Here is a 230,686-nt window from a genome sequence, read left to right on the forward strand (position 1 = left end):
GGCGCGGTTGTACTTCACCGCGTTGGACAGCAGGTTGAGCAGCACCTGCTTCAGCCGCGTGCGGTCGGCCACGACGGCCAGCCCTTCGGGCGGCGTGGCGAAACGGGTCTTCAGGCCGCGCGCCTGGGCCTGCGGCTCGATCATCGCGGCGCACTCGGCCAGCACGGCGTGCAGCGGCAGGGGCTGCAGGTCGAGCTCGACCTTGCCGGCCTCGATGCGGGCCAGGTTCATCAGCTCGCTGATCAGCGTGAGCAGGTGTTCGCCGGCCTGCAGGATGTGGGCGTTGAACTGGGCCTGGCGCTCGGCCGGAAAGCCGTGGCCGGGCTCGGCCAGCAGGCGCGAGAAGCCGATGACGGCGTTCAGCGGCGTGCGCAGCTCGTGGCTCATGCGAGTGAGGAACTCGCTCTTGGACTGGCTGGCGCGCTCGGCCGCGCGGGTGGCCGCCACCAGCTCGCGGTTGCTGGTCTCGAGCTGCCCGGTGCGCAGCGCGACGCGGCGCTCCAGCTCCTCGTTGAGATCGCGCATCGCGGCCTCGGCGGCCTTCTGCGCGGTGACGTCCTGCAGCGTGCTGAACCACAGCGAGCCGCCCACGACCGGTGAGCGCGTGATGGGCTCCATGACCTGGGCCACGTGCACCACCTCGCCGCCGGGCTGCACCAGCCGGTACTCGGCCTCGACCTTGGCGCCGGTGTGCGAGGCCTGGGCCATCGCGTGGCTGAACTTGCCGCGGTCCTCCTCATGCACCAGGCGGGCCAGCCAGTCGGCGTTGCTGCGCGGCATGGCCTCGGGGGCGCAGCCGGCGAGCACGGGCAGCGTCTCGGACCAGCTCTCGAAGCCCCCATCGGGCCGCGTCACCACATGGGCCAGCCGGGCCATGCCCTGCGCGCGGCTCAAGCCGGCCTCGCGCTCGCGCAGCGCGGCCTCCGCCAGCACGCGCTGGGTCACGTCCAGCGGAGCCACGAAGCGGGCGGCGCGGCCGTTGTAGGTCAGCTCGTGCGAGGTGATCTCGACATAGATCAGCCGCCCGTCGCGCAGCCGGTGCCGCCACACGCCGCTGTTGAAGACCTTGGCCGGCGTCAGCCGCACGGACTGCTCCATCGCGCCCACGTCCTCGGGCGGGCGGATGTCGCGGATGGTCATGGCCAGGAACTCGTCGCGCGAGTAGCCGTATTTCTGGCAGGCGACCTCGTTGACGTCCAGAAAGGCCAGCGTCTGCAGGTCGTAGATCCACATCGGCACCGGGTTGGCCTCGAACAGGCGCTGGTACCAGCGAGGGTCCGACGTGCCAGGCCCCGGAAGCTGCGTCATGAGCGGCATCCCTCCAGCGCAACGCCTGCCTCCTGGCCCGCGCGCCGCGCAAGCATCCATGCGTGCGCCGCGGCGTCCGTCGAGCCCCGGCGCTGCGCCGCGCGACGCTTGGCGCGAGGTCCGGTCGGCGATGTTCCTGGAATGTGCTGACGGCGCCGGATCAGGATCAGGTAGGCCCGCAATCCGTCCAGGCAGGGGGCGACGTCGACACGCTGGCACCACGCGACGAAGTCGTCGACATCGATCGGAACCGGGACGACCGGCATGCCTTGGTCGATCAGCATCCTGTCCCCCGCCTCCACCGCGGCTTTCCACGCGTCGTAGGTGGCCGGAAAGCGTGCATCGAGCCGGCACGCCTGCGCCAGACGCCTGAAGTCAGAAGACGAGAGGTCGGCTCCCGCAAGGTCTCGTTCCATGGCTGGGCATCTTAGTTAGCCCTGGCTTGCATGAGAAGGCGGCGTCAGCGCCGCGTTCAGCGCGGATTAGGGTTTCCACTTATTTTTGAGACCTTGAAGCCCGCGCCCGCAGTTCCTAAATCCGGCTCGTCAAGCCATCACTCGATTCGGATGAGGACTGGATCATGGCCAAGCAGCAACCCGAGACTTCTCGCGCGCCGATGCGGCGCCCATCGCGCCCGGCGCGCCTTCCGCTGACCCTGCCGCAGCTTCAGGCCTACCTGATCGCGCGCGAAGCGCTGCGGCGCCTCAAGGGGCCGTCCCGGCCACTGCTCGCGCGGGAGCCCTCCCCGCCTCCGGCGTCTCCGGCGTCCCCCGAACATCCCCCGCGGCGCTGACCGGCGCCGCATCCGATCGTCCGGGGAAGGCGCGGCCGCGCCCTTCCCGGGGATGGTCATCGCCCCGATGGGGCATCGGCGTCGGCGCCGACCCGCCGACGTTTTCCATCGACCCAGGAAAGGAGGTCTTTCATGTTCGATTCCGCATTCCATCGGCCTCGTGGCCTGCTTGATCAACTGACGCAGCTGCAGCAGGCGCTGTCGCGCTCGCTGGCGCCGGACGGCTTCGCCGACGGCATCCGGTCGTCGGCGGCGGGCAGCTTCCCGCCGATCAACGTCGGCCGCACCGAACGGTCCATCGAGGTCTACGCCTTCGCGCCCGGCCTGGATCCCGAGGCCATCGACGTGACGGTCGAACGCGGCGTGCTGCGCCTGTCGGGCGAGCGCAAGCCCACGCGCCGCGCCCAGGACGAGGCGGTGCAGGTGTACGCCGCCGAGCGCTGGCACGGCCGTTTCAGCCGCGCGGTCAGCCTGCCGGACGACGCCGACACCAGCAGCGTGGCGGCGAACTATCGCGACGGCGTGCTGCGCGTGAGCGTCGGCCTGCGCGAAGCGGCCCAGCCGCAGCGCATCAACGTGCAATGAACGGATCCCCCATCACTGGAAGGAGTTGTCATGTCTGATCGCACCCAACTGACCCGCACCGACGAGGCTGCCTCCGCGGAAGGACGCGCCGTCTCGGACACCGCCTCGCGCGCCGACCGGTCCGGCCAGGATGCCCGTGCCGTCGCGGAGCCGGCGGTCGAGATCCTGGAGGACGCCTCGGGGATCACGCTGCTGGCCGACATGCCGGGCGTGCCGCGCGAGCGCGTGGAGGTGCGGCTCGATGGCGAGACGCTGTGGATCGAAGGCGAGGCCGACGTGCTGGCGCCGCAAGGCATGCGCGGGCTGTGGGCCGAGGTGAAGGTCCCGCGCTTCCGCCGCGCGTTCACGCTGAGCCGCGAACTCGATGCGGCCCGCATCGAGGCCGGCGTCAAGGACGGCGTGCTGACGCTGCGGATCCCGAAGCAGGCGCATGCGCAGCCGCGGCGAATCGCCGTGTCGACTGGCTGAGGCGCCCCCCCCGGCGCGCCAACGGCGGCGTCAGACGCGCTCGATGACGGCGGCGATGCCCTGGCCAACACCGATGCACATGGGTGCACAGCGCGTCTCGCCCGCCGATGCGATGAAGCTGAGGCATCGCCGTCATCACCAGGCGGGCACCGCTGACGGCCGCTGTTCTGGTTCTGCGCAGGTGCATGTGGGCAGTCCTCTCGCGGCGAAGGACAATGCGGCATGACCTCCAGTCCACACATCCAGGATTCCGGACGAATTTCGCGCCTTTCCCTGCGCGGCTACAAGTCCATCGGTGAATGTGATCTCGAACTTCGGACGCTCAATGTCCTCATTGGTGCGAACGGAGCGGGGAAGTCCAATTTCATTGGCTTCTTCCGGCTCGTCAACGAGGTGATCGGGCAGCAGCTGCAGCGAAGCGTCACGCTGGCCGGCGGAGCGGATGCCGTGCTGAGGTTCGGACGCAAGGTCACCGACCTGCTCGATTGCACCATCGAGTTTTCCGAAGGCGCGCGCTACGGCTTTTCGCTCGAGGCCACGGCCGACAACCGCCTCGCCTTCAGCCGCGAAGTGGTCGGCCTCCTCGATGGCGTCGAGGCGACCAGCCAGGGTTACCTGGAATCCCAGGCGCACCTCTACGACAGCCATGGCGCCGGCAACGCGCTCGACAGCGTTCTGCGCTCCATGCGTTCATGGACGGTCTACCACTTCCACGACACCGGCGCCTCCGCGAGAGTCAAGCAGGTCCACAACATCAACAACAACGTGCGACTGCAGGACGACGCTCGCAATCTGGCCGCGTATCTCCTGATGCTGAAGATGGTTCATCCCGAGCACTACGGCCGGATCGTCAAGGTGATCCGGTTGGTCGCGCCCTACTTCGGCGACTTTCACCTGCGTCCGATCGTCGGCAACGAGGAGAAGATCCAGCTGGAATGGACGGAAGCCGGGCAATCCGAGCCGTTCACGGCAAGCGCGCTCTCGGACGGCACGCTTCGGTTCATGTGTCTCGCGACGGTGCTCCTTCAACCGGACGCGCTCATGCCGAGCACGCTGCTGATCGACGAACCGGAGCTGGGTCTCCATCCGTTCGCGGTCAAGGTGCTCGCCGGGCTCATGAAGTCGCTCTCGCTTTCGCGGCAACTGATCATCTCCACGCAATCGGTCGCGCTGGTCGATGAGTTCCAGGCGGAGGATCTGATCATCGTGGACAAGCATCAAGGCGCCTCCCGCTTCAAGAGGCTGGATGTGCACGCGCTGAAGGAATGGCTGGCCCAGTACAGCCTTGGCGACCTGTGGCAGAAGAATCTCCTTGGGGGAAGGCCCGGCATGATCCCATCCGGGCCACCTGTCCGCACTTCGACGACTGGCTCCGCCGGCTTGAAGCTTTGCCTTGAGGCCGTGAACTAGTGCTGCCTCTGGGCCCGGCCATCGTGCCGGGCTCTTCACGTCGCCTCCCATAAAATCGCCCGATGGAATACCCGGGCAATCTCTTCGTCGTCGCCGCGCCGAGCGGCGCCGGCAAATCCAGCCTCGTCAAGGCGCTGCTGGAACTGGACGCCAAGCTGAGCGTCTCCGTGTCGCACACCTCGCGCGCGCCGCGCGGCCAGGAACAGCACGGCCGCGAATACCTGTTCATCACCGAAGACGAGTTCCGCGCCATGATCGGCCGCGACGAGTTCTTCGAGTGGGCCAAGGTCCATGACAACCTCTACGGCACCTCCCGCGCCGCCATCGAGGCCCGCCTCGCGCACGGCGACGACGTGGTCCTGGAGATCGACTACCAGGGCGCCCTCCAGATCAAGCAGCTGTTCCCCCACGCGGTGCTGATCTTCATCCTGCCGCCCAGCTGGGACGAGCTCAAGCAGCGCCTGATCCGCCGCGGCGACACCGCGGACCAGGTCATCGCCAAGCGGATGAAGACCGCCCGGGAGGAAGTCGCCCAGGCCAAGCACTTCGATTTCGTGGTCATCAATGCCGTGTTCGAAACGGCGCTTTTCGACCTGAAGGCGATCGTCCAGGCGCAACGGCTAAAATACGCGACTCAGCGCCGCAACCGGTCGACCGTGTTCCGCGCGCTCGACCTGATCGAATAACCCTCTCCCGCAGGAACCAGCATGGCCCGCATCACCGTCGAAGACTGCCTGACCAAGATCCCGAACCGCTTCCAGCTGGTGCTCGCCGCGACCTACCGCGCCCGCATGCTGAGCCAAGGCCACGCGCCTAAGCTGGAGTCCAAGAACAAGCCCGGCGTGACCGCGCTGCGCGAAGTCGCCAACGGCGACGTCGGCGTCGAAATGCTGCGCCGCGTGCCGGTCTGAGCCCCGCCTCACCCGAGCCGAAACGCCCCGCCCAGCGGGGCGTTTTTCATTGGGGCGCCGGTTCCTGGCGGGCGCGCTCGCGCCAGAACGCGGTGTCGATGGGCACCTCGTTGCCGCTCTTCTCGTTGATCACCCAGAAGCGCGCCCCATCCGGCGCGATGCGGCCGACCTCGCCGACCAGCCGCCCCGCCGCGACGCGGCGCCCCTGGGCGTTGAACGGGAAATCGTCCGCCTGCGCGAGCTCCAGCAGCGGCGCCGCCTCGCGCGGATCGCCCGCCAGCCGCATCCGGTGGACGATGGGCGCGAGCACCTCGCTCGTCAGGTCGGCGGACGACAGGTGGATCACCACCTTCGCCTGCGCGCGGCTCAGCGCCACGTTGAGCAGCCGCCGCGCCTCCTCGGTCTGGAGGAAGGGCTGGGTGCCGTCGACGGGATCGAAGAACACCACCGGCGCCTCGCTCCCCTGCGCGCGGTGCACGGTGCTGACGCGGACCCGCTCGTCGACGCCCAGCGCGGCGAGCCGGTGCCGGATCAGCGCCCGCTGGGCGCGGAACGGCGTCAGCACGATCAGCTCTTCCGGCTGCCAGGCGCCGCCGGCGAGCGCCTCCGCGATAGCCGTGGCGATCGCGTCGGCGGACTCGCGCCGCACCGGGCCGCGGTCCTTCGCGGACCAGCCGCCCTCGCGCGTGACGCGATGCACCTTCACGTGGACGTCGGCCGGGATGTCGCCGAGCGCGCGGGCCCGCACCCGGCCCCAGTCCTCCGAGGCCAGCGCGTCCGCCGCGACGCGCAGCGCGCCGTCGTAGAACAGGTCGCTGACCAGCGCGCCGATCGGCGCGGCCATGCGCGACTGCTCGTCGAGCATCGCCACCGAGGCCGGCGCGCCCGCGGCGGGCGCGCCCTTGGGCATGGCCGCGAACGGCGAGCGTCCGAGCCAGATCCGCGCGAGCCGGTCCTCGCTGCGCAGCACCGGCGAGAGCTGCTGCGGGTCGCCCGCGAACAGCCGCGCGCGGCCCAGCGGCATCAGCGCCAGCGCATGGGCCAGGCTCACCTGGCTGGCCTCGTCGAACACGAGGAGGTCGAAGGGCGGCTCGCCATCGCCGCGGAGCTCGCGCAGCGTCTTGAGCGTGAACGCGGCGCGCGTGGTCGTCATCGTCGCGAGCCGGCATCCGCGCAGCACCTGCGGCGACGGCGTGCCGCTCTCGGGAATCAGATGCCCCCGCCCCGCATAGGCCGTCGCGTCGAAGCGCGAGCCCAGCCGCCGCACCGCGCCGCGCAGCGCCTCGCGCCGCCCCTTCTGAAGCGCCTTGTCGACGGCCAGCGTCGCGAGGTCGACCGCGTGGTTGGTCGTCGAGAGCAGCAGCACGCGCGCCTCGGGGCGGCGGTCGAGGTACTCGGCGAGCAGCACGCCCAGCGTCGTCGTCTTGCCGGTGCCGGGCGGGCCCCACAGGAAGGCGTTGTCGGCGGCGACCAGGCCGAGCGCCTCGCGCTGCGCCGCGCGCAGCCACCGGAACGGCGAGCCGTCCAGCACCGGCGCATCCGCCACGCGGCCCGGCCGCGCGAGCCCCGGCCAGCAGGCGGCCGCGCGCCGCGCCCAGCCGTCATCGGCCCAGGCGTCGGCGATGGCCTTGAGGAAGCGAGGCGGATAGAGCCGGATCAGATGCCCCTCGCCGGGCGGTGGCGAGCTGGCGTCCTTCAGCACGAGCTGGTCGTCGCCCGCCATCACGGCGAGCACGCTCGCGCCGCCCTTGACCGGCGCGCCCCACCAGGCGGCGGCGCCCTCGAGGCGGTCGTCGAGCAGCGTCTGCGCCGACGACTGCCCGGGCCGCTGCCCTTCGGCATAGACGTAACCGGGCTCGAGCGTCACGCGCCAGAGCGCGCCGTCGGCCACGGCCCGCAGGACCTTGAAGTCGTAGAACTCGGGCGTCGCGGCCATCTCGGCGTCGATCGCCGCGCGGAGGTCGGCGATGGGCATGGGCGCGCGACGGGACAGCGGGAAGTGCGAAGGAGGCGGGACTATAGCGGCCGATCCAGGGCCCGGCGCCGTGACGAGCGGTACCCGCGGCGGCGGCTCCCCATAATCGCCCGACCCATCGCTCTTCCCGCTCGACGATGCCCCTGCCGACCCTCCCGCCCCTCCTGCGCGCGCTCGCCGCGCCCGTGCTCGCCCTGCTGCTCGGCGCCCTTCCCGCCTTCGACGGCGCGCTCGCGCAGACAACGGCTCCGGCGGCGATCCCGGCTGCGGCGCCGGCCTCCTCGCCCAACGATCGCGGCCGCGCCGTCATGGCCGATCTGATGAAGATCGTCACGCCGGACGGCGTGCAGGAGACGATGAAGGTGGTGCTCGGCGGCCTGCCGCAGTGGATCGACGTGCGCGGCAAGGACCGCGCCAATCCGCTGCTGCTGTTCGTGCACGGCGGTCCGGCGTCGCCGATGTCGCCGACGGCCTGGCAGTTCGAGCGGCCGCTGCAGGAGTACTTCACCGTCGTGCAATGGGACCAGCGCGGCGCCGGCCGCACCTACGCGGAAGGCGATCCGGCGGTGGTCGGCCCGACGCTGACGGTCGACCGCTACGTCGCCGACATCGTCGAGCTGGCCGAGCATCTGACCCGGCGTTACGGCAAGCGCAAGGTGATCCTGGCGGCGCACAGCTGGGGCACGCTGATCGCGCTGAAGGCGGCGCAGGCGCGGCCGGACCTGTTCCATGCCTACGTCGGCATCGGCCAGGTGATCGACGGACGCGAGAACGAGCGCATCAGCTTCGCGTACGGGCTCGCGTCGGCGCGCCGCGCCGGCAACGCGGAGGCGGTGAAGGAAATGGAGGCCATCGCGCCCTACCCCGGCGACGGCGCGATCACGCGCGAGCGGATCATCGTCGCGCGCAAGTGGCCGCAGTTCTACGGCGGCCTGACGGCCTACCGCAGCGAGTCGAGCTACTACTTCCGCGGCGGGCGCCTTTCGCCGGACTACACCGACGCGCAACTGGGCGACATCGACCAGGGCAGCCTGCTGACGCTGGACCGCGTGATCAAGGACCTGGTGGAGGCGAGGCTGCAGGTCATCGACGAACTGAAGCTGCCGGTCTTCATCTTCGCGGGCCGTCACGACTACACGACGGCGAGCGAGCCGGTGCTGAAGTGGATGTCGACGCTGAAGGCGCCGGCCAAGCGCGTGGTCTTCTTCGAGCACTCGGCGCACATGGTGCCGTGGGAGGAGCCGGGCAAGTTCCTGATCACGCTGGTCGAGGCGGTGCGGCCGCTGGCGAAGGACTGAGCGATGCGCACCGGCCGGCGTGGATTCCTGATCGGCTCGGCGGCCGCGCTGTGCCTGCCGACGGGCCTGCCCGCCGGGCTCCGGGCGCAGACCCTGCAGAGCTCGCCGGCAGCCTCGCGGCTCACCGCCTTCGTCGACGTGAACGTCGTGCCGATGGACCGCGAACGCGTGCAGCGCGGCATGACGGTCCTCGTGCGCGACGGCCTGATCGAGTCCGTCGCGCCGGCCGCGATCCCGGGCTCATGGCCCGAGGGCACGCTGCGCATCGAGGGCCATGGCACGCTGTGGCTGTCGCCGGGGCTGGCCGACATGCACAACCACTGCGACAGCCGCCAGGACATGGCGGTGCTGCTCGCCCAGGGCGTGACGACGATGCTCAACCTGGGCGAGGCGCGCAACAGCTTCGTCGGCCGGCTGCGGCTCGCGATCGAGCGCGGCGAGGTGCCGGGACCGCGCGCCTTCGTCGCGCTGGCGGTGGATGGCTCGCCGGATTACGGCCACCTGGTGCTGCGCTCCGAAGACGACGTGCGCGCCGCGGTGCGGCTCGCGACGGCCAACCGCTACGACTTCCTGAAGGTCTACAACAACCTGGCGCCGGAGGTCTTCGCCGCGCTGGTGCGCGAGGGCCGGGCCGCGGGGTTGCCGGTGGTGGGCCACGGGGTCACGAAGGTCGGCCTCGCCCGGCAGATCGAGGCGGGCCAGGTGCTGATCGCGCATGCGGAGGAGTTCTTCTACACCTTCTTCCCGCCGGCGCGCGAGGACGATCCCAACGGCGCGCCGCCGGAGTCCGCGATCGCGGATGCGGTGGCGCTGCTGCGCCGCCACGGCACGGCGGTGGTGGCGGACCTGGTGACCTACCGCAAGCTGGCCGAGCAATGGGGACGGCCGGAGGCCGTGGCCGCTTACCTGAAGCAGCCGGAGGCCCGGTTCGTGGCGCCGACGCAGCGCGCGCTGTGGCCGCTGTCCGGCTACGCGCGGCGCCGGGGCGACCTGATGCGGCGCTACGCCTTCCTCGAGCGCTTCGTGCGCGCGATGCAGCGGGCGGGCGTGCCGCTGATCTCGGGCACGGACGTCTCGGACATTCCGGGGCTGGTGCCGGGCTATGCGCTGCACGAGAACCTGCACTGGCTGACGCAGGCGGGGCTGTCGCGCTTCGAGGCGCTGTCGACCGCGACGCGGCAGGCGGGCGCCTTCATCGCGGCGACGAAGCCGGGGCTCGCGCCCTTCGGCACGGTGACGCCGGGAGCGCGCGCCGACCTGCTGCTGACGGCGGCCAATCCGCTCGACGACCTGAAGACGCTGGGCGCGCCGCGCGGCGTGCTGGCCGCGGGCCGCTGGCATGACGAGGCGGCGCTGGCCGCGCTGCTGACGGACGTCGCGGACACCTACCGGCGGCCGTAGGGGCGAAGAGGCACGGCAAGACCGAGCGAAACCCGGCAAGGCCCGAGGACTGCTGGCCAGGCTTGGCAAGGATTGACCCCGTCCGGACGGCTGCGGGCAGGAGCGCGGAGAATCGCCGCCATGCTCGGCCTGCCCACCACCGCCACCGCCCCGTTCTGTCCGTCGGAAGTCCACGGCTCCATCGCGCTCCAGCAGGGAGCGCCGCTGTGGAAGCGGCTGCTGCGCGTCGCGGGGCCGGGCCTGCTGGTGTCGGTGGGCTACATGGATCCTGGCAACTGGGCCACCGACATCGAGGCCGGCTCGCGCTTCGGCCATGCGCTGCTGTGGGTGGTGCTGGCGTCCAGCCTGGCGGCGATGCTGCTGCAGACCTTGTCGCTGCGGCTGGGGCTGGTGACGGGGCTGGACCTGGCGCAGGCCTGCCGCGAGCGCTACCGGCCGGCGGTGCGGCTGCCGCTGTGGGTGATGGCGGAGCTGGCGATCGTCGCCTGCGACGTGGCGGAGGTGCTGGGCACGGCGCTGGCGCTGCATCTGCTGTTCGGGATGTCGCTGCTGGCGGGGGTGGGCATCGCGGCGCTGGACACGGTGATCGTGCTCGGGCTGAAGGGGCGCGGCTTCCGGCAGGTGGAGGCGATCATCCTCGGGCTGGTGATGACGATCGGCGTCTGCTACGCGGTGCAGCTGGCGCTGGTGGGGCCGGACTGGGCCGCGGTGGCGCGGGGGTTCGTTCCGGACGGCACGGCGGTGCGGGACCCGAAGGCGCTGCTGCTGGCGATCGGCATCCTGGGCGCGACGGTGATGCCGCACAACCTCTACCTGCACTCGTCGATCGTGCAGACGCGGCGCGTGGCGGACACGGCGGCGGGGAAACGGGATGCGATCCGGCTCTCGACGATAGACACGCTGGTCTCACTGACGCTGGCGCTGATGGTCAACGCGGCGATCCTGATCCTGGCGGCGACGGCCTTCCATGCGAATGGACATCGCGACGTGACGGAGATCCAGGACGCCTATCACCTGCTGGATCCGCTGGTGGGGAGCTCGATCGCGTCGGTGCTGTTCGGGGTGGCGCTGCTGGCGGCGGGGCAGAGTTCGACCTTCACCGGGACCATCGCGGGCCAGGTGCTGATGGAGGGTTTCCTGCGGCTGAAGATCCCGTGCTGGCAGCGGCGGCTGGCGACGCGCTTCCTGGCGCTGGTGCCGGCCTTCATCGGGCTGCTGTGGCTGGGCGAGGCGGCGGTGGGGCAACTGCTGGTGGCGAGCCAGGTCGTGCTGAGCCTGCAGCTGCCCTTCGCGATGTGGCCGCTGATCCGGCTGACGGGCGACCGGGCGGTGATGGGCGGCTTCGCGAGCGGGCCGGTGGTGCGGGCGCTGAGCTGGGGGCTCTTCGCGCTGGTGACCGGGGCGAACGTGGCGCTGTTGTGGTCGCTGGTGAGTTGAAGGCGCGCTGTTGGATCGGCGCATCGTGTGTCGCGCGGGACTAGTGAGCGCCGCTCTATGCTGGTCCGATGAAGTTCAACGTCATCATCGAGCGAGACCCGGGAAGCGATGTGCTCATCGCGAGCATCCCGGGGATCAGTGGCGCCCATACGCAGGGCGCGTCCGTCGACGAAGTGCTGGAGCGCCTCAACGACGTGCTTCAGTTGCTGGTGGAGGAAGGCGAGGTCGATGAGGCACCCGCCCTTCTATACGTCCCCACGACCACGCCGCTCGGCGTGGTGGTCGAGCTGACGAGCTCGAAGGTGTTCGGCATGGCGCGCTCCGGGAAGCAGCGCTTGCCCTGACCGAGCAGCAGCGGATACACCGCGAGCATCACCTCGTCCACGAGGCCCTGCTCGAACAGCGCCGACGCCAGCATCGCGCTGCCGCAGACGATGAGGTCGGGCCCGTCGCTGGCCTTGAGGCGGCGGATGCCGGCCATCACGTCGGCGCCCAGCGCCCCGACCGGTCCCCAGTCGAGGCCCTCGGGCCGATGCGTCGCGACGTACTTGGTCGCCGCGTTCAGGCCTGTCGCGAACGGACCGGCCTTCATCGCGGGCCAGTAGCCGGACCACAGGTCGTAGGTGCGGCGTCCCAGCAGCAGGTCGTAGCCGGTGCCATAGGCCGCCGCGACGGCGGCGGCGCCCTCCGGCGTGCGGTAGGGGGCGGTCCAGTCGCCATGCGCGTAAGCGCTGTCGACGCCGGGGCCGCCGGGTTCGACGAAGCCGTCCAGCGAGATGTGTTCAGCGATCCTGATCTTCCTCATGGGAGCCTCCGCGGGTTGAAGTGCTGTGGCCGGGGCGCGATCGCACCGGCCTCCTCTCCCACGACGAGCGGCGGCGCCGATTCTCGACAGCGCGGTGCCGCGCGCCCTACCCGGCCTTGCGCGGCTCGGCCGCGTAGGCCCGCAGGAAGGCCTGCACCGCGCGCTCGGCGGAACGCGCGATCTGCGCGCGGGTCGCCGGCGGCAGATCGCGATGGAACCACCGGTACTGGTGCTCGGAGCTCACCAGCGCGCCGAAGTGCTGCGTCAGCACCCAGGGATCCTCGCGGCGCAGCTCGCCGTGCTCGATCGCCTGCTTGAACACCGCCATCAGCACCGACATGCCGCGCTCCGGCCCCGCCTGGTGGAACAGCCGGCCGATGTCCGAGTGGCCCGCCGCCCCCAGCACCATGCGGTGCGCCGCGATCGCCTCCTCGCTCGTCAGGAAGCCCGCCAGCTTCTGCGCGAAGCGCGTCAGCACCGGCTCCAGCGTGCCGCCGCGGTACTCCGCGATCTCGGTCAGCGCGGACGCCATGTGCCGGTCGCCCACCGCTTCGGTGACCGCCAGGAACAGCTCCTCCTTCGAGGCGAAGTACCCGTAGATCGTCGACTTCGACCCGCCGATGCGCTTGACGATCTCCGCCATCGACGCCCGCTCGTAGCCGAACTCCAGGAACACCTGCGAGGCCACCTCCAGGATCGCCTCCCGCCGCGCTTGCGTGCGCACTTTCACGACAACTCCTTAACCGTACCAATCGGTCCATTTTTCCTTGACACCCGTGAATTGTCAAACCAATAATCCGCCCGCCAATACCGAACCGTTCGGTACGTTTTCAAAAGACATCCCCCTGCTCGACCTGGAGTTCCGCCATGAGCATCCGCCCTGATCCCTTCCTGCCGACGGCGCTGCTGGCCAGCGCCGCGGCGCTGACCCTCACCGCTTGCGGCGAGCCCCCTCACCCGCCCGCCATGGGCGCCGGCGGCACGCCGCAGGTGAGCGTCGTCACGGTGGCGGCGCAGCGCCTGGCGCTGACGACCGAGCTGCCGGGCCGCGTGACCGCGGCGCTGGTGGCCGAGGTGCGGCCGCAGGTCGGCGGCCTGGTGCAGGAGCGCCGCTTCAAGGAAGGCAGCCAGGTCAAGGCCGGCGAGCTGCTGTACCAGATCGATCCGGCCACCTACCGCGCCAGCGTCGACAACGCGCAGGCGACGCTGGACAAGGCGCAAGCCACGCTGGTGTCGGCCCGGCTCAAGGCGGGCCGCTACAAGGAGCTCTCGGCCATCAAGGCGGTGAGCCAGCAGGACGCTGACGACGCCGCCGCCAGCCTGCTGCAGGCCGAGGCCGAGGTCGGCGCCGCGCGCGCCGCGCTGCAGACGCAGCGCATCAACCTGGCCTACACCCGCATCACGGCGCCGATCAGCGGGCGCATCGGCCGCTCGTCGGTGACGCCGGGCGCGCTGGTCACTGCCAGCCAGGCCAGCGCGATGGCCACGGTGCAGCAGCTCGATCCGATCTACGTGGACGTCACGCAGTCGGCCGGCGCGCTGCTGGCGCTCAAGCGCTCGCTGGAGGACGGCCGGCTCAGGAGCGGCACCGCCGCCGTGCGCCTGGTGCTGGAGGACGGCAGCGTCTATCCGCAGGCCGGGCGGCTGCAGTTCTCCGAGGTGTCGGTGGATCCGAACACCAGCGCGGTGACGCTGCGCGCGGAGTTCCCCAACCCGCGCGGCGACCTGCTGCCCGGCATGTACGCCAAGGCGGTGATCGAGGAAGGCGTGCTGGAGCAGGCGGTGCTGGTGCCGCAGCCGGCCGTCTCGCGCGACAGCACCGGCAAGCCCATCGCCTTCGTCGTCGATGGCGACGGCAAGCTGGCGCAGCGCGCGCTGACGACGCAGCGCGCCATCGGCGACCAGTGGCTGGTGGGCAGCGGGCTCAAGGCCGGCGACCGCGTGGTCGTCGAAGGCCAGCAGAAGGCGCGGCCGGGACAGCCGGTGGAGGTCATCCAGGCCGCGGCCGCGGTCAGGACCGCCGCGGCCAGCGCCGCCGGCGGCGCGCACTGAGCATCGGACGGAGACCCCTCATGGCTCGCTTCTTCATCGACCGTCCGATCTTCGCCTGGGTCCTGGCCATCGTCACGATGCTGGCCGGCACCGTCGCGGTGCTGACCCTGCCGATCGCGCAGTACCCCACCATCGCCCCGCCCGCCATCGCCATCACGGCCAGCTATCCCGGTGCCTCCTCCAAGACCCTGGAGGACACCGTCACGCAGGTCATCGAGCAGAAGATGAAGGGGCTGGACCGGCTCTCCTACATCGCCTCGACCAGCGAATCGACCGGCAGCGTGACCATCACGCTGACCTTCGAGACCGGCACCGATCCCGACACCGCGCAGGTGCAGGTGCAGAACAAGCTGTCGCTGGCCACGCCGCTGCTGCCGCAGGAGGTGCAGCAGCAAGGCGTGCAGGTCGCCAAGTCCGCCAGCAACTATCTGAACGTGCTGGCCTTCATCTCCGAGGATGGCAAGCTCAGCGGCTCGGACCTGTCCGACTACGTCGCGGCCAACGTGCAGGACCCGATCAGCCGGGTCGATGGCGTGGGCGACACGCTGCTGTTTGGCTCGCAATACGCGATGCGCATCTGGCTGGATCCGGGCAAGCTCAACAGCTTCAAGCTGACGCCGCTGGACGTGAAGGCCGCGGTGCAGGCGCAGAACGCGCAGGTGTCGGCCGGCCAGCTCGGCGGCCTGCCGGCGGTGCCGGGCCAGCAGCTCAACGCGACCATCACCGCGCAGACGCGGCTGAAGACGGCCGAGGAGTTCGAGGCCATCCTGCTGCGCACGCAGGGCGACGGCTCGGCCGTGCGGCTGCGCGACGTGGCGCGGGTGGAGCTGGGCAGCGAGGGCTACACCAGCGTGGCGCGCTTCAACGGCAAGCCGGCGGCGGGCCTGGCGATCAAGCTGGCCACGGGCGCGAACGCGCTGGCGACGGTCAAGGGCATCGACGCGAAGCTGGAGGAGCTGACCCGGTTCTTCCCGCCCGGGGTGAAGGTCATCAAGCCTTACGACACGACGCCCTTCGTGCGCATCTCCATCGAGGAGGTCATCAAGACCCTGGTGGAGGCCGTGGTGCTGGTGTTCCTGGTGATGTACCTGTTCCTGCAGAACTTCCGCGCCACGCTGATCCCGACGATCGCGGTGCCGGTGGTGCTGATGGGCACCTTCGGGGTGCTGGCGGCGTTCGGCTACTCGCTCAACACGCTGACGATGCTGGCGATGGTGCTGGCGATCGGGCTGCTGGTGGACGACGCGATCGTCGTGGTGGAGAACGTCGAGCGGGTGATGAGCGAGGAAGGCCTCTCGCCGCTGGAGGCCACGCGCAAGTCCATGGGGCAGATCACCGGCGCGCTGGTGGGCGTGGCGCTGGTGCTGGCGGCGGTGTTCGTGCCGATGGCCTTCTTCGGCGGCTCGACCGGGGTGATCTACCGGCAGTTCACGGTGACGATCGTGTCGGCGATGACGCTGTCGGTGCTGGTGGCGATGATCCTGACGCCGGCGCTGTGCGCGACGCTGCTCAAGCCGGTGGCCAAGGGCCACGCGCTGGCCACGACCGGCTTCTTCGGCGCGTTCAACCGCGCCTTCGACCGCGGCAACCGTGGCTACCAGGGCATCGTGCGGCACATGCTGGGCCGCGGCTGGCGCTACATGGCCGGCTACGCGGTGCTGGTGGCGGTGGTGGCGCTGGTGTTCAGCAAGATCCCGGCGGGCTTCCTGCCGGACGAGGACCAGGGCACGCTGTTCACGCTGGTGCAGCTGCCGCCGGGGGCCACGCAGGCGCGCACGCTGGAGGTGCTGGAGCAGGTCGACCACCATTTCCTGGTCGAGCAGAAGGACGCGGTCGACTCCATCTTCTCGGTGGCGGGTTTCAGCTTCGCCGGCAGCGGCCAGAACGCGGGCTTCGCCTTCGTCAAGCTCAAGCCCTGGGGGGAGCGGGTCCGGCCGGAGCTCAAGGCCGCGGCGGTGGCCAACCGCGCGATGGCGGTGCTGTCGAGGATCCGCAATGCCTCCGTCTTCGCGATCGTGCCGCCGGCGGTGTCCGAGCTGGGCAACGCGAGCGGTTTCGACCTGATGCTGCAGGACCGGGCCAACCTGGGGCATGCGGCGCTGATGCAGGCGCGCAACCAGCTGCTGGGCGCGCTGATGAAGGAGCCGGGCCTGGTGGCGGTGCGGCCCAACGGCATGGAGGACGCGCCGGAGTTCCGGCTCGACATCGACGAGCACAAGGTCGGCGCGCTGGGGCTGACGATGAGCGACGTCAACACGACCTTCTCGACGGCGTGGGGCAGCAACTACGTCAATGACTTCATCGACCGGGGCCGGGTGAAGAAGGTGTTCCTGCAGGCGGATGCGCCGTTCCGGATGCTGCCGGGGGACATCGACCACTGGTTCGTGCGCAATGCCGCCGGGACGATGGTGCCGTTCAGCGCGTTCGCGACGGCGGGCTGGACCTCGGGCTCGCCGCGGCTGGAGCGCTACAACGGCGTGCCCTCGGTGGAGATCCTGGGCATGGCGCTGCCTGGCGCGATGTCCAGCGGCCAGGCGCTGGACCTGGTGGAGCGCCACGCGGCGGCGCTGCCCGCGGGCATCGGCTACGAGTGGACGGGGGTGTCGCGCCAGGAGCGCGAGGCCGGCGGCCAGGCGGGCCTGCTGTACGCGGTGTCCATCCTGGTGGTGTTCCTGTGCCTGGCGGCCTTGTATGAGAGCTGGTCGATCCCGTTCTCGGTGATCCTGGTCGTGCCGCTGGGCGTGCTGGGCACGCTGCTCGGGGCGGTGCTGACGTGGAAGATGAACGACGTCTACTTCCAGGTGGGCCTGCTGACGACGGTGGGGCTGGCGTCGAAGAACGCGATCCTGATCGTCGAGTTCGCCAAGGAGCTGCACGCGAAGGGCCTGTCGACGCTGGACGCGGCGATCGCCGCGGCGCGGCTGCGGCTGCGGCCGATCTTGATGACCTCGCTGGCCTTCATCCTGGGCGTGCTGCCGCTGATGGTCAGCAAGGGCGCGGGCGCCGGCGCGCAGAACGCGCTGGGCACGGCCGTCGTGGGCGGCATGGTGTCCGGCACGGTGCTGGCGGTCTTCTTCGTGCCGCTCTTCTACGTCGTGGTGCAGGGACTGTTCGGGCGCGGGAAGGCGCCGGCGGTCCCGCGCGCCGACTCCGACACCACTCCCCTGTTGAACGAGGGTCACTGACATGTCCCGGCTGAATTCCCTGATCCCCAAGCGCGCGCTGCCGGCCCTGCCGGCCCTGCTGGCGCTGAGCGCCGCGCTGCTGCTCGGCGGCTGCGTCAACCTCGCGCCCGGTTACGAGCGGCCCGCCGCGCCGGTGCCCCAGCGCTATCCGGAGGCGGTCGCGAAGGCCGCCGAGGAAACGCCCGCGGAGGGCGCCGCGGCGAGCGGCGTCGGCTGGCGGAGCTTCTTCGCCGATGCGCGGCTGCGTGGGCTGATCGAGCTCGCGCTCGACAACAACCGCGACCTGCGGGTGGCGGTGCTCAACATCGCGCAGGCCCGCGCGCAGTACCGCATCCAGGATGCGGCCACGCTGCCGGCGCTCAGCGCCAATGGCAGCAGCACGGCCACGCGCACGCCGGCGGGCCTGTCCGGTACTGGCGAGGCGGTGACCAGCCACCAATACAGCGCGACGCTGGGCATCAGCGCGTACGAGCTGGACCTGTTCGGCCGGGTGCGCAACCTGAGCGCGCAGGCGCTGGAGCAGTACCTGTCGACCGAGGAGGCGCGGCGCGGCACGCAGATCTCGCTGGTGGCCGAGGTGGCGACGGCCTACCTGACCTGGGCGGCGGATCTGGAGCGGCTTGCGCTGGCGCGGGAGACGCTGCGCAGCCAGTCCGACACCTACGCGCTGACGAAGCGGCGGTTCGATCTGGGCAGCGCGTCGGCGCTGACGCTGCGGCAGGTGCAGACGAGCGTGGACAGCGCGCGCGTGGACGTGGCGCGCTACGCCGGCCAGGTCGCGCAGGACCGCAACGCGCTGGCGCTGCTGCTGGGCGCGCCGGTGCCGCCGGAGCTGGCGCCGCAGGCGCTGGGGGACGCGCTCAACGCCCTGCCGGAGTTGCCGGCGGGGTTGCCGTCGGCGCTGATGCTGCGGCGGCCGGATCTGCTGCAGTCGGAGCATCAGCTCAAGGCGGCGACGGCCAACATCGGCGCGGCGCGGGCGGCCTTCTATCCGCGCATCAGCCTGACGGCGTCGGCGGGCAGCGGCAGCGGGGAGCTGTCGGGCCTGTTCAAGGGCGGGTCGGGGAGCTGGAGCTTCCTGCCGCAGATCAGCCTGCCGATCTTCGACGGCGGCGCCAACCGGGCCGGGCTGGACAACGCGGTGGCGGGGCGCGACATCGCGCTGGCGCAGTACGAGAAGGCGATCCAGTCCGCGTTCCGGGAAGTGGCGGACGCGCTGGCGCAGCGCGAGGCGCTGAGCGGCCAGCTGGAGGCGCAGCAGTCGCTGGTGGAGGCCAGCGGCGAGGCGCTGAGGCTGTCGGATGCGCGTTTCGCGCGCGGGGTGGACAGCTACCTGGACGTGCTGGATGCGCAGCGCACCTGGTACGGCGCGCAGCAGACGCTGATCGGGACGCGGCTGTCGCGGCTGACGAACGGCGTCACGCTGTACAAGGCGCTGGGCGGCGGCTGGAACGGGTGATGCGCGAGGCCGCGCCGCCCAAGCCGCGACGCCGGCCCTCACGCCGGGCGGCGCTGGTGGCGCGGCCGGGCGTGCCGCCGATGGCGCGATGAGCGCCTTCAGGGCGGGCTAGTCGGCGCTGGCGAGGGCGTAGGGCCCGCCGCGCTCGAGGGCGCGCTGGTAGGCGGGGCGGGCGTGGATGCGCTGGAGGAAGTCGGTGATGCGGGGCTGGCGGGCGACGGCGCCGGCGCGCTGGACGGCGGCCTCGAGGGGGAAGCTCATCTGGACGTCGGCGGCGGAGAACTCCTGCCCGGCGAACCACGGGCTCTTGGCGAGTTCGGCCTCGAGGTAGTTCATGTGGTTGTCGATCTGCGGCTGGACGAAGCTGGCCTTGGCCTTGGCGGCGAGGGCCTTGGCGATGGGTTTGGCGAAGAACGGCATCGGGGCGCGCTCGAGGCGGTCGAAGACCAGCTTGAGCAGGAGCGGCGGCATCGCGGAGCCCTCTGCGTAATGCATCCAGTAGCGGTAGCGCAGCGCGTCGGGGGTGCCGTCGGCGGGCTTGAAGCGGCCGTGGCCGTGGCGGTCGACGAGGTACTCGAGGATCGCGCCGGATTCGGCGATCACCAGGCCGTCGTCGCTGATGACCGGGGATTTGCCGAGCGGATGCACGGCGCGCAGCTCGGGCGGGGCGAGCATGGTCTTGGGGTCGCGCTGGTAATGCTTGATCTCGTAGGGGAGCCCGAGCTCCTCAAGCAGCCACAGGACCCGCTGCGAGCGGGAGTTGTTGAGGTGGTGGACGGTGAGCATCGGGGGAGTCTATGCGGGGTGAGAGATGGCACTGCGGGGGCGCTTGAAGAGAATCGCGCCATGAATACACCGACCCGCCCCTTCGAGCCGCCGTATTACGCGGTGATCTTCTGCAGCCAGCGCACCGAGGCGACGCCCGGGGACGGGTATGGCGAGATGGCCGAGCGCATGGCGGCGCTGGCGGCGGGGCAGCCGGGGTACCTCGGGGTGGAGAGCGCGAGGGGTGGGGATGGGTTGGGGATCACGGTGTCGTACTGGCGGAGTCTGGAAGACATCCGCGCGTGGCGCGCGGTCAGCGAGCACCAAGCGGCGCGCGATCAAGGGAGGCGGGATTGGTATCGCCATTACGAGCTGCGCATCGCGAAGGTGGAGCGGCATTACTCGTGGGATGAGGCGGATGGGGCGGGGGATCCGGTGCTCGCTACCGCAAGTTCTGAGGATACCGGCTCATCTTCGCGAACCGAAAAGACGAGACAGCAATCCGGGGCGAGCCGTTAAGGCCTCCCCCGTGACTCGGACACCTGCGTGGGCAGGAAGCAAATCCCTCGGATATTGCTCATGTCCGAAACATCTACCGTCGTCTATACCAAAGGCCTTAACTGCGGCGACCGCTTCGACGCACCACCGGCCAAAATAGGTTCCACCTTCCAGCGGCATCAGTTCTGGATCGCCATAGGTGTACCAGAAGGGTTCGATGGTCGGCTCCCGTCTAATCTTAGGGGCGGGTCGCTTCAGCTCTGCATACCAATAGACGACAAATTCTTCCAGCAGTTCCGGCTGCTTCTCTATTGGCGCATCTATCGCCGAGAGAAGTCGGCGATACGGCTTCTCATGCAAAAGCTCGCAACCAATTATCCGGTCCTCTTGACGACTGGCAATTACCTTATCAAGCAGCGTGTCCTCGCCCTCGCCACCAATAAGAGCCAAGAGGCGATTCCACTGTTTTCCCGGAACCTCAAAAACCAGGGCCAAGCCAATTAACCAGAAACACCAAACATAGTGATTGAGATTCTTCAAAGAAAAATCCCAGTCCCGACAGCTCACCACCCCACGCTCGGCGCAAACTTCCACACTCAGTTCATTGGACAACTCCCAAGCATCAAGTAATGCTTGGAAGTTCGCGGCCATAGCAGCAACAGCATCGCCACGAGAATATAGCGTAAGAATATACTTACCAATATCAAGCGACAGATCAAACGCATACTGTGGCATGCAGCTTGGATTTGCGCTTGAAGCACCCAGTACTGCTTGACGCTTGGCAATCCTATCCCTGCTGAATTTCTCCCACTTATTCCAATAATCAGCGTCACCCATTGGGGCACGAGTCATAGATGCGCTCCAGAATGTGGAGTAGCGATGAAATTCAGTCGACTAATCGACCACCGTCCGCGTGTGCGTCGTTGCCAATGCCAGGGAATCCGTTCGGCGACTGAAGTCGGTTGGACACTCTCTCAGTCAAACCATCTTGATGACTTCTCATAGGACTCACCCTTACCGGGCCACGGCCTCTCACTCTGTGAGGATCAACTTTTCCCTATACCTTCTTTGAAGCTTGAAGGCCAAGATGAGTACTCCGGAGCAGTCCAAAGATCGGGAGAATCAGGAAAGAATTCAAAACCCTTGTCAACTCGAAGAACGTACTGTTCAAGCGACAAAGATGAATACGGCTCCTTGAACAGACTCTCCCAAACTTGCTTTTGAAATGCCGCAAGGTTTCTTGAATACTCCTTCAAGTCGCCAGTAACCCTTCCTCGGTCATCTATTCCAGGCAGCCAAGAACTGCTGAATGGAATACCTTGGGATATGCACAACCTTGAGGCCTCGCACCTCAACTTGCGGCCTCCGGCGCTCCAATTCGCCGCATGCGGTATCAACCATTTCTCAATGGCTGTTTGCGCCTGAATAGGATCCAGAAGATCTAGAGCAAAAAGCTCCCCGTCATAGCCATAATGCTCGGCCTCCGCTTCATAGAAAGGAACCATGATTAATTCGGCATGGTGAAGAGAAATGTATTTCACGACTTAATTCCCTCTGGAGTCCATGCCATCAACTTAACGGATAACTGGGTGGACGCGCCCTGCGTGGTCACTAGTGGGACACCGAAGCGATCTGAGTCGTCGTCTTGTTCAGTCGGCGCTGCACCTAACCCTGTTTAGGTGACCAACCCGCGCAGCTCCCATCAAAAGGTTCCCATATATCGAACGTCTGCATGAAGGGCCAAGGCTCTTCATATTCCTGAAGCGATTCAACAGGAAGCCATTCTCGAGGCACCCATGGAGAAGCGACTTGGACCTCATAGCCATGACGCCAAGCGATCTTTGCATAAATCGTAGCGTGTGTAGCGATGAGGTTTCTCGTCAGTCCAAAAGCCGGCCCGAAGTTCCGGATCCTCACTATCTCAGGGCTAGCAAGCTGATTAAGGGCGGCCTCCATGCCAGCCATACTTCCCTCAGCCAAAGCCAGATAAAAGCGATGATCAACGAGAAAGTCCCGTCCATCAACCGTCTCGGGTAACGAAAGAATGTGCTCGCATCGTCGATGAAGGTCTTCCCACTTCCCTTGAAGCGCAAGCAAAGCTTGATAACTATGAAACGTGACCAGGGCGGGGTCATCCTTGTTTAGCGCTTCGTTGCCGCGCTCCTCATCCTGAATATAGAACGGCAACCGGTGCCGGCTATACCAGTCGATCAATCCTTCGTGATCCGATAGGAGGGCATAGAGGTGCTCATAAGCAGGAAACCAGCGCCAAGGTTTAATTTGGAAAATTATTCGCTGCGTTTTCGCGGCGAGATAGGCCCACTGCTTATTAGCTCGCAGATCATGATTCTTGAACCAACTCATCAAGGACCGAGCTTCGAGGTTGCTCTGAAGGACCTCCAAGCAGCCTAATCGATCTCCCCTCCCTGAATTCAAATACTCAATCGCTTGTTGATTCCACCTATTTCCGACATGCTCAATAGCCTGCTCGATGGAGTCAACGTAGGTAGACGCCTTCACTTTCGATTCCCCGCAGCCTCTTCAAGGGCGCACGATCGTTGGCAAGAGTGACATGCCGTTGACGCTAAGCGCGTGGGCAAACTCTTCTGCTCTATCCATATGCTCAGCCACGAAATTTCGGCAGCAGTCTTCAAATAGCACCATGAAATCTGATTTCGTATATATCCCCAGATAAGGATCAAGACTCCAGAAATTAGGATCGACCCAAGCATAATAGGCCTCATCATCCACCTGCATCGGCGCAACAATGGCATCCGCGCGATGGAGCCATTGGCCAAGTTCCGTGTACTGCTGGGAATCGAAGGGCACCCCTCTGTTTATCAATCTGGTCATGTGATCAACGACATCGCCTGAGCGAAAATATCCTTCACCACCACCTATGACCAGCGTTGCCGACGCGGCAAACGCCCCATGCTCTGCAAACGAAAACTTGGGGGGACAGAAGGTAAGGCGCCATCATTCCATTACTTTCCTAGATGCGAATAGACGCCGGTAACCTTTCCGGAGCTATCCGTAGTGCGTCTGCACCGGCAGACCAGCGCCCGACCGAACTTGGCATTGCTGCTGTCAGCTACGTCTGCTCCAGGGAGAACTGTTCAATCGCTGCAGGCTTCCGAAAAAGTCCATCTCTAAATTGTTCGCGCAACCCACTTCGTCGACGAGAGAACTCAGCAAAGTCTTCCTCGACTGTCTATATATTTTCTATTCGCGGTACGCCAATCGCAGTTGGGAACCGCATTAGCGGTGCAGGGGTTGGTCTTGACTTTAATACAGACATGACCTCATTCGCAAGGTAGGACTTTATCTTTGCTTTGGAGACCAGTTCGTCCAACCGCCTTCAAATGGCTGCCAAATATCAAAGCTCTGCAAGAAGAACCACGGATCTTCATATTTTTGCAGCGGCTCCACGGGAAGCCATTCGCGAGGCACCCAGGGCGAGTCAACCTCGACCTCAAATCCGTGACGCCATGCAATCTTGGCATATATGGTGGCATGGGTGGCGATCAGATTCTCTGTGAAACCAAAGGCTACCCCGCGGTTCCGATCCTTGGCCACCTCCGGGCTCGTCAGATAATTGAGAGCGGCCTCCATGCCCTTCTTATCCCCGTTCGCCAAGGCCAAGTAGAAGCGATGATCCACAAGGTAGTCCTTGCCCTCGGGGGTTTCAGGAAGGGAGAGAATAAGCTCGCAACGACGCCGCAGCTCGTCCCAACTGCCCCGGAGGGCGAGTAGAGTTTGATAACTGTGAAACGTCACCAATGCGGGGTCATCCTTGTTCAATGACTCATTGCCGCGCTCTTCATCTTGAATGAAGAAAGGAACGCGATGGCCTGCATACCAATTCACAATACTTTCGTTATCAGAAAGCAGCGCATACAGATGCTTGAATGTGGGAAACCAGCGCCATGGCTCGATCTGAAAGATCATTCGCTGGACCTTTGCAGCTACGTACGCCCATTGCTTGTGTTCTTTTAAATCCTTGCGCTTAAACCACGCCGTCAAACACTGGGCTTCTGCATGCATTAGCACGTTGGCCAAGCACCCCTCTCTTGATCCGAGGCCTGAATTCAATAACTCAATGGCTCTATCTGCACGACGCTCGCCGACATGCTCGATGCCCGCTTCAATGTTTCGTTTATGGCTCCACGTGGCCATGCCATTCTCTCTCCACGGTTTCGGGAGTTGAACCGATGCCTCATGGTCTGCTCTGGCAACCACTGTATAAGCCGGCTTTAGCCCTTCTTGGGCGACCAATCTGTCCAAGGAGGCGCGAACGGCTCCCAAATGTCGAAATTCGCCATGAAGGTCCATCGCTGGTCATATTCCTTCAGTGGGCTGACTGGTAGCCAGTTGGAGGGCACCCACGGTGAACGAATTTTCAGTTCGTGTCCCCAGCGGAATGCAATCTTTGAGTAAATAACGGCATGCGTCGCGATGAGATTTTGGGTCAACCCGAAGGCGTGCTCGAAGTTCCTTTTCGATGCAAGGGGGCCCGCAAGCTCTTCGAGAGTATCTTCCATGCCTTCGACATCTCGACGCGCCAGCGCCAAATAAAAGCGATAGTCCACAAGGAACTTTGATCCACCAGCCTTTGCATCATTAATGGCCTCTAACGAGCGCGCCTCAAGTTCGCTCCATTTACCTCGAAGGGCCAACAACGCCTGAAATCCGTGAAATGCATCTTCTCTCGGATTATCGCGATCATCGATCTCATCCTTCAAATAGTAGGACACGCGATTCTTTGAGAACCAATCGATGATATCCGGCTGGTCCGAGAGCAGTGGATATAGATGAATGTACGCGGGCCACCAAGCGCCAGGCTCCCCCTGAGCCACCATTCGGGTTGCCTTCGCCGCGAGAAACGCCCACGATTTCATTCCTTCCAAGTTCTTGGATTGAAACCAAGCGAGCAACGCCTGTGCGGCACATGATGACGCAACCCCCCGCAAACATGCCTCGCGATCTCCTTCGCCACTTTGCAGGAGAGCCAGCGCATTCTCAGAAACATCCCGCCCTTGGAGGTGGAAGATACTTTCCCCAATCATCTCATTGAATTCCATAGCCTCTATTCGCTGCTAGATTGCTCGGATTCGATGGACAGATATGAAAATCTCCTATACGGCTTCCCCGATGAGGAATTGCCATTTCAGCTTCACGACACATTCAACCCCAATATTATTCGACGCAGTTCGCGGGAGTAATTCTGTTGTTTCGGCGTCCCGGACTTGTGCAAAGCATGAAAGTTCCGCGCAAGCGTTCCGGACGACTCACCCCAGAACATTATTGTAGTCATACATGAAGGTATCGTACTCGCCCGTACTCCAAATGTGACCGTCTAATTTATCCACCATAATACGCCCCCCGACCAAGTCCCCCGTTGGATCAATTATGGCAAAGCACCAGTACATTGGTGTATGAAGGTCGCGAAAGCCGTCGCCTGAAGACAAATCCAGTCCAGAGCGCTTCGCTTCCTCCATTGCAATGCCGTGGGCGACAGCCATGGATAACTTTGGGTCTCGATAGACTATGGGAACATTGAACGCACGAATGCCGGCCGCCTTTAGTCTGGACACGATCAACACGCCTTTTATACGGGGCAATGCAGCCCCAATATATCCCGAGTAGACTTTCCCATCCACATAGGAGAAGGACTTATCAAACAATCCAACAAATCGCAGCTCTGGGATGGAGTGCGATCCGTCAACATATATATCACAAAGACGTTCCATATACACCTCAATGCTCGATGACAACACCTTTTCCAGTCATACTGGACTTCAAGGACTCAACCGAAACTGAGTACTTAGCGCCCACGTCGACGGGCCAAGGATCACGAATATATGCGCGACCATCCTTAATGAAGTCAACGACGATCGCGTGCACACCGCCGAGTTCCGTTTTCACATTTACGATGACGGCTGCTCCGCTCATTGTTGAGCTTTCGATCGTCGCGATTGAAAGCCCTTCGGGCACATATGTGGCCTTGCCGGTGAAACCAAGATCTTTCAGGCCCTCAGGCACTTTTGACAAGAGTGTCCCGCTCTTGTCAGTTTCAAGCATTCCTCTGACATAAGCCTCAGGAATGTCGCCCATTCTCGCCGCCATACGGCAACTGGCCGCTACGCAAGACGCGTCGTTCGCTTGGCCTAAGACCTCCTGCGCGGATGTGTACGGCTGGACATCTGCCTTAGGGAAGATGCCATCACCGCTCCCAGCCTTCGCAGAGGGAGGGAGCGGCGCCCCGGTCCCAACGTTCGCGTCTGAGGTCTTGGCGCCAGAGGTCACCACTCCAGCGCCTGCCTCCGGCGTCTTGTTCGCTGCGGCAGCCTCCGCTGCGGCCTCTGCTTCCGCCTTCGCTCCAGCTCGAACTTCGATTCCTTCCAGGACCTTGTTCGTGAGCTTGCTACCCGCGCCCAGGACGACCTCGGCGGCCTTGGACCCCACGATGCCTCCAACGATCCACGTAGCTTCTTCGCCCGCCGACTTGACCTGCTCCGGATCGTAGGAACTGACCTTTCCAACCTGATTCATGAAGACGCTGATGGGCGCCAGATCGACGACGAACTTCGTCACGCCGGTCGCCGTGATGTCCAGCGGCTTGTCGCTGACGTACCACTGCATCGTCTTCGATTCGTAGGTGCTCGGAAGCCCCACGCTCAGCGCCGAGGACGCGCCCTGCGGCCCAGCGGCGGCGGCCCCTGTCATCGCGCTGTTCAGGCCGTTCAACGCATTGGCCGCATTGCTGAGGTTGCCAACCGTCAGATCCTTGCCATAGGCGAGCGCTTCTTTGCCGAGCGCCACGCCGGCATCCCACGCTTTGCCTGGCGCGCTCTTGATGCCGTCGACGTAGTACTTGGCCTGTTGTGCCGCCAGAGTTGTCTGCTGCTCCTTGTTGGCCTCGTAGAGCTGATAGCTGCCGTCGGCCTGAGGCACCTGCACATACGCAAGGTCGCTGCCAAAGATGAAGGTATAGGTACAGGGGCCCGCCGGCGCATTGCAGCCCGGCACAGGGAACGAGGTTGGAGTCCGCGCTCCGTTGGGCATCGGCACTTTGCCGGGCTCAGTTCCGAGCCACGTTCCATTGGCTTGCTCGATACCTCCGGACGGTGTCTGCCCAACGAGCTTGTAGCTGCCGATGGTCTTGTTCAGCAGTTCGGTGTTGCCGGTGTGGTCGTAGTACGCCGCTGTGCCGCGCGCATCCATGCTGACGCCGGATTCCCGAGCCAAGCTCGCGAGGATCTGCTCAGCCTGCGGGTCATTGCTGTCCTTGCCGGCGATGGTCGCGTAGGCGCTGTCGTTCTGATAAAGCAGTTGCTGAGTCAGACGCTTTTCCCAAGCCGCCTCGTCCATGCCTTGGGTGCCGGCGCGCTTTTTGGCTTCTTCTTTGACAAGGGCGGTCTGATCCGGATGCAGTTGCCGGTTGTTGTAATCCTGGTTCAAACCTGCCGCTGCGCCGTTGACCCCTCCCCCAGCCGCAGCGCCGATTCCCGTAGCCACTGCACCAGCGGCGAGCTTGGACAACGCGGTCGCCCAATCGTTGCTGCCGTTCTCTCCTCCAAGCCCGGCTTGCTTCAACGTGTCCTTGATCGACTCCTGGAACTTGTCGAGTTGACCCGCCGCGGCCGCGCTGCCCGCAGCGCCCAGGGCGCCGCTGAGATCGCCAGTCACCGCGCCGACCACGGCATGCAGAGCCACTCGCGACGCGCCCCCTTCCTTCCACTGGTCGTAGACCTCCTGGTTCTGGGCCATGGTCGTGGCCGCTTCCGTCTTCGTCCGCTCTGCCTGCTCCCTCATTGCGGGTGAGGACTTCGGATCGTCGAGCACGGTCTGAGCACCGTTGCTCTTCAGCTTGGCCTCTTCATACGCCTTCGTCTTGGAGGCCGCGTAGTTGGCGACCTCCTTCGACGCCTGCGCCCCGAAGTCCGCCACGATCTGCGCATTCACCTTCGCCTGCTGCGCCAGCTTCTGCCCATCCCAGCCCTGCGCCAGCTTCCCCGCCGTCGCATCGTTCGTCGCGCCGCGGTCCAGCTTCTCCAGCGCCGCCTGGCTCGCCGCATCACCACTCGTGATCGTCGTGCTGCCCGCGCTGATCGTGCTCCTGGTCGTGCTGCGCTCGTCCCCGCTGTCCTTGTACGCACCGGCCATGCCGCCGCTCGTGCCCGCGCTCACCGTCACGGCGCTCGCGCTGTACTGGCTGCGGTTGTCGATGTCGCTGCTGGTCAGCGTGCCGGTGCTGAAGCTGTTCTTGCCCGCGTCGATCGCCCCCTGGCTGCTCGTGATGGCGCCGCCCTTGAGGTCGGTGTTGCCCTTCACGTTCACCTGGAAGCCACCATCGCCTGCGCGAATGCCCGCCTGCTCCCCCACCGCCGCGTAGTCCGCGTTGACCTTGGACTGGCTGAAGTTGGCATTGCCGCCCGCTCCATACCCGACGGTCACGCTGCCGCCCATGCTCTGGCTCTTGGAGTCGAACTTGGCCGTGTCCTGCAGGCTCTCGATCTTGAGGTTGCCGCCGATGTCGGCCACCACCTTGGGCGCCGTCACCACCGCGCCGCCGAGCGTCGTGTCCCCACCCGACTGCAGCGTCACCGAGCTGCCGCCCGTGACTTGCGTCGTCGAGTAGTTCGTGTCCTTGCCGTCCGCGTTGCCCTTGGACACGCTGGCGCTGGCCGTGAAGCCCAGCCGGTTCTCCTTGCCCAACGAGATGCCCACCCCGATGGACGCGCTGCTGCTCGAGTCCTTGCTGTGCTGCTCGCTGGAGTTCTGCGCGGCCAGCAGGTTGATCTTGTTGTCCGCCTTGATGAGCACGTCCTGACCCGCCAGCGAGCTGCCCTGCACCGTGACGTTGGAGTCCTGGCCTCCACCGGTGGCGACGAGGCTCAGCTTGCCGTCGGCGAGGACCGAGCTGCCCGCAGCCTGGTTGGACTCGTTGTGCTGCGTGCTCTTGCTCTGCTGGCTGCCCACCGAGATGCTGATGCGGATGCTCTGCTCCTGCTCCGCCTTGGCCATGTCGTTGAACTTCTTGATCTCCTCAATCGCCTGCTTGGCCTTGGAGATCGCCGTGGCCGCGGCCAGCGCCTTCATGCGGTCGTCCTGCGTCTGCGTGACGTGCTCGGCGGCCTTGATGGCGCCGAGCGCAGCATCCACCCCCGGCGCGCTCAGCGACACCGAGAGCCCGCTCTGCTTGAACTTCGTCTCCGTGTCCTGCGCCGACTGGTTGCGCGCTTCGAGGATGTCGATGGACTTGGCCTGGATGGACACGTCGCCCTTGGGCGCTTGAACTTCCGAGCCCATCTGGCGGTACTTGCCGCCGGCCAGGATGTCCACGTCGCCGTTCACGCTGGCCACGGTGGAGCCTTGGTTGGTCTCTTCCGTGGTCTTTGTCGCCTGCGACACCGCCTGCTTGCCGATGGTGATGCCAATGCCACCGCCACCGAAGAGCCCCGACTTCACCGTCTTCTTGAACTGCTCCGAGTTCACCGTGTTGGTGACGCCGTCGATGGTGATGTCGCGATCCGCGATGAGCTTGGTGCCGTTGTCCGAGACGGCTTGCGCCGCGGCCAGCGTGATGTCGTAGCGCAACCGGCTGGACGCTTGATGCCGAATCCAACTGACGGATCGAGTCCGCCTGCGTCACCCGCCGATCTGAGTCGCGGCCTACTGGTCCTAATCACTAGGGACTTAAGTCAATCCTGATCTCAGCACCGGATGCCGACGACGCCGCGCACACGACTTCTCGTTCGGCTCAAAAACAACTCACGCTCAACTCCTCTCACTGCGAGTATCGATCGTCGGTCTTCATGTATTCAAAAGCCATCTCGTACCAGTATTTTCTTAGTTCCTCCTCTTCATGCGATTCCGGCGCCTTCGAGCGAAGATAGAAATCTAACGCCCTAACAGCAACGTTATATTGCTCAGCCGTCAATTCATCAAAGCTAAAAATCTTAAGAACTTTTGCCTCTGCTATTTTATCTAATATTTCTGGATATTTCTCTTCGAGCGCCGCTTTCAGCAGCTCGTCGAACGCCCAGAAAAGCCATGTATCAACATATCCATTATCATAAAGTGAACCTTCTGGCGGTTCCTTGAGTGACAAACGAATTAATCCACCCATTTCACTTCCTCATTTGAGAATAATGATCTTTGCTTTAGAAGCCGGGGACAAAGTGCTGACAAAGTTCTCCAGCAGAGTTGTATTTGCCGGAGTGAGGAACCTGGTATCAAGAACAAGCACATCGGCCTTTTTTACATGATTGATGATTTGCTCCTGAAGCGGCGGTATTCCATCTGGCTTCGATGAAACGGTAAGATTCTTTTCAAAGAATTTATTTATCCCCACAACTTCCGCTAGGCCGTCCCCACCAGTGAACATCATTTCGACCGTTTGACCAGCCCGTGAGCCGGACGTAATTTCGAAATCCGGGGATTTATTTCCAAAAGTGGGGGCGCCTTTATACCTTTGCATCGGACCCAAGACGTCTTCTAATTGAGCAGCGGCTGCGCCTTCTCCATTATTTATTTTTTTCTCGGTCTCCGCCTTAAGAAGCTCCTGTCGCTCAACATTCGTGGCCTTCGTAGAAATTTCTGTCACTCCAACCTTTTCATTGAAGGTCACCTCGGCTGGTGGGGCCCTAAGATCTTTCCCGGACCATGCCGGATCACCGCCCCCAACGTTACAGCAATTGGCATTATGAACCCATACTGCCAGCTTACCCACGTGGTATGTGTGGAGTTCCTGCACCTCAATGTTAAATACGACTTCTCGTTGACCCAGGGCCGCCACCGACAGAACTTGAATACGCCCACCGCTCTGATCCAGCAACTCAGCATCCGGAGAAAGATCAGCGGCCCTAATCCAGCCGGCCTCTCCGATTCTGTTCGTTACCCAGAATGGATGTTCTGCAGATGCGTGAAGAGCCTCGAATTGACCGAGACTGTCTTGGAGACGAATCTCGAAAACTTCTACTGAATCCGTGCGCTTCGTTCCGAGAACTGGGCGATATCCGAGTTCGCCGGTGACTTCGTTTCGTGCCAGCACCTGTTCACCGCCCACGAACGTCTCAATTGCCTTAGGTCCAGTGGCCGTGTGCACCATCGTGCCCGCGACAAAGCATGCCGGCGGCGCGGCGCAAACCGGCGTTGAAGGATCACGTTCAGCTGCATCCGGAGCCGCCTTGGTTTCCGTTGGTTTGCTCTCCCCGTTGAGGGTCGATGGCACCTCATTCGGTTCCACGCCCCTCGTCGACCCCGACTGCTGCCCTGTGGGTTTGCTCCCCCCCACAGCCGGCTCTTCCGACGAAGATGCCTTTGGCGGAGAGGTATCAGTCTTCGCGTTCGGCAAGTCGAGTGAGAACTCTTCAACCGCTGGTTTCCGCAGTGCCTCGGTGACGCCGTTCTTCAATTCCACGGCCGACTTGCCAAGCATGTAGACCTCGAAAGCTGCGGAGCCGAAGTCGACCGCGTCGTTGCGCTCGATCGTGCCGACGACTCGGCCAGGCATCGCTTTGACGCCCTCCACCATCGTTTTCACATAGGTCGTTCCGGAGTCCTTCTGCAGGCTGTCCACCAGAGGACCGACCGCTTCATAACCCTTACCGAGATCCTTCCCGGCGACTCCGTTTCTCGAATCCGCGAGGATGCTTTCCGAGTAGCCAGCGAGATCCACCGCTGTCACCAGACCGTCCTTGACGGCGTTACCAGCCACTCTGATCACGCCATACGTGGACCCAACTGCATTCCCCCACCTCTCGTTGCCCTTCTTTCCTTGTTCGGCGACCCATGACTTGACCGAATCAGTCACTCTCGCGCTCTTGTCGTCAAACGCCTCCATAGCGCCATAGGGTGCCACCAGCGGTTTTCCATCGGCCAGCTTCGCGTTCGCGATCAAGCTATCAAGTTCTCGCGTCAGCGGGCCAGCGATCATCGACTCGCCCTGCTTTTGCAGTTGAACGTACTGCTGATAGTTGGGATCACCATACTGGCCTGCATCGCAGTTCTGTGTGGAACAAGTCCTCGCGAGCAGCAAGGCATACCACTGTCCTTCAGACATCCCGGACTGGCCCGCCTGCTGCTTCGCCAATTTGCGCAACGCGTCGACCTGTACTTGGTGCAGTTGGCGGTTGTTGTAGTCCTGATTGAGACCTGCGGCGGCGCCATCCAAGCCTCCGCCAGCGGCTGCTCCCAAGCCGGTTGCCAAAGCACCGGTCGCCAGCTTCGACAAGGCAGTCGCCCAGTCATTCTTACCGTCGGTCGAACCAAAGCCAGCTTCCGAAAGCTTGTCCTTCACTGCGGCCTCGAGGTCGTTCAACTGCTTTGCTGCCTTGGAGCTTGCTCCGGCACCCAGCGCTCCGCCCAAGTCTCCAGTGATTGCACCAATCACGGCGTGCATCGCAGCACGGTAGTCACCACCCTCATCCCACTTGTCAGCTTCTTTCGTCAGAGCCTTCGCAGCTTCCTTATCTCCGGCCTTCTCCGCGCCGAGGGCCTGATTACGAAGGTCCTTGACCTTGTCGCCCGCATAGTTGGCGACCTCCTTCGCCGCCTGCGCCCCGAAGTCCGCCACGATCTGCGCATTCACCTTCGCCTGCTGCGCCAGCTTCTGCCCATCCCAGCCCTTCGCCAGCTTCCCCGCCGTCGCATCGTTCGTCGCGCCGCGGTCCAGCTTCTCCAGCGCCGCCTGGCTCGCCGCATCACCACTCGTGATCGTCGTGCTGCCCGCGCTGATCGTGCTCCTGGTCGTGCTGCGCTCGTCCCCGCTGTCCTTGTACGCACCGGCCATGCCGCCGCTCGTGCCCGCGCTCACCGTCACGGCGCTCGCGCTGTACTGGCTGCGGTTGTCGATGTCGCTGCTGGTCAGCGTGCCGGTGCTGAAGCTGTTCTTGCCCGCGTCGATCGCCCCCTGGCTGCTCGTGATGGCGCCGCCCTTGAGGTCGGTGTTGCCCTTCACGTTCACCTGGAAGCCACCATCGCCTGCGCGAATGCCCGCCTGCTCCCCCACCGCCGCGTAGTCCGCGTTGACCTTGGACTGGCTGAAGTTGGCATTGCCGCCCGCTCCATACCCGACGGTCACGCTGCCGCCCATGCTCTGGCTCTTGGAGTCGAACTTGGCCGTGTCCTGCAGGCTCTCGATCTTGAGGTTGCCGCCGATGTCGGCCACCACCTTGGGCGCCGTCACCACCGCGCCGCCGAGCGTCGTGTCCCCACCCGACTGCAGCGTCACCGAGCTGCCGCCCGTGACTTGCGTCGTCGAGTAGTTCGTGTCCTTGCCGTCCGCGTTGCCCTTGGACACGCTGGCGCTGGCCGTGAAGCCCAGCCGGTTCTCCTTGCCCAACGAGATGCCCACCCCGATGGACGCGCTGCTGCTCGAGTCCTTGCTGTGCTGCTCGCTGGAGTTCTGCGCGGCCAGCAGGTTGATCTTGTTGTCCGCCTTGATGAGCACGTCCTGACCCGCCAGCGAGCTGCCCTGCACCGTGACGTTGGAGTCCTGGCCTCCACCGGTGGCGACGAGGCTCAGCTTGCCGTCGGCGAGGACCGAGCTGCCCGCAGCCTGGTTGGACTCGTTGTGCTGCGTGCTCTTGCTCTGCTGGCTGCCCACCGAGATGCTGATGCGGATGCTCTGCTCCTGCTCCGCCTTGGCCATGTCGTTGAACTTCTTGATCTCCTCAATCGCCTGCTTGGCCTTGGAGATCGCCGTGGCCGCGGCCAGCGCCTTCATGCGGTCGTCCTGCGTCTGCGTGACGTGCTCGGCGGCCTTGATGGCGCCGAGCGCAGCATCCACCCCCGGCGCGCTCAGCGACACCGAGAGCCCGCTCTGCTTGAACTTCGTCTCCGTGTCCTGCGCCGACTGGTTGCGCGCTTCGAGGATGTCGATGGACTTGGCCTGGATGGACACGTCGCCCTTGGGCGCTTGAACTTCCGAGCCCATCTGGCGGTACTTGCCGCCGGCCAGGATGTCCACGTCGCCGTTCACGCTGGCCACGGTGGAGCCTTGGTTGGTCTCTTCCGTGGTCTTGGTCGCCTGCGACACCGCCTGCTTGCCGATGGTGATGCCAATGCCACCGCCGCCGAAGAGGCCCGACTTCACCGTCTTCTTGAACTGCTCCGAGTTCACCGTGTTGGTGACGCCGTCGATGGTGATGTCGCGATCGGCGATGAGCTTGGTCCCGTTGTCCGAGATGGCTTGAGCGGCTTCGAGATTGATGTCCCGGCCCGCCACGATGTTGACCTCGTCGCCCGAGACGGTCGTGCCAATGGCCGTGGTCGTGTCCGTCTTGTTGTACGTCGTGACGGTCTTCTTCTTGAACAGGCTCCGCTTGGTCTTCTGGGTCATCTCTTCGACGACCTTGTTGGCCTCGCCGGCGAGCAGCTCCACATCGCGTCCTGCGCTCAGCGTCACCGCCCCTTGCGCGCTGGCGATCTGCGCTGCCGTGGCGCTCAGGTCCTGACCGGCCTTGAGCACGATCGCGCCCTCGGCCTTGATCTCCGTGCCGACGTCCTGGCTCTGGTGCTCCTTCTTGTAGTTGGTGGCGTTCCAGATCTGCTCTCGCGAGCTCGAGGTCTGCACCGTGCTGAGCGTCAGGTCGCGGCCAGCGGCCACCATCACGCCGCCGTCCTTGCCCGCGCCATCCGCCCCGCCCTGCGTGATCTGCACGGCCTGCAACTGCGCATCACGCCCGGCTTGCACGACCATCACGCCGCCCGCCGTGAGCGACGCCACCTGATCCAGCACCGTCGCCCGCGTGGCCACATTGCCCTTGATCTTTGCGCCGCTGGCCGTGGTGCTCTCCATCACGATGTCGCGCCCGGCCTGCAGGCTCATGTCGCCCGTGGCCGCGAGCTGCCCGCCGATGTTGCGCAGATCCTCGCGCGCTGTCAGCGCCAGCGTCGTGGCACGCATGTCCCCGGTGTTGGAGATGTTCTGCGCCTGGATGTTCACCGCTCCGCCGCGCACGCTGCCGCCGTTGTCGAAGTTGCCCGTGAGGGCCATCTCCACCCGGCCGCCGGCAATCAGCGAGCCACTGGGCAACAGATCCCCTTCGCGAGGCACCAGGTACACCTGCGGCACCAGCACGCGCTGCACGGTGCCGTCAGCCAGCGTCACCTCCTGCTCCACTAGCCACACGAGGTCGCTCGTGAGCTGCGTCATCTGCTCGGCGGTCAGCGCGATGCCCGGCACCAGCTGATGCGCCTTGGCGAAGGTCGCGCCGTTGGTGAGCAGCGCGCGGTACATCGACTCGTCGTCCGCGTAGCCCGACAGATAGCCGGTTCCCGTGAGCTGACCGATCTGCTCGCGCACCAGGCGTTGCTCGTAGAAGCCGTCACCCAGCCGCTTCTGCGTCACGGTGGGATCCAGCGCCATCTGCTGCAGCAGGAAGTCGCTGGAGAGCCAGTCGCGGTAGTTGGCGAAACGGGGATCCGTCTCGACGAGGTACTTGCTCCCCGGCTCGCTATGCGTCTTGAACAGGCTGTTGGACGGAAGCGTGAGGTTGAGCCTCGTGCTCAGCGCCAGCGGCTTGCCATTGAAGATGCCGCCTGAGCGCACCGGCTGGACGCTCGGTGCCGCGCCGGGCTGATCCGTCGATCCCGCCTGCGTCGTCACCGTGCCGATCTGCGCCGTGGCCTTGTCGGCCTGCGCGGAGGCGTCGACCCGAGCGGCTGCCGCGGCATGGGCCCGCTGCAGCAGGCCGACGAGCCCGGTGCGGGCCGTGCCCTGCACTTGCTGCGTGGTGCCGTTGCCTTGCGCCGCCTCGATCGCCTGCCCATCGCGGAACTGCGTGCTCACGCGCGCGCCTTGCAGGTCCTGGGCCGAGCCCGTCTGCACCGCGTCGCCATCGCGCTCGTGGCCGATCGTCGATTGCACCTGCGCGCCGGCGTCGCCGGCCTGCGCGGCGGCAATGGCGCGCTCGGTCGCAGTCGCGCCGCTGCGCTGAGTTGCCTGCAACGCGCCGGCGCCCGCGGCGCCATTGCCCGTGGCCACCGCCTTCGACGCGATCGCACTGCCCACTCGCACCTGCGCGTTGCCTTGCGCATTGGTCTGCGCGGCATTGCCCTGCTGAACCTGGCTCACCAGACGGCTGACCAAGCCGCCCGTGCCGGCCCCACCGCTCGCATTGGCGGACGCACCGCCTTGCGCCTGCTGTGCAGAGGCGCCGCCTCCAGTGCTCACGGCACCCGCTTGTTGGCGTCCGCCCGGTGCCTGGCCAACCGGACCGGCCGTCACCGCGCTGTCTCCCAGCGACAGATTCACCGTGTGCGCCACGCCTTGCGCGTCCGTGGCCGTCACCGTGTGCGGCACGTTGGTGACCTGCCCGCCCGTGATCGCCACGCCGGTCATCCCGACCACCTGGCTCATGTCGTTGTTGATCGTGCCGGCGCCAATGCTCAAGGTGCCACCCACGATGATCTTGGCCGCCATCGACTGCGTCACCGGCGAGCCCGCCTCGCCGTCCACCGCGGTCGAGGTGTGGGAAACGATGATCCGGTTCGGATACGAGCGCTCGAAGTCGGCCAGTGCCTGCTGCTCCGTGCGGCCGTTGAGGTCAATCTCCGTGTCGTTGATATCGGCGTTCTTGCCTTCCTTGTACTGGATCATCAGCGTGCCTTCCGTGCCGCCGCCGCTCGAGTACTGGCCCCACATCAGATACGGATTGACGTTGTCGATGCGATTGGCCGTCAGCGTCAGATTGCTGCGCCCCTCGATCGTGGCGCCGCTGTTGAGCAGCGTGTCGCCGGAGATCGCCATGTCCCCGCCCGAGCGGATGAAGGCCTTGGCGACCAGTTCCCCCTGCCCCGCGCCCTGCCCCGTGCCCACGCCCGCGAGCACCGTCCGGTTCACGATCCCGCCCGTCATCTGCAGCGCCAGCGCGCGGCTGGCCTCGATGGTGGCGTTCTCGTTGAGCAGGCTCGCGGCCGCGAGCCGCAGGTCCCCGTCCGCGAAGATCAGCGCCCCGTCCGTGTTGGACACCTCGCGCGTGAGCTGCGCATCCACCGAGCGCCGCCCCGCGATCACCGCCGCCACGCCGCCCTCCGCGCCATTGACCAGCGCGCCCCCATCGATGACCACGTCCCCGCCGTAGATCCGGCCCGTGCCCACGTTGACCAGCCGGTCCGACGTCAGCATCACCCCATCGCCATCGATGAGCCCGCGGTTGGTGATCTGCCCCGCCGCGCTCAGCAGCGTGTTCACGCCGCTGAGCTCGCCGCTGGCCGCGTTGTCGATGTTCTGTGCCGAGATCGACAGCACCCCGCCGCTGCGCAGCGTGCCCTGGTTGGCGAAGTTGCCCGACACGTCCAGCACCATGTCGCCCGCCGACTGGAACTGGCTGCCCGCGCCGTACACGAAGTCGCCCACGAGCTTGACGCTCATGCCCGCGCCGCTGCTGATCTGCCCGCCCACGCCCCCGGCGAGCTCGCGCAGGTTCAGCCCCATCGCGCTGCCCGACCAGATGCGCCCGCCCGCGTTGTTCAGCGACAGCGCCGACACCGACGCCCCATCCCCGATCGTCTGCGTCCCCGACGCGCCCAGCGCCCCGCCCGCGTTGTTGAGCGACTGCGTGATCGTCAGCCCAAGCCCGCCGCCGGCCAGCACCTGGCCGCCGATGTTGTCCAGCTGCTGCGCCCGCACGTTCACCGCGCCGCCCTGGATGCCCTGCGCCGCCCCGCCCGTGCTCGTGTTGTCGATGCGGCCCGCGGCCGTGAGGTTCAGCGCGGTGCCGCCGTAGATCAGACCGCCCTGGTTGAGCACCTGCTGCGCCGACGCGTCCAGCGTCTGCGCGCCAATCAGCCGCCCGCCCTGGTTGTCCAGCGTGCCGCCCACCGACACCGTCAGCGCCGAGGCCGACAGCTCCGAACGGTTCACCAGCTGGCCCACGTTCACCTGCGCCGACGTGCCGGCGCTGATGCCCTGCTCGTTGGTCAGCGTGCCGGCGCCCAGCGTCATCGCGCCCTGCGCGCGGATGCCCGTGGGCGTCGTCACCGATCCGTCGCGCGTGTTGTTGAGCGCCGCGCCATGCGTCTGCACCGACAGCCCGCCACCCGATTGCAGCAGGCCGCCGCGGTTCTCCAGCGTGCCGCTGTCCACCGTCAGCGACTGCGCCGCGATCAGCCGGCCGCCGCTGTTGTCCAGCGTCTGCCCGCGCGCGTCGATCACGACCGCCGCGCCCGAGACCTCGCCCCGCGCGTTGATCAGCGCCGCCGAGCCCAGATCCGCCGTCTGCCCGGCCTGGATCGCGCCGGCCGTGTTGTCGATGGCGCCTTGCGCGCGCAGCGTCACGCCGCCTTGCAGGCTGGAGATCCGGCCCTGCTGGTTGCCCAGCGTCGCCGCGCTCAGCGACACGCCCTGCTGCGCGAGCAGCGAGCCGCCCGCGTTCTGCAGCGCGCCGCCGGTCGTCACGCTCAGCGTGCCGTCGCTGCCAGCCCAGCCGCCGCGGTTGTCGACATTGCCCGCGTTCAGCGTCATCGCCGCGCCGCTGCGCAGGCGGCCGCCCTGGTTGTCGAGCGTGCCGACTATCGTGGCTTGCAGCGTCGAGTCGCTCTGCATCAGGCCATTGCCGCCGTTGAGCAGGCTGGCGCCACGCACGTCGAGCGCGCCCGCGCTGGCCACCGTGCCGCCGCGGTTGTCGATGCCGCCGGTGAGGTTGAGCAGCGCCGCGCCATTGCTGACGAGGTTGCCGCCGCGGTTGTCCAGGCTGCTGCCCGACACCGTCACCCCCGCGCCCTGCGTCTGCGCGCTGACCAGCGTCACCGCGCCGGTCGCGGCGATCGTCACCGCGCCGTTGCCCAGGATCTGGCCCGAGCTGCCATCCAGCGTGCCCGTCGTGACCGTCAGCGGACCGCTGCCCGCCGCCATCAGCGTGCCGCGCACGTTGTCCATCGCCTGCGCCTGCAGACGCAGGCCGGTGCCGGCCGCCTGGATGCGGCCGTCGGTGTTGAGGAGCTGGTTGTTGATCGTCGCGGTCAGCGCGCCGGCCGCGCCGGTCTGCGTCAGCGAACCGCCGACGTTGCGCCAGTCCGCCGCCGTGATGCCGACGTTGGCGCCGCTCAGCGTCGCCGCGTCGGTCGACAGCAGACCCGCGCTCGCGAGCATCAGGTCACCGGCGCTGGCGACGATCGCGCGGTCCAGACGCAGCGCGCCGAGGCCCGACGCGCCCGTCGAGGTCATCGAGATCGACGCCGCCTGCAGACGCCCGTCCTGCAGTTGCAGATCGCCGCCGCGCAGCGTCATCGCGCCCGCGGCCAGCATCGCGCCAGCCGATTGCAGCGTGCCCGTCGTGCGAACCGTCAGATCGCCCTGAGCGCCGAGCGAGTTGTCCGGCCGCAGGCCCGCGGCCAGCGTGCCGGCGCCAGCCAGCGCGGGCGCGTCGACGGTCAGCGCGCCCTGCGCGCCGATCAGGCCGTTGTTGGTGAGCGTCTGGCCCGCGTTCACCGTCGCGTTGCCTTGCGCGTAGACGTTGCCGCTGTTGGTCAGCGCGCCGGTCGCCGTCAGCCGCGTGTCCGCGCCCGATTGCAGCGAGCCGGCGTTCGTCACCTGGCTCGCGCCGATCGTCAGCGCGGTCTGCGCGTTGATCAGACCTTGCGCGCCATTGGTCAGCGTGCCGAGCGTCAGGTCGACGGCGCGAGCGCCGAGTTGGCCGCCGGTGTTGTCCAGCGAGGCCGCCTGCGCGCGCAGGTCGCCGCCCGCGCCCATGGCACCGCCGGTGTTGTCGAGCGCGCCAGCGACGCGCAGTTGCGCATCGCCGCCGCTCAGCAACTGGCCGCCTTGATGGCGCAGGCTGTCGGCCTGCAGCGTCACCGTCCCGCCCTGCGTCTTCGCCTGGCTCAGATCGACCGCGCCCGTCGCCGTCAGCATCACCGCATGCGCGCCGAGGATCTCGCCGTTCACGCCGCTCAGCGTGCCGGTCGTGAGGCTCAGCGTCTCCGCGCCCGCATGCACCAGACGGCCGCGCGTGTTGTCGATGGAGCCCGCGTTCACCGTCAGCGTGCGGCCGGCCGCAGCGATCTCGCCGCGCGTGTTGTCCAGCGCGCCCTGCAGCGTCGCGCTCAGCGCGCCGGCCTGGCCGGTCTGCGTGATCACGCCATCGACGTTGGACCAGCGCTGCGCCGTCACCGACAGCGTGTCGCCCGAGACCGAGGCCGCGCCGGTGTCCAGCGCGCCGGCCGCCGACATCGTCAGCGCCCCCGACGACGCCAGCGTCGCGCGGTTCAGGCGCAGGTCGCCGGTGCTGGCCGCCAGGTCCGCGCGCTGCGCCTGCAGCTTCGCGTCCTGCAGTTGCAGCGTGGTGCCCGACAGCGTCATCGCGCCCGCGGCGACGGTCTGGCCGCTCTGCTGCAGCGTGCCGCTCGCGCGCAGCGTCAGATCGCCCAGCGCGCCAAGCGTGTTGTCCGGCTTGAGGCCGGCGACGAAGCCGCCGCTGCTCGCGATGCTCGCCGCCTGGACCGACAGCGCGCCCTGCGCCGCCAGCATGCCGCCGTTGGTCAGCGCGCCATCGGCGGTGATCGTCAGCGGGCCGCGCGCATACGCGCTGCCGGTATTGCCGAAGGCGCCGTGCACCATCAGGTCCATCGCCGCCTGCGATTGCAGACTGCCGGCGTTGTCGAGCTGGCCTGCCGCGATCGTCAGCGCCTGCACCGAGGCGATCAGGCCCTGGCCGCCGTTGACCAGGCGGCCCGTCGTCGTCAGATCGACGGCGCGGCCGCCGAGCTGCCCATCCGTGTTGTCCAGCGAGGCCGCGACCATGCGCAGGTCCTCGCTCGCCTGGATCAGGCCGCGCGTGTTGTCCATCGCGCCGCCGACGGTGAAGGCCGCGCCGGTCTGGCTCAGCAGCTTGCCGTCGCGATGACTGAGGCTGCCCGCCGTCACCGCGACGTCGCGCGCCTGCGTCAGCGCGCCGTCCAGCGTCAGCGTGCCCTGCGTCTGGATCGCCAGCGCGCCCTTGCCCAGGATCTCGCCGCCGGTGCCGTCGAGCTGCTGCGCGTTCAGCGTCAGCGTGCCGGTGCCGGCATGCAGCAGCGTGCCCTGACGGTTGTCGATGCGCGCCGCGCCGAGCGTCACGTCAGCCGCGTTGGCCGCGATCGAGCCGCCCTGGTTGATCAGCGACTGCGCCACCGAGACGCGCAGCTCGCCATTCGCCGCGCTCTGCGCGAGATCGCCGCCGGCGTTGCGCCAGTCGGTCGCCGTGATCGACACCGAGCCCGCGCCCAGCGTCGCGCCGGAGGTGTCCAGCGCGTTGGCCGCGGACAGCGTCAGGCGCTCGCCGCCGGCCACCGTCGCGCGGTCCAGGCGCGCGTCGCCGGCCAGCGCCGTCATCGTCACGCGCTGCGCCTGCACGCGGCTGTCCTGCAGCGCGAGTCCGGCGCCGCTCATCGTCAGCGCGCCGCCCGCGAGCGCCGTACCGCTCTGCTGCAGTTGCCCGCTCGCGGTCAGCGTCAGGTCGCCGCGCGTGGCGAGCGTGTTGTCGGCATTCAGGCCAGCAGCGAATGCGCCGCTGCTGGCGATGTCGCGCGCTTCCGCGGTCAGCGCGCCTTGCGCCGTCACGGTGCCGGTGTTGATCAGCGCATCCGCCTTCAGATGACCGTCGCCTTGCGCGCGGACCGTGCCGCTGTTCTGCAGCGAGCCGCTCGCGCGCAGGTCGAGGTCGGAACCCGCCTGCATCGAGCCCGCATTGCTCAGGCTCGCCACGTCCGCCGACAGCTTGCCGCGCGCCGCGATCAGGCCCAGGCCCGCGTTGTCGACCGTGCCGCCCTTCAGCGTCACGTCGACGGCGCCGAGCTGGCCATCGCGGTTGGTCAGCGTGCCGGCGTCGATCGTCAGGCTGCTCGCGCCGTGGATCAGGCCGCCGGTGTTGTCGAGCCCACCACCGACGGTCAAGGCCGCCGAGCTCTGCGCGAGCAGTTCGCCACCGCGCAGCTTCAGATTGGCCGCGTTGACCGTCACGCGATCGCCTTGCGCCGTCGCGCCGCTCAGGTCCGCGTCGCCCGCGATGTTCAGCGCCAGCGCGCCGTTGCCGGCGATCGTGCTGTTGATGCCATTCAGCGTCGCCGCGTCCAGCCGCAGCGTGCCGCCCGTCGCGCCCGCATGAATGATCTGACCCGCGCCATTCTCGATCCGGTCCGCCGACAGCGTCAGCGCCGTGCCATTGCCCGCGATGCGCCCGCCCTGGTTGTCCAGGAGGCCGCTCAGCGTCGCGGTGAACTGCCCGGCGACGTCCGTTTGGCCGATCTGGCCGCCGGCATTGCGCCAGTCAACCGCGGTGACGGCGACGCTCGCGCCGCTCATGCGCGAGCCCTCGGTGTTCAGCGTGCCGCTGCTGCGCAGATCGAGCAGGTCGCGCACCGACAGCAGCGCGCGATCCAATCGAAGCTCGCCGCCGCGCGCGTTCAGCGCGACCGAAGCGGCCGTGGTCTGGCTGTCCTGCAGCAGCAGCGACGCGCCCTCCAGCGTCGCGCGGCCCACCGCCTGCGCCGTGCCCGAGTGCTGCAGCGCCTGCGTCGCGGACAGCGTCAGCTCGCCTTGCGCCGCCGGCGTGGTGTCCGGCTTCATGCCGGCCGCGAAGGCGCCGCTGCTGGCGATGCTGTCCGCGCGCACCGTCAGGTCGCCTTGCGCCGCGATCAAGCCGCTGTGCGTCAGCGCGCCGCCCGCCGTCACCGTCATCGCGCCTTGCGCGTAGAAGCTGCCGGCGTTGTCCAGCGCGCCGCTCACGCGCACCGAGGCATCGCCCTGGCTGAGCAACTGGCCATCGCGATGGCTGAGGCTGCCCGCGTCGAGCGCGATGGTCCGCCCCTGCGTCTGCGCGCGGTCCAGCGTCGCCGCGCCGCTCACGGTCAGCGCGAGATCACCGGTGCTCGCGACGCGGCCGTCCGCGCCCGACAGCGAGGCCGCCGCGATCGTCAGCGTGCCCGCCCCGGCATGCGTGATCGCGCCGCCGCGGTTGTCCAGCTGGCCCGCGTTCAGCGTGGCCGATCGGGCGTTCGCGCCGATGCGGCCGCCCTGGTTGTCGAGTTGACCCGCCACGTCGGCGCGCATCGCGCCCGCCGCGTCGGTCTGCGCGAGCGTGCCGCCCGCGTTGTGCCAGTCGGTGGCCATGATCGAGACCGAGCCGCCGCTCAGCGTCGACCCCGCAGCGTCCAGCGCGCCGGCAGCGGACAGCGTCAGTTGCCGCGTCGCCGCGACCGTCGCCTGATCCAGCGCGAGGCTCCCCGCCAGCGCCTGCAGCGACACGGCATTGGCCTGCGTCTTGCTGCCCTGCAGCGCGGCGCTGTCGGCGCTGATCGTCAGCGCACCGCCGGCCACCGACGTGCCGCCGTGACGCAGTTGCTGAGCGGTGATCGTCAGGTCACCGCGATCGCCGACGGTGTTGTCGGTCTGGAGTCCCGCCGCGAAGCTGCCGCTGCTGGTCAGCGTGCCGGCCGTGACGCGCGTGTTGCCGCCCGCGGCCACGGTGCCGGTGTGATCAAAGGCGCCGGCGTTCACGCGCGCATCGCCCTTCGCCGTGATGAGGCCGGCGTTCGTCAGCGCCGTGCGTGCCGTCACGTCGGCGTCGCCCGTCGCTTGCAGCTGGCCTGCGTTGTCGAGGCGGTCCGCATCCACCGTCAGGCTCGAGCCCGAGGTCACCAGACCCTGCCCCGCGTTGTCGATCGCGCCCGCGCGCAGCGTGACCGCCGCGCCGCCGATCTGGCCATCGCGGTTGGTCAGCGTCGCCGCTTGCAGCGTCACCGGGCCGCCGCCCTGCACCAGGCCGCTCGTGTTGTCGAGCGCCTGCGCGGCGGTGAGATCGACCGCGCCCTTGGCCACCAGTTGCGCGCCCTGCAGCGACAGGCTGCCGGCGTTGACGGTGATGCGATCGCCCTGCGTCTGCGCCTGGCTGAGATCGGCGGCGCCGCTCGTGGTCAGCGTCAGCGCGCCATTGCCGAGGATCTCGCCGCGCGCTCCGGTCAGCGTGCCGGCGTCGATGCGCAGTTCACCCGTGGCCGAACCCGCGTGGACGATGTGACCGGCCGTGTTGTCGAGCTGCTGCGCCGACAGCGTCAGCGCTGCGCCATTGGCGGTGATGCGGCCGCCGCGGTTGTCGGTGGCGCCTGCCACCGTCGCCGCGAGGCGTCCCGCGGTGTCGGTCTGCGAGAGCTCGCCGCCGGCATGGCGCCAGTCGGCCGCCGTCAGCGTCACCGAACCGCCGCTGAGCTGCGCGCCCTCGGAGACGATCGCACCGGTCGCGCCCAGGTCGAGCGCGCCAGCCGAGGCCATCGCCGCGCGATCGAGGCGCAGGTCGCCCGCCTTCGCCTGCGCGGCCACGCTCGCGGCCTGCGTGCGGCTGCCCTGCAGCTGCAGCTCGGCGCCTTCCAGGCGCACCGCGCCGCCGGCCAGCGTCGCGCCGCCGTGCTTGAGCACGCCATCGGCCTTCAGCGTCAGGTCGCCCGTGGTGCCGACGGTGTTGTCCGCCTTCAGTCCCGCGGCGAATGCGCCGCTGCTGTCGATGGCGCCGGCATGCACGTCCAGCGCGCCGCCGGCGGCGATGGTGCCGCCGTGCGTCAGCGTCTGCGCGTCGATCGACGCCGCGCCCGCCGCGCGGATCACGCCGGCGTTGTTCAGCGCATCGGCGCGGACGCTCAGGTCTCGCGAGGCTGCGATCAGGCCACTGCCCGTGTTGTCGAGTTGCTGCCCGCGCACGTCGACGCCACGGCCGCTCAGTTCGCCGTCGCGGTTGTCGAGCTGGCGCGCATCCACGCGCAGGTCACCGCTGGTCGACAGCGTGCCGCCCTGGTTCGCGAGCGACTGCACCGTCATCGTCAGCGCATCGCCGGCGGTCGAGATGCGGCCGCCGGTGTTGTCGACGCCCTGCGCCGTCAGCGTGACGCCGCGCGCGTTCGTCTGGATCTGGCCCTGGCGGTTGTCGAGCTGGCCCGTCAGCGCGACGGTCCAGTCGCCGGTGCCGCTCATCGCGAGCTGGCCGCCGGCATGGCGCCAGTTCCGCGCCTGCAGCGTCAGCGACGCGGCGCTCATCCGCGCGCCTTCCGTGACGAGGTCGCTCGCCGTGCTGATGCGCAGCGCGTTGGAGGCCTGCAGCTGCGCGCCGGCCAGGTCGATGCCCGCGGCGTCGAATGCCGCGTCGACGGCCAGCAGTTGACCGCGCAGCGAGAGTTCGGAGCCCGCCGACATCGCGAGCGCGCCCTGCGCGCCCACACGGCCGTCCGTGCCGAGGCCGGCCGCGACGGTCGCGGCGCTGCCCGTCTGCAGGCGCCGCGCGGCGCTCGCGTTCAGGTCGCGTTGAGCGGCGAGCAGCCCGCTCACGCTGAGGTCGCCGCCGGACGCGGCGCTCACGTTGCCGCCGTAGACCGAGCCGCCCAGCGCGGCGCCGTCGCGCGCGGAGAGGGCCAGCGAGCCGCCCGCGCGCACCTGGGCATCAGACGCGATCGTTCCCGCCTCGACGGACAGGCCGTTGCCCGCCGACAGCCGCGCGCTCGCGTCCTGACGCAGCGCGCCCTGGAGCTTCAGTTCGACGTCCTGGCCATCGATGGACGCGCCCTGCTCTTGCACGAGCGATCGCGCTTCCACCGAGATCGCGTCACGCGCCGCGATCGCGCCGGCCGTGTTGACCACGTCGGCTTGGCCTCGGATCACGATGCCACCCGCGGCGGCGTGCAGCTCGCCGCGATCGTTGCGCAGCTCGGTGCCCGCCTGCAGCGTCACGCCGCCATCGGCGGCGACGCGCGCGTCGCGGTTGTCGATGCGGTCCGCGCTCAGCGTCGCGGCGCCGGCCGAGCGCAGCGATGCGCGTTGCTGGCTCAGCGTGTCATCGGCCTTCAGCGAGATCGACAGCGCCTGGACATCGGCGCCATCGAGCGTGAGTTGCGTCGAGCGCGCAGACAGCGCGCCGTTGGACCACAGCGTCGCGCCGGTCAGCGTGAGCGCGCGCGCGTCCAGGGTGAGCCCGCCAGTGCCGTACTGCTCGAGGCTCGCGCCCACGCCGCTGAAGGCATCGGCCACGATGGACAGCGATGCGCCGTTGCTCGCGAGGCGCGCGCCATCGGCGGTGATGGTCGGCGCCTGCACCGCGATGCCGTCGGCCGCGAGCAGTTGACCCCGCTGGGTCGCCGACTGGGAAGCGGTCAGCGCCAGGCTGCCCGCGCCAGGGACGACCGCGCCTTCCGAGTTCATGCCGGCGACGGTCACGCTGCCGGCTTCCCCGCTCAGCTGCGGCGCCTTGACCTCCACGCTCCCGCGCGAGGCCAGCCATCCCGCGTTGCGCACGCCGGTGTTCGACTGCACCGTCAGCGACGGCGTGCCGTTGGCATCGGCCTCCTGCGCGTAGACGGTGCCGGTGTTCTCCAGCCAGCCATCGGCGCGCAGCGTCAGCTGTCCGCCGACGATCTGCCCGGCCTGGCGCACGCCCAGGCCCGCTTCGGTGCCGACCAGCGTGATGCGCTGCGCGTAGATGCCGCCCAGCGCCGTGCTGTCAAGCGCGTAGCGCGGACGATCGCCACTGGGCGCCAGCGCTTCCCCAGCGCCGGTGCCCGCCGCCGCGCCCTCCACCGTCATCACCTGCGTGCCGGTCTGGATCCGCGCGTCCTTGGCCCACAGCCCCGCGTTGAGCTCCACCGCCCGCGCCAGCAGCGCGGTGTAGTCCGTCTGCGAGCCGTCCAGCCCCTGCCCGTCGATGCGGATCAGCCCGCCCTGCACGCCGTATCCGGCGATGCTGCCGTCGGCATTGAAGCGCGGCGTGCCCGTCGTCAGCACCGCGGCGCTGGCGTTGATGAAACCGCCGCCATCGACCTGGATCCCCGACGGGTTGGCGATGATCACCTCGGCCCGCTGCCCCGCCACTTCCACGTAGCCCTTGAGCTGGCTGGGCGCGCTGCTGTTGACCTCGTTGAGGATCACCCGCGCGCTGCCCCGCGCCAGCCACGGGTTGCCCTGCACGTAGCCGCCCAGCTGCGTGCTGGCGTCCGTGCGCGAGTTGTTCAGGATCACGCCGCGCTTGTCGACGTCGAACTGGCTGTAGGTGTTGCGCGAGACCCCCGCCGCGCTGGGCGTCTGGATGTTGACCTGCACCGTGCCGTTGGCGCTGTTGACCACCGTGGGCTGCTGGCTGGCGGGCGCGGCGGGATCGGCCTTGACCTGCGCGATCGCGTCCGGCGTCAGCGTGATCGCCGCGCCCATCGCGAAGGCCGCCGCCAGCGCCAGGAGCCCTGGACATGCCGGCGGGCCGCGCGACACCGGCCCCACCACCGCGCCTTCGTTCAGCGCGCGCCGTCCGGGCCCGCCGCTCTCCCCGCTCGAGCCGCCCTTGGTCTGGCTCACGGCGGTCTCGGCCACGGCCATCAACTGGCCACGTTGCTTGTTGAAGACGATTCGGTACTGAAGACGGTTCATCGCGATCTCAACGGGGAAAGGGCCGGCCGGTGCCGGCGGGGTCAATGGGGTTCAGCGCGGAGTCAGCCAAACGGACTCAGAGCGAATAGGTCAGGTTGAAGCCGGCCACGACGCGGGCCGCCGGGAAGCGGGCCGGCTGCCACAGCGGCGCGCCGGCGAAGACGTCGAGCGACAGGCCCTTCATCCGCACGCGCGAGCCGATCACGCCGCCGGTCAGATGGCGGCCGGCCAGGCGCTGCGCGCCCTCGCCGCCGACCAGGCCGGCATCGACGCCCAGGTACATCGACACCGCCGTGGCCTGCTGCGCGGCGGTCAGCGGCAGCTCGGCCTCGTTGCGCCAGAGCAGGCCGTTGTCGGCGGACAGCGAGGTCTCGCTGCCGAAGCCGCGCACCGTGTAGCGGCCGCCGATGGAGAAGCGGTCCTGCGGCGTCAGCCGGTTCATCGCGAACTGGCCGCGCAGCGAGCTGCTCAGCTGCAGCTGGCGGCTGCCCAGCGGCAGCGCGCCGTTGAGGCTGAAACTGCCCTGCAGCAGGCGCACGCGCGAATCGCCTTCGCCAAAGGCTTCTTCCGGCGCGGTGAGCGCGTGGAAGGCGCCGGTGCCGCGCTTCATGCTGAGCTCGGCCTCGCTGCCGACGCCGCCGGCCTGGCGCTTGAGGTTGATGCCGGCCTCCCAGCCGCCGGTGCGGCGGCGCTGGACCTCGACCTCGGTGTCGTCGATGTAGTTGCGCGAGCCGCGGCCGAACAGCTTCACGAAGCCGCTGAACTTGTACTGGCCGTCGCGCCACAGCATGCGGGTCAGCTTGAGCTCGCCGTTGCTGCTGCTGCCGCGATAGACGTAGGTCTGGCTGGCGCCGATGACGACCTGCCGATAGCCGCTGCGGCTGAAGGTGACGCTGATCAGCGAGTGCCCCCACGGCAGCGAGTAATGCAGCACATGGCCGCCGGTGCCCTTGTGCGGACCCTCGCGCGCGTCGACGCGCCGGGAGAGCCAGTCGGCATCGCGGTTGAGCGTGACGTAGAAGAGGTCGTTGAGCGTCAGCGGATGGTCCAGCGAGGCGGTCAGCGCCAGCGGATAGCGGCCGGTGGATTCGCTGCCGCTGTCGTCCAGCGACACCTGCCAGCGCCACTGGCGGCCGCCCTGCCAGCTGACGGCCAGGTCGCTGTAGCCCGGTTCGATGGTGCCCTGGGCGGGCTCGACCTGGATGTCGGCCTGCGCGCCGGGGATGCGCTGCAGGTTCTCGAGGGCCTGTTCCATGTCGCGCAGGTTGAGCACGTCGCCCGGTTGAACGGGCAGCGCGTTGGCCAGACGGACCAGCGGGGACGTGCCCTCGCGCAGGCGGATGGCGTGGACGCGGCCGGGCACGACGGTGAGCACGAGGTGGCCGCTGGACAGGTCCTGCGGCGGCGCGAGCACGCGGGTGGTGATGAAGCCCTCGTCGATCAGCGCGTCCTGCAGGCGCGTGACGAGCGTGGCGATGCTGGTGGCGCCCAGGCAGCGGCCGATCGGCGAATCGTCGCCCTGCGGGCCGTCGAGGGCGCGGATCTGGCGGGCCATGCGCGGCTGGTGCTCGACGCCGCGCAGCTCGACGCTGGCGATGGGGAAGCAGGGGGACTCGTCGTCGCGCAGGGGCTGGCGGGCCGGCGGGGGGCTGGCGCGCAGGCGCACGTCGGGTTCGCGCTCCAGGGACTGGCGCTGCTGGGCCTCGCGCTGCTGCTGGAGCTGGCGCTGGGCGTCGGGGTCGACGGTGCCGGGCGGCAAGGCCTGACCCCAGGCGCCGGGAGCGGCGGCAAGGAGCGCCGCGGCGATCGCGGCCGAGCTTGCCATCGGCGCGCCGATGGCCGGACGCCGCCGCGCGGGCGCCGCTTTTTCACACTTCTTCTGCATCCATGGCCTGCCGTTGATCTGGCGTTGTTTTTCAGCCAGGGCGGACAGGCAGGGGCGGCAATGCGTCACGGAGTGGCGAGGACCAATCCGGCAACCCCGCTATCTCGAGCCGTGACATCCGTTGGATGTCGGCAGGAGACCGGAGGCTTTGCGTCGCCGACTCGCGCCGGTTTTGCCCTGGAAGGTTCGCCCGGCGTGACATCCGTCACGGATGTCTCGCGAATCGAGCGAACTGAAGTAAATGACTGTATCCGCCGGACACAGATCCAGCACCTCGCGACGGGGGGTGATTGACGATCGGGACAGTGTGCGGTAACGGGGTGGAAGGGGCGTTGGCGGCCTCACGGCGCGGTTACTTCTTGTCCGCCGGGTAATGTCCGGCGCGCCCCGTCATCGCGGCCGGGCCGGCGCGCGTTTTCATGCGCATGCAGTCCCCCGTTGGAGGTCCCTCATGCGAATGATCCGTCCCCTGCTGATCGCGCTCGCGGCCGCGCCGCTGATCGCGTCGCTGACCGGATGCGTCGTCGTGCCGGCGCACCGCTATCGCGCCTACGACGCCGGCTATGAAGGCGGCTATGCCGAGCCGGCGTATGTCGCGGGCCCGCCGGTCGTCGGCTACGTCTGGTTCGAAGGCGTCTGGGACTACCGCGGCGGCGGCCGCCGCTGGGTGCCCGGCCACTGGGGCCCGCGCCGCTGAGCGCGGCCCCGCTCACTCGCCGGTTGACTTGCCGGTTGGCTCGCCGCTCAGTTCGGCGAGCAGACGAAGGTGCCCACGCCGCGATAGTCGGACGTGCCCGCCGATACCGTGAAGCCCGCGACGATGCGCACCTTGCCGTTGCCGGCATCGCCGATGGTCAGGCCCATGCCCTGTCCGCTGCCGAAGTAGGCGCCGGTGATCGCCGTCATCGTCGGCGAACTGAAGGGGCGGCCCGTGACCGAGACCGTGCCCTGCTGGCTGCCAGCCGTCGCGGTGATCGCGACGTCCATCGACGCACCGGCGGCCGAGAAGCTGATCGCCGCCGTGCCGGTGGCCTTGCCGAAGTAGACGCTCGACGGACCGTTCACCAGGCTCGGCGAGGTGAACTTGCCGGCGTCGCAGCTGTAGCTGCCGCTCGCCGGGAAGGCGGCCAAGGCGTTGTAGACGACGTAGTGGTAGGCGTTGTTCACCGTCGATTCCAGCAACGCGCTGCCGCTCGAGGTCGTCGCGGTGCCTTTGCTCCAGCGGCCCAGCGCGAAGGTCGCGTCGCCGGCCACGTCGGCGACCGCCTGCGTGGCGCCGGTCAGCGTGTTGCCATTGAGCGTGACCACGCCGCCGGTGCCCAGTTGCTCCAGGGTGTCCGCGCTGCCGATGGTCTGCTGCGAGATGCCGACGAACTGGTAGCGCGGCGCGCTGCCCTTCGCAAACGCCGTGACCGTCGCGGACGACGTACCCCCCGTCGTTCCCCCGGTGGTGGTGCCGCCGGTGGTGGTGCCGCCGGTAGTGCCGCCGGTGGTGCCACCGGTCGTGGGCGTGCCCGTGCTGCCGCCCGCGCTCACATTGCCGTCCGCCGAGGCGCCACCGTCGCCACCGCCGCCGCCGCATGCCGTCAGAGCCGCGACCAGCGGCAGGACCATGAACGCCTTCTTCACTTCGAACTTCATCTCGATTCCCTGGATTGCTGAGTTTTGTTGCCGGATGTGTCCGCGCCACAGGGGGCGGAGTCTGGCGGCATCCGCACAAACCCTGACGGCACTTTTTGGCAATCCCGCGGCGAATCGGCGATGGCGCGCGCTATGCGCCCGCGCTGCCGCGGGGTGTGGGGCGGCGTTCACCCCCCAAGGAATGGAACGCTTGACGGCGGCTCAGCTCGCCTGCTTGAAGGCCATCACGGCCTGGTTGCGCAGCGTGCGCAGCAGCGACAGCTGCTTCTCGTCGAGCACCACGCTGCCCGGATCCGCCTTGTCCGCGTAGATCATCGCGAACGGCGCGCCGCGCAGCGCCATCGGCAGGATCAGGAAGCTGTGCGCCTTGGCCCCGGTCAGGAACCACGCCGGCAGCCGCTCGGCGATCTTGGGCTGCGACGCGTCCGCGATCAGCGTGTCCACGCCCTTGCTGCAGATCGCCGTGAACAGGTCCGCCGCCATGCCCGGCATCACCCGCAGCGGCACGCGGAACATCGGCACCACGCCCTCGACGCCCTCGCCCAGGCCGAAACGGCCGGTGAGCGTCTCCGTCTTGGGATCGCGCAGGCAGAAGATCACCCGCCGGAAACCCAGCCCGCGGTACATGGTCTCCAGGATCATGCGCAGGATCTCGTTGAGCTTGAAGCTCTCGACCATCGCGTTGGTGATGTCCTGGATGCCGGCGGCCAGCATCGCGGCCGCCTCCTCCGGCGAGACCGCGCCGGCGGGCGCCTGCCCCTCCACCATCGTCGCCTGCAGCTGGTGCGGCGACAGCGAGTCCTCCGGCGACGGCGTCAGCGGCGCCAGCAGGCGCTGCGCCGGCGAGTTCTTCGCCAGCTTGATGTCCATCGCCTGCGCCAGCTGCGTGAGCCGCTGGCGCGCCTGGTCGGCCGCCGCCTCGAAGGCCCTGGGCTCGACGCCCAGCGCGCGCGCGTAGCGCTGCGCCATCGCGCGCACCTTGCCGTGCGCCTCGGCCGGATCGCTGTTCAGGATCACGTCGGCCACATCGTTGCTCGCGCGCCCCAGCCAGCGCATCCGGTCGGTCGTGTGGTCCACCAGCCGCGTCGGCGCGTCGCCGTCGGGCCGCTGCATGCTGCGCTGCAGGCTCTCCGGAAAGCCCCACTGCCGCGCCACGCCCAGGCCCAGGTTCTCGTAGCTCAGCCCCAGCACCTGCGCCGAGGCCGCCGCCTCGCTCACCGGCGGCGCGGCCTGCTCGCCCATGCCGCGCTCGGGCCGCACCTGGCGGCGCACCTGCTGCGCCTCCTCGGGCAGGTAGAACTCGGCCAGCAGCCGGCCCAGGCCCTGGAACATCGTCGCGAGGAAGGACTCCTCGTTCTCGCGCGGCACCAGGCACAGCTCGCGCGCCAGCGAGCCCGCCATCAGCGCGCGCAGGAACTCCTCCTTCAGCCGCTGCGCATGACCCTTGTTCTCCATGCGCTCCAGCAGCACCAGCGACAGCGCCAGGTTGCGGATGCCGCCGAAACCCACCAGCGCCACCGCCCGCGACACCGTGCTGATGTGCCCGCCCCCGGCATGGCTGAACTGCACCGTGTTGACCAGCCGCAGCAGCTTGTGGGTCAGCGCCACGTCCTTGAGGATCTCGTTGGACAGCGTGGTGAGGCTCTCGTTCTCGGACTGCGTCATGCGCTGGATGCGCGCCACCGAGTCCGCCATCGCCGGGAAGTCGCTGCGATGCCGCATGCGGCGCAGCAGGAACTCGAGCGTGGCATTGCCGCCCTCGCCCGCCTCCGGCGCCTCGCTGGCCGGATGCAGCCAGGCGGCGAGCGCGTCGTGGAAGGCCTTGGCATCGGACCAGCGCTGCGCCGCCTCGCGCGACAGGCCGCGCATCAGCACGGCGCGCAGCGCGTCGTCGCTGTCGGCGCCGAGGTCGGCCGGCGGATCCAGCGTCTGCTCCATCGCGCGCCGCACGGCGCGCCACGGATCGGGGTCGTAGTTCAGGCGCTGGCCCGACAGCATCTCGCTGAGCATCACCGCCGACGCGAACACGTCCATCACCGGCGAGGCCGGCTCGCCGCGCGCGGCCTCCGGCGAGATGTAGCCCGGCGTGCCGACGATGCGGTTGGGCTTGAGCGCCGCGCCGGCGGGCGCGCCGCTTTGCAGCCGCGCCGCGATGCCGAAGTCCATCACCTTGGGCCGGCCGCTCGAATCGATCAGGATGTTGGACGGCTTGAGGTCGCGGTGCACGACCCCCGCCTGATGCGCGGCGTGCAGGCCGTCCAGGATGCCCAGCATCAGCGTCACGGCCTCGCGCGCCGGCAGCCGGCCGCGCTGGCGCAGCCGCTCCGTCAGCGTGCCGCCCGGCACGTACTCGAAGACCATGTAGGCCTGGCCGGCCTCGATGTCGGCCTCGAAGACCGGCACGATGTTGGGATGCGTGAGCCGGCTGACGGCGCGCGCCTCGTGCAGCCAGGCGTCGACGCTGGCGCGGTCCGTGCCCTGCGTCAGCACCTTCAGCGCGACCTCGCGGTCCAGCCGCGGATCATGCGCCAGCCACACCAGCGCCTGAGCGCCCTGGCCCAGGCCGCGCAGCGGCTTGAATCGCCCGACGGCGGGCGGCATCACGGTCATGAACGGTCCTTGCCGGGCTGGGGCGTGCCCGCGGGCCACCCTGGCTGGGATGAGGCGGCAGCGGAAGAAGCCGGAGCAACCGGGGACGCTGCCGCCGCGGGCGCCGCCGCGGCGCCGGACTCGGCGCGTTCGCGCAGCCGCGAGCGCGGCGCCGCCGTCGCGGCCACGCCGATCGACGGATCGCTCATCGCGCCCAGGCCGCTGTCGCCGGCATCGGCGAGCGCGCCGCTGGCGCCGAGCGCGTCATAGATCTCGCGCAGTCCGAGACCGAGCGCGCGCGCGTAGCGCCGCGTCGCCAGCTCGATGGCCGCCTGCCGCTTGCGCTCGGGCGTGCCCAGCGCGTCGACCAGTTCGTTGGCCAGGCTGCAGGTCAGGCGCAGCAGCTCGATGTCGTCGTCGGCGTGGCGCACCGGCGCCTCCTGCGGCTGGCGGCGCATCATGTGCTGCAGCTCCTCGCCCAGGCCCCAGTACCGGGCCACCGCCAGGCCCAGGCTCTCCAGGTCGCAGCCCAGCACCGCGTAGGCGGCCGACTGCTCGTTCATGCCGCGCGGATTGGGGTTGTCCTCGGTCGCCTCGGGCGCGACCTGCAACTGGCGGATCTGCTGCGCGTCGTCCGGGAAGTGGTACTGCACCAGCAGCCGGCCCAGGTTCTGCATCAGCGAGATCAGATACACCACCTCGCCGTCATAGCCCGCCGGCCGCAGCGCCTGCGACACCTGGCCGGCGCGCTGCACGCGGCGCATCACGCTCTGCATGAACTGCGCCTGGCCGTCGTTCATCGGGCCCGGCCAGGGCTTGAGCGCGCGGGCCGCGTCCTCCAGCCCGTTCAGGCCCAGCATCGCGATCGCGCGCTGCAGGTTCAGCACCGTGCCGCCGCTGGTCGGACCCTGCTGCCGCAGCGCGTTGTTGACGCGCCGGATCAGCTCCAGCGACAGCGCCATGTCCTTGAGCGCCATGGCCGCCAGCTGGCTCCCATGCTGCGATTCCATCGAGGACGAGGCCACCGCCGTCACCAGCCGCGTCGAGGTGCTGGGCAGATGCCCGAAGCGCTGCATCTTGTCCTTGAGCAGCGCGATCGGGCCGCCCTCGTCCTGCTCGGCCGACTGGCGCCAGCCGTCCAGCGCGCGCCAGAAACTGCGCGCCAGGTGATAGCGCTGGCGCGTCTGCCGGTCGCTGGCGCGGTTGACGATCGCGCGCAGCGGCTCGGGGATCGGATAAGGGGTCTCCCAGCCCAGGCGCACCAGCTCGTGGCCCTGCGGCTGCATGCGCTGCATCACCGCCTGCAGGTCGGGCTCGTCCAGCACCGGCTTGCCGGTCAGCAGCCGGTGCAGCACCAGGCCGACGCTGACGACATCCTCCTCGGCCGCCTCGCGCACCGCGCGGCGGGTCGCGGCGTTGAAATCGGCGCTCGCGGGCACGATCTCCTGCGCCACCTCCAGGCCCAGCACGCGGACATGGTTGGCGCCGTCGACCACGAGGTGGCCCAGCTGGATGTCGCGGTGCGCGTGGCCGGCCTCGTGCGCGAAGGCCAGGCCCTCGAGCGCCTGCGCCGCCCATCCGGCCGCGTCCAGCGGCAGCGGCGGGCCGCCGCGGGCCAGGCGCTCCTCGAGCGTCTCGCCCAGCGCGCGGTCGTAGGCGACATAGGGCCAGGGATCGACGCGGCCGGTCTCGACCACGTGCGCCAGGTTCGGGTGATGGATGCGCGAGGCCGCGTCGACGGTCTTCAGCCAGTGCAGCATCGCCGCCTCGCTGTTGGGCTTCTCGCGCGGCATCATCAGGAACATGTCCTGGCCCGACGCCGGGTCGAACACCACCCACAGCATCGAGCGCAGGCTCTTGTGCAGCAGCGCGCGCAGCTCGAAGCGGCCGAAGCGCCGCATCGGGGCGGCGGTGGAGTTTGTGTTGTTGTCAGACACGAGCGATGTGCAGCACCCGTCGGTGCGGGGCCACGGACCTTTTGTAACCTGGATTGGACCGAAAACCCGGCGTCCTCGCCTGAAGAACTGAGGGCGATTCTCCGCTCAGTTCTGTAACTGCGCCCACACCTTTTCCAGGCGCTTGACGCTCACCGGCTGCGGCGTTCTCAGTTCCTGTGCGAAAAGGCTCACCCGCAATTCCTCCAGCTGCCAGCGGAAGTCGTCCATCCGCGCATCCGGCGTGCCCTTGAGCTCCGCGACCCGGCGCGTCCAGCGCTGCTCCAGCGGCCGCAGCTCGGCCAGCAGCTTCTGGTCGCGGGCGGCGTCGGCGCGCAGCTTGTCCAGCCGCAGCGTGATCGCCTTGAGGTAGCGCGGGAAGTGCTGGAGCTGGCTCCACGGCGTCTGCAGCACGAAGCGCTTGGGCATCAGGCGCTGCAGCTGCGCCTGGATGTCGTCGACGACCTCCTTGGACGCGGACCGCGTGTCCTTGAGCTTGCGCAGCGCGCCCTGGTACTCGATGAGGACGGCGTACGCCAGCCGCGCCACTTCCTGCGCGATCAGGTTCAGGCGCGCGCGGCCTTCCTCGAGGCGGGTCTTGAAGCTGAATTCATCGACAGGCAGCGGGTCGGCCAGGAAGGCGCGGTCCAGCGCGACGGCGATCACCTGGTCGCGCAGCTCCTCCGCGGTGCCCAGGCTCATGTAGGCCACCGCCATCTGGGTCAGGTCGGGGATGTTCTTCTCGAGGTACTTCAGCGGCTCCTTGAGCTGCAGCGCGATCAGGCGGCGCAGGCCCGCGCGGTGCTTCGCGGCGGCGAGCTCGGGCTCGTCGAAGACCTCGATCTCGACATGCGCGCCCTTGTCGATCAGGGCCGGGAAGCCGATCAGCGTCTGCGGGCCGCGCCTGATCTCCATGAGCTCAGGGAGCTCGCCGAAGGTCCACGCGGTGTAGGTCTTCGCGGCCTCGGCCGCGGGCTTGGGCGGCGGCGCCACGGTGGCCTTGAGGCCGCGGGAGGCCTTGCCGTCGGTTGATGTCGGCCGTCCTTCGTCGACCGCAGCCCTCACCCCTGCCCTCTCCCGCGAGCGGGAGAGGGAGTTGGCATCGGCGTCAGCGCCAGCACCAGCACCACCACCAGCGTCGGCGTTGGCCTCGTTCGAGGGGGCGGAGGATTGCAGCTTCAGCGCGGCCAGCGCCTGGAAGGCGGAGCGGGCCTGGCCGCCGAGCTCGGCCTTGAGCGTCGCCAGGTGGCGCCCCATGCCCAATTGGCGGCCGTGCTCGTCGACGACGCGCAGGTTCATGAACAGGTGCGCGGGCACCTGCTCCAGCTTGAAGTCGTTGCGCTGCACCGCGAGCTGCGTGCGTTCCTTCACCGCCTTGAGCAGCACGTCGACCAGGGCGCCCTGCGCGAACGGGTGCAGCTCGACGAACTCGGCGACGAACTCGGGCAGCGGCGTCAGCCGGTTGCGCGGCTTCTGGTGCAGGCTCTTCAGCAGCGCCGTCACCTTGGCCTCGAGCATCCCCGACACGAGCCAGTCGACGCGCTCGTCGTTGACCTGGTTGAGCGCGTAGATCGGGACGGTCACCGTCAGGCCGTCGCGCGCGTCGCCGGGCTGGTGCAGGTAGGTCGCCGTGCAATCGACGCCGCCCAGCCGGATCGTCTTCGGGAACGCGTTGCTCGTGACGCCGGCGGCCTCGTGCCGCATCAGCTCGTCGCGGCTGAGCTGCAGCAGCTTCGGGTCGGCCTTGCTGGCCTCGCGGAACCACTTCTCCAGCGTCGCGCCCGAGTACACGTCGGCCGGCAGCTGCTGGTCGTAGAACGCGTAGATCAGCTCGTCGTCGACCAGCACGTCCTGCCGGCGCGACTTGTGCTCGAGCTCCTCGACCTTGGCGATCTGCTTCTGGTTGTGCGCCAGGAAGGGCAGCCGCGTCTCCCAGTCGCCGTTGACCAGCGCCTCGCGGATGAAGATCTCGCGCGCGGCGGCCGCGTCGATGCGGCCGAAGTTCACCCGCTTGTTGTTGTAGAGCACGATGCCGTAGAGCGTCGCGCGTTCGAGCGCGACGACCTCGGCCGCCTTCTTCTCCCAGTGCGGCTCCAGCAGCTGGGTCTTGATCAGGTGACCCGCGATGCCGGGCAGCCATTGCGGCTCGATCGCCGCGATGCCGCGGCCGAACAGCCGCGTCGTCTCCACCAGCTCGGCCGCGACGATCCAGCGGCCCGGCTTCTTGCTCAGGTGCGCGCCCGGATGGCGCCAGAACTTGATGCCGCGCGCGCCCAGGTACCAGTCGTCGTCATCGGCCTTGACGCCGAGGTTGCCCAGCAGGCCCGCGAGCATCGACAGGTGGACCTGCTCGTAGGTGGCCGGCGCGCCGTTCAGGCGCCAGCCGTGTTCGGCGATCACCGTGTGCAGTTGCGAGTAGATGTCGCGCCATTCGCGCACGCGGCGTGGATTGACGAAGTTGTCGCGCAGCAGCTGTTCCTGCTTGCGGTTGGAGAGCTTGTGCTCCCCTTCCCCGCCGCGGCTGTCGCCCAGCCACTTCCACAGCTTCAGGTAGCCCATGAACTCCGACTTCTCGTCGTCGAACTTCTTGTGCTTCTCGTCGGCCTGCTGTTGCTGCTCCATCGGGCGGTCGCGCACGTCCTGGCCGGACAGCGCGCTGGCGATGACCAGCACCTCGCTCAAGGCGTCGCGCTTGCGGGCCTCCAGGATCATGCGGCCCACGCGCGGGTCCAGCGGCAGCTTGGACAGCTCGTGGCCCATCGGCGTGAGCTCGTTGCGCTCGTCGACGGCGCCCAGCTCGTTGAGCAGCTGGTAGCCATCGGCGACGGCCTTGCGCGGCGGCGGCTCGATGAAGGGGAAGTCCTCGACCTGGCCCAGGTGCAGCGCCTTCATCCGCAGGATCACGCCGGCCAGCGAGCTGCGCAGGATCTCGGGATCGGTGAAGCGCGGCCGGCCCAGGAAGTCCTTCTCCTCGTACAGGCGCACGCAGATGCCGTTGCTGACGCGGCCGCAGCGGCCGGCGCGCTGGTTGGCGGCGGCCTGGCTGATGTTCTCGATCTGCAGCTGCTCGACCTTGTTGCGGTAGCTGTAGCGCTTGACGCGCGCCAGGCCGGGGTCGATCACGTAGCGGATGCCGGGCACCGTCAGCGAGGTCTCGGCGACGTTGGTCGCCAGCACGATGCGCGGCTGGCCATGCGGCTGGAAGACGCGGTTCTGCTCCTGCTCGGACAGCCGCGCGAACAGCGGCAGCACCTCCACGCCGGGCGGGTGGTGCTTGCGCAGCGCCTCGGCGGCCTCGCGGATCTCGCGCTCGCCGGGCAGGAAGACCAGCACGTCGCCGCGCCCTTCGCGCCAGAGTTCGTCGACCGCGTCGCAGATGGCGTCGTTGACGTCGTACTCGCGGGATTCCTCGAACGGGCGGTAGCGCTGCTCGACCGGGAACAGCCGGCCCGAGACCATCAGCACCGGCGCCGGGATCATCTCGAGCCCCCGCGCTTCGCTGCCCCCCGAGGGGGTGCCGTCCGGCTCGGGGCGGCCCGTCGCCGGCATCATCTGCAGCCCCCGCGCTTCGCTGCCCCCCGAGGGGGTGCCGTCCGGCTCGGGGCGGCCCGTCGCCGGCATCATCTGCAGCCCCCGCGCTTCGCTGCCCCCCGAGGGGGTGCCGTCCGGCTCGGGGCGGCCCGTCGCCGGCCGGGCCGAGGCGAAGTGCTGCGCGAAGCGGTCCGCGTCGATGGTCGCGGAGGTGACGATGACCTTCAGGTCGGGCCGGCGCGGCAGGATCTCGCGCAGGTAGCCGAGCAGGAAGTCGATGTTCAGGCTGCGCTCGTGGGCCTCGTCGATGATCAGCGTGTCGTAGGCGTGGAGCAGCGGATCGGTCTGGGTCTCGGCCAGCAGGATGCCGTCGGTCATCAGCTTGACCGACGCGCCGGGCTGGAGCCGGTCCTGGAAGCGGACCTTGTAACCGACCACCTCGCCCAGCGGCGACTTGAGTTCCTCGGCGATGCGCTTGGCGACGCTGGAGGCGGCGATGCGCCGCGGCTGGGTGTGGCCGATCAGGCCGCCGCCGTTGCCGCGTCCGCGGCCCATGGCCAGCGCGATCTTGGGCAGCTGCGTGGTCTTGCCCGAGCCGGTCTCGCCGCAGACGATCACGACCTGGTGCTCGGCGAGCGCCCGCATGATCTCCTCGCGGCGGCCGGAGACGGGCAGCGATTCGGGGAACTCGATCGGCGGGATCGGGTTGGCGGGCGCGGGGGGCCGAGGAGCGGCCTGCTGGCGCGGGCGGCGCGGCGGACGCGGGGCGCGTTCCGTCTTCGGGGCCGCCGGGGCGGGGGCGTTGATGTTCTGACTCACGGGGCGCGGATTATCTCGCGCCCCGCGAGCGGGGGCCGGTATTGTCCCCTCGCCCCCTTCGGGGAGAGCACCCGTGTCAAGCGCTGCGGCTTACCAACCCCCTCGCCCCCCGCGAGGGGGAAGAGGGCGGGGGAGAGGGGGTGCTTCGAAGAGCAGCAGCGCTGTGGCACGAGCCCCCTCTCCCCTCCCTCTCCCCGCTGGGGCGAGGGGGTTTACTGCGCCGTCCGGCTTTTCTTACCCCCTCGCCCGCTTGCGGGGAGAGGGTCTTACTTCTTCTCGTCAGGCATCTCCGCGTAGGTGATCACGTTGATCGTCGCGCCCTGCGGATCCTGGATCGTCGCCATGCGTCCGACGGTGGGCACCTCCATGATCTCCATCAGCACCTTGCCCCCCAATGCCTTGGCCTGCGCGACCGTCTCGTCGACGTTGTCCACGGTCACGTACACGCCCCAGGCGGGCGGCATGCCCTGCTGCGGGCAGGCCATCAGTCCGCCGATCGCGTCCTCCCCGCCCTTGGCGGTCTTGATCAGGTGGTACGGCGGCGCCTGCGACGGCCCGCCCGGCATCGGCATCACGTCGATCTTCCAACCGAACAGCTTGCCGTAGAACTCCGAGGCCTTCTTCGGGTCGGTGGTCAGCAGCTCCGACCAGCTGAAGGCGCCATGCGTCTTGAACACGTCCATCATTCGCTCCTGGGGGGTGTTGCGGTGGCGCCATGCTCCGCTGCCGGACGGTGTCCCGCAAGTGACCTTGCCGCCGCGTTGCGGGGACAGCCTGTTGCACAATCCGCGCCCATGAGCCTGGTCTTCCCCCATACCTTCGTGCCGTGGTTTCGCGCGGTGGCCCCCTATATCCATGCGTACCGCGGAGAAACCTTCGTCGTCGGGATGACCGGGGAAATGATCGCGGCCGGCAAGCTCAACAGCTTCGTCCAGGACCTGGCCATCATGCATGCGATGGGCATCAAGATCGTGCTGGTGCATGGATTCCGCCCGCAGGTGAACGAGCAACTCGCGCTCAAGGGCCATCAGCCGCAATACAGCCACGGCATGCGCATCACCGACGGCATCGCGCTGGACAGCGCCCAGGAAGCCGCCGGCCAATTGCGCTTCGAAATCGAGGCGGCGTTTTCGCAAGGCCTGCCCAACACCCCGATGGCCAATTCCACGGTGCGCGTCGTGTCGGGCAATTTCCTGACCGCGCGCCCCGTGGGCATCGTCGACGGCGTCGATTTCAAGCACTCCGGCATCGTGCGCCGCGTCGATGCCGCCGCGATCCAGCGCGCCATCGATATCGGCGCCATCGTGCTGATGTCGCCCTTCGGTTTCTCGCCTACCGGCGACGCCTTCAATCTGATGATGGAAGACGTCGCCACCGAAACCGCGATCGCGCTGCAGGCCGACAAGCTGCTGTTCATGACCGAGGTCGAGGGCGTGCGTGAAAACCCCGACGACCCGGAAAGCGCGATCGACACCGAACTGGCGCTGGCCGACGCGAAACGGCTCATCGCCAAACTCCCGCCGCCGACCCAGCCGACCGACGTGGGCTTCTACCTGAAGTACTGCGTGAAGGCCTGCGAATCGGGCGTGGAGCGCTCCCACATCCTGCCCTTCGCCGTCGACGGCGCGATCCTGCAGGAGGTCTATACCCACGACGGCATCGGCACGATGGTCGTCGACGAGAAACTCGAAAGCCTGCGCGAGGCGACCCACGACGATATCGGCAGCCTGATCGCGCTGATCGAACCGTTCGAGCGCGACGGCACGCTGGTCAAGCGCGAGCGCAGCGAAATCGAACGCGACATCGAGACCTATACCGTCATCGAGCACGACGGCGTGATATTCGGCTGCGCGGCGCTGCACCCCTACCAGGAGGCGCGCACCGCCGAGATGGCCGCGCTCACCGTGTCCAGCGCCGTGCAGGGCCAGGGCGATGGCGAACGCATCCTCAAGCGCATCGAGCAGCGCGCCAAGGCCATGGGCCTGAACAGCATCTTCGTGCTGACGACGCGCACCATGCACTGGTTCATCAAGCGCGGTTTCCAGCCGGTCGATCCGAACTGGCTGCCCGAGGAACGCAAGCGCAAATACAACTGGGACCGGCGCTCGCAGGTCCTGGTCAAGAAACTCAGCTGATCCCGGCATCCCTGCATCCCCGCGCCAGCCGCCGAGACAGCCGGCCGGCGCACTCCCCCCCAACACTTTTTGAGCATCGAGGTTTGATATGGCCCGCACCGTGCAATGCGTTTATCTGAAGAAGGAAGCCGAGGGCATGGACTTTCCGGTCTATCCCGGCGAACTGGGCAAGCGCATCTACGACAACGTCTCCAAGGAAGCCTGGGCCGCCTGGATGAAGCACCAGACCATGCTGGTCAACGAAAACCGCCTGAATCTGGCCGACCAGCGCGCCCGCCAATACCTCGCGCGGCAGATGGAGCAGTTCTTCTTCGGCGCCGGCGCGGAGCAGCCCGCCGGATATGTGCCGCCGTCGGCCTGATTTCCAACCGGCATGAGCAGGGGGATCCCGATTCCCTGCAACCGGTCACCGTTGGTCACCGATTCCCGATGCCGAATTCGTGTCAGCCCGCACACAGGCTTTGATGCAGGGGGCGCAAAAAACTGGTTGGAAATGCCTTCCGGAACACGCTCCCGGCATTTACCCCCTTGCGGACATACTCGATTCCCTGCCTATAATGCGGCAATCCCTTTTCAGGGTAGCCGTTGAACTACGCGAGGAATTGCATAAATGGCATCGCTCAAAGACCTCCTGGCCCAGCGGGCCGCCCTCGAACAGCAAATCGCCGAAACCCAGGAGCGCGAGCGCTCCGACGCGATCGGCAAGGTGAAGTCGCTGATGCAGGAATACGGCCTGACGGTCGCCGACCTGACCGCGCGCGCCGCCAAGACGAGTTCCGCCAAGTCGTCCAAGGTCGCGGCCAAGTACCGCAACCAGGCCACCGGCGAAACCTGGAGCGGCCGCGGCCTGCAGCCGAAGTGGCTGAAAGCCGCGATCTCCGGCGGCGCCAAGCTGGAAGATTTCGTCATCTGATCGTCGCCTGACGATGCCGGCGCCGCGCGCCGGCGCGCCTCGGAAGCCACCTTCGGGTGGCTTTCTGCTTTCCGGCCCTGCTTTCGGGCCTCGTCCCCTGCCTCGGCCCGCGCCAGGCCCTTCACGTAAACTGCCGCGGTGATTCCGCCCGGCTTTATTCAGGACCTTCTGGCCCGCGTCGACATCGTCGACATCGTGGGCCGCCACGTCGACCTCAAGAAGGCCGGCATCAACCACAAGGGCCTGTGCCCCTTCCACGGCGAGAAGTCCCCCAGCTTCATCGTCAGCCCCTCGCGCCAGACCTACCACTGCTTCGGCTGCGGCCAGCACGGCAACGCCGTGGGCTTCCTGATGGAGCACCTGGGCATCGGTTTCGTCGACGCGGTGCGGGACCTCGCGCAGCAGGCCGGCATGCAGGTGCCCGAGGACGACCGCAGTCCGCAGCAGCGCGAGCAGGAGAAGGCGCAGAAGCAGCGCCAGGCGACGCTCACCGAGGTCCTGGCCAAGGCCGGCCAGCATTACCGCCAGCAGCTCAAGGGCAACGCGCGCGCGATCGAGTACCTCAAGGGACGCGGACTGACCGGCCAGATCGCGCTGCAGTTCGGCCTGGGCTACGCGCCGGATGGCTGGCGCTCGCTGGCCAGCGCCTTCCCGTCCTACGACGATCCGCTGCTGGTGGAGACCGGCCTGGTCATCCTGCAGGACGACCCCGGCAAGAGCGAGGCCGAGCAGCGCCGCTACGACCGCTTCCGCGACCGCGTGATGTTCCCGATCCGCAACGTGCAGGGCGAGGTCATCGGCTTCGGCGGGCGCGTGCTCGACAAGGGCGAGCCCAAGTACCTGAACTCGCCCGAGACGCCGGTCTTCCACAAGGGCAAGGAGCTCTACGGCCTCTACGAGGCACGCCCCGCGATGCGCCGCCGCGGCTACGCGCTGGTGGTCGAGGGCTACATGGACGTGGTCGCGCTGGCGCAGCACGGCTTCGGCAACGCGGTGGCGACGCTGGGCACGGCCTGCACGCAGGACCATGTGCAGAAGCTGTTCCGTTTCACCGAGTCGGTGGTGTTCAGCTTCGACGGCGATGCCGCCGGCCGCCGCGCCGCCGGCCGCGCGCTGGAAGCCGCCCTGCCCCACGCCAACGAGACGCGCACGATCAAGTTCCTGTTTCTGCCGACCGAGCACGATCCGGATTCCTACGTGCGCGAGCTCGGCGCCGAGGCCTTCGAGCGCTGCGTCGAGGGCGCGGTGCCGCTGTCGCGCCAGCTGATGGAGAGCGCCGCGGAGGGTTGCGACCTCGGCACGCCGGAGGGCCGCGCGAAGATGCTGAGCGTGGCCAAGCCGCTGTGGGCGGCGCTGCCGGACGGCCTGCTGAAGCGGCAGCTGCTGGGCGAACTGGCCCGGCGCGCGCAGTTGCCGGATGCGGAGCTGCAGGCGCTGTGGGCCAACGCGCTGCCGCCGGCGGTGCCGGGCTCCCGGCCGCGGGCCGAGCGCCCCGCCGCCGCGCCCCGGGCCCAGCCCAGAGCCGCGGCACCGGATGCCGGCGGCCCGCACGACGAGCCCTACTTCGACATCCCCGCGTCCGCCTATGGCGACGAAGGCGCCTCGGGTGGCGATCTCCACATGCCCCATGACGCCTATCCCGCCGAGGCGGGGGGCGCGCCGTCGGGCGCCCCCCGGGGCGGGGAATCGCCCAAACGCAAGTGGGAGCCCAAGGGGGAGTTCAAAGGCAAGGGAAAGGGCAGCTGGGGCAAGGGCGAGTGGCGCAAGCGCGACCAGGACCCGACGATGGGCATGCCGCTCGAACTGCCGCCGGCGCCGATGAACCTGGCCGTGCGCATGCTGCTGCTGCATGGCGAGCTCTGGCATCGGATCGGCGAGCAGGACCTCGAACTGCTGCACGCCCTGCCCGGCGAGCATGGCGAGCTGATCGCCTGGCTGGAGCGCTTCCTGATCGACAACGGCCCCTCGCCCTGGGCGGTGCTGCAGGTCGCGCTGCAGGAGGCCGGCCTGATGGAACTGGCCCAGCGCGTCAGCGGCGGGCCGCTGCTCGCGCCGCCGTCCGAGGACCACGTGGAGGCGGAATTCCGCGTCACGATGGGCAAGCTCTGGGTCGGCCGGCTGCAGGCCGAGGCCGACCGGATCGCCCGCAGCCCGCAGCCGGACATGGTCCGGTTCCAGGCGATTCAGCGGCAGATTCGCGATTTGAAGACGATCTGAGCTTTCTTTTTGACCGAAAAGGAAACTTCGCAGATAATCAAGGGTTTTCGCGCGTCAAGAGTGACCGCAGCGCCAACCGGTCCCCGGCCCCCCACTGACCCTGGGTTCATACACAAAGTGGCCAACCTTCACCGCCTGGGCTGCAACTTCAACGGTTCACGCTAGCCTTCACGCGCAAAGCCTTGAATGGCAGACGGTTTGCCCCGATCTGACGTTCCAGGCCCGAGTTCGAGCCGCCTGGGCTCGCCGCCGCCGCATAGCCCGCAAGTGCCGGGAGTTTGCGGGCGCCGGCGACGCAGGTGGCCGTTTGCATTTGTCAGCGCTTTCCCAGCGCGCCCCGCGAATAGATTCCGCACCTACTGGCTCCGAGCCAACGAGGAACTGCATGACCGCCAAAAAGACCGCGTCCAAGGCCGCCGCCGCAGAAACCGAAGAAGTCAAGAAGCCGGCCGCGAAGGCCGCCGCCAAGACCACCAAAGCCGCCACCGCGTCCACCGACGACGCCAAGCCCAAGCGCGGCCGCAAGCCCAAGGCCGAGACCGAGTCGAAGAAGCCCGCCGGCAAGGCCAAGGTCGAGGAAGAGGACGAGGACTTCAGCGACGTGGACGCGGACGCCGACGGCGAGGTCGAAGGCGAGGCCGACGCGGAAGTCGAGACCGTCGAGGTTGAGGAGGTCGGCGAGGACAAGCCCAAGGCCAAGCCGCTGCGCATGAAGGTCAGCCGCGCCAAGGAGCGCGCGCTGATGCGCGAGTTCGGCCTGGACGAGACCGCGCTGACCGAAGAGGAAGTCGCCAAGCGCCGCCAGGAGCTCAAGACCCTCATCAAGATGGGCAAGACGCGGGGTTTCCTGACGCATCAGGAAATCAACGACCACCTGCCCGAGAAGCTGATCAACGAGGAAATCCTCGAGGCGATCGTGTCGATGCTCAACGACATGGGCATCGCCGTGTACGAGCAGGCGCCCGACGCCGCCACGCTGCTGATCCAGGGCTCGACCTCGCCCACGGCCACCGAGGAGGAAGCGGAAGAAGCCGCGGAAGCCGCGCTGTCGACCGTCGATTCCGAATTCGGCCGCACGACCGACCCGGTGCGCATGTACATGCGCGAGATGGGCACCGTCGAGCTGCTGACCCGCGAGGGGGAGATCGAGATCGCCAAGCGCATCGAAGGCGGCCTGCAGGCGATGATGCTGGCCATCTCCGCCTCCCCGACGACGATCGCCGAGATCCTGGCCATGGCCGCCAAGATCCGCGCCGGCGAGATGCAGATCTCGGAAGCCGTGGACGGCTTCGTCTCCGATGACGAGGCGGACGACTACGTCGCGGAAGAGGACTTCGACGAGTTCGACGAAGAGGACGACGACGACGGCGCCGGCGGCTCCAAGGCGCTGACCAAGAAGCTGGAAGAGCTCAAGAACGCCGCGCTGGCGAAGCTGGACTCGCTGGCCGCGAACTTCGACAAGATGCGCAAGGCCTTCGAGAAGGACGGCTACAAGTCGGCCAACTACAACAAGGCCCAGACGGCCATCAGCGCCGAGCTGATGACGATCCGCTTCACCGTCAAGACGATCGAGAAGCTGTGCGACATCCTGCGCTCGCAGGTGGACGACGTGCGCCGCTTCGAGCGCGAGATCCGCAAGATCGTCGTGGACAAGTGCGGCATGCCGCAGGAACACTTCATCAAGACCTTCCCGCCCAACGTGCTGAACCTGCAGTGGGCCGAGAAGGAAGTGGCCTCGGGCAAGCCGTACGCGAACATCATGTCGCGCAACCTGCCGGCCATCCAGGAGCTGCAGCAGAAGCTGATCGACATCCAGGGCAAGGCCGTGGTGCCGCTGGACGACCTCAAGGGCATCAACAAGCGGATGAACGAGGGCGAGAAAGCCTCGCGCGACGCGAAGAAGGAAATGATCGAGGCCAACCTGCGCCTGGTCATCTCGATCGCCAAGAAGTACACCAACCGCGGGCTGCAGTTCCTGGACCTGATCCAGGAAGGCAACATCGGCCTGATGAAGGCGGTGGACAAGTTCGAATATCGCCGCGGCTACAAGTTCTCGACCTACGCGACATGGTGGATCCGCCAGGCCATCACGCGCTCGATCGCGGACCAGGCCCGCACCATCCGCATCCCGGTTCACATGATCGAGACGATCAACAAGATGAACCGCATCTCGCGCCAGCACCTGCAGGAATTCGGCTTCGAGCCGGACGCGCCGACGCTGGCCGAGAAGATGGAGATGCCGGAGGACAAGATCCGCAAGATCATGAAGATCGCGAAAGAGCCGATCTCCATGGAAACGCCGATCGGGGACGACGACGACAGCCACCTGGGCGACTTCATCGAGGACACCAACAACACCGCGCCGATCGAGGCGGCCATGCAGGCCGGCCTGCGCGAGGTGGTGAAGGACATCCTCGACAGCCTGACCCCGCGCGAGGCCAAGGTGCTGCGCATGCGCTTCGGCATCGAGATGAGCACGGACCACACGCTGGAGGAAGTCGGCAAGCAGTTCGACGTCACCCGCGAGCGCATCCGCCAGATCGAAGCCAAGGCGATCCGCAAGCTCAAGCATCCGTCGCGCAGCGACAAGCTGCGCACGTATCTGGACAACCTGTAAATCCCCCTGCCCCCCGGCTGCCGGACGGCAGCCGGACTTCGGGCACCGGGTTTGCCTCATCGACCGGCCACCGTCTTCGGACGCTGGCCGGTTTTTCATTTCGAGGCGCTGTCGCCTGGCGTGTTCCGGCATTCGCCCGCCCGTCGGGGGAGGTGTCGCGCTGGCGCCGATGGCCCCCGGAGCGAGGGCTTATCACCACGCTTGGCCCAGGGTGACGCGGCTACACTGAGACTTCCTTCACACCTCACACCTGCCAGGCCGATGACCCAGATCCGCGAGCGCACCGTCCTGTTTGCCGATTTGCGCGGCAGCACGGCGCTGTTCGAGACACTGGGCAACGCGGAGGCCTCGGGACTGGTGACGCAGACGGTGGCGCTGGTGGGCCAGGCGGTCGACGAGCACCGTGGCGACATCGTCAAGACGCTGGGCGATGGGCTGATGGCCGCGTTCGACAACCCGCGCGACGGCATCAAGGCCGCGATGCGGATGCAGGAACTCCTGATCAGCACCTCCGCGCGCAGCGAGCGCCTGCGGCACACGCACCTGCAGATCGCGCTCGCCAGGGGCGAAGTGGTCGAGATCCATGGCGACTGCTTCGGCGATGCGGTCAATGTCGCGGCGCGGCTGCTGGACCATGCCGGCGACGGCGAGACCGTCGTCACCGCCGAGGTCGTGGTCGGGCTGACCAGCGCGCAGAAGGCGCGCTTCCGCAGCCTGGACCACATCAGCGTGCGCGGCCGGGCCGAGCCGGTCCACATCTACGTGCTGGACCAGGGCCGCGGCGACCCGGCGGCGACGCAGTTCGGCGAGATCGTCCGCAGCGCCGCGCCGGAAGGCATCCGGCTCGTGTGGCAAGACCTGGACCGCGTCTTCGACATCGACCAGATGCCCGTCGTGCTGGGCCGCAGCACGCAGGCGACGTACTGCATCACCGATGTCCGCGTGAGCCGCTCGCATGCGCGCATCGACTGGCAGGGCAGCAGCTTCAGCCTGACCGACCTCAGCTACAACGGCACCTTCGTGCGCTTCGGCGCCGGCGGCCAGACGCTGAGCCTGCGCCGCGGCTCCTGCACGCTGCATGGCGCCGGCGCGATCGGCCTGGGCGGCCCGCCGTCCGAGACGCAGGCGCCGACGGTCCGCTTCGAGGTGCTGCACCTGGCCGAATCCGCCTCCCCGCTGCTGTCGCGGCGCGGGTTCTGAGCGGCCGGCGACTTTCCCGCCGTCCCGCGCGCTCGCGGTCCCGGCCTCCCTCCGCCCCTTTCCGTCCCTTCGATGTCCTTCCGCCCCGAACCCGAACACACCCACGGGCGCGCGCCGACGATCGGCGTGCTGCTGGTCAACCTCGGCACGCCCGACGCGCCGACGCCCGCGGCCACGCGCCGCTACCTGGCGCAGTTCCTGTCCGACCCGCGCGTCATCGAGATCCCCAAGGCCGCCTGGTGGCCGATCCTGCACGGCGTGATCCTGCGCACGCGGCCCGCGAAGTCGGCGCGGAAGTACGCCAGCATCTGGACCAAGGAGGGCTCGCCGCTGATGGTCTGGACGGTGAAGCAGGCCAAGCTGCTGCAGGGCCAGCTCGGCGAGATGGGCCACCGGGTGAAGGTGCTGCCGGCGATGCGCTATGGCAATCCGTCGATCGCGTCGCAGCTCGACGCGCTGCGGGCCGGCGGCGCGACCCGCGTGCTGGTGCTGCCGGCCTATCCGCAGTACTCGGGCGCGACGACGGCGAGCGTCGCCGACGACGTCGCGCGCTGGTCGATGACGCAGCGTCACCTGCCCGAGTTCCGCTTCATCAACCGCTACCACGACGACAAGCGCTACATCGCCGCGCTGGCCGAGAGCGTGCGCGCCCACTGGAAGGCCGAGGGCCGCGGCGAGCTGCTGGTGATGAGCTTCCACGGCATGCCCGCGCGCACGCTCGCGCTGGGCGATCCCTACCACTGCGAATGCCTGAAGACCGGCCGCCTGCTGGCCGAGGCGCTGGGGCTCTCGCACGCGCAGTACAAGGTCACCTTCCAGAGCCGCTTCGGCAAGGCGCGCTGGCTGGAGCCCTACACCGAGCCGACGCTGCGCGAGCTGGCCGGCCGCGGGCTGAAGTCGGTCGATCTCATCTGCCCGGGCTTCTCGGCCGACTGCATCGAGACGCTGGAGGAGATCGACATGGAGGCGCGCGAGGCCTTCCTGCACGGCGGCGGCCAGCGCTTCAGCTACATCCCCTGCCTGAACGATCGGCCCTCGCATGTGCGGGCGCTGGCGGCGATCGCGGAGCAGCACCTGCAAGGCTGGCCGACGGCCGCCGTGACTGATGGGGCCGAGAAGGACGCCCAGGCGGCCGCCCTCGCCCGCCAGCGCGAGGCCGCGATCGCGGCCGGCGCCACGCGCTGAGCGCCGGGCGCGCCGCTCAGCCCAGCGCCACCGCCGCCTGCCGGCGCGCCCGGCGCGCGCCCAGCCACTTCATGACGCGCGGCAGCAGCAGCACGATCGCGACGATGCCCAGCAGGAAGGCGGACATCGGGCGCTCGAAGAACACGCCCCAGTGGCCGCCACCGATGGCCACGCCATTGCGCAGGTGCGCCTCGGCCAGCGGGCCCAGGATCATGCCCACCACCACCGGCGCGGTCGGGAAGTCGAAGCGCCGCATCACCACGCCCAGCAGGCCGATGGCCAGCATCAGGTAGAGGTCGAAGGCGCTCTGGCGCATGCCGTACACGCCGACGGTGGCGAAGATCAGGATGCCGGCGTACAGCGGCGCGCGCGGGATGCGCAGCAGCTTCACCCACAGCCCCACCAGCGGTAGGTTCAGCACCAGCAGCATGACGTTGCCGATGTACAGCGACGCGATCAGCGCCCACACCAGGCCCGACGAGGTCGTGAACAGCTGCGGACCGGCCTGGATGCCGTAGTTCTGCAGCGCCGACAGCAGGATCGCCGCGGTCACCGAGGTCGGGATGCCCAGCGTCAGCAGCGGCACCAGCGTGCCGGTGACGGCCGCGTTGTTGGCGGCTTCCGGACCGGCCACGCCCTCGATGGCGCCGACGGTGCCGAACTCCTCCTTGTGCTTGGAGAGCTTGCGCTCGGTCGCGTAGCTCAGGAAGGTCGGGATCTCGGTGCCGCCGGCGGGGATCACGCCGAAGGGGAAGCCCAGCCCGGTGCCGCGGATCCACGCCGGGATCGAGCGCTTCCACTCCTGGCGCGTCATGTGCACGCGGCCCATGGTGTTCATCGTCAGGTTGCTGCGCCCTTCGTAGAGCGCCACGTACAGCGTCTCGCCGACCGCGAACAGCCCCACCGCCACCAGCACCGTCTCGATGCCGTCCATGAACTCGGGGATGCCGGCGGTGTAGCGGATCTGGCCTGTGATCTGGTCCATGCCGACCAGGCCCATCGCCAGGCCGACGAACAGCGCGGTCATGCCGCGCAGCGTGCTCTGGCCCAGCACCGCGCTGACGGTGGTGAAGGCCAGCAGCATCAGGCAGAAGTACTCCGGCGGGCCCAGCGTCACGGCGAAGTCCGCCAGCACCGGCGCGAACAGCGTCACCAGCACCGTCGCGACCGTGCCGGCGAAGAACGAGCCGATCGCCGCCGTGGCCAGCGCCGCGCCGGCGCGGCCGTGGCGGGCCATCTTGAAGCCCTCGAGCGCGGTCACCATGGTGCCGGTCTCGCCCGGGGTGTTGAGCAGGATGGAGGTGGTCGAGCCGCCGTACATCGCGCCGTAGTAGATGCCGGCGAAGAAGATCATCGACGCGGTCGGGTCGACCTGCGCGGTGATCGGCAGCAGCATCGCCACGGTCACCGCCGGGCCGAGGCCGGGCAGCACGCCGATGGCGGTGCCCAGCGCGCAGCCGACGAAGGCCCACATCAGGTTCACGCCCGAGGCGGCCGTGGCGAAGCCACCCATCAGGTGGGTCCAGAGGTCTTGCATGTCAGGACTCCGGTGGGCTCAGAGCCAGCCGCCGGCCGTGATGGCCGGCAGGTTCAGGGCGAGCAGCTTGTTGAAGAGCCAGAACACCGGGGCCGCGATCAGCAGCCCGGTGATGGCGTCGATGAGGACCTGGCGCGCGCCGCCATGGCCCTTGCCCTCGGCGCGGCGCAGGCCGCGCACGGCCAGCATGAAGCACAGCGTGCAGGCGAGCACGAAGCCGATGGTGGTGATCAGCGCCGCGTTGGCGACCACGCCGCCGGCGACCCACAGGGCCGACAGCCAGTCGGCGCGCGGCGCGCCGGAGGGCGGCTCCATCGAGCGGTAGCCGCCGGTGCGGGCCTCCCATACCAGCCAGGCGCCGCACAGCACCAGCACCGCGGCGACGAACCACGGCAGCGCGTTCGGGCCGATGCCGGCATAGCCCGCGTCGGACGGGATCGCGCTGGCCCCGAAGGCCATCACGCCGCCGACGGCGACCGCCGCGACACCGACAAGGGTTTGATGGAGCGGGCCCGGCGCGGCCTGCTCGATGGAATCAGTCATGGGGAACTCCCGGTCCGAGATCAAACCATGCCGGACTTGTGCATGATCGCGCGCAGCGACGCGAACTCGCGGTCGACGAAGTCCTCGAAGTCCTTGCCGGTCAGCACGGCCGGCGTCCAGCCGTTCTTGTCCAGCGCCTCGGTCCAGGCCTTGGATTTCGTGGCCTTGACGATGTAGTCGATCAGCACCTGGCGCTGCTGCGGCGTGATGCCGGGCGCGCCGTACACGCCGCGCCAGTTGCCGATCTCGACGTTGTAGCCGAGCTCCTTCATCGTCGGGATGTCCAGGCCCTTGAGGCGCTGCGGGGCGGTGATCGCGATCGGGCGCATCTTGCCGCTCTCGATGTAGGGCTGGAACTCGCTGTAGCCGCTGCCGCCGATGGTGACGTTGCCGCCCAGGATCGCGGCCACCGCCTCGCCGCCGCCGCGGAAGGCGACGTAGTTGACCTTGGTCGCGTCGACGCCGACCTCATGCGCCAGCATCGCCGCGGCGATGTGCTCGGTGGCGCCGCGCGAGCCGCCGCCCCACTTCACCGAGCCGGGATCCTTCTTCAGCGCCTCGACCACGTCCTTCATCGTCTTGTAGGGCGAGTTGGCGGGCAGCACGAAGACGTTGTACTCGCTGGTCAGGCGCGCGATCGGCGTGGCCTGCGTCAGGCTCACCGGCTGCTTGCTGGTGATCAGCCCGCCCAGCATCACCGCGCCCATCACCATCATCGCGTTCGGGTCGCCCTTGGCGGCGTTGACGAACTGCGCCAGGCCGATGGCGCCGGCGGCGCCGCCCTTGTTCTCGAAGGTCACCGCGCCCGCGGCGCCGGCGTCCTGCAGCGCCTTGCCCAGCGCGCGGCCGGTCATGTCCCAGCCGCCGCCCGGATTGGCCGGCACGAGGATCTTCAGCGCCGCCGCGGCGCGCGCGCTCAGCGGCAGCCCGGCGGTGGCCAGCGCGGCCAGCGCGGCCGCGGACTTGAGGAACTGGTCTCGACGCATGCTCATGTCTCCTGGGTTGTCGCGCCGGGGCGGAGCTCGCGCCCGGCGTTCGTTGTAGGGGCGCATCCTGCACACGGCGGCTTTCAATCGGCTGTCGCCAAGCTCAGGGTTCACCCTGAGCGGCGGCGGCGCGGCGGCTGTCGGACACTGGCGCGATGAGGCTGTTTTTCGTCGAGGACAACGCGGCGCTGCAGACCACGGTCGCGCGCTCGTTCGAGCGCCGCGGCATCCAGGTGCACGGTTTCGCCGAAGGCCGCCCGGCGCTCGAGCGCTGGCGCGCGCATCCGCCCGACGTGGTGCTGCTGGACCTGTCGCTGCCCGACATGGATGGCCTGGACCTGCTGTCCGCCGCGCGCGCCGCGCAGCTGACGACGCCGGTGATCATCCTCACCGCGCGCGGCACCGTCGGCGACCGCATCCTGGGCCTGAACATCGGCGCCGACGACTACCTGCCCAAGCCCTTCGACCTCGACGAGCTCGAGGCGCGGGTGCGGGCGCTCGCGCGGCGCAGCCGCGGCTCGCCGGGCGCCGCGGGCGCCGCAGGCGGTGTGGGCGCGGCGGCCGCGATGGAGACCGAGGCCTTCTGCGGCCTGCGCGTCGACGCCGACAGCGGCGCGGTCTATCACCTGGGCCTGCCGCTGGACCTGCCGCCGCGCGAGGCCGCGCTGCTGCGCGCGCTGCTGGCGCGGCCCGGCCACGCGGTGGCGAAGGAGCGGCTCACCGGGATCGTCTTCGCCGACGACCTGGACGTGCAGCCCGACGCGGTGGAGGTGGTCGCCTACCGGCTGCGCAAGCGGCTGCCGGCCGGCAGCGTGAAGCTGGTGACGCTGCGCGGGCTGGGCTACCTGCTGAAGGCGGCGGATTGAAGCGCTTCTCGTCCATGCGCAGCCGGCTGCTGGCCGGCATCCTCGTGCCGGTGGGCCTGCTGATCGCGGCCAACGCGCACCGCCTCTACCAGGACGCGCTCAAGGCCATCGACACCGCCTACGACCGCACGCTGCTGGCCTCGGCCAAGACCATCGGCGAGCAGCTCGACGTGGCCGGCACACGCGACGCGCCGCGGCTCGTCTCCGAAGTCCCCTACGCGGCGCTCGAGGCCTTCGAGGCCGACAACCGCAGCCGCATGTTCTATCGCATCACCGGCTTCCAGGGCGAATGGGTCTCGGGCTTCGACGACCTGCCCGCGTGGCGCGGCACGCTGCCGGACCGCGGCGCCTACGCGGCGCTGGTCGATTTCTACGACGACGTCTACCAGGGCGAGCCGATCCGCGTCGCGGTGCTCAAGCAGCCGGTGGCGGGCGAGGCGGGCCTGGGCGTGGCGACCATCCAGGTCGCCGAGACGCTGGAGATCCGCCGCACGCTGGCGCGCCAGGTGCTGGTCTCCACGCTGTGGCGGCAGGCGGCGCTGCTGGCGGTGATCGCGATCGTGGTATGGGGCGTGGTGCTGCTGGCGACGCGGCCGGTGCGCGAGCTCAGCCGCGTCATCGCCGCGCGCGGCGACGACGACGTCAGCCCCATCCCGCTGCCCAGCGTCCCGGCCGAGCTCGCGCCGCTGGTCGCCGCCGTCAACGAGGCCTGGCAGCGCCAGGCCGGGCTGCTCGCGCACCAGAAGCGCTTCGTGCGCGACACCTCGCACCAGCTGCGCACGCCGCTGGCGGTGCTCAAGGCGCAGGTGCAATCGGCGCGGCGCGGCGACCTGCCGGCGGCCCAGGCCATCGACGAGATCGGCGTCACCGTCGACGGCGCGACCGCGCTGGCGAACCAGATGCTCGCGCTGGCCAAGGTCGAGCAGTTGCGCCAGCAGGGCGATCCGCCGCGGCTGGACCTGGCCGGCACCGTGCGCGAGGTCGCGCTGGACCTGGCGCCGCTGATCGCCGATGCCGAGCTCGATTTCGATCTCGCCACCGAGCCCGCGCCGGTGCGCGGCCACGAGTGGGCGCTGCGGGAGCTGGTGCGCAACCTGCTGCACAACGCGCTGCGCCACTGCCCGCACGGCGGCCGCCTGGCGGTGGACCTGCGCGGCGGCGACGCGGTGGTGCTGCGCATCAGCGACAGCGGGCCCGGCATCCCGGCCTCGCTGCGGCCCAAGCTGGGACAGCCGTTCGCGGCGGGACCCAATGGCGGCTCCGGCCTGGGGCTGGCGATCTGCCGCGAGATCGTCGGCTCGCTGGGCGGCACGCTGGCGCTGGACAACCGCGAGCGGGACGGGGTCATCGACGGACTGGACGCCGTGGTCCGGCTGCCTTCGGCAGCATCGACGGATCCCCTGTCGACATAGGACAATCCGCGCCCGATGGCTGCTTCCTCCCGCTCCTCCACCGAACTCGCCGCCCTGCGCCTGGACAAGTGGCTCTGGGCCGCGCGCTTCTACAAGACCCGCTCGATCGCCGTCGAGGAGATCGGCAAGGGCCGCGTGACCGTCAACGGCCAGGCGGCGAAGGCCTCGCGCGACGTGCGCGTCGGGGATCTCATCCAGCTGCGCCAGGGCCAGGTCGACCGCGAGGTCCGCGTCGCCGGCCTGAGCGGCGTGCGCGGCCCCGCGCCGGTGGCCCAGGCGCTGTACGAGGAGACGCCCGCCAGCGCCGCCGCGCGCGAACGCGCCGCCGAGGCGCGCCGGCTCGCCCCCGAGCCGGCCGACACCATCCAGCAGGGCCGCCCCACCAAGCAGGACCGCCGCAAGCTCGCCGAGTGGGACCGCTGGAGCGCCAGCATCGACGAGTGACTGGACATCCCGCGCTTCCCCCTCGCCCCCGGCGGGGGAGAGGGAGTTCATGCCGGCAGCGCTCGCTCCTTCTTACCCCCTCGCCCCAGCGGGGAGAGGGAGGGGAGAGGGGGCTCGTGCCACAGCGCTGCTGCCCTTCGAAGCACCCCCTCTCCCCTGCCCTCTCCCCCCTCGCGGGGGGCGAGGGAGTTCTCGTACGCAGCGGCCGGTGCGGGAGCACAGGGGCGCTAGCAGGCCCCGGGTTTGCCCGCGCCCGGATGTGAAAATCACCCTCTTGAACTTCCGGCCATGGGCCCCAGATGCGGCGGATCGCCCGGCGCAGACCGGGCTCCGCCCTGGGCATAGCAACCATGACGACCGACCACCAACAACCTGACCCGACCCTTGACGAACTGACCCAGCAGGCCGCCGCCGCGGCCGCCGCCTCGGTGCCCGAGACGCTCGAGGCCAAGCTGGCCGATACCGAACGGCGCCTGGCCGAGATGTCCGACGCCTACCTGCGCGCCAAGGCCGAAGTCGAGAACACCCGCCGCCGCGGCGAGGAGGAAGTCTCCAAGGCCCGCAAATTCGCGGTCGAGGGCTTCGCCGACGCGATGCTGCCGGTGATGGACAGCCTCTCGGCCGCGATCGCCCGCCCCGACGCCAGCGTCGAGCAGGTGCTCGAAGGCGTGCATGCCACGCTGCGCCAGCTGCAATCCGCGCTGGAGCGCAACAAGGTGCTGGAGATCAATCCGGCCGCCGGCACGAAGTTCGACCCGCATCAGCACCAGGCGATCTCGATGGTGCCGGCCGAGCAGGACGCCAACACCGTGGTCGGCGTGCTGCAGAAGGGTTTCCTGATCGCCGACCGTGTCCTGCGCCCCGCGCTGGTGACCGTCGCGGCGCCGAAGTAGACCGGCCCTTGAGTAGACCGGCCCTTGAATCCCGGCGAGTTATCCACAGATCAGAAGCATCCCGGAACGATGTTCCAGCCGCCCCGGGGCTGAGCCCCGCGCGCTGACCGTTCCCCCAGTTTTTTCATATTCAGGAGCACCACATGGCTAAGAAGAAGATCATCGGCATCGACCTGGGCACGACCAACTCGTGCGTCGCGGTCATGGAAGGCAACACCACCCGCGTCATCGAGAACGCGGAAGGCGCCCGCACCACCCCGTCGATCATTGCGTACCAGGAAGACGGCGAAGTGCTGGTCGGCGCCTCGGCCAAGCGCCAGGCCGTGACCAACCCGCGCAACACGCTGTACGCGGTCAAGCGCCTGATCGGCCGCAAGTTCTCGGAGAAGGAAGTCCAGAAGGACATCGACCTGATGCCCTACACCATCGCCGCCGCCGACAACGGCGACGCCTGGGTGGAAGTGCGCGGCAAGAAGATGGCGCCCCCGCAGGTCTCCGCGGAAGTGCTGCGCAAGATGAAGAAGACCGCCGAGGACTACCTCGGCGAAGAGGTCACGGAAGCCGTCATCACGGTCCCGGCCTACTTCAACGACGCGCAGCGCCAGGCGACCAAGGACGCCGGCCGCATCGCCGGCCTGGACGTCAAGCGCATCATCAACGAGCCCACCGCCGCGGCCCTGGCCTTCGGCCTGGACAAGCACGGCGCCGGTGACCGCAAGATCGCGGTGTTCGACCTGGGCGGCGGCACCTTCGACATCTCGATCATCGAGATCGCGGACGTCGACGGCGAGAAGCAGTTCGAGGTGCTGTCCACCAACGGCGATACGTTCCTCGGCGGCGAGGACTTCGACCAGCGCATCATCGACTACATCATCGGCGAGTTCAAAAAGGAACAGGGCGTCGACCTGACCAAGGACGTGCTGGCCCTGCAGCGCCTGAAGGAAGCGGCCGAGAAGGCCAAGATCGAGCTGTCGAACTCGTCGCAGACCGACGTCAACCTGCCCTACATCACGGCCGACGCGACCGGTCCGAAGCACCTGAACATCAAGCTGACCCGCGCCAAGCTGGAGTCGCTGGTGGAGGAACTGATCGAGCGCACGATCGCTCCCTGCCGCACGGCGATCAAGGACGCCGGCGTGTCGGTGGGCGAGATCGACGACGTGATCCTGGTGGGCGGCATGTCGCGCATGCCCAAGGTGCAGGAGAAGGTCAAGGAGTTCTTCGGCAAGGATCCGCGCAAGGACGTGAACCCCGATGAGGCCGTGGCCGTGGGCGCCGCGATCCAGGGCCAGGTCCTGGGCGGCGAGCGCACCGACGTGCTGCTGCTGGACGTCACCCCGCTGAGCCTGGGCATCGAGACCCTGGGCGGCGTGATGACGAAGATGATCAAGAAGAACACGACCATCCCGACCAAGTTCAGCCAGACCTTCTCGACCGCCGAGGACAACCAGCCCGCGGTGACCATCAAGGTCTACCAGGGCGAGCGCGAGATGGCGCAGGCCAACAAGAGCCTGGGCGAGTTCAACCTGGAAGGCATCCCGCCGGCGATGCGCGGCACGCCGCAGATCGAGGTGAGCTTCGACATCGACGCCAACGGCATCCTGCACGTGGGCGCGAAGGACAAGGGCACCGGCAAGGAGAACAAGATCACCATCAAGGCGAACTCGGGCCTGTCCGAGGCCGAGATCGAGAAGATGGTGAAGGACGCCGAGGCCAACGCCGCCGAGGACAAGAAGAAGGTCGAGCTGGTGCAGGCCAAGAACCAGGCCGACGGACTGGTGCATTCGGTGCAGAAGTCGCTGGGCGAGCATGGCGACAAGCTCGAGGCTGGCGAGAAGGAGAAGATCGAGGCCGCGATCAAGGACCTTGAGGAAGCCATCAAGGGCGAGGACAAGGCCGACATCGACGCCAAGACCGAAGCGCTGATGACCGCCAGCCAGAAGCTGGGCGAGAAGATGTACGCCGACGCGCAGGCGGCCCAGGCCGCCGCGGGCGCGGCCGGTGCGGCCGGCGGCGCGCAGGCCGGGCACGCGGAAGCGGCCGGCGCGCAGCAGCCCTCGTCCAAGCCGGCCGACGACAACGTCGTCGACGCCGAGTTCAAGGAAGTCAAGGACTCCAAGTAAGCCGCGCCTGCCGACAACGTCGGCATCGCGATCGGCAATCGCTGTCGATGACAGCCGCCGCGCGGGGTCGCCAGCCTCGCGCGGCGTTTTGGTTTGAGGCTCCCAGGAAGATCCATGGCCAAGCGTGACTATTACGAAGTCCTAGGCGTCGCGAAGAACGCCAGCGAGGACGACATCAAGAAGGCGTATCGCAAGCTCGCGATGAAGTACCACCCTGACCGCAATCAGGGCGAGGGCGCCAAGGACGCGGAGGACAAGTTCAAGGAGGCCAAGGAGGCCTACGAAATGCTGTCCGACGGCCAGAAGCGCGCGGCCTACGACCAGTACGGCCACGCGGGCGTGGACCCGAACCAGGGCTTCCGCGGCGGTCCGGGCGCGGAGGGCTTCGGTGGCTTCGCCGAGGCCTTCGGCGACATCTTCGGCGACCTGTTCGGCGGCGGCGGTGGCGGCGGCGCGCGCCGCGGCAACGGCGGCCAGCAGGTCTACCGCGGCAGCGACCTGAGCTACGCGATGGAGATCACGCTGGAGGAAGCCGCGCGCGGCAAGGAGACGCAGATCCGCATCCCGTCCTGGGAAGGCTGCGAGACCTGCCACGGCAGCGGCGCCAAGCCCGGCACCAGCGCCAAGACCTGCGGCTCCTGCGGCGGCAGCGGCACGGTGCACATGCGCCAGGGCTTCTTCAGCATCCAGCAGACCTGCCCGCACTGCCACGGCACCGGCAAGATCATTCCCGAGCCCTGCACTACCTGCAACGGCGCCGGCAAGATCAAGAAGACCAAGACGCTGGAAGTCAAGATCCCGGCCGGCATCAACGAAGGCATGCGCATCCGCTCGGCCGGCAACGGCGAGCCGGGCGTCAATGGCGGGCCGTCGGGCGATCTCTACATCGAGATCCGCATCAAGCAGCACGACATCTTCGAGCGCGACGGCGACGACCTGCATTGCACGATGCCGGTGTCGATGACGACGGCGGCGCTGGGCGGCACGATCGAGGTGCCGACGCTGGGCGGCAAGGCCGAGATCGAACTGCCCGAGGGCACGCAGCATGGCAAGACCTTCCGGCTGCGCGGCAAGGGCATCAAGGGCGTGCGCTCGAGCTATCCGGGCGACCTGTACTGCCATATCAGCATCGAGACGCCGGTCAAGCTGACCGAGCATCAGCGCAAGCTGCTCAAGGAGCTCGACAAGAGCCTGCGCGACGGCGGCGAGCGCCACTCGCCGAACGCGAAGTCCTGGACCGACCGGGTCAAGGATCTCTTCAAGTAAGCCGCCAACAGCCGCGCGCAAATCGCGGCCACGATTGAGGAATCCGGCCGCCCGCCCCCACGCAAACACGGGGGGCCGGCCGCTGTCGACAGGCGGACAATCCGTCCGTGGTTGACGACATTCGCACACATCGTTGGGGTACCGCCAGCCCGCTCTCTCCGGAGGCGGGCTGTTTCGTTTGGAGGCGGCGGTCATGACCCTGGCCAGCCCGCTCGCGAAGACCCAGGCGCTGGTGATCGACGGCAACGCGACCTCGCGCAGCCTGATGACGGCGCAGTTGCGCGAGCTGGGCGTCGGCCACGTGCGCCAGGCCACGCGGGTGCGCGACGCGCGGGTGATCCTCGAGACCCAGCCCTACGACATCGTCCTGTGCGACTACTACTTCGACGGCTCGGAGCTCTCGGGCCAGGACCTGCTCGACGAACTGCGCCGGGAGCAGTTGCTGCCCTACTCCACCGTCTTCGTGATGGTCACCGGCGAGGCCTCGTACGCGAAGGTCGCGGAGGCCGCCGAGGCGGCGCTGGACGCCTACCTGGTCAAGCCCTACACGAGCGCGGCGCTGGCCGACCGGCTCGCCAACGCGCGGCATCGCAAGCTGGAGCTGAAGGCGATCTTCGAGGCGATCGACACGAAGGCGTTCGACCGGGCGGCCGACCTGTGCCTGGCGCGCTTCCAGCAGCGCGCGACCTACTGGCTCTACGCGGCGCGCATCGGCGCCGAGCTGCTGCTGCGGCTGGAGCGCCATGCCCAGGCGCGCGAGCTGTACGAGGCCATCATCGCCGCGCGCACCGTGCCCTGGGCGCGGCTGGGCGTGGCGCGGACCGAGGTCGCCAGCGGCAACCTGAGCGCCGCGCGCCGCACGCTGGAGACGCTGATCGGCGAGATGCCCGACCAGGCGGACAGCTACGACCTGATGGGCCGCGTGCAGATGGAACAGGGCGAGATCGGCGCCGCGCTGGCCACCTACCGGACCGCCGCGACGCTGACGCCGGGCTGCCTGCTGCGTCAGCAGCATTGCGGCACGCTGGCCTTCTACGCGGGCGAGCGCGAGGAGTCGAGCAAGATGCTCGAACGCAGCCTGGCGCAGGGGCTGCGCTCCAAGCTCTTCGACTGGCACAGCGTGGCGCTGCTGGCGCTGATGCGCTTCGACGCCAAGGACGGCAAGGGCTTGAAGTACGCCACCGACGCGTTGATGCAGGGCATGGACCGTGCGCCGCGTGATGCGCGGCTGCTGCGCTTCGACCAGCTGATGCAGGGCCTGCGGCTGCTGATGGAGCGGCGCCTGGCGGACGCGCTGGAGATCGCGCGCCGCTTCGCGCGCCAGGCCTGCGGGGAGGACTTCGACCTGGAGTCGGCCTGCCTGCTGATCGCGCTGTGGGTGCGCATGGCGCGGCAGGACATCGAGCTTGGCGAGATGGAGACGCTGATGACGCAGCTCGGGCTGCGCTTCTGCAGCTCGAAGTCGGCGACCGAGGTGCTGACCTGCATGGCCGAGGGCCACGAGCCCAGCACGCAGCTGCTGCGCGACGCCAACGGGCGGGTGTTCGCGATCTCCGAGACGGCGATGCGGCACGCGATGCGCGGCGATCCGCAGACGGGCGTGCAACTGCTGCTCGAGCAAGGCGCGCAGACGCTCAATGCCAAGCTGATCGACATGGCCGCGCTGGTGCTCAAGCGCTACCGCGAGCGCATGACTGACCCGGAAGCGTTGGCGCCTCGCATCGAGGCATTGCAGCGCCGCTATGTCCAGGCCAGTGGCCAGGGCCTCAAGGCCGCCCGTGCGGCCGGCGCAATGGCGTTGAGAAGCTGAAGCCCCACTCGGATAAGCTGGGCGACTACTCCAACAGGCTTCAGGGCCGCTTCAGCCGCGACCTCTACAAGGGCCGGTTTTTTGCCGCCCGCCCTCCGAACGATGCCGCTTTCCGATTCCTCGACCCTGTCCCCGCGCCGCGCCGGCGCCCCGCGCGCCCGTTCCCCGTTGACCCTGAGTTGGCTGGCCGCGCTGTGGGTGGGCGTGCTGGGCAACTGGCCGCTGTGGCAGCGGATGTGGGGCATGCCGGACTACGCCGGCGCCTCGGGCAAGCTCTTCGTGATCGTCTTCGCCGGCATCGTGATCATGGTGCTGGCGGCCTTCTTCAGCCTGATGGCGTGGCGGGTCGCGGTGAAGCCGCTGCTCAGCGCGATGCTGCTGCTGACGGCGCCGCTGGCCTACTTCATCGGCAGCTACGGCGTGATCATCGACAGCACGATGGTCACCAACGCGCTGCAGACCGACATGCGCGAGACCCGCGACCTGATGGGCTGGGGCCTGGCGGCGCATGTGGCGGTGATCGCGCTGATCCCGATGGTGTGGATCTGGCGGCAGCGGCTGACCAGGCTGCGCTGGTTCAAGCGGCTGGGCTGGAACCTGGCCAGCGTGGCGCTGGCGCTGGCGCTGGGCTTCGGCCTGGCGGCGACGCGCACGGCGGACCTGGCCTCGACGCTGCGCAACAACAAGGCGCTGACCAAGATGGTCAGCCCGGTCAACGCGATCTGGGCCACCGCCGCGCTGGCGGCGGAGAAGCACAAGAAGCCCAAGGGCCCGCCCGAGGTGGTCGGGGCCGATGCGAAGCTGACGCCGCGCGCGGCCGGCGCCCGGCCGCCGCTGGTGCTGCTGGTGGTCGGCGAGACGGCGCGCTCGGTCAACTTCCAGCTCAACGGCTATGAGCGGCCGACCAATCCCGAGCTTTCGGCCAAGCCGGTGCTGAGCTATCGCGAGGTCGCGTCCTGCGGCACGTCGACGGCGGCCTCGCTGCCCTGCATGTTCTCGCAGCTGGGGCGCGAGGCTTTCGTCGATCACCCGGGCAATCAGGAGACGCTGCTGGACGTGCTGCAGCGCGCGGGGCTCGCGGTGCTGTGGCTGGACAACCAGTCGGGCTGCAAGGGTCTGTGCGATCGCGTGCCCAACGCCCAGGCGATCAATCCGATCCGGCCGGACCACCCGATCCCGGCTGGCCTGTGCCGCGCGGACGGCGAGTGCTTCGACGAAGTGATGCTGCATGACCTGGATGCGCGCATCGCGGCGCTGGACCCGCAGCGGGTGGCGCGCGGCGTGGTGCTGGTGCTGCATCAAATGGGCAGCCACGGCCCGGCCTACTACCTGCGCACGCCGGAAGACCGCAAGCCCTTCCAGCCGGAGTGCCGCAGCAACGCGCTGCAGCAGTGCCCGGTCGAGCAGGTCCGCAACGCCTACGACAACACGATCGTGTACACCGACCACGTGCTCGCGAAGGCGATCGACTGGCTGGGGACGCAGGAGAAGCGCTTCGATCCGAGCCTGCTGTATGTGTCGGACCATGGCGAGTCGCTGGGCGAGAACAACCTCTTCCTGCACGGCATGCCCTACGCGCTGGCGCCCAGGCAGCAGAAGCACGTGCCGCTGGTCCTGTGGCTGCCGGAGCAGACGAGGCAATCGCAGAAGCTCGACGGCGCGTGCCTGCAGCAGCGCCGCGACACGCCGATGTCGCACGACGGGCTGTACCACACGGTGCTGAGCCTCAGCGGCGTGGAGACGGCGGTGTACCGCAAGGACTGGGATTGGGTGGCGGCGTGCCGCCGCGGCTAACGGGCAGACCGGGGAAGCGGCGCGTCGCATCGCACAAGTACCTGTTGAGCTTGAGACAACTGATCGTGCATCGCTGAGGACACGACAACCTCTTCAAGGTGGTAATCCGCTTGAACCCGTCGGCGCCGCTGGACTTCAAGCTGGACGCCGTTCTGCCGTGAGCGTTCCTTCAGCAGTTCTCCACACCGTTCCGCCGGATGCTTGAGACGATTGATCAGCTCTTGATGCGTGCCGCCTGCGGGCCCCTCGTTGCGGCCAAGTTCCGGAAGCGTCTGCTCCCACAGCCTGCAGCGATGGAAGGCCGCGTAATAGGCGCGGCTGATGGCGCTCCGGCACGCCAATTCGGAATCCTGCCGCCCCAGCTGGCGTGCGTAGGCAAGCAGGTCCTTGCAGTCAATGGCCATGGCGATCCTCAAGCGCTTGGGCGGAACCGTTGTCCGATCAGTCCGCCATGTCGCAGACGAAAGAGAACAGGAAGCCGTGCTGCAAGAGGTCGACATAGGCCAACTCGCCCCAGAACTCTGAGGTCCAATCCAGCGCCTGCGCCCGACTGACGCGCACAGGCAGTTCGTACTGAATGCCAGTCGTGCTCTCGTGCGAGAAAAGGATGAGCCTCGCTTCGCCTCCGCGTTGCAGGCCATGCCGACGTGCGAAGTGGGCAGCCAAGTGCAGCAGGTGCCTGACATAGGTCACCGACACGTTCTGGCGATCGAGCGCGCACAACAGGTCCTCGAGCCCCTCCCAGCTGGTGCCCTTGCAGATCGCGTCGAGGCTGCCTTCTGGCGCCGGCGCGCCGAACAGCCGGGAGGGGTTCCGCAGCAGATCGATCACCGCGGCCAACTCCGACATGCCCTCGGGCGTAGGGACGGGCATCACCATGACCGTCACCAGATGGTCGGCACGGCTGACTGGCCTCACATAGTTCACCTGAACCGTCATCACTGCTCCTTCATCGCGAGTCCACGACTCGAAGGCCACCAGTGTCTGCGTGCCATCCGGGAAAGAGAGCCCCTCCGAAGGGCGTTTCAACGGGGGATGCTGATCTCGGTAGGTCATTCCCCCTGCGCATACTGAGCGAAGCCATTGCGCCTGGACGCTCCGAGCGGGTCAGTTTCCGCCGCCGCAACCTTTGCGGCCTGGATCGGTACCCATGACATCGATCCGCTCATCCGCCCCTGTCCATGACCCACCGCGCCGCAGCCGCGACGCCTTCCGCCGCCCTCCCCGCGCTGGTGCTGCATGACGCCGGCTCGGGGCCGCCCGTGCGGCTCGCCGGCGGGTGGATCGTCGCGGCCAGCGCGCCCGGCCCGGCGGGACCGGCCGTCACGCTGCGCGGCGACCGGCTGCTGCCCGGCCTGATCAACGCGCACGATCACCTGCACCGCAATTCGCTGCCGCGCCTGCGATACCGCACGCATCACCGCAACATCGCCGACTGGATCGCCGATCTGACGCCGCGCCGGTCCATCGATCCGGTGCTCCTCGCCGACAGTGCCCGTCCGCGCGAGCAGCGCTTCTGGCATGGCGCGATCAAGAACCTGCTGAGCGGCGTGACGACGGTCGCTCATCACGACCCGCCCGATCCAGCCCTCGAAGCCGAGGACTTCCCCGTCCGCGTCCTGGTCCATCCCGCCTGGCGCGACGCGCTGGGCCTGGACGGCGAGGAAGCCGTGCGGCGCTCGCATCGCGAGACGCCGCCGGCCGTGCCGTGGATCGTGCACGCCGCCGAGGGCATCGACGCCGCGGCCGAGGCGGAGTTCGACACGCTCGAGCGCCTGGGCTGCATCACGCCCAACACGCGGCTGGTCCATGGCGTCGGACTGACCGGGGCACAGCGGCAGCGCCTGGCCGCGCGCGGCGCGGCGCTGATCTGGTGCCCTGGTTCCAACCTGCATCTGTTCGGCCGCGCCGCCGAGGCCGGCGCGCTGCTGGCGCTCGGGCGCGTCGCGCTGGGCAGCGACTCGCGCGCGAGCGGCTCGCGCGACCTGCTCGCGGAACTCGCGCTCGCCCGCGAATGCCACCCGCTGAGCGACCCGCAAGCTCAGGCGCTGGTGACGTCGGGCGCTGCGGCCTGGCTCGGCCTTCCGGATCGCGGCCGGCTCACCGCCGGCGCGCGGGCCGATCTGCTGGCCCTGCCCGCCGGCCTGCCCTTGACCGAGGCCACGCGCGCGGACCTGCGCTTGGTCATGCTCGGCGGCGAGCTGCTGCTCGCCGATCCCGATGTCGCGGAGGCCTTCGGCGCGCTGGCCGATCTGGCGCCGGTTCGCGTCGACGGCCGGCCCAAGCGCCTCGCGCGGCGCCTGATCCGTCGGCTGCGGGCGCTCGGCGTCGAGGAAGACGGCCTGGAGCTGCCCGCCAGCCTCGGGGACGACGGAGCCGCCGGATGAGTGGCGCCACAGGCCTTCGCGTCGTCCAGCTCTGCCTGTTGCGCGATCCGGCCGAACGCCGGCCGGCCGAACTGCTGCGCGCCTGGCCGACGATCGCGCTGGTCGCCGAGGCCGCGGTCAGCGCCGGCTGCACGGTGTCGCTGTTCGTGGCGAGCGCGCATCGCGAAACGCTGACGCGCGGGGGCGTCGAGTATCACTTCGGCCCCTGGGACCGTCATGCCGGCCCCGAGGCCGACCACGCGCTCGCGGCGGCCTTGCGCCGCCAGCGTCCGGACGCCCTGCATCTGCATGGACTGAACTTCCCCGAGGAAGCGCTGCGCCTGCGCCGGCTGATGCCGGACGTGCCGCTGCTGCTCCAGGACCACGCCGATGGCCCGCCTCCCGCCTGGCGATGGGACCGCTGGTGGGGGCAGCGTCAAGCGCTCGCGGGCGCGGCGGGTCTGCTCTTCTGCGCCGCCGAGCAGGCCCGCCCGTGGCGGCGCCGCGGACTGATCCCGGGCGGCCTGCCAGTGATCGAGCTGGCCGAATCGAGCACCGACGTCGCGCCGGTGGCGCGCGAGGCCGCCCGGACGCGCCTGCGCGTGCACGGCGCGCCGGCCCTGCTCTGGGTCGCGCATCTGGATGCCAACAAGGATCCGCTCACGGTGCTCGACGGCGTCGCGAGCGCGAGCGCCGTCCTGCCGGACCTGCAGCTGTGGTGCTGCTTCCGCGACGCGCCACTGCTCGAGGCCGTGCGCACCCGCATCCGGCGCGATCCGCGCCTGGCCGCGCGCGTCCACCTGGTCGGCGCGATCCCGCACTCGGAGATCGCCGGATGGTTGTCAGCGGCCGACCTCTTCGTCTCCGGCAGCCACCGCGAGGGCTCCGGCTATGCGCTCATCGAGGCGCTCGCCTGCGGCCTGCCGCCGGTCGTCACCAGCATCCCGTCACACCGGATGCTCACGGGCCGCGGCGCCGTCGGGCAGGTCTGGCCCGCCGGCGATGCCGCGGCGCTGTCCCGGGCCCTGGTGGACGCCTGGCCCGCCAGCCCGGACGAAAGAGTCCGGCAGCGCCAGGCCACACGGGCGCATTTCGAGCGTCATCTGTCGCGCGAGGCGCTCGGCCGTGCGCTGGCGGCGGCGTATGCGGCCGCTCATGCCGCTGCTCACACCGCTGCTCACACCGCCGCCCCTCCTCCCGCTCCTGCCGCCCCCCGTGCCGCGGCGCGCCGGAGCCCCTGATGCAGCGCCGCGCCTCCTGGATCCACGCTGGCTCCCTGGCCTCCACGCAGGCGCTGCAGTTCGGCGTCGCGCTGATCCTGGCGCGGCTGCTGACGCCGCACGAGCTCGGCCTCTTCGCGATCGCCTCCGCGCTGACCGGGCTGCTGCATGGCGCCCGCGACCTCGGCGTCTCGGCCTATCTGCAGCGCGCGCCGTCGCTCGACGCGGGCCAGGTCCGCGCGGCGCTCGGCCTGTCATGCGCCGCCAGCGCGTTGATGGCCGGCGGACTGCTGGCGCTGGCCCCGGGCGTGGCCGCCATCCTGGGCGACCCTGGACTCGCCGCGCCGCTGCGCACGCTCGCGCTGGGCCTGGCGGTGGTCCCGGTCGGCGCCGTCATGACGGCGCTCGCGCTGCGTGACGGCGATGCGGACCAGCTCGCGCGCACCACCGCCTGGGGCAACGCCAGCCAGGCGATCGTCGCCATCGCGCTGGCCGTCGCCGGCGCGGGCGCCCAGGCGCCGGCCTGGGGACAGACCATCAACCTGACCGTGTGCAGCCTGGTGGTCTGGCCGCTGCGGCCGCGCGCGCTGTGGGGGCCGCCGCGCCTGAGCGGCTGGGCGCCGATCCTGCGCATCGGCCGCGGCACGGTCGCCGGCAGCGCGTTGACGGCGGCCCAGGGCGCCGCGCCTTCCCTGCTGCTGGGCCATTGGGCCGGTGCCGCCCAGGTCGGATGGCTGGGCCGTGCCCAGTCGCTGACCGCGCTGGTGCCCGGGCTGGCCGGCATGGCGCTGAACTTCGGCGCGCTCGGCCGCTGGGCCCGGCTGCACCACCGGGGACGCGCGCTCGCGCCGGCGGTCGCGGCGTCGGCGGGGCAACTGGCGGCCATCGCCTGGCCCTTGCTGGCCATCGCCGCGGTGCTCGCCGAGCCGCTCGTGACGACGCTGTTCGGGCCCGCGTGGCGCCAGGCCGCCGCCGCCGTCGGGCCGCTGGCCTGGCTGGCCGCGGTGACGGTGGTCTTCAACGGCCTGGGGCCGGCGCTGGCGGCCGTCGGCCGGCCGGGCTGGGCGGCGCTGCCACAAGGCGTGACGCTGGCGGCCTGGGCGGTTTTCGCCATGGTTCTCGCCGCGACGTTCGACGGCCGGCTCGGCGGACCGGACGGGCTCCCGCGCGAAGGCCTCAGCGACGCGGCCACCGTGCGCTGGTTCGCCGTCTGCTGGCTGATCGCCGGCCTCGCGGCCCTGCCCTGCCAGTGGTGGCTCTGCCGGCGCTGGCTGGGCCTGCGGCTCGCGGTCCTGCTGCGCGCCCTGCTGCCCGGCGCGATCGCGGCGGGCTTGGCCGGCGCGGCGGCCCGGCTCGGTGCCGGCGCGGTCCCGGCCGGCGCGCCCGAGTGGCTCGCCGCCGCCGCCGGTCTCGCCGCCGCCCTGCCGGCCTGGGGGCTGGCGCTGCGGGCGGCAGGCACCGCCAGCCGTCTCCGGAGCGCCCGCGGCGCGCGCCCGGCGCGCCCGGCTCAGTCCGCCGCGGCCTCGGGCCGCTTGCGCATCACGATCAGGAAATGATCGCCGAGCTGCCGCAGGCCGGGCCAGCCCGCCACCCGCCGATCGAGCCGCCACAGCCGCTCGTGCCAGGCCGGATGGCGCGCCTTGAAGTCGACGAGATAGGGTGGCGGCGCGAACACGCACACGCCGCGCACCTGCACGAGCTCGAACTCGGGCGCGAAGTCACGATGGAACTCGCCGGGCGTGAAGTAGCGCGTCCAGATCGTCTGGCGGTTCATGCCCACCGGCACGGTGCCTGGCTCGTAGCGGACCATCGCGCGCGCCCAGCGGCCCTGGCGCGCGTAGTGCAGCACCTCCCACGGGCAATGGCGGCCGATCACGGTGAAGACCAGCGCGCCGCCGGGTCGCAGCAGCCGGGCGCATTCGCGCGACACGGCGCGCAGGTCCGGCACGCAGTTCAACGGGCCCAGGTTCGAGTAGGCGCCATCGAAGCCCGGGGCCGCCGAGGCGCCGGACTCGCCGGGTTCGCCGGGCTGGGCGGACTCATCGAGCTCGCGGCCCGAGAGCCGGTGCAGCTCGTGCGCGCCGACCGCCAGCGCGCGCACCCGATCGGCGACGCCGGCAAGCCCGGCCCGGTCGCGGGTGCGCTCGACCATGCGCGGCGACCAGTCGGTGGCCAGCACGCGATGGCCGGACTCGGCGAGATGGACCGCGTCCAGGCCAGTCCCGCAGCCCAGGTCGATCAGCCGGCTGCCCGGCGCGAAGGTGGCGTCGAGCCAGCGCCACATCTCGGCGCGCATGTCCTGGATCGCGGCGTTGTTGCCGCGCGGGCCGTCGTAGTCGGCGGCCACGCTGTCGAAGGCGGCCTGCGTCTCGCGCAGCTGGGTCTGGAGATCGGGGAGCGTGTTCATGGCAAGGGGCAAGGTGTGAGGAAGGACGGAACGTGGAAAGAGCGAGGGGCATTCATGAGGCGCCAGCGCGCGAACGCCCAGGAGCGGACGCCATGACGAAGCTGGCGCTGGTCGTGCCTGGCGGGGTGCATGCCTCGGGCACGCAGGACGTGATTCCCGCGGTGCTCGCGCTGGTGGAGCGGCTCGCGGCGCGGCACGAGCTGCATGTGTTCGCGCTGTTCCAGCAGCCGGAGCCGGCGCGCTGGACCTTGCGCGGCGCGCGGGTGCATGCGGTCGGCGGTCCGGCCGGCGCGGCACCCTGGCGCGCACTGGCGGCGATCGCGGCCGAGCATCGGCGCGCGCCCTTCGGCCTGGTGCAGTCGCTGTGGGCGGGCCCCTGCGGCCTGACGGCCGTGATGGCGGCGCGGCTGCTGTCGCTGCCCGCCGCGGTCCACGTCGCGGGCGGTGAACTGGCCGCGGTGCGCGAATGCGGTTACGGCGGCCTGCTGACCTGGCGCGGCCGCCTGCGCGAACGCTGGGTGCTGCGCCGCGCCGAGGCGGTCACCGCGGCCAGCGCGCCGATCCTGGCGCAGATCGCCGCGCAGGGCGTGACGGCGCGGCGGCTGCCGCTCGGTGTCGACCTGCGCGCCTGGCCGCCCCGCGCGCCGCGGCCGCGCCGCGCCGGCGAGCCGCTGCGGCTGCTGCACCTGGCCAGCCTGAATCGCGTCAAGGACCAGACCACGCTGCTGCGCGCCGTGGCGCGCGCGGCCGCCGCGGGCCTGCCGCTGCGGCTGGACGTGATCGGCATCGACACGCTCGGCGGCACCGTCCAGGCGCAGGCCCGGGCCTTGGGCCTGGACGACCGGCTGGCGCGTTTCCACGGCTTCCTGCCCCAGCGCGACTGCCGGCCCTGGATGGCGCAGGCCGACCTGCTGGTGATGGCCTCGCGGCACGAGGCCGGACCGCTGGCGCTGCTCGAGGCCGCCGTCGCCGGCGTGCCGGGCGCGGGCACGGCGGTCGGCCATTTCGCCGAGTGGGCGGAGCAAGGCGGCGCCCTCGCCGTGCCGGTCGGCGACGATGAGGCGCTCGCGGGCGCGATCCTGCGGCTCGGCGCCGACGAGCCGCAGCGGCTCGCGCTCGCGCGGCGCGCGCAGGCCCTGGCCTGCGCCGAGGACGCCGATCACACCGCGGCGGCCTTCGAGGCGCTGCACGAGGAACTCCTGTCGCCACGCCTGGCGCGCCGGAGCCGGCCATGACATCGCGCCGCTCCTCATCGCCATTCGTAGGCCATCGCCTGCTCGACCGAGAAACGCGCCGCCGGCAGGCCGTCGATGCGCCAGCGCATGACGCGCGCCCAGCGCGGCAGCGAGGCCGTCGGGTGGTCCCGGATCCAGGCCTCGGCCCCACGCGCCGCGCGCGAGTGCTCCTTCGCGACGCGCGATGGCCACAGACGCGTGCGCACCAGCCGCAGCGCCTCCACGGGATCGCGCGCCCACACCAGGCCGGGAAGCCAGGGACAGAACAGCCGCGAGGTCGACAGCTCGGTCAGCGACGCGCCGCGCGCGTGCCGCCGCAGCCATGGCGGGCAGCCCGGCTCGAAGGCCTTCAGCCGGTGCTCGTCGATGCCGCACGACGGGAAATGGCGCTGGGCCATCCGCAGCGGCGGCAGCGCCCACCAGGCCGGCGCGTGGACACCCTCGCCCGCGGCCAGCGAGGTCCAGTCGGACTCGGTCAGGCGATCGGCCATCAGCGCCAGATCGTGCAGCTGGATCAGCCGCAGCGATCGGGTGCGCATGTTGCCGGCCGCGTGCAGCAGCAGATGCCGCATCAGCGCTGCCTGTCCGGGGTAGGGACGCAGGCCTGGCCGGGCCGATGCGGGCAGGATGCGCGAGGTGATGTCGACCTCGCGCGCGGGCAGCGGCTCGGCCACGCGCGTGTGGAGTTCCAGCTTCACCGGGTGACGAGCGTGCTCGCCGAGATGGACTGGCGCGTCCGGTGCCGACGACACCGGCAGCAGCGTCAGGTGGCGGCCGCTGTCCACGCCGGGCTGGTAGCCGAGCCGCGCCAGCATCCGCAGCGAGGTCAGCCGGTCCTCGGGCCGCACGAGCAGGTCGATGTCGGCCATCGGCCGGCGGCCCGGCGCGTACACGTTCATGCCCAGCAGCGCCGAGCCCTTCAGCCCGACCACCGGCAGGCCGTCGCGCCGCGCCTCGAGGTCGATGCGCTGCAGGGTGTCGCGGATGCGCTGCTCCCGCTGCCGCATCTGGTGCCGCTGATCGGCCAGGAAGGCCTGCCAGACCGGCGGCCCTTCCCAGCGCAGCCGGTCCGCGAGCAGGCCGGCGACGCCATGGATGGTCGCCGCGGCCATCGCCACGCGCCACCTGGTCTCGTGCCAGGCCGGCGGCTCGGCCGAGGGCTGCGCCAGCTCGCCGGCCAGGCGCTCGGTGCTCTCCCGGAGCATTGCCGCGAGTTCCGCGGCCGGCGGCAGCGGCGGACGGCCGCGGCGGCCCGCTTCCTCGCGCTCAGTGCGCGCCATGCCGTTCATGCCTGTTGACATTGAATCCCTTCCATCGATGACTGCCATGCGAATGACTCCCCTGGGCGATCCGGTCGACCCGTTTGACGAACAGAGCTCCCCGCGCTGGCGCCGCCAAGCGCATCTGCTGGGCGCGTCCTTTGAATTCCTGGCCGACGACGAGGCGCTGCTCGCGCTGGTCGACGCGGCCTACGCGGGCCTGCCGCCGCAGCGGCTCGGCGAGGGCGCGGCGCTGCAGGTGCGGCTGCGGCGCGGCGACGCGGCCGGCTGGCCGCCGGACCTCGAGCGGCCGCCCGCCACGCGCCACCTCGGCGGCGCCGGCGTGGTCGGCGTCGCGCTCGATGCCGTCAACATGGCGCTGGTGATGCCGGAGCTCGGCCGCGCGCTGGTGACGATCTCGCCCGAGCTGCTCGCCCGGCCGCGGGACGCGCGGATCGAGCTGGTGGAATGCGCCGTCTACCAGCTCGCCGCCCGCGCGCAGGGCCTGCACGCGCTGCATGCGGGCGCGGTGGCGCTGGACGATCGCGCCGCGCTGCTGATCGGCCACAGCGGCGCCGGCAAGTCGACGCTGACGCTGCAGGCGATGCGGCAGGGGCTGGCCGGCGTGACCGAGGACGGGGCCTTCCTCGACCCGGTCTCGCTGCGGGTGCTGGGCGTGCCGGGCTTCCTGCACCTGCGCACCGACAGCCTCGATCGCCTCGACGATCCGGCGCTGCGCGCACGGCTGGCGGCCGCGCCGGTGATCCGGCGGCGCAGCGGCGCGGAGAAGGCCGTGCTGGACCTGCGCGGCACCGGGCTTGCGCTCGCGGGACAACCGCCGGCGCTCGCGCTGCTGGTGTTCCTGTCGCCGGAGCCGTCCGCCGGCCCCGATCCCTGGCGGCCGCTGGCGCCGCACGAGGTCGCGGCCCGGCTCGCGGCGACGCAGCCCTATGCCGCCTGGCGTCCCGGCTGGGCGGAAACGGTCGAGCGCTGCGCGCATCTGCCGGCCTTCGAGCTAGGTCGCGGCCGCGATCCCGGCGACAACGCCGCGCGGCTGCGCCTGCTGCTCGGCGCTGGCGCGGCCTGACACCGGCGTGCGATGGCGGCGCTCGCGGCCGAGCAGCACCTGCCACTGGCGGTGCAGCCGCGTGCGGTCGCGGCGCAGACGCGCGGCGGCGTCGAGCTCGGCGATGGCGGCATCCCCGGCCTCGCCGGGCGCGCCGGGTGCGCCGGGTGCGTTCGCGAGCTTCACCTGCCGATGCAGCAGGTCGCGGAAGGCGCGGTAGAAGGCGCTCGTGTAGCGGCCCTGGAACATCATCGCCAGATCGCCGCTGTCCTCCCAATGGGTCTTGGCGCCGAGCTGGGCCTTGACCTGCTCGTGGAACGGCGTGCCGGGCAGCGGATAGGAGACGCTGACGCCGATGTCATCCGGGCGCGTGGCCTCGATCAGCGCGCGGGTGGCGCGCAGGTCCTCGATCTCCTCGCCGAGGTAGCCCAGCTGGATGAAGAAGCCGACGCGGATGCCGCGCTCGCCAAGCCGGCGGCGCGCGACATGCAGCTCCTCGACCGTCGTGCCCTTGTGCATCGCGTCGAGCACGCGCTGGCTGCCGCTTTCCGCGCCGATCCAGGCCTCCTGGCAGCCGGCGTCGCGCAGCGCGTCGGCCATGGCCTCGGTGATCAGGTCGGCCCGGGTCTGGATCGTGAACGGCAGGCCGCCGCCGCCGGCCGCGAGCGCCGCGGCGAAGCGGCGCACCCAGTCGGCGCGGAAGCCGAAGATGTCGTCGGCGAACCAGACGTGGTCCGGGGCCAGGTGTTGCCGGAGCCAGAGCATCTCGGCAGCGACGGCCTGCGGCTCGCGCGGCTGATAGCGGTTGCCCCAGATCGGCTTGGCGCACCAGGCGCAGCGGAACGAGCAGCCCTTGGAGCCGGCCATGTTCAGGCTGAAGCGGCCATGCGCGCCGCGCCACACGGCGCGATAGCGGTCCACGTCGACCAGGTCCCAGGCGACGTCGTCGACAGGGCTGCGCGATGCCGCCGGGATTGGCGGTTCGCCCGCCCCCAGCCAGAGCACTTGCCGGCCGGACCCGGAGGCCGGCGCGGACGCAGGCGCCGCTGCTACTGCTGCCGCGCCGGCGGCGTCTTCCTGTCGACGGGCGGTCCGTCCGCCGATGCGCGTGGCGATGCCGGAGAGGTCCTCGCAGAGCTGCTCGACGGGTGCCTGGAGATCGCGGTCCAGCCGCGCGAGCAGCAGGCGCAAGGCCTCGAGGCCCTCGCCGATGAGCACGACGTCGGCGCCGGCATCGAGGTAGGGCTCGGGATCGTCGCTGGGATCGGAGCCCGCGACCAGCACCCGCGCGCCGCGGCGCCGCGCGGCGGCCGTCATCTCGCAGGCGGCGGCGCGCATGCGGGCCAGGCACATCTTGCTCAGGTAGTTGTAGTTGTCCTCGTAGAGCACCACGACCTGCGGCAGCCGGGCGCGCAACTGGGCCTCGAAATCGGCGGTGCCGTCGGCCAGCATCGCGTCGAACAACGCGACCTCATGCCCGGCGCGTCGCGCCTGCGCGGCGACCTGCAGTGTGGCCAGCGGCGGATAGGGCTTGGCGCGCTCGAACTGCTTGGGATCGAAACGGAGGAAGTAGGAATGGCCGATCAGGATGGACAGCATCGCGCTCCCGCGAAAGAGAACCCTCTGGACCTTCGCGATGGAGCGATGGCGTCGATGCGGCGGGCGATTTCCGGGAAGAGGCCGCTGGCCGCTTCATGGGTGCTCGTTCGGCACGCAGAAGGTTGCGAGCGCGGGAGGGGATACGTTTTTTTACTTATCCCGCCTCGGCACTACCTGCGGGCGGGCATCGGCAAGTCACAGGCGCGCAAGCACTTGGCGCACCTCCTCCAACTGTTTGAGGCCAGACCTTGCACTCCTTCAGTTCAGAACAGCGACTGCTGCCCCTGCACCTTCGAGGGCGGACGGAATTCGCTGAAGTCGAACTGATGCCGCTCCCGGCCCAGTCCCAGCCGCTGCGCCGCCTTGCGCAGCCGCTGCTGCAGCAGCTCGGCCCAGATGCCCTCGCCGGTGAAGCGCGTGCCGAAGCGCGGATCGTTGTCCTTGCCGCCACGCATGTCGCGCAGCCGCGCCATGATGCGCGCCGCCTTGTCCGGCTGGTGCAGCCGCAGCCAGTCGTGGAACAGCGGCGCCACCTCCCACGGCAGCCGCAGCGGGATGCTGAAGGCCTTGGTCGCGCCCGCCTGCGCCGCGGCCTCGAGGATGCGCTCCAGCTCCGGCTCGTTGAGGAAGGGAATCACCGGCGACACGCTCACGCCGACGGGGACGCCGGCTTCGGCCAGCGCCTTGATCGTGCGCAGCCGCCGCTGCGGCGAGGCCGCGCGCGGCTCCAGGATGCGCGACAGCTCTGGATCCAGCGAGGTCACCGACAGGTACACCGACACCTGCCGCCGCTGCCCCATCGGCGCGATCAGGTCCAGGTCGCGCTCGATGCCGCTGGACTTGGTCACGACCGAGAACGGATGCCTCGCCTCGGTCAGCACCTCCACCACCGCGCGCGTGATGCCCAGCTTGCGCTCGATCGGCTGGTAGGCGTCGGTCGCCGTGCCCAGCACCAGCGGCGCCGGCCGGTACGCCGGCGAGGCCAGTGTCTCGCGCAGCCGCTCGGCGGCGTTGACCTTGGCGATGATCTTGGTCTCGAAGTCCAGGCCCGGCGACAGGTTGAGATAGCTGTGCGTCGGACGCGCGAAGCAGTAGATGCAGCCATCGTTTAAGTGAACGACAAAGTGTCTCTTCCCCTAGGAGAAGAGGTGTCGTACATCGCACGATAGAAGTGGCCGGCCTGCGCCAAAAATCGAGGCGTTTCGGCTCGGAACGAGAGCTGGGCGGATGGTGTCTGACGTGTGTATCCACCGATTTCGCGCGCACCAGGATGCTTCATCCGTTCGACGGGGTCTGGGGTCTCAGGCGGGTGGCCCCTAGCGGGCCAGAAGCATCACAACTCGTCCGATGTCTGGCTAACAGACCCGCCTCGCTCCCGCGGGGCCTTCAAAAGCAGATGGGGCGCAACGCCAAGCGCGTTGGCCAGTCGCTCAATGCTGTCTAGGCTCGCCGCCTGGCGGCATTGCTCAACTTGCGACACATAGGTGCGGTGAAGTCCGGCCCTGCTACCCAATGCCTCCTGGCTCAGTCCAAGCTTCTTCCGATAAGCCTGTACAGCCGCTGCAAACACCTTTCGAAGGGCATGTCCCTCCTGCTTCACGTCATCCATGCGCTCACAGTGCTGGAGCGCAGTCGAAACGTCTACAGTTCATTTATCTACTGGTTTTTCGTATACTGGATATTCATATCGCTCGTTAGCAATTTTTGAAGCCGCTTCCGCGGGCTTCTCGACGTGCCCGTTGGGCCGTCCTACTGGTTCCACAACCATGAGCGAGAAGGACATCCGATGGAAGCTCAAGCCACGGCTATGCCCGAAGGTGGCATCAGCCTCGACCCGTCAACACACCTCTTCATCGTTGACGTTGATGAGACGGTGGAAGGCACAGTCGTGACACGCCGGCGCGCATTTTTGGATTTCGGTGCCGCTCTCGCCTTCGCAGGGAAAAAGCCATCGCGCGTGAGCGCGTTCTTCTCCCCAATTGGCCCTTCGACCGATTCGGTCATGTTCGGCACCGTCCAAAAGGCCTTCGCCTCTCGCGACGCCAGCTCATATTCCGTCCACTTCGCAAATGCTCCGACGATGATGGTGCGCATCGATGGCGAACCTCGCCAAGCGGGTCTTGAGCCCTGCGTGCTGGTCTATCCGCCTCTCGGCACCTAAGGCGCTGTTGGATGCGTTGTGAACGCCCCAACCGCCCCGTCGTCTTCCTGAACTTGGACGGCGTCTGCCATGAGCGGTCGACCCAGTACGCGGTTCTCCGCGGTTACGAGCATGTCGGGCCTCGCCACTTCTCCTGGTCTGCGTCCCTGCGCCCGGTTCTGGAAGCTTGGAATGCAGACGTGGTGCTTCGCTCGAGCGCGACGATGATGTTCGGACTAGAGCCGGTCGCCAGCTTGGCGCCAGAGTGGCTCCGCTCGAGGATTGTTGGCGCATGCGGTGACGTGGTGCGCTATATCGCTTTGTTTGAACTGCGGAAGGTGAACACAGCTTTCAACGTGGTGCGGACGTACGTCCAGAAGCACGGCATCGAGCATTGGGTGGTGCTGAGTGACGATGACGATGGCTGGCCTCCCTCGTTGCAGTCGAGGCGACACCTGGTCCAGTGCGAGGCCTCAACTGGGTTGAGCGACCCGTCCGTCGCTGCTCGATTGAGTCTGGCGCTTGCGGAGTGCCGCCCATGACGCAGCAGCGGCCGACCGTCCTTCTGGATATCGACGATTGCATCTGTGGCAACGCGCCTTACGGTGGCATGCACGTGCATCGAGCGGCCCATCGTCCAAGCGACAAGCCCACCGACTTGTACGAGCGTCTGTTCGTTTCTGAGTCCGTTGAGGTTCTGAACCAATTGGCGAAGGAGTTCGAGCCGCGGTTCGTTCTCACCAGCGATTGGCTCGCAGTCTTGGACAAGGAACACTTCATCGACCTGTTCACGCAGACCGGGCTTCGGTGCGTCGCGCACAACCTCCATGAGCACTGGGATGCGCCGTCCCAGCGCGGCGAATCTCGCCTGGCCGCAATCTCACGTTGGCTCCGGCAGCATCATCGAGGCGAGCCATTCCTTGTGGTCGACGACCCCAACTCAGGGGAGAGCCTTGCGGGGTCCCAGTTGGAGAGAGCGGGACACGTCGTGCTCTGCACGGCCGGCGCCTGCCTTCAGAAGTCCGACCTTGCCGCTGCAAGACTCGCCCTAGGGCGAGTTGTGTATCGACCGGCCTTGCCGCGCTGATTGACCGGATTGAGCCGTGCCGAAGCACTTCCCGCGCACGGGCCGAAACTTTCGCGCGTTCAGAAAAGAGGCCGTTCAAGTGCTTCGACGCATCTTGAGTCGATTGATGCCTTCCCATCGCAAGTCCTGCCGGTTGGACGGTGCGGCCAATCACGACAACCGCAGCGGCCCAAGCGGCGATGCAGCGTTGACTTCGCCCATGTTGGATGCTCACCAGCAGCAGCTCGTCCTTCGCGCCCAGCGGCTGGCCGATGTTCTCAAGGCATTTCCGAACGCGGAATTCTTGGACCTGAGCGATACAGCGACGATGGCTGGCCTGCTGGTGGCCGACGCCGATGGCCGGAAGCTGACGGACGTGGAAGTGGAGCGCATGCAGCGAAGCAGCAGTCCGTCGCGCGATGAAGTGGCGCTCGCTTATGCCGAGGCGGGAACCCTAGCTTCGGCGCCCTCTGCCTCGGCTGCGACGTTGGAAGCTCAGCGGTTCGACCGGGTCGTTCAAGCGGAAGTCTTCGAACTGGTGCCTGCTTTCGGCTTGGTGCACCTCACGACAGACGGAGGAACGATGCTGTCCATGACTGCGCACACGCCTGGCATCGAATCGCTTGAGCAGGTAGCGGACGGCCAGCGGTATCTTTGCTGGCTCCGCGGCAGGTTCAACCTAGTCGTGCGGGCGGAGCTGCTGAGGAGTGCCCTGTGAGCACGAGCACGTCATTCGGACGAGCGTTGGCTGTGCGTCATCGCGACGAATGCGTCGAGCGCCGCGAGCTTGGCCTTCTCAGGGTGGTCGTACTCCATCCCGTCGAGAACACGCCGAATTGGCGGTCCAACTTCGCTCGGCGGGGACAGTACAAGGACGGCCACATACATGCCGTTTGGCAAGGGCTCAGCATCAACGTCTGCACTCCATTCATCCATCGCCGATGGTCCTCAAGTTCTCATGCCCGATGTCAAGCTCGAGCGGCGGAAAGAAGGACGCCCAGCTGGTGCCGGGCATCAAGGTCGAGACCGTAAAGGGAGGAGGCGCCTCGCGCCAGTCGATTCTTGCAACGGTTCCACCCACCGGTCAATCCGGTTACGGCATCAGGTGGCGGCCGACACAACCCTCCCAGGAGCACACGAGTGATAAAGGTCTACAGGTGCCCCACGTGCGGGGTTCTGCATGAAGCGGTTCAGCCAGCACTCCTGGCCCGGCTGAACAGCCAGCAGATTGAGGAAATTTCGACCTGCCGCCTGTGCGGCTCGCCGGGCTCTCGCTTCACCTTTCTGCGGGAGGAGCCTGAGCTGGCGGACGACGAGATTGGCTACCCCGCTGTGCTCCTTTCGACGACGGAACAGATGTAGGGAACTACGCGGTGCGTTCTGCACTGCCTGCCAAGGTAACGTCGAGACTGAACGACTTCTTCACCGAATCGCCCAGCCCCATAACTTCCCGCCTTGCGGCCCTCCCCATGGTCAGTGACAACGCGCCTTCACCGGTTCAGCAGGCGTCTCGCGCACAAGCGCTGGAAGCCGCGCTACGGCATGCGGTACCCAGTCTTCAGGAGCTTTTCCCGCTTGCGAGGACCATGACGGCGCCGCACGTGAATCGCAACGGCGCCGACAGCACGCCCTGGCTTCGAGTCTTGAGCCCGATGGAGCAGATTCGTTTCATCGGGATAACGCCTTCGTCAGGGTCTGGGCCAAGCTACCTGCGCTTCCGAGTCTTTGTCTACGAGCGATGCGCGAACGAGTATGAGCGCCTTCGGCACCAGAAACATTTTTCCTTCGCCGGCATGGCATTGCGTCGAGGAACGGCCATTGGAAACGACTCGTGGGAGTCAGGATTAGCGACGGACGGAAGACCCGTCGTTGGCTATGAAGCCCTCCTCCCAATCGATTCTTGGTCAAACGCTCTCATCCAAGAGCGCGTCCGCGACGTGGTGCATCAGTTCTGCTCGTTCGTTGTGGCGGCTATCGAGGGTGGGGACGCGTATGACGACCTTCCCAACATCAAGCCCGACTCAGACGAGAAGCCGTGGGAGGACGATGAACGGGCGATTCTGCACATCGGCGAGCTTGACCTAGGCTACTCTGAGCGAGAGGCTCTGATGAAGGTTCGAATAGGGCAGAGCTGGTTCAAGAAGCAGTTGGTCGAGCGATGGAAAGGGTGTGCGGTCCTTGGCCCGGCCCCTCCTGAACTACTAATTGCCTCGCACATCTGGCCATGGGCAGACTGCGCGAGCGCCAGCGAGCGCTGGGACGTTAACAACGGCCTTCTTCTGAGTCCGAGCCTGGACAAGCTCTTCGACAAGGGCCTCATCGGCTTCTCACGGGCGGGCCTTCTGCGCTACGGGCCGAAGGCGGGGAAACGTGCGCTCGTTCGATTCGGCGCCGAAAAGGGGGCGCCGCTGAATTTCAGCGTCTTCCGCGACTCTCCTGGACTCAAAGACTACTTGGCAAGGCACCGGTCGCGCCATCAGATTCCCGACTGAAGTGCAGACCGGGTCCCACCCACGCAGCACGAGCTCTTAAGAAGCTGGCCGCGGGAAGCCATCGGCAGACCTACAGGTCGGTTGGGCGTCAGCCTTCGTCCGCGACTGGCGTAGCCCTTGTGTCATTGCGGCATAGCGCCGTCAACCTCGCCGGCGGCCAGTTCATCGTGGGTAGGAGGCACTACCAGCACTTGGTCTGCACGCTTTTCCGCTCGACTCATCTCGAGCAACCGTCGCATCGCGGGGTCGGCCTGGATGCGACGCCGGGCTTCCAAGATGGCACCGCGGTGTTCCGGGCGACGCTCCGCCCAGTCAGCCAAGAGCGCGCCGTGGCGCTGCGGGTACACCGCCCACCATTCCACGACTGAGCTCGCATCGTTCAGGTCCAGCAGCATCGCCACTCCCGTTGAAGTTGGTGAGCCAACTATACTGTATGTTCATACAGTATTTCATCATGTTGGTTCGGGCACTTCGACTGCGACGCCAGGGAGTTCGACTCTCTGCTGCTGAACTGCGCGCGGAAGTTCCGCTGGCTGGCGTGCTTCGCATGCGCGACAGCACCTATCAGGGACGCGACGGCCGAGGCAAGCAGGTCTGCCTCCTCATGCCCCAGACCGGTGGGGTCGTCCCCATCGTTGAACTCTTCTCCGCTCGGTTGCTTCGCATCGAAGAGAGGGGCATCCTGGTCGGCGGGCACGAGGAGTTTTGGAGCCGCAAGCAGCGCACCTCGTATGTGCAGGTTCTCTGGGCGTGGCCGATGCCGCCGGAGACCCAGCACGAGCCTCCTCCTTCAACCGTGAGCAGCCCCGAGGTTCGACGGCTTCTCGAAGCCCTCGACGCCATGGCGTGAGTCTTGAACACCAGCAGCACCGGTCGATGACCGGCCTGGAGCCTAGATGTGCAACCTGTATCACATGAGCCCAAAAGGCGCGTTCGAGGTCTACGTGCGCCGGCATCTCGGGAAGGTCTGGCTACCAGAGTCCCCGCTGAAGCCCATCGTTGGTCCGTTCGGTGAGGGTCAGTTCTTGCGCTCAGATGGCAATGACGGCTTGGTCGGCGTGAACGGACAGTGGGGACTCATCCGGCCCGGGTCACCAACGAGGATTTCGTACACGAAGCCGAAGCCCTTGCCCTCCGGCAAGACACCGGCGCCGCGACCACTGAGTACCAACAAGGCGCGAGCGGAGAGCATCGCGACCTTGCCGACGTATCGAGAGGCTTGGAGCGCGGGACGTAGATGCCTGGTGCCCGCCAGTTGGTATCAGGAGCCCAACTGGGAGACCGGGAGGAACATCTGGTGGCAGCTGATGCGTCGAGATGGGCTGCCGTGGATGTTGGCGGGCCTCTGGAGCGAATGGGTGGACCGCGATACCGGTGAGGTGGTTCCATCGTTCACGATGGTCACGGTGACCTGTGATGGCCACCCTCTCCTCTCACGCCTGCACAGGCCTGACCCCAAGCTGCCTGCGGACAAGCAAGACAAGCGGGCTGTGGTGCACGTCGAGCCGGAGTGCTGGGAGACTTGGCTCAACGGCTCCACGGAGGAAGCGCGCGCCCTACTTGCACCAGCACCGGTGGAGATGTTCGACCTAGCTGACGCAGAGAAGACCGACGCCGTACTTTCGGAGCAGCGCATCAACGCTTGAGACCAGCTTCAGGCTCTTGGGGCGGTGCGAGTCCGGCTGGTCGTGTGGCTGCAATCGTCAAGAATCGTCGATGGGGGTGCCGCCGCTGCTCGGGCGGGTCTTCGTCCTGCGGGGCTCGCGGGGCTGACCGCCTGGGGTCGAGGGCTTTTCCGCAGGTGAAGTCGGCAGTCTCCCCATAGCATGGGTAGTCAGCAAATCGCCGACGCAAAGTGGAGGGATGGCAACGTGGCCAGCAAGTCGTCTAAAGCAACAAGTCCCGCAGTGGCCAAAAAGGCTTCAGCAGTCCTCAAGAGCAGCTCTACCGGTGCCGCGTCGAAGTCCGCTGCGGGTAGTGCCCTCTCTCAGGTTTCATCTGGCAAGGTGACAACAAAGAAGGCCGCAACGGACGCTTCGAAGGTGCTTCGCGACGGTCGGACCGGCGCTGCCTCAAAGTCCGCTGCCGGCTCGACGCTATCGCAGACCACCAAGAAGGGCACCGGTACCAACAGCGGTGGGCCTCGGAAGAAGTCATGAAGCTCAAAGACGTCCGTGAGAACTACTACTTCCACACCGGCAAGACGAGCGAGTTGGTGCGTCAGCTTGGCCTGGCCGGAATCGCAGTCATTTGGCTGTTCAGGACGGACGTCGCTGGCACCCCGAAGATTCCCGAGGAACTCCTTTTGCCGCTGGTCCTCATCGTGTTCGGGCTGGCCCTTGACCTCCTGCAGTACGTGTCGGCGGCCATCATCTGGGGCGTCTATCAGCGATGGAAAGAGAAGCGGGTCGAAGAGGATGACGACTTTGAGGCACCAAGGCAGTTGAACTGGCCGGCCATCGGATTTTTCGTCTTAAAGGCCCCGGCTGTTGTCGCTGCCTACGTTCTGCTGCTCAGCTTCCTCGCTCGTACGCTGCTTCCTTAGAAAACTACCCTTGGCGACCGCTTGGGGTTAGTCAGGAACGGCCCTTCGGGCTTTCAGCGCCCATGCCCGCTTCCGCTGGGAAGCAGACGTCCGCGTCCGACAAGCGGTTCCAACTGACACTCACCACTCCACCACCTGGCAGGGCAAAGCCTTAGACCTTGAACTCGTCGCGTGAACGACCTTGAGCCTCATAGTCAGCCAGCCACCGTGCCGGTCGACCACGTCCGCTCCAGACGTTCTCGGGATTCGCGGAGTCGCGATAGAGGATGGGCGCGGTAGCTCCGGTGGCGCGCTTCGGGCCCGACTTGGTCACGTACGGCTCTAGAGCCTCGATAGCTTCGATGACCGTGAACCCAGATGCCTGAATCTTCTTGACGTAGCCGTCAGCAAGCACTTTGAGTTCCTCTGCCCTCTTCCCCTGGATTTCCCTGTCCAGCGTCTTACTCAGTTCCACCAGTTCGGCGTAGGACAACTTCGAAACATCAACCGTGCTCATCTGACTCTCACTGTAGTGACCGTCCGTTCTGGACCACGGCAGAGTGTAGAAGGTCAAGCTCCCAAGCGACGAGCCCGAGCACGCATCTACTTGGCCTGACCTTGAAGCTGGTCATGAAGAAGGAGCTTCGGCTCAAGCCTCGCTAGCGTCGCCTTCCACTCCTCTTGAAGAAAACGCGGACCATGCTCGACACTCAGTTCACGGTCGAGGCTATCGCGGTAGAACTCGATGAACAGATATCTACTTCCCCCTCGCTCGGCGCACTGAAGCGCTGCGCGCTCAAGCACATCGAACAGTTCGACCCGCCCCCCTGCCACGTGAGCCATCAGGACCTCGAACTGATGGATTGGAAGGATGAAGATGTGGTTGGCCGGAAGAAGGTGGCCTTCACTACCCGGCTCAGTCACGAGGCTCGCTTCACCGCAAAGTTGCTCCAGCACACCACCAGTACCGATGTGCAGGTCTACGCTCGTGACCACGAATAGATAGTGTTGCTCATCTCCTCCGCTGTCCGCGGCTAGACGACGGCTAACCGCACGGCCTTGCCGCACGCCCTTCAGCACATGCCTTTGAAGCTTGTGCCGGGTGCCCATCTGCGTCTCTTGCAGAATCTCATCCTCGGCGAACAGGGCCATCTTGGCCTCGACGAGCAGCCTCCGATTGCCGCTCGTCAGAACCGCCTCGACGTTCTTCTCTAGTCGTCCCCCGCAGTGCTTCTCGATGTACTTCTCGGCGTTCATCAGAGGGAGCCCTGCCTCGGCTGCGACCCGCAGGACATAGGCCTCAAACACCTTGCTGTATGGCTCGGTGTACTTTGAGCCATGCTTGGACAGGGCCAGATGAAGATACTCGTCGATGCTCCGGTCCATGACGGCCCGGTGCCACATTCGATAAGAGCCGTCACCCATCTTCACAAGCGGGGCCATCTTGAACACCGGGAACTCATTCAGTTCGCGGCTGCGACCTGCCGTCACCGGAAACTTCGTACGAATCCATGTTCGCAGTTCAGAAATGGTCTTCGAGAACAACGAAAGTATGCGGTCGACATCGTCTCCGTAGGCAGCGCGGAAGGCCTTGAGGTCTTGCAGACGAAGTTCCCCTTTCGGGAACGACGTTGCCGCCGTGAACAGGGCTACCGACAGTTCGATGAACTGCTCAATCGACATGCCCAGTTCCCGCTCCACCAACAGCTTGCATGAATGGTTGGCCGGTAGGCGGCGCAACAAGCCACCCGTGCGAAACAGCCCGAAGACATTTCGGTGCTGGAACGCTCCCTGCGTGCTGACATGTGGGCGAATCATTAGCTCAGGCGTCGGCATCTCGCCTGTTCGCTCAACACGCTCCTTGAACGCTAACCCCCCACCATGATGGAGTTCCTGCACGAGCTGCTGAACCTGTCGAGCGTTGGCTCTCCTGCCGATGCGAAGCTTGCTCGCGTTGCTCCTGAGCGCCCATTTGGCAACCAACATCCAGAGCCAAGGGAGCATCTCCAAGCTGCGTCTGTCGTTGGGTTCGAAATCTCTCAATCTGTCGAGCACGACATGCACAACCGATGCCGCACTCACGTCCGCGAGGTAGCGGTCCACGTCGGCCAATACGCCTGCCCAATTCCGTTCCACCTATTCTTCTCCCCGACTTCTTTCCCAGCGGATTGTCGCGGCTGCGACCGTTTTTGTGGAACCCTGCTTTGCGTCCGCAACACCGGATTTCTGGGCATCATTCCAACGGACGCGATGCGCTGGTGGACCTGCCACGCTAATCCTCGATGGCAAGGTCAAGTTCGGTCTTCAAGCGCCCGGCAGACCATCCGCTTTCTCAACTGCCACCGATATGGGTGACTCTGCCTAGAATTTTTCCTTGGACGAAGTTGTGAGCGGCCCCGTCCTAGGAAAGAACATACCGAGTACTGCAACCAGCGCTTGTACAGCGACAGGACTGCAAAGGAACCAACGTGCCTGATGAGAAGCCCATGCAAAGCGCTCTGCCAGATATCGGGGAGGACAACCAACAACTCGGCCGAATCGAGGCGAAGCTGGGTATTCCGAACGGCTTCTACTTGAGCCTGAGACAGGAAGGGACGGATTGGGAGTTCGCCATCAAGCTGATGGTTCTCCTTGAGGCGGCACTTGGCCGTGTCATCGCTGAGCATCTGCACAACCCAGCCATCACATCGCATTGCGACTCGCTCAACATCAATGGACGTAGCGGCAAGGTGGCTCTCGCGGAAGCGCTAGGCATCATCGACGCGACGGAACGAAAGACGTTTCTGGCTCTGGCCGACATCCGGAACTCGTTCGCTCACAAGGTGGAGAACATCTCCGGCAACTTGCACGAGTTCGGCGCACGTCTGGACCAACAACAGCTCGAGAACTTGCTGAAGGCATGCTTGACCGTCCCCAAGCAACTCGAAGCCAAGGTCAGCTTCTTGTGGCACCCAGGGACGCCCGCGCTGCTGCGCACGTACATGTGGCTTGGCGGAAATAACCTTCTGATATCGCTGGCCCTTCAAGACCAAGCAGCAGAGAAGGAGCGAGCGCGCCGGGATGCGCTCGAAGCCGCAAGCGCGGCGAACAGCGGAAGCACATTCTCTCTCTCGGACCTCTTCCCGCACCAAGGGCCAACCCTGCTGACAGCGACACCAGCAGAGCTGGACGAGATGCTGGCGAAGGACCAATCGAAGCCATAGGCGGCGCGGTCGCACCGGGGGCCACGCGAAGAAGGCGAGAACGCGGCTCGCCTTCTTCACCAGCATGACAGGAGGACTAACAGCTTGCAGCGGAGAATCCTTCTCGACGGGGCCGCTGCTGCGCTGTGAGGCGAAAGTCGCAGGCCTATCAGATGCCCGACGCAGGATGCACTGGTCCCGTTCTCAAGCAGTGCAGAATTCTCCCTAGTCGAGGACGGTCGCACACGGCAAGCGACTACCCACAAGGGAGGACCAGATGCTTGAGAAAGTCATCGCCATTCAGAACATCGGTGTTCTGAAGGCTGGAACGCGCGGAGCTGTTGACCTTGGGAAGGTGACGCTCGTCTACGCTGACAACGCACGTGGCAAGTCCACGTTCTCTTCTATCCTCGGGGCGTGCGGCTCCAAGGACGCCAAACAACTTTCTCAGCGGAGGACCTTCGGCTCGACAGCCGACCAAAAGGTATCCCTTCGTTTTGCTGGCCCGGCCGCCAGCTTCAATTCGGAGTTCGACGGCGCCGCATGGAGCGCGAACACTCCGACTATCGCTGTTTTCAACCAAGACTTCGTCGAGCACAACGTCTATACAAGCGAGGGGGTTCGCCCCGAACACCGCGAGGCGCTGCTCGAGTTCGCCCTGGGTAATGCAGCCGTCGCAGAGCGAGAAGCCTTCGAACGCAACAGCGAAATCCAAAGGCAGAAGTCTGCGGAGATTTCGTCTATCGAGCGTGGGTTGCAGGGGTACCGCGGCAGCCTTCCGCTTGAGTCGTTCATTGCCCTTGAGCCGCAAGGAGACGTTCTCGCCCAAATTGAGGATATCGACAAGCAGCTGGTTGAGGCGCGCAGCGTCAACAGCATCCGGTCTCGGCCCACTTTCCGGCGAGTTCCGGTCCCCAACTTTGACTTGAATGAGTTGGCGGTGACGCTCGAGAGCACCTTCGAGAGCTTGAACGCCACCTCCGAACAGGTGGTCAGGCAGCACTTCCTCAAGCATGAAGGCGAAGAGATTGAGGCCTGGGTCACCGAAGGCATTTCGCTGTCCAAGGGTGCCGATTGTCCGTTTTGCGGACAAGACACAACGGGACTGCAGCTCATCGAGGCGTATCGCCGCTATTTCGATGCCGCTTACCAGCAGCACATCGCCAAAGTGGACACCCTCGTTGAACTGGTCGACCAGTTGCTTTCACAGGCAGCAATTGCTGACTGGGATAAGGCGATGGAGTTCAACGCGGGAACGCTGAGCGCTTGGGCGCACAACATCCAAGGCCGAACGCCTCCGTCTCTCGACATGGTGGACGCCTACGCCAGGATTTCTCAAGTGCGAGTCGCCCTTGTGTCCATCGCTCGCGAGAAGAAGTCGAAGCCTCTGGCGCACATCGGTCGAAGCCGGCTTGCGCATGTAGCTCAGCTCCTAACCGACCTCGCAGCTTCAGCAGAAGAGTTCAACAAGGCCATCGATGCTCTCAATGCGACGCTGGAAGCGTACAAGGAAACGCTGACGCAGGTTAATACGGCGGAACTGGAGCAGCGAAGAGCCAATCTCGTCGCTCGTCGCTCCCGCTTCGAGCCTGAAGTGGTGACGCTGGTGGATTCGCTCAAGGAGGCAAAAGCCGACCACAAGGCTGCGGAGCAGGAAAAGAACGCGGCGAAGGCACGCCTGGATGCCGAGATGGACGCAACGCTCAAGCGTTTCCAAGCCGACATCAACACTTGGCTCGCCAAGTTCGGCGCGCCCTTCTCGGTAGCCGAGCTGAAGTCGACCTACAAGGGCGGAGGCGTCCGCAGCGAATACGTCCTGAACGTTCGAGGAGCTACCGTCAAAGTCGGGCCGAGCAACGATGGCGACCTCTCTTTCCGCGTCGCGCTCAGCGAGGGCGACAAGAGGACACTCGCATTCGCATTCTTCTTGGCGCAGCTACTCGCCTCACCGCAGCGCACGTCAACGTCCGTTGTCCTCGATGACGTCTTTACGAGTCTGGACCGTCATCGCCGCCACCAGACGGCCGAGGCTGTGGTCCGAGTGGCGCATGAATGCGCTCAGGTTATCGCGCTCGGACACGACGCGCACTTCCTGAAGGAGGTCAAGAAGCGGTCCGTGAAGAAGAAGGTTGGAGCCGTGGTCGAGTTGGCGCTTCTGAGAGACGCTGATGACTACAGCTATCTGGCAGCGTTTGACCTGGACGAGTACTGCGCGTCGGACTACTACAAGCACTATTCGGCAGTCGAGGAGTTTGTCGGCGGAGGAAGCGTCGGCGACGAACTCAATGTCGCGAAGGCGCTGCGCCCGCTGGTACGAGGGGCACCTTCACCGCTGCTTCCCGCGCAGGTTCAAAGACGGCAGCACCGTCGGCGAAATGCTTGACCAAGTGAAGAACGCCAAGGCGCCCAACTCATTACATCGTCTCCAGCCTCATCACGCCGACCTGGTGGATTTCAACGAGTTCGCCTCAGCCTTCCATCACGACACTGCGGGTTCTGACGTCAGAACGGAAGTAAACGTGGCCGAACTCCTGCCATACGCGAAGGGGGCCCTCGGCTTCATTCAAACCAGGGCGTTCCGCTGAGTGCCCTCGGTCCTCCAGAAAATGGCTGTGCTGCAGCTAGGTCTCCGACTTGGGTAGAGCTGGCGCCGAGCACCAGCGTTGTTCTGGTCTTGAGCATGAGTCCCCTCCCGGTCGAGAAGGATTCGCAGGCGCCGCTGCTGCGCTACCCGTCTGTTGTGATGTGCGGCGAGATTAGCCGTAAACGCGCGACCATCGGCGCCCCCAAGGCGGGGGTGGGATACGCTCGGGACGGCCAACTACCACAAGACGCAGGGAGACCATGGATTCACAGTACCTCAAGTGGCAACGGGACATGCTTCAGAAGCGATATGACCGCCTCTGCAAGTGCGACCCGCTGCAGGTGCACGCATCCTTGCATCAGTTCTGGAACTACCTGCACTCGCAGCCGCTGCTGGAAGGGGTCATGGCAAAACTCAAGGCTGAGGCACCGTCATACGCTGCAGAGTTGCAGGCGCTCGTCGACAACGAACTACCTCCAAAGTTCGCGCATGAAAATGATGTCGCGAACTTCGCGCTGCGGGTCACAGAGTACTGCGCGTCGCAGCCCATCGGGGGACACGGCGAAGTCCAGCCCGAAATCAATCTATCCGCCAAGCACGGGCAAGGGAAAATGGGGCCGTCACTTGAGTGGTTCCGAGCCAACTTCGTGCAGCCGCTCTTTGATGCCGTTGACGAATCCCTCGACCAGCAGCGAGTGGTCCTCTCAGTGCTCATCAAGTACAAGAAGAAAGTCGAGTGGTTCGAGCGCGAGCAGGTTCTCGAACTTTCAGCGAAGGGGGAACGAACTCTCGCGACCCACCTTTATGCCTATCTGCACGACCAGGGCATCGACTTCCACATCGAGCCTCAGTCGGTATCTGGAATCTCTGACCTCGTAGCAAGAGACTTGGTGCTCGACGCCAAGATTTTCGACGGTGGTGACAGAGGTCGGCCGTATGTGAAGCATGGGGTTCATCAGCTTCTAACGTACGCCAGGGACTTCAATCAAGGTGTCGGCTACCTCGTGGTCTATCGAACCTGCCCAACGGACCTACATTTTTCGTTCGCCGATGAGAAGATGTTGGTGCCGTTCATCGTTCTAGGTGGCAAGACTCTCTACCTCTTGGTAATAGACATCTGCCCGAACCTTCCGTCGGCTTCAAAGCGCGGGCAACTCAAGGGCCACGTCCTGAGCGAGAAGGACCTGTTGGAGGTGCTTAGCGACACCTATGTGGCCCCGGTCATCCGAGCCGCGGCTGTCCTGACGGCAAGTTCTGACAAATCGCAAGTCCTGTCCCAATCTCCCCCGCAAGGAACTGCGGATTAATGTACAGAGCACGGCTGTGCCGTCGCGGAACGCCTTAGGCCGCTGAAACAAAACGTAGTTAAACTGCTCGACGACCGGCTGTCATCCGGTCTATACAACAAGGTCAGACTTTGGGGAGGAGAAGCATGAGCAAGCTCGAAAAGCTGCTGCCGGCTTCAGACCAACGGAACACCGATAAGGACGTAGCCGAGATGCCGACGTCCGCCGACTTCGCTTGACGAGGGCCGAAGGTGTTCACTAGTCGATTTGGCGCCTTTAACGGCGACAGTTGGGAGCAGCTTTGCCAGCAGGTCTTCAAGCGGAAGTACGCTGCGGAGGACTACCAGCAATGCAACGCTTCGCCCGGCGACTTCGGGATTGAAGGCTTCACTCTTTCATCGGGGTTGGCGTTTCAGTGCTACTGCCCCGACAAGCACTACTCCCGCACTGAGCTTTACGCGAAGCAGCGCGACAAGATTACGCACGACTTGGGAAAGCTCAAGACCTACCAGGTCGATATTCTCAAGCGCATCGGCGCAACGAAACTCCGCAAGTGGTTGTTCGTCACCCCCGAGGTGGACAAGAACGCATTGCTAGCTCATGCCCGGGAGAAGGAAGAAGAGGTCAAGGCCTGGGGCCTTCCCTTCATCGACGACGACTTCCGCGTGCTGCTCTACGACGGAGACAACTACCTCGTGGAAATCAACGAGATACGTGCAGCGAGCGGCGAGTCCCTACTCATTCCCTCGCTTGACCCGGACGCTCCTACGGGTCCTCCAGCCCTGACGCAGCTGACACTTTCTGGCGAGGTCTACGAGAACAATGTTCTTCGCAAGACTAGGTTGCGATTAAGGGCTCGGGAGGGGTTGCCGGGGTACGAGCACAAGGTAGCGCGGTTGCATCAGATTACTCTTGAGGAGTTCCTCGCAACCGATGGCGTGCTACGTGAGCTTGAGTTGGCCCAATCCGTCGTTCATCAGAAGCTGGTGATTCTCATCCGGGAATTCGAGAAGTGGGTTGAGGTCCGCTCGCTCACATGGACAGGCCCGCCAGAGCAGCTTACGGACGAGGTTCGAAAGGGGCTCGAAGAGCGCATCGGCAAGGAGTTCTCTCACCAGTTCGATGCGACATACGCTGCGAAAGTTGCGCGCCACATGGTGGCACGTTGGCTAGCAATGTGCGAGCTTGACTATGAGTGAAGTCATCGCAAATTTGAAGTTTACGAGGCGCCCCGCTCCGGTGTTTCCGGAGCATCGGCCGCTGTACAAGATTGGGCAGTTGCTGCTCACGCTGCACCTGGCTGGCCATGGCGGCAGAAGTAGCCTCGCCAAGCTGCATCTCTTCAACTGGGCCCTAAAGGACGAGAAGCGATGGCAGCCGCTCATAGCGGCCGTCGAATTGAAGGTGCTGAAAGTCACCGCTTGGGGCTTTGACCCAGCCCTTGCAATTGCCCTCCGCTTCGCCGTAGCTGAGGGCCTCGTGGAAGAAACGAAGACTGGGTACAAGCTGAAGGATGAGGGACGCATGTTCCTCTTGGAGCTGCTTGAGGACGCCGAGCTGTTCGCAGATGAAAAACGACTCCTTCAGAAGGTCGGCAAGAAGATAACTGAAGAGATGGTCGACGTCGTTGCCAAGGGCTGGGAGGCCTAATGATTATTCGTGGCGTGGCGTTTCGTGCAGAAACGCCGGAGGGCCCTTTCGGCTTCTCCTTCGAGTTCGCGAGGAACTTGACTGTCATCAGAGCCGGCAACTCAAGCGGCAAGAGCACGCTCGTCAACACGCTGCTCTATGGTCTCGGAATGGAGGAAATTGCCGGTGGGACTGGCACCAAGGCTCTGGTGTCGGCCGTTCGAGACTCCATAGAGTACGGGGACCGTCTCATCCCGATTCTCCGGTCGGAAGTGCTGACGGAAGTCGAGAATTCCCAGGGTCAGGTCGTGACGTTCCGCCGTGCGATTCGAGACGAAGCGCTGAACCCCAAGCTCGTTCACGTCTACCACGGCTCTCACTTGATTGATGAGGAGCCGTTCGGCGAACCGATGCCCACGTTTCTTCACGACGATGGGGGTGGCCGTCTGGAGCAAGGCTTCCACTTCTTTTTCGAGAAGTTCCTAGGGCTCGACCTCCCAAGAGTTGCAACGACAACATCCGGCGAGACCAAGCTGTACCTGCAGACACTCTTCGCTGCGCACATCATTGAGCAGAAGCGCGGCTGGACTGACTACATCGCCAACGTTCCATATTTCCGCATACGAGACGCGAAGACGCGAGTGGCCGAGTTCCTGCTCGGCCTCGAAGTCTTCGAGCTCAACTCAATCCGAAACAAACTCGATGCGGAGTCCATTGCCATCGATGAGGCTTGGCGCAGCGTCCTCTCGGACTTCAAGCGCGAAGCTCGTTCGGTGACCTTGGAAGTTCAAGGTGTCCCTGCCGTACCGAATCCAATGTTCCACGCTGCAGATGTGCTTTTGCATCGCGCGGGCAACGTCAACATCTCCTTCGATGAGCACATGAAGCATCTACGAGGGGAGCATGCAGAGCTGACGCGGCGAGCCGAGGAGTTCGGCAGGACTTTGGGGAAGGACGCGCTGGCGGAAATCGACAGAGTGACGGAGAAGGCCCAACACCTAAGCGTGCTCCATGAGCGCGCGGGCACTTCCCTGGCGCTGCAACGCTCCTCGTTGGTGGAGTATGAGAACCTCCTGAAGGAGGCTGAGCGAGACCTTGAGCGAAACAAGGTCGCGCGCAAACTTAAGGAGTTCGGCCACAAGCACGCGTTGGACGTTGCGGGCGGCCAATGCCCCACTTGCCATCAGATGGTGGAGGACGACCTTCTCGACGACGGCGCCGGCGCTCCGCGCATGGATATCCAGGCGAATATTGACTACCTCGAGAGCCAAACGCGGATGCTGAGGCGTCAGATTTCCGGCTTGAAGGATGAGGTGCGCCGCGGCGAAGCGAAGGTCCAGGACTTCTCCACCCAGCTGGCGGCGATGCACGACCATCTTTCGGCGCTGCGCGGTGACGTCAGTTCAGGGACTGCCCAGTCCAAAGCTGTCGTGCGCCGGCAGGTTCAGGTCGAACTTGAGATTGGCGGCCTCGACCGCGTTCATCAGCTGCTCGCGGAAACCCAGCAGAAGCTTGTTGAGCTCGCAGACCGGGCAGCCGCCAATCGCAAAGCCCGGGAGCAACTGCCGAAGGAAACGTACTCCGATAGCGACATCAGTCGCATCAGCGCGTTCGAGTTCCTGTTCCGCGCTAACGCTGGTTCGTTTGGGTACAAGAGCGCGAAGATTGAAGACATCCAAATCAGCCGGGAGAACCTGGTTCCCTCACTCGCCAAACTGGAACTGCGGGAAATCTTCTCGAAGGACTTGGGGCCCGCGGTGCGAATGGTAGAGGGCAAGACGCTCGCTGCGGAGTCCAGCGCAAGTGACTTTGTTCGCCTCATCTGGAGCTATCTGCTCGCGCTGTACCAGGCGTCGGCAAGGCCCTCAATGGTCGGCCATCAGCTCGGACACCATCTCGGACTCCTGGTATTCGACGAGCCGGGCCAACACGCGATGCGCGTGGAGAGTCAGCACGCTCTGCTTCAGCTGTTCTCGGGTGAGAAAGGCCTGCAGAGCGTCGTTGCCGCCTCCTTTGACGAGGCGGAGAGCGTCTTCCGTGAGGCCACGGAAGGCGTAAAGCACAAGCTCATCTCATGGGAAGGCAAGCTGATTCGCCCCCTTACGGTATGAGCGCTTAGCCAAGGCCACTACCTGTTCGGTCCCGTCCTCTGGAGCCGCCGTGTTCACTGTTGTCGAATCCTGGTCAAACGTCCCTCAGCAGGCAACCATGCAGGCATACCTGGTGGTAGACCGTTGGGATGACTGGTTCAGCTTCAGGACTATGTACAGCCTGTTCGTCTTCGACGACAAGGGTGTCCGCCACGGCATCGGCTCGGTGAAGATTGGGCAAGTCGGGCTAAAGGCGGCAGGAGCGACTCCCGGCATCCCAACGGTACCGGGCACTCGTGTGCCCCAGCTGCCGGAAAAGTTCACGGCGCTCAATGTCAACTACTTTTTCTCCCTGGGACAGACTGAGGACTACTACTCGTCGCTGAGGAGGCTTCCAGCTGCGCTTTGCGAGGCAATCCTGAAAGGTCTATGCGACTGCGCGTACGAGTTGGCCATCTTCGACCGCTACATCGCCGAACAGGTGATGTCGGTCTCGCTGTTGCGCGATGTAAGAGCCGAGAACGTACGCAACCGTCTCAATAAGCTCGCACACGGAAATGAGGAACTCACGCGCTTTGAGTTCCAGTACACGTTGCCCGTCGCTCCCACTGAGCCAGGGGAGTTCTTCCCGCCGGAACCTCCAACGCTCACATTCCATGTGGAACCAAATTCCTTCCCGCCGACGAACGTGCATGTCTTAGTGGGGCGAAACGGGGCAGGCAAAACACGGTGCATTCAATCGCTCGTCAATGCCGTGCTACAGAAGCCGAACCCAGCAACGTCACCGGGCGTTCTGAAGAAGCTCGGAAACAACGTTGACCAATGGGATTTCGCCGGGCTGGTTTCTGTCTCCTTCAGCGTGTTCGACGAGTTCGAAGCTCCGCCCTCGGCCGCAGCGCTAAAGATTCGCGCTGGATTCATTGGGCTCCGCGCGATTGAGGAGCGAGATGGACGGGTCCAAGAGGTCATGATGACGAAGCATGGCCTCGCCAGAGACTTCGTCAAGTCCTTCGCGAAATGCCGCGAGGAACCTCGCCTAACTCGGTGGGTCCGCGCAATCAGAACGCTGTCTACGGACCCTCTGTTTGCGGAAGTCAACGTGGAGCGGTTCCTGGAGGTGGCAGGGGACGATTGGCAAGAGGCCATTGCACATACCTACGGGAAGCTCAGCTCTGGGCATTCAATCGTCCTACTGACCATTACACGCCTCGTCGAGCTGGTCGAGCAGAACACGCTGGTCGTCCTTGATGAGCCCGAAGGCCATCTCCATCCGCCGCTGCTCTCGGCGTTCATTCGCGCGGTGTCCGACCTCTTGATTTCGAGGAACGGCGTCGCGCTCATCTCTACACACTCGCCGGTTGTTCTCCAGGAGGTTCCGATGAGCTGCGTATGGGTCCTTGAGCGCACAAGAACCAAGGCGTCGGTAGAGCGACCGACCACAGAGACGTTCGGCGAGAGCGCTGGGGTCCTCACCCGAGAAGTTTTTGGCCTTGAGGTGAGCTATTCAGGCTTTCACCGGATGATTGCATCAGCGGCCAATCAGCCGGGCAGGACCTTCGAGCAGGTCACTCAACAGTTCAATCATCAGCTTGGCTCTGAAGCCAGAACCCTGGCGCGGAGCTTAGTGGCTCTGCGTGGAAACTGAGGTTCGGCGCCTTGAAGAAGCTCGCACCTCCAAACTTCAACGCCGACTACACCGTTCAGACCTGCGCGGCCGGCATCACCATCCCCGAACGTGCCCATGCCCTGACGGGTGCCTTGCCAGTCATCAATGCCGCAGAGTCGCAGTACCTCAGCCTGGCGCCGCTCGGCGAGCTCTTCAAAATTCAGTCGACTGATGGAGTAACGCCGCTTCTGACCACCGCGCTCATGGGCGTCATTTACAAGAGTCACTTTGTCCGAAGTGCAGCCACGCGAGCCCTCTATGACGCGATTCGTTCAGCACCGGCCCATCAAATCTGCCCGCTTTGTGGGCAACGCATTGTGGGTAGTGTGGACCACTACCTCCCCCAGACCTTGCACCCGGCGTTCAATCTAACGCCCGCCAACCTAGTGCCTTCGTGCCTGGATTGCAACAAGGCCAAGCTCGCAAGGGTTGCAAGCTTGGCAGAGGAACAGACCTTCCACCCCTACTTCGACGACCTTGGGACAGAAAGGTGGCTGATGGTCGAAGTCCAACCAACCACGCCTCCTAGCATCGTGTACTGGGTCAAGCCTCCAGCGGCCTGGTCGTCCGTGCTTGCAAAACGGGTTCAGCATCACTTCGAGGTCGTCGGCCTCGCCGTCCTCTATGCCGCGCAGGCGGCCAGCGAGTTGGCCGACATCTCGTATGGCTTGAACGAAGCTGGAAACGCTGCGGGCCCTGCGGCCGTTCGAGACCATCTCCACGATGAGTTCAAGACCCGCCACGCCCGGGACCCGAACTCGTGGAAGACGGCCCTGTACGAAGGGCTTAGAGATTCGGATTGGTTTTGCCAGGTCGGCTACCTGCTTATCTAGCACGACGCAGCCCCTCACGGAAATAGGCAGAGATACCTCCGCCAAGCAATCCGCCTTAGCCAGCATTCATCCCTCAGGCGCCGCCAGCGCAAAATGTGCTCGACGCGCCACGGCTGTCCTCTATTGGCCCGTCGCCTACGTAAAGCCCCAACTCACACATAGCGCCTCGATGCGCGCTTGCCCTTGAGGGAGAAGGTCCGGCAACGGGCACTTAGCCCACCGGATTGCATCGAGACACGCGAGCATCGCGTCTGACAGTTCCACATCGAGACTCCGTAGCGAGTACGGGTCGAACTGGTGGTACCCGACGACCGACGCAATGAACGCCGCAACTCGACCCGCCTGCCCCGTATCGGAGCGCTCCGCCAACGAAACAAGTAGCTCGAGCGCCTCGCCCGCGTGCTGTTTAGAGGCATGCGCGCGGATACCCCATTCCAGCTCCTGCTGCCACGCCTCAATTTGCTCGGCGCTTGGCTCGAACTCCATCGGCGTCGGCTGCTGTGAACCTGCCGTTTGGTAGGCATCCATCTTCACTGCCCCTCTTGGCTGACACCTGAGCCGTACACCGCAGCCGACTCGACGAAGCGCAGCGCCTCCAAGCGGAACAGGACGTACGGACACCGCAACGAGTTCGCAGCGGCCGACGGACCGCAGCAGCAACCCTTGGCGGTACATCGCCCCATATGCCGAGCACCAGCTGGCGCTCTGCCCTTCCCCGTTGGCAACAGTGGACCGCCTTGCGTCGCAAGGCTGCCTTGCTTCTTCTTCCCCGTCTCTTGCATCAACAGACTCCCTTTATCGGGCACGCCTCTGCCCTATCTTCGGCCGGCAGTGGATGCGCCTCTGCCCGTCCAGCCCCGAGATTAACAGCGCAGCAAATATACTATTGCCTATATTATCTACAGCAGCTGTATAGCAGTATGTTATGGGAAAATATGATACTACCAAAGTGATAAAAAGTGGATTGCGAAATTGGTTTCTGGCTGGCACATTACGGGCCTCGCTGACTGGAGGCTGCCATGAATGCACCGCTAACGTGGCGCATTACACGCTGCCACAGCCCAAAGTATCCGTCGCTGCTTCCAGACGGGTTCCCCGTCATTTCGACGGAGGAAGACGGGACGATTTTTGAGCCTGGACTTATCTTCCTCTATGACGAGGTGGTGAAGGGGAGACAGCCCGGCGACTACGAGTACACGCTGACCAACTACGCAGGGGACTTGGTTCGCTTACTGACCTATCTGGAGCACTTCTCAATAGATTGGTGCGACGTCACCGAGAAGCACATCGAGGGTCTTGCCTATGCCTACGGACGGACGACGTCCTTGAAGACGGGCAGGAAGTACAGCAGGAACACGATTCGACGCTTGGTCGCGACCATCGCCGAGTTCTACCGATGGGCCTCACGGAAGAGTCATTTCAAATGGGACAGAGGGAACAAGGAATTGCTACTAGAGCTCGCTAGCCAGCGGTCGCAAGGCCGATATTTCAAATGGCCGCCAGAAACGGCCGTTGATAACCAGCACATGCCCAATCCGTTGACCCCGGACCAGGCCAAAGTTCTGTTCGCTACCCTTGGTCCGCGGGCATCGGAGGAGAAGCGCAAGTGGAACGCTTACGCTCAAGACTCAACTGGAGAACTTCCGCAGTCCTCCAAGGACCGACTTGCTAGCGAAATTGCCCTCAACGCCGCCCTGCGTGTTTTTGAGGTGGTCCGCCTGCCTTTAGCCGTCATCGAAGAAGTTCTTCTGAACAACCCCAACATCATTCCGACTCGGGAGTACAAGGTTCCCATCAAGGGCAAAGGCGGAAAAACTCTGCCGGCACTCTTCCCTGGCACATTGCTCCTCGAAATCTCCGCGTATATCGAAGGCGAACGCAAATGCTGCAACCCAGCCGCCGACACGCTACTGGTTAACCCGCCGCAGTACGGCCGGCATGCGGGCAAGAAATGTACTACCCGCTCAATTCAAAAGGCCTTCACGGCCGCATGCTTTGCCTGCGGGTTCATCAAGACTGAGACCTACCAAGAGCTTCTTCCGAACGGAACGCTGTCTTCGACTCGCAAGAGGCGTCAGAGGTCCGAATTCGTTTTTCACGACCTCAGACACACGTATGCGATTTGGCATTACCACATCAAAGCAAAATATATGAAGGAACCTTGGCTGGACATCCAGGTGCGGCTTCGCCACGCCAGCGACGAGACAACGCGGAGAATCTATCTGAAGGCTTGCGCTGCGTTCGAAGCGCTGGTCACTGACCGATTCATGCAATCGTTCCCCAAAATTTGACCGAGCAACATGTCTAAGAAGCCGTCAATATTTGACCAGCTCCGTAGTGAAGAACGACTAGTTGCCGCAGGCAAAAAGCTAGACGTTGCTGTCGACGCTGCCTTGAAATCATTCACGGGACCGAGGGAGCTCTCCGACTCCTTTTATGCCGAACTCGAGAAGCTGAAGGAATTTGTCACCGGCCACGCTACAGCAGAGTTCTTTCTTCAAGCCTTCACCCTTTGGGCAAACTCGGGGCCAACGCGAGGTAAGCCGCGAAGCCACAATCGGCAGTTCTCGGTGAAGTTGGGAGAAATCCGCAACGGGGTTCTGCAATTCATCGAAGAGCGAGGCTATTCAACACTTGCGCCAACTGACATCGACCAAACGTGGATAGCGGAATTCATTACTTGGCTCAAGACAGCACCACGCCGCGAACGTAAGGGGAAAGTTGCCGCGCTGGGCGATGGGCCTCGCGCGCCCGACACCGCAAGAAAGCAATACAAGGCGCTGGAGCACTTAGTAGACGCCATACGCGCTTCTGAACGCCACTCCGTCATGCTGGGTCACGAACTCGAGTTCCCGGAGGTGAAATGGGGCGACCGTGATGGCCCAGCGAATCCCACTGAAGAACTCAGTGACGCAGATTGGAATGCAATCTATACCGCTGCAGCACGGGACGCTCTTGCGACCATAAAGCAATGCAACGCAGATTGGGACGCTTGGTCGCGGGCACGCTCTGACTCTGCCCAATCGAATGCAGCAAATGCTCAGGATGACGAACTCTTCGGCAAGCTGATTAATACCATAGCCAATCAGTTCCCCGGTGTCGTGCCAAAGCTTTCGAACTTCCGTGAAGAGGCAACGGCGAGTTTGGCAAGTGCCGTGAAAGGGAAGGAGGAGTTGCTTCGCGCTACATTCTGTCTGCAGCCAACCTCTGAGACAATTTTCCCCTTCGTGGTTCTATTTGCCTTCTATTCCGAAGCGAATACCAGCCCTTTGCGCCGCCTGAATTTTTCAGACATTCAGCACGCCACAGTAGCCGGAGCCAATCGCATTCGCCTCTTCTTCGACAAGACACGTGCATATCCATACCCGCGTTCTTATGCAGTGGATGATAGCGACCCACTATCGCCGTCTTCGCTCTTGGAATTTCTCAAGAAGTGGAACGGCAGAATTCGCGCCAATGCGGGCGAGCTAGAGAATCTTGTCTTCATCTTCGTAAACTGGTGGGGAGCGCTTTCTAGGTTTAACACATCGGCAGGACCAAAGAAGTCTTCGACTGACGAAGACGGAGTCGTCCGCACCGTCATCGGCACCGAGTCATGTGGCCTCTGGAACCACGCCCTTAAGAATTTCTGCAAGAGGCACGGGCTGCCGCACTTCACTATTAAGGAAGTACGCATTACAGGATTGGAGCTCATTCGGGAGCAAAGCGGCGACGACCCAATGGCCACTGTTGCAGCGTCGGGCACAACCAGTGATTCTGTGCATCGACGTAACTACGAAGGGCGGCGTACGAAATTGCGCAGGGCCGCTGCCATCGGAAATGCGCAGAACGGACTTGCACGATTCCTCTCATCCGACGGAAGAATTGACCATCGCGGCGACGGCGATGCAATTGACCCGCTCTCAGCTACTCCTGGATGGGCGTGCTTGGACCCCTACGACTCCCCTCTTCCCACGCAAGAGCGGGGAAAGCTGTGCGAAGGATTCTGCGAATGTCCCGCATGCCCCCTTGGCATGGTTCAGCTGACCCCATACGGCTTCGCTCGGACAGTTCAAATAAGAAAGGCGGTGGAGGACTCTTTCCACTACCTAAGTTTTGAGCGTTGGTCCTCGGCCTTTCAGCCCCAAATGGAAGCCATCGATAGAACTTGGCTTCGGCTATTTGCAGCTCACCCCGACATCGTGGAAGCAGCAAAGCTGATGAATCTGGACGACTTAGGAGTTCTCTCTTGAAACCTCATTCACGCCAGTCAGTTTCGCCCGCCCTGAAGACCTCGCGTTTGGCGAATGCGCTCGCCGGGCTTCTGCTTTCAGAGTGGGAGAGCGTCGTATGGCACTTTCACGTGAATACAGTGCCCGGACAGGTTGCGCCAATCATTTACTGGGAGTTCGCTCTGGCACCCGGGATATTGAGTACGCACTACCCGGCTTTGCTAGAACAATTCAAGACGCTACTCGCGCTGCTCCTGGCAAATCGTGACCAAGATGGCCTGCGCTTTAGCCTAGCGTCACTCGAAGGTTTTATGATTGGTGCCAGAGAGCTGTTCAGATGGATGGTGCAGACGGAGATTTGGGAGTTCTCTGACTTATCCCAGCAAGTTTGCAGACAATATTTGGCGGACCTGCCATTCCTTCTTTTATTCCCGGCCACCAAGCGATATGGCCCTGAGGTCGCCAACGCTGACGTTGCGCGCGAAAAATACTTGCAAGCGATTGCAGCCGAGAACTATGACCATTTCCGCGATGCGATGCAGCCGGACACGGAATCGGAGACCGACCAATCCCAGGAAGACGATGTACCGCCTGAGGCTTTAGAAGAACAGAACGATTCTCCATCGTCAAATGGTGATGCGACAGACGCGGCGGTCGATGTTCGGCCGACCTACAACCAACTGAACCGTCGGGCTCAAACCCTCCTGTTCATTTTCAGTCAAAGGAAGGGATTTGCCGGCCATGGCTATCGCGGCATGGAGGAGCATCCATTCCAAGGAGACACTCTTCAGAAAACTATCGCCCCGCTGGCGCGACTATCACGAGAAATCACCCCACCTCTACCGGATGAGGTCTGCTTAGCCGTTCTCAAAGAAGCATTGGATTGGCTGGAATTTAAATCGAACGACGTCCTTCGGCTGCGCGACCTAGTACTCAGCGCTCGGGAACTTTCGCAGGGCAGCGACGCGCTTAGAACGCCGGAGCATTACGCTGGGGTTAACAAGCTTTTGGCCGAGTTCACTTTCAGTACACGTGAAGGTGAGCTTGTACCGTGGCGTTCACCTCTACGGCGAGAGACTTTGCTCACTCCCGGTGATGGGCGCGATGCAGTGATTGAGGTTATTCAAGAGCCGTTTCAGCAGGTAAGGAACTTGGTTCTTCGGCTTCGCGATGCGCTCTTCTTATTGTTGAGCTATCTGGTCGGAATGCGCCTATCAGAACTTTGCTCGGTCGAAGTTAAGAACAATTCAAAGCTTACTTTTGGGTGTGTCGAGTCCAAGATTTCAGACTGCGGCAAGCTTGAATTATTCTTCCTCAAAGGCTACGTCATCAAAAAGCGTTCACGCCCAGTGGCGACGGAATGGGTTATTGGATGCCGACCCGCGGGGTCGTCATGGGTGCCCGTGACGTTGCGCGCTGTTGAAGTACTACATCAACTATTCCTGCCCTGGAAGAAGGGACGGAAGACCTATGGTCTATTCCAAAGCTTCCGAAACTTGCAGTCGATTCCGATTGACGATTCACTGGTGACCGACGTTGTCACTTCCTCGATGGGTCGCGCGGTACAAAGGTTTGTATACCATGAGGTGGACCTATCGCAGCTTCCGGCCCGCAGCGTATCCGGTGAGGACCTTACGCGATACATCAGTTCGCGCGGCCGCTGCATCACAACGCATCAGGGACGAAAAACTTTTGCCGCATTCCTTCTGCGCACTCGCAGTTCGATGCTCCTACCTGTCAGTCGACACTTCCATCATTTGAATGTTGCAACTGTCTCAACCTCCTACTTTGCGCCAGTTGAGCGATTGAAAAGGGAACTTGGCAGCGAACAGACCGCCGCCACCATTGCATTCTTCGAGTCAGCAATGACAGATAATCCCGTCATCTTTGGCAAGATGGCGCCTTATATCGAAGAGTTGATTAGGAGCCCAGCGTGGGCAGAGGCAGCGTCGCATGCAGAAAGGCACGAAGTAATCAAAGACTTTGTTCTTTTGAACGGCTATTTCATTTATCCAGATGTGCACGGCACGTGTCACATCACGATTAAACCCCTTGAGTCACGCTGCCGGCAGGCGCAAGGGAAAGCCAGTTGGAGCCAAATGACGCCAGCTTATGAAGTACGAACGTCCAAAATGTGCGCGGGATGCGGGTGCTTCAGTGTGAGCGTCGGCCACCGTCCATATTGGGAAGCGCGCGCGAACATCACGCCCCGCCCAGAATCGCCTGATTTTTGGGTACAAAACTCTCGACAGGAGACTGCAGCCAAGGTGCTCTCAGTCTTCAGGAAGCCTGACGCGGTGATGTCATGACCGGCACTCGGCGAGGATATGTACGCGAAACGGAAAAGAAGCTCGAGGAAGCGCTAAAGCGCGTTAAGAAGGGAGGCAACGGCGCCATGAACGCAACCAATGTTGCTCGTATTGCTGGTTACGACCGGAGAATTATTGGGGACCGCAACACGGCCTACCCGAAAATCAGAGAAGCAATACTTTCGATTGCGAATCCGGCGAGAGCTGCGAACCGGGCTGCTCGGGCTTTGGCGAAGGAGAAGCAGTCGGAGCGGAACGAGGTTTCCATGAGGTTGCATCAGAAGGCGTCCGAGTTGGTGGGCCGTTGGAACCTGTCTGAGAATCGCCTCGCCGACGGAACGCCAGTGGGCACTCGCTCCATGAAGGAACGCCTACGTCTGCTTCAGATTGTTCCGGCCGCTGGCGTGAAGAGGGTCTGAAGCGCTTCCAAGGGTGCGCCGAGTCGCTTGGCGCGCCGTGGGGCCCTCTGGGCAGCCCTGCAGGCTGCTCTTTGCAAGTTTGACGAGCGCTGAACTCCCCGGTGGCGCCATCGCTCGCAAGAGGACTCATGGGGCGGGGTGCACCTGGCATCCGGCTCTCAGCGCGACATTTTCTTTGCTGCCTTGCGAATCTCTCGGTCCATCCGCCGGCGCTCGGCACGGGTCATGAATCCATCGGCTCGGCCGGCTATCTTCCGAACCTGCCCGGCGTTGAAGGGCATCGGGAACTCTTTGACCGAGTTCTTGAACAGGTAGGCATCGGGATTGGACTGAAGCACGTCGAGCTCCACCATCAGCTCTCGAAGCGTAGCCAGAGCTTCGTCGTCTATGTCCTCGCGAAGGTCGGCATAGAGGAAGTCCCTCGATGCCTCCCCGTCTGCAAACGGCTCGCTCGCAATGCCCACGGCTTCCTGCAGCGTTGGAACGCTCAGCTTGATGGCGCTGCAATAGGTACCAAGCACTGTGCTGCGCAGCTCACGGTAGTCCTCGTAAGCTTCGTCGCCCTTGGGAATGGTGAGGAACACCCATCCGCGAGTTGGCGGGGTCCCGGTCATCAAAATCCGGGCGAACTTGTTGCCTGGGTTGCTCGTCTGAAGAGCAACTATCCAGTTCTCCACCAGATGGCGCCGCGACACGCGAGTTTCCGAAGCAAGCGCGCGGACGATTCGCTCATGGTCCACAGCTTCTGTCTCGACCCACGGGCCCACACGCGCTGTGCCCGCCCTGATGTACTTCGACTGGTCCTCGATAGTCGCGTCCCACATGTACGACACCTTGTCCGCCGCTCGCTTGGCCGCACGCTGCGGGCTTCGGACGTAGGCGGACCATTCACCTTCCTCAAAACCCACGAAGGTGGTGCCCTTTGGGACCTTAGGGAAGGCGTGCTCCAGGCCTTCCATCGTTAGCATGTACTTGGCAAGGAGCTCCTCTTCGCCAGGAATCGAAAACACGATTCCCGGCTGGCTCAGATAGGCCTCCTTCGTGGCCAGATAGGCCACCAAGTCTGGGACAGTGTCGAGCTCCTCCAGGAGCGCTTCTGCGGTTAGCTCGTCCAGCACATGGACAAATCGGCGACCCGGGAGGGGAAATCCCACGGTGAAGGGTTGAGTGAGGTGCTGCCTCTCCTCGATGCTCGTGTCGAGCATCAGACTTCCTGAACTGCCGCCTCCATAGTGACGACTGCCCGCTGCATGGCCCCCACGGGTCACGCAGATTAGGAAGTACCTCGCAACGCTCGCGTCCGGAAGCGGAACTGGTATCGGCGTCTCGCACGCCTTGTCAATGAAGAACCGGCCCGGATAGCTCCGGAGCAACCGCTCCGCACCTGCAAGCTGCTTGGCAGATTTCTCGATGGCCTTCTTGTACCAGCGAGGCCAAGCTATCTCGACATCAACGTCGGACTGGTACTCGCAGTCCTTGTCCGAGAACAGGAGAACGTCGTTGCCGAACACGACTAGAAGGTCGCAAAGCTCTTTGCCATCTCCCGCTCCAGGTCGCCCCACGTCGGTGTGGATGTTCGGGTAGCTCCATAGGCTGAGGAACGCCCGCTTCGCAAGCTTCGTGAGGATGCGTTCGGACTCCGTCGTTCCTTCCTCCGAGGCAGCTCGCTCCCATGCTGTTTCGTTGCTCATGGCTCCTCCTGCGCGAAAGCTTATCCGCAGGATTCCGGCCTGAGGCCGGCGTCATGAAGTCCAGCGCACTCCTCTGAACGCACCCATGCCGGGTTTCAGCCTAAAGAACTCCTTGCGCCTGGCCGTTGCGCCGTGGTCCCTTGTGCCGCTCCGCCCATCCAGCGGCATTCCTGGGCCGCGTTGGGACACAGCCGACAGGCATATGCAGAATTAGAAGAGACTGGCTTGGTCGCCGGTGTGAGCGTCAGGCACGCGGAACAGGCTGGTGTTTGCTTCGCCACCTAGCCGTTGCAGCCCAAATCGACGAAGCGCTACCGTGAACCTCTGCCGGAGCAGATGCGCGTAGTGGCCGCTTCCTCGCATCCGTGAGCCAAAGTTGGAGTCGTAGTCCGCCCCTCCCCGCATCTGACGTATGAGGCTCATCACGTGGTCGGCCCGCAGCGGGAAGTGCTGTCGGAGCCACTCCACGAACAGGTCACGAACTTCCAGTGGAAGGCGCAAAACAATCATGCTCGCGTAGGTCGCTCCGGCCTCAGCCGACGCTTCCAGAATCGACTCCAGGTCCGCATCGTTGACCGCGGGAATCATCGGCGAGGCAAAGACAGCGACAGGAATTCCAGCGGCGGATAGCTCACGCATTGCGCGAAGACGCCGGTGAGGAGCATTGGCCCGCGGGTCCATGATTCGGGCCAAGTCAGGATTGACCGTCGCCAACGAGATGTTCACCCGAACGAGCCCTAGGGCGGCCATAGGGGCAAGGATGTCGATATCGCGAGTGACCAAGGCGGACTTGGTAGTGATGCTGACCGGGGCGCCGTGTTCGGCCAGAACTTCCAACACTGAACGCGTGATGCGATGTTCCCTCTCGATGGGCTGGTAAGGGTCCGTATTGGCCCCCAAAGCGATGAGACTGGGCAAGTAGCCCCTTCTCGCGAGTTCCTTGCGAAGGAGCGCCGCAGCGTTCGCCTTTGCGGTCAGCTTGGTCTCGAAGTCCAGGCCTGGCGAAAGGCCGAGATAAGCGTGGGTGGGCCGCGCATAGCAATACACACATCCGTGCTCGCACCCGGCGTAGGGATTGATGCTTTGGCTGAAAGGGATGTCAGGGGACGTGTTGTAGCTCAGGATGGAGCGTGCGTCGCGCACCGTCACCTCGGTGGCGGTTGAAGGTTGGTCGCCTTCGTCGACGTCGCCATGGAGTCGCTCAGCTTCAAGGTGTTCAAGAGAGGGGTCACGGTCCCAGCTTTCGAAGCGCGAGCGAGTGTTTGAACCCACGCCACGGCCTTTTACGAAGCGAACGATGGCTGACTTAGGGCTGTCCATGAGACCGCCTCAATCGAAACGACAAGCGGCTGAAATTTCCTGTAAACATATACAGCGCACTTCAGGTCAGGGGATGACTCGTCATCGCTGGGAAGATGAGAGTTCAAGGAACAGGGATGTACTCATGTCTCTGTACACCGAAGTGTTCGGTTGAAGCTTGAGGGGTGGGAACAGGGGCGCTTCAGTTGTTGGTTTGAAGGTCTTGGAATGAGTCCTTTGAAGGGACACTTTCTGCTTCACATAACATGCTCGCAGCCGCGGTACGGATTGATCGAGAGATCGAAGCCGATGTCCGGCGACTGGTTGCCGCTGACGATCTTCTTGGCGTGCTCCTCGATGATCTCGGTCTGCGGCGCGACGTGCTCCTCGACGGCCTCCTGATCGAGCGTGCCCCAGCCATCGTCGTACTGCTCGCGCTCGACCGATTCGAAACGGTGCGGCATCGCCCAGGCGCTGCCCCGCCCCTTGAGGGCGTCGGCCTGGATGAACAGCGGGGGAACGGCGATCTTGGGCGGCTGCGGCATGCTGTCAATTTATACAGTATCGGCGCCGATTGCCAGTGCCATCCGGGATGTCCGCCTTGGGCGCGGTCGATCCCGCACACAATGGCCGACTCCTTCACGACCCCGCACCCGCCGACGATGGACCCGCTCACGGACCCGCTCCCGGACCTGCTTCGCGCGGCGCTCGCCGAGATGACCCGCGGGCGCTACGCCGAGGCCGTCGCGCTGCTCGAGCCGCACGCCCAGGTGGCCTCCAACGAGCTGCAGCGCTATCTCGGCGAGTCGCTGCGCCGCGTCGGCCGGGTGCAGGACGCGATCGGTCCGTTGATGCAGGCGCTGTCGCTGAAGATCGATGACGTCGACGCCTACCTGCAACTCGCCTTCGCGCTGCAGTCGCTGCAGATGAAGGCCGAGGCCGCGGAGTGCTTCCGCACCGTCGCCGCGCTGCAGCCCGGCAGCGTCATGGCCCAGGCCTACCAGGCCCATGGCGACCAGCAATGCGCGCGCTGGCAGGACTTCGACGCCAACCTCCAGGCGCTGCATGCGGCGCTGCGCGCCAAGCCCGAGGACGCCGGCGACGAATTCGGCGTCCCCTTCGCGCTGGCCGCCCTGCCCCATGCGCCGGCGGACCTGCTCAAGATCGGCCGGCTCAGCACGCGCTTCCTCAGCCGCGGCCTGCGCGCGCTGCCGGCGGTGCGGGCCATCGCCAAGCCGCGGCTGCGCATCGGCTATCTCTCGTCGGACTTCCACGCCCACGCCACCGCCGCGTTGATGGTCGAGGTGCTCGAGCACCGCGACCGAGCGCGCTTCGAAGTGCTGCTGTTCTCGCACGGCCCCGACGACGGCTCCGCGCTCCAGCGCCGCATCCGCGCCGCCTGCGAGCGGGTCATCGACGTCGGCGAGCTCGATCCCATGGGCATCGCCGCGCGGATGCGCGCCGAAGGCGTCGACATCGCCGTGGACCTGAAGGGCCACACGGCCGGCAGCCGCTTCACCGCGCTGGCCGCGCGGCCGGCGCCGGTGCAGGTGGCCTGGCTCGGCTTCCCCGGCACCTGCGGCGCCGACTTCATCGACTACGTCATCGGCGACGCCATCGTCACGCCGCTCGAGGACGCGCCCGTCTACGCCGAGCGGATCGCGCAGCTGCCGCGCTGCTACCAGCCCGGCGACGCGACGCGGACGATCCAGCCGACGCCGCGCGCCGAGCTCGGCCTGCCCGGCGACGCGATCGTGCTGCTGTCGGCGAACGCGGTCTACAAGATCACGCCGCCGCTGTTCGACGCCTGGATGACGATCCTGCATCGCCTGCCGGACGCGCTGCTCTGGCAGCTCAGCGGCGGCGAGCAGGCGGACGCGCAATTGCGCCTGGAGGCGCGGCAGCGCGGCATCCCGCCCGAGCGCCTCGTGTTCATGCCGCCCGCCGACATGGCGAGCCACTGGAACCGCCTGGCCGCCGCGGACGTGGCGCTCGACACCTGGCCTTGCAACGGCCACACGACGACCAGCGACGCCCTCGCCGCCGGCGTGCCGGTGGTCACGCTGCGCGGCGACGGCTTCGCGTCGCGCGTCGCGGAGAGCCTGCTGACGCAGGCCGGCCTGTCCGGCCTGGTGTGTGATTCGCTGGCGGCGTACGTCGAGCAGGTCTGCGCGCTCGCCGCCGGACCGAAGCCGGCGATCCGGCCCTGGATCGACGCTGCCGCCTTCGCGCGCGACCTCGAGGCGCTCTACGAGCGGATGTGGGCCCGGGCGGTCGCCGGCCGGCCGCCAGCGGCGCTGCCGGCCCAGCCGCTCGCGTGACGCTGCGCCTGACGCTGCGCATTCGGCTGCCCGGCTGTTATCCCCTCGCCCCGTGAGGGGGAGAGGGTGAGGGAGAGGGGGCACGTCGCAGTGCCACAGCCGTTGCCCTTGCCACCAGCCCCCTCTCCCCTGCCCTCTCCCCCTCACGGGGGCGAGGGAGTTACTGGAGGCCATGTCCCCTTCAGCGCATCGCGCCCGCGGCCGCGAAGCGCTCGTCCCGCAGCAGCCGCGACATCGCATCGAGCCGCACCGCCGCCGCCGCGACCAGCTCGCCGAACCGGGCGCTGGACAGCAGTTCGTATTCGTCGAGCCGCGCCTGACTGATCTCGTCGCCGGAGATGGCCTGCGTGCTGGGATGGCACATCAGCAGATCACCGTGCCGCGCGGCATTCAGCCAATCCGCCATCAGCGCCGCATAGCGCACCGGTCCGCCGCGGAAGTCGTAGACCCCGAGCAACCGGCCGTTGTGAGGGAAGTCGAGCAGGTCCGCGTCCGCCAGCAGCGCCCCCGCGCCGAGCCGTTCCAGCAGCCGCGGCTTGAAGGCCCACCCCGCCGCGCGCGTTGAACGCAGCCACGGGCGCCGATAGGGATAGCGCTTCACCAGCACGTCGAAGAGCGCGTCGCGCACTTGCGGGAACTGGTGGACATGCTGGTGGCCATCGATGAAATCGGGACTGCGGCCCAGGTGATCCTCGAATCGGTCGAGCTGGGCGGCGACCTCCGCGCGCAGGCCCGCCGCCGGCAGGTCACCGAAGACGCCGCGCAGCCACACCGAGGACCAGGTCGAGTGCTCCATCGTCAGCGGATGGGCCGTCAGGTCCAGATGCAGCCCGACGTCGATCGGCCCCGCCGTGTCGCGCCGCAGCGCGGCCGCGCCCGTCGTCCACGCCGGCGCGCCCACCATGCAGGACAGCGCATGGACGCGGCCCGCATGGCGCAGCGCGTGCGCCGCCTCGTTGATGCCCTCATGCAGACCGAAATCATCGATGCACAGGCAGACGGAACGGGTCGCGGTCATGGCGCGCCCCCCGCGGCCGGCGCGCAATCCAGATCGGCCGGGCGCACGCGCCACAGCACCAGGTGGCGCTGCTCGGCGATGCGCTCGGCGCGGCCCAGCCAGGCATGCTCCTTCGCCAGCGCCGCGTCGCCGATCACCCAGCTCACCGGCCGAGCGCAGAGCACGGCATCGATCGAGTCCCAGGTCTGGAAGCGCCGCAGCGACGCGGCATCCGAGACGAACAGCCGCGCGTCGCCCAGCTCCTTGCGCCAGCTGTCGCGGCTCATCAATCCGGCATCGTCCCAGTCCTCGACCACCTGCGCCGGCGTGCCCAATCGCGCGTAGAACGGCAGGTCGTAGACATAGGTCTCCAGCATCACGACGGGGTCGCCGGGCGCGCGGTGCGCCGCGAGCGCCTCGGCCAGCGCGCGGTTGGACTTGCCCGGACCGACGCCGAACGCGATCACCGCGCCCACGCCCGCCACCGCGCCGATCGCCAGCGACACCGGTCCCCAGCGGCGCCAGCGGGGCGCGCGCTCGATCACGCGCTCCCACGCGATCGCGATCAGCCCGGCCAGCGGCGGCAGCGCCGGCAGGATGTAGCCGACCAGCTTGGAGGCCGGGATCGAGAAGAACACCAGGATCACCGCGAACCAGCACAGCAGCAGCCAGTGCAGGCCGGCGGGTCCGGGCGCCGGATGCCACAGCGCGCGGCGCCAGCCCTTGAGCACCCAGGGCACGGCGGGCAGCGTCGCCACCGCCAGCACCGCCGGGAAGAACCAGGCCGGCTGCACGTTGTTGAAGCCGCCGCCCGCGAAGCGCTGCGCGTGCTGCACGATGAAGAAGTAATGCAGGAACTCCGGATAGCGCAGCTGCATCGCGACGAACCATGGCGCGCACACCGCCAGCATCAGCGCGATGCCGGGCAGCCAGAGCATCGCGCGCAGCGTGCGCCACTGGCCGCGCAGCATCAGCCAGGGCAGCAGCACCGCGCCCGGCAGCACGACGCCGATCAGCCCCTTGGCCAGCACGCCCAGCCCCGCCAGCGCGAAGGCCGCCGACAGCATCGCGCGATGCGGCAGTCCGGCCTCGATGCGCAGCGCCGCGTCGACCGCGGCCGCGATCGTCGCGGTGATCAGGCCCGCGACCAGCATGTCGAGGTTGGCGAACTGCGCGCCGGTGAAGGTCAGCGGCATCGCCAGCAGCGTCAGCAGCGCGGCGCGCGCCAGCGATGGCGAGGCCCAGCGGCGCAGCAGCGCGAACAGGCTCAGCGCGCCCGCCAGCGCGCCCAGCAGCGGCGCCGCGCGCGCCGCCCACACGTTGACGCCCAGCAGCGCCATCGAGGCCTCGGTGATCCAGTAGAACAGCGGCGGCTTGTGGAAGAACGGCAGCCCATTGAGCGTGGGCACCAGCCACTCGCCATGACGCAGCCCTTCCCACGCGGCGCCGACATAGCGCCCCTCGTCGGGCAGCGACAGCGGCCGCAGCCAGCCGGTGAAGGCCAGCCACAGCAGCGTCAGCGCCGCCGCGAGCAGGCCCTCGCGGCGCGGGATCGGAGCGGGCCGGCTCATCGCGGATCGCCGGGCAGGCCGCTGCCCCACTCGCGCTTGATCACGTAGAGCGGACGCCCCTTGACCTCCTCGAAGATCCGGCCGATGTACTCGCCCACGATGCCCAGCGACAGCAGCTGCAGGCCCGAGAAGAACATCAGGCTCACCACGATCGTGGTCCAGCCGCTGACGACATGGCCGTAGAGCAGGTAGACCGCCGTCAGGTAGCCGCCGTAGAGGAAGGCCGCCAGCGCCAGCAGCACGCCGACGGTGCTGGCGGCGCGCAGCGGCCAGGTGGTGAACGAGGTCAGCCCGTCCAGCGCCAGCGCCGCCAGCCGCAGCGGATGGAAGCGCGTGCGGCCATGGGCGCGCGGCTCGGGCTGGTAGGGCACGGCCACGGTCCGGTAGCCGACCCAGGCGTACAGGCCCTTCATGAAGCGGTTGCGCTCGGGCAGCGCCATCAGCGCGTCCACCACCGAGCGGTCCATCAGCCGGAAGTCGCCCGCGCCGGCAGGGACCTCGAAGCGCCCTTCACGGTTCAGCAGCCCGTAGAACAGGCCGGTGCCCAGGCGCTTGTGCAGCGGCTCGTCCTCGCGCGTCATGCGCACCGCGTAGACCATGTCCGCGCCCTGGCGCCAATGCATCAGGAACTGCGGGATCAGCGCGGGATCGTGCTGCAGGTCGGCGTCTAGCATCACCACGACGTCGCCGCGCGCGCGTGCGATGCCGGCGGTCAGCGCGGCCTCCTTGCCGAAGTTGCGCGAGAACTGCAGCGCCACGACCTGCGGCCGGCGCGCCCACTGGCGCAGCACCTCGACCGTGTCGTCGGCGCTGCCGTCGTCGACCAGCACGATCTCCCACTGCTCGCTGCAGCGTTCAAGCTCGGCGCTCAGCCGCGGCAGCAGCTCGCGCAGGTTGGCCGCCTCGTTGTAGCAAGGGATGACGCAGGAGATGCGCGGGGGGAGTTCGCGGACCGCCGCGCGGTCGGGGACCGCGCGCGGCGCCACGCCGGCGGCGCCTGCCGGCGCGCCGGCGGCGGGCGGCGGCGCAGGCGGCGTGAGCCGCGCGGCCGGCCAGCGCGGCTCAAGGGGACGGACATCTGACATGCCCCGCAGTGTGGAAAACCCTCCCTTATCGCGTCCTTAAGGACGCTGACGGAAAGCTCACGCGGACCTCGAGTCCCGGTCCGTCCGCCCGGTCGATCAGCTCCACCGCCGCGCCGTGCCGGTCCGCGATCGCCTTGACGATCGCCAGGCCCAATCCGCTGCCGGCGCCGCCGGCGCTGTCATGCGGCGCCGCCTGCGCCGAGCGGCTGCGGAAGAAGCGCCTGAACAGGAAGGGCCGGTCCTCGGGCGCCAGGCCCGGGCCGGTGTCCTTGACCCACAGCGCCGGCCGGTCCTGGACCACGTCGATGCCCACGTCCACCACCCCGCCGCGCGGCGTGAAGCGCAGCGCGTTGTCCACCAGGTTGCCCAGCAGCACCGCGAGCTGCTCCCCATCGCCCAGCACCACCACCGGCCGGCGCAGTTCCGCGCCCAGGTCGATGCCCCAGTCCTCGGCGCGCGCCGCGTGCGTCTCCAGCACCGCGCGCACCAGCTCGTCGAGATCGACCGGCATCAGCGGCTCCAGCCGGCCCACCGGATCGGTGCGCGCCACCGCGAGCAGTTGCTCGATCAACCGCTGCGCGCGCGCCACGCCCTGCTTCAGCGCCTCGGTCGCGGCGGCGCGCTCGGCCTCGCTGGCGCTCTTCTCGAGCAGCCGCAGTTGCACCCGCAGCGCGGCGACCGGCGTGCGCAGCTCATGGGCGGCGTGGTTCAGGAACTCGCGCTGCGCGGAGAAGGACTGGTCCAGCTTGGCCATCAGCCCGTTGATGGCGCGGACCATGGGCTGCAGCTCGCTCGGCACCGAGGCGCTGTCGATGGCCTCCAGCGAGCGGGCGCTGCGCCCGGCAATGTCCTTGGCCGCGGCGTCCAGCGGCCGCATGCCGCGCCGCAGCCCGTAGACCAGCAGCACGGTCACCACCAGCGCCAGCGCCAGCAGGAAGGGCAGGATCTTGGCCGCCGACTCGCCCGCCATGACGCGCCGCGACGAGCGCCGCTGCGCCGCCTGCACCACGCCGGCCTCGTGCACGACGGTGTAGACGATCCAGCGCTCGCGGCCGATGCGCAGGTGCGACAGGCCCGGCGTGCGCGTGTAGGTGCTGGCCACGCGCGCGTCCGAGGCGTAGATCCGACGGCCCGAGCGGTCCCAGGCGAAGGTCTCGATGTCGGTGTCGGCCGGCACGTCGCTGGGCATCACCAGCACCGGCGGCTGGGCCTGGACGGCGGCGGCGTTGTCGCGGTGGTAGTTCGCCAGCCCCTCGGCGACGTTGCGCAGGTCGCTGTCGAAGACCTCGTTCATCTCGGCGAGCGTGACGGCATAGGCCGTCAGCGCCACCAGCACCGAGCCCAGCAGCAGCGTCGTCAGGAACCAGACCAGCAGCTTGCGCTCGATGGACTTCATGGCGCGTTGCCGATGCGGTAGCCCACGCCGCGCACGTTCTTGATCGTCGCGCTGCCGAGCTTGCGGCGCAGGTTGTGCAGGTGGACCTCGATGGCGTTGCTGGCCACCTCCTGGCCCCAGCCGTAGACAGCTTCCTCGAGGCGCTCGCGCGAGAGCACCGCGCCGGGCCTCTGCATCAGCGCCTCCAGCACCGCGAACTCGCGGGCCGAGAGCTCGACCGCGCGGCCCGCCTGGGTCACTTCCTTGCGGGCCGGATCGAGCGCCAGGTCGCCATGCCGGAGCACCGGGCTGCCGCTGCCGGCATGGCGGCGCAGCAGCGCGCGCACGCGGGCGATCAGCTCGTCCAGGTCGAAGGGCTTGAGCACGTAGTCGTCGGCGCCGGCCTCCAGCCCGGCGATGCGGTCCTTGACCGTGTCGCGCGCCGAGGCGATCAGCACCGGCAACGGATCGCCGGCGCCGCGCAGCCCCTTGAGCAGGTCCATGCCGTCGCCGCGCGGCAGGCCCAGGTCGAGCACCGCCAGGTCGTAGACGCCGGTGGACAGGGACAGCTGCGCCGCCCGCGCGTCGGTGACCCAGTCGACCGCGAAGCCGGCCTGCAGCAGGCCCTGGCGCACGGCGCGGCCGATCATGTCGTCGTCTTCGATGAGCAGGAGTCGCATGGCCTTGGGAAGAGCGCTGACCGCAACGTGACTGCAACGCTAACCGATGCGGCGCCGGCATGGCCGATGCACCGGCGCGCCGCGGGGCAAAGGGCGGATGCTCGCGCGGCCGCCCTTAACCATGCCTTAATCGCCAGGCGCCGAGAATGCGCCCGCCCGCTGACAGCCGCATGAAGCCGCATCCGCCGCCCTCCCCGCCCCTTTCCTCGCCGTCCCCGCGACCCGAGGCCATGGCCACGCACGCGCCGCGCGTGGCCCGCTTCGTCGCGGTCGGCACGGCCGCGGCCGCGGTGCACTGGCTGGTGGTGACCGCGGCCGTCGGCGGACTCGGCTGGCACCCGCTCGCGGCCAACGTGATCGGCTGGCTGGTGGCGCTGCAGCTGTCCTTCCTCGGCCACCATCGCCTGACCTTCCGCGGGCACGGCGCGCCGTGGTGGCGCTCGGCGCCGCGCTTCGCGGCGATCTCCGGCCTGGGCTTCCTGATCAACGAGGCCGCCTACGCCGCGATGCTGCGCTGGAGCGGCCAGCCCTACCAGCTGGCGCTGGCGATCGTGCTGGTCGCGGTGGCCGCCCTCACCTACCTGCTCAGCAGCCGCTGGGCCTTCCTCCGGATGCCGGAGGCGGACCCGGCGGCGGCCGCTCAGAACGTGTAGCCCGCGGCGATGTAGGCCACCGGTGTCGTCTTGCGGCGCGTCAGCGGGCTCTTGGCGGCATCGCCGACCAGGTGCTGCGCACCGACCGAGCCGAGCACGCTCCAGTTCTTGGAGAACTTGTGCTGCCAGCTCGCGCTGGCCTCGACCTGGTAGAAGCCGGACTTGGGCGTGAACACCGCATAGCCGGTGCGCGCGGACTGCGCCGCCGTCACGCCGTGATAGGTCTGCAGGTACTTGGCGTCGCCGGCGTTGGCGCCGGCGCTCAGCACCCAGGTGTCCTTGCCATCGTCCAGCAGCTTGGCCGACACGCCCAGGCCGTACACCGCGCCGTTCTCGCGCTTGGTCAGCGGCTGCTCGGTGCGCGCCTGCAGGTCCAGCCAGGGCAGCACCGCGTAACCCACCGAGAAGTTGCCGGTGACGCTGCCCTTCACGTCGCCCATGCCGTTCAGGTACTTGCTGCCGCTGCCGAAGCCGGCGCCGTCCTTCTTCTTCTCGTAGCGCGGGCCGCGATAGCTGATCGCGGCGCTGTAGCTCACCGGACCCAGCGCGCCGCCGTAGCCGGCGCCGCGCAGCGTGCCGATGAACAGGCCGCTGGTGTGGGTGTACTCGGCGGCGATCAGCGGGGCCACCAGCGTCTCGTCGGAGCCGGCGTAGCGCGTCGTCACCGCGGCGCCGCCGCCGATGGTGAAGGTCGATGCCGCCGGCGGCGCCTTTGGCGGCGCCTTGAGTGGCGTCTCGGGGGGCGCGGCCGTGGACGCGGCGCTCTGCGCCCGGACGGCGCAGGAGAACAGGCTCAGGCAGGTCAGCGCGGCGGCCAGCGCGGCGGCGCGCGGCAGGACGTGGCGGAGGAACAGCTCGGAGTTCAGGGATTCGGTCATGTCGACAACTCGGTAAAGGAACGGGACCTGGGGAAACGGCAAGGGCCGGATTGCGGAGGCAGTGTCGAAAGCCCCCATGAAGTGAACCTTTGGGCTGCATGAAGAAAGCATGAAGGCGCCGGCTCCACCGCGCGTGGCCGGGCCGGCGCGCTGGTCCAATGCGCGGCATGAAGATCCTTCTCATCGAGGACGACCTGGACCTGGGCAACGGCGTGCGCATCGCGCTGGCGGACCAGGGCATGGACGTCGTCTGGACCCGCCAGCTCGCCGCCGCCCAGCGCCAGCTGGACGAGCAGCCCTGCGACCTGGTGCTGCTGGACCTGGGCCTGCCCGACGGCGACGGCCTGCACCTGCTGGCCAGGCTGCGGCGCGAGCACGGCACGCTGCCCGTGCTGATCCTGAGCGCGCGCGACGCGCTGCAGGACCGGCTCACCGGACTGGACTCCGGGGCCGACGACTATCTGGTCAAGCCCTTCGAGCTGGCCGAGCTGCTGTCGCGGATCCGCGCGCTGGCGCGCCGCAGCTACGGCTTCGACGGCGAGTCGCTGTCGCTGCGCGGCGTGCTGCTGCACGTGCCGACGCGGCGCGTGAGCGTCGACGGCCGGCCCGTGGACCTCACCGTCAGCGAGTACGAATTGCTGCGCCAGCTGATGATGCGCGCGGGCCGCATCGTCACGCGGCGCACGCTCGAGGAGCAGGTGCTGCCCGGCGGCGCCGGCAACGCGAGCAACGCGCTGGACGTGCACATGGCCAATCTGCGCCGCAAGGTCGGCGACGGCCTGGTGCGCACCGTCCGCGGCGTCGGCTACGTGATCGACCAGGAGGCCCCATGAGCGCGCGCTTCCCGCCGGCCGGCGATCCCTGGCCGCGCGGCCGGCTGCGCCAGCTCGCGCGGCTGCCGCGGCTCGCGGTGATGTCGGTGCGATCGGCGCTGCGGCCCAGCCTCGTGCGCCGGCTGCTGGTGGCGCAGATGGCGCTGCTGACGCTGGCCTGGGTCTGCGGCCTGGCCTACCTGCTGAGCGCCGGCGGCCGCGCGATGCTGCTGCTCGAGTCCACGCAGATCTATCCCACCATCATGGCCATCGCCGATGACAGCGCCAGCACGCCCGAGCGCCGCCAGCGCCAGCTGGACCTGCTGCACTCCGCCATCGTCGAGGGCTACAACACGGCGCCGGACCGGCAGCCCTCCTTCACCGTGACGCGCGGCGCGCAGCGGCTCTACCGCTCGCCCAACGCGCCGGACGTCCAGCCGCCCGCCGAGACCGGCCGGCTGGTCCGGATGCAGGCGAACGGACGCGGACTCGGCGCCCGCAGCGAAGCCAGGCCGGACGGCCTGCGGGTGACGATCTTCGCGCCCGATGACGGCTGGAACGTGCTGCGCACCGTGTACTCGGACGGCTTCTACCTGTGGCCGCTGCTGACCTGCCTGCCCTTCCTGGTGATCCCGGCCTGGCTGTCGATCGTGATGGCGATGCGGCCCTGGACCGCGGTCGCGCGCGAGGTCGCGCGGCGCGGGCCGCAGGACCTCGCGCCGCTGGACTACCGCGACGGCCACCGCGAGCTGGCGATGATGGTCGACGCGATCAACGGCTGGATGCGGCGCGTCGAGGGCAGCGCGCAGCGCGAGCGGACCTTCGTCGCCGATGCGGCGCATGAGCTGCGCACGCCGCTGGCGGCGATGCTGGTGAACGTCGAGGCGCTGCGCGCGGCCACGCGCGACGAGCGCGAGCGCCAGCTGATGACCGGCGTGCTGAGCAGCGGCCATCGCGCGACGCGGCTGGTGAACCAGCTGCTGTCGCTGATGCGCAGCGACGCCGCGGCGACGGAGCCGGTGACGGACGTGGAACTCGAAGGCCTGCTGCAGGACCGGCTCGCCGCGTTGGGCGGGCTGGCCTCGGCGCGGCGAGTGGAACTGGAGCTCGCCACCGAGCCGGGCCTGGTCGTGCGCGGCCAGCGCGGCGCGCTGGAATCGCTGGCCGACAACCTGGTCGAGAACGCGATCAAGTACGGCCCGCCGGGCGGCCTGGTGCGCGTGGACCTGCGGCGCGACGGCGGCGAGGCCGTGCTCGCGGTCGAGGACCAGGGACCCGGCATTCCGGAGGTGCTGCGCGAGCGCGTGTTCGACCGCTTCTTCCGCGATCCGGCGCAGCGCGAGCCCGGCAGCGGGCTCGGGCTGGCGATCGTGCGGGCGGTGGTCACGCGGCACGCCGGCCGCATCGCGCTGGCCGGCGGCACGGGCCGCGGCCTGCGCGTGACGGTGCGGCTGCCGCTGCCGCGCTCAGGATGAGCGCCGGCGCGCGGTGAGCCACTTGTCCGACGTCAGCGGCTCGCTGCACAGGCGGATCTCGCCGATGCTGCCGAGGAAGCCGTTGGACGGCGCGCCGCCGTAGACCCCGCCGCCCACGATCATCCGGCCGGTGGCGCTGGTGAAGGCGATGCCGTTCGTGTTCGACGCGTTGCGCAGGATGGGCGCGCCCTCGACGTACATGATGGTGCTGTTCTGCGCCGGGTCGTTGACGATCGCCACGTGGATCCAGCGCTCGGTGACGATCTCGCCGGAGAAGTTGGCGGCCGGCGAGCGCGTGCCCGGCGTGCTCGGCGTCACTTCCCACTGCACCTCGCGCAGACTGGAGATCGCGAAGATCAGCGCGCTTTCATCGCCGTCGGCATCGGGGTCGATGCCGGCGACGTCGCCTCGGCGGCCTTCGCGCTCCATGATGTTCATCCACGCGTTGTTCGAGGCGGTCCAGCCCGCGGGAATCTTCAGGAAGGCTTCCACGGTGTAGCCGGCGCCGAAGCTCACGCCATTCAACGGCGCGTTGACATCGGTTGCGAAGGAGCTCATCCGCAGCGGCGAGTTCACCGAGTTGGCGAAGCGCACGCTGCCGGGCGCGGCCGACAGGTAGTGGTGGTCGCTGGACCAGGTGAGGTCGCCGTCCTGCGCGGCGCCGCCCTGCGCCAGCGCCTGGCGCGCGATCGGATTGCGCCCGGTCTCGTCGTTGATGACCTGCCCCACCGGCACCACGGCGCCGTCCGTGCCGCCGAAGAAGCGCCAGTGGGCGACGGTGGTGGCCACCAGCGGGTAGTCGGAGGTGCTCGTGGCCGGCGTCCTGGCGCTCGCGGCCGGTTCAGTGAAGTGGGACAGCAGCGCCGACTTGGCGCGGTCGTTGATCGGCGCGTTCGCGGCCGCCGGCGTCGTGAAGCCCGGATTGAAGCGGGCGAAGCGCTTCTTGAAATCGATGGCGATCTCGAACTGATGGTTCGGCGCGGTGAGCACGGCCACGTCGAACTCGTTGAGCGTGTCGGTGGGCTTCTGCGTCACCCACGGCGAGAACGACAGCACCTTGATCTTGTTGCTCGTGAGGTCGAACTCGTAGAGCCGCATCAGTCCGTTGCCGCCCATGTAGGCCATCTGGTAGTCGACCACCATCTCCTCGACGGCGTTGCCGAAGTCGTTGGTCTTGGTCAGGTGGGCGCCCCCGTGGTAATGACCGTTCAAGGTCATGAAGATCTGGTCGTTGTCGCGGATCAGCTTCTCCCACAGCATCAGGCCGTAGGGCACCTCCAGCGGGCTCACGCCGTCGGCCGCGATGTTGAGCAGCTGGTGGGTCGACAGGATGACCGGCAGCGTCGGATGCTTGGCGATCACGCCGCGCGCCCAGGCGATCGCGGCGTCGGAGGCGCGCCAGGACATCGACAGCACCATGAAGGCGTTCCCGTCGACGTTGAAGACGTGGTACTCGTGGAAGCCCGAGGGATCGCGGCCGCCGAAGGTGGCCTGCTGCTGCGCCCGCGTGGTCGGGAAGGCCTGCAGGTAGGGCTCCTTCGCGAGATTGCGCTGCGCATCGGTGTTGGCCGACTGGCTGCTGGCGTCGACGTAGTCGACATCGGAGATCACGTCGTGGTTGCCCGCCAGGATGGCGTACGGCATCTTGGCCGACTCGAGCACCTTCATCGCGGCGTCCGCGACCTGCCATTGCAGCGGCTTGCCCTGCTGGTCGACGACGTCGCCCAGGTGGATGGTGAAGGGGATGCGCAGCGCCGCGGCGTTGTCGGCGATCCACTTGGTCTGGGCGATGTAAGGCGTCGAGCCGTACTTGCGCTGGAACTGGAGGTTCTCGTCGGTCGTCGCGTAGCGCGAATAGAACTGCGTGTCGGGCAGCACGGCCAGCGCGAAGCTCGAGACCTGCGTCGCCGCCTGGCCTTGCGCGGGATCGCCGCTGGCGTCGCCGCCGCTGTCGCCGCCGCCGCCGCAGGCCGACAGGACGGCCGAGCCGCCCAGCGACACGCCCAGGCCGGCGCGCAGCAGCAGACGGCGCTGGCGATCGGGCAGGCCCTCCAGTTCACGCAGAGACGACAGGGAAAGCGGCGTGGCGCTCGAGGACTTGGAAGACATGGCCGTGGAGGGTCGGGAGTGCGAAAACCCGTGACCCTATCCAGGGGGTATGTCATCGGCATGGCGGTCCCGTGAACCGGGATGCGCGCACCGTTAAGGCGGGCTCAGGCCCGCGCGAACTACCGCCTCCCCGCGCCCGCCCCGGCGCCGCCTGTTGGCGACGGCGACGGCGATGGGCCCTGCTGCTGTTGCTGCCCCTTGATGAAGGCGTCCGCATCCTCGAGGCCGGCGCTGAGTTCAACCTTCTGCAACACCCGGCGCTTGTCGAAGGTCCATTCCTTGAGCGGCTCGTCCGGCGATCGCGCCGCCTGGGCGGCCTGTGCCAGCACGGCGTCGCCCCCCGCGCGCGTGAGCGCGCGGAAGCTGACCTGCGTGGCGGGCATGGACGGAAGCACGCCGCGCACGACCTCCAGGCCGCGCTGGCCGTAGCGCCACATCACGCGGCCGAGGTCCGCGCTCGTCACGCCGAAGGCGCGCTCGAACGCCGCGGTCGGCGACGCGCCGTCACCGACCCGCTGGAGATAGCGGCTCAGCCGCTTGCGGCTGTCGTCCGACGAGAACGCGTAGTGCATCAGCAGCCAGGACTTCGCCTCGAACTCCAGTCGCATGCCGTCCTCGCCGCCATGGCCGTGCGCCAGGGGCTGCCGGTGCTCCAGCACGTCCTCCCATTCGAGGTGGTACTTCCGCCCTGAACCGAGGAACCTCAGGTAGCCGGCGACGTCTCTGGGCGCCCGCCCCACGACCGCCTGCTGCGCCGAGAACCGCACGCTGGAGAAGTACTGCGCGAAGCCCTCGATGAACCACGCGGGCGCGCGGATGGCGGTGTGGCTGTGGAGGAAGTGCCGCGCATAGGCCTCGAAGACATAGGTCAGCGAGTCGTTCAGCGGCGCCTTCTCGAGCTGCTCGTCGCCCAGCGCGGCGATGCGCTCCAGATGAACGCCGAATCCCTGCGCGGCGTCGGCGCCGCCGCTGTACAGGCCGATGGCGTCGGCCGGCGTGCTGCCCGCGACCGACCGCAGGCCCGACAGGCTGGCGTGGTAGTACAGCGTCAGCTTCGAGTCCTGCGGCTCGCCGGACGCGCCGGAGGGCTGGGGCTGCTGGGGCTGGCGCGGCTGGGTATAGGCGCGCAGCAGCCGATCCAGCTTCTCCAGGTTGTCCAGCAGCGGCGCGACGTCCTCCTCCCGGGTGTCCGAGTACACGACGAAGTGTTGGCTCTCGGCGCGGAACCACGGGGAGACCTCCGTCTTCCGGCCCGCCACTTCGACGCGCTCCAGGTTGGTGGCGACTGCGTCCTGGGCGCGGGCAGCGCCGGCCGGGAACAGGGAGAGCGGGGAGAACAGGACAAGGGCCGCGGCAAGCGCGGCCCGGAATGAATGGGGCATGAGTATCCGAATCCTTGCAGGGGCCCGCCGTGTGCCTGGCGGGCCCCGATCCGCATCGGCGCTCGATCAGAGCTCGTAGCGGCCCGTCAGGTAGTAGCTGCGTCCCGGGAAATTCCAGCTCGAGCCCATGAAGCCGGGGGTCTGCTGGAAGGTGCGGCGCACCGTCACGTTGTTCAGGTTGGTCACGCTGAGCGACAGCCCGAACTTCTGCGTGAAGTTGTACGACACGCCGCCATCCCACTGCCCGAAGGCCTCCTGGTACTGCGGCAGTCCCCACCACGTGTCCTGAGCCCCCGGGCGCGCCGGATCCGCGCTCGTGCCGTTCTGGCCATTGAAGTCGACGCCGACGTTCTTCAGCACGCGGCTGGTCCAGTTGTAGGCCAGCCGGGCCGAGAAGCCGTAGCGGTCATAGCGCAGCGCGAAGTTGGCGGCGTTCTTCACCAGGCCAGGCACCGGCAGCGCGCCGAACGGCCTGCCGTTGGTGTCGCAGCCATACACCTTGAGCGCGTCGCTCGTGATCGTGCCCACGGGCGGGCAGAACTGCACCTGGGCGTCGCGGTAGAAGCGCTGGCTGCTGCCCAGGTAGGTGTAGTCCGCCGAGACGCCGAAGCCCTTGACCCAGTCGGGCAGCCGGTCCTTCAGGAAGTCGAAGTGGTCCAGATAGGTCTCGGCCTTGAGCTCGACGCCGTGCACCCACGCGCGGGCGGCGTTGCGCGGGCCCTTGATCAGGAAGGTCTGCGGGTTGCCGGCCAGGCTGTTGTAGTCGCGCGTGTAGGTCGAGTCGTAGATCACGTCCTTCACGTCCTTGTAGAAGGCCGTGACCGACACCATCTGGCCGCTGCGCGGGTACCACTCGAGCCCCAGGTCGAAGTTGTCGGAAGTCAGCGGCTTGAGCTTGGCATTGCCGGTGTTCTCGCCCGTGTAGGTGATGCGGTTGTTGGCCGTGTCGATGTTCTGCTTGAGCGAGACCGATTCCTGCAGCTTGTCGAAGCCCGGCCGGTACACGCTGCGGGCCATCGCGATGCGGCCCAGCAGCTTGTTGTCTCCCGTCAGGTTGAACTTCAGGTTCAGCGAGGGCAGCACGTCGACATGGTGGGCGTCGACGTTCAGGTCCTCGTTGATCGGACCGAAGCGCGGCACGTCGGGCGGCGTGCGGTTGTCGTAGGTCGCGTCGAAGGTCGTGTGCCCGTGCGACGAACGTCCGGTGTAGACCACGCGCACGCCCAGGTTGCCGTCCACCGGGATCTTCCAGTCATCGAAGCCGAAGCGCAGGCTGCCGTAGACGGCATGGGTGCGCTCGGAGATGTCGCTGATCATGTTGGGGTTCAGCCCGTAGTACAGCGTCGTGTCGTACTTGTAGTCGCTGGCGTTGCAGGTCGGGACGCTGATCTGGTTCTGCGGGTTCTTCGCGTTCTGCCCCTTCGCCCACGCCTGCGAGTCCAGGCACTGGTTGTAGCGGACATCACCGATCAGCTTGCTGTAGGTGTTGTAGTCCTTGAGGGCGCCATAGGTGGGAAACACCACGCTGGGCGGGCTGTTGCCGCCGAAGGGCGTGTAGTTGAACAGCTCCACCGGCGCGGCCGCCGCGTAGCGCGGATCGCTCAGGTAGGCGAAGTTGCCGCGCGTCTTCCAGCCCTGGTCATCGTTGGGGCCGGGCAACTGGCCCGGCGTGCTGGTCTGACGCACCACCCAGGGTTCGGCGATCGACTTCCAGCCCACGCTGGTCGGGTCACCGGCATAGACCGCCACCTCGCGCTTGGAGGTGCGGTAGGTGGTGCGGAAGCCGACTCTCAGGTCGCGCAGGATCGAGTCGTCGAACACATACTTGCCGTCGACCTTCCACGCATACAGGTCGGCATCGCCCTTGTAGCGGCCGGGCATGGCCGACAGCCAGAAGTAGTTGCCGGGATCGGCGAGGAAATTGCGCGACTTCTCGTCGAAGCCGATCTGCACCGGCTTGCTGCCCGAGGTGGTGATGTCCATGCTCGGCACGAAGGTGGCCGTCTGCACTTCCTCGCCGCGGGTATGGAAAGTGGACTTCACCCATTGCAGATCGTTCTGCAAGGCGAAGCGGTCGTTGACGGCCCACTGGAAATTCCAGGCCAGCTCGGCGGTGTTGGTGTGGTGCTGGGTGAACGCCCGGCTGGTGCCCATCATGATGCCGCCGTCGGCGAACTGGTTCGAGCCCTTGCCGCCGTGGTTGAAGTCCGTGATGTTGCCGTTGGCATCGCGGGTCAGCTGCAGCGGATAGCTGTAGTGGCCCGATACCACCACGCCCCGATCGTCGACCACCGGGTTGTCGACCCGCACGTTGTACGGCGACATGTTGAAGTTGCCATCGGCGAAGCTCGGATAGATGTTCGAGCCGGTGTTCTCCTCCCGCGACTTCGAGACGAACGCCGTCAGCGACGACTGCATGTTGTTCTTCTTCCACTGCAGCGCGCCGTAGAAGCCCTTGCGGTCGCTGTTGCCGACGTTCTGCCCCCAGTCCGCCGCGCCGGGCACCCACACCGTCCGGCCGGGCACCACGTCGCTGCGCGGGTAGTAGGGCTGGACCTCGAGCTTCTGCTGCTCATACGTCGAGTGGTTCATCGCCAGGTCGACCAGCGCGCCCCAGCGGCCCGACTCGGCCTCCCACCTCGTCGAATAGAGCCCCGAGAGCGTCGGCGAGGCCTTCTTCGTCCGCTGCTCGTAGTTGCTGCCGAAGGAGACGACGCGCTTGGTGCCCTCGTAGTCGAACGGCAGCGCCGTGCGCAGGTCCACCTGGCCGCTGACGCCGCCTTCGATCTTTTCCGCCGAGGGGTTCTTGTAGACGTCCACGCCGGCCATCAGCTCGGAGGGCACGGCGCTCCAGCTCAGGTCGCGACCCGGCCAGCCGGCCGAGAACACCTCACGGCCGTTGAGCGTGGACGAGCCCCACGAGAGCCCGCGCACGTTGATGCGGTCGTCGCTCCCCTCGGAGAAGTGCTTGGGGTCGTTGTTGGTCGAGCGCAGACGCTCGACGGTCACGCCGACGATGCGCTGCAGCACTTCGGTGATGGACTTGTCGGGCAGCTTGCCGGCTTCCTCCGCCACGACGGAGTCGACGATCTCCTCGGAGTTCTGCTTGATCTTCTGGGCCGACTGCAAGGCGGCGCGCTGCCCCTTGACGACGACGGTGCCCAGGGCGGACGGCGTCTCGGGCTCCTTGGGGGGCGTGGTTTGGGCCAGTGCGGCGCTGCCGGCAGTCAGCAGGAGCATCTGGACCATGCCGCGATGGACGGCGGTGGTGCGGAACTGTCTCATCGTTTTCTTTCTGGTTCGGTGGTGCGGCGCGGGGCGATCACTGGAAGGTGATCGGGCCGAAGACGGTGACGTCCGTGCTGAGCGTGTAGGCCGCGTCGGCCGGGGCCGGCAGCGAGCCGTCCGCGTTGGGCGTGGGCCGGCTCAGGTTGACGCTCGGACCGAACTGCAGCGCGCGGACGCCGTAGCTGCGGATCTGGGCCAGCCCGGCTTCCGCGGTCTGCGCGATGTCGGTGCCGCAGGTCTCCGTCACCGAGAAGTTCTTCAGCGGAATGAAGTACGCCGTGAGCGCGGCGGATGCCGGCTGCACGTTGACGGAGGCGGTGATGTAGCACTCGTCGCCGTTGGGCTTCTTCTGCAGGTTGTTGGTCTGGATGCGGACGGCCAGAGCGCCGCCGCCATCGAACAGCGTCTGATTCAGCCCGAGCGTGACGAACAGCGACTCTTCGGTCTTGAGGTCGAACGGCAGGCGATCACCGCTCTGCGTCTTGGGCGCGCCGATCTCGTAGTTGTAGTAGGCCCACCATCCGGACGTCGAGCCATCCCAGCCGCTGCCCGCCTTCTGCTTGATGTCGAACCCGAAGGTCGACGAGAAGCTGGTCACCGTGAGGTGGCAGAACGACGGATCCGCGCCGCCGCACCAGCCGGCGATGGGCACGCCGGCGCCGGTGTTGATGTCGCCGAACTCCAGCGTGCGGCTGGTCGCCGGGTTGAAGCCGCTGGCGAAGAAGTGCGGATCGACGACCACGCCGAGGTTCTCCGTGGCGCCGCCGGCGCTGGACAAGGTCACGGTGCAGGTGCCCTTGGCCAGGATCCGGAGTTCGCTGCCCGCCACGGTGCACACGGCGGGCGCGGTGCTCGCGTAGCTCAGGGCGCTGCCAGCGGCGTCGACCGCGGCGAGCGCGACGGTCTGCGTCCTGCCCTGGCTCTGCACGACGGGCGGCGGCAGCGGCGACACCGCGATGATCGCCGTGCCGGTCAAGGCCTCGTGGCTGGCATCGGCCGGGGCGGTCACGGCGAGCTGGCAAAGCCCGCTGCCGAGCACCGTCAGCGCGTTGCCGCTGACCGTGCAGATCGAGGGCGTGGACGACTGGTAGGCCGCCGCCAGCCCGGCATCGGTCTTGGCGGACAAGGTCACGGTGGCGGTTGCCGCGCGCAGCATCACGGCGACCGGCACGACCGGCGTCTGCGCATGCCCGAGCACCGTGAACAGCTGCCCCACGTCATCGGCCGCGGCCCACTGCTTGCCGCCGGCGCCGGGACCGCCGGCCTGGCTGGCGGTCACCCTGCATTCGCCCTTGGCCAGGAGCGTGAGCTGGTCCCCCGACACCGTGCAGATGTCGGGCGTTCCGGACGTGAACGCCACGGGAAGCCCGGAGTCCGCGGTGGCCTTCAAGGTCACCGGTCCGGCCAGCAGCGTGGCGCCGCCGGGGTAGCTGAAACTGATGGCCTGGAACAGCCCGGAGCCGCTCCCGCCCTCGCCGCCGCCTCCGCCGCAGGCCGCCAACAGGGCACTGGCAGCCAACAGCGAAAGCGTTCCCTTGTGTTTGCACACCGTCTTCGTCACGTCTTGTCTCCTGTTTTATACGTGGCCGCGCCACACCCGACATCTGTGTTCGGTACTCGCCCTCGGTTAACCCGCAGCAGCAAGATTTTGCGCTAAATCATATATTTGGCCTGACCAAAACAAGTTAGTACAAACGCCGGTCTGACCAAATCCAACGAAACGCGAACGGAAGTCCAACGCACCGCTCGGGGGGCGTTGGAAGTTGGCGCACGCGCGGCCACTTCTCCGGCCTCACGGCGGAATGGCGGATTGGGGGATTCACTCGCCGGCGGCTACCGCGCGCCGGACAAAGGGGCGCGGCGCGCGCCCTGTCATCGACCGCGTCGAAGCGGTCGGAATCTGCGCCGGCCTGCGCTGGCGGCCGGGATCAGTACTCGTCGCCGCCCGGGCTGACGTAACCCGGCGCCAGGTTCTCGAACTTGGTGTTCTGACGCGCGAAAGCCAGCTTCACCGTGCCCACCGGGCCGTTACGCTGCTTGGCGATGATGATCTCCGCGACACCCGGCTCCTTGCACTCGTCCTTGGTGTAGTACTCGTCGCGGTAGATGAACATGATGATGTCCGCGTCCTGCTCGATGGCGCCCGACTCGCGCAGGTCGGACATCATCGGCCGCTTGTCCGGCCGCGTTTCCACCGAGCGGTTCAGCTGCGACAGCGCGATCACCGGGCAGCGCAGCTCCTTGGCCAGCGCCTTCAGGCCCCGCGAGATCTCGCCCACGACGGTGGCGCGGTTCTCCTCGCTGCCGCCGCCATTGCCGCTCATCAGCTGCAGGTAGTCGATGATGATCAGGCCGATCTGGCCCGAGATGCGCGCCTGGCGTCTGGCGCGGGCGCGCACTTCGCTGGGCGACAGGCCGGGACTCTCGTCGATGTAGATCGGCGCGTTGCCGAGCTTGTCCACCGCCTCGGCCAGCCGGCCCCATTCGTCGTCCTTGAGGCGGCCGGTGCGCAGGTTGCTCTGGTCGATGCGGCCGATGGAGCCCACCATCCGCAAGGCCAGCTGCGCCGCGCCCATTTCCATCGAGTAGATGATGACCGGCAGGCCTTCGTTGATGGCCACCGCCTCGCCGATGTTGATCGCGAACGCCGTCTTGCCCATCGACGGCCGCGCCGCCAGGATGATCAGGTCGCCGCGCTGCAGGCCCGCCGTCATGCGGTCCAGGTCGTAGAAGCCGGTGCGCACGCCGGTCACGTCCTCGGCGCCCTGCTCGGCCAGCTCGTTGACGCGGTCCATCAGCTCGACCATCAGCCGGTCCATGCTCTGGAAACCGGTGCCGCCGCGCGAGCCTTCCTCGTTGATGCGGAAGATCTTGCCTTCGGCCTCGTCCAGGATCTCGTTGACCGCGCGGCCGGCCGGGTTCAGCGCCGCCGTCGCGATCTCGTCCGAGGTCGCCACCAGCTTGCGCAGGATCGCCCGCTCGTGAACGATCTCGGCGTAGCGGCGCAGGTTGGCGGCGCTCGGCACGCCCTGCGCCAATGCGTTCAGGTAGGCCAGTCCGCCGCAGTCCTCGGCCTTGCCGACCGAGGTCAGTTCCTCGAACACCGTCACCACGTCCGCTGGCTTGCCGGCGTTCACCAGCTTGCCGATCGCCGCGTAGATCTGCTTGTGCTCGTAGCGGTAGAAGTCGGTGTCGCTGAGCGTGTCCGCCGCCTTGTCCCAGGCGGTGTTGTCGATCAGCAGGCCGCCGAGCACGCTCTGCTCGGCTTCCACCGAGTTCGGCGGCACGCGCAGCTTGGCGACCTCGCTATCGCCGGCTGCAGACCCTGGTGAGGTGAAGATCGCGGACATTGTGGACAAGCCTGTGGATGAGCGCTGGACAGCCTGTGGGGCGGGCGGGATAACTCCCACCCCGGAAAAGCAGAAAGCCGACCGCTTCGCAGCTGTCGGCTTTCTTGGGTCTTCCACCATCGTTGCAGCCCTTGAAGGGACTGCAAAGCTGGGGAATGTCCGGTGGACGCGCACAGCGCCCAACCGGTGTGTCGAGTGATTACTCGGCTTCGGCGACGACCTTGACGGTCACCTCGACCACGACGTCCGTGTGCGGGGCGACGTTGATCGGGAATTCGCCGACGGTCTTCAGCGGACCGTTGGGCAGACGCACTTGCGACTTGACGATGGCCGTGCCGGACTTCGTCAGCGCTTCGGCGATGTCGGCGTTGGTCACGGAACCGAACAGGCGGCCGTCGACGCCGGCCTTCTGCGAGATCACGACGGTCGTGCCGCCGATCTTCTCGCCCAGGGCTTGAGCGGTGGCCAGCTTCTCAGCGGCAACCTTCTCCAGCTCGGCGCGCTTGGCTTCGAATTCCTTGATCGCGGCTTCCGTGGCGCGGCGCGCCTGGCGGGTCGGGATCAGGAAGTTGCGTGCGTAACCGTCCTTGACCTTGACGACATCGCCCAGGTTGCCCAGGTTGGCCACTTTTTCCAGCAGGATGACTTGCATGGGGTGGACTCCTTAGACCTTGTGCTGGTCGCTGTACGGCAGCAGGGCCAGGTAGCGGGCACGCTTGATGCACACCGACAGCTGACGCTGGAAGAAGGCGCGCGTGCCGGTCAGGCGGGCGGGCACGATCTTGCCGTTTTCGCTGATGAAATCGCGCAGGACGTCGACGTCCTTGTAATCGATCTGCTCGACACCGGCGACGGTGAAGCGGCAGAAGCGCTTGCGCCGGAACAGCAGCGATTGTTGGTTGCGCTTGGGCTTGCGGTCCTTCGAGAACCGACCTTTACCACGTGGCGGGGGCATAGTGACCTCTTGATCTATCCAGATGTAAACGATATGCGCGAGCTGTCCGTCCCGTTCAGTCCGCCAGCCCGGTGATGTGAAACACCGTGCCGCGGCCTTGTCGCTGCGCCGAGAGGAATCCGGTGAACACCGTCTTCTCCGTCAGGCTCAGCGCCTGGACCCGTTTCACGATGTCACCGATGGCCACCGCCTTGATCTCCAGCGCGACCTTGCGCTGGGAGCCGGCTTCGTCGACCAGGGACTCGTGCCGGAGCATCAGGTCCAGGGCCGGGAGCCCGGCGGGGGTGTATCGGATCGCCGCGGTTTCGAGGATCTGCGCCTGCAGGACCAGTCGGTTCATGCGTGCGCGGATCGGCGGGTCAGCAGTTGGGAACGTCAGTGATCGCGCCTGTCAGCTCAGGCGGACGCTTCTTGCGGAGCCTTGCGGGCTTCTTCGCGCTCGACGGCCTTCATCATCACCGACGGGTTCGTCTCGGCCTTGTCCTTGACGACGGTCAGGTGACGCAGCACGGCGTCGTTGAAGCGGAAGCCGGTTTCGATTTCAGCCAGGACTTCCTTGCTGCACTCGATGTTCAGGCACAGGTAATGCGCCTTGGCCAGCTTCTGGATCATGTAGGCCAGCTGACGGCGGCCCCAGTCTTCCACGCGATGCACCTTGCCACCACCGTTGGTGACCAGGCCCTTGTAGCGCTCCAGCATCGCCGGAACTTGTTCGCTTTGATCCGGATGGATCAGCAGAACGATCTCGTAATGACGCATAGATACTCCTTGTGGATTTCAGCGGCCGCCGGCGGGATTCCGCCCTTGGCCTGAAAGCCGGACCCCAGCGTCAATTCCTGGGCCCGGCAAGGGAATCGCGGATTCTAGTCGAACCCGCGGCCTCCCGTCCACCCGGATGTCGAGATCAGGGCCGGACCCGCGTGGCGGTATCACCGCCGGCGTCGGCCGTCGACCGGCTGCCGCCCGTCGCGCCCAGGCCCGTGGCCACCTTCGGCAGCTGTTTCGCGACCTCGTCGCGGATGGACTCCTGCAGGGTCTCGATCTTCTGCTTCGTCGTCAGCAGGTCCCAGGCGTCGCCGGCGCCGTCCACGCTGTTGGTGGTCATCGACTCCGCGAAGCGGATGGGCACGCTGGCGCTCACCGTGCCCTGGGCCACGTCGATCACGCACAGCTCGGCATAGACGTAAGGCGCCAGGAAGCCGCGGCGCGCCGCGATCGCTTCGGATTCGGCGCGCACGAAGGTGTTGCGATCCAGGTAGAAGCCCAGCCCGCGGAGCTGGCCCTGCCCCATCGTGTTCTGCGCCATCTGCACGCGCGCCGGCCCGCGCAGCGGACGCAGCAGCACCAGGTGCGAGGCGTTCAGCTCCTTGAGCGCCTGGTTCAGCATGTCGCTGCCGACCCAGCGGCTGCCGTCGATCAGCTTGTCCGCGTCGCCAAGCGCCGAGGCCGACTTCAGCTTGAGCGGGATCAGCAACGCATTGCCGCCGGCCAGGCCCTTCTGCAGTTGCCCGAGCGCGTAGACGTCGAAGATGCCTTCGGGCACCGGGAAGACGTCCTCCACGCGGCGGTCCTTGAAATGGCTGCCGGTGGTGGGCTCGCTCTGGACCACGGTGATCGAGTCGCCCAGCGCCGAGACGATCGCGACGCGGCGTTGTTCCTGCGCCTGCGCGGCCATGGGAACCGCCAGCGCGGCGGCACTCGCCAGGCCGGCGGCCAGCAGCGCGCGGCGCGCCAGGCGGGTCGGGAACAGCGTGTTCAGCGTCTTCATAGGAATCCTCCCTTGCATGTGGAATGTGCGCTCCCCTTCTTGTCGGAGCGCTTTCGTGGCCGGCATTCGATCAAGGCCTGGCGGGAGCGGCCGGCGCTTCGCTCCCGTCGGCCCTTTCATCCGGAGCCCGTGATCCTGGCCTGCAGCGCCCGCGCGGCAGGCGGCGGAAGCGGCGTGAGCAGGCTGACGGCGACGAGCGCCGCGATGCCCGCCGGCAGGCCGAAGATCGCGGCCGCCATCGGCTGGATCCCCCACCACAGCTGAGGCTCGCCGCCCAGGCCCAGCGCCTGGCGCAGCCCCGCGTGCGCGCCCACCATGTAATAGAGCGTCACGCCCAGCCCCGCCAGCATGCCGGCCGCGGCGCCCTGCTTGTTGGCGCGCTTCCAGAAGATCCCGGCGATCAGCGCCGGCACCAGCGTCGAGCCCGACAGCGAGAACGCCGCGGACACCAGCAGCAGGATGTCCGCCGGCCGCTGCGCGGCGACCGCGGCGGCGGTGAGTGCGGTCGCCAGCAGCAGCGCCTTGGAGATCGTGACCCGCTGCGTCATCGAGGCGCGCGGGTTCATGACGCGGTAGTACACGTCGTGCGAGAGCGCGCTGGAGATCGTCAGCAGCAGGCCGTCCGCCGTGGACAGCGCCGCCGCCAGCGCGCCCGCCGCGACCATCGCGGCCAGCACGTACGGCAGGCCCGCCAGCTCCGGCGTCATCAGCACGACGATGTCGCCGCCCAGCCGCAGTTCGCCAAGCTGCAGGATGCCGTCCTGGTTGATGTCCTGGATGCTGAGCAATCCGGGATCGACGCGCATCCATTGCCTCATCCAGCCCGGCAGTTCGGCGATCGGCATGCCGACGAGATGGTGCAGCACCTCATGCTTGAGCATCACCGCCAGCGCCGGCGCGAAGAGATAGAGCAGCGCGATGAAGAACAGCGTCCAGGCCACCGAGCTGCGCGCTTCGGCGACCGAGGGCACGGTGTAGTAACGCGTCAGGATGTGCGGCAGGCCCGCGGTGCCGACCATCAGCACCAGCACCAGCGCGAGGAAATTGCGCCGCGAGAGCGTGTAGGCCTCCTGCTCCGCGGGCGTGCCGTCGGGATCGCCCGCGAAGGGCCGCGCGTGCAGCGGCATGCCGGCGAGCGGCTCGGCGCGCTGCCGGTTGGCGGTGACGGCGCGCCGCCAGAGCTCCCGGGCCTCCGCCTCGGTGCGCGGCAAGGCGGCGCGCACCTTCTCCGCGGCCTGGATCTGCGCCAGCGGCGCATCCTCGGCCCGCAGCTGCGCGATCACCTGCGAGACGCGCTGGCGCTCGGCATCGAGCGATTGCGGCAGGCCCGCCAGCAGGTGCTCGAAGTCCTCGGCACGCTGCTCGAAGAGCGCGCGGACCTGCAGCTCCTTGGGATCGCGCAGCAACTGCTGCTCGCGGGCGGCGATCTCGCGGACCTCGCTGCCGGCCGTGAACTGCGGCAGCGGGAAGCCGGTCTGCTGGACCGACAGCCACATCACCGGCACGACGTAGGCCAGGATCATGATGATGTACTGCGCCACCTGGGTCCAGGTCACGGCCCGCATGCCGCCAAGGAAGGAGCACACCAGCACGCCGCCCAGGCCGACGAACAGGCCGATCTCGAAGGTCAGGCCGGTGAGGCGCGTGGTGATCAGGCCGATCGCGTAGATCTGCGCCACCAGATAGATGAACGACACCAGCACCGCCGCCGCCGCGCCCATCACGCGCAGGCCGCGGCTCTCGAACCGGGCGCCGAGGAAGTCCGGCACGGTGAAGCCGCCGAATCGCCGCAGATAGGGCGCCAGCAGCAGCGCCACCAGACAGAAGCCGCCCGTCCAGCCCAGCACGAAGGCCAGCCCGCCATAGCCCGCCAGATAAAGGCTGCCGGCCATGCCGAGGAAACTCGCGGCGCTCATCCAATCGGCGCCGGCGGCCATGCCGTTGTAGAACGCCGGGACGCGGCGGCCGGCCACGTAGTACTCGACCGGGTCGGTGGTCCGGCTGAACACGCCGATGCCGGCATAGACCAGCACCGTCAGCAGCAGGAACGAGAAACCCAGCCACTGCTTGGACATCCCCAGCCGCTCGAGCACGCCCAGCACGCCCACCAGCAGCACGAAGCCCAGCGTGTATGCGGCATAGGTGCGGTTCAGGCGGCGGCGGAAGGCAGCGTCGGATGACGGACGGGACATGGGCCCGCATCATCGTCGTCTTGCCCGGGCGGCACATCCACAACTTCCCCTGTATGGGGCGGCAATGAAAAACGGCCCCGCAGGGGCCGTTTGAACGCGAAGGGCGTATGCGAAGGGCGTGGGCGAGGAGCTTGTCAGCGCTTCGCCAGACGCTGCCAGGTCTCGATCACCGTGTCCGGATTCAGCGACAGCGAGACGATGCCCTCGGCCGCCAGCCACTCGGCGAAGTCCGGATGGTCGCTGGGGCCCTGGCCGCAGATGCCGATGTACTTGCCGGTGGCGCGGCACGCGGTGATGGCGCGCGAGATCATCGCCTTGACCGCGGGATCGCGTTCGTCGAAGTCGCCGGACAGCAGCTCCAGCCCGGAATCGCGGTCCAGACCCAGCGTCAGCTGCGTCAGGTCGTTCGAGCCGATCGACATGCCGTCGAAGTGCTCCAGGAACTGCTCGGCCAGGATGGCGTTGCTCGGGACCTCGCACATCATGATGACGCGCAGCCCGTCCGTGCCGCCCGCCGCGGCGCGCTTCAGGCCACGCTCGGCCAGCATCGCGACGACCTTCTCGGCCTGCTTCACCGTGCGGACGAAGGGCACCATGATCTCGATGTTGGTCAGGCCCATGTCGTGGCGCACGCGCTTGAGCGCCTCGCACTCCATCGCGAACGCATCCTGGAACTCGCCCGAGATGTAGCGCGACGCGCCGCGGAAGCCCAGCATCGGGTTCTCTTCGTCGGGCTCATAGCGCGAGCCGCCGATCAGCTTGCGGTACTCGTTGCTCTTGAAGTCGGACAGACGCACGATCACCGGCTGCGGCCAGAACGCGGCCGCGATGGTGGCGATGCCCTCGGCCAGCTTGTCGACATAGAAAGCGCGCGGCGAGGCATGGCCGCGGGCCACCGACTCGACCGCCTTCTTCAGGTCGCTGTCGACATTCGGATAGTCCAGGATCGCCTTCGGATGGACGCCGATGTTGTTGTTGATGATGAACTCGAGGCGCGCCAGGCCGACACCGCTGTTGGGCATCTGCGCGAAGTTGAACGCGAGCTGCGGATTGCCGACGTTCATCATGATCTTCACCGGGCAGTAAGGCATCTCGCCGCGGTGGACTTCGCTGATCTCGGTCTCGAGCAGACCGTCGTAGATGTAGCCGGTGTCGCCTTCCGAGCAGGCCACCGTCACCAGTTGCCCGTCCTTGAGCCGGTCGGTCGCGTCGCCGCAGCCCACCACCGCCGGGATGCCCAGTTCGCGCGCGATGATCGCCGCGTGGCAGGTGCGGCCGCCGCGGTTGGTCACGATGGCGCTGGCGCGCTTCATGACCGGCTCCCAGTTCGGGTCGGTCATGTCGGTGACCAGCACGTCGCCGGGCTGCACGCGCTCCATCTCGGCGACGCTGTCGACCAGGCGGACCGGACCGGTGCCGATCTTCTGGCCGATCGCGCGGCCCTCGGCCAGCACGGTGCCGGTGCCCTTGAGCTTGAAGCGCTGCTCGACCTGGCCCTCGGCCTGGCTCTTCACCGTCTCCGGACGCGCCTGCAGGATGTAGAGCTGGCCGTCATTGCCGTCCTTGCCCCACTCGATGTCCATCGGGCGGCCGTAGTGCTGCTCGATGATCACGGCGTACCTGGCCAGTTGCACGACGTCCTCGTCGGTCAGCGAGTAGCGGTTGCGCTGCTCGACCTCGACGTCGACGGTCTTGACCAGCTTGCCGCTGGCGGCCTTCTCCTGCGGCGTCGAGAAGGTCATCTGGATCAGCTTGGAGCCGAGGTTGCGGCGGATCAGCGCGAACTTGCCGCGCTGCAGCGCCGGCTTGTGGACGTAGAACTCGTCGGGGTTGACCGCGCCCTGCACCACCGTCTCGCCCAGGCCGTAGCTGGAGGTGATGAAGACGACGTCCTTGAAGCCGGACTCGGTGTCGATGGTGAACATCACGCCGGCCGCGCCGAGGTCGGAACGCACCATGCGCTGCACGCCCGCCGACAGCGCGACGTCGCTGTGCGCGAAGCCCTTGTGGACGCGGTAGCTGATGGCGCGGTCGTTGTACAGGGAGGCGAAGACCTCCTTCATCTTGTGCAGCACGTCCTCGATGCCGACGACGTTCAGGAAGGTCTCCTGCTGGCCGGCGAAGGAGGCATCGGGCAGGTCCTCGGCGGTCGCGGACGAGCGCACCGCGAAGGACGCGTCCGGGTTGCCCTCGGTCAGCCGGGCGAACTCGGCGCGGATCGCGGCCTCCAGGTCGGCCGGGAACGGCTGGGCCTCGAGCCAGCCGCGGATCTCGGCGCCGGCCGCGGCCAGCGCGCGGACGTCGTCGGTGTTCAGGTCGGCCAGGCGCTGCTGGATGCGGGCATCCAGGCCTTCATGCTTGAGGAAATTGCGGAAGGCGTGCGCGGTGGTCGCGAAGCCGCCGGGCACCCGCACGCCGGTCTCGGCCAGCTGCGAGATCATTTCGCCGAGCGAGGCGTTCTTGCCGCCCACCGACTCGACGTCGGACATCCTCAGTTTCTCGAAGGGTACGACCAGGGCGGTCGCCTCGAAGCGTGCATCAGACATGGGAAAACTCCGTGATGTTGAGAAACCGGGGCTCCCCGCGCGCTCCCGAGCAGGCCGGCGCGGCCGGCGGCTTCGAGGGAGGCAGGCATGACGCGGCGCGCGACAGGTCTTGTCGATTCTTGTGGGCGGCGCGGCGTGGCGGTCATGCGGCAGGCAGGGGCAAGTTGCGGGCGATTCTAGTGGGTCGCCGATCTATGATGTAAACCCTCGTTCGGGGCGCGGCCGGGCGCCCGGCCCGTCCAAACCTCCTGCTTCGGCACGCGGCATGCCCGGTGTGGCGAAGGCTCCCGGACCGCTTCCGGATCGTTTCCCCAGGCTCGACATGACCCAGCACACCGTCTACTTCGTCTCGGATGGCACCGGCATCACCGCCGAAACCTTCGGTAACTCGATCCTGGCCCAGTTCTCGGTGAAGGCGCGCCACGTGCGCCGCCCCTTCATCGACAGCGGCGAGAAGGCCCGGCAGCTGGTGCGCGAGATCAACGAGACCGGCGAGCGCGAAGGCGTGCGCCCGATCGTCTTCGCGACGCTGGTGAACCGCGAGGTGCTGAACGTGGTGCGGCAGGAATGCCAGGGCCTGGTGATGGACATGTTCGGCACCTTCATCGCGCCGCTGGAGGACGAGTTCCGCGTCAAGTCCAGCCACCGCGTGGGCCGTTTCTCGGACGTGGCCAAGAGCCAGGAGTACCACGACCGGATCGAGGCGATCAATTTCTCGCTGGCGCATGACGACGGCCAGTCGGCGCGCAACCTCGACTCGGCGGACGTGATCCTGGTGGGCGTGAGCCGCTGCGGCAAGACGCCGACCTCGCTCTACCTGGCGATGCAGCACGGCATCAAGGCGGCCAACTATCCGCTGATCCCCGAGGACTTCGAGCGCGGCCAGCTGCCGTCGCTGCTGACCCCGCACAAGAAGAAGTGCTTCGGCCTGACCATCGACCCCGAGCGGCTGGCGCAGGTCCGCAACGAGCGCCGTCCCGGCAGCAAGTACGCGGACCTGATGAACTGCCACTACGAGGTCCGCGAAGCCGAGACGATGATGAAGAAGGCCGGCATCAGCTGGCTGTCGTCCACGCACAAGTCGATCGAGGAGATCGCCACGACGATCCTTCGCGACATCCGCCCGGACCGCCTGATCTACTGATCGCGGGCTGGTTCAGACCAGCCGGCGCCTGGCGGATTCGTAAAGACAGATCGACGCCGCGCTCGCGACGTTCAGCGATTCCTCGCCGCCAGGCTGCGGGATGCCGATGCGCAGCGCGCAGCGCCGCATCAGCGCCTCGCCGACGCCCTGCCCTTCGTGGCCCATGACCCAGGCGCAAGGGTTCGGCAGGTCGGCCTCGTGCAGCAGCGCGTCGGCATGAGAGCTCGTCGCCAGCAGCGGCACCTTCAGCGCATCGAGGTCTTCGACGCCAAGACCCTCGATCAGCTTCAGGCCGAAATGCGCGCCCATGCCCGCGCGCAGCACCTTCGGCGACCACAGCGCCGCCGTGCCCTTCAGCGCGAGTACCTGACGGAAGCCGAGCGCCGCGGCGCTGCGCAGGATCGTGCCCACGTTGCCCGCATCCTGCAGCCGGTCCAGCACGACGGAATCCGCCTGGGACTCGATGCGCGGCTGCGCCGGCAGCGCCAGTTCGAAACCGATCTGCGCCGGCGATTCCAGTCCCGACACCGTCTTGAACAGCGCCGCCGAGACCACCAGCACCTTGGACGCCTCGTCGGCCAGCGCGCGCATCGACGCGTCCGCCGCCGCCGCGTCGGTGATCAGCGCCAGCGCCGGCCGCACGCCGCGCTGCAGCGCGGCGTGCGCGAGGTGATCGCCCTCCAGCCAGACGCCGCCGAGCTTGCGATACGCGCCGCCGTCCTGCGCCAGCTTGCGCAGGTGCTGCAGCTTGGGGTTGTCCCGCGCGGTGATCGATTGCCAGTTCATCCGATGCTCATTCCATGGCCGCTTCGCCGAGCGAGACGGCGAAGCCGTCCATCTCCAGCGAGCGCACCGGCGCGAAGCTCTGCCGGTGCCAGACCGTCGCGCCGTGCACGCGCAGCGCCTCCAGGTGCTCGCGCGTGCCGTAGCCCTTGTGACTGTCGAAGCCGTACTGCGGATGCTGCTCGTGCATCTGCAGGCAGAAGCGGTCGCGATGCACCTTGGCCAGGATCGACGCCGCCGAGATCGCCGGCACCAGCGCGTCGCCCTTGACGATGGCCTCGGCCGGGATGCGCAGCACCGGCAGCCGGTTGCCGTCCACCTGCACCCGCGCCGGCTTGAGCCGCAGGCCCTCGACGGCGCGGCGCATCGCCAGCATCGTCGCCTGCAGGATGTTGATGCGGTCGATCTCCTCGACCGTCGCCTCCGCGATGCAGAAGCACAGCGCCTTGGCGCGGATCTCGTCGAAGAGCTGCTCACGCTTCTTCTCGCTGAGCACCTTCGAATCGTTCAGCCCCTTGATCGGGTGCTGATCGTCGAGGATCACCGCCGCCGCGACCACCGGCCCGGCCAGCGGGCCGCGGCCTGCCTCGTCGACGCCGCACAGCAAGCCCTCGCCGGCCCATTCCAGGCCCAGCTGCGTCGGCTTCTCAGGCGCCGAGGATCTTCGCGATCGCATCGCCGGCCCTTTGCGCGGTGTTGCAGCGCAGCTGTTGATGGATCTCGAGGAAGCGGTCGTGCAGCCGCTCGCGCCGCGGCGCGTCGTCCAGCCAGGCCAGGCCCTCGCGCGCGATGCGCTCGCCGGTGCAGTCGTCCTGCAGGCATTCGGGCACCAGCGTCTCGCGCGCGAGCACGTTGGGCAGCCCCACCCACGGCAGCAGCGCCTTGCCCTTCATCCGCCACGCGTTGAACCAGTGCAGCTTGTAGGCGATCACCATCGGCCGCTTCAGCAGCGCCGCTTCCAGCGTCGCCGTGCCGCTGGCGACCAGCGTCAGGTCGCAGGCGGCCAGCGCGTCCTGCGCGCGGCCATCGAGCAGCGTCACCGGCAGGCCCTGGCCGTGCTGCGCCATCAGCGCTTCGACCATGGCCCGCAAGCCCGGCGCGACCGGGATCACGAAGCGCAGGCCCGGCCTCGCCTTGAGCATGCGCTGCGCCGCATCCAGCAGCGGCGGCCCGATGTAGGTCAGCTCGCTGCGGCGGCTGCCGGGCAGGATCGCGACGATCGTGTCCGTGTCGCGCAAGCCGAGTTCGCGGCGCGCGTCCTCGCGAGGCGGCTCGAACGGGATCTGGTCCGCCAGCGGATGACCGACGTAGGTGGCCGGGATGCCGGCCTTCTCCAGGATCTCCGGTTCGAACGGGAACAGGCACAGCACGTGATCGGCGCTGCGCTTGATCGTGTTCACGCGCTCGGCGCGCCAGGCCCAGATGGACGGGCAGACGAAGTGGACCGTCTTGATGCCGGCCTCGCGCAGACGCTGCTCGAGGCCGAAGTTGAAGTCCGGCGCGTCGACGCCGACGAACACCGACGGCCGCTCGGCGAGCAGCCGGTCGCCGAGCTGGCGGCGGATCGCCAGCAGCTCGCGGATGTTCTTGATCGCGTCCCAGTAGCCGAAGATCGACAGCTTGTGGCTCGGCCACCAGGCGTCGAAGCCCTGCACCTCCATCTTCGGCCCGCCGATGCCGGCCGAACTCAGGCCCGGCCAGCGTGCCTTCAGGCCGCGCAGCAGCAGGCTGGCCAGGAGGTCCCCGGAGGCCTCGCCGGCCACCAGGCCCAGTCGAGGATCCGTGGAGGTCATGTCGGGATGTCCGTGCCGCTCAGCGTCTCACCGGACCAGGCCGCGCTTGGCGCCGGCCAGGAAGTCCAGCATCACCTGGATGTCGCGCAGCGACTCCGCGTCCTGGCCCTGCTTGAGCGCCTCGATCTCGGCGACCGATTGCTCCAGCGTCAGGCCGTCGCGGAACAGCAGCTTGTGGACCTGGCGGATGACGCTGATGCGGTCGTTGCTGAAGCCGCGGCGGCGCAGGCCGGTCAGGTTGACCGCGCGCACCGCCAGCGGATTGCCGTCGACGGTCATGTAGGGCGCGACGTCCTGCGCCACATGGCCCTGGAAGCCGATCATCGCGTGCGCGCCGACATGCACGAACTGATGCACGCCGGTGAGTCCGCCGATCGTGGCCCAGTCGCCGACGTGGACGTGGCCGGCCAGCGTGGCGTTGTTGGCCAGCACGCAGTGGTCGCCGACGATCACGTCATGCGCCAGATGCACGTAGGCCATGATCCAGTTGTCCGAGCCGACGCGCGTGACGCCCTGCTCCTTGAACGTGCCGGTGTTGAAGGTGCAGAACTCGCGGATCGTGTTGCGGTCGCCGATGACGAGTTCGGTCACTTCGCCGCCGTGGCTCATGTCCTGCGGCATCGCGCCGATGGACGCGAACTGGAAGATCCTGTTGTCGCGGCCGATCGTGGTCTTGCCCTCGACGACCGTGTGCGGACCGATCCAGGTGCCGGCGCCGATACGCACCTGCGGGCCGATCACCGCATAGGGACCGACCTGGACGGACTCATCGAGCTGCGCCTTCGGATCGACGATGGCGGTGGGATGGATCTGGGCCATACGCAAGCAGTAGGGAAGCCGCGGACGCTCAGCAGTCGAGCTTGCGCATCGTGCACATCAGGCCGGCCTCGGCCACGATGTCACTGCCCACCAGCGCCTTGGCGCCGAACTTGTAGATGCCGGCCTTGGCGCGGTCCAGCGTCACTTCCAGGATCAGCTGGTCGCCCGGCTCGACCGGACGCTTGAAGCGCGCGTTGTCGATGCCGGCGAAGTAGACGACATGGTTCTCGTCCAGCGTGAAGTTGTAGCTCTCCACCGCCAGCAGCGTCGCGGCCTGCGCCAGCGCTTCCAGGATCAGCACGCCCGGCATCACCGGACGGTGCGGGAAGTGGCCCTGGAAGAAGGGCTCGTTGATGCTGACATTCTTCAGCGCGCGGATGCGCACGCCCTTCTCGACCTCGATCACGCGGTCGACCAGCAGGATCGGGTAGCGGTGCGGCAGCTTCTCGAGGATGCCGTGGATGTCGATGATCGTCTCGTTCATGTCGTCTTCTTTTCCAAAGCGCGCACGCGCTGGCGCAGCTCGTAGAGCCCGCGCAGCGCGGCCGCATTCTTCTGCCAGGAGGCGGCGTCCTCGAAAGGCCACATGCCGGCGTAGGCGCCGGCCTTGTCGATGCTGTTGCTGATGTTGGCCGTCGGCCCGATCTGCACGCCGTCGGTGATCTTGATGTGGCCGTTGATGCGCGCCGCGCCGGCCACGATGCAGTGGGCGCCGATCTCGGCGCTTCCCGCGATCGCCACCGCGCCGGCGATCGCCGTGCCGCGGCCGATCTTCACGTTGTGCGCGATCTGGACCAGGTTGTCGATGATGGCGCCGTCGCCGATCTCGGTGTCGCCCAGCGCGCCGCGATCGATGCAGGTGTTGGCGCCGATCTCGACGCCATCGCCGATGCGCACCGCGCCGAGCTGTTCGATCTTGACCCACTCGACGCCCGCGGCGCCCTTCGCCGGCGCGAAGCCGAAGCCATCCGCGCCGATCACCACGCCGCTGTGCAGCAGCGAGCGCTCGCCGATCACGCAGTCATGGCCGAACACCACATGCGGCGCCAGCCGCGTGTGCGCGCCGATGCGGGCGTCCTGTTCGACGATGGTGTGGGCGCCGATGCGCACGCCGTCGCCCAGCACCGCGCCGGATTCGATCACCGCATGCGGGCCGACCTCGACGTCGCGGCCCAGCGTCGCGTCCGCGGCGACCGTCGCCGTCGGATGGATGGCCGGCGCCGCGCGCGGCTTGCGCATGTTCGCGGCCCACCACTGGGTCAGCCGCGCGAAGTACAGGTAGGGATCCGGCGCGACGATGCAGCACGCCACCGTGCCCGCGCCCTGGCGCGCCGCGGCGGCCTCGGCCAGCTTGGGCGAGACGATCACGCAGCCGGCGCGCGTCGTCGCCAGCTGGGCCTCGTATTTCGGGTTGGAGAGGAAGGAGATCGCGTCCGCGCCAGCGTCCTCCAACGGGGCGATCGCGCGGATCGCCGTGTCGGAGGCACCAACAAGATCGCCGCCCAAGGCGGCGATCAGATCCGAGACCAGAACCTGTTTCATGGTCACTTCTGGGCGTTGAGCTGGTCGATCACCTTCTTCGTGATGTCCACGCGGGGGCTGGCATGGATCGCATCCTGAACGATCAGATCGTACTTGTCATCCTCGAAGATCTTCTTGATGACCTTGTTGGCCTTCTCGACCAGCGCCGCCGTCTCCTCGCTCTTGCGCTGGGCGACGTCCTCGTTGAACTCGCGGCGCTTGCGCTGCAGGTCGCGGTCCTGCTCGATCAACTCACGCTGACGGCGGCCCCGCTCCACGTCGCTGATCGCCGGACCGTCCTTGTCGAGCTTCTCGGCGGCCGCGCGCAGCTTGTTCTCCTGATCCAGCAGCGCCTTCTCGCGGCGGCCGAACTCGGCTTGCAGCTTGGTCTCGGCGGCCTTGGCCAGGTTGGTCTCGCGCAGGATCCGCTCACTGTTCACGTAGCCGATCTTCACTTCCTGGGCTTGCGCGCCCAGGGTCGCCACGCCCGTCAACAGGGCCGCGGCGACGATCTGCGACAGCTTGCTCTTCATCAGAATGCAGTCCCGATCTGGAATTGGAATCGCTCGATTCTATCCGTGGGCTTCTTGCGGATCGGCGAGCCGTAACTCAGCCGCAGCGGACCCATCGGCGACAGCCAGCTGATGCCGACACCCGCCGAGGCGCGCACCCCGCCGAAATCCAGCTTCTCGTCCTGGCCCCATACGTTGCCGGCGTCCACGAAGCCGAACAGGCGGAAGCTCTTGTCATTGCCCGATCCGGGCACCGGCACGTAGAACTCGGCGTTCAGGTTGAACTTGCGATTGCCGCCGGTGTACGAGCCGGTCACGTCGACCGGGCCCAGCGTGCCGGGCTCGAACACCCGCACCGAGCCCAGGCCGCCGCCGTAGAAGTTCTTGAAGATCGGGTACGGGCGGCCGCCCAGGCCGCGGCCGTAGGCCAACTCGCCATTGAGCATCAGCGAGAACTTGCGGCCCAGCGGGAAGAACTCCTGGTACTGCAGGTTCACGATCGAATAGCGCGAATCGCCCACCGGGCTCAGTTCCAGGTTGACCCGCTTCATCGAGCCGGCGGTCGGGGTGATGACCGAGTCGCGGTTGTCCTTCTTCCAGCCGATGGTCAGCGGGATCGAGACCGCCGACGAGCCGAACTGGTTGCGGAACAGCCAGTAGCTGTTGGGCAGGCCGGTTGTGGTCGTGATGCGGGTCGTCTCGTAGCCGATGCCGAAGAAGACCGTGTCGTCCTCCGAGAACGGCACGCCGAACTTGACCGAGCCGCCGTAGGAAGCGAACTCGTATTCCTCGCCGAGGTTGTTGATCGGCTTGACGGTCCGGTAGAACACGTCGATCGCGCGCGACACGCCGTCGACGGTGAAGTACGGATCGACCGTCGTGACCCCCAGCGAGCGGCCGGTGCTGGCCGTGTTGACCTGGACGCCCAGGTAGTTGCCGGAGCCGAACACGTTCTCCTGCGAGATCGAGCCCGACAGCGAGAGCTTGCTCGCGCTCGAGTAGCCGGCGCCGATCTGGATGTTGCCGGTCGGGCGCTCGGTGACGGTCAGCGTGACGTCGACCTGATCGGGCGAGCCCGGCACCTCGGTCGTGTCGATCGTGACGTCCTTGAAGTAGCCCAGGCGCTCGACGCGGTCACGCGAGGCCTTGATGCGGCCGCCGTCATACCAGGACGATTCGAACTGGCGGAACTCGCGGCGGATGACTTCGTCCCGCGTGCGGGTGTTGCCGGAGATCAGCACGCGGCGCACGTAGACGCGGCGCTGCGGCTCGCCCACCAGCGTCACCGTGACCTGGCCGGTGGCGCGGTCGATCTCGGGCCGGCTCTCGACCCGCGCGAAGGCGTAGCCGAAGGTGCCGTACAGGTCCTGGAAGTTGCGCGTCGTCTGCGCCACCGCCTCGCCGTTGTAGGGCTGGCCCGGCTTGAGCGCGATCAGGCGCTTGAATTCCTCGTCGCGGCCCAGGAAGTCGCCTTCCAGCTTGATGCCGTTGACGGTGTAGGGCTGGCCTTCGTTCACCGTGATCGCGATGCTGATGCTCTGCTTGTCCGGCGAGATCGTGACCTGCGTCGACTCGACGTTGAACTCCAGGTAGCCGCGGTTCAGGTAGTACGAGCGGATCGTCTCCAGGTCCGCGTTCAGCTTGGCTCTGGAGTAACGGTCGGTCTTGGTGTACCAGGTCAGCCAGCCCGACGTCGTCTGCTCGAGCAGGCCCAGCAGCGTGCCTTCGGAGAAGACCTTGTTGCCCAGGATGCGGATCTCGGCGATCTTGGCGGGCTCGCCCTCGGTCACCGAGAAGCTGACGTTGACGCGGTTGCGCTCGATCGGGGTGATCGTCGTCGTGACCTCGGCGCCGTACAGCGAGCGGGTCAGGTATTGCCGCTTCAGTTCCTGCTCGGCGCGGTCGGCCAGCGCCTTGTCGAAAGGCTTGCCCTCGCCGATGCCCACGTCCTTCAGCGACTTGGTCAGCGCCTCGGTGTCGAATTCCTTCAGGCCGACGAAGCTGACGTTGGCGATGATCGGGCGTTCCTCGATCACGATGACGACGGCATCGGTGTCGAGGTTGATGCGCACGTCCTTGAACAGGCCGGTCGCGAACAGCGCGCGCAGCGCGGCGGCGCCCTTCTCGTCGTTGTACGTATCGCCGATGCGGAACGGCAGCGCCGCGAAGACGGTGCCCGGGTCGGTGCGCTGCAGGCCCTCGACGCGGATGTCCTTGAGTACGAAGGGCTCGGCGGCCCAGGCGGAACCGGCATTCAACGCGGTGGCCAGCACCGCCAGTTGGATCACGTGGGGGCGCAGAGCGTCGGGCAGGAGTCGGGACATGCGGAAGCTTCAGTGCAGACCCAGCGTACGGGTCAGATCGTTGAAAAGGGCCAGGCTCATCATCAGCAGCACGACGGCGATACCTGCGCGTTGCAGCTGCTTGTGCCACCGCTCAGAGACAGGGCGGCCGCTCAAACCCTCGAAAAGATAATACATCAGGTGTCCGCCATCGAGCATCGGCAGCGGCAGCAGGTTCAGCACGCCCAGGCTCACGCTGACCGCGGCCAGGAAGCTCAGGAACGCGGCCAGCCCGAGGCTCGCCGACTGGTCCGCGGCCTTGGCGATGGTCAGCGGTCCGCTCAGGTTCTTTACCGAAGCTTCACCGATGAGCATGCGGCCCAGCGTCTTGAGCGTCAGCGTGCTCAGGTCCCAGGTGCGGGTCAGGCCTTGCCTGATCGAATCGACCGGGCCGTAGTGCACCGTCACCATCGCCGGCTTGATCGCGAAACCCGCGCCGATGCGCGCGACGCGCTGATCGCCAGTCCCCTCGATCGAGGGCGTGACCTCGCGCTCGAGGACCTCGCCATCGCGCCGCAATTCGATGCGCAGCGTCTCGGCCTTGCCATCGACCTGCGCGCGGCGCACGCGCTGCACGAACCACGCGAAGTCCGGCACCGCCTCGCCATTGACGCGCAGCAGCCGGTCGCCGGGGTGCAGGCCGCCGCTCTGCGCCGGCCCGCCATCGGTGACCTCGCCGAGCACCGGCTCGAAGAACACGCCGCCCAGTCCGATCGCCTGCGCGGTGCGGTCGTCGAAGTCGCGGCTCGGCAACTGGTCCGTGTCCAGGCGCAGCGTGCGCGCGCCATGACCGGCGGTGTCGCCGACGCTGAGCAGCAGCGGCCGCTTGTCCGCGACCGCCCGCGCGAGCTGCCAGCCGAAGTCCGGCATCGAGCGCACGTCCTCCCACTCCTGGCCGTCGGCGGACCAGGCCTGGATCCAGTCGCCGGCGCGCAGGCCGGCGCGTTCGGCCAGGCCGCCCGCCACCGGCGAGCCGATCACGGCCTTGGGCTCCTCGCGGCCGATCCAGCCGACCGCCGCGAACAGCAGCACCGCCAGGATCAGGTTGGCCGCAGGACCGGCGGCCACGATGGCCGCGCGCTGCCACAGCGTCTTGCGGTTGAAGGCCTGGGAGAGCTGGTCTGGCGCCACCGGGCCATCGCTCTCGTCGAGCATGCGGACGTAGCCGCCCAGCGGGATCGCGCTGAGCGTGAACTCGGTGTCCTCGGGCGACTTGCGCCGGCGCAGCAGCACGCGGCCGAAGCCGACCGAGAAGCGCAGCACCTTGACGCCGCAGGCGCGGGCGACACGGTAGTGGCCCCACTCGTGGATCACGATGAGGATGCCCAGCGTGACGAGGAAGTAGAGGACTTGGGAAAACATCGCGGACGTCCTGGATCGTGGGCTGGGGCGGGGTGACGGAAGGCCGGAGGGTCAGGCCGTCGCGGCCAGCGCCGCGATCCGCTGTCTGGCCTGCCGGCGGGCTCTCGCGTCGAGCGCCAGCAGGCCCTCGACGCTGTCGACCTCGCCGGCCTCGGGCATCACGCCGTCGAGCGCTTCGCGGTTGACGCGGCAGATGTGATCGAAGCGAAGTCGACCGTCGAGGAAGGCGGCGACCGCCTCCTCGTTGGCCGCGTTGAGCACCGCGGTGCTGCCCTCGGCCGCGCGCAGCGCCTGCCACGACAGGTGCAGGCCGGGGAAGCGCCGCTCGTCGGCTTCCTCGAATGCGAGGTTCGGCGCCTTGAGCAGGTCGAGCATGCCGGCGCCCGATTCGATGCGCTCCGGGAAGGACAGCGCATAGGCGATCGGCACGCGCATGTCAGGCGTCCCCAGCTGCGCCAGCACCGAGTGGTCGCGGCAGACGACCATCGAGTGCACGATGCTCTGCGGATGGATCAGCACCTTGATCTGCTCGGGCTGGAGGTTGAAGAGCCAGCGCGCCTCGATGACCTCGAGTGCCTTGTTCATCATCGTCGCCGAGTCGACGGAGATCTTGCGCCCCATCACCCAGTTCGGATGCGCGCAGGCCTGATCGGGCGTGATGTCGGCGAGCGTGGCCGGATCGCGCTGGCGGAACGGGCCGCCCGAGGCGGTCAGCACGATGTGATCGATGCGGTCGGCCCAGGTGGCGCGGTCCTCGGGCAGGCACTGGAAGATCGCCGAATGCTCGGAGTCCACCGGCAGCAGCGTCGCACCGCCCTGCTCCACCGCATGCATGAAAAGCGCGCCGCCCAGCACGATGGCCTCCTTGTTGGCCAGCAGCAGGCGCTTGCCGGCACGCGCCGCGGCCATGGCCGGGGCCAGGCCGGCCGCGCCGACGATCGCGGCCATCACCGCGTCCACGTCAGGGTGCGCCGCGATCTCGCTCAGCGCGGCCATGCCGTCGAGGACCTCGGTGCGCGAGCCCGCCTCGCGCAGCCGCACGCGCAACTGCGCCGCCAACGCCGCATCGGGCAGCACCGCGAAACGGGGCGCGTGCTGGACGCATTGCGCGGCCAGGTCGTCGACGCGGCTCATCGCCGACAGCGCGAAGACGCGATAGCGGTCCGGATGGCGGGCGATGACGTCGAGGGTGCTGGTGCCGATCGAGCCGGTGGAACCCAGCACGCAGACCTGCTGCGGGCGATGGTGGAGGGAGCTCATCGGGAAGGTCCGGAAGGTCAGAGGGAGGCCAGCGCCAGCGCCAGCGGCAGCACGGGCAGCAACGCGTCGACACGGTCGAGCACGCCGCCATGGCCGGGCAGCAGCTGGCTGCTGTCCTTGGCACCGGCGGCGCGCTTGACCAGGGATTCGAAGAGGTCGCCGACGACGCTCATCGCCGACAGGAAGACCATCGCCAGGAGGGAGACGACGCCGATGCGCCGCACCAGCACGCTGTACAGCGAGGCCGAATCCACGGGCACGCGCACGTCGATGACATGCACCCAGACCACGCCCAGCACGATCACGCCGACGAGGCCGCCGATCGCGCCTTCCCAGCTCTTGCCCGGGCTGATCGCCGGCGCCAGCTTGCGTCTGCCGAAGGCCTTGCCGGCGAAGTAGGCGGCGATGTCGGCCACCCAGACCAGGCACATCGCCGACAGCAGGAAGTTGATGCCACGGGCCCGCGCGACGATGAGCGCGAGCCAGGCGGCCCACAGCAGCACCGCGCCCAGGGCCAGCCGCAGCGCTGGCGAGATCTTCGGCCAGCCCGCGACGCCCGCGGCCAGCGCGCGCACGCCGCCGAGCACCCAGACGCCGCCGGCCAGCCACCAGCACCAGGCCGGCACGCCGAAGCCGACGAGATGGAACGTGCCCGCGCACAGCGCCGCGAGCACCGCGCCGAAGCCGACCGCCGCGGCGCCCGGCCGGCCGTTCAGCCGCGACCATTCCCACCCGGCCGCGGCGATCATCACCAGCGTCAGCAGCGCGAACCAGACCGGGTTCGACGCGAACAGCGCCGGCAACAGGATCGCCAGCAGCACCAGGGCCGTGATCACGCGCTGGATCAGCATCTCAAGCCTCCTGGGCGACGCCCGGAACGTTCACGCCACCAAAGCGGCGATCGCGCGCCCGGAACGCGGCGATGGCCTCGTCCAGTTGCGCCTCGCCGAATTCGGGCCACAGACAGTCCGAGAAGACGAACTCCGTGTACGCGGTCTGCCAGAGCATGAAATTGCTGATGCGCAGTTCGCCGCCCGTGCGGATGAAGAGGTCGGGATCCGGCGCATAGCTCATCGCCATGAATTCGGACAGCTTGGCCTCGGTCAGCTCGGCGGCGGGCACGCCCGCCTCGATCGCCTTGCGGCAGGCCTGGACGATGTCCCAGCGGCCACCGTAGTTGAACGCGACGTTCAGCGTCAGCTTGCTGTTGTGGGCGGTGGAATTCTCGGCCTCGGCCCAGGCCGCGCGGAGCTTGTCCGACACCGCCTCGCGGTCACCGACGATGCGGATCCTCACGCCCATCGCGCCCATGCGCGCCAGGTAGCGCGACACCGCCGCAAGCACCAGGCCCATCAGGCCGGACACCTCGTCGCTGGGCCGCTTCCAGTTCTCGCTCGAGAAGGCGAAGACCGTCAGGTACTCGATCTCGCGATCGATGCAGGCCTGCACCACCCGCACCAGGGCGTCCACGCCCTGCTTGTGACCGAAGAAGCGCGGGAGGAAGCGCTTCTTCGCCCATCGACCGTTGCCATCCATGACGATGGCCACATGGCGGGGCACTCCCGCCTTGCTGTCGGCGCTCACAGGGACGCGACGCTCAAACGGCCATGATCTCGGCTTCCTTGGCCGAGAGCAGCTTGTCGATCTCGGTGACGACCTTGTCGGTCAGCTTCTGGACCTCGTCCTGGCTGCGGCGCTCGTCGTCCTCGGTGATGGCCTTGTCCTTGGCCATCTTCTTCGCCTGTTCGTTGGCATCGCGGCGCAGGTTGCGCACCGCCACCTTCGCGTCCTCGGCGGCCCCCTTGGCGACCTTGACCAGGTCACGGCGGCGCTCTTCCGACAGCGGCGGCATCGGCACGCGGATCAGGTCCCCCTGCGACGACGGGTTCAGGCCCAGGTCCGACTCGCGGATGGCCTTCTCGATCTTCTGGCCCATGCCCTTTTCCCAGGGCTGCACGCTGACCGTGCGGGCGTCCAGCAGCGTGACGTTGGCCACCTGCGAGATCGGCACCATCGAGCCGTAGTAGTCCACGTGCACCTGGTCCAGCAGGCCCGGGTGGGCGCGGCCGGTGCGGATCTTCTGCAGTTCGTTCTTGAACGCCTCGATGGACTTGGCCATCTTGGCTTCCACGTTCTTCTTGATGTCGGCAGTGCTCATGTTCTTTTCCTCGATCAATGGGTCGGCGCCGTCTTCAACGCGCGAGCCCGCTCAGACGTGCACCAGGGTGCCTTCGTCCTCGCCCATGACGACGCGCTTGAGCGCGCCCGGCTTGAAAATCGAGAACACCTTGATGGGGAGCTTCTGGTCGCGGCACAGCGCGAAGGCGGTCGCGTCCAGGACTTGCAGGTTCTTGCTGATGGCCTCGTCGAAGCTGATGCGCGCGTAGCGCGTCGCCGTCGGGTCCTTCTTCGGGTCGGCCGTGTAGACGCCGTCGACCTTGGTCGCCTTGAGCATGATCTCGGCGCCCACTTCCGCGCCGCGCAGCGCGGCGGCCGTGTCGGTCGTGAAGAAGGGGTTGCCGGTGCCGGCGGCGAAGACGACGACCTTGCCTTCCTCCAGATACTGCAGCGCCTTGGGGCGCACGTAGGGTTCGACGACCTGTTCGATCGCGATCGCCGACATGACGCGGGCGGTCATGCCTTCCTGGCGCATCGTGTCGGCCAGGGCCAGCGAGTTCATCACCGTCGCCAGCATGCCCATGTAGTCGGCGGTCGCCCGGTCCATGCCGACGGAGCCGCCCGCCACGCCGCGGAAGATGTTGCCGCCGCCGATGACGACCGCGACCTCGACGCCGAGCTGCGTCACTTCCTGGATCTCCTGGACCATGCGAACGATCGTCGCGCGGTTGATGCCGTAGGAGTCGTCGCCCATCAGGGCTTCGCCGGAAAGCTTGAGCAGGATGCGTTTGTGGGCGGGCATTGTTACCTCGTCGATACAGCCGATGGAGAGAGTGTCTGACCTGCGCCGGCAAGCGCAAGCGCACAAGTGTAAAGGGCGCCAGAGGCGCCCTTTTTGAGTCGCGAGCCTTACTGCTGCTTGCTCGCGGCGGCCACCTGGGCAGCCACTTCGGCAGCGAAGTCGTCGACCTTCTTCTCGATGCCTTCGCCCACCACGTACAGGGTGAACGACTTCACCGTCGTGGCCTTGTCCTTGAGCATGCCGGCGACGGTCTGCTTGCCGTCGGCGGCCTTCACGAAGACCTGGTCCAGCAGCGAGACTTCCTTCAGGAACTTCTGCACCGAGCCCTCGACCATCTTGGCGACGATCTCGGCCGGCTTGCCGGACTCGGCGGCCTTCTCGGTGGCGATCTTGCGTTCCTTCTCGACCAGCTCGGCCGGGACTTCGGCGGAGGACAGCGCGGCCGGCTTCATCGCGGCGACGTGCATCGCGACGTCCTTGGCGGCGACTTCGTCACCGTCGAACTCGACCATCACGCCGATGCGGGTGCCGTGCAGGTAGGAGGCCAGCTTGGCGCCTTCGTAGCGCTTGAAGCGGCGGATCGTCATGTTCTCGCCGATCTTGCCGATCAGGCCCTTGCGCACGTCCTCGACCGTCGGGCCGAAGCCTTCCTGCGACAGCGGCAGGGCGGACAGGGCGGCGATGTCGGCGGGGTTGGACTCGGCGATCATGCCGGCCAGCGCGTTGACGAAGGCCAGGAAGGCGTCGTTCTTGGAGACGAAGTCGGTTTCGCAGTTGACTTCGACCAGCGCGCCGGCGTTGCCCTTCACGGCCGCGGCGACGATGCCTTCGGCGGTGATGCGCGAGGCGGCCTTGCCGGCCTTGTTGCCCAGCTTGACGCGCAGGATCTCTTCAGCGCGGACCAGGTCGCCCTCGGCTTCGGTCAGCGCCTTCTTGCACTCCATCATGGGAGCATCGGTGCGGGCGCGCAGCTCGGCGACCATGCTTGCGGTAATTGCTGCCATTTCAATCTCCGTGTGTCGCGGCGCCGGAACGACCCGGCACCGCTGAAATCTGAATCTGGTTGGACGAAGGGGGCTGAATCAGCCCCCTTGTCGTCGCCCGTGGCGGGCCAGGGCCTGGATCAGGCGCCTTCGTTCACTTCCACGAACTCGTCGCCTTCGGCGGCGACGGCGGCCACGACGTCATTGGACGCGTTGGCGCGGCCTTCCAGGACGGCGTCGGCGACCGCCTTGGCATACAGCGCCACGGCCTTGGCCGAGTCGTCGTTGCCCGGGATCACGTAGTCGATGCCTTCGGGGCTGTGGTTGGTGTCGACCACGCCGATGACCGGAATGCCCAGCTTCTTGGCTTCGGCGACGGCGATCTTGTGGTAGCCCACGTCGATGACGAACAGCGCGTCAGGCAGCGCGGCCATGTCCTGGATGCCGCCGATGTTCTTTTCCAGCTTGGTGATATCGCGCTGGAACATCAGGGCTTCCTTCTTGATCGACGGCTGGGTGCCGGCGTCGACCTGGGTCTGCATGTCCTTGAGCTTCTTCAGCGAGGTCTTGACCGTCTTGAAGTTGGTCAGCGTGCCGCCCAGCCAGCGCTGGTTGACGCTCGGGACGCCGGCGCGCTCGGCTTCGGCGGCGACGATGTCGCGGGCCTGGCGCTTGGTGCCGACCATCAGGATCGTGCCGCGCTTGGAGGCCAGCTGGCGCACGAACTTCAGGGCTTCCTCGAACGCCGGCAGCGTCTTCTCGAGGTTGATGATGTGGATCTTGTTGCGATGGCCGTAGATATACGGGGCCATCTTGGGATTCCAGAAGCGGGTTTGGTGGCCGAAATGGACGCCGGCTTCCAGCATCTCACGCATCGTGACGGACATAAGTACTCCGAAGGTTGGTTCTAGAATCCGGCACGAATTGCGACGTCTGATTGAACGTTGCAACACCTTGATTCGCCGGATCCGCGAATTTGCGACGTGCGACGGGCTTGAAACCACTGTCTGCACTCCGCGTTCCCACCGGACTCCAACCCCCTTGGCTGGCGTATCCGGGAAAAACCCGACGAGTATAACCCGTTTCTGCATGTCGATCGACCTGACCGAGGCACTGGCCGCTCTGCGCGATGGCCGCACCGATGCGCGCACCCTGCTGGACGAGAGCCTCGCGCGAGCCGCGTCGCCGGCTTGCGGCCAGGTTTTCCTGCGCCGCTTCGATGTCGAGGCGGGCGCCGCCGCCCAGGCCTGCGACGCCGCCGCGGCTCGCGGCGAGCCACGCCCGGCGCTGGGCGGACTGGCGGTCTCGGTGAAGGATCTGTTCGATGTCGCCGGCCATCCGACGACCGCCGCCTCCGCCGCGATGAGCGACGCGCCCGCCGCCGCGCGGGACGCCCCCGCCGTCGCGCGGCTGCGGGCCGCGGGCGCCGCGTTGATCGGTCACACCCACCTGAGCGAGTTCGCGTTCTCCGGCGTCGGCATCAATCCCCACCACGGAACGCCCCGGAATCCGGTGACACACGCCGTCGATGGGCTCGACCGCATCCCCGGCGGATCCACGTCAGGGGGCGCCGTCAGTGTCTCGACGGGTGCCGCGTGGGCCGCGCTCGGGTCCGACACCGGCGGATCGCTGCGCATCCCGGCCGCGCTCCAGGGCCTGGTCGGATTCAAGAGCACGGCGAGGCTCGTGCCGCTCGAAGGCTGCGTGCCGCTGTCCCCCTCGCTGGACACCGCCGGCGCGATCACGCGCTCGGTGCGCGACGCCGCATTGCTGCATGGCGTGCTCAGCGGCGCTCGCGTCGATCTCGATGATCGGCCGCTGCCGGCCTGGCGGCTCGCGATCACGCCCACCTTCATGCAGGACGAGCTCGAGCCCGCGGTCGCCGCGGCCTTCGAGCGCGCCATCGCGGCGCTGCGCGCCGCCGGCGCCCGCATCGAGGAGCGCGCGCTGCCCGCCCTGCCCCGTGTGGCGGAACTGCAAACGCAGGGCGGCATCACCGCGGCCGAGGCCTGGGCATGGCACCATGCGCGCCTCGCCGAACGCGGCGACCGCTATGACCCGCGCGTCGCGCAGCGCATCCGCCGCGGCGCGGCGATCACGCCGCCCGCCTACCAGGCGCTGCTGGACGCCCGCCAGCGCTGGATCCACGACATGAGCGCCTCGATGCGGGACATCGACGCCTTCCTGAGCCCCACCGTTCCCCTGCAAGCCCCGGAGATCGCCCCCTTGCTGCACAGCGACGACCTGTTCTTTGCCACCAACGCGCGCCTGCTGCGCAACACCGCCGTCGTGAACCTGCTCGACGGCTGCGCGATCTCCCTCCCCTGCGAGCATCCCGGCGAGCTGCCGGTCGGCCTGATGCTGTGGGCGCCGGCGCTGCGCGACGGCGCGGTGCTGGGCGCCGCCTCCCGCGTGGAAGCCGCGCTGGCCGCGGCGCACCCGGCGGGAGCGCGCTGACATGCGGATCGCGATCATCGGAGCCGGCCTGGCCGGCGTCACCAGCGCGTATGAACTGGCGCTGCAGGGTCACGAGGTCCACGTCTTCGAGCGCGACACCAGCGTCGCCACCGGCGCGAGCTTCGCGCCGCCAGGGCTGATCGCGCCGGGCCTGATGGCTGCGCGGCCGGAACTGCCGCTGGCCTGGCGCGGCAAGCCGGGCCAGATGGGCTGGAAGTTCGCGCACTGGCGCGCCGGCCGCGCGCGCGGCGCGGCGGCGATGCCCGAGGCGCTGCATGCCCTGGCCTTGCGCGGCCAGGCGGTGATGGCCGTATGGCGGCGCGAACTGAAGATGGAGGTCGAACGCGAGGCCGGCGTGCTGCTGCTGTGGCGCACCGCCAAGGACTACAAGTCCGCCGCGCCGCTGCTGGCGCGGCTCCAGGCCCGCCAGGTGCCGCATCGCGAGCTCGACGCCGACGGCTGCCGTGCCCACGAGCCCGGCCTCAACCCGGAAACGGCGCTGCATGGCGGCATCCTGCTGTCGCAGGACGAGGTGGCCAACGCGCGCCAGTTCAGCCAGGCGCTGAAGCTGGAGGCGCAGCGCCTGGGCGTGCGCTGGAACTTCAACACCGACGTGCTGCGCATCGAGCCCGGCAGCCAGCCCGCCGTCCACGTCGCGGCCCGGGAGCCGCTGCGCGTCGACGCCGTGCTGGTCTGCGCCGGCAAGGGCGCGGCGCCGCTGCTCGCGGCGCAGGGTTTGAAGCTGCCCTGGGGCAGGGTGCACACGCACACGCTCACGGCGCCGCTGCGGCAGCTCGAGGCGCATCCGGATCTCGGTCCGCGCGCGAGCGTCCTGGACATGAGCCTGGGCGTCAGCCTCACCCGGCTCGGCCAGCGCGTGCGCGTCGGCGGCGCCAACGAGCTCGGCGGCTCCTCGGCCCAGCCCGACGGCCAATCGATGGGAGCGCTCCATCAGGCCGCGCACGACTGGTTCCCCGGCGCGCTGCTCGCGGCCGGCCAGCAGCGCTGGAAGGCCTCGCGGCTGATGCTGCCCGATGAGCTGCCGCTGATCGGCGAGTCCGGCCTGCCCGGCGTGTGGCTCAACATCGGCCATGGGGAGCATGGCTGGACCATGGCCGGCGCCGCCGCGCAGCTGCTCTCCGCGCGGCTGGCGAAGAAGGATCCCGGCATCGACGCCGCGTTGCTGGAGCCTGGCCGGCTCAAGTGAAGGGACGAAGGGACGCCGCGGGAAGGCCGGGATAGAGTCGGCGCCATGCTGCCGGTGCTCCCCACTTCCCACGATTGGTCCCTGCATGACGCGCCCTCGAGCCGGCGCATCGAGGCCGCTGCGCTGTCGCTGCATCCACCGCGCACGCTGATCGAGCGCGCGGGGCTCGCGGTGGCCCGCCTGGCATTGGCGATCAAGCCTTTCGGCAGCCACGCGGTCGTCTTCGCGGGGCCCGGCAACAACGGCGGCGACGGGCTCATCGCGGCACGGCATCTCGCGGCGCTGGGATGGACCGTCGAGGTCATCCTCACCGGACCCGAACCCAGGACGGGGTCGGACGCCGCGCACGCGCTGGCGGCCGCCCGCGCGGCGGGCCTGGCGCCGCATCGGGTGATCAGTCAGGCGCCACGATGGGCCGATGTCGTCATCGACGCCTTGCTCGGCCTGGGCGTGAGCCGAGCCCCCGAAGGCGAGATCGCCAGCGCGATCCAAGCCATCGATCGCCTGCGGCAGACCTCCGCGACCATCCTCTCCATCGACGTCCCCAGCGGCATCGACGTCCGCACCGGGCGGCCACTCGGCGCCGATGTCGTGCGCGCCGATCACACCCTGACCTTCCTGACGCTGAAGGCCGGCCTCGTCACTGGCGAGGGCCGCGCGCTCGCCGGCCGTCTCTGGTTCGATGACCTCGGCGTGCCGGTCGGCGAGGACGGCGTGGGCCTGCTCTTCGGCAGGTCGCGCATCACCAAGTGGCAGCGCAGGCACGCGCGCGCGGCCACGAGCCACAAGGGGCGCAACGGCGATGTCGTCGTGCTCGGCGGCGCGCCGTCGATGCGCGGCGCCGCCTGGCTCGCGGCGGCATCGGCGCTCGCCGCGGGCGCGGGCCGTGTCTACGCGGCGCTCCCGGGGGACGACGGCCAGCCCTGGCCGGCCCGGCCCGAGCTGATGCATTGGGACTTCGCGCGCTGGCACGCGCCGGCCGCGCAATGGCGCGACGTGGTCGCCGTGTGCGGCTGCGGTGGCGGCACCGCGATCGGGCCTGCGTTGTCGACCGTGCTGCATGGCGCGACGCGGGTCGTGCTCGATGCCGACGCGCTCAACCTCATCGCCAGCGACGAGTCGCTGCAAGCCGCCGTCAGGCAGCGCGCCGCGCACGCCTGGCAAACGGTGCTGACGCCGCACCCACTCGAAGCAGCGCGACTGCTGGGCCTGAGCTCCGCGGCCGACGTCCAGGCCGATCGCCTGAACGCCGCGACGCAGCTGGCGCTGCGCTTCGAGGCCACCGTGGTGCTCAAGGGTTCAGGGAGCATCGTCGTGACGCGCGGCCGGCGGCTGTCGATCAACAGCACCGGCTCGTCCGCGCTGGCCACCGCGGGGAGCGGCGACGTGCTCGCGGGCTGGATCGGCGGCCTCTGGGCGCAATCGCCCGGCATCGCGCCGCACGATCTGGCATGCGCGGCAGTCGCCTGGCACGGGGCGGCGGCCGAGGACCATCGCGGCCCCCTGCTCGCCGCCGACCTCATCGAGGCCATGGCCAGCCGGCACGCGCCGGCCGCCTGACGCGATCAGGCGCCGCGCTTGCGCCGCGTCGTCTTCGCCGCGGGCGCGCCGCTGCCCTTCGCGGCGACGGACTTGGCCGAACTGCGCGCGGTGCGCTTGACCGCCTGCACCGGATGGGTGGTCGCGGTCTTGGTCGCGCGCGCCGATTTGCGGCGCTCGGACTTCAGCACGCGATCCGCCTGCTCGATGCGCTCGAGCGCGTCGACGGCGGTGGGCGGATCGGGCGGCGGCAGCGGCATCGGCTCCACCGTGGCGGCTGGAGCGGCGGCCGCCTCGCGGCGCGCGCGCTGATCGCCGCGCTGGTCGGCACGCTTGTCCTGCTTCTTCCCCGGACGCTTGCCGTCGCCCTGGCGCTCACCGTGCTTGTCGCGCATCGCGCCACGCAGCAGGCGGTGTTCGTCCTGCTCGCGGACCAGGCGGAAATCGATCTTGCGCCCATCCAGGTCGACGCGGCTCACCTGCACCTGCACGCGCGCGCCGGTGGCATAGCGGATGCCGGTGCGCTCGCCGCGCAGCTCCTGACGGACTTCGTCGAAGCGGAAGTACTCGCCGCCCAGCTCGGTGATGTGCACCAGGCCCTCGACATACAGCGCGTCCAACTGCACGAACAGCCCGAAGGTCGTCACCGCGCTGACCGTGCCGGCGAATTCCTCGCCAAGGTGGTCGCGCATGAAGCGGCACTTCAGCCAGGCCTCGACATCGCGCGAGGCTTCATCGGCGCGGCGCTCGTTGGCGCTGCAATGGGCGCCGACGATCTCCCAGCGCTCGGCCTCGGTCGTGGCGGTGGCCGGACTCGGCGTCTTCGCCTGCGGCTTGCCGGGACGCTTGGGCAGCGGATTCGCCGCGTCCATCTTGTGCGCGTCGAGCGCGTACTTCTTCGATCCCAGCAGCGCCTTGATCACGCGGTGCACCAGCAGGTCCGGATAGCGCCGGATCGGGCTGGTGAAGTGCGTATAGGCCTGGTACGCGAGGCCGAAGTGGCCCGAGTTGAACGGCGTGTAGATCGCCTGCTGCATCGAGCGCAGCAGCATCGTGTGGATCTGCTGCGCGTCCGGACGGTCCTTGGTCGCTTGCGCGATGGCCTGGTACTCGCCGGGCGTCGGGTCGTCGCTGATGCCCATGCCGATGCCCAGCGCGCGCAGGTAGGCCTGCAACGTGCCGCGCTTCTCGGGCGTCGGTCCCTCGTGGACGCGATACAGCGACGCATGCTTGCCGCCGGCGATGAAGTCGGCCGCGCAGACGTTGGCGGCGAGCATCGCCTCCTCGATCAGGCGGTGCGCCTCGTTGCGGGTGCGCGGGACGATCTTCTCGATGCGGCCGTTGTCGTCGCACACGATCTGGGTCTCGGTGGTCTCGAAGTCGACCGCGCCACGCTTGGCGCGCTGCGACAGCAACGCGCGGTAGACCTCGTGCAGATGCAGCAGATGCGGCACCAGCGCCTTGCGCTTGTGCGCCTCCGGGCCATGCGTGTTGCCCAGGATCGCGGCCACCTCGGTATAGGTGAAGCGCGCATGCGAGTTGATCACCGCCGGATAGAACTGGTAGGCGTGCAACTCGCCGGCCTCGGTGATCAGCATGTCGCAGACCATCGAGAGCCGGTCCTGCTCGGGATTGAGCGAGCACAGGCCGTTCGACAGCTTCTCCGGCAGCATCGGGATCACGCGGCGCGGGAAGTAGACCGAGGTCGCGCGTTCGTAGGCATCGCGATCGAGCGGCTCACCCGGCTTCACGTAATGGCTGACGTCCGCGATCGCGACCAGCAGGCGCCAGCCCGCGAAGGCGGTCTTGCCCCGGCCCTGCTTGTGAGGCTCGCAGTAGACGGCGTCATCGAAGTCGCGCGCATCCTCGCCGTCGATGGTCACCAGCGCCACGTCGCGCAGGTCGACGCGGTGCTTCATGTCGACGGCGCGCACCTTGTCCGGCAGCTTCGCGGCCTGGGCCAGCGTGTCGGCGGAGAACGCGTGCGGGACCTCGTACTTGCGCACGGCGATCTCGATCTCCATGCCGGGGTCGTCGATCTCGCCCAGCACCTCGGTCACGCGGCCGACCGGCTGCGAATACAGCGACGGCGGCTCGGTGAGCTCGACCGCGACGATCTGACCGGCGGCCGCATTGGCGATCGCGTTCTTCGGCACCAGGATGTCCTGGCCGTAGCGCTTGTCCTCCGGCGCGACCAGCCAGATGCCGGACTCCAGCAACAGGCGGCCGATGATCGGCTTCTTGCGCCGGTCGAGGATCTCCAGCACGCGGCCTTCGGGACGGTTGCGCTTGTCGTAGCGCACGACACGCACGCGCAGGCGATCGCCGTGCATCACGGCGTGCATCTCCTGCGAGGACAGATAGATATCCGGCTGGCCGTCATCGGGCATCAGGAATCCATGCCCGTCGCGGTGACCCTGCACCGTGCCTTCGACCTCCCCCATCAGCTGATGGCTGGGGGGGCTTGCGTTCTTGAAGTTTTTGATAGTAGAATCCTTGTCTTTCCTGAAACGCAGAAGCAATTTGGCGTTTCGAAGAAACTGAAGGCTCAAGAATACTTCAAAGTAGCTTGAGCCAGTTTTTCGAGAAGCCAGCTTCTGACCTTGCCCAGGTGGCGGAATTGGTAGACGCACTAGTTTCAGGTACTAGCGGGTAACTCCGTGGAGGTTCGAGTCCTCTCCTGGGCACCAAATCCGAAAAGCCGGCCTCGCGCCGGCTTTTCTCATTTCACGGCCTGCCGGGACACTGGGGACTGCGCTCGAAGCAGGAGACGCCAGTGCCCCTTTCCGCTCAAACGCCTGCGCCCGCTCGGCATTCGCTTCAAGGGGCACCGGCGTCTCCTGCTTCTTCGGGCTGCGGGTACTGCTGCGGAGCATAAAAAAGGGCTGAGATCGTCAGCCCTTCGGTCATCAGATCGCGAATTTCTTCGCCAGCGCGTCGGGACGCAGCGAATCGTAGTCTTCGAACGGCTGGTGAATCCAGGGACTGGTTTCCAGCATCTCGACGTAATAGTCCGGGGTGTATTCCGAGACACTCTTCGTCCAGATCACCGCCGAGCGCAGCTCGCTGATCGCCGGCATCCCGCGCAGGCGCTCCACCACAGCCTTCAGGGTCACGCCCGAGTCCGCCAGGTCATCCACCAGCAGCACGCGGCCCGCCAGTTCGCCCTTGGGCATGGTGATGTACTTGGCAATATCCAGACGGCCCTGGATCGTGCCGGCCTCGGCACGATACGAACTGGTCGACATGATGCCCAGCGGCTTGTCGAACACCCGCGACAGCACGTCGCCCGGCCGCATGCCGCCACGCGCCAGGCACAGGATCTGATCGAACTCCCAGCCGGAGGCATGCACCTTCAGCGCCAGGCGTTCGATCAACAGGTGGTATTCGTCCCAGGACACGTACAGATGTTTGCCGTCGTCGGTCAGCATGGGGGAGGCTCCTCAGCGAAGAATGGGGTCAGGTCTGGATAAGACAAAAACGACAGGGTCCGAGCGGTCGCTCAGGCCTGGAACGGGTGCTGCAGCAGGATGGTGTGCTCACGGTCGGGACCGGTCGACACCATCGCGATCGGGGCGCCGATCACCTCCTCGACGCGCTTCAGGTAGGCGCGCGCGTTGGCCGGCAGCTGCTCCCAGAGGGTGATGCCGAAGGTCGATTCGGTCCAGCCCGGGAAGACTTCGTAGATGGGCTTGCACGCGACGATCTCGTCTGCGTCGAGCGGCAGGATGTCGAGTTGCCGGCCATCGAGCTCGTAGCCCACGCACATGTTGATCTCGGGCAGGCCGTCCAGCACATCCAGCTTGGTCAGGCACAGGCCGGTGATGCCGTTGATGATGATCGAGCGCTTCAGCGCGGCGGCATCGATCCAGCCGCAGCGGCGCGCGCGGCCGGTGACGGTGCCGCGCTCCTGGCCGACCGTCGACAGGTGGTGGCCCACCGTGCCCGGGGTTTCCCAATCCAGTTCGGTCGGGAACGGACCCGAGCCGACGCGGGTCGCGTAGGCCTTCGTGATGCCCAGCATGTAATGCAGCATCTGCGGACCGACGCCCGCGCCCGCGGCCGCGTTGCCGGCGACGCAGTTGCTCGAGGTGACATACGGATAGGTGCCGTGGTCGATGTCCAGCAGCGTGCCCTGCGCGCCTTCGAACAGGATGTTGTCACCGCGCAGATGCGCCTTGTGCAGCATGTAGCCGACGTCGGCCATCATCGGCCTGATCTGGTCGGCCAGCGCCATCGCGTGATCGAAGACCGGCTGGAACTCCAGCGGCTTCGAATTCAGGTAGCCCGACAGCGCCACGTTGTGCAGCTCGATCAGTTCCTTGAGCTTCTTGGCGAAGCGATCCGGATGCTTCAGGTCCTGCACGCGCAGCGCGCGGCGGGCGACCTTGTCCTCATAGGCCGGGCCGATGCCCTTGCCGGTCGTGCCGATCTTGCCGCTGCCGCTGCTTTCGCGCAGCGCCTCGCGGGCGCGGTCGACCTCGACGTGGAAGGGCAGGATCAGCGGGCAGGACTCGCTGATGTACAGGCGCGAACGCACTTCGACGCCGGCCTTCTCCAGGCGCTCGATCTCCGACAGCAGGTGGGTCGGGTCCAGCACCACGCCATTGCCGATGTAGCAGGCGACGCCGTCGCGCATGATGCCCGAGGGGATCAGCTGCAGCGCCGTCTTCACGCCCTTGATGACCAGCGTGTGGCCGGCGTTGTGACCGCCCTGGAAGCGCACCACGCCCTGCGCGTGATCCGTCAGCCAGTCGACGACCTTGCCCTTGCCTTCGTCGCCCCACTGGGTGCCGACGACCACCACGTTGCGGCCGCGCGCGATCTCACTGCTTTGCATGACGTTCTTCCGATGATTTGAGGTTGAGGGGGTGGAGGGGCGGATCGCGTCGCTCAGAGCGATCGCAGCACCCATTGACCGTCGGCCTGAACCAGCTCGCGGTCGCATTCGAACTCGTCGTTCTCTTGTTCGTGGCCCGGCAGCACGCAGACCACGGTTTCGCCCTGTTCGCGCAGGCGGCGGACCGCCGCGCGCAGGTCGGGCGCCTCGCCCCAGGGGGCGCGCACCGCGGCCCGCAGCGAGGTGGCGGGGATCAGCCCCACCAGCGTCTTCAGATCCAGGCTGAAGCCGACCGCCGGACGCCGGCGGCCAAAGACCGCGCCGACCTCGTCGTAGCGGCCACCGCGCAGGACCGCATCGCTGCCGCCCTCCGCGTACAAGGCGAAGCGGACACCGCTGTAATAGCCGAAGCCCGGCAGGTCCGCGAGGTCCACGCCGATGCGCACGTCGGGATAGGCCGCGCGCAGGTGGTGGATCAGCCACTCCAGGTCATCCAGCGCGGCCGTGACCAGCGCATTGGCCGGCAACGCGCGGCGCGCGTCGGCCAGCACCTCGGTGCCGCCGTACAGGCGCAGCAGCGTCTGCAGCGCGGCGACGACGTCGTCCGGCAGTTCGTCGGAGAAAGCGGCCACGCCCGCCGCGTCCTTGGCGGCCATCGCGGCCACCAGCGCGTTCAGGCGGTCCTCGCCCGGCGCGTGATCGCCCAGCACGCCGCGCACCAGGCGCGCGTCGCCGAGGTCCAGCACCAGATGTCTCAGGCCGGCGCGCTGCATCGCGTCGATCGCGAGTTCCTGCGCTTCGAGATCGGCCTCGAGGCCGGCATGGCCGTAGATCTCGACGCCGAATTGCAGCGGCTCGCGCGTCGCGGTCAGGCCTTCGGCGCGGGTGTGCAGCACCGGGCCGCAGTAGCACAGGCGGGTCACGCCGGCGCGGTTCAGCAGGTGGGCGTCGATGCGGGCGACCTGGGGCGTCGTGTCGGCGCGCAGACCCAGGCTGCGACCGGAGAGCTGGTCGACAAGCTTGAAGGTCTTGAGATCCAGCGCCTGGCCGGTGCCGGAAAGTAGCGAGTCGAGATGCTCCAGCATCGGAGGCATCACCAGCTCGCAACCGTAGGTCCGCGCCATGTCCAGCAATTCGCGCCGCAGTTCTTCGATGCGGCGGGCCTGGGAGGGCAGGACGTCAGCAATGTGCTCGGGCAGCAGCCAAGCAGAGGCCATGGACGTTCAGGGAGGGGTTAAAAACGGCATTGTACCGGGGTCACGGCGAACCTCGGCAGCCCAGCCCCCGACGCGCGGGCCCGGCGCGGATTCGTCAACGGTTCACCGAGGCTTCGCGCCAGCCGGTTCATCCCGTTCCGCGAGTGCTCGCGCCCTCGGGACCATCGCTCAGAGCAGCAACAGCAGCAACCCGCCGCAGAGCACGCTGGCGAGCCCGAGGAAACGCAGTTGACCGTCGCTCATCGCCAACAGTCGGGCGAACAGCTGCCGCCATGCGCCGGGGTTCAGGAAGGGCATCAGCCCTTCCATGATCAGCAGCAGCGCCAGCGCCGCCAGCCACTTGTCGCCGCTCATGTCGAGCATGCCCCCACCAGTTGCCGCCGGACGGCGGAAGAGCGGCGCGGCGCGCGATCCAGGGACCCGCGCGCCGCGTCCGCGGTCACTTCTTCGGCGCGGCGGCCGGGGCGCCGGGGCCCCCGTTGCGCATCGTGTTGAAGAACTGGCTCGACGGGTCGAGCACCATCACGTCGCTCTTGTTCTGGAACGAGCGCTGGTACGCGTCCAGCGAGCGGAAGAACTGCGCGAACTGCGGGTCGCGGCCAAACGCATCCGCATACAGCGCCGAGGCCTTGGCATCGCCCTCGCCCATGATCTTCTGCGCGTCGCGATAGGCCTCGGCGGTGATGATCACCAGCTGCTTGTCGGCATCGGCCTTGATCTTCTCGCCCTCGGCGGCACCGGTCGAGCGCAGCTCGTTGGCGACGCGCGCGCGCTCCGACTTCATCCGGTTGTAGACCGACTCGGTGATGCTGGCCGAGAAGTCCACGCGCTTGACCCGCACGTCGACGATCTCGATGCCGAACTGCTTGGCCTCCTCCTCGAGGCGCTTGCGCACGTCGAGCATGACCTTCTCGCGTTCGGTGGCGAGCACCGCGCGCACGGTGCGCTTGGTGACTTCCTCGTTCAGCGCGGCCTGCACGATCGGGCTCAACCGCGACTCCAGGTTGCGCATGCTCGGACCGCTGTTGCGGATGAACTGGCGCGAGTCGACGATGCGCCATTTCACCAGCCAGTCGATGACGATGCTCTTCTTCTCGGCGGTGAAGATCGCGCGCGGATCGGCACTGTCCAGCGTCTGCACGCGGCGGTCCAGGAAGACCACGTTCTGCAACGGCGGCGGGAGCTTGAACTTGAGGCCGGGCTCGGTGATCACTTCCTTGATCTCGCCCAGCGAATAGACGACCGCGAACTGGCGCTGGTCGACGACGAACAACGTCGAGCTGGCGATCATGAACAGGATCAGCAGGCCGACGACGACGGAGACGATGCGATTCATTGTTGTGGGCTCCTGTCGATCAGCGGCCGTCGCGGTCGCGGCTGCGCATGCTGTCGCGCGAGCGCGGATCGGTGCTCAGCGGGCTGGCGCCGGGGGTGGCCGGATCGGTCGGGATCACCGGCGTCGGAGCCGTCGTGGTGACCGTGCCCTGGCCCGACTGTGACTGCTGCACGAGCTTGTCCAGCGGCAGGTAAAGCAGGTTGGACCCGCTGCGCGAATCCACCATCACCTTGGTCACACGCGAATAGACCTGCTGCATCGTGTCGATGTACAGGCGGTCACGCGTCACGGCCGGCGCCTTCTGGTACTCGGCCAGCACGGACTTGAAGCGCTGGGCGTCACCGTCGGCGAACGAGACGACACGGGCGCGATAGGCTTCGGCGTCCTCGCGCAGGCGGGCCGCCTGGCCTTGCGCGCGCGGGATCACGTTGTTGGCGTAGGCCTCGCCCTCGTTCTTCAGGCGCTCGCGGTCGGCGGTGGCGCGGACGGCGTCGTCGAACGCGGCCTGCACCTGCTCGGGCGGCTGCACGCTGCTGACGTTCACGTTGACGATCTGGATGCCGGTCTTCAGTCGGTCGAGCTGCACCTGGATCGACTTCGCCAGGTCCGTCGCGATCGCGTCGCGCTGCTCGTACAGCACCGAGTCCATGTTGCTGCGGCCGACGATCTCGCGCACCGCCGACTCGGACGCCTGCGTGACGGCGTCATCGGTGTTGACGTTCTCGAACAGGTAGTCGCGCGAGTCCTTCAGCCGGTACTGCACGGTGAAGCGGATGTCGATGATGTTCTCGTCCTGCGTCAGCATCGACGAGTCGCGCAGGCCCGAGGCCTGGCCGACCGAATTGCGGCCGACATCAACCGTCTGCAGCTGCGTGAACGACACGACCTCGTGCGCCTGGAACGGGTACGGGAGCCGGTACTGGATGCCGGCGTCCACCGTGCGGCTGTACTTGCCGAACGAGGTGATCACGCCCTGCTGGCCTTCCTGCACGATGAACACGCCGCTGGCCAGCCAGCCCAGCGCGACGACGCCGATCACCAGACCCACGCCGATGCCCGCGCCCTTCATGTCGGGCTGCAGATTGCCGCCGCCGTTGCCCGACGGGCCGCCGCCGTCATTGCCGCCGCGGCCGCCGAACAGACGCGACAGCTTGCGGTTGAAGTCGCGCCAGAGCTCGTCCAGGTCGGGCGGGCCTTCGTTGCGGCCATTGCTCATCCAGAGTCCCAGCCGGCGGCGCAGGCCACCGGTTCCACCCTGCGGGCCACGTCCGCCGGCTGCGGCGGACAGGCGATCGTCTTGATTCATACGCATCCTGATGAGGAAGTCTTGTTGCAAGTATCGGGCATTGATGAGCGATCTCAGCCTGTGCGTCCCTGCGGATGATCCTGCGGGTCTGATCGATCTTGGGGCGGGTCTTGCGGGTTCAAGTCAGCGTCGCCGCCGCCCTCCCCTGCCTGCGTCAGATCGGTCTCCAGGCCCGCGTACTCGGGCACCGGCTCGGCCTGCATCAGCGACGCGATCATCGCGCGCAGCTCGTCGAGCCCCTCGCCCTGCACCGCGCTGACGAACAGGCGCGGCAGCCGCTGGCCGCCATGCTCGCCGCCGATGCGCGTGAGCCAGTCCTGCAGCTGGCGCGGGCGCTGGGTCTCCTCGAGCAGGTCGAGCTTGTTGTAGACGAGGACCTGCGGGATGTGCTGCGCGCCGATCTCGGCGAGCACCCGTTCGACCTCCTCCATCTGCTCGGTCAGCACCGGGCTGGCGGCATCGACGACGTGCAGCAGCAGGTCGGCGTCGGCCGCCTCCTGCAGCGTCGCCTTGAAGGCCTCGACCAGCTTGTGCGGCAGGTCGCGGATGAAGCCGACGGTGTCCGACAGCGACACGCTGGTCCCGGCCTCCTCGAGGTAGAGGGAGCGGGTCGTCGTGTCCAGCGTCGCGAACAGCTGGTTGGCCGCGTAGGCCCGCGCCTTGGTCAGCGCATTGAAGAGCGTGCTCTTGCCCGCGTTCGTGTAGCCGACCAGCGAGACGCGGAACACGCCGTTGCGGGCCCGCGCGCGGCGCTGCGTGGCGCGCTGCTTCTGGACCTTCTTCAGGCGCTCCTTGATCGACTTGATGCGGTCGTCGATCATCCGGCGGTCCAGCTCGATCTGGCGCTCGCCGGGGCCGCCGCGCATGCCGATGCCGCCGCTCTGGCGCTCCAGGTGGCTCCAGCGGCGCACCAGGCGCGTGGCCAGGTACTGCAGCCGCGCGAGCTCGACCTGCAGCTTGCCCTCGAAGCTCTGCGCGCGGGCCGCGAAGATCTCCAGGATCAGCGCGGTGCGGTCGGCCACGGGCACGCCGAGGTGGCGTTCCAGGTTGCGTTGCTGGGCGGGGGAGATGGCCTGGTCGAACAGCACGGTGTGGGCGCCGTGCGCCTGCACCATCAGCTTGATCTCGTCGGCCTTGCCGGAGCCGACGAACAGCGCCGCGTCGGGCGCCTTGCGCTTGGCCACGATCCGGGCGACCGGCGTGTCACCGGCGGATTCCGCCAGCAGCGCGAGTTCGTCAAGGGTGGGGTCGAAGGCCTCGCCGCGGCCCAGATCGACCCCCACCAGAATGGCGCGCGCCGCCTCGGGGGGCGGCGTCGAATGGGTGGGGTCTTGCGTGGTCAATCAGCTTCAGCTGGCGTCGTTGCTCTCGCCGGCGTGGAAATTCACGGCGCGGCCGGGGACCACCGTGGAGATGGCGTGCTTGTAGACCATCTGCGTCACCGTATTGCGCAGCAGCACCACGTACTGGTCAAAGGACTCGATGTGGCCTTGCAGCTTGATGCCGTTCACGAGGTAGATGCTCACAGGAACATGCTCCTTGCGCAGCAGGTTCAGGAAGGGGTCTTGCAAGAGTTGTCCTTTGTTGCTCACGATATGCTCCGTGTTGTGGGAGTGGTGTTGGAAGCCCGGACCTTATCACAGCACCGGGTTTCCCCGGACGGCCGGGACCTCAGGATTCGGCGAACGGATTCTTCGAGGACCGCAGCTCGATCTTCATCGGCGTGCCGACCAGCTTGTAGTGGTCGCGGATACGCCCTTCCAGGTAGCGCTTGTAGACGTCGCTGACGCCATCGAGCGCATTGCCGTGGATGACCACGATCGGGGGATTCATCCCGCCCTGGTGCGCATAGCGCAGCTTCGGACGCGAGATCCCGGCCCGCTGCGGCTGCTGGTGCTGGACCGCTTCCTGGATCAGGCGCGTCAGCACCGGCGTCGTCATCTTGCGATAGGCCGACGAATAGGCATCCGCCAGCGCCTTCCACAGCGGGCCCAGGCCCTGCCGCTTCAGCGCCGAGATCTTCAGGATCGGGGCGAAACGCAGGAATCCAAGCCGCGTCAGGATCTGACGCTCGATGGTCTCGCGCTGGTAGCTGTCGATCGCGTCCCACTTGTTGATGGCGACGACCACCGCGCGGCCGCTGTCCAGCACGTAGCCGGCGATGTGCGCATCCTGGTCGGTGACGCCCTGCGTCGCGTCGATCAGCAGCAGCACCACATTGGCGTCGGCGATCGCCTGCAGCGTCTTGACCACCGAGAACTTCTCGATCGCCTCGAAGACCTTGCCCTTGCGGCGCAGGCCGGCGGTGTCGATCAGCTTGAACTTCTGGCCGTTGCGCTCGAAGTCGACGCTGATGGCGTCGCGCGTGGTGCCCGGCATGTCGAAGGCGACCAGGCGTTCCTCGCCCAGCCACGTGTTGATCAGCGTGCTCTTGCCGACGTTCGGGCGGCCGGCGACGGCCAGGCGGATCGCCCGCTCGTCGTCCGGGCCCGCGCCCTCGGCGGGCTCGCCGTCCTCGTCGTCCCCGGCGGGCGCCTCGAAGCTGTCCAGCACCGCCTCGAGCAGCGAGCGGATGCCCTGCCCGTGCGCGGCCGAGACCGGATGCGGCTCGCCCATGCCGAGCTCGTGGAACTCGGCCAGCAGCGGGCTGTCGCTCATGCCCTCGGCCTTGTTGACGGCGACGAAGACGCGCTTGTTGCACTGGCGCAGATAGCGCCCGATGTCCAGGTCCTGGCCGGCCAGGCCGGTGCGCACGTCCAGCACGAAGATCACCGCATCCGCCTCGGCCACGGCCTGGCGGGTCTGCTTGGCCATCTCCTTGACGATGCCGGTGGTGCTGTCGGGCTCGAAGCCGCCGGTGTCGATGACGATGAACTCGCGATCCCCCAGGCGTCCGTCGCCGTAATGGCGGTCGCGCGTGAGGCCGGCGAAGTCCGCGACGATGGCGTCGCGGCTCTTCGTCATCCGGTTGAACAGCGTGGACTTGCCCACGTTGGGGCGGCCCACCAGGGCGATCACAGGTTTCATATCAGTCTTGGCGCAGCGCGAACAGGCGTCCGCTGCGGGTGGCGACCAGCACCGTGCCGCCGAGCTGCACCGGCGCCGCGGCGATGCCGGAGCTGTCGGTCTGCAGGCGCTGCACGGTCAGGCCCTTGTCCTTGGACAGGAAGTGCACGTAGCCCTCGCTGTCGCCGACGATGACCGACTTGTCGGTCACCAGCGGCGCGCTGAGCTTGCGGTTCTGGAACTGGTCCGCGGTCCACACGACGTCGCCCGAGCGGGTGCCCCAGGCCGTCAGGCGGTCCGAGGCGTCGGCGCCGACGACGATCGACGCGTCGCCGCCCAGGCCGCGCAGGCCGGCGTTGTTGCGGGTCCAGACGGTGTTGCCGCGCTCGGCGTTGACGCAGGCGACGGCGGACTGGAAGGCGCGCGCGCAGAACACGTCGTTGTCGCGGGCCATCGGGCTGACCAGGTCGGCCAGGCGCTCGACCTCGTTGGTGCCGCGCGGGTTGGAGATGGTCGCCTCCCACATCAGCAGGCCGCGCAGCGGATCGACGCCGGCCAGGCGCGAGCCCTGCCCCACCAGCAGCGTGTTCTGGTAGGCGGCGAGCACGCCGGCCTGCTGCAGCGTCAGCGGCTCGCCCGGACGGCGCAGTTCCCACAGCCGGCGGCCGTCGGCGGCGTCGAAGGCCAGCACCGCGCGGTCCAGCGTCAGCACGAACACGCGCTCGCCGGCCACGAATGGCGCGGTGACGACCGGCGTCGTCAGCGTCTTGCGCCACAGGATGCGGTCGCCCTCGGTGACGACCAGCTCGTTCTCGCGCGTCACGGCGGCGGCGAAGCGGCCATCGCTGCCGACGCCGGCCGTCAGGCCCTTGCCGATGTCGGCACGCCAGAGCGTCGTGCCGTCGGCGGCCGAGATCGCGCTGATGACACCATCCGAGCCCCCGACCACGAAGCGGTCGTTGACGGCGGTGATCGTCAGCGGGAACTTGACGCTGTCCACGCGCGCTTCCCAGGCCACACGGGCCTGCAGCGTCGGGGTCAGGTTCTCGAGCGGGGCCGGCTTGGGCGCGTTGGAGCTGCTGAACAGCGAGCAGGCGCCCATCGTCAGCGCGACCGAACCCAGCAGCACCGCGCGGGCGGCCGCGCGCACGCCCGGACGGCGGATCAGGCGGGCGCTCATTGCGCGGCTCCCGAGGCCGGTTCGTCGGCCGCGACGGCCACGCCCAGGCTGGCCAGCTTCACTTCCAGCAGGCGGCGGTAGTCCAGCTGCTTGTCCATGCCGTCGAAGGCCTTCTTGAACTCGGCCTTGGCGACGTCGGGCTTGTTCTGCAGCAGCGCCAGGTCACCGCGGCGGTCGGCCACCAGCGGCGCGAAGTCGGCGCTCTTGACGCCGTCCAGCGTCTTGCCGGCCTCGTCGTACTGCTTGGCGTCCATCTGCAGCGCGGCCAGTCTCAGGCGCGCCAGGTCGCGGTAGCCCTCGTCCTTGGCGTTGGCGACGGCCCAGGTCAGCGTCGCGCGGGCATCGTCGGCCTTGTCCTTGTCCAGCTGCGCCTTGGCCAGCAGCAAGGCGCCCTGCGCCGCGTAGCCGGTGCCGGCGAAGTCCTGCCGCAGCGTGCCGAACATGCCGGCGCCCTTGCCGAGATCGCCGGCGCGCAGCGCCACGTCCATCTCGCTGAAGGCCTTGCCGGCCTTCGCGGCCTGCTGGCGCTGCCAATAGGTCCAGCCGGTCCAGCCGGCGTAGGCCACCAGCACCAGCGTCAGCAGCCAGGTGATCGCATTGCCCCAGCGTTTCCAGAACGCCTTGAGCTGCTCCAGCTGTTCCTGTTCTTCGAGATCGAGATGAGCCGCCATGTGCGAGAGAGGGTCCGTGGGTTGAAATCGAGGCCGCGATTATGCGGTGCGCAGACCAGCCGCCCATGTGGCGACCGTGTGAAGCGGGTGGGCGACCTGCTCGCCGTCGCCGCGCAGCGGCTTGACCGCGACCTCGCCGCGGGCGAGCTCATCGGCGCCGAACACCAGCGCGTAGCGGGCGCCCGAGGCGTCCGCCTTCTTGAACTGCGACTTGAACGAGCCGCCGCCCGCATGCATCTGCACCGCGACGCCCTCGGCGCGCAGCGCTTCCAGCACCGGCATGGCCTGGGCCAGCGCCGAGGCGTCGGGCAGGATCGCGTAGGCGTGCGGCGCCGACGACGGAATGGGCAGGCCCAGTTCGTCGATCAGCAGCAGCAGGCGCTCGACGCCCAGGCCAAAGCCGACCGCCGGCGTCGGCTTGCCGCCGAGCTGCTCGAACAGCCCGTCGTAGCGGCCGCCGCCGCAGACCGTGCCCTGCGAGCCGAGCTGGTCGGTGACCCACTCGAACACGGTCAGGTTGTAGTAGTCCATGCCGCGCACCAGGCGCGTGTTGATGCGGTACTCCACGCCGGCGGCATCGAGGATCGCGCGCACCGCGTTGAAGTGCGCCAGGCTCTCCTCGCCCAGGAAGTCCATCAGCCGGGGCGCGGCCTCGACCACGTCCTGCATCGCCGGGTTCTTGGTGTCGAGGATGCGCAGCGGATTGCTGTGCAGGCGGCGCTTGCCGTCCTCGTCGAGCTTGTCGGCATGCCCTTCCAGGTAGGCGATCAGCGCGGCGCGGTGCGCGGCGCGTTCCTGCGGCTGGCCGAGCGAGTTCAGCTCCAGCCGCACGTGCTCGCCGACCACCAGGCCCAGCTCCTGCCACAGGCGGCGGGCCATCAGGATGATCTCGGCGTCCACGTCCGGACCGGCGAAGCCCAGGGCCTCGACGTCCAGCTGGTTGAACTGGCGGTAGCGGCCCTTCTGCGGGCGCTCGTGGCGGAACATCGGGCCCAGCGTCCACAGGCGCAGCGGGCCGTTGTACAGCGCGTTGTGCTCGACCATCGCGCGCACGATGCCGGCGGTGGCCTCGGGACGCAGCGTCAGCTGGTCGCCGTTCATGCTGTCGGTGAAGGAGTACATCTCCTTCTCGACGATGTCGGTCACCTCGCCCAGGCCGCGCACGAACAGCGCGGTCGGCTCGACGATCGGGGTCAGCATGTACTGGTAGCCGTAGCGCTGCAGCACGCCGCGCAGCGTGGTCTCGAACCAGCTCCACAGCTGGCTGCTCGGCAGCTTGTCCTTGCGGTCGACGCTGGCCGGGAGGATGTCGTTCATCCCCTTCACGGCCTGGATGTTCTTGCTCATGCGGTGGTGATGCTCGCGCCGAAGCGCTTTTCGATGTAGTTCTCGACCAGGGCGTGGAACTCGCCGGCGATGTTCTCGCCGCGCAGCGTCAGCGCCTTCTGGCCGTCGATGAAGACGGGAGCGGCCGGGGCCTCCCCCGTGCCGGGCAGGCTGATGCCGATGTCGGCGTGCTTGCTCTCGCCGGGGCCGTTGACGATGCAGCCCATCACGGCGACCTTCATGTTCTCCACGCCAGGGTACTTCTCGCGCCAGACCGGCATCTGCGCGCGCAGGAAGTCGTCGATCTGCTTGGCCAGTTCCTGGAAGGTCGTGCTGGTCGTGCGGCCGCAGCCGGGGCAGGCGGTGACGCTCGGGTTGAACGCGCGCAGGCCCAGCGACTGCAGGATCTCCAGCGCGACCACGACCTCCTGCGTGCGGGACTCGCCGGGCTGCGGCGTCAGCGAGACGCGGATCGTGTCGCCGATCCCCTCCTGCAGCAGCACCGACAGCGCCGCGGCCGAGGCCACCGTGCCCTTGGTGCCCATGCCGGCCTCGGTCAGGCCCAGGTGCAGCGCGTAGTCACAGCGCCGGCTCAGCGCGCGGTAGACCGAGATCAGGTCCTGCACGCCGCTGACCTTGCAGCTGATGATGATGTTGTCCGGGTTCATGCCCAGTTCGCGGGCATAGGACGCCGACGACAGCGCCGACTGGATCAGCGCCTGGTACATGACCTGCTTGCCGTCCCAGGGCTGCGCGCGCTTGGCGTTGTCGTCCATCATCTGGGCGAGCAGTTCCTGGTCCAGACTGCCCCAGTTGACGCCGATCCGCACGACCTTGTCGTACTGGATCGCGGCCTCGATCATCTGCGCGAACTGGCGGTCCTTCTTGTCGCCCTTGCCGACGTTGCCGGGATTGATCCGGTACTTGGACAGTGCCTGCGCCATCGCCGGATGCTCGGTCAGCAGGCGGTGGCCGTTGTAGTGGAAGTCGCCCACCAGCGGCACGTCGATGCCCATGCGGTCGAGCTGCTCGCGGATGTGAGGGACGGCGTCGGCGGCCTCGGGCGTGTTGACCGTGATGCGGACCAGCTCGGAGCCCGCGACCGCGAGCTCCTTGATCTGGATCGCGGTCTCGATGACATCGACGGTGTCGGTATTGGTCATCGACTGGACGCGCACCGGGGCGTCGCCGCCGATGGTGACCACGCGGCCGCCCCAGCGGACCTGCGCCTGGCGCGAGCGGCGCGCGGACGGCGCCGCGGCGGCGATCAGGTCCGACAGGTCGGAGCCTTCGGCGGAATCGGGAATGACTGGCTGGTCCATCATGCGGCGCTCTTGCTGAACGGGTACTGCTGGAGGGGCGGCTCGGGGCTGCGGCGGGGGACGGCGGGGCCGGCCGGGATCAGTTCAGTTCGAGCCGCGCGACGTTGTCGCGCGATCTCGCGGCGAGGTCCACGGCCTGACCGCGGAACACGAGCTGCGTGCCGGAGACGTTGCCCACGCGCAGCTTCAGCGGCGCGACACCGTTGACATCGGCCTGGTCGCCCGGACGCAGCAGCTTGGACAGCAGCACCTGGCCCTTGGCGTCGACCACCTCGACCCAGGTCTCGGCGCTGGCGCGGATCTTCAGCGGCGACGTGCCGGGCGCCGCGGCACCCGCCTGGATCGGCTGGGCGGCCGGCGAGGAGGCCGGCGGCGCCGCCTGCGCCAGGATGGGGGTGGCCGTGGCCGGCGTGGTGGCAGCCGTGGCCGGCGCGGCGGCGGCCGTGGTGGCGCCCGGGGTCTGCGGCGGCGGCGCGGGGACGCTCGCGGCGGCCTGCGGCGCGGGCGCGGGCTCGGACGCGCTCACGACGGGCGCCTCGACGTTGGCCGGCGGCGTGTCCGTCGCGGCGGGCGCGGTCACGATGGCGGTGCCCGGTCCGGGCGCCGTCGTGGTGACCGGTTCCGGCGCGCGCAGCCGCTGCGTCACCTGCTCGATCCAGCTCGACGGGATCGCATAGACGGCGACGGCGGCCACCAGCAGCACCGCGACGCCCAGCACCGCCGGCCGCTTCAGCAGCTCGGCCGAGAGCATCGGCTCCTGGCCCACCGAGCGCTCGCGGAAGGGCTGGTTCAGGCCCGGCGTGACGCGGTCCAGCGAGGCCTCGGCGCCGCTGCTCGGCAGCATCGCCAGCACCGGCGCCGCCTCGATCTTCAGCACGCGGCACATCGAGCGCGCCAGCGCCCGCGCGAAGGTCGCGTCGGGCAGGTCCTGGTAGCGGTCGGCCTCCAGCGCTTCGAGCTTGGATTGCGGCACCTTCAGCGTCGCGGCCAGCGCGGCGATGTGCAGGCCGCGGGCCTCGCGCGCGCGCCGCAGCGCGGCGCCGGCCGAGCTCGGCCCGAAGGTGGATGGCGCAGCGGATGCGGCTGCGGGCGTCGCCTCGTCGGCGGCCGTCGGAGTCATGCGATGTCCCTCATTCATCGAATCGACCGTTGTTCAATGCTTGCGTCTCGGGCGCCTGCGGGTACTTGCGCCGCAGTTGCTGGCCGAGATCATCCATGTTCGACGCGTTCCCCAGGCGGCGCTCGATGCGCAGCTCCAGCCACAGGCTGGCGGCGTTCGCCTGCTCCACGTTGCTGTTGACGCGGCGGGCATAGAAGCGCGCGCGCTCGTACTCCCCCTGGCGGTACAGCACCTCGCCCAGGTTCATCGCGATCGTCGGATTGCCGGGATCGGCCTCGAAGGCGCGCGACAGGTGCGCCTGCGCCGGCACCAGCCGGCCCTCGCGCGCCTCGCAGGCGCCCCAGGCCAGCAGCGTGCGCGCCGGCGTGCGGTAGGTCGGCAGCGCGACGGCGGCCTCGAACTGCTGGTAGGCCTCGGCGTAGCGCTGGCGCTGGCACAGGAACCAGCCGTAGTTGTGCAGCGTGTCGCCCTGCGCGCGCTCGCGGGCCAGCAGCTGCTTGAAACCGTCCTCGGCCAGGCCGTATTCGCCCATCGCGGCGTAGATCAGGCTGCGCAGGCTGATCGCCTCGGGCAGGTCCGGCTTGGCGGCCATCGCCAGCTTGACCTCGTCCAGCGCGGTCTCGTACTGGCCGCGCGCGAAGTAGCCGCTGGCCAGCTCGAGCCGCACCTGGGCCCGGCGGTCGTTGTCCGTCTGGTCGCTGGCCGTCTTGGGCTGCTGCTGTTGCGGCTGCGTCCCGCATCCGGCCAGCGCCGCGGCGATCAGCAACACGGCGGACAGGGTCCGGGCGGAACGACGCGGAAAGACGGGGCCGGGCGACGGAACGGTCATGGGCGTGGGCCTGTGGGAGTGACGGGAGTGACGGAAGTCGAGGGCGCCGGCGCATCGGCCGGGGTGCCCGGCGAGGCCGCGCCGCGCTGGACCACCACGGGCGCGCGCACCATGCGCAGATGAACCCGGGTGCGATCCTGCACCTCGCCGGCGAGCTGACCGCAGGCGGCATCGATGTCGTCGCCGCGGGTCTTGCGCACGGTGGTGACGATGCCCGCCTGGATCAGCAGGTCGGCAAAGGCCTTCACGCGCTCGTTCGAGCTGCGCTTCAGGCCCGACGCCGGGAAGGGGTTGAAGGGGATCAGGTTCAGCTTGCAGGGGACCTTGCCCTTGAGCAGCGCGATCAGCTCGCGGGCCTGCTCCGGCGCGTCGTTCACCTCGTGCAGCATGCAGTACTCGAAGGTGATGAAGTCGCGCGGCGCCTTGTCCAGGTAGCGGTTGCAGCTGGCCAGCAGTTCCTCGATCGGGTACTTGCGGTTGAGCGGCACCAGCTGGTCGCGCAGCGGGTCGCTCGGGGCGTGCAGCGACACGGCCAGCGCGACCGGCGCGTCATCGCGCAGGCGGTCGATCATCGGGACCACGCCCGAGGTCGACACCGTCACCCGGCGGCGCGACAGCCCGTAGCCGTGGTCGTCGAGCATCATCCGCAGCGCCGGGATCAGCGCGCCGTAGTTCTGCAGCGGCTCGCCCATGCCCATCATCACGACGTTGGAGATGATGCGTTCGTCCTTGCCCAGGCGCTGGCGCAGCGAGTGCTCGGCATGCCAGAGCTGGGCGATGATTTCCCAGGTCTCCAGGTTGCGGCTGAAGCCCTGGTGGCCGGTCGAGCAGAAGCGGCAGCCCACGGCGCAGCCGGCCTGGCTGGAAATGCACAGCGTGGCCCGGTCGTCCTCGGGGATGTAGACCGCCTCGACGGCGTTGCCCTGGCCGACGTCGAACAACCACTTGATGGTGCCGTCGGCGGAGACATGTTCGGAGATCACCGGCAGCGCGGTGATGTGGGCGCGCCCGGCCAGCTTGTCGCGCAGCGACTTGGCCAGGTCGGACATCTGGGAGAAGTCCGACGCGCCCTTCTGATGGATCCAGCGGAACAGCTGGGTGGCGCGGAAGCGCTTCTCGCCCAGCTGCTCGCAGTACGCGGCAAGGCCTTGCAGATCGAATCCGAGCAGGTTGACCGCGTCCATCATGCGTTCCTCTTTCTCAAGGGCCTCGTGGCCCGGAGGTCAGAGGCCTTGCCCAGTTCAGCGGGCGTTGATTTCCAGGCCGGAGAAGAAGAAGGCGACTTCCACGGCGGCGGTCTCGGGAGCGTCCGAGCCGTGCACGGCGTTGGCGTCGATGCTGTCGGCGAAGTCGGCGCGGATGGTGCCCTTCTCGGCCTTCTTCGGATCGGTGGCGCCCATCAGGTCGCGGTTCTTCAGGATGGCGCCTTCGCCTTCCAGGACCTGGATCTGGACCGGGCCGGAGATCATGAAGGTCACCAGGTCGTTGAAGAACGGGCGGGCCTTGTGCACGGCGTAGAACGCTTCGGCTTCGGCGCGCGACAGCTGCTTCTGCTTGGACGCGATGATCTTCAGGCCGGCGCCTTCAAAGCGGGAGTAGATCTGGCCGATGACGTTCTTGGCCACGGCATCGGGCTTGATGATGGAGAGGGTGCGTTCGATGGCCATGTCTTTTCCTTGAAAATCTTGGGCTTGGCAAAACCCGGCATTGTAATGCGTGAAGTCAAGCCCCTAAGTGACAACGCGTGATCAGCGCCTGTCGCCGGAAGGCAGAAAGCCGGGATTGACCCGGCCTTGGAGCGCCCTGCCCCGTCATTGACGGAAGCCGGGCGCCGGAAGTCGATCAGCGGCGGCCGCGGCCACCCCCACCACCGCCGCCACCACCGCCGCCACCGCCGCGGCGGCCGCCGCCACCCCGGTTGTTGCGGTTGACGAAGGCGTCGGCGCCGATGTACCCCATCGAGGTCTTCATCGGATCCGGCTGGCGCTCGCCGCCCGGGCCGCGCTTGTTGCCGCCGCCCTGGTTCTGGTGATTGCCGGCATCGCTGCCGCCGCGGCCGAAGCCTTGGGGGATGCGCTTGCTGCCGGTGGCGAAACGGCGGTCGAAGGTCTGCTCCAGCGGGTTGATGTGCTTCGGGATGAAGTCGTCTTCGTCCTCGTCGCCGCGTCGGCGGTCGCGCTCACGTTCCTGCTGCTGTTGCTGCGGACGCTGCGGCTGGTGCTGCGGCGGGGCGGCGCGCTGCTGTTCCTGGCGCGACGGCTCGGGGCGGCTCGGACGCGGACCGCCGCTGTTGCCGCGGCGGCGCTTCTTGTCGCGCTCGTTGCGGTCCTGGTGCACGCGCTGCTCGCGCGGCTCGTTGCCGGCCAACTGGCGGATGACGCGGACATCCGCGTCGCCGAGCTCGATGTACACGCCGCGGCGCAGCCCGCGCGGCAGCACCACGGTGCCGTAACGGATGCGGATCAGGCGGCTGACCGCCAGGCCGACCGTCTCGAACAGCTTGCGGACCTCGCGGTTGCGGCCTTCGGTGATGACGACGCGATACCAGCGGTTCACGCCTTCGCCACCGCCGTCGTCGATGCTCTTGAAGCTGGCCTGCTGACCGTCGACGTCGACGCCGCTCAGCAACCGGTCCTTCTGCTCCTTGCTCAGCGAGCCCAGCACGCGGACGGCGTACTCGCGCTCGACGCCAAAGCGCGGGTGCATCAGTTGGTTGGCCAGTTCGCCGGAATTGGTGAACAGCAGCAGGCCTTCGGTGTTCAGGTCCAGGCGGCCGACCGACTGCCACTTGCCCTGCGGCAGGCGCGGCAGGTTGCGGAAGACGGTGGGACGGCCCTCGGGATCGTTGAAGGTGACGACCTCGCCGACCGGCTTGTGGTACGCCAGGATGCGCGGCGCGACCGGCGCGATGCGGACCTTGATCGGCTTGCCGGCCACCGCGACGCGGTCGCCGTAGGAAATGCGCTGGCCGACATGCGCGACCTCGCCATTCACCGTGATCTGGCCCTTGGCGATCATGTCCTCGATGTCGCGGCGGGAGCCGACGCCGGCCTGGGCCAGCACCTTCTGCAGCTTGGGCGCATCGGGTTCCGGGGCCAGCACGCGCTTGGCGGGCTGGCCGGCGCCGTCGGCGTCGCCGTCGTCGTCGGCCTCGAGTTCCTGCGCCGGCACCGCGGCGCCATCGCCTTCGACATCGACGTCGAACTCGCCCGACACCAGCGCGGCGAAACGCTCCTGGGTCTCAGCCTGGACTTGTGCGTTGTCAGGCTGGGCCGGTGACGCATCGGCGCCTTCGGCGGCCTCGCCCTGCGGTTGACCTTCGCGGGCTTCACGCGGTTCACGATCACGGTCGCGTCCCCGGCGGCGGCGGTTGCGGCCGCGGCCTTCTCGCTCGCCGCCGGCGTCGCCCTCGACCGGACCGGCGTCCTGAGCGTCCGGGGAGACCAGTTCGCTGACCGCCTCGGCAACCGGCGACACCGGCGCGGGCGCCACCTCGACGGTCGCGACCGGCAGATGGACCAGCGCCTCGGCGGCCACCGGGTCGGCGGCGGCTTCGGCCGTCTTCTTCGTGATGCGGCGCTTCGGCTTGGGCGCCTCCTCGGCGGCTGGCGCCTCGGTGGCGGCCACGGCGGGCGCGTCAGCCTCGGCTGCCGCCTCCGCCGCGACAGCGGCCTTGCGCGTGCGCTTGGGCTTCGGAGCGTCCTCGCTCGCGGGCGCCGCGTCCGTCTCGGCAGCCGCCGGCGCGGCCGCCTTGCGGGTGCGCTTGGGCTTCGCGGGCGTGTCAACCGGGGTGTCGGCCGGGGCGACCGTCAGCGTCTCGGGCTTGGAATCGTCGATGTCGTTGGAATTCATGTGTCGGCTTGCACCTTGTCAGCGGTGGACACGGCCCCTTCCCGGGGCGTCATGTGGGCTCGGGGTTGACAGCCCCGGCCGGTGGTTCTTCACCCGGCTCGCGCGTGGCGGCCGGCTTGGATTCGTCTTCAGTGGCGGCGTCCGAAGATTCGGGCGCCGCCGGTTCGTTCATGTCGGCAGCCTCGCCGGCCGCCTCCGGCAGGCCGGATGCCTGGGCGGCCGGACCGCCTGTCGCCGCCCCCTCCTCCGGGGGCGCCGCGGGTTCGCCTTCCGGCGCGCCGATCGCGACCGGCACCGCGCCCTCGGGCTCGACCTCGACGATCGCGTCGCCAGGCGGCTCCTCCAGCAGCGAGGCCTGCAGCGCGCCGGCGATCGGCGTCGGATCGCCGCCCTGGATCAGCGCCGGCAACTGCTCCAGCGAATGCAGCCCCAGGTCGTCCAGGAACTGCTTCGTCGTCGCATACAGCGCCGGCCGGCCCGGCGCCTCGCGATGCCCGATGACCTCGATCCAGTTGCGGTCCTCGAGCTGCTTGATGATGGGCGTCGCCACCACCACGCCGCGGATGTCCTCGATGTCGCCGCGGGTCACCGGTTGACGGTAGGCGATGATCGCCAGCGTCTCCAGCACCGCCCGCGAATACTTCGGCGGCTTCTCCGGATTCAGCCGGTCCAGGTGCTCGCGCATCTCGGGCCGGCTCTGGAAGCGCCAGCCCGACGACAGCGCCACCAGCTCGACGCCGCGCCCTTCCCACTCGCGCAGCAGCGCGTCGAGCAGCGTCCGCACGCTGTCCGCGTTGAGCTCGTCCGCGAACAGCGAACGCATCTCGCGCAGCGTCAGCGGCGCCTGCGCGCACAGCAACGCGGTTTCCAGGACCCGCTTGGCCTCCTGCGTGTCCATGCGCTCAGCTCATGACGCCGGCCTCGGGGCCGGTCGAATCGGTGTGTTTCGCCATCTTGGGCGCCAGGGGCGGCAACGGGCCGCGCCGGACGGTTTCGATCTGCTTGCTTGGGAGCTCTTCGCTCCAACGGCCGCCGCTCAGTGGACGGACCCGGCCGGTGGGACGGACGCCGCATCGGTGCGCGGCCTGTGCGGCGGACGGGGTCGACTGCCTGCCCGCCGCCGTCCTGCGCAGGATCTCGCGCAGGAACAAGAGCGCATTGTAGCCCCAGCGCGCGGACTCCTCTCAGAACACCGGATCGGGCAAACCCGCGAGGCGCCATCCCGCCGCCAGTTCGTCCGGCAGCGGCGCCTCGAAACGCAGCGCCTGACCGGTGATCGGATGCTCGAAACCCAGCCGCGCCGCGTGCAGCGCCTGGCGCGGCACGCCGAGCGCCTCCGCCCCGCCGTACAGCGCGTCGGACACCAGTGGATGGCCCTTGTGCGCGGCGTGCACGCGGATCTGGTGGGTGCGTCCCGAATGCAGCACGCAGTGCAGCGCCGACACCGTGCGGTCGAGCCCGCGGGCATCGCGCCACTCGCCGTCCGCCAGCTTGAAGAAGTCGGTGCGCGCCGGCTTGCCGCCGCCGACCACCGCCATCCGGACGCGCGACTGCGGGTCGCGGCCGATCGGCGCCTCGACGATCCATTCATCCGGCGTGCGGCCGTGCACCAGCGCGAGGTACTCGCGATGCACCTCGCGCGCCGCGATCATCCGCACCAGCGCGGTCACCGCCGGCAGCGTCTTGCCCACGACCATCAGGCCGGAGGTGTCCTTGTCCAGCCGGTGCACGATGCCGGCGCGCGGCAGCGTCGCCGCCTTCGCGTGGTGCGCCAGCAGCCCGTTCATCAGCGTGCCGGACCAGTTCCCCGCCGCCGGATGGACGACCAGTCCGGCCGGCTTGTCGATCGCCAGCAGGTGTTCGTCCTCGAACACGATGCGCAGGTCCAGCGGCTCGGCGCGGAAGGCGAGCGCCTCCTCGGTGGGCACCAGCTCGATCTCGAGCCGCTGGCCCAGGCGCGGCTTGCGCGAGGCCTGCGTGACGACCTGACCGTCGAGCGTGACGCAGCCGCGCTCGATCAGGCCCTGCAGGTGGCTGCGCGAGAACTCCGGCGCCAGTTGCACCAGCCACTTGTCCACGCGCAGCGCGAGCTCACCCGGGCCGGCCTCGGCGCGGCGGCGCTCGGGGACGTCGACGCCGAGATCCGGAGCATCCTCCGGCCCCTCGGAAGCCGGGGCGCCAGGGGCTTCGGCGCCAGGGGGAACGTCCGGCGATCCGCCCGGTGATCCGCTCGGGTAAAGCCCGTCTTCCGCCGCCGGGCCGTGTCCGACCTGAACCATATAATCGCCGCTCCAATTTCAGATGAGGGCCGCCGCTGCGCGGGCCCTGTGGACCATGATCGAGACTTGGGTGTTGCGCCGCCGGACCGCGGAATCTGTCGAAGCGTCCGGTTCCTGGCGCGCCGCGTGGCGCTGCGTGGCGATGACCGCCGCGACGGCTGCCGTGCTGGGGCTGGCGGCCTGTTCCTCGGCCCCCAAGGAGGACCCGAACTCCCAGGCCAACCTGGAGAAATTGTACGCAGAGGCCAAGGAGGACATGCTCTCCGGCTCGTACGACCGCGCGATCAAGACGCTGGAGCGCATCGAGGGCCGCGCCGCCGGCACGACGCTGGGCCAGCAGGCGCAGCTGGACCTGGCCTGGGCCAACTACAAGAGCGGCGAGCGCGTGCAGGCCGTGACGGTGCTGGACCGCTTCATCAAGCTCAACCCGTCGAGCCCGGCGCTGGACTACGCGCTGTACATGAAGGGCCTGGTCAACTTCAACGACGACCTGGGCCTGTTCGGCCGCATCGCGCGCCAGGACATCAGCGAGCGCGACCAGCAGGCCTCGCGTGACTCGATGCAGGCCTTCAAGCAACTGGTCGAGCAGTTCCCCGAGTCGAAGTACTCCGAGGACGCCCGCATCCGCATCGACTACATCACCAACAGCCTCGCGGCCTACGAGGTGCATGTGGCGCGCTACTACTACAACCGCGGCGCCTACCTGGCGGCGGCGAACCGTGGCCAGGCCGCGCTGCTGGAGTTCCAGTACGCGCCGGCGCTGGAAGAGGCGCTGTTCCTGATGATGCAGAGCTACGACAAGCTCGGCATGGAGCAGCTGCGCGACGACACCCGCCGCGTGCTCGTGGCCAGCTTCCCGGACAGCAGCTACCTGACCACCGGGAAAGCGCGCGAGAAAAGCAAGCCTTGGTGGAAGATCTGGTGATCCTCCACCGGCCTCCTTGAAGGAGCGCCGAATGAACGAAGCCCGCTGTCGAGCGGGCTTTTTCATGGGCGCGCCGGAGTTCAGGTCTCGTGCGAGGCCTTCAACTCGGCGAGCCAGGCCTGGGCGGACGCCTCGTCGGGCACCTGCGTCATCGGCGGCAGCGCCTCGCGCAGGCGCTTGCCGTAGTGCGATCCCGCCAGCCGCGGATCGCAGACGACCAGCAGGCCGCGGTCGCTCTCGGTGCGGATCAGCCGGCCGGCGCCCTGCTTCAGCGCGATCGCGGCCTCGGCGACAAAGTACTCCATGAACGGATTGCGCCCCTCGGACTCGAGCCGCGCGACCCGCGCCTCGACCAGCGGATCGTTCGGCGGCGGGAAGGGCAGCTTGTCGATCAGCACGCATTGGAGCGCGTCGCCCGGGACGTCGATGCCCTCCCAGAAGCTCGCCGAGCCGACCAGCACCGAGGCCGGCTGGTCGATGAACTGCTGCAGCAGTTGCCGCTTGGGCATCGTGCCCTGCACCAGCACCTCGATGCGGTGACCGCCTTCCTCGAAGCGCTGGCGCAGCACCTCGGCGACGGTCTGCAGCTGGCGCAGCGTCGTCGTCAGGATGAAGGTGCGGCCGCCGAGCTTGGCCGCCAATCGCGCGCCGAGCCAGCCCACCGATTCACCGTGATCGGGCTCGGAGGGCTTGGGGAAATGCCTCGGGACGTAGAGCCGCGCGTGCGCCGCGTAGTCGAAGGGGCTGCCGACGCGCAGCGTCCGCGCCTCGGCAAGGCCGGCCGGCTCGGTGAACCAACTGAGCTGATCGTCCTCGCCCAGCGTCGCCGAGGTGAAGATCCAGGCTTTGGGCGTGCTCGCCAGCGCCTCCTGCATCGCCTCCCGGATGTCGAGCGGCGACTCGATCAGCCGCACCTGGTGCGTGCCGACATCGACCCAGCGCACCGCGCCCGGATCGGGCTCGCGCGCGAACAGCTGCGCCGCCTTGTAGAGCTCGACCGCGCGCTCGTGCAAACGCGCGAGATCGGGGCCGACCTCCATCACCGTCGCGAGCGCATCCACGCTCAACTCGATCGCCTGCGCGACCTGTCCCAGCGCCGCGTCGAACTCGGCCCGGCCGGCGCATTCGTTCCAGCGCAGCTTGAGCACGCCGCGCAGATCGCGGCCTCCGGCACAGGCCAGACGCAAGGCGCGGGCGCCGCGCTCGACGCCGGCGGCGATCTCCTGCCACTCCTGCAGGCCGCGCGCGTGCGCCAGCCCCTGCGCGAGCATGTCGCGCGCGAAGTCGAACAGCTGCGCGCTGCCCAGCAGCCGGCCGAGGAAGTTCAGTCCGGCCTCGGGCAGTTGGTGGGCCTCGTCGAAGATCGCGACCTCGACGCTGGGGAGCAGTTCCGCGACGCCGCTGTCGCGCAGCACCAGGTCGGCGAAGAACAGGTGATGGTTCACGACGACCAGGTCCGCCTCCATCGCCTCGCGCCGCGCCTTCACGACATGGCACTCGCGGTACGACGGACAGTCGGTGCCCAGGCAGTTGTCGCGCGTGGAGCTGACGATCGGGATCACCGGCGAACGGTCGTCGAGTCCGTCGATCTCCGAGAAGTCGCCGGTGTGCGTGGTCATGGCCCAGCGCTCGATGCGCGCGAGTTGCGCGACCGCGCGGCGGTCCGGCAGTTCGGCACTGTGGCGCGCCTGCTCCAATCGGTGCAAGCAGAGGTAACTCCCTCGACCTTTCAGCAACGCGGCGCGCAGCGGCAGCGCGAAGGTCTCGAGCAGGCGGGGCAGGTCACGCATGAAGAGCTGGTCCTGCAGGCTCTTCGTGGCGGTGCTGATCAGCGTGCGGCCGCCGCTGAGCAGCGCCGGCACCAGATAGGCGAAGGTCTTGCCGACGCCGGTGCCGGCCTCGACGACGAGCGTGCCACGGCTGGCGATCGCCTGCGCGACGGCGCTCGCCATGAGGCGCTGCGGCTCGCGCGGCGCGTAGCCGGGGCCATGCCGCGACAGCGGTCCGCCGGTGTCGAACGCGGCCACCACGGACTGCTCGAGCTCGCCCGGCCGCATCGCCTCGATCGCCGAGCGCGCGCGAGACGCCGCCAGCGCCGGCGACGCCTCGGCCCCGCCCCACGGGGCATCGGCCATCAGGTCGTCGGTCGAGTCGTCGGTGTCGGGGTCGTGACGGTCAGGCCGGCTCATCGGGATCACTGGCCCGCTCGAGCCGCGCGATCTCATCGCGCATCGCCAGGCGCTGCTTCTTGAGCCTGCGCAGCGTGAGTTCGTCGCAGGACGCCGCGGCGATGGCGCTGGCCTCCAGGGCCCGCAGGCCCGGGCCGGCGTCGACGCCCAGCGCGCCCATCAGCGTGTCGATGCGCCCATCCAGCTCGGCATGCGCGATGCGCAGCTCGATCAGGCGCCGGGCGGGAGAGTGAAGTTGTTCATCCATAAACGGGGAACCACTCGACCGGGAGGCCGAGCCGCGCGATTATAGTTTTGGGATGAGTCGCACTACCCCAGGCTTTCGCCTCAGCGCCGCCACCGGCATCCATCGCGGCGATCGTCTGTACCAGCAGGATCAGGTCCAGGTCATCGCCCATCCGCGTCAAAGCGGCTGCATGCTGGGCATCGTCGCCGACGGCATGGGCGGCAAGAGCGGTGGCCGCAAGGCCGCCGATCAGGTCATCCTCACCGCGCAGCAGCTGTTCGAGCGCTTCGTCCCCGGCGAGGAGGACGAGGCCGAGCTGCTGCGCCAGATCGTCTCCGAAGCCCACCTGATGATCCGCCTGACGGCGATCTCCGCCGAGGAGGAGCCGCACAGCACGCTGGCCGCCTTCCTGCTCACCAGCGACCGGCGCTGTTTCTGGATCCACACCGGCGACTCGCGGATCTATCTCTTCCGCGGCCCCAACATGGTGACGCGCTCGCTGGACCAGTCCTATGTGCAGCGCCTGGTCGACGAAGGCCAGATTTCGGAGGACGAGGCGCTCGTCCATCCGCAGTCGAACCTGCTGACCGCCTGCCTGGGCACGGTGCAGGAGCCCACGCCGGTCGAGTCCTTCTTCGAGCGCCTGGAGCATGGCGACAGCCTGATGGTCTGCAGCGACGGCCTGTGGCACTACTTCACCCCGGCGGAGCTCGGCACCGTGCTGCACAGCCTGCCGCCGCGCGATGGCGCGGAGCTGCTCGTCAACAAGGCGCGCCAGCGCGCCAAGGGCACCGGCGACAACCTGTCGATCGCCATCGTCCGGCTGGATCCGCTCGAGTAGGCGCACGCCGGCAGCCACCTCCCTCAATGACGAACGCCGGTCCCAGGACCGGCGTTTTACATGGCGCGCCCGCGGCGCCGCTCAGTGCTTGGGCAGCGCGCGGATGTCCGAGGCCGAGGGCGTGGGCAGGTGCGCGGCGGGCGGCTTCGTGTTCTTGCCGCCGGCCGTCGCGGCCGACGCCGCGGAGGCGGCCTTCTCCGCGTACCGGGCCTGCATCTGGCTGGCCTTGTGCTGGCGCTCCTGGGCCTTCTCGCGGCGCTGCGCGGCAGCTTCCCGGCGCCTGGCGGCTTCCGCCTTCGCCTCGGCCTCCTGCTGCGCCTGGCGGCGCTGATGGAGTTCCGGATTCGCGCGCGGCGTGCGGGCCATCGGCGCCGCCGGCACGGCGGACGCGGGCTGCGCGGCCTCACGCACCGACTGGGTCTTGCGCTGGGCCTCGTCCGCGGCGGCGTCGCGCTCCTTCTGCTGCACGCGCTCCTTGGCGGCGGCGGCGCGGCGCTGACGGTCCTCGGCGTTGACCTGGTGCTCGGCCCGGTCCAGCGGACGCAGCGCGCGGATGCGTTCGTTGCGGGCATCCTCCAGGCAGCCGGTCACGACGAAGCGCGCGTTGCAGTCGCGCACCTTGGCCTGGTAGGTCTGTTCGATGCGGGCGCGGGCCGCGTCGATCTCGGCGCGGCTCATCTCGGCGGCGCGGGCGGCCGACGGCGCGGCGCACAGGGCGCAGATCGCGGCCGGCGTGATCGCCGCGGCGGCAAGGACGGAGCGGAAAGTCATGGCCGCGATCATCGCATCCACCGGCGGCCGTTTTGGAGAACCGCCCGCCCGTGACTTCCCTGGTGACTTCCAACCGTTCAGGTCAGCCGCGTGTCGACCTCGCGGCGCTCCAGCTCCAGGTACTCCTTGGACTGCATCTCCTGCAGCCGCGACACGGTGCGCGGGAACTCGTGCGCCAGCGGGCCTTCGGTGTAGAGCTGCTCGGCCGGCACCGCCGCCGAGATGATCAGCTTCACGCGCCGGTCGTACAGCACGTCGACCAGCAGCGTGAAGCGGCGCGCCTCGCTGGCCAGCCGCGGCGGCATCGCCGGCACCTTGGACAGGATCAGCGTGTGGAACTGCGTCGCCAGCTCCAGGTAGTCGTTCTGCGAGCGCGGGCCGCCGCACAGTTCCGAGAAATCGAACCACACCACGCCGCCGGCGCGGCGGCGCGAGCGGATCTCGCGATGCTCGATGTGCAGCACGGGGTCCTCGTCGCGGGCCTCGGCGAGCGACTCGAAGGCGGCGGTCAGCGCCTGCTCGGCGTCGGCATTCAGCGGCGTGTGATAGAGCTCGACATGCTCCAGCGAGCGCTGCCGGTAGTCGGTGCCGTTGTCGACGTTGATGACTTCCAGGTGCTGCTTGAGCAGCTCGATCGCCGGCAGGATGCGGTCGCGATGCAGTCCATTCGGATAGAGCCCGTCCGGATGGAAGTTGGAGGTCGTCACGATGGACACGCGATTGCGGAACAGCGCGTCCAGCAGCCGGTAGAGGATCATCGCGTCGGTGACGTCGGCGACGTGGAACTCGTCGAAGCAGATCAGCCGGAAGCGGCGCGCGATGCGCTTGCCCAGTTCCTCCAGCGGATCCTGGATGCCCTTGAGCTCCTGCAGCTCGCGATGGACCTCGCGCATGAACTCGTGGAAGTGCAGCCGCGTCTTGCGCGTCAGCGGGACCGCCTGGAAGAAGCAGTCCATCAGGAAGCTCTTGCCGCGGCCGACGCCGCCGAACATGTACACGCCGCGCGGCAGCGGCGGGCGCACCAGCAGCTTGGTCACCGCGTTGGAGCGCCGCGCCTTGTAGTCGGCCCATTCATCCTGGCAGCGCTGCAGCGCGGCGACGGCGCGCAGTTGCGCGGGATCGGCGGTGTAGCCGCGCTCCTGCAGGGTGTGGTGATAGAGCTCGGTAACGGTGGTCATGCGGCGGCGATCAACTCAACAACTCAACACGGGAACGGGAACAGACAAGAAAAAAAGGGGCGACTCGCCGCCGCCCCTTGTTCACGCGTCCGATGCGCTTCGAGCCTGGGCTCAGAAGTTCAGCGTGCGCTTGTCCACGGCCAGGGCCGCTTCCTTGGTCGCCTCGCTCAGCGACGGGTGCGCGTGGCAGATGCGGGCGATGTCCTCGGCCGAGGCCTTGAACTCCATCGCCACCACGGCTTCGGAGATCAGCTCCGAGGCCATCGGGCCGATGATGTGCACGCCCAGGATCTCGTCGGTCTTGGCGTCGGCCAGGAACTTGACGAAGCCGGTCGTGTCGCCCAGCGCGCGCGCGCGGCCGTTGGCCAGGAACGGGAACTGGCCCGCCTTGTAGGCCACGCCGTCCGCCTTGAGCTGCTGCTCGGTCTTGCCGACCCACGCGATCTCGGGGCTGGTGTAGATGACCCACGGGATGGTGTTGAAGTTGACGTGGCCGTGCTGGCCGGCGATGCGCTCGGCGACCGCGACGCCCTCTTCCTCCGCCTTGTGCGCCAGCATCGGGCCGCGCACGACGTCACCGATCGCCCAGACATTGGGCAGGTTGGTCTTGCACTCGTCATCGACGACGACCGCGCCGCGCTCGTCGAGCTTCAGGCCGACGGCTTCCGGGTTCAGGCCGATGGTGTTGGCGACGCGGCCGATCGAGACGATCAGCTTGTCCACCGCCAGGGTCTGCTCGGCGCCCTTCGCGTCCGTGTACTTCACGCTGACGCCATCCTTGCCGTTGTCGACGGACGTGATCTTCACGCCCAGCTCGATGTTCAGGCCCTGCTTCTTGAAGACCTTGGCGGCCTCCTTGGCGACGGACTCGTCGGCGGCGCCCAGGAAGGCGGGCAGCGCTTCCAGGATCGTCACGTCCGCGCCCAGGCGGCGCCACACCGACCCCATTTCCAGGCCGATGACGCCGGAGCCGATCACACCCAGCTTCCTGGGCACGGCCGGGATGCGCAGCGCGCCGTCGTTGGACAGGATGTTGGTCTCGTCGAACGGGGCACCCGGCAGCTGGCGGGCGTTGGAGCCGGTGGCGACGATCACGTGCTTGGCCGTGATCGTCTCTTCGGCGGCGCCGGCGACCTTGATCTCGTACGCGCCGTCCTTGGCCGCCACGAACGAGCCGCGGCCGTGGAAGAACGTGACCTTGTTCTTCTTGAACAGGTAGAGGATGCCGTCGTTGTTCTGCTTCACGACGGCGTCCTTGCGGCCGATCATCTTGGCGATGTCGATCTTCAGGTCGTTCATCGAGATGCCGTGGTCGGCGAAGCCGTGGCCGGCGTGCTCGAAGTGCTCGCTGGACTGCAGCAGCGCCTTGGACGGGATGCAGCCGACGTTGGTGCAGGTGCCGCCAGGGGCGGGAGCGCCCTTGTCGTTCTTCCACTCGTCGATGCAGGCCGCGTTGAAGCCCAGCTGCGCCGCGCGGATCGCCGCGATGTAGCCGCCGGGGCCGCCGCCGATGACGACGACGTCGAATTGCTTGCTCATGTCGTGGTCGTCCTCGGATTACAGGTCGAACAGCAGGCGGGCCGGATCTTCCAGCGCGTCCTTCATGGCGACCAGGCCCAACACGGCTTCGCGGCCGTCGATGATGCGGTGGTCATAGGACATCGCCAGGTAGTTGATCGGACGGATCACGATCTGGCCGTTCTCGACGACGGCGCGGTCCTTGGTCGCGTGCACGCCCAGGATGGCCGACTGCGGCGGGTTGATGATCGGCGTCGACAGCATCGAGCCGAAGGTGCCGCCGTTGGAGATGGAGAAGGTGCCGCCGGTCATCTCCTCGATGCCGAGCTTGCCTTCCTGCGCCTTCTTGCCGAACTCGGCGATCTTCTTCTCGATGTCGGCGAAGCTCATCTGGTCCGCATTGCGCAGGATGGGCACGACCAGGCCGCGCGGCGAACCGACGGCGATGCCGATGTCGAAGTAGCCGTGGTAGACGATGTCGTTGCCGTCGACCGAGGCGTTCAGCACCGGGTACTTCTTCAGCGCGTGGACCGCGGCCTTCACGAAGAAGCTCATGAAGCCCAGCTTCGTGCCGTGTTCCTTGGTGAAGCTGTCCTGGAACTTCTTGCGCAGCTCCATCACCGGGGCCATGTTCACTTCGTTGAACGTGGTCAGGATGGCGTTGGTCGATTGCGACTGCAGCAGGCGCTCGGCGATGCGGGCGCGCAGGCGGCTCATCGGCACGCGCTGTTCCGGGCGGTCGCCCAGGTTGGCGGACACCGGCGCGGCGACGGCCTGCAGCGGCGCCTTGGCGGGAGCCGCCGGAGCGGCCACCGGGGCGGGGATCGCGGCCGGCTTGGCGCCGCCTTCGATCGCGCCCAGCACGTCGCCCTTGGTCACGCGGCCATCCTTGCCGGTGCCGGCCACGGAGCCGGCGGCCAGGCCGTTGTCGGCCATGATCTTGGCGGCGGCGGGCATCGCGACGCCGGCCTTGCTGTCCGACGAGGCAGCGGCGGCGGCCGGCGCGGGAGCAGCGGCGGCGGGCGCCGGGGCGGCGGCGGCCGGAGCGGCGGCGCCGGCCTTGCCTTCGGAGTCGATCCGGGCGATGACCTGGTCCGAGGTCACGGTGCCGCCGTCGGCGACGACCAGCTCGGCCAGCACGCCGGCGGACGGGGCCGGCACTTCCAGCACGACCTTGTCGGTCTCGATCTCGATCAGGATTTCATCGATGGCCACGGCTTCGCCGGGCTTCTTCTTCCATTGCAGCAGCGTCGCTTCGGCGACCGACTCGGACAGCTGGGGGACTTTGACTTCAACGATTGCCATGATGTTTGTTCTTTCTTACTTGGTCAGCACGAAGCCCTTGAGCTTGCCGAAGGCCTGCTCCAGCAGCGCCTTCTGCTGTTCCTGGTGCAGGTGGGCGTAGCCCACCGCCGGCGAGGCCGAAGCCGGGCGTCCGGCGTAGCCGAGCTTCTGGCCGTCGGCCATGTTCTCGTGGATGTAGTGCTGCACGAAGAACCAGGCGCCCTGGTTCTGCGGCTCGTCCTGGCACCACACGATCTCGGCGAGGTTCGGGTACTTCTTGAGCTCGGCCGCGAAGGCCTTGTGCGGGAACGGGTACAGCTGTTCCACGCGGACGATCGCGACGTCCTTCTTGTCGCCGCGGGCCTTCATCAGGTCGTAGGCGACCTTGCCCGAGCAGGCGATCACGCGCTTGACCTTGCTGGCGTCGATCTCGGCGTTGACCTCGCCGATCACGGTGCGGAACTCGCCCTTGGTGAACTCGCTCACCGGCGAGGTGGCGTCCTTGGCGCGCAGCAGCGACTTCGGCGTCAGGATGACCAGCGGCTTGCGGAACATGCGCAGCATCTGGCGGCGCAGCAGATGGAAGATCTGCGAGGCGCTCGTCGGCTGGACGACCTGCATGTTGTTGTCGGCCGCCAGCTGCATGAAACGCTCCAGGCGCGCCGAGCTGTGCTCGGGGCCCTGGCCTTCATAGCCGTGCGGCAGCATCAGCGTCAGGCCGTTGGCGCGGCCCCACTTCACTTCGCCGGAGGCGATGAACTGGTCGATGACGACCTGCGCGCCGTTGACGAAGTCGCCGAACTGGGCTTCCCAGATCGTCAGCGTCTGCGGATCGGCGGCGGCGTAGCCGTACTCGAAGCCCAGCACGGCCTCTTCCGACAGGATCGAGTCGATCACGACGAACGGGGCCTGGCCTTCCGCGACGTTCTGCAGCGGGATGTAGGTGCCTTCGTCGAAGCGCTCGCGGTTCTGGTCGTGCAGCACGGCGTGGCGGTGCGTGAACGTGCCGCGGCCGCAGTCCTCGCCGGACAGGCGCACCGGGTAGCCCGAGGCCACCAGCGACGCGAAGGCCATGTGCTCGCCCATGCCCCAGTCGACGTTGATGTCGCCGCGGCCCATGGCCGCGCGGTCGGCGATGACCTTCTCCACCAGCGTGTGGGCCTTGAAGCCGGCCGGCAGCGTGGTGATCTTCTCGGACAGGCGCTTCCACTCGGCCACCGGCAGCGCGGTGTCGCAGCTGTCGGTCCACTTCTTGCCGAGGTAAGGGGTCCAGTCGGTGGCGTACTTGCTCTTGAAGTTGGTCAGCACCGGGTCGACGGTGTGACGGCCCTCGTCCATCGCGGCGCGGAAGGCCTTGACCATGCCGTCCGGGCCTTCGGCATCCATCACGCCCTGGGCCACCAGCTTCTCGCCGTACAGCTTGCGCGTGCCGGGATGCTGGGCGATCTTCTTGTACATCAGCGGCTGCGTCAGCGCGGGCGTGTCCTGCTCGTTGTGGCCCAGCTTGCGGAAGCAGACGATGTCGACGACCACGTCCTTCTTGAACTGCTGACGGTATTCCAGCGCCAGCTGCGTGCACAGCACGACCGCTTCCGGATCGTCCCCGTTCACGTGCAGCACCGGGGCCTCGATCATCTTGACGACGTCGGAGCAGTACAGCGTCGAGCGCGTGTCGCGCGGGTCGCTGGTGGTGAAGCCGATCTGGTTGTTGATGACGATGTGGACGGTGCCGCCGGTGTAGTAGCCGCGGGTCTGGGCCAGCGCCAGCGTCTCCATCACGACGCCCTGGCCGGCGAAGGCCGCGTCGCCGTGCACCAGCACGGGCAGCACCTGCTCGCCGGTCTTGTCGCCGCGGCGGTCCATGCGCGCCTTGACCGAGCCCTCGACGACCGGGTTCACGATCTCCAGGTGCGACGGGTTGAAGGCCAGGCTCAGGTGGACCGGGCCGCCAGGGGTGGTCACGTCGCTGGAGAAGCCCTGGTGGTACTTCACGTCGCCGGACGGGAGGTCCTCGGGGGCGGTGTGGTCGAACTCGGCGAACAGGTCCTTGGGCATCTTGCCCAGGGTGTTGACCAGCACGTTGAGGCGGCCGCGGTGGGCCATGCCGATCACGATCTCCTGCACGCCCTTGACGCCGGCGCACTTGACCAGCTCGTCCATCGAGGCGATGAAGCTCTCGCCGCCTTCCAGCGAGAAGCGCTTCTGGCCGACGTACTTGGTGTGCAGGTAGCGCTCCAGGCCTTCGGCGGCGGTGAGGCGCTCCAGGATCTGCTGCTTCTTCTCGGCCGTGTAGGTCGGCTTGCTGCGGATCGCCTCCAGGCGTTCCTGCCACCAGCGCTTCTCGGTCGGCTCGGTGACGTGCATGAACTCGGCGCCGACGGAGCCGCAGTAGGTGTCACGCAGGGCCTGCACGATCTCGCGCAGGGTCATGCGCTCGGCCTTGGTGAAATAGGTGTTGGTCGCACTGAAGGTGCGGTCCATGTCGGCTTCGGTCAGGCCGTAGGACGCGGGATCCAGCTCGGGGATCTTGGGGCGCTCGGTGCGCTTGAGCGGGTCCAGGTCGGCCCAGCGCGAGCCCAGCGTGCGGTACGCGGCGATCAGCGACTGGACGTGCACCTGCTTGCCGGCCACTTCGAGCTCGGCGGAGGACACCTGGTTGTTGAAGGCGTTGGCCTTGGCGCGCTGCGCGAAGGACTCGATCACCGGCGCATGCGCCACGTCGCGCTTGTCGCTGCCGTCCACCGCGGGGACGTGCTGCAGCGCGTCGAAGTAGGCGCGCCAGTTGTCGGGCACGGCGCCCGGGTTGTCGAGGTACTGCTCGTACATCTCCTCGACGTAGGGGGCATTGCCCCCGAACAGATAGGAGTTCGAGCTGTATTGCTGCATCATCTTTCGCTCACCTCTGCCCCGGCTTCCGGAGCTATCGGCTGGTTAACAAACCTTCCGCGACACGGCTTGACCGGTTGGCGGATTGCGACCCGCCTTTGCTGTTGCCAGAAAAGGGGACGGGAAGGACCTGAAGTCACAAGCGCAGGACTGTAGCACCACGCCGGTTCGGGTGCTGTTGCGGGTTCGCCCACTTGTTGTGCAGGCTGTCCATGACTTGAATCAAGCACACGGACACTCATGGGTGACAAACGTTTGCGATGAGATAGCTCAAAGAAGTAGACTGCATGATGGCGTACCGCCCCGAGATTGAATGGCGGACTGCCCGGGACACAGGAGATCCCACATGCAAGTTCGAGTCGTCGACTACCGCGCCGCGGATGCGGCCGAGCAATTCACCCGCTCCCTGCACGAGACAGGTTTCGGCGTCCTGGTGAATCACCCCCTCCCGCAAGAGCTGGTCGAGAAGATCTACGCCGACTGGCTCGGCTACTTCAACGGCACCGAGAAACACGAGCTGGCGTTCTCCAAGGAGACCCAGGACGGGTATTTCTCGACCGAGATCTCGGAGACGGCCAAGGGGCACACGCAGAAGGACATCAAGGAGTACTTCCACATTTATCCGTGGGGACGTATTCCGGCGTCGTTGAAGGACGACGCGATGCGCTACTACCGCATCGCCAACGATCTGGCGGCGGAGTTGCTGTCGTGGGTGGAGGCGCACACGCCGGCGGAGATCGCGAAGAACTATCGCGAGCCGCTGTCCAACATGATCAAGGACAGCCGGCTGACGCTGCTGCGGGTGCTGCGGTATCCGCCGCTGACGGGGAATGAGCCGGAGGGTTCGCTGCGGGCGGCGGCGCACGGCGACATCAACCTGCTGACGATCCTGCCGGCGGCCAACGAGCCGGGGCTGCAGGTGCAGGGCAAGGATGGGAGCTGGGTCGACGTGCCGGGGGATTTCGGCATGCTGATCATCAACATCGGCGACATGCTGCAGGAGGCGTCGCAGGGCTACTACCCGTCGACGCAGCACCGCGTGGTCAATCCGACGGGCGAAGGCGCGAAGAAGAGCCGCGTGTCGCTGCCGCTGTTCCTGCATCCGCGCGAGGACGTGGTGCTGTCGGATCGCTACACCGCGCATGAGTACCTCGAGGAGCGGCTGCGGGAGCTGGGCGTCAAGACCTGACGCCCTGCTGGCCCTCTCCCCCACCCTCTCCCGCAAGCGGGCGAGGGAGTAGGAGACTGCTGTACTGCCGTCGCCACTGGCCCTCACCCCTCCCTCTCCCACTTCGCGGGAGAGGGTGTAAGAAGAGCGCCGCCGGTATTGCCCCCTCGCCCGCTTGCGGGAGAGGGAGGGGTGAGGGCCAGAGGCCTCACGCCCGCCGGCTCTGGGCTCGGTGGATCAAAGGCTCTTGATCGCCACCACGTCCTTGCCCTTGAAGCTGAACACCGTCACCGCCGACGACTTCAGGTCGTGGCGCTCGTCATAGGCGTACTCGCCGGCGACCCCGGTGAACGAGGACTTGGCCAGGTGCTCGCCGATCTTCTTCGGATCGGTGGACTGCGTCGCCTCGATCGCGCCGGCCAGCAGATAGGCGCCGTCATAGAACGATGCCGCGTAGGTCAGCGGATCGCGCTTGAATTCGGCCTTGTACTTTTCCATGAACTGTTTGCCCTTGGCGCTGCGGTCGATCAGCGCGCCGCCCTGGGTGCAATAGACGTTCATGTCCCCGGACACCTGCGACAGCGTCGCGGTTTCGGTCGAGCAGATCCCGTCGCCGCCCAGCAGTGGCGCGGTGATGCCCAGGCCGCGCATCTGGCGCAGCATCGGGCCGCCTTGCGCGGAGTAGCCGCCGTAGAACACGGCATCCGGCTTGGCGGCCTTCACGGCGGTCAGGATGGAACTGAAGTCCGTGGCCTTGTCGCTGGTGAATTCCTTGGCCACGACCTTGATGCCGAGCTTCGCGGCCTGCGCGGTGAACTCCTGCGACACGCCCTGGCCGTAGGCGGTGCGGTCGTCGATGACGGCCACGGTCTTGACCTTCAGGTCCTGTGCCGCATACACGGCCATCTTGGCGCCGAGCTGGTTGTCCGTCGCGCCGATGCGGAACAGGTTGGTCTGGTTGGCCTGCTGGGTGATGCGCGGGTTGGACGCCACCGTCAGCACGATGACGCCGCCATCCGAGAACACGCGCGACGCGGGCATGGTCACGCCCGAGTTGTACGGCCCGAGGACGAACTTGATCTTCTTGTCCACCAGGGCCTGCGCCACCTGCACGCCCTGGCGCGGATCGGCGCCGTCGTCGTTGACGTCCAGTTCGAGGATCACGGGCTTGCCGCCCACCTTGACGCCCTTGGCGTTCAGTTCCTTGATGGCCAGCGCCGCGCCGTCGCGGTTGTCGATGCCATAGCCGGCCTGTGGGCCGGTCACGGGGCTCATGAAGCCGATGCGCACGCGCTCCTGGGCCTGGCATCCCAGCGCGACGAAGCCGGCGGCGAGCGCCAGCGCTTTCAGGGTGGTCTTGTTCATGGTTGTCTTCCTCGGTAAGGGAGACCGCGAGTCTACGAAGAAATGGCGTGTCGCTCGACCACGTCTACAGTGGCGCATGTCCCGCGCTTCCTCCGGCCGCGTCATCTGGGTCCAGCCCGAGGCGCCTCCCAAGCCCGCCGTCGGCCAGCCCTGCAACGGCTGCGGCGTCTGCTGCCTGGCCGAGCCCTGTCCGCTCGGCGCGGTGGTCAGCCTCAAGCGTCACGGCGCCTGCCGCGCGCTGGTGTGGTCCGAGGCCCAGCGCCAGTACCGCTGCGGCATGCTGGTCCATCCGACGCGCTATGTGGGCTTGCCCACATGGCGGCCCGAAGGCCTCGTCAACCGGCTGATCCGCCGCTACGCGCGGCGCCTGATCGCCGCGGGCATGGGCTGCGATGCCGAACTCGAGCCCCAGACCGCCCCGCCCCCGGAGAAGCGCTAAGCAACGCCTGGCCCTCGCGGGTCTAGCATCGCCCGTGCATCGCCTGACCCAGGCTTCACGGAGTCCCCCCATGTCTCGCACCCCGAGAGGTTCCCGCTTCGTCCGCGCCCGCATGGCGCTGTCCCTGGCGATCGCGCTCGGCGCATCGGCCGCCGTCTCCACCGCGCAGGCCGTGCCGCTGCGCTGGGCCGCGCAGAACGACGTGCTGACGCTCGATCCGCACTCGCAGGACCACACGACCACCACCGCCATCCTGCAGCATGCCTACGAGGGCCTGACCCGCTACAGCGAGGACTGGGAGATCGAGCCCTGCCTGGCCACGAAGTGGACGGCCATCAGCCCCACGCAGGTGCGTTTCGAGCTGCGCAAGGGCGTGAAGTTCCATGATGGGTCGCCGTTCACCGCGGACGACGTCATCTTCAGCTTCAACCGCATCCGCCAGCCGCAGGGCACGATGCAGATCTACGTCACCGGCATCAAGGAGATCAAGAAGATCGACGACTTCACCATCGACCTGATGCTGGACTCGCCGCAGCCGATCCTGCTGCGCAACCTGATCGACTTCCGGATCATGAGCAAGGCCTGGTCCGAGAAGAACAAGGCGACGCAGATGGCCGATTACAAGGCCAAGGACGAGAACTACGCCAGCCGCCATGCCGCCGGCACCGGCCCCTACGAGATCACCTCCTGGCAGCCGGACCAGAAGGTCTCGATGACCATCAACAAGGCCTGGTGGGACAAGAACAAGGGCAACATCACCGAGGTCAGCTACATCCCGATCAAGTCGGACCCGACGCGGGTCGCGGCGCTGACCTCGGGCGACGTGGACCTGCTGACCGACGTGCCGACGCAGGACGTCGGCTCGCTGAAGGCGGACAGCAAGCTCAAGACCATCGACGGCCCCGAGACCCGCACCATCTTCTTCGCGATGGACCTGGGCAGCGACGAGCTGCGCGGTGCGTCGGTGAAGGGCAAGAACCCGTTCAAGGACGTCCGCGTGCGCGAGGCGCTGTCGCTGGCCATCGACCGCGAGGCCATCAAGCGCAGCATCATGCGCGGGCTGTCGGTGCCGGCGGCGCTGATGGTCGCGCCCGGCGTGCACGGCTACGACGCGGCGCTGGACAAGCCGCGCGCGCCCGACATCGCCAAGGCCAAGAAGCTGCTCGCCGATGCCGGCTATCCCAGCGGCTTCGAGGTTCCGCTGAACTGCCCCAACAACCGCTACGTCAACGACGAGAAGGTCTGCCTGGCCGTGGTGTCGATGTGGAGCAAGATCGGCATCACCGCGCGGCTGACCGCGCAGCCGATGTCGCAGCACAGCCAGCTGTTCCAGCGCTTCGAGGCGCCGCTGTACATGCTGGGCTGGGGCGTGTCCACGCGCGACGCGCTCTACGCGATGCAGGCGCTGGCGCGCACCCGCAGCGGCGGCGCGGACGGCAGCTTCAACTTCTCCAAGGTCAGCGATCCCGAGCTCGACAAGCTGATCGATGCGGCCAAGAGCGAGATCGACGTCGCCAAGCGCGATGCGCTGCTGCGCGACGGGCTGGTGCGGATCCGCGATCAATACCTCTTCATCCCGCTGCACCACCAGGTGCGTCCGTGGGCGATGCGCGCCAACCTGCAGACGCTGCACCGCGCCGACGACCGGCCGCAGGCGCGCTTCACGACGATCAAGTAGCGCCTCGCATTTCCTTCCTCGGCCACCGGATCTGGCGGCCCGTCCTTGGGGCAATCCCCGAGGCCGGGCCGCTCGTCCATGGGCGCGTCCCCGGCTAGCATCCAGCGACTTCACGAGTTCTTAACGACATCGCCAAGGAGCCGCCGCTCATGCCGAGGATCTCTTCCGGATCGATCCGATCCGCCCGCACCGCGCTGTGCGCCGCCGCCGCCGCCGCGGCGCTGCTGTCCACCCTGCCCGTGCTGTCCGCGCATGCCGCGCCGCTGCGCTGGGCCGCGCAGAACGACGTGCTGACGCTGGATCCGCACTCGCAGAACCACAGCACGACGAACGCGATCGCGCAGCACGCCTACGAGGGCCTCACGCGCTACGACCGCCAGTACCAGGTCGAGCCGTCGCTCGCGACGAAATGGACCCAGACCGGGCCGACCACCTGGCGCTTCGAGCTGCGCAAGGGCGTCAGGTTCCATGACGGCTCGCCGTTCACCGCGGACGACGTGGTGTTCTCCTTCCACCGCATCAAGCAGCCGGTGGGCACGATGCATCCGTTCGTGGCCGGCGTGACCGACATCCGCAAGGTCGACGCCAACACGATCGACGTGATCCTCGCGGCGCCGAATCCCATCCTGCTGCGCCAGTTCGTCGACTTCCGGATCATGAGCAGGACCTGGGCGGAGAAGAACAAGGCGGTCAACCTGCCGGACTTCAAGGCCAAGGAGGAGACCTTCGCGACGCGCAACGCCAATGGCACCGGGCCGTACCGCATCACCGGGTGGCAGCCGGACCAGCGCATCACGATGGTCCAGAACAAGGACTGGTGGGACGCGAAGAATGCGACCAACGTCGACGAGGTGATCTACACGCCGATCAAGTCCGACCCGACGCGGGTCGCGGCGCTGCTGTCGGGCGACGTGGACCTGCTGTCCGACATTCCGACGCAGGACGTGGGCCGGCTCAAGGCCGACGCCAAGCTCAGCGTCGCCGAGGGCAGCGAGACGCGCACCATCTTCATCGGCATGGACCAGGGCAGCGAGCAGCTCAAGGGCGCCAGCGTGACGGGCAAGAACCCGTTCAAGGACAAGCGGGTGCGCGAGGCGATGTCGCTGGCGATCGACCGCGAGGCGATCAAGCGCGCGACGATGCGCGGCTTGTCGGTGCCGGCGGGGATCATGGTCGCGCCGGGCGTGAACGGCAACGCGCCGGACATCGACGTCGCGACCAAGGCGGATGCCGAGCGCGCGCGCAAGCTGCTCGCCGAGGCCGGCTATCCGAACGGCTTCGAAGTGCCGATGAACTGTCCCAACAACCGCTACGTCAACGACGAGGAGATCTGCCTGGCGGTGGTGTCGATGTGGAGCAGGGTCGGGATCAAGGCGCGGCTGCAGACGGAGTCCTTCAGCACCTTCAGCCCGAAGCTGCAGGCCTTCGAGTACCCGCTGTTCCTGTACGGCTGGGGCGTGCCGACCTATGACGCGCTGTACACGATGCAGTCGCTGGCGCGCACGCGCACTGGCGGCGCGGACGGCAGCGGCAACTACTTCCGCCTGAGCGACGCGAAGCTGGACCAGATCATCGACGCCGCGAAGGTCGAGGGCGACGTGGGCAGGCGCAACGCGCTGCTGAAGGAGGGGCTGGTGCGCATCCGGGATGAGGTGTTCTTCATTCCGCTGCACCACCAGGTGCGCCCGTGGGCGATGAAGAAGACGGTCAGCACGCCGCACCGCTCGGACGACCGGCCGGAGGCGCGGTTCACGACGATCAAGTGAGCGCCGCAGGGAGCCCTTCGGGGCTCCCCGCGCCAAGACGCGGAGCCGTCGTCACGCCACGCCGTCAGCGACGCGGCTCGGTGGCCGGGTCCATTTCAGCAGCACCTCGACCAGCTCGGCTGGCACGATCGGCTTGCCGATGTGCGCGTTCATCCCCGCCGCGAGGCAGGCCTGACGGTCCTCGTCCATCGCCGCCGCCGTCATCGCGACGATCGGCAGCCCATGCCCCTGCGGCAGCAGCCGGATGCAGCGCGCCGCCTCGATGCCGCCCATCTCCGGCATCTGCATGTCCATCAGCACCAGGTCGAAGGCGCGCTCGCGCACCAGATCCACCGCCTGCAGGCCATTGCCCGCGATCGTCACCGTCAGCCCGCCCAGCTCGAGGAAGGCCTGCGCCACCTGCTGATTGACCGGGTCATCCTCCACCAGCAGCACCTCGGCGCCCCGCAAGGGCCGCAGCGCCTCGTCGAGCGTCTTCTCGAGCGGCCGCGCCACACGCGGCGCGGCGGTGCCATGCTGCAGGCGCACGATCGCCTCGAACAGGCGCGACGGCGTCACCGGCTTCACGAGCACCTCCAGCCCCGGCCGCCGGCCCAGCTCCCGCTCGACCGCGTCGCGCTGGTGCGCCCCCGCCAGCACGACGACGCGCGGCAGCGGCTGGGCGCGCTCCAGGCAGAGCGCCCTGACCTTCTCCAGCACCTCCGCCGCGCCGGTCTTCCAGTCCAGCACGAGCAGCTCGTAGGGCGCGTCGTGCCCCACGGCGCGCTGGCTCTTGAACACCGCGTCGTCGACAAAGGCCGCCGCGCTCACCTGGAAGCGCCAGCTCGACAGCATCTGGCTCCAGGCCTCGCGCTCGGTGAGCTGGCCATCCATCACCAGCGCGCGCATGCCATGGATCCGATAGAGGTCGCGCCGCGCCGCGCCCGCCGCCGGCAGCCCGAACCACGCGCTGAAGCGGAAGGTCGAGCCCTGCCCCGGCTCGCTCTCCACCACGATGTCGCCCTCCATCAGCGTGACCAGCCGCCGGCAGATCGCCAGTCCCAGCCCGGTGCCGCCAAAGCGCCTGGCCGTGCCCATCTCCCCTTGCGCGAAGGCCTCGAAGAGCTGCTCGCGCGTCTCGCGGCTCATGCCGATGCCGGTGTCGCGCACCGACAGCGCCAGGCGCACCCGGCCCGCCGCGCGCTCCAGCACCTCGACGCGGATCACGATCTCGCCGCGCGGCGTGAACTTGATGGCGTTGCCCACCAGGTTGTTCAGCACCTGCGTCAGCCGGAACGCGTCGCCCACCGTGCGTGGCGGCACGTCACGGTCGATCTCGAAGACCAGGTCCAGCCCCGTCTCCTCGAGCCGCGCCGAGAACAGTTCGCCGACGTTCTCGACCACCTCCTCGATGCCGAACTCCTCCGCCTCCAGGCTGATCTTGCCGGCCTCGACCTTGGAGTAGTCCAGGATGTCGTTGAGCAGCGCGAGCAGCGCCTTCGACGACGCATGCGCCTTGGCCACGTACTCGTGCTGACGCCCTTCCAGCGGCCCCTGCAGCGCCAGGTGGGTCAGGCCGATGACGGCGTTCATCGGCGTGCGGATCTCGTGGCTCATGCTCGCCAGGAACAGGCTCTTGGCCGCGTTCGCGCGCTGGGCCTCGTCGCGCGCCAGCGCCAGCTCCGATGAACGCTCCCGTTCCCGGTCATGCGTCTGCGCGAGCCGCGCATAGAGGACAGCGTTCTCCAGCAGCAGCTCGACCAGCACGGCGCTGCACGCGATCAGGCCATAGAGGCGGCCCGCATAGAAGCCCAGGTCGTAGCGGCCGCCATTGAGCATCGCCGACAGCGCGATGTCGCAGAGCCAGGCCACCAGCACCACGCGCAGCCCGAGGTCGAGCACGCTCGCCTCGCGGCGGCGCGAGAGCAGTACCGCCAGCCCCGCGATGCACACGGCCCACACGGCACCGACCGCGACGATCATCGCGGGCGTGTAGCGGTTGCCGTCCATGATCGCGGGAAGCCAGTCGTGCCCCGCCGTCGCGAGCACCGTCAGACCAACACCGAGCCCGAGCGCGATGGCCGTCGCGATCAGCGCGGTGCGCGGCTCCCGCCGTTCCTTGCGTTCCTGCCGTTCCGGTCTCTGCCCGTCGATGTCACCCGCGGTCGGGGCGGGCTCGCGGCGCCGCATCCACGCATAGGCGATCACGAACAGCGGAAAGCCGCCATGCCAGGACATGTAGAGCCAGGCCGTGGTCTGCGGGCCTGCGCCGAGCGCGCCGCCGGGCGCGAAGACGCCAGGAAAGGACAGCGCGTGGCCGATCGTGATCGTCGCGGTGAAGAGATAGCCGCTGGCGAGCACCGACAGTGCCGGCAGGCGCGTGATCCGCCACTGGCCATAGAGCAGCGCCGCGGTGATCAGGTCGTTGAGGACGAGCGCGGCCTCATACGCCGGAATGAAGGCGGCCACCGCCGGCAGCTGCACCTTGGCGAAAGGCAGCAGCGCGAGGCAGAGGGCAATGGACAGCACGATGGTCGCCAGCGCGCGGGATCGCGCGCGGCGATCCGCAAGCTGGATCGCGAGAAAGGAGGGGGCCGGCTCCTCCTGCGGCTCCCCACTCGCTGCGACGTCACGAGCGTCGCGTTGCGCGCCGCATGAAGCGCCGCGCCGTGCATCGACTTCGCCCACGCTGCCTCCCTGAAGGCATGCCCGATCGACTGTCTGCGGATGGTTGCCCATCGGCTGGCGGATTGCAACCGCTCATTCGACTGCCCCGCTCCGCCGCGCCGCGCGGCGCCCGCTTCAGAAAGGACAACGCCCCGTCGAGCGGGGCGTTGCTGGGCGGGGGATCCCCGCAGCCGTCCGGCCGTTGCGCCTTCAGGCCAGCGAGAGACGCTGGCGCGCCGCCGCGTATTCGCGGCCGAAGCGCGCGACCAGTTCGCCCGCGGGCATCACCTCGCGGATCGCGCCGATGCCCTGGCCGCTGCCCCACACGTCCTTCCAGGCCTTCGCGCCAGTGCCGCCGAAGTTCATCTTCGTCGGGTCGCTCTCGGGCAGGTTCTCCGGATCCAGGCCGGCCGCGACGATCGAGCCCTTCAGGTAGTTGCCGTGCACGCCGGTGAACAGGTTGCTGTAGACGATGTCGTCGCTGTTGCTCTCGACGATCATGCGCTTGTACTCGTCGGCGGCGCGCGCCTCGTCGGTCGCGATGAAGGCCGAGCCGATGTAGGCCAGGTCCGCGCCCATCGCCTGCGCCGCCAGGATCGCGTCGCCGCTGGCCATCGAGCCCGACAGCGCCAGCGGGCCGTCGAACCACTCGCGGATCTCCTGGACCAGCGCGAACGGGCTCTTGACCCCCGCATGGCCGCCCGCGCCCGCCGCGACGGCGATCAGGCCGTCGGCGCCCTTCTCGATCGCCTTCCTCGCGAACCTGTTGTTGATGATGTCGTGCAACACGATGCCGCCCCAGCCATGCACCGCGGCATTGACGTCCTCGCGCGCGCCCAGCGAGGTGATCACGATCGGCACCTTGTACTTGGCGCACAGGGCCATGTCGTGCTCGAGCCGGTCGTTGCTCTTGTGCACGATCTGGTTGATCGCGAACGGCGCCGCCGGCGACTCCGGATGCGCGCGGTCATGCGCGGCCAGCGTCTCGGTGATCTCGGCCAGCCACTCGTCGAGCAGCTCGGCCGGACGCGCGTTGAGCGCCGGCATCGAGCCCACGATGCCGGCCTTGCATTGCGCGATCACCAGCTTCGGGTTGCTGATGATGAACAGCGGCGAGCCGATCACCGGCAGGCGCAGCTTGTTGAACAGCGGGGGAAGTGCCACCTCGGAATCTCCTCGGGTCAATGTCGTCGGATGTTGCCCCCGGCGCGCGCCGCAGCGCGTCACGCCGGGGACGGTGCGGGCTGGATCAGAACGCGTCGACCGGCAGCGCCATCACGCTGCCCGCGCCATTCACGATCGCGTCGCGCTGCGCGGCGCAGCGCGGCAGGATGTGCTCGGCATAGAAGCGCGCGGTGGCGATCTTGGCGTCCATGAACGCGACGTCCTGGCCGGCCGCCTTGAGCTCCTGCGCCGCCAGCAGCGAGCGCGCCAGCTGCCAGCCGGCCATCAGGTTGCCGCCCGCCATCAGGTAGGGCACCGAACCCGCGAAGGCCGCGTTCGGATTGGCCTTGCCGTTCGCCGCGATGAAGTCGACCACCTCGACGAAGGCCGCGCGCGCCACCGCCAGCTGCGTCCGCACGGCCAGCGCGTCGGCGCTGCCGCTGGCGGCCAGCGCGCCTTCGGTCTCCTCGACCTGCGCCGCGACCGAGCGCGCGAACGCGCCGCCATCGCGCACCGTCTTGCGTCCCACCAGGTCGTTGGCTTGGATCGCGGTCGTGCCTTCGTAGATCGGCAGGATGCGCGCGTCGCGGTAGTACTGCGCCGCGCCAGTCTCCTCGATGAAGCCCATGCCGCCGTGCACCTGCACGCCCAGCGAGGTGACCTCCAGGCTCATCTCGGTGCTGTAGCCCTTCACCAGCGGCACCATGAACTCGTAGAAGGCCTGCGCCTGCCGACGGGTCTCGGCGTCCTCGTGGTGATGGGCCATGTCGTAGGCCGCGGCGGCGTCGATCGCCATCGCGCGGCAACCCTCGACCAGCGCGCGCTGCGTCATCAGCATGCGGCGCACGTCGGGGTGGTGGATGATGGCCGCGGCGTCCTTGGACGAGCCGTCCACCGGCCGCGACTGCACGCGGTCCTTCGCGTATTCGACCGCCTTCTGGTAGGCGCGGTCGGCCACCGCGATGCCCTGCACGCCGACGCCGAAACGGGCCGCGTTCATCATGATGAACATGTACTCGAGGCCGCGGTTCTCCTCGCCGATCAGCGTGCCGATGGCGCCTCCATGATCGCCAAATTGCAGCACCGCGGTGGGGCTGGCCTTGATGCCCAGCTTGTGCTCGATGGACACGCAGTGCGCGTCATTGCGCGCGCCCAGCGAGCCGTCCGCGTTGACCAGGAACTTCGGCACCAGGAACAGGCTGATGCCCTTCACGCCTTCGGGCGCGCCCGGCACGCGGGCCAGCACCAGGTGGACGATGTTGTCCGCCATGTCGTGCTCGCCCCAGGTGATGAAGATCTTGGTGCCGAAGACCTTGTAGGTGCCGTCGCCCTGCGGCTCGGCGCGCGTGCGCACCATCGCCAGGTCCGAGCCCGCCTGCGGCTCGGTCAGGTTCATCGTGCCGGTCCACTCGCCGGAGATCAGCTTGGGGATGAAGGTCTGCTTCTGCTGCTCGGAGCCCGCCACCAGCAGCGCCTCGATCGCGCCGTCGGTCAGCAGCGGGCACAGCGCGAAGCTGACGTTGGCCGCCTGCACGATCTCGCCGCAGGCCGCGCCGATCGTCTTGGGCAGGCCCTGGCCGCCATAGGCCTGCGGATGCTGCAGCCCCTGCCAGCCGCCCTCGACGTACTGCTTGAACGCCTCCTTGAAGCCGGGCGTCGCGAAGACTTCGCCGTTCTTCCAGTACGAGGGGTTCCTGTCGCCTTCGACGTTCAGCGGGGCGATGACGTCCTCGTTGAGCTTGGCCGATTCCTCGAGCACCGCCTGCGCGGTGTCCAGGCCGTGATCGGCGAACGCGGGAATCTGCTCGGACAGCGTCTGCAGGCCGGCCAGGGCCTGCATGTCGAACAGCATGTCCTTGATCGGGGCGCGGTAGGTCATGGGGTGTCTCCGGATGAAAAAAGGGCGCCGCGCGTCGTCGGCGGGCGCCCTTGGTCTTGTGCGCGGCCTCACCGGGGCCGCGGGGTCGTCAGCGTCGGATCAGAGCGCCTTCACCAGTTCCGGCACCGCCGTGAACAGGTCGGCTTCGAGGCCGTAGTCGGCGACCGAGAAGATCGGCGCTTCCGGATCCTTGTTGATCGCCACGATCACCTTGGAGTCCTTCATGCCGGCCAGATGCTGGATCGCGCCCGAGATGCCGGCGGCGATGTACAGCTGCGGCGCGACGATCTTGCCGGTCTGGCCGACCTGCCAGTCGTTGGGCGCGTAGCCCGCGTCGACCGCGGCGCGCGAGGCGCCCAGCGCGGCGTTCAGCTTGTCGGCCAGCGGGGTCAGGACTTCATTGAACTTGTCGCTGCTGCCCAGCGCGCGGCCGCCGGAGACGATGATCTTGGCGGCGGTCAGCTCGGGGCGGTCGCTCTTGGTGACCTCACGGCCGACGAAGCTGCTCTTGCCGCTGTCGGCCACGGCCGTCAGCGATTCGACCGCGGCGCTGCCGCCTTCGGCGGCGGAGTCGAAACCGGTCGTGCGGACGGTGATCACCTTGACGGCGTCGGTCGACTGCACGGTCGCGATCGCGTTGCCGGCGTAGATCGGGCGCTCGAAGGTGTCGGCCGAGACGACCTTGGTGATGTCGCTCACCTGGCCCACGTCCAGCAGCGCGGCCACGCGCGGCGCGACGTTCTTGCCCGCGGCGGTGGCCGGGAACAGGACGTGCGAGTAGTCCTTGGCGATGGCGATCACCTGCGCGGCGATGTTCTCGGCCAGGCCGTCGGCGAATTGCGCGCCGTCGGCGTGCAGCACCTTGGCCACGCCCGAGATCTTGGCGGCGGCCTGCGCAGCGGCACCGGCGTTCGAGCCGGCGACCAGCACGTGCACGTCGCCGCCGATGGCGGCGGCGGCGGTGACGACGTGGTGGGTGGCGCCCTTGAGCGAGGCGTTGTCGTGTTCAGCGATGACGAGGATGGTCATGTCGTATCTCCGGATCTTGTTCTGGGGCTCAGATGACCTTGGCCTCGGTCTTCAGCTTCGCGACCAGCGTGGCCACGTCCGGCACCTTGATGCCGGCGCTGCGCTTGGGCGGCTCGGCGACCGACAGCGTCTTGATGCGCGGCGCCACGTCCACGCCCAGGTCGGCGGGCTTGACCACGTCGAGCGGCTTCTTCTTGGCCTTCATGATGTTGGGCAGCGTCACGTAGCGCGGCTCGTTCAGGCGCAGGTCGGTCGTCACGACCGCCGGCAGCGTCAGTGACACGGTCTCCAGGCCGCCGTCGACCTCGCGCGTCACGTTGACCTTGCCGTCGGCCACTTCCACCTTCGACGCGAAGGTGCCTTGCGGCAGGCCCGTCAGCGCGGCCAGCATCTGGCCGGTCTGGTTGCAGTCATCGTCGATGGCCTGCTTGCCCAGGATCACCAGCTGCGGCTGCTCCTTGTCGACCAGCGCCTTGAGCAGCTTGGCCACAGCCAGCGGCTGCAGTTCGAGGTCGGCCGGGGTCTCGACCAGGATGGCGCGGTCGGCGCCGATGGCCATCGCGGTGCGCAGCGTTTCCTGGCATTGCGTGACGCCGCAGGACACGGCGATCACCTCGGTCACCACACCCTTCTCCTTCAGGCGCACGGCCTCTTCGACGGCGATCTCGTCGAAGGGGTTCATCGACATCTTCACGTTGGCGATGTCCACGCCGGTCCCGTCACTCTTGACGCGCACCTTGACGTTGTAATCGACGACTCGTTTGACGGGGACCAATACCTTCATCGAAGCACTCCAAGCGGATTGACGTTAACGTTAATCAGATTCTAGGGGAGCCCCGGGGCGCTCCCATGTCTCCCAGCCGTCATGCGCCCTGCTCCCGTCCCGGGGATCCCCGGCGTACGGGGCGCGTCTGGTCGGCGCCGGCTCGAAAATAAAACGAACGATCGTTCTATTCTAGCCATCGAACGGGGGATGCCAAGAGGCTTGGGGACACGAATGAGGGAATCCCTCTAGACTCCGCTCCCGACACGCCGCCCCCACGATGACGACTTCCAGTTCCGCATCTCCCCTCGCCTCGCCGTCGATCTCCCCCTCGCCGGCGACACGCGTCCCCTCCATTGGGGTCTTCGACTCCGGGGTCGGGGGGCTGACCGTGCTGAAGGCCCTGCGCGAACAACTGCCGGACGTGCCGCTGCACTACCTGGCCGACACCGCGCACGCGCCTTATGGCGACCGCAGCAGCGAGTACATCGTCGATCGGAGCGTGAAGGTGGCGGAGCATCTGCACCGTGTCGGCGCCGTGATGGCGGTCGTGGCCTGCAACACGGCGACGGCGCATGCGGTCCAGGCGATGCGCGAGCGCTGGCCGCATTGGCCGGTGGTCGGCATCGAGCCCGGCGTGAAGCCGGCCGTCGCGGCGACGCGCAACGGCCGCATCGGCGTGATGGCGACCACGGCGACGATCGCGAGCCGCCGCTACGAGCAGCTGGTCGCGGCACACGCCAGCGACGTCGAACTCATCAGCCAGCCCTGCCCCGGCCTGGTGACCTTGATCGAGCGCGGCGACCTTCGCAGCCCGGAACTGGGCGAGCTGGTCGACCGCTATTGCGCGACGCTGCGCGCGGCCGGGGTCGACACCGTGCTGCTCGGCTGCACGCATTACCCCTTGATCCAGGCCCGCATCCAGGCGGCACTGGGCGACGGCGTGCGGCTGCTCAACATCGAGGACGCGGTCGCGCGCCAGGCCCGGCGCGTGTGGGAAGGCTTCGGCCTCACGCCCCGCGGCGACGGCCGGATCGTGCTCGAGAGCACCGGTGATCCGGCGCCGCTGCAGCATCTGGCAAGCGAAGCGCTGGGCTGGCGCGGCGTGACGGCCACTCGCGCCCTGGCCTGAGCCCGGCGCCGCGTCCGCTCAGACGAGCGCCCGCGCCAGACCGCGCGTCATGTCCACGCGTCTGAGCAGCCCATAGCCGAGCGCGAAGAACACGCCCGTCGCGAGGATCGCGAGCCGGTGATTGCCCGATGTCATCGCGGTGACGGCGCCATAGGTCAGCGGGCCGATGATCGCGGCCAGCCGCGTCGCGAAGGTCCAGAGCCCGAAGAATTCGGCCAGGCGGTCATGCGGCGCGAGCGCGCCCGCCAGCGCGCGGCCGCAGGACTGGCTCGAGCCCATGCACAGGCCCGCGATCAACGCGGCGATCCAGAACAGCCAGGCGCTCGTCGCGAGGAAGGCCAGCAGCACCATCATCATCCAGCCCACCAGCGTGACGGCGAGCGCGGGCTGATGACCGATGCGGTCCTCGTAGTAGCCGAAGGCGAAGGCGCCGACGGCCGAGGCGATGTTGACCAGGAACACCAGCGTCATCGTCTGCGCCTGCGTGAAACCGAGCGCCTGCTCGGCATAGACGGCCGCGAGCGCGATGACGACGGCGATGCCGGCCTGGTAGCTCGTGCCGCAGGCGAGCAGACGGAGGAAGTCGGGATAGGCGCGGGCCCGCTGCCACGAGGCCCAGAGCTGCGACAGCCCGGATCCCATGCGCGCGGCACGGCGCGTCGCGCAGGGATCGGCGCGCTCGCGCATCAGGAGGAAGGTCGGCACGGCGGCCAGCAGATAGAAGGCCGCGGTGATCAACATCGTCACGGGGACCACATGGCTGGCGGACTCGCCGCGCGCGGGAGCGCTCAGCACGTAACCCAGGCACAGCCCCAGCGCGAGCATGCCGCCGAGATAGCCGAAGGCCCAGCCCCAGCCCGACACGCGGCCGAGCGCGTCGCGCCGTGCGAGTTCAGGCAGGAAGGCGGCGATCAGCGACTCGCCATAGGAGAAGAACACGTTGGAGACGACCACGGCGGCCGCGGCCCACCACAACTGTTCAGGGCCGAAAAAGGCCAGCGCCGCCGTCGACAGCACGCAGCCGACCGTGCAATAGCCCAGCAGCCGCTTCTTGGCCGCGTGCGCATCGGCCCAGGCGCCGAGTCCCGGCATCGTGACCATCACGACGAAGCTGGAGAAGGCCACCAGCACGGTCCACAGCAGCGTCGCGGACGGCTGTCCCTTGGCAAGGACGCCGACGAAATACGCGTTGTAGACGGCGGTCAGGACGACGGTCGTGTAGCCGGAATTGGCGAAGTCATACATCGACCAGCCAAGGACTTCGCGTTTGCGGACGCCCGGATTCAACAGTTCCTGCGCGAACAAGGCCATGCGATGCAATGCCCCGGAAACCATGCGCGTGGTGCCTGGAACGGGACTCGAACCCGTACGCCGGTGAAGGCGGCGGATTTTAAGTCCGCTGTGTCTACCGATTTCACCATCCAGGCCGCGACGGCTCCGCGAGGAGTTCCAAGTCGAGGTGACCGGACATTATCGGGGCGGCCGGGAAAGAAAAAAGGGAAGCCGGATCGGCTTCCCTTTCGAGGAGTTTGGAGCGGGAAACGAGGCTCGAACTCGCGACCTCAACCTTGGCAAGGTTGCGCTCTACCAACTGAGCTATTCCCGCATCGCAGGACAGCCGGATGACTCAGCATCCAACCACCCTTTGGTGTCGTTGGAGCGGGAAACGAGGCTCGAACTCGCGACCTCAACCTTGGCAAGGTTGCGCTCTACCAACTGAGCTATTCCCGCAATGTCCATTCTTTGGAGGCGCGATCCGGAGTCGAACCGGACTGACCGGATTTGCAATCCGGGGCATAACCGCTTTGCTATCGCGCCCCAGAACCCTGGACGGGATTCTGTGGGAACCGGATTTGGTTGTCCGATTCCGATAAAAAATGGAAGCCGGAGCTTCCATCCTTTTCAAACCTGGAGCGGGAAACGAGGCTCGAACTCGCGACCTCAACCTTGGCAAGGTTGCGCTCTACCAACTGAGCTATTCCCGCAGGGTCTTCAACGCACTGCCTGCTTCAACTTCTCTGCGTCTCTTTCGATTCGCCTTGCTGTCGCAGCACCGTTTGCGCTGAAGCCGAGAGTATAGAACGGTTTTTGACACTCACACAAGAGTTCGGCGCGTTCTTTATGAAGATCGCCCAACCGCCCTCCCCTGGCCGGCCGCGCCGCAATGAAGAATGGCGCCCTGAGGCGCCATTCGCGGGTCATTGAAGCAGTCAGTGCTTCAGCGAGTCTCCACCCGCTTCGGGCTTGGGCTCGGCGACCTTCTCGGCCGGAGGCGTCGCGGCGGACTCTTCCTCCGGCAGCGCCGACGGGTAGGCCTCCAGCGCCACTTCGAGCACGCGGTCGATCCAGCGGACCGGAACGATCTCCAGCTGGTTCTTCACGTTCTCCGGAATGTCCTGAAGGTCCTTCACGTTCTCTTCCGGAATCATCACCGTCTTGATGCCACCGCGATGCGCGGCCAGGAGTTTCTCCTTCAGGCCGCCAATCGCCGTGACCTCGCCACGCAGCGTGATCTCGCCCGTCATCGCGACGTCGGCCCGCACCGGGATGCCGGTCAGCGTCGACACGAAGGCCGTCGTCATCGCGGCACCGGCGCTCGGACCATCCTTGGGCGTCGCGCCATCGGGCAAGTGCACGTGGATGTCGCGCTTCTCGAACGCCTCGTCCTTGATGCCCAGCCGGCGGGCTCGCGAACGCACCACCGTGCGCGCCGCCTCGACGGATTCCTTCATCACGTCGCCCAGCGAGCCGGTGCGGATGATGTTGCCCTTGCCCGGCATCGACGTGGCCTCGATGGTCAGCAGATCGCCGCCCACTTCCGTCCACGCCAG

At 67.8% G+C, this 230,686-nt stretch carries 179 protein-coding genes, 6 tRNA genes, 2 pseudogenes and 1 riboswitch (2 of these 188 cut by a window edge); of the genes and pseudogenes, 70 read left to right on the forward strand and 117 right to left on the reverse strand.

The window, feature by feature from the left end:
- Both ACEN96_RS20115 and ACEN96_RS20120 read right to left on the reverse strand, forming a co-directional pair.
- Nucleotides 1–1,308, reverse strand: the 5' portion of a protein-coding gene (locus ACEN96_RS20115; protein ID WP_495584841.1) for a hybrid sensor histidine kinase/response regulator. The gene continues 723 nt to the left of window position 1, outside the view; only the first 1,308 of its 2,031 coding nucleotides appear in the window; the start codon lies at nucleotides 1,306–1,308; its stop codon lies beyond the left edge, outside the window.
- Nucleotides 1,305–1,724 (reverse strand): hypothetical protein, encoded by a 420-nt coding sequence (locus ACEN96_RS20120; protein ID WP_495584842.1) that lies wholly within the window; start codon nucleotides 1,722–1,724, stop codon nucleotides 1,305–1,307. Before ACEN96_RS20120 ends, ACEN96_RS20115 begins: the two co-directional genes overlap by 4 nt.
- 509 nt (nucleotides 1,725–2,233) lie before the next feature.
- Here ACEN96_RS20120 and ACEN96_RS20125 point away from each other — a divergent pair.
- Complete coding sequence (locus tag ACEN96_RS20125; protein WP_495584843.1) at nucleotides 2,234–2,686, forward strand: Hsp20/alpha crystallin family protein; 453 nt, start codon at nucleotides 2,234–2,236, stop codon at nucleotides 2,684–2,686.
- Nucleotides 2,687–2,716: 30 nt separating this feature from the next.
- Nucleotides 2,717–3,154, forward strand: coding sequence for an Hsp20/alpha crystallin family protein (locus ACEN96_RS20130; RefSeq protein ID WP_495584844.1), 438 nt, complete (start codon nucleotides 2,717–2,719; stop codon nucleotides 3,152–3,154).
- A 30-nt stretch (nucleotides 3,155–3,184) separates the two neighbouring features.
- Here the strand turns inward: ACEN96_RS20130 and ACEN96_RS20135 are convergent.
- A pseudogene (locus ACEN96_RS20135) lies at nucleotides 3,185–3,311 on the reverse strand (3-oxoadipyl-CoA thiolase); the annotation flags it as partial.
- 65 nt (nucleotides 3,312–3,376) lie between these two features.
- On the opposite strand from ACEN96_RS20135, the gene ACEN96_RS20140 reads away from it, so the two are divergent.
- The 3 genes from ACEN96_RS20140 to rpoZ all read left to right on the forward strand — a co-directional run bounded on the left by ACEN96_RS20140 (nucleotide 3,377) and on the right by rpoZ (nucleotide 5,475).
- The gene (locus ACEN96_RS20140; RefSeq protein WP_495584845.1) at nucleotides 3,377–4,564 is read left to right on the forward strand and encodes an AAA family ATPase; all 1,188 of its coding nucleotides are present in this window, start codon (nucleotides 3,377–3,379) and stop codon (nucleotides 4,562–4,564) included.
- Between the two features lie 62 nt (nucleotides 4,565–4,626).
- On the forward strand, nucleotides 4,627–5,250 hold the full coding sequence (gene gmk / locus ACEN96_RS20145; protein ID WP_495584846.1) for a guanylate kinase: 624 nt from the start codon (nucleotides 4,627–4,629) through the stop codon (nucleotides 5,248–5,250).
- Nucleotides 5,251–5,271: 21 nt separating this feature from the next.
- Nucleotides 5,272–5,475, forward strand: a complete 204-nt coding sequence (rpoZ, locus tag ACEN96_RS20150; RefSeq protein ID WP_058936171.1) for a DNA-directed RNA polymerase subunit omega — start codon at nucleotides 5,272–5,274, stop codon at nucleotides 5,473–5,475.
- Between the two features lie 46 nt (nucleotides 5,476–5,521).
- On the opposite strand, the gene ACEN96_RS20155 is transcribed toward rpoZ, so the two are convergent.
- Nucleotides 5,522–7,450 (reverse strand): DEAD/DEAH box helicase, encoded by a 1,929-nt coding sequence (locus ACEN96_RS20155; protein WP_495584847.1) that lies wholly within the window; start codon nucleotides 7,448–7,450, stop codon nucleotides 5,522–5,524.
- Between the two features lie 137 nt (nucleotides 7,451–7,587).
- Between ACEN96_RS20155 and ACEN96_RS20160 the strand changes: the two genes are divergently transcribed.
- The 3 genes from ACEN96_RS20160 to ACEN96_RS20170 all read left to right on the forward strand — a co-directional run bounded on the left by ACEN96_RS20160 (nucleotide 7,588) and on the right by ACEN96_RS20170 (nucleotide 11,586).
- Entirely contained in the window at nucleotides 7,588–8,748 is a 1,161-nt protein-coding gene (locus ACEN96_RS20160; protein ID WP_495584848.1) for an alpha/beta hydrolase, read from the forward strand.
- Nucleotides 8,749–8,751: 3 nt separating this feature from the next.
- Entirely contained in the window at nucleotides 8,752–10,149 is a 1,398-nt protein-coding gene (locus ACEN96_RS20165) for an amidohydrolase family protein (protein WP_495584849.1), read from the forward strand.
- 120 nt (nucleotides 10,150–10,269) lie between these two features.
- Nucleotides 10,270–11,586, forward strand: coding sequence for an Nramp family divalent metal transporter (locus tag ACEN96_RS20170; RefSeq protein ID WP_495584850.1), 1,317 nt, complete (start codon nucleotides 10,270–10,272; stop codon nucleotides 11,584–11,586).
- Nucleotides 11,587–11,785: 199 nt separating this feature from the next.
- On the opposite strand, the gene ACEN96_RS20175 is transcribed toward ACEN96_RS20170, so the two are convergent.
- Together ACEN96_RS20175 and ACEN96_RS20180 are read right to left on the reverse strand one after the other, a co-directional pair.
- Complete coding sequence (locus ACEN96_RS20175) at nucleotides 11,786–12,391, reverse strand: dihydrofolate reductase family protein (protein ID WP_495584851.1); 606 nt, start codon at nucleotides 12,389–12,391, stop codon at nucleotides 11,786–11,788.
- A gap of 106 nt (nucleotides 12,392–12,497) precedes the next feature.
- A complete protein-coding gene (locus ACEN96_RS20180) occupies nucleotides 12,498–13,121 on the reverse strand; it encodes a TetR/AcrR family transcriptional regulator (RefSeq protein ID WP_495584852.1) in 624 nt (207 codons plus the stop codon).
- Between the two features lie 137 nt (nucleotides 13,122–13,258).
- Between ACEN96_RS20180 and ACEN96_RS20185 the strand changes: the two genes are divergently transcribed.
- From ACEN96_RS20185 to adeC, 3 genes are read left to right on the forward strand one after another with little or no spacing between them, the layout of a single operon-like run.
- A complete protein-coding gene (locus ACEN96_RS20185; RefSeq protein WP_495584853.1) occupies nucleotides 13,259–14,443 on the forward strand; it encodes an efflux RND transporter periplasmic adaptor subunit in 1,185 nt (394 codons plus the stop codon).
- Nucleotides 14,444–14,463: 20 nt separating this feature from the next.
- The gene (locus ACEN96_RS20190) at nucleotides 14,464–17,628 is read left to right on the forward strand and encodes an efflux RND transporter permease subunit (RefSeq protein WP_495584854.1); all 3,165 of its coding nucleotides are present in this window, start codon (nucleotides 14,464–14,466) and stop codon (nucleotides 17,626–17,628) included.
- A 1-nt stretch (nucleotide 17,629) separates the two neighbouring features.
- Nucleotides 17,630–19,087: an AdeC/AdeK/OprM family multidrug efflux complex outer membrane factor gene (gene adeC / locus ACEN96_RS20195; RefSeq protein ID WP_495584855.1), complete on the forward strand. Its 1,458-nt coding sequence runs from the start codon at nucleotides 17,630–17,632 to the stop codon at nucleotides 19,085–19,087.
- Between the two features lie 108 nt (nucleotides 19,088–19,195).
- On the opposite strand, the gene ACEN96_RS20200 is transcribed toward adeC, so the two are convergent.
- Nucleotides 19,196–19,873, reverse strand: coding sequence for a glutathione S-transferase family protein (locus ACEN96_RS20200; RefSeq protein WP_495584856.1), 678 nt, complete (start codon nucleotides 19,871–19,873; stop codon nucleotides 19,196–19,198).
- Nucleotides 19,874–19,933: 60 nt separating this feature from the next.
- Between ACEN96_RS20200 and ACEN96_RS20205 the strand changes: the two genes are divergently transcribed.
- Nucleotides 19,934–20,371, forward strand: coding sequence for an antibiotic biosynthesis monooxygenase family protein (locus ACEN96_RS20205; RefSeq protein ID WP_495584857.1), 438 nt, complete (start codon nucleotides 19,934–19,936; stop codon nucleotides 20,369–20,371).
- Here the strand turns inward: ACEN96_RS20205 and ACEN96_RS20210 are convergent.
- The 11 genes from ACEN96_RS20210 to ACEN96_RS20260 form a co-directional block, all read right to left on the reverse strand.
- Entirely contained in the window at nucleotides 20,321–21,202 is an 882-nt protein-coding gene (locus ACEN96_RS20210; RefSeq protein WP_495584858.1) for a PoNe immunity protein domain-containing protein, read from the reverse strand. The genes ACEN96_RS20205 and ACEN96_RS20210 overlap by 51 nt on opposite strands.
- Before the next feature lie 194 nt (nucleotides 21,203–21,396).
- Entirely contained in the window at nucleotides 21,397–21,891 is a 495-nt protein-coding gene (locus ACEN96_RS20215) for a hypothetical protein (protein WP_495584859.1), read from the reverse strand.
- A gap of 124 nt (nucleotides 21,892–22,015) precedes the next feature.
- Nucleotides 22,016–22,714, reverse strand: coding sequence for a hypothetical protein (locus ACEN96_RS20220; RefSeq protein ID WP_495584860.1), 699 nt, complete (start codon nucleotides 22,712–22,714; stop codon nucleotides 22,016–22,018).
- A 177-nt stretch (nucleotides 22,715–22,891) separates the two neighbouring features.
- Nucleotides 22,892–23,203, reverse strand: coding sequence for a hypothetical protein (locus ACEN96_RS20225; protein ID WP_495584861.1), 312 nt, complete (start codon nucleotides 23,201–23,203; stop codon nucleotides 22,892–22,894).
- Between the two features lie 468 nt (nucleotides 23,204–23,671).
- A complete protein-coding gene (locus ACEN96_RS20230) occupies nucleotides 23,672–24,526 on the reverse strand; it encodes an Imm49 family immunity protein (protein WP_495584862.1) in 855 nt (284 codons plus the stop codon).
- A gap of 77 nt (nucleotides 24,527–24,603) precedes the next feature.
- A complete protein-coding gene (locus tag ACEN96_RS20235) occupies nucleotides 24,604–25,431 on the reverse strand; it encodes a hypothetical protein (protein ID WP_495584863.1) in 828 nt (275 codons plus the stop codon).
- Nucleotides 25,432–25,638: 207 nt separating this feature from the next.
- On the reverse strand, nucleotides 25,639–26,034 hold the full coding sequence (locus tag ACEN96_RS20240; protein ID WP_495584864.1) for a hypothetical protein: 396 nt from the start codon (nucleotides 26,032–26,034) through the stop codon (nucleotides 25,639–25,641).
- 73 nt (nucleotides 26,035–26,107) lie between these two features.
- Nucleotides 26,108–29,950 (reverse strand): hemagglutinin repeat-containing protein, encoded by a 3,843-nt coding sequence (locus ACEN96_RS20245; protein WP_495584865.1) that lies wholly within the window; start codon nucleotides 29,948–29,950, stop codon nucleotides 26,108–26,110.
- A 190-nt stretch (nucleotides 29,951–30,140) separates the two neighbouring features.
- Entirely contained in the window at nucleotides 30,141–30,464 is a 324-nt protein-coding gene (locus tag ACEN96_RS20250; RefSeq protein WP_495584866.1) for a hypothetical protein, read from the reverse strand.
- 27 nt (nucleotides 30,465–30,491) lie between these two features.
- Nucleotides 30,492–47,732 carry a two-partner secretion domain-containing protein gene (locus ACEN96_RS20255; RefSeq protein WP_495584867.1) on the reverse strand — a complete coding sequence of 5,747 codons (17,241 nt, stop codon included), beginning with the start codon at nucleotides 47,730–47,732 and terminating at the stop codon, nucleotides 30,492–30,494.
- 76 nt (nucleotides 47,733–47,808) lie between these two features.
- Nucleotides 47,809–49,557: a ShlB/FhaC/HecB family hemolysin secretion/activation protein gene (locus ACEN96_RS20260; RefSeq protein ID WP_495584868.1), complete on the reverse strand. Its 1,749-nt coding sequence runs from the start codon at nucleotides 49,555–49,557 to the stop codon at nucleotides 47,809–47,811.
- Nucleotides 49,558–49,703: 146 nt separating this feature from the next.
- A riboswitch (cyclic di-GMP riboswitch) is annotated at nucleotides 49,704–49,804 on the reverse strand.
- Between the two features lie 264 nt (nucleotides 49,805–50,068).
- On the opposite strand from ACEN96_RS20260, the gene ACEN96_RS20265 reads away from it, so the two are divergent.
- Nucleotides 50,069–50,314, forward strand: a complete 246-nt coding sequence (locus ACEN96_RS20265) for a hypothetical protein (protein ID WP_495584869.1) — start codon at nucleotides 50,069–50,071, stop codon at nucleotides 50,312–50,314.
- 47 nt (nucleotides 50,315–50,361) lie between these two features.
- Here the strand turns inward: ACEN96_RS20265 and ACEN96_RS20270 are convergent, their stop codons facing one another.
- From ACEN96_RS20270 to ACEN96_RS20290, 5 genes are all read right to left on the reverse strand, one after another.
- Entirely contained in the window at nucleotides 50,362–51,258 is an 897-nt protein-coding gene (locus ACEN96_RS20270; protein WP_495584870.1) for a hypothetical protein, read from the reverse strand.
- A gap of 201 nt (nucleotides 51,259–51,459) precedes the next feature.
- Entirely contained in the window at nucleotides 51,460–53,868 is a 2,409-nt protein-coding gene (locus ACEN96_RS20275) for a protein kinase domain-containing protein (RefSeq protein ID WP_495584871.1), read from the reverse strand.
- On the reverse strand, nucleotides 53,865–55,784 hold the full coding sequence (locus ACEN96_RS20280; RefSeq protein ID WP_495584872.1) for a serine/threonine protein kinase: 1,920 nt from the start codon (nucleotides 55,782–55,784) through the stop codon (nucleotides 53,865–53,867). The genes ACEN96_RS20275 and ACEN96_RS20280 overlap by 4 nt, the downstream gene beginning before the upstream one ends.
- A 105-nt stretch (nucleotides 55,785–55,889) precedes the next feature.
- Entirely contained in the window at nucleotides 55,890–59,957 is a 4,068-nt protein-coding gene (hrpA, locus tag ACEN96_RS20285) for an ATP-dependent RNA helicase HrpA (protein ID WP_495588648.1), read from the reverse strand.
- Between the two features lie 440 nt (nucleotides 59,958–60,397).
- A complete protein-coding gene (locus tag ACEN96_RS20290) occupies nucleotides 60,398–60,814 on the reverse strand; it encodes a VOC family protein (protein ID WP_495584873.1) in 417 nt (138 codons plus the stop codon).
- A 111-nt stretch (nucleotides 60,815–60,925) separates the two neighbouring features.
- Here ACEN96_RS20290 and argA point away from each other — a divergent pair, with 111 nt between their 5' ends.
- The 7 genes from argA (at nucleotide 60,926) to hemH (ending at nucleotide 70,398) form a co-directional block, all read left to right on the forward strand.
- The gene (gene argA / locus ACEN96_RS20295) at nucleotides 60,926–62,266 is read left to right on the forward strand and encodes an amino-acid N-acetyltransferase (RefSeq protein WP_343642922.1); all 1,341 of its coding nucleotides are present in this window, start codon (nucleotides 60,926–60,928) and stop codon (nucleotides 62,264–62,266) included.
- 88 nt (nucleotides 62,267–62,354) lie between these two features.
- Nucleotides 62,355–62,627 (forward strand): oxidative damage protection protein, encoded by a 273-nt coding sequence (locus ACEN96_RS20300; RefSeq protein WP_279757358.1) that lies wholly within the window; start codon nucleotides 62,355–62,357, stop codon nucleotides 62,625–62,627.
- A 249-nt stretch (nucleotides 62,628–62,876) separates the two neighbouring features.
- Complete coding sequence (locus ACEN96_RS20305) at nucleotides 62,877–63,179, forward strand: H-NS histone family protein (protein WP_495584874.1); 303 nt, start codon at nucleotides 62,877–62,879, stop codon at nucleotides 63,177–63,179.
- 138 nt (nucleotides 63,180–63,317) lie between these two features.
- Nucleotides 63,318–65,396, forward strand: coding sequence for a DNA primase (gene dnaG / locus ACEN96_RS20310; RefSeq protein WP_495584875.1), 2,079 nt, complete (start codon nucleotides 63,318–63,320; stop codon nucleotides 65,394–65,396).
- A gap of 385 nt (nucleotides 65,397–65,781) precedes the next feature.
- Nucleotides 65,782–68,013 carry an RNA polymerase sigma factor RpoD gene (rpoD, locus tag ACEN96_RS20315; RefSeq protein WP_495584876.1) on the forward strand — a complete coding sequence of 744 codons (2,232 nt, stop codon included), beginning with the start codon at nucleotides 65,782–65,784 and terminating at the stop codon, nucleotides 68,011–68,013.
- Between the two features lie 261 nt (nucleotides 68,014–68,274).
- The gene (locus tag ACEN96_RS20320) at nucleotides 68,275–69,213 is read left to right on the forward strand and encodes an adenylate/guanylate cyclase domain-containing protein (protein ID WP_495584877.1); all 939 of its coding nucleotides are present in this window, start codon (nucleotides 68,275–68,277) and stop codon (nucleotides 69,211–69,213) included.
- Between the two features lie 72 nt (nucleotides 69,214–69,285).
- Nucleotides 69,286–70,398, forward strand: a complete 1,113-nt coding sequence (gene hemH, locus ACEN96_RS20325) for a ferrochelatase (RefSeq protein WP_495584878.1) — start codon at nucleotides 69,286–69,288, stop codon at nucleotides 70,396–70,398.
- Between the two features lie 16 nt (nucleotides 70,399–70,414).
- On the opposite strand, the gene ACEN96_RS20330 is transcribed toward hemH, so the two are convergent.
- From ACEN96_RS20330 to ACEN96_RS20340, 3 genes are read right to left on the reverse strand one after another with little or no spacing between them, the layout of a single operon-like run.
- Nucleotides 70,415–71,935 carry a tripartite tricarboxylate transporter permease gene (locus tag ACEN96_RS20330; RefSeq protein ID WP_495584879.1) on the reverse strand — a complete coding sequence of 507 codons (1,521 nt, stop codon included), beginning with the start codon at nucleotides 71,933–71,935 and terminating at the stop codon, nucleotides 70,415–70,417.
- A gap of 18 nt (nucleotides 71,936–71,953) precedes the next feature.
- A complete protein-coding gene (locus ACEN96_RS20335; protein WP_495584880.1) occupies nucleotides 71,954–72,478 on the reverse strand; it encodes a tripartite tricarboxylate transporter TctB family protein in 525 nt (174 codons plus the stop codon).
- A gap of 20 nt (nucleotides 72,479–72,498) precedes the next feature.
- Nucleotides 72,499–73,464: a Bug family tripartite tricarboxylate transporter substrate binding protein gene (locus ACEN96_RS20340; RefSeq protein ID WP_495588649.1), complete on the reverse strand. Its 966-nt coding sequence runs from the start codon at nucleotides 73,462–73,464 to the stop codon at nucleotides 72,499–72,501.
- A 155-nt stretch (nucleotides 73,465–73,619) separates the two neighbouring features.
- On the opposite strand from ACEN96_RS20340, the gene ACEN96_RS20345 reads away from it, so the two are divergent.
- The 8 genes from ACEN96_RS20345 (at nucleotide 73,620) to ACEN96_RS20380 (ending at nucleotide 84,072) form a co-directional block, all read left to right on the forward strand.
- Entirely contained in the window at nucleotides 73,620–74,330 is a 711-nt protein-coding gene (locus tag ACEN96_RS20345; RefSeq protein ID WP_495584881.1) for a response regulator transcription factor, read from the forward strand.
- Nucleotides 74,327–75,742, forward strand: a complete 1,416-nt coding sequence (locus ACEN96_RS20350) for a sensor histidine kinase (RefSeq protein WP_495584882.1) — start codon at nucleotides 74,327–74,329, stop codon at nucleotides 75,740–75,742. Before ACEN96_RS20345 ends, ACEN96_RS20350 begins: the two co-directional genes overlap by 4 nt.
- 15 nt (nucleotides 75,743–75,757) lie before the next feature.
- Complete coding sequence (locus tag ACEN96_RS20355; protein WP_495584883.1) at nucleotides 75,758–76,186, forward strand: RNA-binding S4 domain-containing protein; 429 nt, start codon at nucleotides 75,758–75,760, stop codon at nucleotides 76,184–76,186.
- A gap of 350 nt (nucleotides 76,187–76,536) precedes the next feature.
- Nucleotides 76,537–77,079: a nucleotide exchange factor GrpE gene (grpE, locus tag ACEN96_RS20360; protein WP_495584884.1), complete on the forward strand. Its 543-nt coding sequence runs from the start codon at nucleotides 76,537–76,539 to the stop codon at nucleotides 77,077–77,079.
- 143 nt (nucleotides 77,080–77,222) lie between these two features.
- Nucleotides 77,223–79,202 (forward strand): molecular chaperone DnaK, encoded by a 1,980-nt coding sequence (gene dnaK, locus ACEN96_RS20365; protein ID WP_495584885.1) that lies wholly within the window; start codon nucleotides 77,223–77,225, stop codon nucleotides 79,200–79,202.
- Nucleotides 79,203–79,316: 114 nt separating this feature from the next.
- A complete protein-coding gene (gene dnaJ, locus ACEN96_RS20370) occupies nucleotides 79,317–80,468 on the forward strand; it encodes a molecular chaperone DnaJ (protein WP_495584886.1) in 1,152 nt (383 codons plus the stop codon).
- Between the two features lie 193 nt (nucleotides 80,469–80,661).
- Complete coding sequence (locus tag ACEN96_RS20375) at nucleotides 80,662–82,278, forward strand: response regulator (RefSeq protein WP_495584887.1); 1,617 nt, start codon at nucleotides 80,662–80,664, stop codon at nucleotides 82,276–82,278.
- A 168-nt stretch (nucleotides 82,279–82,446) separates the two neighbouring features.
- On the forward strand, nucleotides 82,447–84,072 hold the full coding sequence (locus tag ACEN96_RS20380; RefSeq protein WP_495584888.1) for a phosphoethanolamine transferase: 1,626 nt from the start codon (nucleotides 82,447–82,449) through the stop codon (nucleotides 84,070–84,072).
- Here ACEN96_RS20380 and ACEN96_RS20385 read toward each other — a convergent pair.
- Entirely contained in the window at nucleotides 84,069–84,476 is a 408-nt protein-coding gene (locus ACEN96_RS20385; protein ID WP_495584889.1) for a hypothetical protein, read from the reverse strand. The two genes, ACEN96_RS20380 and ACEN96_RS20385, sit on opposite strands and share 4 nt — an antisense overlap.
- A gap of 37 nt (nucleotides 84,477–84,513) precedes the next feature.
- Nucleotides 84,514–85,011, reverse strand: a complete 498-nt coding sequence (locus tag ACEN96_RS20390) for a hypothetical protein (protein ID WP_495584890.1) — start codon at nucleotides 85,009–85,011, stop codon at nucleotides 84,514–84,516.
- 242 nt (nucleotides 85,012–85,253) lie between these two features.
- Here ACEN96_RS20390 and ACEN96_RS20395 point away from each other — a divergent pair, with 242 nt between their 5' ends.
- Genes ACEN96_RS20395 through ACEN96_RS20405 form a run of 3 tightly spaced genes read left to right on the forward strand, consistent with a single transcriptional unit; the run spans nucleotide 85,254 to nucleotide 89,214 of the window.
- Nucleotides 85,254–86,459, forward strand: coding sequence for an amidohydrolase family protein (locus tag ACEN96_RS20395; protein WP_495584891.1), 1,206 nt, complete (start codon nucleotides 85,254–85,256; stop codon nucleotides 86,457–86,459).
- Complete coding sequence (locus tag ACEN96_RS20400) at nucleotides 86,456–87,679, forward strand: glycosyltransferase family 4 protein (protein WP_495584892.1); 1,224 nt, start codon at nucleotides 86,456–86,458, stop codon at nucleotides 87,677–87,679. The genes ACEN96_RS20395 and ACEN96_RS20400 overlap by 4 nt, the downstream gene beginning before the upstream one ends.
- The gene (locus tag ACEN96_RS20405; protein ID WP_495584893.1) at nucleotides 87,679–89,214 is read left to right on the forward strand and encodes an oligosaccharide flippase family protein; all 1,536 of its coding nucleotides are present in this window, start codon (nucleotides 87,679–87,681) and stop codon (nucleotides 89,212–89,214) included. The genes ACEN96_RS20400 and ACEN96_RS20405 overlap by 1 nt, the downstream gene beginning before the upstream one ends.
- Here ACEN96_RS20405 and ACEN96_RS20410 read toward each other — a convergent pair.
- Nucleotides 89,166–90,065 (reverse strand): class I SAM-dependent methyltransferase, encoded by a 900-nt coding sequence (locus tag ACEN96_RS20410; protein WP_495584894.1) that lies wholly within the window; start codon nucleotides 90,063–90,065, stop codon nucleotides 89,166–89,168. The genes ACEN96_RS20405 and ACEN96_RS20410 overlap by 49 nt on opposite strands.
- A gap of 92 nt (nucleotides 90,066–90,157) precedes the next feature.
- Between ACEN96_RS20410 and ACEN96_RS20415 the strand changes: the two genes are divergently transcribed.
- Nucleotides 90,158–91,300 carry a glycosyltransferase family 4 protein gene (locus ACEN96_RS20415; RefSeq protein WP_495584895.1) on the forward strand — a complete coding sequence of 381 codons (1,143 nt, stop codon included), beginning with the start codon at nucleotides 90,158–90,160 and terminating at the stop codon, nucleotides 91,298–91,300.
- Between the two features lie 14 nt (nucleotides 91,301–91,314).
- On the opposite strand, the gene ACEN96_RS20420 is transcribed toward ACEN96_RS20415, so the two are convergent.
- Nucleotides 91,315–92,580: a nucleotidyltransferase family protein gene (locus ACEN96_RS20420; RefSeq protein WP_495584896.1), complete on the reverse strand. Its 1,266-nt coding sequence runs from the start codon at nucleotides 92,578–92,580 to the stop codon at nucleotides 91,315–91,317.
- A 46-nt stretch (nucleotides 92,581–92,626) separates the two neighbouring features.
- On the opposite strand from ACEN96_RS20420, the gene ACEN96_RS20425 reads away from it, so the two are divergent.
- Nucleotides 92,627–93,646 carry a hypothetical protein gene (locus ACEN96_RS20425; RefSeq protein ID WP_495584897.1) on the forward strand — a complete coding sequence of 340 codons (1,020 nt, stop codon included), beginning with the start codon at nucleotides 92,627–92,629 and terminating at the stop codon, nucleotides 93,644–93,646.
- On the opposite strand, the gene ACEN96_RS20430 is transcribed toward ACEN96_RS20425, so the two are convergent.
- The 3 genes and pseudogenes from ACEN96_RS20430 to ACEN96_RS20440 all read right to left on the reverse strand — a co-directional run bounded on the left by ACEN96_RS20430 (nucleotide 93,575) and on the right by ACEN96_RS20440 (nucleotide 96,833).
- Nucleotides 93,575–95,224, reverse strand: coding sequence for a B12-binding domain-containing radical SAM protein (locus ACEN96_RS20430; protein ID WP_495584898.1), 1,650 nt, complete (start codon nucleotides 95,222–95,224; stop codon nucleotides 93,575–93,577). The genes ACEN96_RS20425 and ACEN96_RS20430 overlap by 72 nt on opposite strands.
- A 263-nt stretch (nucleotides 95,225–95,487) precedes the next feature.
- Nucleotides 95,488–96,327, reverse strand: a pseudogene (locus tag ACEN96_RS20435) (PA0069 family radical SAM protein); the annotation flags it as partial.
- A gap of 230 nt (nucleotides 96,328–96,557) precedes the next feature.
- Entirely contained in the window at nucleotides 96,558–96,833 is a 276-nt protein-coding gene (locus ACEN96_RS20440) for a helix-turn-helix domain-containing protein (protein WP_495584899.1), read from the reverse strand.
- Nucleotides 96,834–97,010: 177 nt separating this feature from the next.
- Here ACEN96_RS20440 and ACEN96_RS20445 point away from each other — a divergent pair, with 177 nt between their 5' ends.
- Genes ACEN96_RS20445 through ACEN96_RS20460 form a run of 4 tightly spaced genes read left to right on the forward strand, consistent with a single transcriptional unit; the run spans nucleotide 97,011 to nucleotide 99,148 of the window.
- Nucleotides 97,011–97,385: a hypothetical protein gene (locus tag ACEN96_RS20445; protein ID WP_495584900.1), complete on the forward strand. Its 375-nt coding sequence runs from the start codon at nucleotides 97,011–97,013 to the stop codon at nucleotides 97,383–97,385.
- Nucleotides 97,386–97,396: 11 nt separating this feature from the next.
- Nucleotides 97,397–97,906 carry an HAD domain-containing protein gene (locus ACEN96_RS20450; protein ID WP_495584901.1) on the forward strand — a complete coding sequence of 170 codons (510 nt, stop codon included), beginning with the start codon at nucleotides 97,397–97,399 and terminating at the stop codon, nucleotides 97,904–97,906.
- Complete coding sequence (locus ACEN96_RS20455) at nucleotides 97,903–98,451, forward strand: HAD domain-containing protein (RefSeq protein ID WP_495584902.1); 549 nt, start codon at nucleotides 97,903–97,905, stop codon at nucleotides 98,449–98,451. The genes ACEN96_RS20450 and ACEN96_RS20455 overlap by 4 nt, the downstream gene beginning before the upstream one ends.
- A gap of 16 nt (nucleotides 98,452–98,467) precedes the next feature.
- Nucleotides 98,468–99,148: a hypothetical protein gene (locus tag ACEN96_RS20460; RefSeq protein WP_495584903.1), complete on the forward strand. Its 681-nt coding sequence runs from the start codon at nucleotides 98,468–98,470 to the stop codon at nucleotides 99,146–99,148.
- Nucleotides 99,149–99,159: 11 nt separating this feature from the next.
- On the opposite strand, the gene ACEN96_RS20465 is transcribed toward ACEN96_RS20460, so the two are convergent.
- The gene (locus ACEN96_RS20465) at nucleotides 99,160–99,366 is read right to left on the reverse strand and encodes a hypothetical protein (protein WP_495584904.1); all 207 of its coding nucleotides are present in this window, start codon (nucleotides 99,364–99,366) and stop codon (nucleotides 99,160–99,162) included.
- Nucleotides 99,367–99,899: 533 nt separating this feature from the next.
- Between ACEN96_RS20465 and ACEN96_RS20470 the strand changes: the two genes are divergently transcribed.
- Nucleotides 99,900–100,922: an HNH endonuclease gene (locus ACEN96_RS20470; RefSeq protein WP_495584905.1), complete on the forward strand. Its 1,023-nt coding sequence runs from the start codon at nucleotides 99,900–99,902 to the stop codon at nucleotides 100,920–100,922.
- A gap of 122 nt (nucleotides 100,923–101,044) precedes the next feature.
- Here ACEN96_RS20470 and ACEN96_RS20475 read toward each other — a convergent pair whose 3' ends face one another.
- Nucleotides 101,045–101,317 (reverse strand): hypothetical protein, encoded by a 273-nt coding sequence (locus ACEN96_RS20475; RefSeq protein ID WP_495584906.1) that lies wholly within the window; start codon nucleotides 101,315–101,317, stop codon nucleotides 101,045–101,047.
- Between the two features lie 152 nt (nucleotides 101,318–101,469).
- On the opposite strand from ACEN96_RS20475, the gene ACEN96_RS20480 reads away from it, so the two are divergent.
- From ACEN96_RS20480 to ACEN96_RS20490, 3 genes are all read left to right on the forward strand, one after another.
- The gene (locus ACEN96_RS20480; RefSeq protein ID WP_495584907.1) at nucleotides 101,470–101,772 is read left to right on the forward strand and encodes a hypothetical protein; all 303 of its coding nucleotides are present in this window, start codon (nucleotides 101,470–101,472) and stop codon (nucleotides 101,770–101,772) included.
- A gap of 46 nt (nucleotides 101,773–101,818) precedes the next feature.
- Nucleotides 101,819–102,568 (forward strand): SOS response-associated peptidase, encoded by a 750-nt coding sequence (locus tag ACEN96_RS20485; protein WP_495584908.1) that lies wholly within the window; start codon nucleotides 101,819–101,821, stop codon nucleotides 102,566–102,568.
- A gap of 509 nt (nucleotides 102,569–103,077) precedes the next feature.
- A complete protein-coding gene (locus ACEN96_RS20490) occupies nucleotides 103,078–103,467 on the forward strand; it encodes a hypothetical protein (protein ID WP_495584909.1) in 390 nt (129 codons plus the stop codon).
- Nucleotides 103,468–103,618: 151 nt separating this feature from the next.
- Here the strand turns inward: ACEN96_RS20490 and ACEN96_RS20495 are convergent, their stop codons facing one another.
- Together ACEN96_RS20495 and ACEN96_RS20500 are read right to left on the reverse strand one after the other, a co-directional pair.
- Nucleotides 103,619–103,963 (reverse strand): H-NS histone family protein, encoded by a 345-nt coding sequence (locus ACEN96_RS20495; protein ID WP_495584910.1) that lies wholly within the window; start codon nucleotides 103,961–103,963, stop codon nucleotides 103,619–103,621.
- 86 nt (nucleotides 103,964–104,049) lie between these two features.
- On the reverse strand, nucleotides 104,050–105,549 hold the full coding sequence (locus ACEN96_RS20500; RefSeq protein ID WP_495584911.1) for a hypothetical protein: 1,500 nt from the start codon (nucleotides 105,547–105,549) through the stop codon (nucleotides 104,050–104,052).
- Between the two features lie 383 nt (nucleotides 105,550–105,932).
- On the opposite strand from ACEN96_RS20500, the gene ACEN96_RS20505 reads away from it, so the two are divergent.
- The 9 genes from ACEN96_RS20505 (at nucleotide 105,933) to ACEN96_RS20545 (ending at nucleotide 116,716) form a co-directional block, all read left to right on the forward strand.
- Nucleotides 105,933–106,649: a hypothetical protein gene (locus tag ACEN96_RS20505; protein WP_495584912.1), complete on the forward strand. Its 717-nt coding sequence runs from the start codon at nucleotides 105,933–105,935 to the stop codon at nucleotides 106,647–106,649.
- Nucleotides 106,650–106,905: 256 nt separating this feature from the next.
- Nucleotides 106,906–109,011: an AAA family ATPase gene (locus tag ACEN96_RS20510; RefSeq protein ID WP_495584913.1), complete on the forward strand. Its 2,106-nt coding sequence runs from the start codon at nucleotides 106,906–106,908 to the stop codon at nucleotides 109,009–109,011.
- A 4-nt stretch (nucleotides 109,012–109,015) separates the two neighbouring features.
- Nucleotides 109,016–109,213: a hypothetical protein gene (locus tag ACEN96_RS20515; RefSeq protein WP_495584914.1), complete on the forward strand. Its 198-nt coding sequence runs from the start codon at nucleotides 109,016–109,018 to the stop codon at nucleotides 109,211–109,213.
- Nucleotides 109,214–109,472: 259 nt separating this feature from the next.
- On the forward strand, nucleotides 109,473–110,519 hold the full coding sequence (locus ACEN96_RS20520) for a hypothetical protein (protein ID WP_495584915.1): 1,047 nt from the start codon (nucleotides 109,473–109,475) through the stop codon (nucleotides 110,517–110,519).
- Nucleotides 110,520–110,749: 230 nt separating this feature from the next.
- Nucleotides 110,750–111,697, forward strand: coding sequence for a hypothetical protein (locus ACEN96_RS20525; protein ID WP_495584916.1), 948 nt, complete (start codon nucleotides 110,750–110,752; stop codon nucleotides 111,695–111,697).
- Nucleotides 111,690–112,148: a hypothetical protein gene (locus tag ACEN96_RS20530; RefSeq protein WP_495584917.1), complete on the forward strand. Its 459-nt coding sequence runs from the start codon at nucleotides 111,690–111,692 to the stop codon at nucleotides 112,146–112,148. The genes ACEN96_RS20525 and ACEN96_RS20530 overlap by 8 nt, the downstream gene beginning before the upstream one ends.
- Nucleotides 112,148–114,238: an ATP-binding protein gene (locus tag ACEN96_RS20535; protein WP_495584918.1), complete on the forward strand. Its 2,091-nt coding sequence runs from the start codon at nucleotides 112,148–112,150 to the stop codon at nucleotides 114,236–114,238. Before ACEN96_RS20530 ends, ACEN96_RS20535 begins: the two co-directional genes overlap by 1 nt.
- 49 nt (nucleotides 114,239–114,287) lie before the next feature.
- Nucleotides 114,288–115,862, forward strand: a complete 1,575-nt coding sequence (locus ACEN96_RS20540; protein WP_495584919.1) for an AAA family ATPase — start codon at nucleotides 114,288–114,290, stop codon at nucleotides 115,860–115,862.
- An 11-nt stretch (nucleotides 115,863–115,873) separates the two neighbouring features.
- Nucleotides 115,874–116,716, forward strand: a complete 843-nt coding sequence (locus ACEN96_RS20545) for an HNH endonuclease (RefSeq protein ID WP_495584920.1) — start codon at nucleotides 115,874–115,876, stop codon at nucleotides 116,714–116,716.
- 135 nt (nucleotides 116,717–116,851) lie between these two features.
- On the opposite strand, the gene ACEN96_RS20550 is transcribed toward ACEN96_RS20545, so the two are convergent.
- Nucleotides 116,852–117,244 (reverse strand): DUF7673 family protein, encoded by a 393-nt coding sequence (locus tag ACEN96_RS20550; protein ID WP_495584921.1) that lies wholly within the window; start codon nucleotides 117,242–117,244, stop codon nucleotides 116,852–116,854.
- Between the two features lie 491 nt (nucleotides 117,245–117,735).
- Between ACEN96_RS20550 and ACEN96_RS20555 the strand changes: the two genes are divergently transcribed.
- From ACEN96_RS20555 to ACEN96_RS20570, 4 genes are read left to right on the forward strand one after another with little or no spacing between them, the layout of a single operon-like run.
- Nucleotides 117,736–119,007 carry a tyrosine-type recombinase/integrase gene (locus tag ACEN96_RS20555; RefSeq protein WP_495584922.1) on the forward strand — a complete coding sequence of 424 codons (1,272 nt, stop codon included), beginning with the start codon at nucleotides 117,736–117,738 and terminating at the stop codon, nucleotides 119,005–119,007.
- A 9-nt stretch (nucleotides 119,008–119,016) separates the two neighbouring features.
- On the forward strand, nucleotides 119,017–120,948 hold the full coding sequence (locus tag ACEN96_RS20560; protein ID WP_495584923.1) for a hypothetical protein: 1,932 nt from the start codon (nucleotides 119,017–119,019) through the stop codon (nucleotides 120,946–120,948).
- Nucleotides 120,945–123,236, forward strand: a complete 2,292-nt coding sequence (locus ACEN96_RS20565; RefSeq protein ID WP_495584924.1) for a site-specific integrase — start codon at nucleotides 120,945–120,947, stop codon at nucleotides 123,234–123,236. The genes ACEN96_RS20560 and ACEN96_RS20565 overlap by 4 nt, the downstream gene beginning before the upstream one ends.
- Complete coding sequence (locus ACEN96_RS20570) at nucleotides 123,233–123,655, forward strand: hypothetical protein (RefSeq protein ID WP_495584925.1); 423 nt, start codon at nucleotides 123,233–123,235, stop codon at nucleotides 123,653–123,655. The genes ACEN96_RS20565 and ACEN96_RS20570 overlap by 4 nt, the downstream gene beginning before the upstream one ends.
- Nucleotides 123,656–123,813: 158 nt before the next feature.
- Here ACEN96_RS20570 and ACEN96_RS20575 read toward each other — a convergent pair whose 3' ends face one another.
- From ACEN96_RS20575 to ACEN96_RS20585, 3 genes are all read right to left on the reverse strand, one after another.
- Nucleotides 123,814–125,346 (reverse strand): hypothetical protein, encoded by a 1,533-nt coding sequence (locus ACEN96_RS20575; protein WP_495584926.1) that lies wholly within the window; start codon nucleotides 125,344–125,346, stop codon nucleotides 123,814–123,816.
- A gap of 210 nt (nucleotides 125,347–125,556) precedes the next feature.
- Nucleotides 125,557–126,666: a PA0069 family radical SAM protein gene (locus ACEN96_RS20580; RefSeq protein ID WP_495584927.1), complete on the reverse strand. Its 1,110-nt coding sequence runs from the start codon at nucleotides 126,664–126,666 to the stop codon at nucleotides 125,557–125,559.
- Nucleotides 126,667–126,902: 236 nt separating this feature from the next.
- Nucleotides 126,903–127,190 (reverse strand): hypothetical protein, encoded by a 288-nt coding sequence (locus ACEN96_RS20585; RefSeq protein WP_495584928.1) that lies wholly within the window; start codon nucleotides 127,188–127,190, stop codon nucleotides 126,903–126,905.
- Between the two features lie 81 nt (nucleotides 127,191–127,271).
- Between ACEN96_RS20585 and ACEN96_RS20590 the strand changes: the two genes are divergently transcribed.
- Entirely contained in the window at nucleotides 127,272–128,966 is a 1,695-nt protein-coding gene (locus ACEN96_RS20590; protein ID WP_495584929.1) for an O-linked N-acetylglucosamine transferase, SPINDLY family protein, read from the forward strand.
- A gap of 181 nt (nucleotides 128,967–129,147) precedes the next feature.
- Here ACEN96_RS20590 and ACEN96_RS20595 read toward each other — a convergent pair whose 3' ends face one another.
- Genes ACEN96_RS20595 through ACEN96_RS20615 form a run of 5 tightly spaced genes read right to left on the reverse strand, consistent with a single transcriptional unit; the run spans nucleotide 129,148 to nucleotide 134,674 of the window.
- Entirely contained in the window at nucleotides 129,148–129,984 is an 837-nt protein-coding gene (locus ACEN96_RS20595) for a ChbG/HpnK family deacetylase (protein ID WP_495584930.1), read from the reverse strand.
- Nucleotides 129,981–131,534, reverse strand: coding sequence for an ArnT family glycosyltransferase (locus ACEN96_RS20600; RefSeq protein ID WP_495584931.1), 1,554 nt, complete (start codon nucleotides 131,532–131,534; stop codon nucleotides 129,981–129,983). The genes ACEN96_RS20595 and ACEN96_RS20600 overlap by 4 nt, the downstream gene beginning before the upstream one ends.
- Nucleotides 131,531–132,619 (reverse strand): glycosyltransferase family 2 protein, encoded by a 1,089-nt coding sequence (locus ACEN96_RS20605; protein ID WP_495584932.1) that lies wholly within the window; start codon nucleotides 132,617–132,619, stop codon nucleotides 131,531–131,533. Before ACEN96_RS20605 ends, ACEN96_RS20600 begins: the two co-directional genes overlap by 4 nt.
- Before the next feature lie 25 nt (nucleotides 132,620–132,644).
- Complete coding sequence (locus ACEN96_RS20610; RefSeq protein WP_495584933.1) at nucleotides 132,645–134,015, reverse strand: ATP-binding protein; 1,371 nt, start codon at nucleotides 134,013–134,015, stop codon at nucleotides 132,645–132,647.
- On the reverse strand, nucleotides 134,012–134,674 hold the full coding sequence (locus tag ACEN96_RS20615) for a response regulator (protein ID WP_495584934.1): 663 nt from the start codon (nucleotides 134,672–134,674) through the stop codon (nucleotides 134,012–134,014). The genes ACEN96_RS20610 and ACEN96_RS20615 overlap by 4 nt, the downstream gene beginning before the upstream one ends.
- Before the next feature lie 230 nt (nucleotides 134,675–134,904).
- On the opposite strand from ACEN96_RS20615, the gene ACEN96_RS20620 reads away from it, so the two are divergent.
- Nucleotides 134,905–135,327: a GtrA family protein gene (locus ACEN96_RS20620; protein WP_495584935.1), complete on the forward strand. Its 423-nt coding sequence runs from the start codon at nucleotides 134,905–134,907 to the stop codon at nucleotides 135,325–135,327.
- Here the strand turns inward: ACEN96_RS20620 and ACEN96_RS20625 are convergent.
- Nucleotides 135,315–136,205, reverse strand: coding sequence for a MipA/OmpV family protein (locus ACEN96_RS20625; RefSeq protein WP_495584936.1), 891 nt, complete (start codon nucleotides 136,203–136,205; stop codon nucleotides 135,315–135,317). The genes ACEN96_RS20620 and ACEN96_RS20625 overlap by 13 nt on opposite strands.
- A 167-nt stretch (nucleotides 136,206–136,372) precedes the next feature.
- Between ACEN96_RS20625 and ACEN96_RS20630 the strand changes: the two genes are divergently transcribed.
- Nucleotides 136,373–137,038, forward strand: a complete 666-nt coding sequence (locus tag ACEN96_RS20630; RefSeq protein WP_495584937.1) for a response regulator — start codon at nucleotides 136,373–136,375, stop codon at nucleotides 137,036–137,038.
- Nucleotides 137,035–138,492, forward strand: coding sequence for a sensor histidine kinase (locus ACEN96_RS20635; RefSeq protein ID WP_495584938.1), 1,458 nt, complete (start codon nucleotides 137,035–137,037; stop codon nucleotides 138,490–138,492). The genes ACEN96_RS20630 and ACEN96_RS20635 overlap by 4 nt, the downstream gene beginning before the upstream one ends.
- On the opposite strand, the gene ACEN96_RS20640 is transcribed toward ACEN96_RS20635, so the two are convergent.
- The 12 genes from ACEN96_RS20640 to ppsA form a co-directional block, all read right to left on the reverse strand.
- Nucleotides 138,484–140,601: a LamG-like jellyroll fold domain-containing protein gene (locus ACEN96_RS20640; RefSeq protein ID WP_495584939.1), complete on the reverse strand. Its 2,118-nt coding sequence runs from the start codon at nucleotides 140,599–140,601 to the stop codon at nucleotides 138,484–138,486. The two genes, ACEN96_RS20635 and ACEN96_RS20640, sit on opposite strands and share 9 nt — an antisense overlap.
- A 119-nt stretch (nucleotides 140,602–140,720) precedes the next feature.
- Nucleotides 140,721–141,983, reverse strand: a complete 1,263-nt coding sequence (locus ACEN96_RS20645; RefSeq protein WP_495584940.1) for a hypothetical protein — start codon at nucleotides 141,981–141,983, stop codon at nucleotides 140,721–140,723.
- Between the two features lie 66 nt (nucleotides 141,984–142,049).
- Entirely contained in the window at nucleotides 142,050–145,268 is a 3,219-nt protein-coding gene (locus tag ACEN96_RS20650; RefSeq protein ID WP_495584941.1) for a TonB-dependent receptor, read from the reverse strand.
- 37 nt (nucleotides 145,269–145,305) lie between these two features.
- Nucleotides 145,306–146,790, reverse strand: coding sequence for a hypothetical protein (locus tag ACEN96_RS20655; RefSeq protein ID WP_495584942.1), 1,485 nt, complete (start codon nucleotides 146,788–146,790; stop codon nucleotides 145,306–145,308).
- 409 nt (nucleotides 146,791–147,199) lie between these two features.
- Nucleotides 147,200–148,621, reverse strand: a complete 1,422-nt coding sequence (gene dnaB, locus ACEN96_RS20660) for a replicative DNA helicase (RefSeq protein WP_495584943.1) — start codon at nucleotides 148,619–148,621, stop codon at nucleotides 147,200–147,202.
- 199 nt (nucleotides 148,622–148,820) lie between these two features.
- Nucleotides 148,821–149,273, reverse strand: a complete 453-nt coding sequence (gene rplI, locus ACEN96_RS20665; protein ID WP_495584944.1) for a 50S ribosomal protein L9 — start codon at nucleotides 149,271–149,273, stop codon at nucleotides 148,821–148,823.
- Nucleotides 149,274–149,285: 12 nt separating this feature from the next.
- Entirely contained in the window at nucleotides 149,286–149,576 is a 291-nt protein-coding gene (gene rpsR / locus ACEN96_RS20670) for a 30S ribosomal protein S18 (protein WP_067062534.1), read from the reverse strand.
- A gap of 55 nt (nucleotides 149,577–149,631) precedes the next feature.
- A complete protein-coding gene (gene priB, locus ACEN96_RS20675; protein ID WP_495584945.1) occupies nucleotides 149,632–149,916 on the reverse strand; it encodes a primosomal replication protein N in 285 nt (94 codons plus the stop codon).
- Nucleotides 149,917–149,972: 56 nt separating this feature from the next.
- The gene (gene rpsF, locus ACEN96_RS20680) at nucleotides 149,973–150,335 is read right to left on the reverse strand and encodes a 30S ribosomal protein S6 (RefSeq protein ID WP_091723036.1); all 363 of its coding nucleotides are present in this window, start codon (nucleotides 150,333–150,335) and stop codon (nucleotides 149,973–149,975) included.
- 145 nt (nucleotides 150,336–150,480) lie between these two features.
- Nucleotides 150,481–151,344: a hypothetical protein gene (locus ACEN96_RS20685; RefSeq protein WP_495584946.1), complete on the reverse strand. Its 864-nt coding sequence runs from the start codon at nucleotides 151,342–151,344 to the stop codon at nucleotides 150,481–150,483.
- A gap of 116 nt (nucleotides 151,345–151,460) precedes the next feature.
- Entirely contained in the window at nucleotides 151,461–153,536 is a 2,076-nt protein-coding gene (locus ACEN96_RS20690) for a sodium:solute symporter family protein (RefSeq protein WP_495584947.1), read from the reverse strand.
- Between the two features lie 134 nt (nucleotides 153,537–153,670).
- Nucleotides 153,671–156,082 (reverse strand): phosphoenolpyruvate synthase, encoded by a 2,412-nt coding sequence (gene ppsA, locus ACEN96_RS20695; protein ID WP_495584948.1) that lies wholly within the window; start codon nucleotides 156,080–156,082, stop codon nucleotides 153,671–153,673.
- 322 nt (nucleotides 156,083–156,404) lie between these two features.
- Between ppsA and ppsR the strand changes: the two genes are divergently transcribed.
- Nucleotides 156,405–157,226, forward strand: a complete 822-nt coding sequence (gene ppsR / locus ACEN96_RS20700) for a posphoenolpyruvate synthetase regulatory kinase/phosphorylase PpsR (protein ID WP_495584949.1) — start codon at nucleotides 156,405–156,407, stop codon at nucleotides 157,224–157,226.
- Nucleotides 157,227–157,238: 12 nt separating this feature from the next.
- Here ppsR and ACEN96_RS20705 read toward each other — a convergent pair whose 3' ends face one another.
- The 16 genes from ACEN96_RS20705 to rpsB form a co-directional block, all read right to left on the reverse strand.
- A complete protein-coding gene (locus ACEN96_RS20705; RefSeq protein WP_495584950.1) occupies nucleotides 157,239–158,012 on the reverse strand; it encodes a TrmH family RNA methyltransferase in 774 nt (257 codons plus the stop codon).
- A 7-nt stretch (nucleotides 158,013–158,019) separates the two neighbouring features.
- Nucleotides 158,020–158,685, reverse strand: a complete 666-nt coding sequence (gene rnhB, locus ACEN96_RS20710; RefSeq protein ID WP_495584951.1) for a ribonuclease HII — start codon at nucleotides 158,683–158,685, stop codon at nucleotides 158,020–158,022.
- On the reverse strand, nucleotides 158,657–159,802 hold the full coding sequence (gene lpxB / locus ACEN96_RS20715; protein WP_495584952.1) for a lipid-A-disaccharide synthase: 1,146 nt from the start codon (nucleotides 159,800–159,802) through the stop codon (nucleotides 158,657–158,659). The genes rnhB and lpxB overlap by 29 nt, the downstream gene beginning before the upstream one ends.
- 27 nt (nucleotides 159,803–159,829) lie before the next feature.
- On the reverse strand, nucleotides 159,830–160,621 hold the full coding sequence (gene lpxA / locus ACEN96_RS20720) for an acyl-ACP--UDP-N-acetylglucosamine O-acyltransferase (protein ID WP_495584953.1): 792 nt from the start codon (nucleotides 160,619–160,621) through the stop codon (nucleotides 159,830–159,832).
- Nucleotides 160,622–160,649: 28 nt separating this feature from the next.
- Entirely contained in the window at nucleotides 160,650–161,105 is a 456-nt protein-coding gene (gene fabZ, locus ACEN96_RS20725; protein WP_495584954.1) for a 3-hydroxyacyl-ACP dehydratase FabZ, read from the reverse strand.
- Nucleotides 161,102–162,163, reverse strand: coding sequence for a UDP-3-O-(3-hydroxymyristoyl)glucosamine N-acyltransferase (lpxD, locus tag ACEN96_RS20730; protein WP_495584955.1), 1,062 nt, complete (start codon nucleotides 162,161–162,163; stop codon nucleotides 161,102–161,104). The genes fabZ and lpxD overlap by 4 nt, the downstream gene beginning before the upstream one ends.
- A 2-nt stretch (nucleotides 162,164–162,165) precedes the next feature.
- The gene (locus tag ACEN96_RS20735; protein WP_495584956.1) at nucleotides 162,166–162,675 is read right to left on the reverse strand and encodes an OmpH/Skp family outer membrane protein; all 510 of its coding nucleotides are present in this window, start codon (nucleotides 162,673–162,675) and stop codon (nucleotides 162,166–162,168) included.
- Nucleotides 162,675–164,978 carry an outer membrane protein assembly factor BamA gene (gene bamA, locus ACEN96_RS20740; RefSeq protein ID WP_495584957.1) on the reverse strand — a complete coding sequence of 768 codons (2,304 nt, stop codon included), beginning with the start codon at nucleotides 164,976–164,978 and terminating at the stop codon, nucleotides 162,675–162,677. The genes ACEN96_RS20735 and bamA overlap by 1 nt, the downstream gene beginning before the upstream one ends.
- 9 nt (nucleotides 164,979–164,987) lie before the next feature.
- The gene (rseP, locus tag ACEN96_RS20745) at nucleotides 164,988–166,358 is read right to left on the reverse strand and encodes an RIP metalloprotease RseP (RefSeq protein ID WP_495584958.1); all 1,371 of its coding nucleotides are present in this window, start codon (nucleotides 166,356–166,358) and stop codon (nucleotides 164,988–164,990) included.
- A 51-nt stretch (nucleotides 166,359–166,409) separates the two neighbouring features.
- Nucleotides 166,410–167,618: a 1-deoxy-D-xylulose-5-phosphate reductoisomerase gene (gene ispC, locus ACEN96_RS20750; protein ID WP_495584959.1), complete on the reverse strand. Its 1,209-nt coding sequence runs from the start codon at nucleotides 167,616–167,618 to the stop codon at nucleotides 166,410–166,412.
- 17 nt (nucleotides 167,619–167,635) lie between these two features.
- Nucleotides 167,636–168,469, reverse strand: coding sequence for a phosphatidate cytidylyltransferase (locus ACEN96_RS20755; protein ID WP_495584960.1), 834 nt, complete (start codon nucleotides 168,467–168,469; stop codon nucleotides 167,636–167,638).
- Between the two features lies 1 nt (nucleotide 168,470).
- On the reverse strand, nucleotides 168,471–169,202 hold the full coding sequence (uppS, locus tag ACEN96_RS20760) for a polyprenyl diphosphate synthase (protein WP_343639496.1): 732 nt from the start codon (nucleotides 169,200–169,202) through the stop codon (nucleotides 168,471–168,473).
- Between the two features lie 13 nt (nucleotides 169,203–169,215).
- Nucleotides 169,216–169,776, reverse strand: a complete 561-nt coding sequence (gene frr / locus ACEN96_RS20765; protein ID WP_495584961.1) for a ribosome recycling factor — start codon at nucleotides 169,774–169,776, stop codon at nucleotides 169,216–169,218.
- Between the two features lie 51 nt (nucleotides 169,777–169,827).
- Complete coding sequence (gene pyrH / locus ACEN96_RS20770; RefSeq protein WP_343639499.1) at nucleotides 169,828–170,538, reverse strand: UMP kinase; 711 nt, start codon at nucleotides 170,536–170,538, stop codon at nucleotides 169,828–169,830.
- Nucleotides 170,539–170,645: 107 nt separating this feature from the next.
- Nucleotides 170,646–171,542 (reverse strand): translation elongation factor Ts, encoded by an 897-nt coding sequence (gene tsf / locus ACEN96_RS20775; RefSeq protein ID WP_495584962.1) that lies wholly within the window; start codon nucleotides 171,540–171,542, stop codon nucleotides 170,646–170,648.
- A gap of 119 nt (nucleotides 171,543–171,661) precedes the next feature.
- Nucleotides 171,662–172,408 (reverse strand): 30S ribosomal protein S2, encoded by a 747-nt coding sequence (rpsB, locus tag ACEN96_RS20780; protein ID WP_495584963.1) that lies wholly within the window; start codon nucleotides 172,406–172,408, stop codon nucleotides 171,662–171,664.
- Nucleotides 172,409–172,610: 202 nt separating this feature from the next.
- On the opposite strand from rpsB, the gene ACEN96_RS20785 reads away from it, so the two are divergent.
- The 3 genes from ACEN96_RS20785 to ACEN96_RS20795 are packed head-to-tail and all read left to right on the forward strand — an operon-like array spanning nucleotide 172,611 to nucleotide 176,745.
- Nucleotides 172,611–173,978 (forward strand): amidase, encoded by a 1,368-nt coding sequence (locus ACEN96_RS20785; protein WP_495584964.1) that lies wholly within the window; start codon nucleotides 172,611–172,613, stop codon nucleotides 173,976–173,978.
- 1 nt (nucleotide 173,979) lies between these two features.
- Complete coding sequence (locus tag ACEN96_RS20790; RefSeq protein WP_495584965.1) at nucleotides 173,980–175,185, forward strand: FAD-dependent oxidoreductase; 1,206 nt, start codon at nucleotides 173,980–173,982, stop codon at nucleotides 175,183–175,185.
- Between the two features lie 45 nt (nucleotides 175,186–175,230).
- Nucleotides 175,231–176,745 (forward strand): NAD(P)H-hydrate dehydratase, encoded by a 1,515-nt coding sequence (locus ACEN96_RS20795; RefSeq protein ID WP_495584966.1) that lies wholly within the window; start codon nucleotides 175,231–175,233, stop codon nucleotides 176,743–176,745.
- Between the two features lie 5 nt (nucleotides 176,746–176,750).
- On the opposite strand, the gene rnr is transcribed toward ACEN96_RS20795, so the two are convergent.
- Entirely contained in the window at nucleotides 176,751–179,168 is a 2,418-nt protein-coding gene (rnr, locus tag ACEN96_RS20800) for a ribonuclease R (RefSeq protein ID WP_495584967.1), read from the reverse strand.
- 161 nt (nucleotides 179,169–179,329) lie between these two features.
- Here rnr and ACEN96_RS20805 point away from each other — a divergent pair.
- Nucleotides 179,330–179,414, forward strand: a tRNA-Leu gene (locus ACEN96_RS20805).
- 219 nt (nucleotides 179,415–179,633) lie between these two features.
- Here ACEN96_RS20805 and ACEN96_RS20810 read toward each other — a convergent pair.
- The 21 genes from ACEN96_RS20810 to ACEN96_RS20910 form a co-directional block, all read right to left on the reverse strand.
- Complete coding sequence (locus ACEN96_RS20810; RefSeq protein ID WP_495584968.1) at nucleotides 179,634–180,155, reverse strand: phosphoribosyltransferase; 522 nt, start codon at nucleotides 180,153–180,155, stop codon at nucleotides 179,634–179,636.
- Nucleotides 180,156–180,226: 71 nt separating this feature from the next.
- Entirely contained in the window at nucleotides 180,227–181,564 is a 1,338-nt protein-coding gene (locus ACEN96_RS20815) for an adenylosuccinate synthase (RefSeq protein WP_495584969.1), read from the reverse strand.
- A 53-nt stretch (nucleotides 181,565–181,617) separates the two neighbouring features.
- Nucleotides 181,618–182,781, reverse strand: coding sequence for an ATP phosphoribosyltransferase regulatory subunit (locus ACEN96_RS20820; protein ID WP_495584970.1), 1,164 nt, complete (start codon nucleotides 182,779–182,781; stop codon nucleotides 181,618–181,620).
- Between the two features lie 168 nt (nucleotides 182,782–182,949).
- Entirely contained in the window at nucleotides 182,950–183,144 is a 195-nt protein-coding gene (locus tag ACEN96_RS20825) for a DUF2065 domain-containing protein (RefSeq protein ID WP_495584971.1), read from the reverse strand.
- A gap of 76 nt (nucleotides 183,145–183,220) precedes the next feature.
- A complete protein-coding gene (hflC, locus tag ACEN96_RS20830; RefSeq protein WP_495584972.1) occupies nucleotides 183,221–184,117 on the reverse strand; it encodes a protease modulator HflC in 897 nt (298 codons plus the stop codon).
- Nucleotides 184,118–184,136: 19 nt separating this feature from the next.
- The gene (hflK, locus tag ACEN96_RS20835) at nucleotides 184,137–185,333 is read right to left on the reverse strand and encodes an FtsH protease activity modulator HflK (protein WP_495588650.1); all 1,197 of its coding nucleotides are present in this window, start codon (nucleotides 185,331–185,333) and stop codon (nucleotides 184,137–184,139) included.
- A 143-nt stretch (nucleotides 185,334–185,476) separates the two neighbouring features.
- Nucleotides 185,477–186,766: a GTPase HflX gene (hflX, locus tag ACEN96_RS20840; RefSeq protein WP_495584973.1), complete on the reverse strand. Its 1,290-nt coding sequence runs from the start codon at nucleotides 186,764–186,766 to the stop codon at nucleotides 185,477–185,479.
- Between the two features lie 6 nt (nucleotides 186,767–186,772).
- On the reverse strand, nucleotides 186,773–187,015 hold the full coding sequence (gene hfq, locus ACEN96_RS20845) for an RNA chaperone Hfq (protein ID WP_091722923.1): 243 nt from the start codon (nucleotides 187,013–187,015) through the stop codon (nucleotides 186,773–186,775).
- A 79-nt stretch (nucleotides 187,016–187,094) separates the two neighbouring features.
- A complete protein-coding gene (der, locus tag ACEN96_RS20850; protein WP_495584974.1) occupies nucleotides 187,095–188,450 on the reverse strand; it encodes a ribosome biogenesis GTPase Der in 1,356 nt (451 codons plus the stop codon).
- Nucleotide 188,451: 1 nt separating this feature from the next.
- A complete protein-coding gene (gene bamB / locus ACEN96_RS20855) occupies nucleotides 188,452–189,609 on the reverse strand; it encodes an outer membrane protein assembly factor BamB (RefSeq protein ID WP_495584975.1) in 1,158 nt (385 codons plus the stop codon).
- Nucleotides 189,606–190,280, reverse strand: coding sequence for a YfgM family protein (locus ACEN96_RS20860; RefSeq protein WP_495584976.1), 675 nt, complete (start codon nucleotides 190,278–190,280; stop codon nucleotides 189,606–189,608). Before ACEN96_RS20860 ends, bamB begins: the two co-directional genes overlap by 4 nt.
- Nucleotides 190,281–190,319: 39 nt before the next feature.
- Entirely contained in the window at nucleotides 190,320–191,627 is a 1,308-nt protein-coding gene (hisS, locus tag ACEN96_RS20865; protein WP_495584977.1) for a histidine--tRNA ligase, read from the reverse strand.
- On the reverse strand, nucleotides 191,624–192,928 hold the full coding sequence (gene ispG, locus ACEN96_RS20870) for a flavodoxin-dependent (E)-4-hydroxy-3-methylbut-2-enyl-diphosphate synthase (protein ID WP_495588651.1): 1,305 nt from the start codon (nucleotides 192,926–192,928) through the stop codon (nucleotides 191,624–191,626). Before ispG ends, hisS begins: the two co-directional genes overlap by 4 nt.
- A 79-nt stretch (nucleotides 192,929–193,007) precedes the next feature.
- Complete coding sequence (locus ACEN96_RS20875; protein WP_495584978.1) at nucleotides 193,008–194,048, reverse strand: RodZ domain-containing protein; 1,041 nt, start codon at nucleotides 194,046–194,048, stop codon at nucleotides 193,008–193,010.
- Between the two features lie 10 nt (nucleotides 194,049–194,058).
- Nucleotides 194,059–194,817 (reverse strand): type IV pilus biogenesis/stability protein PilW, encoded by a 759-nt coding sequence (gene pilW / locus ACEN96_RS20880; protein WP_495584979.1) that lies wholly within the window; start codon nucleotides 194,815–194,817, stop codon nucleotides 194,059–194,061.
- A 56-nt stretch (nucleotides 194,818–194,873) separates the two neighbouring features.
- Entirely contained in the window at nucleotides 194,874–196,064 is a 1,191-nt protein-coding gene (gene rlmN / locus ACEN96_RS20885) for a dual-specificity RNA methyltransferase RlmN (RefSeq protein WP_495584980.1), read from the reverse strand.
- Between the two features lie 54 nt (nucleotides 196,065–196,118).
- Nucleotides 196,119–196,544, reverse strand: a complete 426-nt coding sequence (gene ndk / locus ACEN96_RS20890) for a nucleoside-diphosphate kinase (protein WP_440819672.1) — start codon at nucleotides 196,542–196,544, stop codon at nucleotides 196,119–196,121.
- A gap of 175 nt (nucleotides 196,545–196,719) precedes the next feature.
- Nucleotides 196,720–198,729, reverse strand: coding sequence for a pseudouridine synthase (locus tag ACEN96_RS20895; protein WP_495584981.1), 2,010 nt, complete (start codon nucleotides 198,727–198,729; stop codon nucleotides 196,720–196,722).
- 49 nt (nucleotides 198,730–198,778) lie between these two features.
- Nucleotides 198,779–199,627: an SMC-Scp complex subunit ScpB gene (gene scpB / locus ACEN96_RS20900; protein ID WP_495584982.1), complete on the reverse strand. Its 849-nt coding sequence runs from the start codon at nucleotides 199,625–199,627 to the stop codon at nucleotides 198,779–198,781.
- A gap of 4 nt (nucleotides 199,628–199,631) precedes the next feature.
- Entirely contained in the window at nucleotides 199,632–199,880 is a 249-nt protein-coding gene (locus tag ACEN96_RS20905; RefSeq protein ID WP_495584983.1) for a hypothetical protein, read from the reverse strand.
- A gap of 33 nt (nucleotides 199,881–199,913) precedes the next feature.
- A complete protein-coding gene (locus tag ACEN96_RS20910) occupies nucleotides 199,914–201,008 on the reverse strand; it encodes an RluA family pseudouridine synthase (RefSeq protein WP_495584984.1) in 1,095 nt (364 codons plus the stop codon).
- A 142-nt stretch (nucleotides 201,009–201,150) separates the two neighbouring features.
- On the opposite strand from ACEN96_RS20910, the gene ACEN96_RS20915 reads away from it, so the two are divergent.
- Nucleotides 201,151–201,933, forward strand: a complete 783-nt coding sequence (locus tag ACEN96_RS20915) for an outer membrane protein assembly factor BamD (RefSeq protein WP_495584985.1) — start codon at nucleotides 201,151–201,153, stop codon at nucleotides 201,931–201,933.
- Nucleotides 201,934–202,013: 80 nt separating this feature from the next.
- On the opposite strand, the gene yoaA is transcribed toward ACEN96_RS20915, so the two are convergent.
- Together yoaA and ACEN96_RS20925 are read right to left on the reverse strand one after the other, a co-directional pair.
- Complete coding sequence (yoaA, locus tag ACEN96_RS20920; RefSeq protein WP_495588652.1) at nucleotides 202,014–203,990, reverse strand: DNA repair helicase YoaA; 1,977 nt, start codon at nucleotides 203,988–203,990, stop codon at nucleotides 202,014–202,016.
- Between the two features lie 118 nt (nucleotides 203,991–204,108).
- A complete protein-coding gene (locus ACEN96_RS20925) occupies nucleotides 204,109–204,369 on the reverse strand; it encodes a DUF465 domain-containing protein (RefSeq protein ID WP_495584986.1) in 261 nt (86 codons plus the stop codon).
- A gap of 52 nt (nucleotides 204,370–204,421) precedes the next feature.
- Here ACEN96_RS20925 and ACEN96_RS20930 point away from each other — a divergent pair, with 52 nt between their 5' ends.
- Complete coding sequence (locus ACEN96_RS20930) at nucleotides 204,422–205,189, forward strand: PP2C family protein-serine/threonine phosphatase (protein WP_495584987.1); 768 nt, start codon at nucleotides 204,422–204,424, stop codon at nucleotides 205,187–205,189.
- 81 nt (nucleotides 205,190–205,270) lie between these two features.
- On the opposite strand, the gene ACEN96_RS20935 is transcribed toward ACEN96_RS20930, so the two are convergent.
- The 5 genes from ACEN96_RS20935 to ACEN96_RS20955 form a co-directional block, all read right to left on the reverse strand.
- Nucleotides 205,271–205,960: a hypothetical protein gene (locus ACEN96_RS20935; protein WP_495584988.1), complete on the reverse strand. Its 690-nt coding sequence runs from the start codon at nucleotides 205,958–205,960 to the stop codon at nucleotides 205,271–205,273.
- A gap of 77 nt (nucleotides 205,961–206,037) precedes the next feature.
- A complete protein-coding gene (gene zapE / locus ACEN96_RS20940) occupies nucleotides 206,038–207,138 on the reverse strand; it encodes a cell division protein ZapE (protein WP_495584989.1) in 1,101 nt (366 codons plus the stop codon).
- A gap of 111 nt (nucleotides 207,139–207,249) precedes the next feature.
- A complete protein-coding gene (gene lpdA, locus ACEN96_RS20945; protein ID WP_495584990.1) occupies nucleotides 207,250–208,677 on the reverse strand; it encodes a dihydrolipoyl dehydrogenase in 1,428 nt (475 codons plus the stop codon).
- Between the two features lie 18 nt (nucleotides 208,678–208,695).
- Complete coding sequence (gene odhB / locus ACEN96_RS20950) at nucleotides 208,696–209,961, reverse strand: 2-oxoglutarate dehydrogenase complex dihydrolipoyllysine-residue succinyltransferase (RefSeq protein WP_495584991.1); 1,266 nt, start codon at nucleotides 209,959–209,961, stop codon at nucleotides 208,696–208,698.
- 15 nt (nucleotides 209,962–209,976) lie between these two features.
- The gene (locus ACEN96_RS20955; protein WP_495584992.1) at nucleotides 209,977–212,829 is read right to left on the reverse strand and encodes a 2-oxoglutarate dehydrogenase E1 component; all 2,853 of its coding nucleotides are present in this window, start codon (nucleotides 212,827–212,829) and stop codon (nucleotides 209,977–209,979) included.
- Between the two features lie 343 nt (nucleotides 212,830–213,172).
- Here ACEN96_RS20955 and ACEN96_RS20960 point away from each other — a divergent pair, with 343 nt between their 5' ends.
- Nucleotides 213,173–214,015: an isopenicillin N synthase family dioxygenase gene (locus ACEN96_RS20960; protein WP_495584993.1), complete on the forward strand. Its 843-nt coding sequence runs from the start codon at nucleotides 213,173–213,175 to the stop codon at nucleotides 214,013–214,015.
- Between the two features lie 216 nt (nucleotides 214,016–214,231).
- Here ACEN96_RS20960 and ACEN96_RS20965 read toward each other — a convergent pair whose 3' ends face one another.
- Entirely contained in the window at nucleotides 214,232–215,359 is a 1,128-nt protein-coding gene (locus tag ACEN96_RS20965) for a branched-chain amino acid ABC transporter substrate-binding protein (protein ID WP_495584994.1), read from the reverse strand.
- Nucleotides 215,360–215,435: 76 nt separating this feature from the next.
- Here ACEN96_RS20965 and ACEN96_RS20970 point away from each other — a divergent pair, with 76 nt between their 5' ends.
- From ACEN96_RS20970 to ACEN96_RS20980, 3 genes are all read left to right on the forward strand, one after another.
- Nucleotides 215,436–215,798: a hypothetical protein gene (locus ACEN96_RS20970; protein WP_495584995.1), complete on the forward strand. Its 363-nt coding sequence runs from the start codon at nucleotides 215,436–215,438 to the stop codon at nucleotides 215,796–215,798.
- 70 nt (nucleotides 215,799–215,868) lie between these two features.
- A complete protein-coding gene (locus tag ACEN96_RS20975) occupies nucleotides 215,869–217,476 on the forward strand; it encodes an ABC transporter substrate-binding protein (RefSeq protein ID WP_495584996.1) in 1,608 nt (535 codons plus the stop codon).
- 149 nt (nucleotides 217,477–217,625) lie between these two features.
- On the forward strand, nucleotides 217,626–219,242 hold the full coding sequence (locus ACEN96_RS20980) for an ABC transporter substrate-binding protein (RefSeq protein WP_495584997.1): 1,617 nt from the start codon (nucleotides 217,626–217,628) through the stop codon (nucleotides 219,240–219,242).
- A gap of 51 nt (nucleotides 219,243–219,293) precedes the next feature.
- On the opposite strand, the gene ACEN96_RS20985 is transcribed toward ACEN96_RS20980, so the two are convergent.
- From ACEN96_RS20985 to ACEN96_RS21005, 5 genes are all read right to left on the reverse strand, one after another.
- On the reverse strand, nucleotides 219,294–221,750 hold the full coding sequence (locus tag ACEN96_RS20985; RefSeq protein WP_495584998.1) for a hybrid sensor histidine kinase/response regulator: 2,457 nt from the start codon (nucleotides 221,748–221,750) through the stop codon (nucleotides 219,294–219,296).
- Nucleotides 221,751–222,098: 348 nt separating this feature from the next.
- Nucleotides 222,099–223,052, reverse strand: coding sequence for an NAD(P)H-dependent flavin oxidoreductase (locus tag ACEN96_RS20990; protein ID WP_495584999.1), 954 nt, complete (start codon nucleotides 223,050–223,052; stop codon nucleotides 222,099–222,101).
- A gap of 85 nt (nucleotides 223,053–223,137) precedes the next feature.
- Nucleotides 223,138–224,931, reverse strand: coding sequence for an acyl-CoA dehydrogenase (locus ACEN96_RS20995; protein WP_495585000.1), 1,794 nt, complete (start codon nucleotides 224,929–224,931; stop codon nucleotides 223,138–223,140).
- Between the two features lie 99 nt (nucleotides 224,932–225,030).
- A complete protein-coding gene (locus ACEN96_RS21000) occupies nucleotides 225,031–225,960 on the reverse strand; it encodes an electron transfer flavoprotein subunit alpha/FixB family protein (RefSeq protein ID WP_495585001.1) in 930 nt (309 codons plus the stop codon).
- A gap of 28 nt (nucleotides 225,961–225,988) precedes the next feature.
- The gene (locus ACEN96_RS21005) at nucleotides 225,989–226,744 is read right to left on the reverse strand and encodes an electron transfer flavoprotein subunit beta/FixA family protein (protein WP_495585002.1); all 756 of its coding nucleotides are present in this window, start codon (nucleotides 226,742–226,744) and stop codon (nucleotides 225,989–225,991) included.
- Nucleotides 226,745–227,003: 259 nt separating this feature from the next.
- Between ACEN96_RS21005 and murI the strand changes: the two genes are divergently transcribed.
- Nucleotides 227,004–227,855, forward strand: a complete 852-nt coding sequence (murI, locus tag ACEN96_RS21010) for a glutamate racemase (RefSeq protein WP_495585003.1) — start codon at nucleotides 227,004–227,006, stop codon at nucleotides 227,853–227,855.
- Nucleotides 227,856–227,873: 18 nt separating this feature from the next.
- On the opposite strand, the gene ACEN96_RS21015 is transcribed toward murI, so the two are convergent.
- The 7 genes from ACEN96_RS21015 to lon form a co-directional block, all read right to left on the reverse strand.
- Nucleotides 227,874–229,166: an MFS transporter gene (locus ACEN96_RS21015; protein WP_495585004.1), complete on the reverse strand. Its 1,293-nt coding sequence runs from the start codon at nucleotides 229,164–229,166 to the stop codon at nucleotides 227,874–227,876.
- A gap of 29 nt (nucleotides 229,167–229,195) precedes the next feature.
- A tRNA-Leu gene (locus ACEN96_RS21020) sits at nucleotides 229,196–229,282 on the reverse strand.
- A gap of 103 nt (nucleotides 229,283–229,385) precedes the next feature.
- A tRNA-Gly gene (locus tag ACEN96_RS21025) sits at nucleotides 229,386–229,461 on the reverse strand.
- A 49-nt stretch (nucleotides 229,462–229,510) separates the two neighbouring features.
- Nucleotides 229,511–229,586: transfer RNA gene (locus ACEN96_RS21030), tRNA-Gly, on the reverse strand.
- Between the two features lie 13 nt (nucleotides 229,587–229,599).
- Nucleotides 229,600–229,673, reverse strand: a tRNA-Cys gene (locus ACEN96_RS21035).
- A gap of 91 nt (nucleotides 229,674–229,764) precedes the next feature.
- Nucleotides 229,765–229,840 (reverse strand) — tRNA-Gly (locus ACEN96_RS21040).
- A 225-nt stretch (nucleotides 229,841–230,065) separates the two neighbouring features.
- Nucleotides 230,066–230,686, reverse strand: the end of a protein-coding gene (lon, locus tag ACEN96_RS21045; protein ID WP_495585005.1) for an endopeptidase La. Its footprint extends 1,806 nt past the window's final position; only the last 621 of its 2,427 coding nucleotides appear in the window; its start codon lies off the right edge, out of view; the stop codon is at nucleotides 230,066–230,068.

Source organism: Roseateles sp. Mitsp63, from assembly GCF_059491535.1.

Bases quoted from the DNA above. Each gene is read 5' to 3' on its own strand.
- rpoZ (WP_058936171.1), top strand. From the start codon at position 5,272: ATGGCCCGCATCACCGTCGAAGACTGCCTGACCAAGATCCCGAACCGC.
- ACEN96_RS20630 (WP_495584937.1), top strand. From the start codon at position 136,373: ATGAAGATCCTTCTCATCGAGGACGACCTGGACCTGGGCAACGGCGTG.
- ACEN96_RS20605 (WP_495584932.1), bottom strand. From the start codon at position 132,619: ATGTCAGATGTCCGTCCCCTTGAGCCGCGCTGGCCGGCCGCGCGGCTC.
- ACEN96_RS20200 (WP_495584856.1), bottom strand. From the start codon at position 19,873: ATGCTCACCGTCCACCACCTCAACAACTCCCGCTCGCAGCGGGTCCTG.
- adeC (WP_495584855.1), top strand. From the start codon at position 17,630: ATGTCCCGGCTGAATTCCCTGATCCCCAAGCGCGCGCTGCCGGCCCTG.
- ACEN96_RS20535 (WP_495584918.1), top strand. From the start codon at position 112,148: ATGATTATTCGTGGCGTGGCGTTTCGTGCAGAAACGCCGGAGGGCCCT.
- ACEN96_RS20490 (WP_495584909.1), top strand. From the start codon at position 103,078: ATGAAGCTCAAAGACGTCCGTGAGAACTACTACTTCCACACCGGCAAG.
- ACEN96_RS20550 (WP_495584921.1), bottom strand. From the start codon at position 117,244: ATGGATGCCTACCAAACGGCAGGTTCACAGCAGCCGACGCCGATGGAG.
- ndk (WP_440819672.1), bottom strand. From the start codon at position 196,544: ATGGCCATCGAACGCACCCTCTCCATCATCAAGCCCGATGCCGTGGCC.
- ACEN96_RS20330 (WP_495584879.1), bottom strand. From the start codon at position 71,935: ATGCAAGACCTCTGGACCCACCTGATGGGTGGCTTCGCCACGGCCGCC.
- ACEN96_RS20185 (WP_495584853.1), top strand. From the start codon at position 13,259: ATGAGCATCCGCCCTGATCCCTTCCTGCCGACGGCGCTGCTGGCCAGC.
- ACEN96_RS20290 (WP_495584873.1), bottom strand. From the start codon at position 60,814: ATGGACGTGTTCAAGACGCATGGCGCCTTCAGCTGGTCGGAGCTGCTG.
- ppsA (WP_495584948.1), bottom strand. From the start codon at position 156,082: ATGTCTGATGCACGCTTCGAGGCGACCGCCCTGGTCGTACCCTTCGAG.
- ACEN96_RS20590 (WP_495584929.1), top strand. From the start codon at position 127,272: ATGGCCGACTCCTTCACGACCCCGCACCCGCCGACGATGGACCCGCTC.
- ACEN96_RS20510 (WP_495584913.1), top strand. From the start codon at position 106,906: ATGCTTGAGAAAGTCATCGCCATTCAGAACATCGGTGTTCTGAAGGCT.
- ispC (WP_495584959.1), bottom strand. From the start codon at position 167,618: ATGAGCTCCCTCCACCATCGCCCGCAGCAGGTCTGCGTGCTGGGTTCC.
- ACEN96_RS20485 (WP_495584908.1), top strand. From the start codon at position 101,819: ATGTGCAACCTGTATCACATGAGCCCAAAAGGCGCGTTCGAGGTCTAC.
- ACEN96_RS20455 (WP_495584902.1), top strand. From the start codon at position 97,903: ATGACGCAGCAGCGGCCGACCGTCCTTCTGGATATCGACGATTGCATC.
- ACEN96_RS20265 (WP_495584869.1), top strand. From the start codon at position 50,069: ATGCGAATGATCCGTCCCCTGCTGATCGCGCTCGCGGCCGCGCCGCTG.
- ACEN96_RS20260 (WP_495584868.1), bottom strand. From the start codon at position 49,557: ATGGCAAGCTCGGCCGCGATCGCCGCGGCGCTCCTTGCCGCCGCTCCC.
- rpsF (WP_091723036.1), bottom strand. From the start codon at position 150,335: ATGCGTCATTACGAGATCGTTCTGCTGATCCATCCGGATCAAAGCGAA.
- ACEN96_RS20375 (WP_495584887.1), top strand. From the start codon at position 80,662: ATGACCCTGGCCAGCCCGCTCGCGAAGACCCAGGCGCTGGTGATCGAC.
- priB (WP_495584945.1), bottom strand. From the start codon at position 149,916: ATGAACCGACTGGTCCTGCAGGCGCAGATCCTCGAAACCGCGGCGATC.
- ACEN96_RS20175 (WP_495584851.1), bottom strand. From the start codon at position 12,391: ATGAGGAAGATCAGGATCGCTGAACACATCTCGCTGGACGGCTTCGTC.
- ACEN96_RS20415 (WP_495584895.1), top strand. From the start codon at position 90,158: ATGACGAAGCTGGCGCTGGTCGTGCCTGGCGGGGTGCATGCCTCGGGC.
- lpxA (WP_495584953.1), bottom strand. From the start codon at position 160,621: ATGGCCCAGATCCATCCCACCGCCATCGTCGATCCGAAGGCGCAGCTC.
- rplI (WP_495584944.1), bottom strand. From the start codon at position 149,273: ATGCAAGTCATCCTGCTGGAAAAAGTGGCCAACCTGGGCAACCTGGGC.
- ACEN96_RS20495 (WP_495584910.1), bottom strand. From the start codon at position 103,963: ATGAGCACGGTTGATGTTTCGAAGTTGTCCTACGCCGAACTGGTGGAA.
- ACEN96_RS20480 (WP_495584907.1), top strand. From the start codon at position 101,470: ATGCGCGACAGCACCTATCAGGGACGCGACGGCCGAGGCAAGCAGGTC.
- ACEN96_RS20620 (WP_495584935.1), top strand. From the start codon at position 134,905: ATGGCCACGCACGCGCCGCGCGTGGCCCGCTTCGTCGCGGTCGGCACG.
- ACEN96_RS20995 (WP_495585000.1), bottom strand. From the start codon at position 224,931: ATGACCTACCGCGCCCCGATCAAGGACATGCTGTTCGACATGCAGGCC.
- ACEN96_RS20465 (WP_495584904.1), bottom strand. From the start codon at position 99,366: ATGGATGAATGGAGTGCAGACGTTGATGCTGAGCCCTTGCCAAACGGC.
- der (WP_495584974.1), bottom strand. From the start codon at position 188,450: ATGAAACCTGTGATCGCCCTGGTGGGCCGCCCCAACGTGGGCAAGTCC.
- ACEN96_RS20975 (WP_495584996.1), top strand. From the start codon at position 215,869: ATGTCTCGCACCCCGAGAGGTTCCCGCTTCGTCCGCGCCCGCATGGCG.
- ACEN96_RS20220 (WP_495584860.1), bottom strand. From the start codon at position 22,714: ATGAGTTGGTTCAAGAATCATGATCTGCGAGCTAATAAGCAGTGGGCC.
- ACEN96_RS20520 (WP_495584915.1), top strand. From the start codon at position 109,473: ATGGATTCACAGTACCTCAAGTGGCAACGGGACATGCTTCAGAAGCGA.
- ACEN96_RS20930 (WP_495584987.1), top strand. From the start codon at position 204,422: ATGAGTCGCACTACCCCAGGCTTTCGCCTCAGCGCCGCCACCGGCATC.
- ACEN96_RS20320 (WP_495584877.1), top strand. From the start codon at position 68,275: ATGACCCAGATCCGCGAGCGCACCGTCCTGTTTGCCGATTTGCGCGGC.
- ACEN96_RS20445 (WP_495584900.1), top strand. From the start codon at position 97,011: ATGGAAGCTCAAGCCACGGCTATGCCCGAAGGTGGCATCAGCCTCGAC.
- ACEN96_RS20340 (WP_495588649.1), bottom strand. From the start codon at position 73,464: ATGCGTCGAGACCAGTTCCTCAAGTCCGCGGCCGCGCTGGCCGCGCTG.
- pyrH (WP_343639499.1), bottom strand. From the start codon at position 170,538: ATGCCCGCCCACAAACGCATCCTGCTCAAGCTTTCCGGCGAAGCCCTG.
- ACEN96_RS20450 (WP_495584901.1), top strand. From the start codon at position 97,397: ATGCGTTGTGAACGCCCCAACCGCCCCGTCGTCTTCCTGAACTTGGAC.
- ACEN96_RS20275 (WP_495584871.1), bottom strand. From the start codon at position 53,868: ATGACCGTGATGCCGCCCGCCGTCGGGCGATTCAAGCCGCTGCGCGGC.
- ACEN96_RS20575 (WP_495584926.1), bottom strand. From the start codon at position 125,346: ATGAGCAACGAAACAGCATGGGAGCGAGCTGCCTCGGAGGAAGGAACG.
- ACEN96_RS20815 (WP_495584969.1), bottom strand. From the start codon at position 181,564: ATGCAAAGCAGTGAGATCGCGCGCGGCCGCAACGTGGTGGTCGTCGGC.
- ACEN96_RS20810 (WP_495584968.1), bottom strand. From the start codon at position 180,155: ATGCTGACCGACGACGGCAAACATCTGTACGTGTCCTGGGACGAATAC.
- ACEN96_RS20355 (WP_495584883.1), top strand. From the start codon at position 75,758: ATGGCTGCTTCCTCCCGCTCCTCCACCGAACTCGCCGCCCTGCGCCTG.
- ACEN96_RS20205 (WP_495584857.1), top strand. From the start codon at position 19,934: ATGAATACACCGACCCGCCCCTTCGAGCCGCCGTATTACGCGGTGATC.
- ACEN96_RS20125 (WP_495584843.1), top strand. From the start codon at position 2,234: ATGTTCGATTCCGCATTCCATCGGCCTCGTGGCCTGCTTGATCAACTG.
- ACEN96_RS20225 (WP_495584861.1), bottom strand. From the start codon at position 23,203: ATGACCAGATTGATAAACAGAGGGGTGCCCTTCGATTCCCAGCAGTAC.
- ACEN96_RS20965 (WP_495584994.1), bottom strand. From the start codon at position 215,359: ATGAACAAGACCACCCTGAAAGCGCTGGCGCTCGCCGCCGGCTTCGTC.
- ACEN96_RS20270 (WP_495584870.1), bottom strand. From the start codon at position 51,258: ATGAAGTTCGAAGTGAAGAAGGCGTTCATGGTCCTGCCGCTGGTCGCG.
- ACEN96_RS20875 (WP_495584978.1), bottom strand. From the start codon at position 194,048: ATGACTCCGACGGCCGCCGACGAGGCGACGCCCGCAGCCGCATCCGCT.
- ACEN96_RS20915 (WP_495584985.1), top strand. From the start codon at position 201,151: ATGACCGCCGCGACGGCTGCCGTGCTGGGGCTGGCGGCCTGTTCCTCG.
- gmk (WP_495584846.1), top strand. From the start codon at position 4,627: ATGGAATACCCGGGCAATCTCTTCGTCGTCGCCGCGCCGAGCGGCGCC.
- ACEN96_RS20580 (WP_495584927.1), bottom strand. From the start codon at position 126,666: ATGGACAGCCCTAAGTCAGCCATCGTTCGCTTCGTAAAAGGCCGTGGC.
- ACEN96_RS20345 (WP_495584881.1), top strand. From the start codon at position 73,620: ATGAGGCTGTTTTTCGTCGAGGACAACGCGGCGCTGCAGACCACGGTC.
- ACEN96_RS20395 (WP_495584891.1), top strand. From the start codon at position 85,254: ATGACCCACCGCGCCGCAGCCGCGACGCCTTCCGCCGCCCTCCCCGCG.
- ACEN96_RS20530 (WP_495584917.1), top strand. From the start codon at position 111,690: ATGAGTGAAGTCATCGCAAATTTGAAGTTTACGAGGCGCCCCGCTCCG.
- ACEN96_RS20595 (WP_495584930.1), bottom strand. From the start codon at position 129,984: ATGACCGCGACCCGTTCCGTCTGCCTGTGCATCGATGATTTCGGTCTG.
- ispG (WP_495588651.1), bottom strand. From the start codon at position 192,928: ATGGACCAGCCAGTCATTCCCGATTCCGCCGAAGGCTCCGACCTGTCG.
- ACEN96_RS20910 (WP_495584984.1), bottom strand. From the start codon at position 201,008: ATGGTTCAGGTCGGACACGGCCCGGCGGCGGAAGACGGGCTTTACCCG.
- ACEN96_RS20305 (WP_495584874.1), top strand. From the start codon at position 62,877: ATGGCATCGCTCAAAGACCTCCTGGCCCAGCGGGCCGCCCTCGAACAG.
- ACEN96_RS21000 (WP_495585001.1), bottom strand. From the start codon at position 225,960: ATGACCATCCTCGTCATCGCTGAACACGACAACGCCTCGCTCAAGGGC.
- dnaJ (WP_495584886.1), top strand. From the start codon at position 79,317: ATGGCCAAGCGTGACTATTACGAAGTCCTAGGCGTCGCGAAGAACGCC.
- ACEN96_RS20170 (WP_495584850.1), top strand. From the start codon at position 10,270: ATGCTCGGCCTGCCCACCACCGCCACCGCCCCGTTCTGTCCGTCGGAA.
- bamB (WP_495584975.1), bottom strand. From the start codon at position 189,609: ATGAGCGCCCGCCTGATCCGCCGTCCGGGCGTGCGCGCGGCCGCCCGC.
- rpoD (WP_495584876.1), top strand. From the start codon at position 65,782: ATGACCGCCAAAAAGACCGCGTCCAAGGCCGCCGCCGCAGAAACCGAA.
- scpB (WP_495584982.1), bottom strand. From the start codon at position 199,627: ATGGACACGCAGGAGGCCAAGCGGGTCCTGGAAACCGCGTTGCTGTGC.
- hisS (WP_495584977.1), bottom strand. From the start codon at position 191,627: ATGAGCAAGAACATCCAGGCCGTGAAGGGGATGAACGACATCCTCCCG.
- ACEN96_RS20980 (WP_495584997.1), top strand. From the start codon at position 217,626: ATGCCGAGGATCTCTTCCGGATCGATCCGATCCGCCCGCACCGCGCTG.
- rpsB (WP_495584963.1), bottom strand. From the start codon at position 172,408: ATGTCCGTCACGATGCGTGAGATGCTGGAAGCCGGCGTCCATTTCGGC.
- ACEN96_RS20820 (WP_495584970.1), bottom strand. From the start codon at position 182,781: ATGGCCTCTGCTTGGCTGCTGCCCGAGCACATTGCTGACGTCCTGCCC.
- hflK (WP_495588650.1), bottom strand. From the start codon at position 185,333: ATGAGCAATGGCCGCAACGAAGGCCCGCCCGACCTGGACGAGCTCTGG.
- ACEN96_RS20585 (WP_495584928.1), bottom strand. From the start codon at position 127,190: ATGCCGCAGCCGCCCAAGATCGCCGTTCCCCCGCTGTTCATCCAGGCC.
- ACEN96_RS20555 (WP_495584922.1), top strand. From the start codon at position 117,736: ATGAATGCACCGCTAACGTGGCGCATTACACGCTGCCACAGCCCAAAG.
- ACEN96_RS20795 (WP_495584966.1), top strand. From the start codon at position 175,231: ATGCTGCCGGTGCTCCCCACTTCCCACGATTGGTCCCTGCATGACGCG.
- ACEN96_RS20255 (WP_495584867.1), bottom strand. From the start codon at position 47,732: ATGAACCGTCTTCAGTACCGAATCGTCTTCAACAAGCAACGTGGCCAG.
- ACEN96_RS20645 (WP_495584940.1), bottom strand. From the start codon at position 141,983: ATGCCCCATTCATTCCGGGCCGCGCTTGCCGCGGCCCTTGTCCTGTTC.
- ACEN96_RS20860 (WP_495584976.1), bottom strand. From the start codon at position 190,280: ATGGCGGCTCATCTCGATCTCGAAGAACAGGAACAGCTGGAGCAGCTC.
- dnaB (WP_495584943.1), bottom strand. From the start codon at position 148,621: ATGTCCGCGATCTTCACCTCACCAGGGTCTGCAGCCGGCGATAGCGAG.
- ACEN96_RS20955 (WP_495584992.1), bottom strand. From the start codon at position 212,829: ATGATGCAGCAATACAGCTCGAACTCCTATCTGTTCGGGGGCAATGCC.
- ACEN96_RS20635 (WP_495584938.1), top strand. From the start codon at position 137,035: ATGAGCGCGCGCTTCCCGCCGGCCGGCGATCCCTGGCCGCGCGGCCGG.
- ACEN96_RS20130 (WP_495584844.1), top strand. From the start codon at position 2,717: ATGTCTGATCGCACCCAACTGACCCGCACCGACGAGGCTGCCTCCGCG.
- ACEN96_RS20410 (WP_495584894.1), bottom strand. From the start codon at position 90,065: ATGAACACGCTCCCCGATCTCCAGACCCAGCTGCGCGAGACGCAGGCC.
- ACEN96_RS20615 (WP_495584934.1), bottom strand. From the start codon at position 134,674: ATGCGACTCCTGCTCATCGAAGACGACGACATGATCGGCCGCGCCGTG.
- ACEN96_RS20560 (WP_495584923.1), top strand. From the start codon at position 119,017: ATGTCTAAGAAGCCGTCAATATTTGACCAGCTCCGTAGTGAAGAACGA.
- ACEN96_RS20430 (WP_495584898.1), bottom strand. From the start codon at position 95,224: ATGCTGTCCATCCTGATCGGCCATTCCTACTTCCTCCGTTTCGATCCC.
- ACEN96_RS20475 (WP_495584906.1), bottom strand. From the start codon at position 101,317: ATGCTGCTGGACCTGAACGATGCGAGCTCAGTCGTGGAATGGTGGGCG.
- ACEN96_RS20625 (WP_495584936.1), bottom strand. From the start codon at position 136,205: ATGACCGAATCCCTGAACTCCGAGCTGTTCCTCCGCCACGTCCTGCCG.
- ACEN96_RS20960 (WP_495584993.1), top strand. From the start codon at position 213,173: ATGCAAGTTCGAGTCGTCGACTACCGCGCCGCGGATGCGGCCGAGCAA.
- ACEN96_RS20140 (WP_495584845.1), top strand. From the start codon at position 3,377: ATGACCTCCAGTCCACACATCCAGGATTCCGGACGAATTTCGCGCCTT.
- ACEN96_RS20705 (WP_495584950.1), bottom strand. From the start codon at position 158,012: ATGAACTGGCAATCGATCACCGCGCGGGACAACCCCAAGCTGCAGCAC.
- ACEN96_RS20925 (WP_495584986.1), bottom strand. From the start codon at position 204,369: ATGGATGAACAACTTCACTCTCCCGCCCGGCGCCTGATCGAGCTGCGC.
- rlmN (WP_495584980.1), bottom strand. From the start codon at position 196,064: ATGATGGACGCGGTCAACCTGCTCGGATTCGATCTGCAAGGCCTTGCC.
- rnhB (WP_495584951.1), bottom strand. From the start codon at position 158,685: ATGCGATCGCGAAGATCCTCGGCGCCTGAGAAGCCGACGCAGCTGGGC.
- tsf (WP_495584962.1), bottom strand. From the start codon at position 171,542: ATGGCAGCAATTACCGCAAGCATGGTCGCCGAGCTGCGCGCCCGCACC.
- ACEN96_RS20190 (WP_495584854.1), top strand. From the start codon at position 14,464: ATGGCTCGCTTCTTCATCGACCGTCCGATCTTCGCCTGGGTCCTGGCC.
- ACEN96_RS20735 (WP_495584956.1), bottom strand. From the start codon at position 162,675: ATGAAGAGCAAGCTGTCGCAGATCGTCGCCGCGGCCCTGTTGACGGGC.
- bamA (WP_495584957.1), bottom strand. From the start codon at position 164,978: ATGTCCCGACTCCTGCCCGACGCTCTGCGCCCCCACGTGATCCAACTG.
- ACEN96_RS20825 (WP_495584971.1), bottom strand. From the start codon at position 183,144: ATGCTCGACATGAGCGGCGACAAGTGGCTGGCGGCGCTGGCGCTGCTG.
- fabZ (WP_495584954.1), bottom strand. From the start codon at position 161,105: ATGAACGAGACGATCATCGACATCCACGGCATCCTCGAGAAGCTGCCG.
- ACEN96_RS20400 (WP_495584892.1), top strand. From the start codon at position 86,456: ATGAGTGGCGCCACAGGCCTTCGCGTCGTCCAGCTCTGCCTGTTGCGC.
- ACEN96_RS20155 (WP_495584847.1), bottom strand. From the start codon at position 7,450: ATGCCCATCGCCGACCTCCGCGCGGCGATCGACGCCGAGATGGCCGCG.
- ACEN96_RS20405 (WP_495584893.1), top strand. From the start codon at position 87,679: ATGCAGCGCCGCGCCTCCTGGATCCACGCTGGCTCCCTGGCCTCCACG.
- ACEN96_RS21015 (WP_495585004.1), bottom strand. From the start codon at position 229,166: ATGGCCTTGTTCGCGCAGGAACTGTTGAATCCGGGCGTCCGCAAACGC.
- ACEN96_RS20385 (WP_495584889.1), bottom strand. From the start codon at position 84,476: ATGGCCATTGACTGCAAGGACCTGCTTGCCTACGCACGCCAGCTGGGG.
- ACEN96_RS20230 (WP_495584862.1), bottom strand. From the start codon at position 24,526: ATGGCCACGTGGAGCCATAAACGAAACATTGAAGCGGGCATCGAGCAT.
- ACEN96_RS20235 (WP_495584863.1), bottom strand. From the start codon at position 25,431: ATGGAATTCAATGAGATGATTGGGGAAAGTATCTTCCACCTCCAAGGG.
- hrpA (WP_495588648.1), bottom strand. From the start codon at position 59,957: ATGCGGGCGCTCGCCGAGCACCAGGTCGTGATCGTCTGCGGCGAGACC.
- grpE (WP_495584884.1), top strand. From the start codon at position 76,537: ATGACGACCGACCACCAACAACCTGACCCGACCCTTGACGAACTGACC.
- ACEN96_RS20895 (WP_495584981.1), bottom strand. From the start codon at position 198,729: ATGAATTCCAACGACATCGACGATTCCAAGCCCGAGACGCTGACGGTC.
- rnr (WP_495584967.1), bottom strand. From the start codon at position 179,168: ATGGGGGAGGTCGAAGGCACGGTGCAGGGTCACCGCGACGGGCATGGA.
- lpxB (WP_495584952.1), bottom strand. From the start codon at position 159,802: ATGACCTCCACGGATCCTCGACTGGGCCTGGTGGCCGGCGAGGCCTCC.
- ACEN96_RS20785 (WP_495584964.1), top strand. From the start codon at position 172,611: ATGTCGATCGACCTGACCGAGGCACTGGCCGCTCTGCGCGATGGCCGC.
- rseP (WP_495584958.1), bottom strand. From the start codon at position 166,358: ATGTTTTCCCAAGTCCTCTACTTCCTCGTCACGCTGGGCATCCTCATC.
- ACEN96_RS20335 (WP_495584880.1), bottom strand. From the start codon at position 72,478: ATGACTGATTCCATCGAGCAGGCCGCGCCGGGCCCGCTCCATCAAACC.
- ACEN96_RS20650 (WP_495584941.1), bottom strand. From the start codon at position 145,268: ATGAGACAGTTCCGCACCACCGCCGTCCATCGCGGCATGGTCCAGATG.
- lpdA (WP_495584990.1), bottom strand. From the start codon at position 208,677: ATGAGCAAGCAATTCGACGTCGTCGTCATCGGCGGCGGCCCCGGCGGC.
- ACEN96_RS21005 (WP_495585002.1), bottom strand. From the start codon at position 226,744: ATGAAGGTATTGGTCCCCGTCAAACGAGTCGTCGATTACAACGTCAAG.
- ACEN96_RS20300 (WP_279757358.1), top strand. From the start codon at position 62,355: ATGGCCCGCACCGTGCAATGCGTTTATCTGAAGAAGGAAGCCGAGGGC.
- murI (WP_495585003.1), top strand. From the start codon at position 227,004: ATGACGACTTCCAGTTCCGCATCTCCCCTCGCCTCGCCGTCGATCTCC.
- rpsR (WP_067062534.1), bottom strand. From the start codon at position 149,576: ATGCCCCCGCCACGTGGTAAAGGTCGGTTCTCGAAGGACCGCAAGCCC.
- zapE (WP_495584989.1), bottom strand. From the start codon at position 207,138: ATGACCACCGTTACCGAGCTCTATCACCACACCCTGCAGGAGCGCGGC.
- ACEN96_RS20570 (WP_495584925.1), top strand. From the start codon at position 123,233: ATGACCGGCACTCGGCGAGGATATGTACGCGAAACGGAAAAGAAGCTC.
- odhB (WP_495584991.1), bottom strand. From the start codon at position 209,961: ATGGCAATCGTTGAAGTCAAAGTCCCCCAGCTGTCCGAGTCGGTCGCC.
- ACEN96_RS20610 (WP_495584933.1), bottom strand. From the start codon at position 134,015: ATGAAGTCCATCGAGCGCAAGCTGCTGGTCTGGTTCCTGACGACGCTG.
- hflC (WP_495584972.1), bottom strand. From the start codon at position 184,117: ATGAATCGCATCGTCTCCGTCGTCGTCGGCCTGCTGATCCTGTTCATG.
- argA (WP_343642922.1), top strand. From the start codon at position 60,926: ATGAGCCTGGTCTTCCCCCATACCTTCGTGCCGTGGTTTCGCGCGGTG.
- ACEN96_RS20440 (WP_495584899.1), bottom strand. From the start codon at position 96,833: ATGGATGACGTGAAGCAGGAGGGACATGCCCTTCGAAAGGTGTTTGCA.
- dnaK (WP_495584885.1), top strand. From the start codon at position 77,223: ATGGCTAAGAAGAAGATCATCGGCATCGACCTGGGCACGACCAACTCG.
- ACEN96_RS20935 (WP_495584988.1), bottom strand. From the start codon at position 205,960: ATGACTTTCCGCTCCGTCCTTGCCGCCGCGGCGATCACGCCGGCCGCG.
- ACEN96_RS20425 (WP_495584897.1), top strand. From the start codon at position 92,627: ATGCGAATGACTCCCCTGGGCGATCCGGTCGACCCGTTTGACGAACAG.
- ACEN96_RS20210 (WP_495584858.1), bottom strand. From the start codon at position 21,202: ATGACTCGTGCCCCAATGGGTGACGCTGATTATTGGAATAAGTGGGAG.
- ACEN96_RS20505 (WP_495584912.1), top strand. From the start codon at position 105,933: ATGCAAAGCGCTCTGCCAGATATCGGGGAGGACAACCAACAACTCGGC.
- ACEN96_RS20420 (WP_495584896.1), bottom strand. From the start codon at position 92,580: ATGGCGCGCACTGAGCGCGAGGAAGCGGGCCGCCGCGGCCGTCCGCCG.
- ACEN96_RS20685 (WP_495584946.1), bottom strand. From the start codon at position 151,344: ATGAAGACGCTGAACACGCTGTTCCCGACCCGCCTGGCGCGCCGCGCG.
- ACEN96_RS20600 (WP_495584931.1), bottom strand. From the start codon at position 131,534: ATGAGCCGGCCCGCTCCGATCCCGCGCCGCGAGGGCCTGCTCGCGGCG.
- frr (WP_495584961.1), bottom strand. From the start codon at position 169,776: ATGAGCACTGCCGACATCAAGAAGAACGTGGAAGCCAAGATGGCCAAG.
- ACEN96_RS20640 (WP_495584939.1), bottom strand. From the start codon at position 140,601: ATGTCTTCCAAGTCCTCGAGCGCCACGCCGCTTTCCCTGTCGTCTCTG.
- ACEN96_RS20160 (WP_495584848.1), top strand. From the start codon at position 7,588: ATGCCCCTGCCGACCCTCCCGCCCCTCCTGCGCGCGCTCGCCGCGCCC.
- ACEN96_RS20470 (WP_495584905.1), top strand. From the start codon at position 99,900: ATGGTCAGTGACAACGCGCCTTCACCGGTTCAGCAGGCGTCTCGCGCA.
- lpxD (WP_495584955.1), bottom strand. From the start codon at position 162,163: ATGAAACAGGTTCTGGTCTCGGATCTGATCGCCGCCTTGGGCGGCGAT.
- hemH (WP_495584878.1), top strand. From the start codon at position 69,286: ATGTCCTTCCGCCCCGAACCCGAACACACCCACGGGCGCGCGCCGACG.
- ACEN96_RS20165 (WP_495584849.1), top strand. From the start codon at position 8,752: ATGCGCACCGGCCGGCGTGGATTCCTGATCGGCTCGGCGGCCGCGCTG.
- yoaA (WP_495588652.1), bottom strand. From the start codon at position 203,990: ATGCGGCCGGGCGAGCTCGAGCAGTCCGTGGTGGCCGCGTTCGACACC.
- ACEN96_RS20790 (WP_495584965.1), top strand. From the start codon at position 173,980: ATGCGGATCGCGATCATCGGAGCCGGCCTGGCCGGCGTCACCAGCGCG.
- ACEN96_RS20755 (WP_495584960.1), bottom strand. From the start codon at position 168,469: ATGCTGATCCAGCGCGTGATCACGGCCCTGGTGCTGCTGGCGATCCTG.
- ACEN96_RS20970 (WP_495584995.1), top strand. From the start codon at position 215,436: ATGTCCCGCGCTTCCTCCGGCCGCGTCATCTGGGTCCAGCCCGAGGCG.
- ppsR (WP_495584949.1), top strand. From the start codon at position 156,405: ATGACCCAGCACACCGTCTACTTCGTCTCGGATGGCACCGGCATCACC.
- ACEN96_RS20120 (WP_495584842.1), bottom strand. From the start codon at position 1,724: ATGGAACGAGACCTTGCGGGAGCCGACCTCTCGTCTTCTGACTTCAGG.
- ACEN96_RS20690 (WP_495584947.1), bottom strand. From the start codon at position 153,536: ATGTCCCGTCCGTCATCCGACGCTGCCTTCCGCCGCCGCCTGAACCGC.
- ACEN96_RS20390 (WP_495584890.1), bottom strand. From the start codon at position 85,011: ATGACGGTTCAGGTGAACTATGTGAGGCCAGTCAGCCGTGCCGACCAT.